The sequence below is a fragment of the Peribacillus sp. NPDC097225 genome, assembly GCF_044761955.1.
Taxonomy (GTDB): Bacteria; Bacillota; Bacilli; order Bacillales; family DSM-1321; genus Peribacillus.
Window position 1 is genome coordinate 343752 of sequence record NZ_JBIWDJ010000003.1, and the last position, 196867, is coordinate 540618.

The window sequence follows — 196867 nt, forward strand, 5'->3', positions numbered from 1 at the left end:
AATCAATGACAGGCCATATGCTGGGTGCAGCAGGTGGTATAGAGGCCATCTTTACGATTCAAGCAATCAGGGATAGCATCTTGCCCCCTACCATCAATATAGAAACACCGGATCCTGAGTGTGACTTGGACTATGTGCCAAATCAAGCAAGGGAATGTGAAATTAAGGCAGCTATCAGTAATTCATTAGGATTTGGCGGTCATAACGCCACTATCCTATTCAAGAAATATCAATAATCAAGAGTAATGAAGAGGAAGAGCAAATCTTGGGATTTGCTCTTTTTATGTTGGGAATAAGTAATGGGAATGATGTATCACTAAGCATTTTTGGAACATACAATAAAAGAGGATGAAGTAGTGGGGGCGAAACGGATGGGAGTTATTTCAACTAATGAGTGGATGGAAAAGGATTTTGACCATCCGGTTAAGATGATGGAGAAGTTGAAAGGGGAATTCTATGAACAGGTTAAAGAAGACATGATCTACCGCCATTTACAAAACCATGGAATGTACCTGCCCAATCCAAAAACGAAAAAAACCTTCGATGAACTGAAACAAAAAAATGTATGGGTCAAAACACAAAGTTTATTTACAACTTATAAGAAATTATGGGGGGGACCCGATATCCCCATTTATATCTTTCCTCTCGTAGCCTCTGGAAGGAAGCAACCGAATGAGAGTAAATCAGGATTGGCCTTTAAAGATAAATTATTTCTTTTTTACGATATCGATATAACCGAAAAAGAGATGGAAGCAGTGCTGATTCACGAATACCATCACGTCTGCCGTTTGCACCATTTAAAAAAGGCGGAAGAAAACTATACCCTACTCGATACAATGATCATGGAAGGACTCGCCGAGAGGACAGTCGGTAAGTATTTAGGAACGAAATACCTGGCAAAATGGACACAATTATATTCAGAAGAAAAGCTCCAGCATTTTTGGGACAGCTATCTAGTAGAAAACCTGAACAAGAAACGCACGGATCCGCTACATGATGCCCTTCTTCTGGGAAAAAAAGGGTATCCGGAGATGTTGGGGTATTGCAGTGGTTTTCATTTAGTGAAACAATTCAAAAATTTCTCCGTCAAAAAATCCTTTGCTATCCAATCTGAAGAATTCATAACAGAAAAGAGTTAATTTATACGTGGTTTATTTCAAAATCTGTTTTCTGAAATAGGAATAAATTGTATGGTTCCTGCCTATACTGATTGACAAACAGAAATTTGTTTAAGTGAGGGATGGATAATGTTATATCTTCATGATGTATGGGTTAACTGGTTTGAAGGAGAGGAAAATGGTTATAATATTTGTCATTTTCATGAATGGAGGAAGGATGATGGCATTGAACTGCTAGATCAAGTTCCTCTGATGAAAGTTTCAACAACTTTGTTTCACTACATAGAAAATGACCTATCTGAATTACCGAAGGCATTACTGAACGATGTCTACCAAAAAGCATATGCAAGGAAAAATCATGAACGCATTCAGCTTGACTACTGTTTTGTCGTGACCGATGGACATGGAATACTTGCTGTGGATACAATAGGCTACCATATTCCCATCCGGAAAAGCAGAATTATTCCTCGGCAGGAACAAATTGTTTATGACATGATCGAAAATCACGAAGAAATGGATTATACTTTTACGGAAAATCCTGAAAGCGAGAAAGAATATCATATTCTGTCTCCATCGCCCTTATTTATGAATGGATTGACAAGAAAAGAAAGGCAATTGAAACAGCTCCTTTTCATGGCCATGGATCAGTTATTCACAGCAAAGAATACGGCTGAAATTCGATACTGGTATACTGAATGGGCTCCTGAGAAATATGAGAGCATTCAGGATATGGACTTTCAGATAGCGTGGCTTGAGTTATATGAGGAAATGAAAACAGGTTGGTCTGAAAAACACCTTCAGCTATGTGAAAATTTAGTGAAAGGGCAACCCTTTTTCGAAAAACTTTGGCAAGTAGAAGCCGGCGATAGTCCATCCATATTATAGGTTCACAAAAAAAGACGATCCGTTGCGGATCGTCTTTTTCCATTATCTTTTTCTTCCAAGTCCCATGCCGTTGTACATTTTTCTAATCATCTTATTGGCTTCGATATTTGCCTTCTCTGCCCCACGATCTAAAATTTCATCAAGTTCAGGGGAATCGATCAAGCTATAGTAACGCTCTTGAATGGGTAGAATCTCTCCTAGTACCACTTGAGCTAAATCACCTTTAAAGTCGCCATATCCTTTTCCTGCATACATCTCTTCAATTTCAGCGTAAGTTTTTCCACTGAAGATGGAGTAGATGGACATTAAGTTCGATACGCCCGCTTTATTTTCTTTATCATAACGAACGATGCCTTCAGAATCAGTTACTGCACTCTTAATGTTTTTCTCGATTTGTTTAGGATCGTCAAGTAGAGCAATCGTAGCTTTTTTATTAGGGTCGGATTTACTCATTTTCTTAGTCGGTTCTTGAAGCGACATTATTCGCGCTCCTGCCTTTGGAAGGCTGATTTCTGGTATTTTAAAGATATCGTTGTACCTATTATTGAATCGCTCAGCTAAATCTCGCGTTAATTCCAAGTGTTGTCTTTGATCTTCCCCAACAGGAACAACATCTGTATTGTACAGGAGAATATCTGCAGCCATCAGTGGCGGGTAGGTAAGAAGTGCAGAAGAAACGCCTTCCTTGCCGGCTGATTTATCTTTAAATTGGGTCATTCTCTCAAGTTCGCCAATATAAGCGATGCTTTGCAAAATCCAGCCTGCCTGGGCATGCGCGGGAACCTCTGATTGAATGAAGATCGTATTCTTTTCAGGGTCAATGCCGATTGCCAAATATAAGGCAGCGAGTGTTTTAATGTTTTTTCTTAATTTAAGTCGATCCTGCGGAACTGTAATTGCATGTTGGTCAACGATACAAAAGAAACAGTCATATTCATCCTGTAAGTTAACAAATTGCTTCATTGCTCCGATATAATTTCCTAATGTAACAGAACCAGATGGCTGAATGCCAGAGAAAATCCTTTTCAACTGCTAGTCACTCCTCTAAATACGTTTAATTAACTAATTGGATATTCGCTCTTCATTATTGTAAGGATAAATAGGGAAGTAATCCACTTCCTGTACAGCAAGTGTAAGAGAGCTCATTTATGTCTTGCAAGGCAGTACTCGCCAGGGAATGTCTACCTAGAGATACGAATTTTCCACTATACCTGTATTTTAGCATTTATTCTTAAGAAATGTAATCCAAACAGCATGCCCTTATTACAACTAATATATACGATGGGGTAAAAAAAGAAGGATTCGTAACTTATTGATTTTTAACCATCAATGGGGAATCGATTTTAGGGTAGGATAATGATATAGGAGATTGTTACACACCATTTTTTTTAAAAAAGTTTATTTTATAGGAATAAAGTTTTGCTGTTGTGGTATTAAACAAAAGAGTCTGTTGTAGATTTGAAGGGCGAATGAGGTGAAGATGTGAAATCGTTAAGTAAATGTATAGTGGCAGGAATGTGTTTGTTTTTGGTTCAGCAACCGGTCCATGCTGAGGATTTGGAACAAGCAAGAACTGTGGCGCTTGAGCAGAAAGAACTACCAAAGTTGGCCCCTAGATTCGTATATGATTCTGGATTGAAGTTTGATTATCCTGATGCAGTACGAGGGCTTTATGTTACAGGACATGTAGCTGGTGGAAACAAGTTAAATGAACTCATACAATATGTGGACGAAACCGATTTGAATGCAATGGTCATCGATATTAAGGATGACAGGGGGAATGTTACCTATAAACCGGAAGACAAGGATTCCCCTTATTCGAATATTGGAAAGGATTACATAAGGAAACCGGTGGACATGTTAAAAAAGCTTGAGGATAAGAAGATTTATCCGATTGCCCGTGTCGTCGTTTTCAAGGATACCCTTCTTGCAAAGGAAAAACCACAATGGTCGTTTAAAGATGGCGATAAGGTCTGGAAGAATGGACGTGGTGAATCTTTCGTGAATCCATTCCTGAAAGAGGTATGGGATTATAACGTGGGGATTGCCATAGAAGCTGCGAAGATGGGATTCAAAGAAATTCAATTCGACTATGTCCGTTTTCCTGAAGGGTTCGAGAATAAAGAGGATGACCTAAAATATGATATGGGAGAGTATGAAAAAGGCAATAAGACCCATACTGAAAAACGGGTACAGGCCGTAACCGACTTTGTGGCCTACGCAAAAAAACAATTAGAGCCATATGGTGTGGAAGTATCAGTCGATATTTTCGGCTATGCCGCTACATTACCTGAAGCTCCTGGTATTGGGCAAAATTTCTCCAAGATCTCTGAAAATGTAGATGTCATCTCTTCGATGATTTATCCAAGTCACTGGACATCCTATTTCGGGATCGAAAAGCCGGATTTAAAACCGTATGAACTTGTTCGGGAATATGCAAAATTGGAGAACAAGAAATTGAAGGAACTAGAAACGCCGCCTACCTCTAGGCCGTGGATTCAGGACTTCACTGCTTCATACTTGGGTGAGGGGAATTATCAAAAGTATGGTAAGGAACAAGTGGAAGCCCAAATTAAAGCGTTAAATGATAACGGAATTGATGAATATCTATTATGGAATGCTGCAAACCGCTATACAAAAGGGGTAGACTACACCCCATAAACCATCAGATGACCGATATGTACACAAGCGGTCATCTGGACTCCCGAAGAATCATCGCTTATGTTTCTTCCCGCCGACTTGATTCCATCCCGACTGAATTCGTTTCGATTGATTGAAAATGTGGGAATGAGTTTTACCACCAAACCACTTTTCCCCAATGGCATTCGTCAGGACACCATTTATGGCTGTGATCCCAATTACGCAGACAGCAACTAAAATTAAGTCAACAAGGTAAGTAAGCATGGATACCCCCTCAATAATTTCAATTTATTTACAGTCTATTGTAAACGATAAGCAAAAGCGTGGAAAGATAAAATTTGAAGAGGAGATGAAATCGTGAATTGGTATGATAAACTAAATCAATATTTTCCAATTGAAGAAATGAAGTCAAAAGAACATATAGAAATTTTATTGAAGGATAAACAAGACATCTATAAAAAGGATGAAGGGCCTGACCATGTTCTACTATATGTGGAAGGTAAGGAATTTATTTTCGTCGATTATTTATTCGTCGGCAAAAATGCCCGGGGTCAAGGCCTTGGAAAGAAATTGATTCATCAATTGCAAGAAAAACAAAAGACCATTTTCCTTGAAGTCGAGCCAGTGCAGGAAAATGACGTGGACACGTCAAAACGATTAAGATTTTATCAAAGAGAAGGCTTTTTACATGCTTCTTCTATCGCCTATAATAGAAAATCGTTGGCTACTGAAGAAGATACGCCGATGGAAATCCTTTATTGGCCGGCACATGATGCTGTTAAAGAAGAAGATGTATTCAATTATATGAAAAAGATTTACTCTGAAATTCATACGCATAAAGATAAGCATCTATATGGAAAATCGTATCAATCAGTAGACGAAGTATTGAATATAGAAACAGAAGTGGAAAGTGATAGGGTTTAAAAAGATATGAAATGACACAGGAGCCGACTAAATTCGTCGGCTCTTTTATATCGTGGTGCGGAATGCATATTTATTTTCCGTCCCTGTAAATGATGATTTGTATGGAGCATGCATTTAATTTAATTGATTTAAGCAGTCAAAAGGAGGGTTTTTAAGAAGGAAGAAGGAATTAAAGGATACTTAAAGAAATTATAAATGATAATCACTAGTTTATAGCTAAAAAAAGGGGGTAAATAAAAAGTAATGAGCAAATGAAAAAAATAAAGGGAAAATGAGGGGCAATTTGCAACTTAAATGAGAATAATAGGTGCATATTTTCAATTAGAAAATAGCGTTGTAATGTATTACATAAAAAAACGAAGTGCCTATAGTACAGATGAAATAGGAAGTTATAAAGGATAGTTTCAATTTTGAAAAAGGGTATTCATTTTAAATGAATTAGTGTATAATTAATTAAAAGAAATGCTTATTTAAAATTATTTCAAATTAGAATCGTAGTTGTGAATGATAATAGATTTCCCCTCATAGATCACCGATTCTATATTTAGGGAGTGTGGGTAAACATGGTAACATTATATACATCCCCAAGTTGTACGTCATGCAGAAAAGCAAAAGCATGGTTAGAGGAACATGAGATTGGTTATACAGAAAGAAATATTTTCTCGGAACCTCTTTCAATAGAGGAAATCAAAGAAATTCTACGTATGACGGAAGATGGTACGGATGAAATCATCTCAACCAGATCAAAAACGTTTCAAAAGTTAAATGTTAACTTAGAGAGCTTGCCTCTACAAGAGTTATATAAATTGATTAAAGAAAACCCTGGTTTGCTAAGACGCCCGATTATCCTTGATGAGAAGCGTCTTCAAGTTGGGTATAACGAAGATGAGATTCGTCGTTTCTTACCACGGAAAGTACGTACGTTCCAATTGCTAGAAGCACAACGTATGGTAAATTAATGAATAAGTGTTTTCCAAGCTCTGCTGAGAATAGTGCAGAGCTTTTTGTTTATACATATATCTTTTTCTTGGGGCGACAAGGCTCTTGTGACAATGGTCAGGGCTGGATTGGATAAATAAAGCATGTAAATAACCATTAACTGTATACAATATAGAATATGAATGAAATACGGCACCGTCTTCGTGAAAGTTGCATATGAACGATTTTTTTTATAAAATGAATGGAATATTAGGCAAACAATTGTTTTTATGATATTGATGTTTTTTATTTCCCTTCTTCAAGGTTTTGTCATAAAATGAGGTAAAATAGTCTGTTTTAATGTAGCATGATTTACAGTATGAACTTTTGGGTAAAGAGCTTTTAAGAGCAATTTTCGCTTGGGGGTTATTATCCCTTCAAAATGAGAAAGGAAGGGAGAGGGGAATCATGGAAATCGAACGTATTAATGATGATACAGTAAAATTTTATATATCCTATATAGATATCGAGGAAAGAGGCTTCGACCGGGAAGAAATTTGGTATAGCCGTGAGAGAAGTGAAGAACTTTTTTGGGAAATGATGGATGAAGTGCATCAGGAAGAGGAATTCATGATTGAAGGTCCGTTATGGATTCAAGTTCAAGCATTGGAAAAAGGCTTGGAAGTCTTGGTCACAAAAGCCCAACTTGCCAAAGATGGTCAGAAACTTGAGTTGCCTCTATCGGATGATAAGTTAAAAGAGTTAAGTGTAACAGACAAAGTAGATACGCTTCTTGATCAACACTTTGAAGGTAAAGATGAAGAGAGCACCATGACATTTGAAGATGGGATGATTGAATTCATCACAATATTCGAGGATTTTGAAGATGTCATTTCTTTAAGCAAGCGTTCTGGTTTGGATACCTGGACAACGAAGCTTTATGCTTATCAAAATAAATATTATCTATATATTGAATTTTCCGAAGCTGAAATTGACGAGGAAGAAATTGATAATGTCTTAAGTCTATTGTTGGAATACAGCGAGGAATCCCCAATAACGGTACACATGCTTGATGAATACGGAAAAGTAGTCATAGAAAATGATGTACTCTCCACAGTAGATAAATATTTCGCATAATATTTTTAGGCCGATTTCTTAGAAATCGGTTTTTTTTACCCTTGATAAGTCATGCACCTCAACAGAAGCTTTTACGTGCACCTGCGTTTTGTAATTGGAGGTAGTCATAAATGAACGGGAAGGTTGGTTTAAGTTTTCTAGTACTTGTACTCATGTTAGGTAGCCCATGGTATCTCCTACTGGAAGAAGTGGGGGTTAGGGGGTATCTAAGTCTGTTGTTGGCCCTTTCGTTGGTGATCATTGGATTTAATATTTTCATCGAAAATCGTCATCCCATTCAAACGATCACATGGATCATTGCATTTGGGGCTTTTCCTGTTATCGGGTTCATCTTTTATTTGTTGTTTGGCGGGAATTTTCGAAAAGAGAGAAAGTTTCGTAGGAAGTATTTTTTGGATAAGCATGAGTTCCTTAAACGCGGCACGGAAGTAGATACCTGGGAAAAACGGGGAGTGAAGTTGCGTCATCGAAGGTTATTTTCCCTCGCTGAAAAGCTTGGAAACAGTTCCATTTCGTTTGCATCGAAAACCCGAATACTAACAAATGGAAAAGAGACGTATGCTAGTATCCTGAAGCAACTGAGGAAAGCTAAACACCATATTCATTTGGAATATTATATTGTACGGGATGATGACAGTGGTTGCACTTTGAAGGATATCTTGATCCAAAAGGCAAAAGAAGGGGTGCGGGTACGCTTTTTATATGATGCGGTGGGATGTTGGTCCCTGGCCCGCCCTTATATTGATGAAATGAGGGATTCAGGCGTAGAGATTGTTCCCTTTGGACCCATCCATCTTCCTTTCATAAATAGTACGTTCAATTTTCGGAATCATCGAAAAATGATTATTGTCGATGGGACCATTGGTTTTATCGGTGGCCTTAATATTGGCGATGAATATTTGGGGCTTAATGCGAATTACGGGTCTTGGCGTGATACTCACCTTTTGGTAGAAGGTGAAGCGGTCCGAACGCTACAGCTCATCTTTTCACAGGATTGGTACTATAGTACAAACCAAAGCTATTTGTCGGATGCCTATATTGGTACAAGTCAGCCAGTTTTGCAGGACCTTGGTGGCGTACAAATGATAGCCGGTGGTCCTGATTGTGAATGGACGGTTATTAAGAACCTTTTTTTCAGCATGATAAATTCGGCGGAAAAGTCCATCTGGATTGCATCTCCCTATTTCGTCCCTGATGAGGATATTTTTCAGGCATTGAAGGTGGCGGGCCTGAGTGGATTGGATGTGCGAATACTGGTCCCGAGGAACCCAGATAAGTGGATTGTATTCCATGCTTCAAGAACGTACTTTTCTGAGCTCTTGGAAGCAGGGGTCAGGATATTTCAATATAATGAGGGCTTCATGCATAGCAAGATTGTCATAGTGGATAACGAATTGGCTTCAATTGGCAGCGCTAATATCGATATGAGGAGCTTTCATTTGAATTTCGAAGTCAATGCCTTCCTTTACCGTACAGAGAGTACACAGACGCTAGTAGATGATTATTTGAAGGATCTAAAGGTATCACAGGAAATACAGTTGAAAGTATTTTCCAATCGCAACTTTGGTCTGAAAGTTTTGGAATCCACTTGCAGACTATTGTCACCGCTCCTATGATGATCCATTTATGCCATCACGGCATTTTTTTTATTTTAAAGGAATTTTCCAGGCCAAGGGAGAATGGATATAGTAGGAGGGGAGGAGAAATATGCTTAGTGCAATGAAAGAGGATGGGACATGGATCACCCTTCCTGAAAAACTGACGGGAAACCAGCTCCTGGCAATGAAGGCATCAACAGGATATTTCTGTCCCTGCTGTAAAACAGAAGTGATGATCAAAGCCGGAATGATAAAAATCCCTCATTTTGCCCACAAGAATAATACTTCGTGCCATGCTTCATCGGAACCTGAATCCACTTATCATTTAATGGGAAAAAGAAACCTGTATCAATGGTTGGTATCACATAAGTTTCATGCGAAGTTAGAAGCCTATATTCCCGCAATCAAGAGAAGGACGGATATATTGCTGACAATCGATGATCAGCGCTACGCGATAGAATTCCAGTGCTCCATCATTTCCGAGGCTGACTTCCATGAACGGACAAGAGCCTATCAAAGTGTGAAAATCATACCCATTTGGATCATGGACGCCAAGCAATTGAAACGAAAGAGTAAATATGAATTCAGTCTATCTGCCTTTCAGTGGCTATTTGTCAGTGGTACGTATCAGCATCCATTTCTGTGGATGTATTGTCCTGAATCTCATCAACTATCCGCATTGAAAAACATGACCCCTTTCTCAAAAAGAAGCGTTTTGGCAGAACTGACCACAGCCCCTTTAAATCTTCTATCCCCCAATCAAATTACACCTCGATATTGTGATGCCTTTCCTTTTTTGATGGCTTGGAGAAAGAAACGGAAAAGCTGGTGCCTCCACCGGGTAAGAACAGCAAAAAGGAGTGATCCTATCTTTTATGGCCTCTATACCCATCACCTTTCTCCTGCAACGATTCCCATAGAAATCGGTGTTCCAATTCAAGGCATGCACCTAATCGAGACACCGGCAATCGAATGGCAAGCTTGGCTATACATGGATGTGTTTCAAAAGAAAAAAATCGGGGAAAAAATTGAAATGAATGAAGTGCTCGGTCATTTCATTAGACGAATCAAGCTGGGGAATATTAGGCAGCGCCCTTTACCTCTTATCAAGGAGAAAGATGTGGGAAACCCTGTAAGAAAGTATATTCAGTTATTAGAAAAGCTGGGATATTTAAAAGAGTGGAAAGAAGGAATCTTTACGGTTACCACTCCGTTTACTGTGCCGATTACAAGTGATCAAAGTGAGGCTTTAGAAAGAATTTTCTATCAACAGAGCAAGATTATGATAGAAAAGGCATATATCCATTATAATGAGTTATAACCACTCTATTCCTTTTGACTGGGTTGTAGCAGGATTATGATGGTGAACGCAGAATAGTATGGAGTAAGAGAAGTATCGTTTTGCATGGGAAATGCAAATGGCTCAGGAAGTAAATAAGTCGTACATGCCCTGGTAAAGATAAGGGTAATAAGGGTAAGTTTTATTAGAATGGAGAGGAATTTATTATGACACAGGAAACTAAAGTGAACACATTACCTTCAAGAAGTGAGATTCCGGCTGAAGATACATGGAGACTTGAGGATATATATGCGACGGAGGAAGATTGGGAAGCAGCCTTCAAAGATGTAAAAGAACAGCTGTTGAAAGCGGAAGCATATAAAGGGACATTGGGTGAAAGCGCTGAAAAGCTATTTGCGGCACTTCAATTCCAAGATGTAGTATTTGAAAAGATGGGTAAAGTGTATGCGTATTCACATATGCGCAACGACCAGGATACAACGAATCCCTTTTATCAAGGAATGGAAGACAGGGCGAAGGCACTGTATGCTCAGGCTGCTGCAGCCTTCTCATATATCGTTCCAGAACTGTTAAGCATTGATGAAAACAAAGTCCAGGAATTTTTGGAGGAAAAAGAAGAACTAAAGTTATATAAACATTCTTTGGAGGAAATCAACCTACAGAGACCGCATATTTTAAATGCAGAACAGGAGTCATTACTGGCTCAGGCCTCCGAAGTACTCGATAATTCCGGCAATATCTTCAGCATGTTGAATAATGCGGATTTGAAGTTCCCCGTTATTAAAGATGAAGAGGGCAATGAAGTGGAAATCACTCATGGAAGGTATATTCGTTTCCTTGAGAGCGAAGACCGCCGTGTCCGTCAAGACGCATTTAAAGGCATATACAGCAAGTATGGAGAGTTCCGTAATACATTTGCTTCTACCTTATCAGGTGAGGTGAAGAATCATAACTTCAACGCAACAGTACGTAAATATGAATCCGCGCGCCAGGCGGCATTAAGTAATAATAATATTCCAGAAAGTGTATACGATAACCTCGTTCAAACGGTCAATGACAATTTGCCATTGTTACATCGTTATCTCGACTTACGCAAAAAGGTTCTCGAGTTAGACGAGCTTCATATGTATGATTTATTCGCTCCGCTCGTAAAAGAAGTGAAGATGGAAGTGACGTATGATGAGGCGAAGGAATATGTACTTAAAGGACTTGCCCCACTTGGAGAAGACTATATAAATGTCTTAAAGGAAGGGTTTGAGAATCGCTGGGTGGATGTACAAGAGAATGTAGGGAAAAGAAGCGGGGCCTATTCCTCTGGAACATATGGAACCAATCCGTATATTTTAATGAATTGGCAGAATAACGTGAATAACCTATTCACCCTTGTTCATGAATTTGGTCATTCGGTCCATAGCTACTATACCCGTAAACACCAACCGTATCCTTATGGGAATTATTCGATTTTTGTAGCGGAGGTTGCTTCTACTTGTAACGAAAACCTGTTGAACGATTACTTGCTGAATACGATAGATGATGAAAAGAAACGTATCTATTTATTGAATCATTACTTAGAAGGCTTCCGTGGTACACTGTTCCGTCAAACGATGTTTGCCGAGTTCGAACATACCATCCATAAAAAGGCACAGAATGGGGAAGCGTTAACCGCTGATATGTTGACGAAGGAATATTATGAACTTAACAAGAAATATTTTGGAGAGAATGTAGTGATTGATGAGGAAATCGGTCTTGAATGGGCACGTATTCCACACTTCTACTATAATTACTATGTTTATCAATATGCGACAGGAATTAGTGCAGCTACTGCTCTAAGTAAACAGATTCTCACAGAAGGAGAACCAGCTGTCAAACGATATTTGGAATTCTTGAAATCAGGAAGTTCAGATTATCCGATTGAGGTATTAAAAAAGGCGGGCGTCGACATGACGAAGGCTGAACCTGTACAAGAAGCGTTGAACGTATTCGAAGAAAAGTTAAATGAATTGGAACAGCTTTTAACAAAATAAATGGTAAAAGAGCCAACCGCCTACAGAAAAAGTCGGTTGGCTCTTTTATGTATGTTGCTATAGACCTTTAAATCGATTTCTCTGATTGAAGCTATGAAGAATAATGAAAAAAACAAAAAACAAGATGGGGGAAGTGACATACAAAGGAATGAGCTGCATGATTCCAAGTAGTTGGATGAATAAGGAGCTGATCAGGAGGATAAGTAAAATCGTACTTCTCAAAACTAGCACCTCCGCTAAATGGAATGGAAAGATGTCGGTACACTTTCTTTAAATAATATGTTTTGAAGAAAGAGGTTATTCGGAGAATATGACAATAATGTGAAATGAAGCACAATCTACTTGCACTGTTTAGATTAAATCTGATATAGTACAGATATAGAAGTTATCACATCCAACTTATACCCCTTTGTTGATTCGTGAAATTTCTCCCATCCCCTTATTCGTATAAATAGATAAAAGCCCGGCAAATTTCGCGATTTGCCGGGCTTTTATCTATTTATCAAACTCTAGAAAAGTGAGTAAGGAAAAATAAAAGAAAATGAACTTGGCTATAGAATGAAACGAGATTCATTCTCGAAAAATTTGAATTATTCACTTGTGAACAATTTGTGAAATAAGACACAAAGTAGTTGAAAGTGGGTCGCTCACCTGGTATATTACTGACATGAAGTAATTCACATCTAAACTTATACCCCTTTGTTTGATCGTGAAGATTTCTCCCATCCCCTATTGTTCGTATTAATAGATAAGAAAACCCGGTAAATTCCCCAATTTACCGGGTTTTCTTGTTGTTGGATGTCTTCATTCGGTAATTTGCGAAAATGGTGGATGAAAGACCAACGGAAAAAAAGTGAACAAAATGTGAAATTATGCACAAAGTGATTGAAATATGGTCTAGCTATCTGCTATATTACTAACATGAAGTAATCACACCAAACTTATACCCCTTTGTTTGATCGTGAAATTTCTCCATCCCCTTTGTTCGTATAAATATACAGAAAACCGGTGAATTCCCCAATTCACCGGTTTTCTTGTATTTAAATGGAGGAAGAAGCTATTTCTTCCGAATTCATAAAAGAAAAAGTGAACATATTGTGAACTTATACACAAATCAGTTGATGAAATGATGGGAAATCTGTTATAGTACTAAATGAAGTGAATCACATCTAAACTTATACCCCTTTGTTTGATCGTGTAAATTTCCCATCCCCTTTTGTTCAAATATATGAATAAAAAGACAAAGCCCGGCAAATTCCCCAATTTGCCGGGCTTTTTGTGTAGATGAGAGGGGGCGTTCGATAAGACCGTCATTTCGTCGGCTTTTCGGTGTACCTCCAAAATGTTCCGTACTTAGCAGGTATTTTTTCTGCCACTTGTTTTAAAACGAGCTTTTTCATTTCCAGCTCCACGGTACTTTTACTCATATTATAGACCGTTTCAATTTCTTTGGTGGCAACTAGTTTAAAACAACGTATAAACTCCTCAAGAGAAGGTGGCTCAGCTGGGTCTGGGAGACCATTTAAGATGTCCCTCAATATCTGAACGTATACCTCATAGGAATATACCCCAGAAACCTTAATTCCTTCTTCCTCAATATTTTGATTGAAGAATACGAGTGAAGGAATTTCAGTGACCTCCATTTCACTTGTGATTTTCAAGTCACATTGAAAGCCTTTGGATGCACTGGAGGAGTTTATGTCATGAAGAAATTCTTCTACATCCAACCCTACGCTTTGAGCACATTCGGTCAGTACCTTGATATTGGAAATATCCTTTTTTCCAATGAAAACGTATTCTTGAAGCTGCCTTAAGAAACGAATGGCTAGTTTTCTACCCTGTAATTCGGCCGCTTTAATGGCTATGGATGCAGCGTAGGGAGAGGAAATGGGATTTTCGGTCCATAAGCTTCCATCACAAGACATTCCAGAACGGCTGGCTGTCTTTTCCCAAACTTGGGCGATGTTTTCAAAGTTTTTATGATTGCCGATATTTAGTGAATTAATCTTTCCACTTAAAACATGACGTAGGCTGAATAACTGGCCATATTCCACCTGCAATTTTCTTATGATTGGTTCAAGGCCCCAGCATTCAGGGCAAAGTGGATCAACAAAAACATAGATTTCTAATGGTTTCTTTCCTACATCATAACAATGTTGTGTTTTTATCCAATCGGAAATATTGAAAACTGGTTTTTGTGTGCTCAACTGTCTTCTCCTTTCCCGTCTATACCGGATGTATTGATCATATGCTGTGCTGTCAAATAGAGGCGATGGTAGAAAAATTCGCGAATTTCACCTTCAAGACCAATTTCGTCCATAGCGTGATACATGCAGGAAAGCCATGCTTTTGCACGATCTGGTGTAATTTCAAAAGGTATATGTCGAGCCCGCAACATAGGGTGACCGTGTTCCGAGGTGTATAAGGAAGGCCCCCCTAAATATTGCGTCATGAATTGTTTTTGTTTACGGACTGTCTCTGATAAATCGTCAGGAAAAATCGGTTTCAGTTCCGGATGTTGACTAACGTTGGAGTAAAATGCATCAATTAACTTGTGTAATTGTCCCTCTCCAATTAATTCATATGGTGTAGGGTTCTCTTTCGTCATGTTGATTACTCCTTTAAAAGAAAGATGTTTGATATTTAATCATATTTTAACAATCGCTTACTCATATAACAAATATCTAGCTTCAATAATACTTCCCCATAATGTTTTTTCACAAATGGAGGAGGGGAATTTTGCAGTTGTTCAAGCTGTTTTCGAAAAGATATCAACGATAAAAATAGCCGACCCAGAAGAAGGGTCGGCTAATGATTTCAGCTCATAAAGTTATTGAACACTTTCTGAACATAATTTTGAGTTTCGGAAAAAGGCGGTATGCCGTTGTATTTATCGACGTTACCCGGTCCGGCATTATAGGCTGCAAGGGCCATTTGGACATCCCCGTTATAACGGGAGAGCATCTGGCTTAAGTATTTACTCCCACCCATGATATTTTGCTTGGGATCGGTTATGTCTTCTACTCCCAGACTTCTTGCGGTCGCAGGCATCAACTGCATGAGCCCTGCTGCCCCAGCGTAGCTTGTCGCTGATGGGTTAAAATTGGATTCCTGTTTAATCACTGACTTAATCAATTTTTCCGGAAGGTTATATAGAGTCGCGGCCTCGCTGATCATATCATCAAAGTTCGTGACCGTCTCGCTTGTCTTTTTTTCTGGGAGAGCGGTTGTCAACGGGTTGTTGAGTGAATGTATCGTGTTGGATTGAAGGATGGACTTTGCCTCAGTTTCTACGTTAGACAGAAGGGACCCCAATGATTGCGATGTGTTTTCCAAAGTATCGCTTGACATGAGTCCCGTCAGCATTTCCTGAAACATTGATCGCGACGAGGATGTATTCGTGATAGTGCCTGTCGAGAATTGTTGTATGGCTTGCAAATCCATCAATGTCCTAAAGTCCTGAACTTTCAAATGTACCACCTCCATATCTATTTTTGGTCGGATTTAATCACTGAATTTCGCCCGATAGAATCTCTTTACTTTATTTTCGGTTTTCCGTACCGGAATTTGAAGTGATTCTAGAAGTTTAAAAAACTTTTTTTGCCCATCGGCCCGATCCGTCACTTCATATTCGAGCTCGTAATCCTCATGTCCCAAATATGAGCTATGATCTAAAACAAGCAAACCTCCCTGGAATGGGAATTCTGAACGGTCCGTTTGTAAAGTGCCAAAACATGTGAAATCCTCTGGAATTAGATTGTTTTCTATAATCAGGTCATGGACAGGGCCTTCAGGGAAAATTCCTTCTTTTAAGAAGGAATTTGCGATATCCTTCGTGATCGCTTGATTGGTTTCCAATAGACCCTCGCTTGCGGGTTGCTTCAAGGTTAACTCATACTGGCCATTTTTCTCCCGTATACGGAGGGCTGAGTTCTGACCTTTCAATTGAAATTTTGCTGTATCAAAATAGTGATTTTGCTGAGTTTTGAAGGTTGATGAATGTACTTGAAAATGGTCCAAAAGCTGTTTGAATTCTTTTTCATTCAAAAGATTCTTAAATTCAATTTCGATATGTTGATCCATGGTTTATCCCTCTCCAAGCTGTTATTTTAGTTTAATCATATAAGAACCATTCGAGCTGTCAAATCGAATGAATATTTTTTCATTATCATACTTGAATATTTAGGAATCAATTGCCGAATATGATAAAATATAAACATTGAGCATATAAATTAGTTCAGTATACAGCAACATCAAAATTATACATATTTTTCACTATACATATCCTTGGGGAGAAGCAGTGGTAAGAACTGCTGGAGGAACTCATACAGATGATTCGAATCGTTCTGCCCATACCAGATTTGAACAGGCGTTTCGAAAGAAGTGGGTGGTGTGGCAATGGAAAGTTGGGACGATTTCTTAGCGCCTTATATACAGGCCGTTGAGGAATTAAAAGTTAAATTAAAAGGCTTAAGAAAACAATTTGAGAGAGAGAATATTCATTCTCCCATAGAGTTCGTAACGGGTAGGGTGAAGCCGATTGACAGCATCTTGAACAAGGCTAGTCAGAAGGGTATTCCCATCGATAAGTTTGGGGCTGAGATACAAGATATCGCCGGACTTCGGATGATGTGTCAGTTCGTCGATGATATTGAACAGGTCGTAGGACTCCTGAGGAGCCGGAATGATTTTGAGATTGTAGAGGAAAGAAATTATATTTCCCATAAAAAAGCAAGTGGCTACCGTTCCTATCATGTTGTCATTCGCTATCCTGTCCAGACCATTCATGGTGAGAAAAACATATTGGCCGAGATTCAAATCAGAACCTTGGCTATGAACTTTTGGGCAACCATTGAACACTCTTTAAATTATAAATATCAAGGGGCTTTCCCCGAAGATATCCAATTACGATTGAAACGTGCTGCAGAGGCTGCGTTCCTGCTTGATGCGGAAATGTCACAAATCCGTACTGAAATACAGGAGGCACAGCGTCTTTTTTCAAGGAAAAAGGATTCCTGAAAGTGGTAAAGATAAAGACGGAAGAATTCAAACAGAGTTAGGTGGTATTGTATGAAATTTGCGATTACTTCAAAGGGAGATGCAAAATCTAATACGTTAATGCAAAGGATGAGGACGTATCTCCAAGACTTTCAATTGGAATATGATGAAGATCAGCCGGATATCGTCATTTCGGTCGGCGGTGACGGTACGCTGTTATATGCTTTTCATCGATATAAGAATCGGCTCGATAAGACGGCCTTTGTCGGTGTGCATACGGGGCACCTCGGATTTTATGCGGATTGGACTCCCGATGAAATAGAGAAACTAGTGATTGCTTTAGCAAAGACTCCTTTTCAAGTCGTCGAATATCCTCTGTTGGAAACGATTGTGCGCTATCAGCATGGTGGACGGGAAGCAAGATTCTTATCATTAAATGAATCAACGGTCAAAAGCGTCGAAGGGACATTGGTCATGGATGTAGAGATACGTGGTCAGCACTTCGAAACATTCCGTGGGGATGGACTATGCATTGCCACTCCTTCTGGAAGCACCGCTTATAATAAAGCGCTGGGAGGGGCCATCGTCCACCCTTCGATAGATGCAATTCAAATAACGGAATTGGCGTCGATTAATAACCGGGTGTTCAGGACGGTTGGATCTCCACTTTTACTGCCTGCGCATCATACGTGCATGTTCAGGCCAGTCAATGCTGTCAATTTTCAAATCACGATTGATCATCTGACTCTACTACAAGAAGATGTGAAATCCATTCAATGTCGGGTGGCGGATGAAAAGATCCGTTTTGCAAGATTCCGGCCGTTTCCTTTCTGGAAAAGGGTCCATGATTCATTCATTGCCAATTAAGGAGATTATATTACCTCATGTCTAATCAAAAATTTTCTTTAAGTTGGGCGGTTTCTGAAGAGGATTCTGGCTCTTTATTGAGAGACTTTCTCGGCAAATGCGATATCTCAAAACGGGCATTAACGGATATTAAATTTAAAGGCGGTTCCATCATGGTCAATGGTCTTGAGGTGACAGTGAGGGAGCGCATAAAAACTGGTGATGACATCACCGTCATTTTTCCACCGGAAGAGGGAAGCGAGGGGCTATTACCTGAAGATATTCCCCTTCAAATCCGTTATGAAGACGATTATGTATTAGTCGTAGTCAAGCCTCAATCCATGAACACCATCCCTTCCCGTGAACATCCGAATGGGAGCCTTGCAAATGGATTAGCTGGTTACTATAAAAAGAGGGATATACAGGCAACGATCCATATCGTTACTAGACTTGACCGCGATACCTCGGGATTGGTCTTGATTGCGAAGCATAGGCATATCCACCATCTTTTAAGTGAACAGCAAAAGTTGGGGCAAGTTAAACGGCGCTATCAAGCGGTAGCTGAGGGTCAAATCGAGGGCCCCGTTGGAAAAGTAGAGGTACCCATCGGTCGGAAATCGACAAGTATTATTGAACGTGAAGTACGGGAAGACGGCCGTTATGCTTGTACACTCTTTGAAGTACAAGCCCACACAGAAGATCATACGTTCCTTAAGCTGGAACTTCTGACAGGCAGGACACATCAAATAAGGGTGCACATGGCCCATATTGGACACCCGCTTGCAGGCGATGATCTGTATGGCGGCCACAGGGATAGGATTGACCGTCAGGCTCTTCATTGCTATGAATTGAAGTTCCTGCATCCCTTTACAAAAAAAGTATTGAAGTTTCAGGAAAACCTACCCCTGGATATGTTGGTTCTTCTAGAAAAGAATTAGTATGAAAAAACTCAAACCCAAAAAAACTCACCAAAACCGGCGAGTTTTTTTGGTTATTTAGAAGAGGACCTGAATTTATCTGCTACATAGGGTAAAGAAGAGGGAACGCTCTGCAATTCCATTTCCGGGTAGCGAAGGGCAGTGAGCTTCCCACCAAAAACGCACCCGGTATCAATGTTGTAGGTGCGATTGACACAGATGGCTTCAGGAACGGGAGTATGGCCATACACAATCCACGCTTTCCCTTTATAGGATTGGGCCCAGTCCCTTCTGACAGGGGAACCGTCAGGATGCTTGGCCCCATTGATATCGCCATAAAGGACAAAGGTTTTTACCTTGCTGCCATATTGACCGATTAAATCGTGACGGATGCCTGCATGAGCTATAATTAAACGGCCTTCATCGATTAATTGATATAGGGGAGATTGTTCATATAAATCCATGAACTGTTTACGGATTTTCTTCTGTTCACGGTTATTCAACGCCTGGTACTCCGCTACAGTTGTCTCCAGTCCGTGAGATACCTGTACCTTATTTCCTGAAAAATACCGATACAGTTTATTACAGTGATTTCCTGGTGCATAAAGCGCAATTTTTTTGTTGATGACCAATTCGTAAACGACTTCAATAACACGGAGTGATTCAGGACCACGGTCAGTCAAATCACCCACAAATCCTAATATTCTCCCGTGGGGATGGACTGGAATTCCGCTTTCCCAGCCATAGCCCATATTCAACGTCAATTCCTTAAATTCAGTGAAGCAACCGTGTATGTCTCCGATGATATCAATCTTCATACTACACGTCCTTTGTTTGTTTTATTTATATTTATGGTATTAGTATAGTATTATTTCAAAAAATAATATATTAAGTACAAAATAAAAAAATGTTTGGGAGGTGTAACCTTGGAAGAGAAGATGGAAAGAGAAATTAATAAACAGAATAGAGACCTTTTGGTTAACGCACTTAAACATGAAAATCTGGATCAGTTCCGTATAGAGTTCCTTGATATGCATCCTTATGATCAGGCCCAATTTTATACGAGTTTAAAGGAAGAGTACCGGCCAGTATTGTATCGCTACTTATCACCGGAAGAAATGGCGGACCTTTTTGAAAATATAGAAATAGATGAAGAAGAATACGAAAACCTTCTAGCTGAAATGGATCCTTCCTATGCAGCCGATATGCTTTCCCATATGTACGCAGATGATGCGGCCGATGTCCTGAACGAAATCAACGATGAGCAAGCCGTTAGCTATTTGACGATCATGGATGATGAAGCGGCTAGTGAGATTCAAGAACTGCTGCATTATGAAGAGTCGACTGCCGGAAGTATAATGACCACCGAGTTCATTGCAATTGAAGCAAACGAAACGGCGCGTTCGGCCATGCAGATTTTAAAACGGGAAGCCCCGCAAGCAGAGACGATTTATTATGTGTTTGTTACGGACCAAGATAAAAAGTTACTTGGCGTGTTATCACTGCGGACATTAATCATTGCGGATGAAGATGCTTTGATTGGTGATTTGATGGATGAACGGGTCGTTTCCGTCCCTGTCTCAGAGGACCAGGAAGAAGTGGCGCGTAAAATTAGGGATTATAATTTTCTAGCCGTGCCGGTTGTGGATTTTCAGAACCATCTATTAGGGATTATAACCGTCGATGATATCATTGATGTCATGGACGAAGAAGCATCGGATGATTACTCCAAATTAGCAGGTGTATCCGACCTTGACCATGTAGATAAAAGTGCTTTTTCAGCTGCGAAAAAGCGATTGCCGTGGTTGGTCATCCTTTTATTTCTAGGTTTATTGACTGCGAGTCTGATCGGGAGGTTTGAAGAGACGCTTAGCCAAAAAGCCATCCTTGCCGTTTTCATCCCCTTGATTGGCGGGATGGCCGGAAATACGGGGACACAGGCTCTTGCTGTCGCGATTCGAGGAATTGCGACAGGTGATTTGGAAGAGGAAAGTAAATGGAAACTGATCATCCGAGAGGCTGGGACGGGGTTTATTACCGGTTTGACTTGTGGAATCGTTATAACGGGTATTGTCTACTTTTGGAAACACGATTTCATGTTAGGGTTATTGGTCGGCATTTCGATCTTCATTACCTTGATTGTGGCGACGCTAGCCGGATCGTTGGTCCCGTTGCTCATGCATAAAATGAAAATTGACCCTGCCGTTGCATCTGGTCCTTTCATTACAACCATTAATGATATCATCAGTATTCTCATCTATTTCGGATTGGCCACTTTATTGATGGGGTATTTATTGTAAGCGAAGGATTCGACTTTCGCTTACATTTTCAGTAGGTTAGAAAACGGTATTTTTCTTTCTTATTATTTGTTATAATGGAAATTAGTATCAGGTACTAATAACTTGTATTAATTTTAGGAGGATCATATACACATGACTTTTTCATTAGAAGGAAAAACGTTCGTCATCATGGGTGTCGCCAACAAAAGAAGCATCGCTTGGGGAGTGGCCCGTTCCTTACATAAAGCGGGTGCCAAGCTGATTTTTACATATGGGAAAGAACGTACAGAAAAAAGTGTCAAGGAGTTGTCTTCCACTTTGGAGGGCGAACCTTCAATCATCCTGCAATGCGATGTAACAAAGGATGAAGATATCGAGAAGTGCTTTGCTTCCATTAAGGAGAAGGTGGGAGTCATTCATGGTGTCGCTCATTGTGTGGCATTTGCTAATAAAGAAGAGCTAGATGGTGATTTTGTCAATACTAGCCGTGAAGGATTCTTGCTTGCGCACAATATTAGTTCCTTCTCGTTAACGGCTGTGGCTAAGGCGGCGAAAGAAATCATGCCAGAAGGTGGAAGCATTGTCACCATGACCTATCTTGGTGGCGAAAGAGTCATGCCGAATTATAATGTGATGGGTGTGGCTAAGGCGTCACTTGAAGCCAACGTACGGTATTTATCAAGTGATCTTGGTAAGGATAATATTCGTGTCAATGCCATATCTGCAGGGCCAATTCGCACCCTTTCCGCCAAAGGCGTTCGTGACTTCAACACCATCTTGAAGAAAATCGAAGAAGAAGCACCGCTCCGTCGTACAACTACTCCGGAGGAAGTCGGGGACACTGCCGTTTTCCTATTCAGTGACATGTCACGCGGAATCACAGGGGAAAATATCCATGTGGATTCAGGTTACCATATTATTGGATGAGGAATAGGGGGCCTCAATAGACAATCTCGTCATTGATGCCCCCATATTGCCAGGATGCTTTCATGTATAAGCATTCTGGCTTTTTATTTTCTTATGTTTTCGACAACGATAACCTTTTATCGGTCCATATGCCCCTTATCCTTTTGGTCTTCAAAAATTGGAGTCAATTTATCCTTCCCGGTATTTTGTAGGTTCACTTCGATCTTTATCGATTTAATCGTGTCATCTTCTAATGGAATTTCTCCGTCTTTTTGAATTTCCTTCCACTTTTTAATGTCTTTTCGATAAAGGGTTTCAGAAAGTCTGAATAGATCGACTTTCTTTTCTTTTGCATATTTATAGGTGTATTTGATTTCCTTTTTGAGAATACGCTTTAATTCTCTTTCATATTCCTTAGGTGATGAATCCACCTTCATCGTCTCGATGCTCGATTTAAGTTTCATCTTGATGTGAAACCGTACCTTTCCATCCTTCTCTATAACCGGTTTCATTTTAACCTTTTTTTCGTAAACAATGACAGAAGTGTCCTGCCTGGTCCCCGGGAAAAGTGTAACACTATCGCGAACAAAGTTCTTATTTACCAGTCTTGCCCCTTTCATTGCACGAGTAGGAAAAATGGTTTTAATCTTATTTTCTGAAATGACTGCAATGCTATCCAACAGCAAGTCTTTCTTTTTTTCTTTCTGGCCGCTCCATTGTTTTGTCACTTTCATTCGGGGAATGGAAACAAAATAAGCTGGTTCGTCCATTTCAATGATAAGTTCCCTCAAGTTTATGGGTGGTATAAATGAGCTTTGCTTATAGTTCCCCTCGGGATCGCTTAATTTAGAAAAAGCCAGGGAAATATTTTCGATAGGAGCAACCAGCATTGCTTCTTTAACTGATTCCTTGGTCATATAAAAGAAAATGCGGTAACGCGTTTCACGATAGCGGTCCAGAAAATCCACTGTCTTTTTGAATCCCCCTGCATTAAGGGCTTCATCAGAAAAAATGACAAACGAAAGATGACCCCAATAAATGCGACGATCTGACGTATGATATAAATCGAAAATGGCTTCTTCCAGTGTATCCCCGGTTCCAGTTCCAACATCACTCGCATTTTGTGAACTTGGATCGCCACCCGCTTCGGTTTTAGCCAATCCCTGTAAGTTGATGATTTGAAGGTAAACGACGACCTTGCCGTCCTTATAATCGACTCCAACCCCATGGGCATATACAAGCCGTTCCGGTTCATTCGAATCCCAACACCCAGAAAGAAAGATGATAAGCACCAGTAATGGGATGAACTTGTACTTCATTTTTTTTCATCATCCCCTTTCCTCGTGGAGTCTTTTGGCGCAATGACGGTAGGCCTTCTTTTATCGAAAGTGGGGGGAACTCTAAAAAGGGTTTTAAATATATTGGTTGGACTTAAGTTAGCGGTCACTTCCAAGTAAGGGACCCCTAATATTCGGATATTACTCACGTATGCACATAAAAATAGAGCAAGAAGGAAAAAAGCGAACAGACCTAAAAAGGACGCAGAAGCAATCGAGAGAAGCCGGACCAAACTGATGACCCCTATGATGGATTGGTTAACGAGCGTGAAGGTGGCTACCGCTGAGCCTGCAATCACGACCAGCATGGCGGGGCTTGTCAATCCAGATCGGATTGCAGCATCTCCGATAATTAAGGCGCCGAGGACACTTAATGTTGGACCAATCGAACTTGGAAGGCGCATGCCGGCTTCCTTGAAGATTTCAAATACGATGACCATGGTTATGGCTTCGAGTGCAGTGGGAAGCGGTAATCCCCGCCTCGATTCAACGACAGTGGCAAGAAGGATCAAGGGAAGCTGATCTTGATGAAACGTAGTTAAGGCAACCCAAAAACCCGGTAAAAGCGCAGCAACAAAGATTCCGAAGATACGAAGTCCTCTTTCAAAGGTGGCGTAGGTTGATGTATATTCATTATCTTCTGAGGTCTTTAAGATAATAAAAAGGTTGATAGGAGTGATCATGGTATAAGCAATCCCATCGATGAGCAACAATATCCTCCCTTTTAATAGGCACTGTACCGCAAAATCAGGCTTTCCTGAATAGTGATGCCTCGGAAAAAGGATAGCAGGTTTTTCCTCGATCAATTCCATGAATTGATTCCCACTATAAATTCCGTCGACATCAAGTGATTCGATTTTCTTGGAAAGTTGATCCACCATCTCGGGATTAGAAATATCATCCATATATAAAAGAGCTACTTTGGTCAAGGTACGTCTGCCTACTTCAAAATGCTTCACACTTAAGGAATTGGTGCGCATCCGCTTCCTGATCAAAGCGACATTGACTGATAAATCCTCTATGAAATTATCCCGAGGTCCTTTAATGGTAACTTCAGCTGATGTCTCCTCGGGACTACGTTGTGGACGGTTCGCTATATTGGAAGATAATAATCGATTCGTACCTAATACATGGATGATCAATTTTCCCGAGTATATCTCGGCAAATAGTTGTTCCGTTGTCGTCAATTCTGTTAACTGTGGGAGGTGAAGGGAGGATTTTAAGTCCTCGACCGTAATCTTTCCTTTTTTATATTTCTGGAAAAAAAGAGTCAACCTCTCGAACACAAGATTATTCAATAATTCATTGTCGATCAACCCTTCACAGCCAATTAATGTGACTTTAACAGGGGCATCATCACGATAGAAAGCGTTTTGAAAAAAAACATCCTCAGAATTTCGGAAAACCTCTTTCAAATATTCTTCATCTGTACGAAGAGGCTCTTTGGTAACCGAGTCTTGCTTAATCGGTTTGGATGCTTGCTTTTCCTTTTTGTTGAACATCGGATTTGGTCCTCCTTTTTCGGCGATTTTTGAAAAAAACGAAAAGGCTCAATAGAATGGACACCGCTAAAAAGTAATAGAAAGTTCCAGGCATGATAAATGTTTTAATGATGAAATATAAATCGATATCACTGATTCTATATAAATTAGAAATGATCAAGACCAGGGAAAAAATGATGAGTAGAATCGTTTTATTCCGCTTCTTTTTAATGGAAAGGACTTCGATGGATAGAAATAGTAAAAAGGAGACCCTTATAAAAGCACCGGTTAACCATTGATAAATCGACAGAAAGTCAAGGTGCTCGATGAAGCGGCCCAATGTGACCAACCCCCATTGCTCAAATGCAGGATATTTTTGTCTGGCAGCTTCCTTCGGTCCAAACTCGGTAATCGATCCGATAAGCGGTCCCAGTATGAGTAAAGTAAGGATTAAGGCATTGAAGAAAAACACCTTATATTTTAACGGTCCATGAACTTTTTGCTGCATGAACAGAAGCGCCATCAATTCTATCAATCCGGATAAAGGATAGATGATACCGGAAAAAACGGGTTTCCACCCATGTTCCAGCACCGGTCTCAAAAGTGTATAGTCCTTGAATTGAATATTGGTGAAGGCGACAAACAATCCGAATGCAATGACTGCAGTCAATACGAAGGTATTCACGATGGCGATCGTTTGTATGTTTGTATTTGCGAGAAAAAAACATAATCCCGTGAATAGGATGATTTCAATGAAGGGAGGGGTAACCGGTAAGTAGGATACCTTGGTCCATACCACCATCTCTTTCAATGAGACTGCCGCTAATATGACGAAGAGCATGCTTAGGGAAATCGCTAGTACCTTCCCAGGCAGCTTGCCAATGTTCATTTCGACCCATTTGAAAACATTTTCATGTGCCGTGGCTTTGTGAATAAAGTACAAAAGCACACACCAACCCACAATGAGAAAAAAGGAAATAAGGACAGTGATCCACCCATCCCGTTTTGCAGCCGGTAATAAATGAGGGAGGATTGTCACATGATTCTTTAAACCGACAGCAGTCATTATGATCAAAGATAGTTGTACAGTTGAAATTTTCCCGTTTTTTCTCATCTTTGTTTACTCCTTTACTATCATTCTTCGTTTAGTTATCTCCATTTCATTCCGGAATATCCAATAGTGGACGTTTCTCCTTTTTTGGAAGAAGGTTACTTACCGAGCATAAAAAACGGAGTGCTTCATATAGATGATACATAGAGCAGATAAAAGCCTGTAGTGTGAAAAATCGGTGGGAACCCCTTTGAAATCCATTGTTGAATGAGTGAAGGAGGGAAAGTTATGGACGTGAAAAAGCGTCTGTCTTTTACCAATGGGGTGCAAACAGTATGTGAGCCTCCGGTCAAACAGATAAACCCTACCAGTAAGAGACTAGATGGTTCCTATAATACGGAGGAATTGCTGGAATTATTGGGGAGACTGCCTGCTTTTGCGCCTAAACCTGTTTGTAAGTTCACCATTAATGGCCGCACTCTATTCGGAAAGTTGGAACAAAAACAGGAATCCAGTCTTTTTATCAGGCATCATTTTGGTAAAGAGGTCGTCAAATACCATATAGAGCAGCTTCAATCCGTGGTTATCTTGAAATATTAGGAGGATTTGCATGTCAGAAAATAAAAATGATAAAAAATCAAAACCTTTACTATATGTCGATCAAGTAGAAGTGAAGGCCCAAAGAGGGAACATGCAAAGTGATTACCGGACAAAAAGAAAAAAGAAAGAAGTGTCAGCAGAGCCTGAAGTAGTCGAAGATGACCGAAAGACTCAAAAAATAGAAAAGATAAAACAGGAGTTCGGTGTGTACGAGGCAATGAAGGAAATTGAATCGGAACTGAGTGAAATAAAAAAAATAACGGACCAATACGTACCTGAACCAGAACAAGAACATGCGCCCGTGGAAACTGCCGAGGAAATTCCTATAGATCTTGAACCAGAAAAGAAAAAAACCAAAAGGAAGAAAAAGGTGGAGAAGGTTTCGACAACTGACCTCATAACACGCCTTTCCCAACATAAAGGATACCCAAAACCAGTTTGTGAAGCAGTTATCCATGGTGAAACGGTTAGGTTTCAAGTCATGGGGATGAGGGGGGAGTCGGTAAAGATCAAAAGGGGGAACCATATCCGGTTCGTCAGATTGCCGGATATAATGAATGCTACTATTATCGAAGAGTCCAATTAGTGAAGGAGCAAAATATACATGTTTCTCTCGCAGTCTGATTTGACAATCGTGCTTCTATTAGGTCTAGCTTCATTTAGGCTTACTCGATTAATCGTTTTTGATAAAATAACCGAACCTTTGCGTCGTCCATTCTTTAAAGAAATTGAAGAAAAAGGTGAAGATGGGACGGCTGAAGTTTACCTAGTTCCAAAAGAAAAGGGATTGAGTGGTTGGATTGGTCAATTGCTTAGTTGTTTTTGGTGTGTAGGTGTGTGGTCCAGCCTCTTTCTGGTCATCCTTTATCTTGAGCATGTGTTCATGGGGCAAGTATTGATCTTGGTCCTTGCCGTTGCTGCAGTCGGTTCCATAATTGAAGTGATTATCAGTAAAATTATGGATATTTGACGGAGTACAACTTGTCTTTTTTATCATATAGTATGGTATAGATGATAAAGGAGGGTCACAAATGAATTATAAACAGAATCCATGGCAGTATGCTGCGAAACCAATCAAAAAAGATCAGCCTGTCAAAATTAAAAAAGATTGTGGCTGTAATAAAAGCAAAAAAAACAAAGCCTATTAAATAAACGGAACCCTTCCTCTTTGGAAGGGTTTCTTTTATTTCCTAATCCTACCATTCATAAAAAATGGGATAAACAAGAAGATAATAATAGAACGTTAAATTAGGATGTGATTCTATGTTCAGAAAACGGAGAATTTTATATGTTAGCTGGATGTCTCTAGCAGTCATTATGCTCCTATTAACTGGCTGCAGCAGTAAAGATGATGGGAAAACAGAAGGATTGGCTTTAATCAAGCGAACGAATCCGGAACCGATGGATATCATTCACGGAGAAGATGAAGAAGATGAAAAAGGACTCATTACGAAAGTTAAGGAGATGGTAAGTGATGAAGACGAAATTTATGATGTGATCGTTGTCAAAAATGGTAAGAAAATCCTCGTGGCTTATAAAGTAAAGCATCTACAGCGTTTTCATATGAAAAAAATCGATAAAAACGTGACAAAAAAATTGGAAGACAAGTATCCAAAGTATAAATTTATCATTTCCAGCGATTATAAAATCTTTTTGGAGTCAGTAAGGTTGGATGAATTGCTTAAGGAAAAAGATGTACCAGAAAAGAAAGCGAAAAAGAAATTCAAAGAAATAGTTGAGCTTCATAAGGAATTAATATAAGAAGGCGAGGTTTCAAAGTATGAGCGGAAAGGAAAAGACGACCCCACAGCAAGATGAATATAAACAGCTTCAAGGCAAGCACGAGATTAAAAGGCCTGTCTTGACCAATTGTCTAAAAGCTTTTTTGGTAGGCGGTATTTTCTGCATAGTGGGACAAGCCATTTCTTATTTCTATATTTACTTCTTTAATTTCACGGAGCAGACGGCCGGGAGCCCAACCACTGCAACCATGGTATTTCTTGCTCTTTTAATGACGGGCTTCGGATTTTATGACCGGATTGGGCAATTTGCTGGAGCTGGTAGTGCCGTACCTGTTACTGGCTTCGGTAACGCGGTCATCTCAGCGGCCATCGAGCATCGTACGGAAGGATTCGTCCTTGGTGTGGGTTCCAATATGTTTAAATTGGCGGGATCGGTCATTCTATTTGGTGTATTTTCCGCTTTCGTCGTGGCTTTAATCAAAACGATTATTCAGATGATAGGGGGTTAATCGATGCTAAAGGGGAGACAAACTTGGACGTTCGCTAATAAACCAATCATTTTAAGTACGGGTGTAACGGGCGGACCTTTTGAAGCAAATGGTGAAATTCCGGGTGACTTTGACATTCTGTACAGCGACCTGTGGATGGAGCAGGATTCGTATGAAAAGGCCCATCGTCATTTGATGGAAAAATCAGTGGAGATTGCCCTGCAAAAAGGGGGAATTGAAAAGGAACAAGTGCAATTTTTTCTGGCAGGGGATTTAATCAACCAGATTACACCCACCAGTCTGACAGCTAGAACCAATGGGATTCCGTACTTCGGTTTGTTCGGTGCTTGTTCTACATCGATGGAAGGTCTTGCCCTGGCAGCCTTCATCACCAATTACGGTGGGGCTAACTATGTGCTGACAGGGGCGTCTAGTCATAATGCAGCCGTCGAAAAACAATTCCGTTATCCAACAGAGTATGGGGGACAGAAACCACCTACTGCTCAGTGGACGATAACCGGTGCGGGGGTAGCTTTGGTGACTCCAAATGGTACGAGGCAGGAGGCATACCCTCATGTTGTTTCCGCTACCATTGGAAGAGTCATTGACATGGGGTTGAAGGATCCTTTCAATATGGGGGGGGCAATGGCACCCGCTGCCGTAGATACGATTATCGCTCATTTCAGAGACACGGGTCTTACCCCTGACCATTATGACTTGATTGTCACTGGTGATTTAGGGCAGATAGGAAGGTCCACGGCGTTGGATCTTTTGAAGGAAAAAGGATGTAGGATCAACCAGGAAAAATTCAAAGACTGTGGATTGATCATTTATAAAAAGGATCAGCCTGTTTTAGCTGGTGGAAGTGGTGCCGGTTGTTCCGCAGCCGTGTTATACGGTCATTTATTAAATGAAATGAGTCAGGGGAAATATAAACGGATATTATTGATTGCAACAGGGGCATTATTGTCACCGTTAACGTATCAGCAAAAAGAATCGATTCCGTGTATTGCCCATGCGGTGGCCATTGAGTATGGGACAAATACATGAAAAAGGAGAGATCAGGATGTTAGCAATGTTTTTTTGGGCCTTTGTCATCGGAGGCTTGATTTGTGTAATCGGCCAGCTTTTATTCGACTTGGCTAAGCTAACCCCGGCACATACACTAAGCTTATTCGTTGTAATAGGAGCCATACTGGGAGGCTTCGAATTATATGAACCGCTTATAGACTTTGCAGGAGCAGGAGCAACCATTCCCATTGTTTCCTTTGGGAATTCCTTGGTGAACGGAGCCATGTTAGAAGCAGAAAAGCATGGGATTGTCGGCGTCCTTACCGGCATGTTTGAAATCACGAGTTCAGGAATCTCTGCAGCTATCATCTTTGGATTTATCGGAGCTTTGGTCTTCAGACCGAAAGGATGATCCATACATAGCGGAAATGGGCATGATGTTTAGGGCATGGCCTATACATATTGTCCCACCCTACATATATTATCAGTGAGCTCAATTTGAGAGCGAGGTGATTGTAATATGTTTGGTTATGGTGGCTACGGATGTGGCGGTTGCAATGAAGGCTATGGCTATGGATATGGAGGCGAAGCATACGGTGGCGGCGGATTTGGCGCTGGATCCACGTTCGTCTTGATCGTAGTATTGTTTATCCTATTAGTTATTGTCGGGGCTTCTTTCTGTTAGTGTAATTGGAATAGGCTGTATTTGCCTATTCCTTTTTTTATTGATTTTTATGGACCTTGCACATATCCCTCATCCTTCCATAAGATAGATACAGAAAAGGAGGGGCTTAGGCATGGATAATAATTTGTTTAAAAACATAGAAGGAAAAACGGGTGTAAACATGAAGGATGTTATGGAATTGGCAAACTCACTACAGGGTGCCAATTTTAAAGATGAAACGACTGTCAGGAATGTAATTAAAAGGGTATCTCAAATAGCCAATAAACCAGTCAACAAGGAAATGGAAGACAAAATCGTACATTCTATCGTTGCTGAGGGAAATAAACTGGATTTCGGGACAATTTCCAATATGATGAATAAAAAATAGTAAGCGAAACAGGAGCCTGCAGTATTGCAGGCTCCTGTCTGTTTCCCTGGATATCTTTAAAGATTCAAGAACCTGGATGGGTGGGCCGTCCTTCCACGTCTCGTTTGCGGGACAGAGATATAAAGATTCTTTTTGGCCCGGGTCGCCGCCACATAAAGCAATCTCCTTTCCTCTTCAAGAGGACCAAGTTCACCCTTACGATACGAATCCAATGCAAAGTCATGGGGAAGGCTGCCATCAACCGCAGCCAGAATATAAACAGATTGATATTCAAGGCCTTTAGAGCGGTGAATCGTCGTGAGCTGAATGGCATCTTTAAAGTGCTTGGATAGCTGTTTCACTTCCTGAACCATGGCAATCATATGATCGACATGGTCGAGGAAGGAAGCGACTGTGGGAAACCGATTAGCAGCCACTTTCAAATCACGAATATCATCCGAACCTTTTTCCAAGTGGGCTTCATTTCCCCTTTTCTTTACATACTCCTGATAGCCCAAATCCTTCTCGATGACTTCTAAAGCCACGAGCGGGGACATGGTCTTTATAGAACGGATTTGTGCCGGTATTGCTTTTAACTTACGTTCTTGAAAGGCATGTCCCGTTTTTACAAAAGCAAAAGCATCGATAAAGTCACAATCTTGCAAGATCGTCTGGGCTTTTAGCTCCTGTAGGACACTCTGCTTTAAAAACAAGGAAGAAAGGACGTCAGAAGCGGCCTTGCTATCCTGAGGGTGCAGGCTTAAGCGCATGAATGCAAGCATGCCATGGATGACCCGCCGTTGATAAAAAGAATCCGCATCCTTTTCGATCACGAAGGGAAGGTTGGAAGATGCCAGTCTTTCAAAAATGGCACGCGACATCGTATGGGTCCTGTAAAGGATGGCGAAGTCACCAGGATTGGCACCTTTGGATATCTTTTCTTGTATGTCGGTCACGATCATCGTCGCTTCGAGCTCTTCATCATGCGGATAGAATAACACAGCTGGATTCCCTTGATTATGTTGTGCCCGCATCGTTTTATCCATCCGATGCTGATTTCGTTTTATCATTCTATTTGCCGTAGCAACAATCTCATGGGAAGAACGGTAATTTTCGGTCAACTTCACGACTTGGGAACCAGGGAAATCATGGTTGAAATTCAGGATATATTTTGGATCACTCCCACGGAATGAATAGATGGCTTGATCGTCATCACCAACTGCACAAACATTTTTTGTTTCCGCTGAAAGGAGTTTTATCAACTCATATTGAACTTTATTAATATCCTGAAACTCGTCCACTAAAAAATAGCGGAACCGTTGTTGATATTTCAATAACAATTCAGGATGGCTTTTCAAAAATACGTAGCAACCTACCAGCATATCATCGAAATCATATTTACTTGTTTGTTCTTTATAAGCTTCATACTTTTTATATAGGAATAGACAGGATTTCTCCCAATCATCATTCGGTTTGACATCGTCAGGAAAAATCAACGAGTTTTTCCAGAGGCCGATTTGCTGAAGTGCCTGATCATAGGCAAATTCCTTTTCATCAAGCTCCAACTCCCGACCGGCCTGCTTCAATATTTTTTCTTTTTCCCAATTCCACTTCAACAGGAAGTCCCGTTGCCATTTTGCAGGCTCATGAAAGATCAAGATTTTATAAAAGATGCTGTGGAAGGTGCCACTAACAATTTGAGAGACGAGGGAAGGGGACATATAAGGGTAGCTGATTAGCCGCTGCTGCATCTCCTTTGCAGATTTCGCTGTAAAGGTTACAAGCATAATGCTTTTAGGATTTATTTTTTCTACAGTTAGCATATAGGCAGTCCTTACCGTCAATACTCTGGTTTTACCGCTTCCAGCCCCGGATAAAACAAGGACGGGACCTTCTATCGTTTTTACTGCTTTTAACTGTTCGGCATCAAGCATGATCCCTTTTTCAGATAGTTCCTGAAAGTAAGGATCCAAAAGTTCAGTGCGGACGGATGGTTTATCCAAATAGGGAGGATTGCCTGTAATGGTCCGACTTTTCAAAAACGGTTCGATAACAGTCTTCGTTTCAGTAATGGTGCGTGATTTAGGAATTCTGAATCCGTTTTGTTCCATGTATTCTAAAGGTTTAGTTTCAGGTTTTGATATAGGATTTGGCATTTCACAAGCAGGTCGTGAAGGGTCACTGTGATAAAAATAAGGTGTTTCATGAATGCCAATGAATAATTTCACTGGCTTATCACATATGACACAAGAGAGCTGATCACGTTTTCCTTTTTCAAAGAGTGTCTGCAGCTCACTAGCCGAAACAGTAAGTAGATGTATGATTTCATTTCCCGATTTTGCTTGATTCATATAAATGGATACCTCAAATCTATTAAAAATATCGGCAATCTCCATTTTACCAGAGAAATAGAAAAAAAGAATCCGGAAAAGATGTTTCGTTTCATTCTGGAGTGGGTATGTAAATGACAAGAGAACCTATATAGTGAGGAGGGTTAATGATGGGATACATAGCGCCAGTAACGCAATTCGAATACATTCAATACGCAAACCGGACAGTAGAAGCGGAGAGAAAGCCAAGAATCGTTGATGGAACGACACCCATTCAGCCAATTCGTTTTGACCAAGTGTTGGAAGACGAAACGAAGCGGTCGGAAAAATTTGACCATGTCACGAATATGAATCAGGACAGATCACCTGGAGCAGGTGCGTATAAGAACCATTTACTAATGAGGGCTCAAGAGGAAATCACGGCTGAAATGACAGGAAAAGGAGGATATGTAAACGAAATGGTTTGAAACTTCGATAGAAATACAAAAGGACACATTTATGTGTCCTTTTTGTGTTCACTCTTAAAGAACGTCTAATTCTACAATTAGAGCTAACAATAATTGTAGTAACAATTGAATGTTAACGGCGATTTGAGCATCGGTTGTAGTGATTTCGATATCACGGCTGTTTTCAACAATTGTTTTTTGACGTGTAATTTGTTTAACATTAGAAGATTGAATCAATTCTTGAGTAATGCGGTCCGCTTGGTCAGTGTCTGCAATGGAAATGCTGACGATGACAGCGATGGCTGCTTGGATTGCCGTCTGTAAAGAAAGGGCCGCTTTAACATCTGTAGAGATTACTCTTACATTACAAGAATCTTTAATGTAAACAAGCTCTTCAGATAGTTGGAGTTGCGAATTATCCTGTTTAGCTTCTTGTTCAATTTCGTTTGCGGATTCTTCACAGAATGATGTTAGGGGATGGTTGGTGTTATTGTCTAGAGCCGACCATGATCTTTCAGAATGTTTTGTTGTATTGCAATTGTTGCTATGATATACATTTTGGTTCATGTCGTTTTTTCCTCCTTAGGGTTTAATTCCCTATTAAAATATGCTATGCATGTAAATTTGGTTGGACGAATAAATCAATTCATTCGTTTATTTTCAAATATTTTTTTGAAGAGTTTGTGCGAACGGATGAAGCATCATGGAATGAAGTGTTCAGAATGAATGGTAAAGAAGCAAGGTCCAGTCTGCGCTTCATACCGAAAAGAGCGTAATTGAATAGGAGGAATGTTAGTTATTTGTCTTTGGTATCGGAATAACTAGTGTGGTGAGAATTTGTGACGGGATTCACATCATTTTCTGTAATGCTTTTCTCTTGATTGATAAGCATTTCAGATTGTTTCTGTAAAAACTGTATGGTCTCTTTTAAGTGACTTCTTTCTTTATCACTCAAATCAACTTTATCCTTTTTGACACCATGCTTTCTCAAAGTCCTTGAAACGAGTAGTTCCATTAACCTTTTTTGAGATTCATCCATGTTGAATCCATTGTTACTCATAAAATTTCCCTCCTTCTTGCTTTCTATATATAGACTATGTTTATTTGTGAATATTGACATAGAATGGGAAGGGATTTTTACGAGAATGGTATATATAAAAAAACGCTGTCCCCTGTGGAAATTCCAAGGGAACAGCGTTTTTATTAGGAAATCTTTTTTTTCATCGTTTTATGGGGAATCCCTGCATCCATAAATTCCTCGGAAATGATTTCATACCCTAATTTCGAGTAAAAGGGGATGGCATGTAATTGAGCATCGAGCTTCAATTGAGAGATGTCATGAGAAATCGCAAATTCTTCAATGGCATTCATGATCAGGGCACCAGCCCCAGTTTTACGGGAGTTAGAGAGTACACAGATGCGCTGGACCTTACCAATCCCGTCAATGATTCGAAATCTCCCCGCACCAATAGGCTGCTCTTCCTCGTTATATAAAACGAAGTGGGTGGAGTCTTCTTCATATTGGTCAATCTCTTCTTCAAGTGGGACATGTTGTTCCTCTACAAACACTCTTTTTCTTATGGTGTAAGCATATCCACGTTCTTGCTCGTTTTCAACAATTTTTACAAACACGAAATTATTCAGCTCCTAAACGAAATGTTTCATATACAGTCCATGTTCCATCTTCCAATTGATACAATAAATGAATTCTTTTGACATCTTCTTCATGGCTTACATCAAGCATGCTTAATTGACCTAAAACATCCGAATGTTCGTTATCAGATAGATCTTGTGCAATCGTTATATGTGGAACGAAAGCATGTTCTGTTTCATTTTTGAAGAAATTCTCATCATGAAGCATTTCGTGTAAGTCTTCAAGTTCCTTTGACAGCTCCACTTTAAAATAAATGGTGTTGCTGACGGGTTGGAAGGATTTCGCTTTCGTCACATTTAAGGAGAAAGGCTGGAACTTCCGTGCAATGTCTTTCAAGCGTTCTGCGATTGCTGAAATTTCCTTTTCAGTCGCTTCAAACGGTTGTTTAAGTGTGAGATGTGGTGGAATGAATGCGTACTTTGTGTCATACCGTTTCCGGTAGGAGTTTGCTAAATCTTGAAGTTTTTTTGAAGGGAAAATTGCAACACCATATTTCATATTGTTACCTCCTAAGATTATAATTTAATTTTTCGAAAACTCTAGTCCAAATGCATTTTTTTACCATTCTAACCGAGGTTAAAACATTTCTAGAAGGGCCCTTTTTAAATCTGCCTGCCAAAACTTCCACGTATGATTCCCTTCAAATTCTTCATAGAAGCAAGGGAATCCTTTTTGTTTTAACAATTGATGCAGTTCCCGGTTGGGTTCTATGAAATTTGCCCGGTTCCCATCTGTAGTGGGAACGTCAGTCTCTTCGGTTCCAATCACATGATACAGTTCGAGGAGATGAGGATTCTCAAAACTACGGACAGCATTCATCACTTCTTCATTGGCAAGCGGAGACTGCATGATGCATTTACCGAATGTATGTGGATATTTAAGTGCAGCGAGCAGGGAAACCGTGCCACCAAGAGAATCCCCCATTAATGCCCGGCCATGTCCCATTTGATAGGTTGGGAATTCCTCATCTAAAAATGGAACAAGTTCATGGGCCAGAAATCGTATGTAGGCTTCGTGCTGTTCACCATCAGGATGATATTTCCGTCTACGGTCAAACCGATCTTTATAGGGAATGCCGACGATTATAATATTCTCAATCTCGCCATTTCCTAAAAGTTCATCAGTCACACGACCTATTCGACCCATTTGAAAATAATCTCGACCATCTTGAGCTATGACAAGCGTATATTTATAAAGTGGTGAAAAATTAGCCGGTAAATATACAAGTAGCTCTAATTCCTCAGATAACGCCTCACTTCTAAACATATATTCTTTTATCGTGCCTTTGCGTAAACTCATTTACCGCACCTCTATGAATTTATAATGAAAATAATGTTCTTAGTTATTTTAGCATAGCCATCCTTCTTTTTCCTGTCTGAAGGATATAGAAAAGTGATTTTTCTTTTATTTTCCAAATATTTAGAATATTTAATGGTATAATGGAAAGATATCAAAAAAAGGGGAGGCAGATAAAATGGCAGATGTACGCGTCCATAGCAGGGAAGTTACAAGAGCGGCTAAACAAACATTACTAGATCGTGGTGTAAGTGTGGAGGCTATTGCAGAGATTGTCTTTGAACTACAATTCCCTTATAAAGCTGATTTGAAATTAGAGGAATGTATTAGAAGTGTTGAAAGGGTGCTTTTAAAGAGAGAAATTCAACATGCCATTTTAGTTGGTGTTGAACTTGATCGACTGGCAGAACAAAAGAAGCTATCGGAACCGCTTCAATCCATTGTCGAATCGGATGAAGGTCTGTTTGGAGTGGATGAAACGATTGCCTTTGGTGCCGTACTTGGTTATGGAAGCATTGCCGTGACAACCTTTGGACATTTGGATAAGAATAAAATAGGCGTCATTCACGAATTGGATAAGAAGCAAGAGGGAGTCGTGCATACCTTCCTCGATGATATTGTTGCAAGCATTGCAGCAAGCGCTGCCTCAAGATTGGCACACCGTCTAAGAGATGATGAAGAATCTTTAACTGAACAAGAAAAGGATATACAGGAAGAAGAGGAATTAATCGGATAAGTTTGGAACAATCAATGATGCGTTAGGTAGTAATCGGGATTATCCTGACCTATCATACCTGGACTTAATAAGGCGGGCAGAGAGGATGTTTTCTATTTTAAACGTTCGTTTTGTCCGCCGAAGAAAGCAAAAGGCACGGATATAACCTGAATATACTTCAAGAACTTCAATTCTGCGCTGTGTAATCTTTCCATTTTCAGATAGGTAAATGATTTCTAAAGGAACCTTTTCATCCATATGTTTCCGAATGATATATTTCATTCCGCTGGCCTCCGTTTCTATCTTTCTTGTTTATATTATATGCGAACATACGTTTGTTACGCAAGGAAATAAAGAACATTTGTTCTTGTCTTGTTCCATATCTTTTATTTAAAGGCAAACGCTAAACTTTTTTTAAATAATTCGTTGACTTTTGTCGAAAAGAACTTATAATAAATTATGTACTTAAGTAACAGAGCAAGCCAACTATTACATACGACTTGTTAGCTCAGTGGGAGAGCACTTCCTTGACAGGGAAGGGGTCGTGGGTTCGAATCCCTCACAGGTCATCCAACGGCGTAAGCATTGTACAATCAATGTTTTCGCCGTTTTTTATTATGGTTTTACTGGATGATCCTGAGAAACATATAGGATTCTTTTTAGAGTTCTACTGGTGGGGATGAGCTCCTCTTTCCTTCATTAATGGTGAACCGGGGAATCTAGCCATAACTAAATATTGAAAAGTGTGGTTATTGGAATAAATGGCAGGTTATAAATAAGTGTAAATCGTTGTTTTTCGCTTATATGAAGCATAGAATGAAATATCTAACGATCAATGTGTACAAAAAGAAATGAAATGTTTGTTCTTTTTTCTAAAATTTTTAATGGGAGTTTGTATAAATGAGTAAACAAATTTTTTTAGATCTTCAGGGAATTGTACATCCAAGTAATGTGAGAATGAATGAACCGCTACATCAATATACGTTTACAAAAACAGGTGGCAAGGCAGATTTCTTCGTAATGCCTACAAACTATCAAGAAGTCCAAGCGATATATCTTTATGCGCTTAACAACCATTTACCCTTAACCATCGTGGGGAATGGTTCTAATATGATTATTAAAGATGGGGGCATACGCGGTATCGTCATGACCCTTATTGATATAGCAAGCATGGAATTGGAGGGTAATAAGCTCACCGTTCAAAGTGGTGCTGCTATCATTCAAGCCTCCCGATACGCGTTACAAAATAGTCTAACTGGTTTAGAGTTTGCTTGCGGGATCCCCGGTTCTGTTGGAGGGGCTTTATATATGAATGCAGGGGCATATGGTGGAGAAGTTTCAGATGTACTACAGGAAGCCCTGGTCATCACCCGTTCTGGAGAATTGCAGACTTTGAAAAAGGATGAATTAGAACTGGGCTATCGTTCTAGCCGTTTTTCAAAAGAAAAACTACTGGTATTAGAAGCTACCTTCTTATTAAGAAAGGGAGAATACGAAGACATTAAAAGTAAAATGGATGATTTTACTTTTCAGAGGGAATCTAAACAACCGCTTGAATTTCCGTCTTGTGGAAGTGTCTTCAAACGTCCGCCTGGACACTTTGCAGGTAAATTAATCCAGGATAGCGGGTTGCAAGGGAAGCAAATCGGTGGAGCTCAAGTTTCCACTAAACATGCTGGCTTTATCGTAAATGTTGGTTCCGCGACAGCCACCGATTATTTGGAACTCATTCAATATGTTCAAGACACCGTTAAAAGTAAATTTGACGTGGAGCTTGAAACCGAAGTGAAAATAATTGGAGAAGACTAATATCCTAAAAAAGACTTTCATCAGAAAGTCTTTTTTTCTTTGTTATCAGATCCTTTGATAAAAAGGTACTAATTATAGAACGAAATGATATATATTGATAAAGATAAAAGTGTACGAGTTACCAAAAGGGGGAAGTATACCTTTAAGTTAAGGGGAACAAGTTATAGAAGGAGAGGGATATATGCGCTTAGAAGGAAAGAAAGTAATCAGTCTTGTGCATCATGATTTCGAGGATTTGGAGCTTTGGTATCCGATTTTAAGATTGAGGGAAGAAGGGGCCATCGTCCATCTTGCCGGAGAAAAGGCAAATGAGACGTATATTGGTAAATATGGTGTGCCAGCCGATTCAGATTTTGATTATGGCAGCATCAAAGCGGAAGACTATGATGCGATTCTTGTTCCAGGAGGCTGGGCACCTGATAAGATTCGTCGGTTTCCTGAAGTAATTTCTCTGATTCAGAGTATGGAAGAGAGCAAGAAGCCGATTGGCCAAATATGCCATGCGGGTTGGGTCTTGGTTTCGGCAGGAATTTTGCAAGGGAAGAAGGTGACAAGCACGCCCGGAATTAAAGATGATATGGAGAATGCCGGGGCACATTGGATGGACGAACCTGTTGTGGTAGACGGAAACCTGGTATCGAGCAGACGTCCACCGGATCTTCCCGATTATTTACGGGAATTGATTCGGGTAATTGAAGAGAAATGAAACAAAAAAGTGGTTTTTCCTGAGGGAGAAATCACTTTTTGTTTCATATAAACTTATTAATTTATGTGATTCAAATTTGTTTTCAAGAAATTTTCGATTACATGGGCCGATACCCCTAATGAAGGGGAATAGGAAGATAAATCAGAAAAGCTGATATGCAATTTTTCTTGATTGAACTGGAGGGCATGGCTTTCAACTACCTTCAATATGGAATCCCTTAACCAGTCCTTGGCCATAGCTAGGCGGTTTCCGATAATAATCTGCTGAGGGTTGAAGGTATTGGAAATATTGCTAATGCCAATCCCAAGATATTGTCCAATTTCTTTGAAAAGGTCACGGATTCCTTCATTATGGCTTGCCTGATCAACCAATGATTCAAGCGTGGTTTCTTCCAACTGGAAAAGTGATGATGCCCGTTCAATCAATGCTTTTTCGGATGCGTATAATTCCCAGCAACCCTTGCTTCCACATTTGCAGGGCTTTCCATGAACGTCAATGATCATGTGGCCCATTTCTCCGGAAAATCCATTCGCTCCGCGGTACAGTTCATTTTGCAGGATAATGCCGACCCCAATGCCCATACCCGCGCTTACGTAAACAAGATGTTCATGGCCTTTGCCGGCGCCAAATTTCTTTTCTCCATAGGCCCCGGCATTTGCTTCGTTTTCTATGATGACAGGGAGACCAAACTCTTCTTCCATGTCTTTTTTTAGGTCAACATTCTTCCAACCTAAGTTCGGAGCAAGCAAAATTTCCCCTTTGTTATTAACGATTCCAGGAATACCAATTCCGATTCCTACCACTCCGTAATGGCTTTCGGGGGCAGTTTTTATTAAAGATTGAATCATTTCTTTCATACGATCAAAAGTTTCTTGGTAGTTTGCATTATTCGTATTCCTACTAATTTCCCCTATAATGTCACCATTGAAATCAGTAAGTATACCTAACATATAATTTACTCCAAGATCTATTCCAATCGAGTAGCCGGCCTTTTCTTGAAACAACAACAGGACTGGACGTCTTCCACCGCTAGACTCTCCTGGCCCTGATTCAATGCAAAGATTAGCTTCCAATAATTCATTGACGAGAGAAGAAACAGTCCCCTTCGTGAGTCCGAGATGCTGAGAGATATCTGCCCGAGATATCGGTGCACGTTTCAGGATAGTTTCTAAAATGGCCTGCTTGTTATTCACTTTCATTAGTTGTTGGCTCCAGGTCATCTTTCTACCTCCTCTAATAATAATTCATTTTAGGTAAGTTTTATTATAACAAAAAAAAGTCAAAACACTTAGTATATTCATTAGACAAACTAAGTTTTTGCTGGTATTATATTTTTATAAATAATGGAAGCGATTCCAATTTGATTCTATTTAAGGAGGAAATACAACTATGGGTTATTTTGAAACAATCAGTCAAGTAAAGTTCGAAGGTTCAGAATCTTCAAATCAATTTGCCTTTAAATATTACAATCCGGAAGAAATGATTAACGGAAAGACGATGGAAGAGTTTTTACGCTTTGCCGTTTCGTACTGGCATACATTCACTGCAGATGGTACAGATCCATTTGGACAACCAACAATGCTCCGTCCATATAATAAATTTACGGGAATGGACCTAGCAAAGGCACGTGTGGAAGCTTCCTTTGAATTTTTTGAAAAAATGGACGTTCCATTCTTCTGTTTCCATGATGTCGACGTCGCTCCTGAAGGAGACACATTGAGGGAGACAAATAAGAACATGGATGAAATTGTGGCCATGATCAAGGAATACTTGAAGACTAGCAAGACGAAATTACTTTGGAATACGGCGAATATGTTCTCTAATCCCCGCTGGGTTCACGGTGCAGCAACTTCACCGAATGCGGATGTATTTGCCTATGCGGCTGCGAAAGTGAAGAAAGGATTGGAAGTAGGGAAGGAGTTAGGTTCAGAAAATTATGTATTCTGGGGCGGACGTGAAGGCTACGATACGCTTCTTAATACGAATATGAAGTTAGAACTGGATAACTTGGCCCGCTTCTTCCATATGGCCCTGGATTACTCCAAAGAGATTGGTTTCGATGCCCAGTTCTTGATTGAACCAAAACCAAAGGAACCGACGAAGCACCAATATGACTTCGATGTCGCAACGGGTCTTGCTTTTCTACAGACGTATGGCTTGAAGGATCATTTCAAATTCAATATCGAGGCAAACCATGCAATATTGGCAGGCCATACATTCGAACATGAATTGCATGTTGCCCGTACTCACGGGATGCTTGGTTCCGTCGATGCAAACCAAGGGGATACGTTGCTTGGATGGGATACGGATGAATTCCCGACTGACTTGTATTCAACGACGTTGGCGATGTACGAAATCCTTAAAAACGAGGGTCTTGGAACAGGCGGTCTGAATTTTGATGCGAAAGTAAGACGGGGATCTTTCGATTACGAAGATTTATTCCATGCGCATATTGCTGGAATGGATAGCTTTGCGATTGGTACTAAGGTTGCGAAAAAGTTACTTGAAGACAAAGTATTGGAAGATTTCATTGCGGATCGTTACAGCAGTTACACCGCCGGAATCGGCTTGGAAATTGTTGAAGGGAAAACAGATTTTCGTAAGTTGGAAGACTATGCACTTGGTCTTGATGAAATCCAAAATAAATCGGGCAGACAAGAATACTTAAAAGGCATATTGAACAAATACATTCTTAAAGCAATTGCAGAATAAAAGGTGAATGGAGGGAGGAACTAGCATACGATTTATGATTGGATTCATGTATAGTCATATCTTCTAATTCAAGTAGAGGGGGTTATGGAGAAGGAGTTTAATTGGTGAAAGAAAAGAAACTGCTGGAATTACCTTGGCTTTTTTCTTTTACGGGTTTATTCTAACTCTATGAAACTATGAAAAAAAATCGTAACTCACTTTATATTTTTTCACTTACACTAGTAGCGGCACTTGGTGGATTGCTATTTGGATATGATACGGCTGTAATATCCGGGGCGGAAAAATCCCTAGAAGCCTACTTCATTACGAGTTTAGGTCTCGGGTCTTTAGCCCACGGGGCAACGACCTCAAGTGCATTGATTGGGTGTATCATCGGAGGTTTGCTGTCCGGGATGATCTCAAGTAGACTCGGGCGTAAGAATTCATTAATCCTAGCTTCTCTGTTATTCTTTTTTTCTGCTTTAGGGTCCGCTTATCCGGAGTTTTTATTTTTCACAAAAAGCGAACCGACGCTAGCGTTATTGCTCACGTTTAACCTATATCGGATTATAGGCGGCATTGGAGTGGGTTTGGCTTCAGCAATCGTCCCTATGTATATAGGGGAGATTGCTCCTGCTGATATCCGAGGTAAATTGGTATCCTTTAATCAATTTGCCATCATTCTTGGGATGTTAGTCGTGTACTTCGTTAACTGGGCTATCGCTAATGGGCAATCAGTAGAATGGATCAATGACATCGGTTGGAGATACATGTTCGCTTCGGAAGCAATTCCGGCTCTATTGTTTGGTCTGCTCCTGATATTTGTTCCAGAAACACCACGATATCTTGCGTTGAAACATCAAAATGATAAAGCACTGGCAATATTAACAAAGATTAATGGAGCTGTTGAGGCAAAGTCCATTTTTAATGATATTAAACAAACGGTGAATGTATCCAGTGGGAAATTATTATCTTACGGTAAACTAGTAATCGTCATAGGCATTCTCCTATCTGTTTTCCAACAATTTGTCGGCATTAATGTTGCTTTGTATTATGCTCCGCGCATTTTTGAAAGCATGGGAGCAGGAAAAGATGCTTCGATGATGCAAACCATCATTATGGGAATTGTAAACGTTATCTTTACTGTTATTGCCATCATGAACGTGGATAAATGGGGACGAAAACCATTACTCGTAGTCGGTTCCATAGGAATGGCCATAGGAATGTTTGGAGTAGCAGGAATGGCATACGCCAATGTGATTGGGATTAGCACGTTAGTATTCATTATTGTATATACGGCTTCATTCATGATGTCGTGGGGACCTATTTGCTGGGTATTGATTTCAGAAATATTCCCGAACAAAATTCGAGGCCAGGCCGTTGCCATCGCTGTTGCAGCCCAATGGATCGCCAATTACTTAATATCTGCCACATATCCTATGATGATGGAGTACAGTGGTGCTTTAACATATGGGTTCTATGGTTTAATGAGTGTTCTTTCGGCCATTTTCGTATGGAAGTTCATACCGGAAACGAAAGGAAAGACGTTGGAGGATATGGAAAATATCTGGACGAAATCGGCTTGACAATAAAGAATACGTTTCATTATGATGTGCTGGGTCCCAAAAGGATTTCCAGCACATTTTTCTAAATTGAATAGAGGATGGTGGAACATGAAATATGTCATCGGCGTGGATTTAGGGACGAGTGCGGTAAAGGTTTTATTGATGAATCAACAAGGAAAGGTGTGCGACGAGATTTCAAAGTCATACCCCCTCATACAGGTACAACCAGGGTTCAATGAACAAGATCCCAAGGGATGGGTTGATAAGACGACAGAAGCGCTCAGTGAGTTAGTCAGGAAATTCGATGGGGACACAAATGACATTGAAGGAATTAGTTTTTCCGGGCAAATGCACGGTCTTGTTTTATTGGACCAAGAAGGGAATGTCCTTCGAAATGCGATTCTATGGAATGATACAAGAACAACGGAACAATGCCGTCAAATTTATGAATGTATTGGCGAGAAAAGGCTATTGGAAATCACAAAAAATCAGGCGCTTGAAGGATTTACCCTACCGAAATTGCTTTGGGTCAAGCAATATGAACCGGAAATCTATCATCAAGCAGATGTCTTCCTGCTACCAAAAGACTATGTTCGTTATGCGATGACAGGAAAAATACATAGTGAATATTCCGATGCTGCCGGAACTCTTCTAATGGATGTGGCAAAAAAACAATGGAGCGGTGAAATGTGTGAACTTGTCGGTGTCGACGTAACACTATGTCCGCCTTTGGTAGAATCGAGTGAGTGTGTCGGAGAAATCACAGCAGACTTTTCAGTCCAAACGGGTTTGGCGAAAAAAACAAAAGTGTTTGCCGGAGGGGCCGACAATGCATGTGGTGCAATCGGGTCGGGCATCCTTTCCGAGGGGAAAACGCTTTGCAGTATCGGTACTTCTGGTGTGGTTCTCTCCTATGAAGAAAAGAATGACCGTGATTTTGGAGGAAAAGTTCATTATTTTAATCATGGTGAAGAAAATACTTTTTACACAATGGGTGTGACCTTATCTGCAGGGCATAGCTTAAGCTGGTTTAAGGATACTTTTGCAAGTGGGGAAGAATTCGATACGGTTCTGAAGGGTGTTGCTAACGTTCCAATAGGGGCAAATGGTCTATTATTTACCCCATATATATCTGGCGAGAGGACACCATATCCCGATGCGACCATTCGTGGAAGCTTTATTGGCATGGATTCTTCTCATAAGCGAATTGATTTTGCTAGGGCTGTCCTTGAAGGCATTACTTTCTCTTTGAATGAATCCATCGACATATTCAGAAAAAACGGGAAGTTGATCGATACGGTCATATCCATTGGTGGAGGAGCAAAAAATGAAACGTGGCTACAAATGCAGGCTGATGTTTTCAATGCGACGATCGTTAAATTATCAAGTGAACAGGGCCCGGCAGTTGGTGCTGCAATGCTTGCTGCATATGGTAGCGGCTGGTATGATTCGTTGCAAGCATGTGCAGAGGTATTCATTTCAGAAGAAAAGTCCTATAAGCCGATAACGGCTAATGTCGAAAAGTATGCCTTGCTATTTGATGTGTACAAAAAGGTATATAATCAGACAAAGGAACTGAATGAAGAGCTGAAGATTTTCCGCAATCATTAGTCCAGAATGAGCGAACGAGGTCAATTCTTCCAGGAAGAGGTATTCTTTCGCTTTATATAGAAGAAAAAATGAATAATCCTGAAAGAAGTAGCTGTCATTTGATAGCTACTTCTTTTTATGTGAAAGGATGGATATGTTTACATGGTATTGAAGCATCTTCCTACCCCCATACTACTATGGAAAATGAATACCGGAGGTCTGTCTTGAGAAAGATTTGGGGAATTTTCATAGATGATATAAAAAGTATTTATAAAAATTTATTTGTGTGTATCGTTATCATTTTTCTTATGTTGATCCCTTCCATTTACGCTTGGTTTAATATTGTTGCTTCTTGGGACCCATACGCAAATACGGGAGGAATCCTCGTAGGGGTTGCCAATAACGATAGGGGAGCGGAGTTGAATGGTGAATCGATAAATATAGGAGAAGAAGTGGTGCAAGGGTTAAAGGGAAATTCAGACCTTGGCTGGAGATTCACGACGGAGGATGAAGCAATTTCAAAAGTGAAGAATGGGGATTACTACGCATCTATCATCATTCCAGAAAACTTCTCTGAGCATATAGCGACCATCATGACGGAGGATCCCATCAAGGCCGAAATCGATTATTACGTAAACGAAAAAATCAATAGCATCGCACCGAAAATGACGGCGGCAGGAGCCAATAGCATTGTGGACAATGTCAGCAAAAGCTTCGTTAAAACGGCCAGTGGAAGTATACTCTCCATTTTTAATGAACTGGGAATCACGTTGCAAAACGAGCTTCCGACGATCCAAAAAATGAAGAATATGGTGTACGTTTTAGAAGGGGAGTTGCCCGAGCTTGAACAAAGTATTAACACAGTCCATAAGCATGTGACTAAAGCTGAGGACATAATTGTAAAGGTCAACGATAGTCTGAAAGCGGTAGAAAATATTACATCACAAAAAGAACAAATGGTATCCAATGTTTCCGTTTATGTTGATTCAGCCCAAGCGGCTTTTCATGCCATTAATCCACTCCTAGAAGATGACCTTGCAATAGTAAGGAGTGATAATGAATCGGTTATAGGAATAGCCGACCGATTGAAGGAGCAAGGTTTAACCGACGATGAAGTATATGAACTGACAGAAGAAGGAAGAAGTAGACTGAAAAAGGATAGGTACTTATTAGAAAGTATCTATAATCTATTGGTGAGGGTCAATCAGTTCAATGGGAAAAACGTGTTACAACCAGAGATATATTCCGTAAATGAGTTGCGCGAAAATACGTCAAACCAACTGCAGGCATTGAATGAACAAGCCTTTGATTCACTTACTGGTCATGGGGAAAGCAACCTTAGTGTATTGAACGAACTGCAAACCGATTATCAAGACGATACAGGGGTGAAATTTGAAAAGCTAGGGAATGAAGCACATGCACTTTTAGAAAAAGTGGAAATGACACTGGAGGAAGGGGGACAAGCCCTTCCTGAGGTTAAAGCACTATTGGGAGAGAGCAATCAAACCTTATTATCACGGATAGAGGAAATCGATAGGTTACAGAATAACTTTCCAGAGGTTGAGAACAAAATCCGAGGGCTTGCTAATAAAATGAGAGAGATAGACAAGAGTTATAATATCGAGGATGTCATTCGTTTTTTGCGAAATGATATTGAGAAAGAAAGTGACTTTTTTTCTGAACCCGTCCTTCTTAATCAACATAGTCTTTTCCCAATTCCTAACTACGGTTCGGCGATGTCGCCATTCTTCACAGCTCTTTCGCTTTGGGTAGGGGGGACAGTATTAATCTCGATACTGAGCGTGGATATTTCTCAACAAGTGTATAGTCCATATCAGATATATATAGGAAGGTACCTAATTTTCTTAATTATTGGATGCATGCAGGCATTAATCGTATCCATAGGGAATCTTCTTCTTCTCGAGGTATATGTTGCAGATAAATGGGAGTATGTCTTGTTTTCTGTATTGATTAGTGCAGTATTTACACTACTTGTATACACATTTGTATCCGTTCTTGGAAATGTAGGCAAGGGGATCAGCGTGATTTTGATGGTCCTTCAAATTTCAAGTTCCGGTGGGACCTTCCCCATTCAAGTGACGCCACCTTTTTTTCAACATATCAATCCTTTCTTGCCATTTACCTATGCCGTTAGCTTACTACGTGAAGCTGTCGGTGGAATCACTTGGACCACTGCTACAAAGGATATTCTGGTGTTGTTACTCTTTATTTTGGTCACCCTTTTGTTGGGGGTGATTTTGAAGAAACCTTTCCACCGTCGAACACAAAAAATGAAAGATAAATTATATCGAAGCAGATTATTTTAAATCAGACGTTGATATGAAATATAGAAAAAGTTTCCGGATCTCAGGAAACTTTTTTTGTATGCAGAGATAGGAGATTATTATTTCGAAATAGTCGATTAACCTATAGGAAAAACTGATTTTCTTTGCTCATCATACAAAAGAATACATTTTACTAAAATATGTAGTATTGTAGTATATCTCCATTATTCGGTGGGTAGTAGAAAAACACAAAAAAGTTAGAATTCTTGCATTTTTATAGTTGACAAAAACGATTGGATTAATCATTATTAAGGAATAATGTCTAGTCAATTAGTGTGATTTAAAAGTGGGGTGTCTCAGTGTATTTAACAGTAGACGGAATTGAAAAAAGCTTTATGAATGAAAAGAAAGAAAGTATAAAGGTACTCGATGATATCAATATAGAGGTTGAAAAGGGAAGCTTTGTTTCAATCGTTGGGCCGTCAGGTTGTGGCAAATCGACCCTTCTTTATTTAATAGCCGGTCTCGATAAAGCAGATTCAGGCGACATCCGGGTGGCTGGAAAAAAGGTTTCGAAGCCGGGACCCGAACGAGTGGTTGTATTTCAAGAAGCAGGGTTATTTCCCTGGTTGACGGTGCTTGAAAATGTCACGTACGGGTTGAAGTTGAAGAAAATGCCTAAAGAAAAAGCGAAAGAAAAGGCGTTGGATATTTTAAAAATGGTTCATCTTAGTCGCTATGTAGACTCCTATCCACATCAGCTTTCAGGTGGAATGAAGCAGAGAGTCGCCATCGCCAGAGCACTTGTGATGGAACCGGATATTCTATTGATGGATGAGCCATTTTCTGCACTTGATGAGCAGACGAGAATGGTATTGCATAAAGAGTTACTTGAAATCTGGAGAAAAACAAAAGTGACGATCTTTTTTGTCACGCATAATATTCGTGAAGCAGTTCAGCTTTCGGAGAAAATCGTAGTTTTTGCAACCCGCCCGGGAAAAATCAAAGAGACGATTTCCGTTCCTTCCATGAAAGATGGGGTCATGCCGGATAGTGTGACGTTGAACACCGAACAAAGGGTATTATCGATTTTACAGGAGGAAATTGAAAAAGTGCTGAAGGAGGAAATGGGGAATGATTACAGCTTTAAGACGAATCATATTCATCGCGATGATAGCGGGGATATGGGAAGTCACATCTAGATTATCAAGCCTTCCGGATTTCATGTTTCCTAGCCTGACTCAGGTCCTTGAAACCCTGTTTAATGGAATAGTGAGTGGACAAATCACCGAAGCTGTCGGAAAGAGCATGGGACGCATCTTGATTGGGTTCACCATCGCCATCATTATCGGTCTTATTTTAGGATACTTCATTTGGCGTTATAAGCTTGTAGAAGATACGCTTGGTTTTGTTGTAACAGCCTTACAATCGATACCAAGTATCGTATGGTTCCCGTTAGCGATCATCTGGTTTGGCTTGAATGATTTTTCCATCCTTTTTATCGTTACCATCGGCGCGACCTGGACGATGACAGTCAATGCAACAAGCGGGTTCAAAAATGTGCCCCAGCTATATCAAAGAGTGGCTAAAACTTATGGTTCAAGCGGATTTCATTTCTTGAGAACCGTGATTCTGCCCGCATCTGTCCCACAAATCATTTCTGGTCTTCGAATCGCTTGGGCATTCTCTTGGCGTGCATTAATGGCGGGTGAGTTACTCGGAGGAGGCGGAGGTCTCGGGCAGCTTCTGGAAATGGGAAGATCGCTCGGTCAAATGGACCTGGTTATTTCCGTCATGATCATCATTGCGATTATTGGAACCATTGTAGATAATGTTGTTTTCTCCCGCTTGGAACGTAATGTTCAAGTTAAATGGGGAGTAAATCAAAGGTAGGTTAATAAAATAATAGGTTAAGAGGAGAGAGACAGATGCTGAAAAAAACATTATTTACTCTTATTATGTCCGTATTGTTAATTGGAATAGTAAGTGGTTGTACAGAATCTTCGAATAACGAAGAAGGTAAAGATTCAGAAAAACAAACCGTGAATATCGGGTATTTCCCTAACCTGACTCATAGTGCAACAATCATTGCGCTTGAAAAGGGCTACTTTAAAGAAGAATTCGGTGAAGACGTAACCATTAAAACGAAAACAGTGGCCAACGGTGGGCTATTTATGGAAGCGATGGCTACGAAGGCTATCGATGTCGGAACAACCGGTCCTGGTCCGTTACTTAACTTTTACGTGAAAAATCCGGAATACCACTTAATTTCCGGGGCTGTAAACGGTGGAGCAGTTCTTGTGTCAGGTGAAAGCAGTAAAATTTCGGATTTAAAAGATTTGGACGGTAAAAAAGTTGCGATCCCTGTCATCGGAAGCACTCAGGACGTCATGCTTAGAAAGGCCCTTAAAGACGTTGGCCTTAAACCGACTACAAATGGTGGTACAGTGGAGTTATTTGCTTCAGCACCTGCTGACACGGCGGCACTTTTTGTCCAAAAAACAGTCGATGCAGCTGCTACTCAGGAACCTTGGGGATACGTTTTGGAAAATCAAGCAAACGGGAAGCTATTGCTTAACTGGGATGAATTCGCTTGGGGCAAAGATTCACCAAACACAGTGGTGGCTGCAAGCCAGAAGTTCTTAGATAAAAAAGGTCTTTCCACTGCCTATTTGAAAGCCCACAAAAAAGCGGTTGATTTCATCCGAAACAGTCCGGAAGAAAGCCAAGAGCTAGTCATTAAGCACCTTAAGGACTTGACTGGAAAAGAATTAAGCAAGGAAGAGGTGGCCGCTGCCTTTTCACGCTTGGAAGTGACAACGAATGTTAATGAGGACGTCATTCAGGAAATGGCTGATATTAGTAAAGAGGCTGGATACATTCCTAGCGCCGATATTAAAGGGATGATCGATTTATCGACTCTTGAAGAAGTATCGAAATAAAAACATAACGCCCGGGCCATATGGCTCGGGCGTTTCTCTTACGCTTCTTTCACCAACCAACTCAGGGACAAACTTGGTTCAAAGCGTGTATGACCTGATCAACTGCCTCCCAAGTAGGGATGTTCGCTCCGGACGCAAAGGGATGCCCTCCCCCATTAAACATGCGTGCAACTGAATCAATCGGGGTGTTTCGTGAACGGATCCTGACCCGGATTTCTTCGGGATATTCTATGAAGAACACCCAAATCCTCACTCCTTTTAACCCGGAAAGAGTATTAATTAAATTCGAGGCTTCGGTCCGGTCTATATCATATTTGCTTAACATCTCCTCAGTCATGACGAAGTAGGCTACCCCTTTATCGGTCCTCTTATAGCTCATCATAATATCCCTTTGAAGATGGGAAGAATGCTTGGTTTTAATATTCAAGAAGTTGTGGATTCTTTCTGGCTGAAAATTATACGACCGTAATATCGATGCGATTTCTAAAGTCCCGGGAGATATTTTGCCTTTTTGAAAATTACCGGTATCACCAATGATGCCGGTATAAAAGGCACGGGCAGCTTCTTTGTTTAATTTAAGATCATCAGGGAAACCCAAACATAGGTCAACAAGCATCTCACTTGCTGAGCTGAAAGAAGGATCCACCCACGAAAGATCGCCGAAGGACTCTTGATCGGGATGATGATCGATCTTAATCAACCTTTTCCCCATTTTGTATCGTGAATCACTAATGCGTGAAAGATTAGCGGTATCGCACACAACCACTAATGCATCTCTATAAACATCATCGGGTATAACATCCATCCTTCCAATGAATTGGAGCCGACCTACTTCTTCTCCCACTGCATGAACAACCTTGGATGGATATGAGTGCTTTATCACGTGTAGAAGTCCGATTTGAGACCCCAGTGCATCCGGGTCTGGATTAAGATGGCGGTGAATGATGATCGTTGAATATTGCTTGATGGCTTCAACGATTTCTTTCTTTATATCGTCCACTGTCAAATCCCCCCTTACCATTAATGGACTTGTCGAACTAAGCGTTTATATCTTTAAATTTTATAGACAGAAGGGGAAAGAAGCAAGGCGAGAGCTTCATTCTCCATACCTTTAGTGTAAAGGGGGAGGAGAACAACGATCATGATAAATTTGCGAACGACCAATATCCATAATTCGAATATAATTATTGCAAAATTCAAATAACTATCTTATACTTAATGTACCAAACCGATGACAGCGACTTACCTTGCTGCATGGCCGGCTTGTTTTAAATGAGTATTTATAAAATTGACTTTGTTCACTTGATCTTCCTTTGTCGGAAGACAAGCCATGGATAAGAGTCAGTGAAACGTACAATGTAATCACATTGTTTGTTTTACTGGCTCTTTTTGTATATTTCAACTATGGGAAAGGGGTGAAGGGATGAAAGGAGCCTTGGAAGGAATAAGGATTATTGACGTCTCCCGTGTATTGGCGGGACCGTTTTGTTCGATGGTTCTTGGTGATTTGGGAGCGGAAGTTATCAAAGTGGAACATCATGAATCAGGAGATGAAACGAGAGGATGGGGTCCGCCTTTCGTTGAGGGAGAAAGCGCTTACTATTTATGTGCCAATCGCAACAAAGAAAGTATGACATTGAATTTAAAGTCTGAACAGGGGAAAGAAATATTTCGTAAGCTAGTATCGACAGGGGATATTGTCGTTCAAAACTTCAAGGCAGGCACGCTGGAAAAAATGGGTGTGGGATATGAACAATTAAAAGAAGAGAATCCTCATTTGATTATGGCATCAATTACAGGATTCGGATTAACCGGTCCTAATAAAGATTTACCTGGCTATGATTATATCATTCAAGCGATGAGCGGCCTGATGAGCATCACGGGCGAGAGTAATGGAAGCCCCATGAAAGTGGGGGTGGCGATAGCTGATGTCCTGACAGGGTTATATACCTGCATTGGAATTTTGTCAGCCTTGCATCATCGGAATAATACGGGGGAAGGTCAGGAAATCGACATTGCATTGATGGATTGTCAAGTCGCTTCCCTAGTGAATGTCGCCAGCAACTATTTGTTCAATGATATATCTCCTAAGCGAATGGGAAATCAACATCCCAATATCGTCCCTTATCAAGTTTTTCATGCAAGTGATGGGGAACTAGTCGTCGCTGTAGGGAATGATGAGCAATTTAAAAGATTCACGACGGTTTTAGGAAGGCCGGAATTGGCGAATCATGAACCTTTTATGCACAATAAAGATCGTTTGCAGAATAAAGAGGAATTAATACCGATTATAGAAGCTTTATTAAAAAGCAAGACGAAGAAAGAGTGGAAAACGCAATTGGATATAGCCGGGATCCCTAATGGCCCTATTCAAACCATTGCCGAAATGTTCGAGGATCCTCAAATACAGGCAAGGGAAATGTTAGTGGAGATGGAACACCCAAAAGTTGACAACCTTAGAATGACTGGGTCGCCTTTAAAACTTTCAAAAACACCGGTCACGATGAGAAAGCATCCACCGCTGTATGGGGAGCATACAGAATCCATTTTAGAAGAATTGGGGTATAGCCCGGAAGACATAACCAAATTCAAACAAAATAAAATTATTTAGGAGGAATTTAGATGATGAATTTCGAATTAACAGAAGAACAGAAAAGTGTAAAAAAAGTGGTAAGGAAATTTGTTGATAAGGAAATCATTCCATATATTCAAGAATGGGACCGACAAAGAGAGTTTCAGCCACATATTTTAAAGAGATTGGCTGAATTGCAATTGATGGGTGTGTGCATTCCTGAAGAATATGGCGGAGTCGGCATGGATTATAATACACTCGCCATCGTGTGTGAGGAATTGGAGCGTGGCGACACGGCTTACCGGACTGCGGTGTCCGTACATACCGGGTTAAATAGCATGACACTGTTGCAGTGGGGAACCGAAGAACAAAAACAGAAGTATTTAGTGCCACAAGCAAAAGGCACGAAGATTGGTGCTTTCGGCCTCACTGAGCCTAATGCTGGGTCAGACGTTGCAGCCATGAAATCAACGGCTAAACGAGATGGTGATTATTACATTTTAAATGGATCAAAAACATGGATTTCTCTTTGCGATTATGCGGACCATTTCCTCATTTTTGCGAAAACGGATCATGACCTAGGCTCCAAAGGAATTACGGCATTTATCGTTGAGCGTACGTTTGATGGCGTTGAATCGAAAGCAATCAAAGGAAAGCTAGGGATTCGTGCCGGTAATACAGGTGAAGTCTTTTTAACGGATGTTAAAGTTCCGGTTGCCAATAGATTGGGCGAAGAAGGGGAAGGGTTTAAAATTTCCATGTCTGCCTTGGACAATGGACGGTTTACGGTAGCTGCCGGCGCAGTAGGCCTGATTGGCGCAAGTCTGGAAGCGAGCTTAAAGTATTGCCATGAGCGCAGTACATTTGGTAAAGAGATCGGCAGGCATCAGCTTGTACAACAGATGATAGCCAAAATGTCAGCGAATTTAGAAATTGCTAGATTATTGGTCTTTAAAGCAGGGACTTTAAAAAATCAAGGAAAGCGAAATACACAAGAAACGTCACTTGCTAAATGGATTTCATGTGATGCAGCAAATGAAGCGGCGAATGATGCGGTGCAGATCCATGGAGCCTATGGTTATTCAGATGAATATCCGGTGGAACGGTTCCTAAGGAATTCAAAAGCTCCGGTCATTTATGAAGGAACACGAGAAATCCATACGGTCATGCAAGGAGAATATGCATTGGGATACAGACAGGATAAAGAACTTCGCAAGCAATTGCCTGCATGGCCATTTGAGCAGGTTTCTGTCCATTAATTACAAATAAGGAGATCAGATGATGAACACATATTTTATTGCAGGGCATGCTAAACTCCCACAAGGTATGGCGGCAAGAAATCTCTATGACTCCATCACGATTACGGTAGAACTGGACCTTAAATATGGCGTAATTGTCGATGCCTCCTGTACGCTTGCTACAGAACATGGCAGGGAATTCATCCGCCAGTTACTTCGTGGTTATTGTTTAAATGATGGAATTGATGAATTGATTGAACGCGTGCAATTGTATTATCGGGGGAAGGCAGGTCAAGCCATTCAAGCAGGTCTGAAAGATGTTTATGTTCAGTTCGAATTGATCTCCGTTAAATAAGGAATGAGATGGGTTTTCCAGGTTAGTAATCTGGTGAATCCATCTTTTTTAATGTAAGGGTATGGCACATTCAATGTTTAGGTTCATGCTTTCACTCAGCTACATATAAAACATTCATGGAGCTGTATGACTATGTAAAAAGAGGTGATAAAAAATCTATCACCTTTCAAAAATGGGTCTCAATGATCTATATTACTTCTGATTAATTGCCTGTAATCAGAATTTCCATTTCCAGTTCTTGTGGAAATCGAAAGAACCTTTGCCATGGAATCTGCGGTTCCTAGTGGAACGACGATTTCTGCTAGAACGACGGTTAGAGCGGCAAGTAGAACGGTTCCGGCTAGAACGACGGTTAGAGCGGCAAGTAGAACGATTTCTGCTAGAACGACGTGTAGAGCGGCAAGTAGAACGATTCCGGCTAGTGCGGCGTTGGGTGTTGCAAGTAGAACGATTCCGGCTAGTGCGACGTTGAGTGCTGCAAGTAGAGCGATTCCGGCTAGTGCGACGTTGAGTGCTGCAAGTAGAGCGATTCCGGCTAGTGCGACGTTGAGTGCTGCAAGTAGAGCGATTCCGGCTAGTACGACGACGAGTACCACAAGTAGAGCGGTTCCGGCTAGTGCGGCGTTGGGTACCACGTGTTGAACGTCTAGTACTACGCTTTTTATTATTTTTCTTGTTTTTCTTATTCTTCTTCCGTGATGACCGGTTTTTTGAACGTGGGTCTTGGAATAGGAATTCATCTAACCCAAACGAATTCACCATTTCCACCGCTTTTTGAATTTCTTTAAATTTAGTTGACATACATTCATTCCCCCTTTTCACTAGCTAAAATATGCGGCTTGTACGAAAAGTGCTTATGGTAAACACACATATTTCCAAAATAAATTGATGGCTTTAGTGGCATCCTTCGTTTTTTTTCATAAAGTAAAATGAAAATGAAAGGGAAGGTTTTAATGAATACTGACAAGAATCTACCGGTTTACCATCTTTTTATTCCCCCTGTAAACTTAATCGAGCTTCGTAGGGATATTTGGAGTAATGACCCCGTCCCTGCAAAATTATCGATAGAAAAGAAAAAATTGGATGTCGATATCGTTTATCGTGGCTCCCACATCCGGGGTTTCCGGAAGAAGTCCTATCATGTGGCTTTTTATAAACCGAGTATGTACCGAAAGGCTAAAGAAGTTCATCTGAATGCTGAATATAAGGATAAATCTCTGCTGAGGAATAAACTATCTTTAGACTTTTTCGCAGATATCGGAACTTTATCACCGAGGTCCCAATTCGTTTTCCTTAATCTTAATGGAAAGGATGAAGGGATTTATTTAGAATTGGAATCTGTGGATGAACATTACTTGAGGAACAGCAATTTGCCTGAAGGATCCATTTTTTATGCAGTGGATGGCGATGCTAATTTTTCATTGATGAGTGATTTGGATAAGGAAGTTAAGAAATCCCTGGATATCGGGTATGAAAGAAAATGTGGGACAGCTCAGGATGATTTGTACTTACACGAGCTAATCATAAAAATCAATACGATACCAAGAGCGGATTTTGAGAAGGAAATTGGAAAGTACGTCAATGTAGAAAAGTATCTCCGCTGGTTGGCAGGTGTCGTTTTTACACAGAATTACGATGGATTTGTCCATAATTATGCTTTATACCGGAATGGAGAAACGGGACTTTTCGAAATCATCCCTTGGGATTACGATGCGACATGGGGCAGGGATGTAAATGGTAAAGTGATGGAAGAAGATTATGTTGGAATCAGAGGCTTCAATACATTGACCGCAAGAATTCTTGATATAGCTGCATTCCGTAAACGGTATCAAAGTCTTCTAAATGAGATTATGAATAACCAGTTTAACGTGAGGTATATGGAACCCATCATTCATGAAATGCATAGCCTGATCAAACCGTATATGCCAAGAGATAGATATGTCCGGGACAATATCGAGGCATTTGAGAATGAACCTAATTTTATTTTAAAATATATAGAGGCTCGGGCAAAATATATTCGTAGTCAATTGCATAAGTTAGATTAAATGAATAGTGTGAATTCGTTGGGGTTAGGCAAGGTTATTTTCCACCTTCCATTCTTACAGCAAGTGGAATGGTAACGTATTTATTAAAATAGCAGGAACACTGAAAAATCAGTATTCCTGCTATTTTTTTCATTTGCATTTCTATCCACTTACGGCTATGTTTGATAGAAAGATATAATCTTAAGTGATGAAGGATGGGAATAGTTTGAACAATGAAAGCCGTATACCGGCGTATATATATACTTTTACGTGCACTCCAGACGAACGTTCATTATGTAATATGGAAACGCGTTCGCTCTTTGGTTGTAAGACCGAAGTCAATATTTTAAAAAGTGACATCAAAATTGATCCGAGCAGAAGTCCTTTTATCAAGGGACGTGTCGATATTATGTACGAAGGGGAAAGCATATCTGAAATCGTTGAACAGGTAAAGCAACTTCCAATTACCGATTCAACATTTAAAGTCCTATTTATTAAAATAAATGATTTGAATATAGAAGACAAAATTGATTATGATGGACAACGTGCCATTGAGAGGGAAATTGGCTGGCATATCCAGAGTAAGGCAGATGTGCGCAATCCAGATCAAACTTATGGGATTGTGCCATTCGAAGGACGTTGGTACTTTGGGGAATTCGTCAAACCCGAACCGGTTTGGTTACATCATTTGAAGAAACCCCGTGAGTATTCAACGGCACTTAGTACCCGGGTCGCAAGAGCGATTGCCAATATTGCCGTACCACATCCAGAGGGGGTAAAAGCCATTGATCCATGTTGCGGAATAGGGACGGTATTGGTGGAAGCATTATCCATGGGAATCGATATTGTTGGTCGTGACATCAACCCTCTAGTTACGGATGGGTCTAGGGAAAATATTGCTTACTTCGGGCTGGAAGGCGATGTAACAACAGGACCGATTTCAGAGGTTACGGAACACTATGACGCAGCCATCATAGATATGCCGTATAATCTTTATACACATGCTACGCCGGAAGACCAACTTTCGATTCTTAAACATGCTCGTCGTTTTGCGGACAAGGTGGTTGTAGTAACCATCGATACGATGGATGATATGATTCATGAAGCGGGCTTTGAAATTGCGGATCGTTGTCTAGCGAAAAAAGGTGTATTTTCTAGGCAAATTGTGGTGTGTGTATAAAAGCCTCGTTGGATATGTAGAAGTATCCCTAATCAAGTTGTCTATTAAAGTTAATAGATAAGAAAGGAAGAGTGGTGCATACTCTTCCTTTTTTATATGTCTGTTATTCCTTAGCCATCAATCGAAAACGACCGAAATCATCGTGCTTATCGGCTGTTTTGTGTGAAGCAAATCCTTGCGTTCGATGGCATAGCCTCTAGGTTGCCAAGACCGGATGACCAGGATATTACCCTTATCTAGCGGTATAGTGAATCACATTTCCACTAGAGTATTTGTCGATTTTTCCTTGGTACTCCAAGTAATCTAAATGTCCGATGATCTCCGACATGACAAGTGGGAACTCTTTTAAATATTTTTCTTTGTAATAGTTTTTTGCTAACTCATTCCCTGTTGTTATTCCAGCTTCAATTAAAGCGAGGATTTTCTTGGATTTTGTTTCAATGTTACGGAGCCTTTTTTCTATTAATGGACCTGCTTGATAGATGATGTTTCCGTGTCCAGGGTAAAGGATATCCACCCCTAATGCCAAACAGCGCTCCAACGATTCAATATGGTCTACTAGAGTCCGCATCCTTTGGCCGTTTTCATCGGGCTCCACCAATGCATTACTAGAGATATGTTCAATTAATAAGTCTCCAGCAAGAAGTCGGTTCTCGCTTTTATCAAGAAAGGCAATTTGGTCTGGTGCATGACCGGGAAAATGAATCACTTCAAAATTTAATAATTGGTTTTCCTTAATCTCGATGATTTCACTATTGATTTTTTGATCTTTGTTATTATTGACGGCATTGAATAAATAGGCCACTTGTTTATCTCCAAGTTCCCCACAGCCCATCTGAACGTAAAGTCGTTTATAGAACTCAATCCTCATGCTAAGAAAATCCGGATCTCGCTTTAACCTTGGTATGGATTTAGAGTGAGCATAAACAGGAATCGGGTGAGGCTCAGTGATACGGTTAACGAGTCCCACGTGATCCCCGTGATGATGGGTCAGGAGAATCTCTGTAATATCTTCAAGCTTTAGGCTATTTTCCTCTAATGTGTGTTGTAAAGCGTCCCAACAAACATCATCATTCATGCCAGCATCCACCAGCGTAAGGGACTCATTCTGTTCCACTAAATAAAAGTTTATACTTTTCAATGCGAGTGCACTTGGCGCTATAACTGGGTGAATCTTAAGTGTTGACCGGTTTTTCATGAGCATCCTTTGTTCCCCCTGAAATGAATGAACTTTTGGAAGGAAGGTTTATTCATTTATGCTGTATCAATGAATCACTCAAGCTTATAAATGAATGAACGATCCTTAAAGTTCAATTTATTAATAAACGATAGTTATACCTTTAGCTTACTATTTGTTTTATTTAAAGTAAATTCTGAAAAATGAAACATTTATATTATAATAGCAAGATAATTTTCCTGAATCGCTTATCGTACTGGTGGATTTTTTTCTATAACTAAATTTACCTTTTTTATATTTTTATGTAAATTAATCTTCTCGCCATGCAAGTTTTAGTATATGGTTAATTTAACAGATTGGATGGGCATTATTCCATGTAAACTAAAAGGTGATAATCGGAATGACAGAAGAAATGAGGGCATGTATGGATCAAGATAAACAAAGGCTCAGTATTGCGGCTGCAAGACTATACTATGAATCGGATTATAGTCAACAAGAGATTTGTGCACGCCTTGGCGTGTCGCGACCAACGGTTTCTAGGTTGTTGCAATATGCGAAGGAGCAGGGCTACGTAAGTATACACATTAAAGACCCGTTAGAAGATGTGGACGAACTCTCAAAACAGTTAAAGGAACGGTATGGATTGGATCATGTAAGCGTTTCATATTCCCCACTTAATGAGTATGAGGAGATAACTAAGCATATCGGGCGGACTGCCGCCGAATTTTTACACAAAATCGTAAAAGACGGAGATATCATCGGCATTACCTGGGGTACCACATTGTTTTCAGTGGCCTCACAACTTAAAAGCAAGCGAGTGAAAGGTGTAGAAGTAGTTCAGCTAAAAGGCGGTGTAAGCCATTCGTATAGCCTTACTTACGCGGCTGAAGTTGCCAATCTATTTGCCGAAGCTTATTATACGGTCACCCGCTATTTACCTTTACCTGTTATTTTCGATAAGCCAGAACTTAAGCAGATGGTTGAGGAAGATCGGCATATAGAACGGATCATCGAAATGGGTAGACAAGCGAATATTGCATTATTTACGGTCGGTACGGTCAGAGATGATGCTTTACTTTTTAAACTTGGTTATTTAAGTGAAGGGGAGAAAGCTGATCTCCAACGTACGGCCGTAGGTGATATTTGTTCTCGTTTTTTTGATGAAGAGGGGAACATCTGTAATGAAGTTATTAATAGCCGCACGGTGGGCATTGATTTAGAAGAATTGCAAAAGAAAGAAAGAAGCATTTTAGTTGCTGGAGGCGAAGATAAGATCAAAGCCATCCAGGCAGCATTAATCGGAAAATATGCTAATACCCTCATTACAGATCAATTCACGGCTAAAGCTCTATTAGAGTGTTAAAAGAAAGAATATATGGTTGGCGCCTAAAAAGCGCTGACCTTATTTTTTTATGTCAAATAGGTTGTAAAAATATTTGAACAAAATTTCAAAATAAAATTTACATATGTTCCACACCGTGGTATTATTTGGTTGTGAAAGCGCTTTTCTTATTGAAAAATCAAAAAAGATAAAAAACTAGAGTGAAAAATAATAGGATAAGGGGCCGTTAAAAATGAATAAGGCTAAATTAATTGACCATACACTACTGAAAGCTGACGCAACTGAAAAGGAGATTGTTAGATTAGCAGAAGAAGCCAAGGAATACGGTTTTGCTTCCGTTTGCGTGAATCCACAATGGGTGTCACTTGCAGCGAAAGAATTAGAGGGAAGTGACGTAAAAGTTTGTACAGTCATTGGATTTCCTTTAGGCGCGTCTACTACAGCAGTAAAAGTATTCGAAACGCAAGACGCTATTTCAAACGGCGCAGAAGAAGTAGATATGGTAATCAACATTGGCCTCTTGAAAGCTGGCAATGATGATGCAGTTGAAGCTGATATGAAAGCGGTTGCTAATGCTGCACATGGAAAAGCTCTTCTGAAAGTGATTATTGAAACATGCTTATTGACAGAAGAGGAAAAGGTCCGTGCATGTCAACTGGTCGTTAATGCTGGAGCTGATTATGTTAAAACATCCACCGGATTTTCTACGGGAGGTGCCACTGTCGAAGATGTAACGTTAATGAGAAAAGTCGTTGGTCCGGATTTAGGTGTAAAGGCATCTGGAGGGATTCGGGATAAAAACGATTTAGAAAAGATGGCTAAGGCAGGAGCTACCCGTATTGGCGCGAGTTCAGGTGTCAAAATCATGCAGGGAGAAGCCGTTAATGGAGGCTATTAATTTAGATAGCTAGTCCCTCGTTTGAAAACCGAATGCAATTGGATTCATTAGTGGGTAAATATCAGTAGGGGTTCTTACTTGAATAAGGGAGATTACAAAAATGGCAAAGACAAAAATAATTCAACTGTCGGATGGATACCTTAATCGGACTCCTATTCTACAATTCATTCTCTTATCCACATTATTTTCCATGTGGGCAGTGGCAGCTAGTTTGAATGATATATTAATTACTCAGTTCAAAAGTGTGTTCGAATTAAGTGATTTCGCTAGTGCTTTAGTACAGAGTGCTTTTTATGGAGGCTATTTCTTGGTAGCCATTCCAGCTTCGATGGTTATTAAGAAGACGAACTATAAGTTTGCCATCATAACAGGATTATGCTTCTATATCATTGGATGTTCTTTATTCTTCCCAGCGTCGCACTTGGCGACATATACTATGTTCTTGTTTGCACTTTTTGCTATTGCAATCGGTTTAGGTTTCCTTGAAACGGCAGCCAATACCTATAGTTCCATGATAGGTCCCAAGCAATATGCGACGCTCCGCCTGAATATTAGCCAAACGTTTTATCCCGTTGGATCTATTTTAGGGATTTTGCTAGGAAAATATCTAGTTTTCCAGGAAGGCGAAAGTCTTCATGTTCAAATGTCCAAAATGTCTCCTGCAGAAGCACAGGCTTTTGGAATCGAGATGTTACAGCATACACTAGAACCATATAAATATATGATTTTCATACTAATCGGAGTGCTGGTGATATTCCTCTTCACTAAATTTCCAACATGCAAACCGGAAAAAGTCGAACAAAATGGCACTAAACCGGCTCCAAATATCCTAAAAGCGTTGAAGCACCTGGCTGGAAATAAACGATTCCGAAATGGAATCATCGCAGAATTTTTATATGTGGGAATGCAAACCACGGTTTGGGCTTTCACGATCAGGTTAGCCTTACATCTAAATCCACATATCAATGAAAGAACTGCTTCAAACTTTATGATTTATAGTTTTATAGGATTTTTCATTGGGAAATTCATTGCAAACTTTTTGATCGCTAGATTTTCGTCTTCTAAAATCTTGGTCATTTATGCAGTTTTCGGATCAGCTTTATTGGCTTACGTGGCAGTCGTGCCGAATATGACTGCTGTATATGCGGCAATCGTTGTTAGTATGCTTTTTGGACCATGTTGGGCCACGATTTATGCAGAAACTCTAGCTGTAGTTGATAAGCAATATACTGAAGTGGCGGGTGCCATCTTAGTAATGTCCATTGTGGGGGGAGCCGTTATACCGGCTGTTCAAGGGTTAGTGTCAGACACTTTGGGATCAATGCAATATGCGTTTGTCGTATCCATGCTATGTTTTGTGTATATAGGCATTTACTTTTATCGAGAAATGAAAAGGTCTGCAAACATGAAAAAGGATGCAGAACAAACAAGCGAATTAATTTCTTGAAAATTAGGTTCGAGCTTTGCTTATGTCCTCAATTATATCGGCAATCATTTTTGACAAACTCAGTAAGCATAATAAGAAAAGAGGCAGGGGGCCCTTAAATGAACTCTGGATGTAACAGGGTTTCCTAAGGGAACCCTGTTAGCTGTTATTCGAAGGAAGGAAGGATAAGTATGGTAGGAACGATTGAACTACAAAGAGGATTCTTCAAAGAAAACCCTACAGTATTTTTTAGAAGTACTGAGTTTACTGTTACTTTATTTCGTTATCCATCTGGAGTTGAAGCCATAGAACTGACAAACTCCCGTGGGAAAATGGTGGTTCTTCCTTATTTAGGTCAAATTGTTTGGGACTTAGTTTTTGATGGAATTGAACTGAAGATGAAAAATATGTTCACTCAACCGAAACAAGTAGATGAAATTGTCGATACATATGGATGTTTTGCTTTTCATTCCGGTTTGATTAGCAATGGCTGTCCAGGACCTGAGGATGATCATGTCTTACATGGTGAGATGGCCTGCGCGAATATGGACCATGCCTGGCTAGAGGTTACGGAAAATAGTGTGAAAATTGGTGGATCGACAGAATACATAAAAGGGTTTGGCCATCATTATATCGCTAAGCCAAGCGTCAAGATGATTGCTGGGGAAGCCAACATCGAAATGGGCATGTACGTGAAAAACTTATCTGGCACAGACATGCCTCTACAATACATGTGCCATACCAACTACGCCTACCTGGATCATGCAGTAATGAAGCAAAACATTCCTAATAGTGCGTTTGAGTTACGTGCCTCCATCCCTGACCATGTGAAACCTACTGAAAAGTGGTTGGACTTTAATAAAGAAATCCGTGAAGGCAAGGAACCTATATCGATTTTGGACCGTCCAGATATGTATGACCCGGAAATTGTTTTCTTTATGGATGGATTGAGTAAGCATCAGAAAGAAGCAAGTTTTGAAATGACTTCGCCGGAAGGAACTACTTTTTTCACCACGTTCTCTACGGATGAATTTAATTATGCGACAAGATGGTTACTGTTTAATGAGGACCAGCAGGTTGGAGCATTTGTATTGCCCGCTACATGCCGGCCTGAAGGGTTTTTGGCAGCCCAAGATTCAGGAAGCTTAATTAAGTTGGCCTCAGGTGAGGAAAGATCATTTACAATTGTAACTGGAAAGAAATAAGGAGGAAATAGAATATGGATATAGCAGTTATCGGATCCAATATGGTGGATTTAATTTCATACATTGACCAAATGCCAAAAGAAGGGGAAACCCTCGAGGCACCAAGTTTCGAAATTGGGTGTGGTGGAAAAGGAGCCAACCAGGCAGTGGCCGCAGCCAAAATGGGCTCTAAGGTCATGATGCTTACTAAAGTCGGAGATGATCTATTTGCAGATAATACGATTAGCAATCTAGAACGTTATGGAATAGATACTGAATTTACAAGTAAGGTCCCGCGAACATCAAGTGGTGTGGCACCGATATTTGTGGACCCACAATCGAGGAACCGGATATTAATCATCAAAGGAGCAAATGAATATCTTGTACCCGAGGATATCGACAACGCGGGGGAAAAGCTGAAAAAGTGTTCCTTAATCATTCTTCAATTGGAGATCCCCTTACCAGCTGTTTATCGTGCCATTGACTTCGGTAAGGAGAATAATATACCGGTTATATTGAATCCTGCTCCTGCCTCAAAAGAGTTGAATTTTGATTACGTTTGCAAGTGCGATTTCTTCATTCCTAATGAAACGGAACTGGAGATTTTAACCCAGATGCCAGTAGAAACGGATCAACAAGTGCAGGAGGCAGCTTTAACCCTTATCGAGCAAGGGGTGAAAAATGTTATTGTGACACTTGGAAGCCGTGGGGTGATGTGGGTTACAAAAGAAAAAGTGGAACGGATCGATGCATATGAAGTCGCTGCCATTGACACTACTGGAGCCGGAGATTCATTCATCGGATGCTTCGCCCACTTCTTTGTCAAAAATGGAGATATCCTTCACGCCATCAAGATGGCCACTGGATTTTCTGCCTTGAGCGTAACAAAACGCGGAACGCAATCCTCTTATCCAGATCAAGACCAGTTAAAGGGATTTTTTGAGAAACAGGTTTGAATATCATAGTATTAGGGGTGCTTCCACAATTGTTGGAACATCCCTTTTTACGTTCGTGTGGAACGAGATGGGTAGAGATAAGATAAGTATAAATGAATAGGTAGAGAAGGAGATTAATGTTCAATTATCGAAATTGTAGATATGTAAGTAAAAAGTACATAACTATCAATCTGTAAGTAGGAGGGCTATTTGTGAAACCTAAAGTGTATATTACGAGAAAATTGCCAGACCAAATCGTGAATGGCCTAAGTGGAAATTTTGAGGTAACGATGTGGCAAGATGAAACGACTCCGGTTCCTAGGGAGGTCCTGGAAAAAGAGATAGTGGAGGTTGACGGTCTATTTTGCTTGTTGACGGAACAAATCGATGAATCCTTGATGGAGAAGGCGACCAACCTAAAAATCATTGCGAACATGGCTGTGGGGTATAACAATATTGATTTACAAAGCGCGACAGATAAAGGAATCATGGTGACGAATACACCGGGGGTTCTGACGGAAACGACAGCGGACTTAACTTTTGCCTTGCTGCTTGCAACGGCCAGAAGATTGGTAGAGGCGACAGGTTATCTCAAAAGTGGTCAATGGAAAACATGGTCCCCGATGCAGTTGACTGGACAGGATGTACATGGCGCAACGATAGGAATCATCGGATTGGGAAGGATCGGTAAAGCCCTGGCGAAAAGGGCAAAAGGATTTGATATGAATCTTGTATACTATAATCGTAGCCGTAAACTTGAAGAAGAAAAAGAGTTGGGAATCGAGTTTGTATCACTTGAAGAGCTCCTTAAGATTTCGGATTTTGTCTGTGTCTTGGTGCCACTCACTTCCCAAACTAGCTATATGATCGGTGCTGAACAATTAACCTTAATGAAAAAGACGGCCGTACTCATCAACACGGCAAGGGGCGATATCGTCGATGAAAGGGCATTGTACCAGGCTTTGGTAAACCAAGAAATTTGGGCTGCTGGATTGGATGTATTTGAAGAAGAACCGGTTCCTTTAGATCACCCTCTCTTGACCCTACCTAATGTGGTGACACTCCCACATATCGGCAGCGCCAGCATCGCCACGAGAATGAAAATGGCAAGCCTTGCTGCAGAAAACTTGATGGCAGGCCTGACGGGCGCCCTTCCTGGCAATCTAGTGAATCCAGAACTAACAAGTGTGCAAAAAGGGAGAGGACATTCATAATGGAATTGAAAGAAACCATATATACTAGCAATAAAATGCCGACAACAAAAAAACTATGGATGGCACTTATGCTCGGTTCTTTTGCGGCAATCGGGCCTCTGTCACTTGATATGTATTTGCCTGGTCTACCAACACTTGCAGATGATCTGCAAAGCAGTACGTCTTTGGCTCAGCTCAGTTTGACCGCTTGTTTACTAGGATTGGCATTAGGACAAATATATTTAGGCCCTCTGAGTGATGCGAAGGGGAGACGGACCCCGTTAATCATCTCTTTGTCGATTTATAGTGTGTCTTCTCTGCTATGCGCCTTTGCTCCCTCCATTGAAATGCTTTTATTATTACGGTTCATCCAGGGAGCTGCAGGTGCTGGGGGAATTGTCATTTCCCGGGCCATTGTCCGCGATCTTTTTTCTGGTACGGAGTTGACCAAATTCTTTTCCATGTTAATGCTTGTGAATGGGGCGGCACCGATTTTGGCACCAGTTTTAGGAGGGCAATTGCTACAATTTACATCTTGGCGGGGAGTTTTCATCGTCATTTTTGCTCTAAGTGTTATTATGGTTGCCGCTGCTTTTTTGGGGATAGGGGAAACACTCTCACCAGACCTGAGAAGTACAGGGGGCATAACCAATACAATACGTACATTCGGTGATTTACTGAAAAATCGTGTGTTTATGGGATATGCACTTTCTCAAGGGTTTGTAACGGCGGCCATGTTTGCTTATATCTCAGGTTCACCTTTTGTACTTCAAAATATCTATAGTATTTCACCGCAAACATTCAGCCTGATTTTTGCGATGAATGGGATAGGGATCATTATTGCATCCCAAACAACTGGCAGACTGGCTGGGAAGATAAAAGAAGAAAAACTCTTACAAATAGGATTGGGTCTTGCATTATTTGGAGGAATCATTCTGCTCATGTCCATCATTCTGGAAGTTGGAATTGCGGGAATTCTAATTGCTTTATTTCTATCTGTCTCCAGTGTCGGGATCGTGGGAACGACAAGTTTCGCATTAGCTATGCAGGACCAGGGGAAAACGGCAGGGAGTGCCTCGGCTTTAATCGGTCTTCTGCCTTTCATACTAGGTTCGCTCATGGCCCCTTTAGTGGGGATTGGTGGAGGTGATTCACCTCTGCCGATGGGCATCGTGATGGTAAGCTGTCATGTTATTGCCATGTCCTCTTATCTATTTATCGCCCGAGGGGGTTTGAGAAAAGCTGTTGCATAATGAAAGTGCCAACAGATTATAGGGAAAGTTCGAAGTAAGGGGCGTGGCTCTTTGAAAAGCAATCCCAGCCTCTCTTATGTATCATTTCTATTTGCAGGGAACAAAAAAAAGATCAATAATAACTTTGTCCATTCCTTTTTAGTAAAAAGAAGCAGAAGTGTTGTCAATTAAACACTTCTGCCTCTTCTCAAGTCTTTCGATTCTTATAAGAGCGATTCAGCTCCGTCAATATACACTTCAGTCCCGGTAACGTGGGAGGACATGTCCGATGCAAGGAACAAAACAAGGTCTCCTGCTTGTTCAATCGTTCCGGCTTTCTTTGCAAGTGGTTGAGAACCTTCGGGATACTCAATCGGGATTTTGATTTTTTCCAAGTTTTCATCTTCTGGATAGGTATTATCGTGGATGTTGGTGTCGATGGAGCCTGGGCAGATGATATTCACGCGTATTTTGTACTTGGCCAATTCAAGTGCAGCCATTTTGCCGAAAGCGACTTGACCGGCTTTTGATGAGCTGTATGCGGAAAAACCAAAGTTCTTGAAAAAACGGTTTCCGTTAATGGAACTGTTAATGGTGATGCTTCCGCCTGTTTCCTTCATATAGGGAATGGCATATTTTATGGTTAGGAAGGTTCCTTTCAAGTTGATGTTGAGTGTTTGGTCCCAATCTTCCGGCTTAATATCTTCAATGGGGGCAATTACCCCGTTAATACCAGCATTGGCAAACACAAAATCAATTTTTCCAAAATGCTCGAAGGCGGCCTGGAAAGCCTTCTCAACCTGTTCGGGTTGGGAAACATCCGTTTTGATGATTAAAGCTTCTCGTCCGAGGTTTTCCACTTCTTCCTTGACCTTTTCGGCATTTTCAACTGTGCGGTCAAAAAAAACGATGTTTGCACCGTTTTCCGCAAGTTTAATGGCGGCACCCCGGCCAATTCCGGATCCTCCGCCGGTAATGATGGCGACTTTATTCTTCATCAATTCTGTCATTGATTTCACACGCTCCTTTTTAATGTACTTCCCATGAGGGAGTATGTAGAAACATCAAGTCAGTAGTAATAGGAAAAGTATAAAGGAAAATAGATTGAAAAATCCAATATAAACCAATTTTTTTAGCGTTTTTCTTTATTTTTTTGCAAAGTCTGGTTATATTGAGGACAAAGTCTGTTAATTAAAAGGAGAATCTAACGAATGATACGTTATGGGATTATCGGTACAAATTGGATTACAGAGCGTTTTTTGAATGCGGCAAAACACGTGGAAGGCTTTTCATTAAATGCGGTCTATTCGCGCACAGAAGAAAAGGCCAGGGATTTTGCAGATAAGTATGGAGTTAAACATACATTTACAGACTTGGAGGAGATGGCGAGCAGTTCCGAGATTGATGCGGTCTATATAGCCAGTCCCAATTCTCACCATAGTCGCCAGGCAGTCATGTTTTTACAGCAAAAGAAACATGTCTTATGTGAAAAACCATTGGCTTCGAACGCCGAAGAAGTGAGGGAAATGATACAGGCGGCACAGCAAAACGAAGTGCTGCTCATGGAAGCGATGAAATCAACGATCATGCCAAGTTTTGAAAGCCTAAAGGAAAACATCCATAAAATTGGTGAGGTTCGCCGTTACCAAGGAAGTTACTGTCAATATTCTTCCCGGTACGATTCGTATAAATCAGGTACCATATTGAATGCATTCAACCCTGAGTTTTCAAGCGGCTCTTTAATGGACTTGGGTATCTATGCCGTTTATCCGCTTGTCGTTCTATTCGGTAAACCGAATAAGATCCAGGCATCTGGAACACTACTAGAGTCAGGAGTTGACGGTCAGGGTACCATCCTCCTTTCATATAATGACATGGAAGCCATCGTGATGTTTTCCAAGATCACTGAATCGACTCAACCTTCAGAAATACAGGGAGAAGCAGGTACCATCCTCATCGACAAAATTTCCAGTCCGAACGAAGTGGATATTTGCTACCGTGATGGAACAAGGGAGAGTCTTTCGGTTAAACAAGAGTTTCCTCCGATGTATTATGAAGCGAAGGAGTTTGTAAAATTGATCCAGCAGGGGAAAACGGAATCGGATAAGAATACATTTGCCCATTCATTATGGTCGATGGAAATCATGGATGAAGCTAGAAAACAGATAGGTGTCGTTTTTCCCGCAGACCGAAGATAAGCATTTTATTAGACATGATTCGGCAAAAAGCGTATAAATGGATGTTACAGAATGCCTATTTTTGGGTAGATTTTTAGTACATAGAAATTTCAGATGTTGGAGGAATTAATATGAAATGCAAGATTAATCGAAATGCAGCAAAGGTATTACAAAAGATGTTGAGTAGCGAAGAAGCGGAAGGGAAAATGATTCGGGTGTATATCACGCATATGCACGGCGATCATGCCCACTATGAGATGAAGCTTGATGTTCCGACGGAGCATGATGAAATTGTCAAGACGGATAAGGATATCGATATACTGCTGGATTCACGTGAAGAATTCTTGGACGGAGTATGGATTAAATATTTTTATGTGCCAGAAGAAGGTTTCGAAATAACCAATCCTTCGAAAGAGCCTCACGGCCATCACCATCATTAAAAATTAGGGGGAATTAGGCATGACAGAATTATACGAAAAGCTTTTTCAACCATATAAATTCTCTTCTGGGGTCGAAGTGAAAAACCGTATCATGTTGGCACCGATGACGCATTATTCTTCAGATGACCAAGGATACGTGACGGAAGAGGAATTAGCTTATTATGCAGAGCGTTCGGCAGGAGTGGGTACGGTAATCACAGCGTGTGCCTATGTAATTGCAGGTGGAAAAGGATTCCCTGGCCAATTCAGTGCTGATGATGATGCATTTATTCCATCACTCCGAAAAGTGGCAGAAACCATTCAAGGCAAAGGGGCCAAAGCCATTTTGCAAATTTATCATGGAGGTCGCCAAAGTCCGCCCGATTTATTACCGGATAATCAACCGGTTTCTGCAAGCAGCGTTGCATCAAGCGAGGGTGCACCTGTTCCTCGTGAAATGACGGAAGATGAAATTCAAGAAGTGATTAAAGCGTTTGGAGAGGCAACGAGAAGAGCCATCGAAGCAGGATTTGATGGTGTCGAGATTCACGGGGCGAATACATATTTACTTCAGCAGTTCTTCTCTCCTCATTCCAATCGTCGCACAGATAAATGGGGGGGAACGCTTGGAAAACGTATGATATTCCCACTTTCCATTGTTAATGAAGTAGAAAAGACTGTGGAAGAGCATGCGAAAAATCCGTTTGTCATCGGCTACCGCATTTCTCCGGAAGAGGGTAGCGAGCCTGGCATCACTTTGGATGATACGCTTCAATTCGTAGACCGGCTTGCGAATCAAAACCTGGACTACATCCATGTATCGGTAGGTCATTTCTGGAACGGCTCATTCCGTGAGAGTGATAGAACGGAATCGAGAATCGTTAAAATATATGAAAAAGTGGGCAATCGAATTCCAGTAATCGGAGTAGGGGCCCTTCATACACCTGAAGAAGTGGCAGAGGCCATGGAAACGGGCGTTCCTTTTATTGCACTTGGCAGGGAGCTGCTTATGGAACCGTACTGGATTGAAAAAATCAAGGCCGGTAAAGAAAAGGAAATACGCACGACACTTTCGAAGAAGGATCAAGATGAATTGGTCATTCCAGATCCCCTTTGGGAAAAATTAATCAATGTAAAAGGCTGGCTTCCAGTCGTGGATTGAGTATGAATAATAAATGATCCCGTCCTTTGTTAAGGACGGGTATTTTTTTGGATGAAATTTATCTATCGATTGTAACCGATGAATGAGAATGAGAGCTTCTCTTCTTTTTTCTAAACATAAGCAAACCAATGATATAAATGATGAGAAAAGCTATTAAAATAATATCCGTCATTCGTATCGTGGCAACATCTGATACAATTCGACCGGTATATTGCAAAAGGTTATGGAGGAAGTGAAAGATGATCGGAATGATGATCGATTGAGTTTGAATGACGAGTAAAGCTAAGACGAGACCTATTAGTAATGCATAGAACACTTGTATGAAAATAGAAAAGGATGGATTTTGAAATGCCTGGGCAAAGTGCCCAATCCCGAAGAATAAGCTTGAAATGATGATGGCCTTGATCTCTCCCTTTGGTAGGAGGATCTTCAGCATCAAGCCACGAAATACGGATTCCTCAACAAAGGCATTTGTCATAATCCCCAAACTTAATAAGACTAGATAAGAAAAGGATTGAATGGACACTCCTTCGTTGAAGATGACAAGAAGGATTAAAAAGAAGAGCAAGGGCGTATATAAAACCCATTCCCGGACGGATAGCTTCCGGATTGAATGAAAATAAAAGGTGCCCCATCGATTCTTTATAGTAAAATAAAAAATCAAGAGGAGTGCTAGCGGAATGAAGCCCATAAAAGGCGCAATGGGGTTACTCATCTTTGTTATTTCAGTGATGGCAGCCCCTATTGAAACGAAAAGCAAAGTGATGATTTCAAGTCCGATAAGAGTTAAATAAGGTCGTTTGAACGTCATTTCATTTTTCATTATATAAGTCATCATCTCCCCTGGTTTGTGTTAAATATTCGTTGCTCGATTGGATTAATCCTGCTACCTTTCAGGCTGAAAATTAACATACAAGGCGCAGAAAGAAATCAGCTTATTTCTTTTGCGCCTCTTTTATTCGCATCTCTACCATCGTTACTCAATACGAAGACGACAAGCCCTTTCATTTGTCCAATTTTTGTTTCAGGTATATGGACTCGCATTCTATGTTCCTAAAACTCATTAATAGGTCGGGCACCTAATTTACTAGTGTAGAGGGATGGTCCTATTTTGTAATCAAAACGTAATGGATTGTAAAGAATTGTTTACAATGTAAGTAATGTACAGTTTTACGTTTTACTATATAATATGGGAACATGGTTCGAAACCATGAATAAACCCGACAAAGGAGATTACATATGAGAGTTACTTCTTACAATCTATCAAATCCTCAAAGGTTTACCGTGAAAAGAAAACTCCCCTTACACTTTTTCTTTTTCTAAGATGTAAGGCGACTACGTCGCTACCCCAAAATATGTACACCTACTTTTTTCAATAACCGTTTTCAATAGAGTGGACTAAAAAAATGAAGGATGTGAGGGTGAATTTATGATGAAGGATAGTAGATTCCAAGGATACAACATGAAAGGATTTCAAAAAGACCTGACGGCAGGCCTGGTAGTGGGAGTGGTAGCCATTCCCCTTGGACTAGCTTTTTCCATTGCATCCGGAGTGGAACCCATATATGGCTTGTATACGACGATCATTGCAGGAATTCTCATTTCGCTTTTGGGTGGGTCTAAGTACCAAATTGGTGGGCCGACTGGAGCCTTTGTTCCATTACTATTTGGAATCGTCATGCAATACGGTTACGAAAGTCTTCTCATTGCCGGGTTTTTAGCCGGGATTATGTTGGTGGTGATGGGACTGCTTAAATTAGGGAATATGATGAAATTCATTCCCCGCCCCGTTATCATTGGTTTTACGACAGGCATTGCGATCATTATCTTTTCCGGCCAAATTGCTAACTTCTTAGGCATGAAGGTGGAAAAGCATGAAACGTTTTTAGCTAATATGAAAGAATTGGTGGTTAAAGCAGATACGATAAATGTCTATAGCATAGGTGTGGCGCTAATATGCTTTATTGTGATCCTGTTAGCACCGAAAGTACTTCCACGAGTACCAGGACCTCTTCTTGGATTACTTGTTTCCACAGTGGTAGCCTTCTATTTCTTCCCTAGTAAGGTGGCTACGATTGGATCTACATATGGAGCGATTCCAAGAGGTTTCCCTGAATTTAAAGTGCCAGAGCTTTCGGTGGAAATCATTATCAACCTTCTCCCAGTGGCGATTACAATCGCATTATTAGGAGGAATTGAATCATTGTTATCGGCAACCGTGGCAGATAACATGGGTGGATCAAAACACGATAGCAATAAGGAATTAGTCGGTCAAGGCATAGCCAACATCGCTACACCATTCTTTGGCGGAATCCCGGCTACAGGTGCTATTGCCAGAACGGCCACGAATATTAAGACTGGGGCCGTTTCACCAATGTCAGGGATTATCCATGGAATCGTGGTCTTGATGGTCCTGCTCGTCTTATCTCCTTATGCCACACATATTCCTTTAGCCAGCATGGCGCCAATCCTCATGTTTGTCGCTTGGAACATGAGTGAACGGAAGGAATTTGCCCATGTCTTAAAAACAAGGTCGGCTGATTCTGTTGTACTGTTTGTGACATTTCTTGTCACTGTTTTAACGGATTTAATCATGGGTGTCGGTATCGGTTTATTGATTGCCTTCATCACCTTTATCATTAAGATGAGCCACTCATTAAAAATCAGGGAAAGAAGTCACGAAGTTTATCCGGAAATTATTCCAACGACTGCAAGCTCGGATTCAAGAATCGATGTTTACAATTTGGAAGGTCCCTTATTCTTTGGATCCATTGATGTACTGGAATCTAATATTTTGGAAAATTTGGATAATAAGACGGGCGTTTTAGTATTGAGCATGCGAAGGGTATCCTATATGGATACGTCAGCCGAGGCCGCTCTGCTGGCCATTGTCAATCGAATAAGGAAATATAAAGGGAAATTAGTCATCTCCGGAATTCAGCAACAACCTAAGGAGTTGCTAATAAGTACCGGGTTATATCATAAAATAGAAAAACAGCATTTCTTTAAATCCAAGGAAGAAGCTTTATATTTTGCCAAGCAATATGTAAATGTCAAATCAGATCAAGTAGTCTTATAGATGTAACCCTAAAGTCATCCTTTCGGCTTTTTATGGTATAGTTACCGTAATGAGAGATTATAAAAGAAGGTGACTGTCTGGATGGATTTATATCGGATTGGCCAGCTTGCTGAACTAGCTAATGTATCAAGGAGAACCATAGACTATTATACACAATTGGGATTGCTCACCTATGAGAAGACTGGATCGAGGTATCGATATTATACGAAGGATGCGCTCAATCGACTTAGTATGATCGATCGATATAAAGAGCAAAACATGCCGTTGACCGAAATCAAGGAGCGGCTGCAGATCTGGTCCGACAAACCTGTGGATTCGGGAGAGGTACTAGCAAAAGTCGATAAGATTTCTTTAAACCTGAAAGAACTGGAGCGGGAAGTTCTTGAATTAAAGCCACTCTTGGAAAAGCTGGATGAACAGCAACTGAAGTTTGCTGTTCATCAGCTCTCCCTAAGAGGCGGATCTTTGATTAGTATCATGAACGCGCTTACATGAACAAGAGTTTTTCCTCATTCAAAAAAGACCACTTTGGTCTTTTTTTTATTTTTTCCGTAGCTTGTAAGAGTAATAAAAACTTTTTTTCGGCAAAGGGGAAGGAGATAGGGGAATGGGAAAAGAAGAACTATAATATATAGATTCAGAAAGGGTGAGTGGATGATTGGTTCAATTGTAACGACGGCAAAAGGGCATCTTCAAGGAACCGTAGAAAATGGTGTAGGCGTTTGGAAAGGCGTCAGGTATGCGAGAGCTCCAATCGACGAATTGCGTTTTCGCTCCCCGGAGCCTGTTGAAAGATGGAACGGTGTCCTGGATGCAGTCAATTTCGGCGCTGTGCCACCACAACCGTTGGAAAGGGCAGCCAGGATGGGGATGACAGGCAGTGAAGAAATGGATGAGGATTGTTTATTCCTGAATATCTGGTCTCCTAATGCTGATGATCGGAAGCGCCCGGTCATGGTTTGGATTCCAGGTGGAGCATATATTACGGGATCGGGTTCGATTGATATGTACAACGGTCATGTGTTAGCCAAAAAAGGAGATGTAGTGGTTGTAAGCATCAATTATCGGTTAGGTGCTTTAGGATATTTGGATTTTACGGAGTGGAATCATGAGGAGGAACTCTTTGATTCCAACCTAGGTTTACGTGACCAAGTCGCTGCGTTGAAATGGATAAAAGAGAATATTGTAGCATTTGGAGGAGACCCGGAGAATGTTACGGTATTTGGTGAATCAGCTGGTGGCAATGCCGTTACGACTTTACTCACAGTACCTTCTGCAAGAGGGCTTTTTAAACAGGCCATTGCCCAAAGTCCTGCTCCTACTTCAGTTTACGGAAAAGGTTTTGCACGACAGTTCAGTAAGAAATTTCTCGATATTCTCGGGATTGAAGAGAATGAAGTCGATGTGTTAAAAACACTTCCCGTCCAGAAAATCGTTACAGCTTCATATGAATTATTACAGCAAAACTCTCAAGATCTCCCTGGCTCGCTTTCTTTTGGTCCAGTCGTTGATGGTGATTTTTTACCTGACTATCCATTGGAAGCCATTCGTTCAGGAGCCACTGCTGGAATTCCCCTTCTTATTGGTACAAATAAAGATGAAGCGACTTTATTTGACCAAATGGATCCCCCGTTAATTCCGACAACCGAAGAAATGATTCATAAGATGTTCGAAAATACAGATCCTGAAGCGGAGGAGCGAATCACCAACGCTTACCTAACCTTCCCTAATAAAGAGGCTACCCTAGGCTTGGGGCGTGATGCGACTTTTCATATGCCTTCGGTTTGGTATGCAGAGGCATACAGCCGTCAGGAGAAAACATGGATGTACCGCTTCGATTACCAAACCCCCTCTTTAAAGTTTAGCAAACTAGGGGCGACGCATGGGATGGAGATTTTATATGTTTTCCAGACTTTCGATTCTATAGTTGGAAAACGGATTACTGCCTTTGGCGCTAAGCGTGCTGCCTTGAAATTATCTCGACGGATGCAAGGTCACTGGATTAACTTTGCGAAATATGGGAATCCCAATCCGCCGGAGGGAGAAGTCTGGCCGAAGTATGACGAAACGAATCATTATACGATGATTTTTGATAAAAGGGATTATATAGAAAAGGATCCCAATAGGGTTCACCGGTTGGTTTGGGAGGGTGTAAGAATATATAAATGAAAGAAAACCAGCATGGAAGAAACGGAGGAAAATAAACATGGATACATATCATTTTCAGCCAACGAAAGAGTTTGCAGGAAAATTGGACCAATGTGATGCCTTAGCCATTTATCGGAAGGAATTTTACTTGACTCCCGGGACCATCTATATGGACGGAAATTCATTGGGACTATTATCGAAGCGGGCGGAAAAAAGTCTTTTGAATTCATTGGAAGACTGGAAGAGATATGGAATCGAGGGATGGACGGAAGGTGATAACCCTTGGTTTTATTTCTCTGAGAGATTGGGAGAGTTGAGTGCCCCTTTGGTGGGGGCGTCAGGTGATGAAGTAATTATGAGTGGCTCGACGACAGGGAACCTTCATCAGCTGGTGGCAACTTTCTTTGAACCGAAGGAAGGACGGAACAAGATATTGGCCGATGAGCTGACGTTTCCGAGTGATATTTATGCGCTTCAAAGCCAGCTTTTGCTACACGGACTTGATCCGGAAACACATTTAGTGCAGGTGAAAAGCCGTGATGGTAAACTTCTTATGGAAGACGATATCATTGCCGCGATGTCAGAGGAAGTAGCCTTGGTCGTGTTGCCAACGGTTTTGTACCGCAGCGGACAGATTTTGGATATGAAACGATTAACAAAGGAAGCGCACACTAGAGGAATCATCATTGGGTTTGATGGGTGTCATTCAGTGGGTGCTGTTCCACACCAATTTGACGAGTGGGAGGTCGACTTTGCATTTTGGTGTAATTATAAACATTTGAATGGAGGACCGGGAAGTGTTGCAGGCTTATATGTCAATCGAAAACATTTCGATAAAAGGCCAGGGTTGACTGGATGGTTCGGGTCAAAAAAGGATGAACAGTTCGACATGAAACACTCATTCTCCAAGTCTGATTCAGCAGGGGCCTTTCAGATCGGAACGCCACATATATTAAGTATGGCTCCACTAGTCGGTTCGCTTGAAATGTTTGCCGAAGTGGGTATCGAACAGATTCGTACAAAATCTTTGCTTTTGACACAATATTTTATGGACTTGATTGACTCTGAACTTATGGAGTATGGGTTTTCATTCGGGAACCCTCGAGATGATTTTCGAAGGGGGGCTCATATTATCCTTGAGCACCCAGAAGCAGCACGGATATGTAAAGCGTTGAAGAATGAGGGCGTCATTCCGGATTACCGCGAACCGGATATGATCCGGCTTGCACCTGTCTCCCTCTATACCTCCTATCAGGAAGTATGGGAAACGGTCCAGGCACTAAAAAAAATCATGCAAGGGAAGTTATATGAGAGTTATGAAAATATACGGGGAATCATTGCCTAGTTTGGAAAATAAACATGGAAAATAATAAATTGAAAAGAGAGTTATCAACCAATCAAATCACGATGATCGCAATGGGATGTGCGATTGGGACCGGCTTGTTTTTAGGGAGCGGTCTAGCGATATCGATAGCCGGTCCAAGCGTATTGATTAGCTATGCTGTCGGTGCGTTCGTTGTTTTGTTATTAATGGGATGCTTGGCGGAAATAACGGTCGCTTATCCAACTTCCGGATCCTTTGGGACGATTGCCGAGAAGTACATCAGTCCACTTGCAGGCTTTCTTGTCCGATATTCCTACTGGATAGCCAATGTCCTTGCCATTGGGGTCGAAGTCAGTGCAATCGCTGTTTATATGAAATACTGGTTTCCTGATGTACCAGGGAGTGTGTGGATTTTTCTTTTTGCCGCCTTACTCATCTATGTAAATGCAACCAGTGTCAATACTTTCGGGAATTTTGAATATGTATTTTCCTTGATTAAAGTCAGCGCCATCGTCATTTTCATCTTACTGGGAGCTTATGTTTTGATTGGTGCCGAACCAGCCTCGGGAATGGGGATGGAGAACTATGTGAATGCAGGGGGGTTCATGCCTTTTGGTTTTTGGGGATTATGGGTGGCTGTTTTCATTTCTCTCTTCAGCTTTTTAGGGACAGAAATGATTGCAGTGACTGCAGGAGAAGCCAAAGATCCTGATATCGCTGTACCACGAGCCTTGAAGGCAACCGTTTTCAGGCTGTCGACTTTTTACGTACTGACAATCGGCATCATGTTGATGATCGTTCCATGGCAGGAAGCGGGCGTTGAAGTGAGCCCATTCGTGAAGGTCATGGAAATATTAAATATCCCGGGAGCCTCCGGAATCATGAATTTTATCATTTTGACGGCAGCTTTATCAGCAATGAATAGTCAGCTGTATGCTTCCACAAGAATGATCTTTTCACTATCCGAACAAAGGCAGGCACCGCCTTTCTTTATGAAAGTGAGTCGAAAAGGGGTACCGGTCCGCGCCTTGCTCATCTCCACATTGGGTATTTTTCTGGCTGCGGGGATAAAGGTCATTCTTCCCGATACATCTTATGCATTCATGATGGGGATATCGATGTTCGGGGCCATTTTCACTTGGTTCATGGTGTTCATCTCCCATCTGTTTTTCAGGCGAAACTGGGAAAGAACAGGGGGGCGGAAATTACCTGTCAAAATGTACGGTTATCCTTATTTAACGATACTTGGAGCGGTTTTTCTATTGGCCTTAACGGTAACAACCTGGTTTACCGAACCCTTTAAAATCGTTTTGCAGTTCGGTATTCCTTGGTTGATCTTTCTATGGCTCACATACATGTTGATGATGAGAGTAAAAAGAAGATAAAGGGAGTGACGCATGCATGGATAAGGAATCAATCGAAGAAAGTCGCTTGGAAGAAGGAATGGTAACGAATTTTGAAAAAGAGATGTCCTACGGTGACTATCTGAATTTGGACCAAGTATTATCGAGTCAGAGGTTGCTTTCCGGTCATCATGACGAAATGCTGTTTATCGTTATCCATCAAACCAGCGAGTTATGGATGAAATTGATTCTTCATGAATTGACTGCGGCTACGGAGCATATCACGGAAGGAAGATTGGAACCTTCCTTCAAGATGCTATCACGGATTTCGAGAATTCAACAGCAGCTCGTTCAGTCATGGAATGTGCTCTCGACCTTGACCCCATCCGACTATATGGAGTTCCGGGATAAACTCGGAAACTCATCGGGCTTCCAATCCTTTCAAAACCGAATGATTGAAAGTGCAATGGGACAAAAAAACAAGCCAATCTTGGCCGTGTTTCGTCATCAGCCTGACCTTTATGAATCCCTGGTGTCCGAGTTGAATAAGCCCAGTATTTACGATGCGGCAATTGGAGCCTTGGCCGCGAGGGGGTTTTCTATTGAAGAATCGATGTTGAACAGAGATTGGTCAGAACCTTATGTGGAAAACGAGAGTGTCGAGAAAGCCTGGCTCGCGGTGTACAGGGATGTACATCAATATTGGGATCTATATGAATTGGCTGAAAAACTGGTGGATATCGGCAGTCAACAGCAGTTCTGGAGATTCAATCATATGAGCACGGTGGAGCGGATTATAGGACAGAGAATGGGAACTGGAGGTTCTACTGGCGTGAACTATTTAAAGAAGGTAGTGAATCAGCCATTTTTCCCCGAACTCTGGACACTTCGGACAAAATTGTGAACAGAATGATTGGAGAGGTAACGATGCATAAATGGAAAGATATTTCTCAGCCGCTTAAAGAAAATACGCCATATTGGCCAGGAGATACACCATATTCCTATCGCTTGAATGCTGAGATAGCCAAGGGATCTTCCGTAAATGTTGGCGAAATTCGCATGAGCACACATTTAGGTACACATATTGACGCACCTTTTCATTTTGATGAAGAAGGAAAGAAAATCCTGGAGCTGGACTTGGATTTATATATCGGGGAAGCACTTGTCGTCCAGGTCGATGTTGATAGAAGTATTGGGATAGAAGCTTTAGTTGACATCGAATTGAATGGGATCGAGAGATTATTGCTGGCAACGGGGAAGTGGAAGGACCTCAGCCAATTCCCTGATGCAATTCCGGCAATCGAACCGGGCTTAGCCTCCTTCTTAGCTGAAAAAGGGGTGAAATTGCTCGGATTGGATTTGCCTTCCGTCGATTATCTCGACAGTAAAGAATTACCTGCTCACCATGCCCTGGCAAGTTGCGGGATTCACATTCTTGAAGGCCTTGTTCTTCAAGGCGTAGAACCGGGTCTGTATGATTTGGCCGCACTGCCACTCGCTTTGGAGAAGGGGGATGGCAGTCCGGTCAGAGCGGTGTTGAAACGAAAGGATTAGGTGAGGAGAGATAAGGATGAGCAAAATCGGTATTTATGGATCTTCCTTCGATCCTATTACGAATGTACACTTATGGACGGCATCGACCATTGCGCATCGAGCCAAGCTTGATAAAGTCATTTTTTTACCATGTGCCAATAATCGGATTGATAAACAGATGAAAACAAGCAATGAGCACCGCTGGAATATGCTAAGTCTCGCCATCAAGGAAAATCCGTTATTTGAAGTGAGTGATTATGAAATATATGAACGAGCAGGAATCAGCAAACAGTATACATGGTATACGATGGAGTACTTTAAAGCGCAGTATCCGAAGGATGAGGTATATTTCATCATGGGGGCCGATTTGCTTCAAGATATGGATAATCAGGAATTACCGGTGCATCTTCGCTGGAAATTCAGAGAAAAATTGATTGCGAATCATAAATTCATTATCATGGCCCGAGAAGGAATAGATATGCTCAAGGTCATCTCCAAAAGCCCTTTACTGAGAAATTATGATAATGGCAATACATTTCACCTAATTGATAAAGGTCTTTCCATGGAAATCAGTTCAACATATATAAGAGACGAGTTCAGCATGGGCGGAGAGCCAAGATATTTACTGCCAGATGTTTGTTATCAGTATATTGTAGATCATGGACTCTATAAAACAACTCAAAATGTTTAAGGAAGGGGCCCAATCACTTAGGTGATGTGGGCTCTTTCCTTTTTTATTTAACTCGTGTGATTTAGATTGAAAATGAAATTTAATCAGAATATTATAAAAAGTTGAAGCGGTGCTAAACGTAATAGTATAGGGCTTTTGGAAGGGAGCATTCTTAACGGGAATGCTTAAAACGGTCTGGAAGACAAAAAACACAGTTGACAACTTGGGATACTTTGCTTTAAGGTAGGGATACGTAAAAAAGAAAACAGAATATTTGCTGATCAGAAAACTGAAGGCATACTATTTCCTAACTTTAAATGAGGAAGTAGTATGCCTATTTTGTTTAAAGAAAGTTAAAAACAGGGGGAAAGATTATGAAAAGGTTATTGGCGTTTTCAAGTTTGGTTTTAGCATTTGGGGTGCTAGCTGGTTGTAGTTCCGAAAAGACTGAAGGAAAAGAAGGAAAGCCTAAATCCGTAGAATTACTGAACGTGTCCTATGACCCGACCCGTGAGTTGTACCAAGAATATAATAAAGCATTCGCGAAACATTGGAAGGAAGAATCAGGTCAAGATGTTACGATTCAGCAATCGCACGGAGGCTCTGGTAAGCAAGGAAGAGCGGTCATTGACGGATTGGAAGCGGATGTCGTGACGCTTGCATTGGCTTATGACATCGATGCCATCAATGAAGCCAGTAAACTTTTGGAAAAAGATTGGCAAACGCGCCTGCCGGAAAATTCAACACCTTACACGTCAACCATTGTATTCCTAGTAAAAAAGGATAATCCGAAAGGCATCAAAGATTGGGATGACTTAATCAAAAAGGATGTTTCCGTCATTACTCCAAACCCAAAAACAAGCGGGGGGGCAAGGTGGAATTATTTGGCCGCATGGGCATTTGCCGAGAAGAAGTTCAATGATGATGAAGCGAAAGTAAAAGAGTTCATGAAAAAACTTTATCAAAATGTGGAAGTGTTGGACTCCGGTGCTAGGGGTGCCACGACTACATTTGTGGAAAGAGAAATCGGTGACGTACTAATTGCTTGGGAAAACGAAGCGTATTTAACGCTTGAGGAATTCGGCGATGATAAATATGAAATCGTCAATCCTTCCATAAGTATTTTAGCCGAACCTCCAGTGGCGGTAGTCGACAAAGTGGTTGAGAAAAAGGGAACGAAGGAAGTGGCGGAAGCATATCTAGAGTATTTGTATACGGATGAGGGGCAAGAAATTGCGGCTAAGAACTTCTATCGACCAAGGGATGAAAAGGTTCTGGCAAACCATAAAGAACAGTTTGCCGACATTGACATGGTAACGGTTGATGAGAAGTTCGGCGGCTGGAATGAAGCCCAGAAGACCCATTTCAATGATGGTGGTACATTCGACGAAATATATCAACCAAAATAAGTGTAGAGGGGAAGAGGAATGTTTGATTCTTCTTCTCCTTCACTAATTAAGTAGAAAGAGCTGGGGAGATACCATGAATATTGTGACTGAAGTCAAGCGCAAGAGAAAAAGGACGATACCTGGTTTTGGGTTGGCGATGGGATTGACATTACTGTATTTATCCATCATCGTCTTGATTCCCCTATCCATGGTTTTTTTAAATACATTTTCAATGGGAATGAAGGATTTTTGGGAGACCATCACTGAACCAAGAGTTGTTGCCTCCTATAGATTAAGTTTTCTGACGGCTTTAACTGCGGCATTTGTGAACGCAGTTTTTGGCGTTTTAATTGCCTGGGTTCTGACACGTTATGAGTTTCCAGGGAAACGGATCATCGATGGCCTGGTCGACTTGCCTTTTGCCCTTCCAACGGCAGTTGCCGGCATTACGTTAACCACTTTATACTCACCGAACGGGTGGATTGGACAGTTTTTTGGATTCAAGATTGCCTTTACCCCTATCGGGATTATCATTGCCCTCATTTTTATTGGTCTTCCCTTCGTTGTACGAATGGTTCAACCCGTGCTTGAAAATATAGAAAAGGGGATGGAAGAAGCATCTGCTTCACTAGGGGCAAACCGAATGCAGACATTTATTAAAATTATTTTTCCTGAATTGATTCCCGCAATCTTGACGGGGTTTGCCCTATCATTTGCGAGGGCACTTGGCGAATACGGATCCGTCGTGTTCATTGCCGGCAATATGCCTTTTAAGACAGAAATTTCCCCTCTTATCATCATGACGAAGCTTGAACAGTATGATTACCAAGGGGCAACCGCCGTGGCGACGGTTATGCTTGTCATTACATTTCTGATTTTGCTCACCATTAATATCTTGCAATGGTGGACTAGTAGAAGATATTCCGCAAAATAGGAGGGGACCGTGTTGGCCAATCATCATCCTGTGGCTACAGAGCCAAATAAACCAGTCATCTTAACAAGAAACGCTACGAAGGAGCCAAAACTTATCCAATGGACCCTTATTTCCATTGTATTGCTATTCTTGACGCTTTTTTTGGTCGTTCCGTTGATTGCTATCTTTGTAAAAGCCTTTGAAAAGGGAGCGGAAGCGTATGTTGCGGCGATTGCTCACCCAGATTCTTTGGCTGCCATTAAATTAACGTTGATCGTTGTCCTGATCACTTTACCTTTGAATGCCATATTCGGGGTAGTGGCGGCATGGACGATTACAAAATATGAATTTAAAGGGAAGAACTTTTTAGTTACGTTGATCGATCTTCCATTTTCCGTGTCACCGGTCATTGCCGGTTTGATATTCGTCCTATTATTTGGTCTGAATGGAGCGCTTGGTCCATTTTTGCAGGCGTACGATATAAAAGTGATATTTTCCATACCGGGCATTGTCATTGCTTCCCTATTCATTACCTTCCCTTTTATAGCACGGGAATTGATTCCACTTATGCAAAGCCAGGGAACCTCTGAAGAAGAAGCCTCCCTTACCCTTGGTGCTGGCGGGTTCAAGACTTTTTGGTATGTAACGTTGCCCAATATTAAATGGGGCTTATTATACGGAATCATTTTGTGCAATGCGAGGACGATCGGGGAATTTGGAGCCGTATCGGTTGTATCAGGCCATATACGCGGCATGACGAACACGATGCCACTTCATATTGAAATCCTATACAATGAATATCAATTTTCAGCGGCATTCGCCGTGGCATCGTTAATGTCCATTTTTGCAATTATAACGTTGGTTTTAAAGAGTCTAATAGAATGGAAAACGGACCTGAAATCTACAAAAGCTAGGTAGGGGGATGTACAATGAGCATCATCATCGAAAACGTTACAAAATATTATGGGTCGTTTCAGGCCCTACAAGATATCAATCTAGAAATAAAAAGTGGGGAGCTTGTTGCGTTACTGGGTCCCTCGGGTTCGGGGAAAACTTCGTTGCTCCGCATCATAGCTGGTCTTGAACAGTCAGAAAACGGACATATATTATTTAATGAAGAGGATTACACAAACAAGCACGTGAAGGATAGGAACGTCGGTTTTGTCTTCCAGCATTATGCCCTTTTCCGAAACATGACCATTTTTGATAATGTTGCATACGGTTTAAAGGTACGGCCCAGAAAAACAAGACCTAGCAAAAAAGCAATTGAAGAAAAAGTTACGGAACTGCTCCAACTGGTTAAACTGGAAGGATATAAAGATCGCTATCCCTCTCAATTATCCGGGGGCCAGCGTCAGCGCGTGGCTTTAGCCAGGGCACTGGCCGTAGAGCCAAATATTTTGTTGCTCGATGAACCATTTGGGGCACTGGACGCCAAAGTCCGTAAAGAACTTAGGCGTTGGTTAAGAAAGCTGCATGACGAGTTCAATGTCACGAGTGTCTTTGTAACACATGATCAGGAAGAAGCGATGGATGTCGCCGATCGGGTCGTCATCATGAATGAGGGGAAAATCGAACAGATTGGAACACCAGATGAAGTATACGAACATCCAAAGAATCCATTTGTTTATGACTTTCTCGGCAGTGTTAACCTATTCAAGGGAAAGGTCCATCAAGGAAAGCTTGCAACCGGGAATGTGGAAATTCACGTACCGGATAGTGAGGACGGAGATAGCACAGGATATGTAAGATCTCATAACTTCATTATCGAAAAAGGACCATCCAATGTCGATTCTATTGAATCCGTCATCGATCATATTCATGCAATCGGACCGATTGTCCGTATTGAAGTGATTCGTCAGGACATTCAGGAACCGCTCGAAATCGAACTTACAAAAGACCAATTTAATCAGCTTTCTTTAAAAAAGGGAGATATTGTGTTTGTTCGTCCAAAAGAGTTGAAAGTTTTTGTTGACTATATGGCCGGAATCTGAAAAATGTAAGGGAATCATACTAATAAGAACTCCCTTTATGAAAGAGAAAAAATGTAAAAAATATGGTCCGGAACCGAATCAAGGTTTCGGGCCATATTCTTTTTAAAAAGTAATAAGTGCCTTTTTTTGACAACACCAAACCTATTGACTATCATAAGTTGTGGTTCTTCTATACTAATAATTGGATAGATTATCATGTGGGAGTTTGTCGTTTTACTAGAAGGAACTTGTCAAATATTGGTCTATATATCTCGTCTGAATGTCGAAAAAATATGTTTAATGTTAAAAATGAAATATAAATGTAATATTGCTATTACGTATTTGACAAAAAGCGGTGATATACTACGTATTAGGTAATGAGCTCAAAGAAATTCTGTATTTTATGTAATATGAAATCAATCCTAGAAAAGTACATAATGCTTTTAAAAAATAGAGAAGAGATTCCTGTGGTTCAATTTGATTGCTATTTTCTTAGATAGAAAGAAGTGGGTCAATTGAATTGCTAGGGAAGAAAGTAGGGGAAATGAGTTTGAAGAAAAAGTTAATCGTATTAAATACCACTATTATGCTCGGTTTAGGAAGCATTTTTGCCGCACCGATGGTCAATGCGGAATCTGTTTCAGATATTCAATCACAACGTGCCGGAATTCAATCCGATATTTCAGATGCTGAAAAAGTCATTCAGGACTTACAGAAAGAGCAAGCGAAAATGGATTCCCGGATTAAAGAAATCGTTAATGCAATGGAAGAAAACGATAAAAAAATCAAGAAAACCAATATAGAAGTAACTGAAACGGAAAAAGATATTGATTCATTGAAAAAAGAAATTACTGCTTTAGAGGAAAGAATTGCAAAACGCGAAGAAATCCTAAAGGAGCGTGCCCTTTCTTTCCAAGAGAGCGGCGGTGACGTTAATTACCTTGAAGTAGTTTTAGGATCTACTAGTTTCCGTGATCTTGTTGACCGTGTAGGAGCAGTTGCGGCTATCGTTGAAGCAGATCAGGAGATTCTTACTCAGCAAGAAGCGGATAAAGCTGAGCTAGAAGCAAAACATGAAGAAGTAGAGAAGAAATTACAAAGCCTTAAAGAGATGCAAGTTGACCTAAAAGGTATGAAATCTCAAATTAAGGAACAAAAAGCAGCTAGTGTAAAAATGAAATCTAAACTTGAAAAGAAACAGTCTGAAACAGAAGCTCTTAAAAAGGCACTACAAAATGAAGATGCAGATTTAGCGGGCAAATTAGCAACGATTCGTGAAAACATTAAAAAAGAAGAAGAACGTAAAGCGGCTGAAAAGGCCGAACTAAACCGTGTGGCGGAAGAGGTTCAGAAATCTTCTACTAACCATGTAGATGATCATGTAGATAGCAATGTAGCGCCTTCTACTAGTTCTTCTAAAAATGAATCTTCATCAAGTTCATCAAAAAGTTCACCAAAAAGTAATGTTTCAACAACTCCAAAGAGTGAAAGCAAGACTACAGTAGCGCCAAGTACAGCTAACGTAGGGTCTGCAATCACAGCAGGTTATAAATACATCGGTAATTCAACATATGTTTTCGGTGGCGGAAGAACAGCATCCGATATTGCAAACGGCCGATTCGATTGTTCAGCATTTGTTGCATGGGCTTACAAACAAGCAGGTGTTAATCTACCACCAAGCACTGGTGCCTTGACAGGTGCAGGAAAGCAAGTTTCAAAAAGCCAGATGCAACCGGGAGATTTAGTATTCTTCAACACGTATAAAACTGATGGACACGTTGGTATTTACGTTGGAGGAGGCAAGTTCATTGGCTCTCAAAGTTCGACAGGAGTGGCTGTTGCTAACATGAGCAGCGGATATTGGGCAAGCAAATTCAATGGCCGTGTAGTTCGGGTGAAATAATAGTGTCTTAATGGGCAGGGTGATGATCACCCTGCCCATTTTTTTATAAAAATTACGGATAAAAATAAAAAAAGTGAAACTTATTTTGATTAATATCGTAAATACTATTAAGATGAAATAAGGATAGGTGATGTGGATTTAACTTGTAAACTTACTGACATTTAATGAAACAACATTCCTACTACTAAAAAATGGAGGCAAAAAACACATGATGAAAAAAATTATGGCTGCTTTACTAACTATCACATTAGCTTTCTCGCCAGTTGGTGCGTATGTATTCCAAGACCATTCACAATCCGCCGATGCAAGGGGTTATAAATCCGGGAAAAGAAGTTTCAACAATAATAACTCGAATAACAATACGAATAACAACTCGAATTTCCAAAATAAACAAACGAATAAATCCGATGCAAATACAAACAAAGCGAAAACCGATACAAAAAGCGGCAACTCATTTACTAAGGGCGGCTTAATGAAAGGAATCATGCTTGGAGGGCTTGCAGGTTTACTTTTTGGTAGCCTATTTGCCAATATGGGAGCTCTTGGTTCCATTCTTGGACTATTAGTCAACGTTATTGCGATCGTTGCCATCGTGGTCATTATCCGCAAGATTTTCGTTTACTTCCAAGATAAGAAGAAAAAAGAGGATCCAAACCCATGGAGAGGCTAAGAATTTCCGAACAAGATATCATTAATGCAGTATGTGTATACATTGCTCGTAAAAAGCAGGTCGAGCCCAATGAAGTGGAAGTTGAATTGATGTATGATGATGATTATGGCTTCTCAGCTGAAACGTTCGTTGATGGCAGGAAGCAAGTATTGATCACGATCAACTTGATCGAAGCGCTTCGATTATGGCTGGATGAATACTTAAATATCGACCCATATTCAGGCATTGAGCTTGTCTTGGATGACGAAGAAGGCATAGTCGCCTTAATAAGCGAAAGCAATAACTAAGCAAAAAAAGGATGTTCCTAGGGGAGCATCCTTTTTTTATCTATTTTAGAGGCCAAGTTATATTGGAAAGAATCAGATTATGGAAAAGTGGTGAGCGCCAGTTGTCAAAAGGGTACTAGACTAGTAGGATGAGTGTAAGTATATGGAATCTAAGAGGAGGAAAGAAGATGGAATCCTATATAAAAGACCAGATGTTTTTAAATGAAGAGGCTATAATCTTTGGCAATGAAATCATTGAAGCAATGATCGTTCCATCTTTGGGAAGTAATCTACTATCGCTAAAATCCAAGAAAAAAGATGTAGATATATTGAGGACTCCAAAGTCGTTGGATGACTACAAAAAAGTGCCGATCCTATACGGCATGCCAATCCTGTTCCCACCTAACCGCATAGAAGATGGGACCTTTACATATAAGGAAACAACCTATACATTTCCGGTAAATGAATGGGAGAAACATAATCACATTCATGGTTTTTTGCATGATAAGCCTTGGAAGGTCCTAAAAAGAGAGGCAGGCAAGGAGGGAGTCGTAATCGTTACGGAATTTATGAGCAGTGATTTTCCTTCCATGTATCCGCATTTTCCTCATGAGTTCAAAGTGATCATGACGTATATAGTAAAGGAAGAGAGACTGGATATCCAAATGAACATTCACAATATCGGTCGCGAGTCATTTCCGTGGGGTGCAGGGTATCATACGATCTTCAATTTTCCGTTTATATCAAGAAATGACTATTCGGATTGCGAGATTTCCTTGCCCGTAAATAAACAGTGGGAGCTGAAAGGAAGGTCATTGCCGACTGGAAGATACACCACGTTGCCAAATAAGGATGAAATTCAAAGGAGGATAATAGGAGAGGGACGGGAATATGATGACATTTTTAGCTATGATGAGGAAAAAAACCGAACAAATGAAGCTATTTTAACCGATCCGAAAGCTGGTATACAAGTGCGTTATCAAGCGGATCGCCGTTTTAAATATTGGGTAGTGTTCAATGAGGACGGGTTCTTGTGTCCCGAGCCTTACACATGGATCACGAATGCCCCCAATCTGAAATTACCAGTGGAAGTAACGGGTTTGCAGGAGTTGCAACCAGGAGAATCCATACATCTGGATACAAAAATAATTCTGGATGAAATATAGAAAACGCCCTGGCATATTAATTAATGCCAGGGCGTTTTCTGTTAAGCTCTCTTCCGCATCCAAAGCGGGTATAGAACAAAGCCTAGAACATATAAATAGATACCTAACATGAACGTTTCCATGTCGGCTGTGCCTGTCTTGATGACCCATATGGAGTATATCAATGCCAGGAAGGTGATGATGCCGTCGCGATTCCTGGATCCCTTCATGATATCGTACGTTTCTCCAGTCAAAACTAACTTTAATTGATACAAAGTTGATACGAGATAAGGGACCAAATAAGCAAGAGTTGCAACGATCATGGAAAATTTGTATGCGACTAAGATGGTTCCTGAAATAGTGGAAAACAAGAACAGCTGCGTCATTAAATTCGTTATCGTCATGGAGCGTACCGGCGTTCCATTTTTATTTGCCTTTGCAAAGTAAGCTGGGAATATATCCGATTTCGCTGCTTGATAAGGAACTTCCGATGCAACGACGACCCAACCTATCGTTGAACCTAATAAGCAAATGACAGCTAGTGCTCCCATAAGATATGTGCCGCTGGAACCGGCCACAGTCTGTAATGCATCGACTAGTGGTTTCTGAGATGCCCTCAATTCCTCTTGCGATAAAGCACCCATCGTCAAGATGGTAATCCCTATATAAATGGCAACAGCGATAAGCAAGCCAATGATCGTCGCCTTTTTGACATCATTCTGTGATTTCGCACGGTTTGAAAGCATAACAGCTGCCTCGATGCCGATGAATGCCCATAAGGTAGAAATCGCTGCATTGTTAATTTGGGAACCTAAGGAAAATGATGTACCCTCTTCGTTATAAAATTTAGCGCCGTCTCCCAGGTTAGAAGAATCAAAGATGAAAATAGTAACGATGATGAAAAATAAGAAGCCAATCACTTTTGTGACTGTTGCCACAAGGTTAAGTTTACCAGCACCATTAAAACTTCTGACTAAAATGAAGTGTATGCCCCAAAGTGCCAAGCTACAAACACCAAATGTTAGTGCCTTACCAAGTTCAAGGTCAAATGATCCTGCTGTATAGAGCACTTTCGTACTGTGCATGACTGGGAAAAACGTCGATAAATAACCTGCGAATGATATGATGACGGAGGCCGTTGCCGCCCAGTTAGCCGCCCAATAACCCCAGGCCATGCTATATCCAGCAAATCTGCCTTTTACAGGTGATTTAAATAATGATTGTGCATAACTTTGTGGTCCGGCTTTCAAATCTGGTTTTCTCACAGCCAAGTTACCGAAAACGAGTGCTATTAAAAATACTCCCAAGCCCGTGACAACCCACGCCATCGTGGCTCCCAACGGACTGGATACTTGCGCCAATTGGGCGGGAAGCATGAAGATACCGCCGCCCACCATATTACCAACTACAAATGTGGTTAGGATCAGCAATCCCCATTTATTATTTTTCATATTTATAATCGAACCTTTCTATAGGACAATGATTGTAATGTTCAACGAAAAACTTATTTTAAAATAGTATATCGTAAATAGTTTAGTTTGGTAAAGTGCTAAATAGGCAGAATAAAATATACGAATTAGTCGGAATATTATAAAACGTCATTGACAAATAATGAAAGACGGATTATAGTAATAATACCAAGTTTATAGGTAAGGATAATAAAGTATAGTTTAGCGTGTATTAAGCCATCGTCTTTTCCTTAGTATGTTCGATTACCAGCCATAATGACAAGCAACTCTCATAATGCCGATTAGTCAACTAAAGGCACCTTTCCATCTAATAATAGATAAAAGGTGCCTTTATCTTTTGGAAAAGAAGAGAAGGATGGAATGATTTGACCGCTAGTACAGAAAGCGTTAGAGGTAGATCGTTCCTTTATCATGGGTTTTCTTCATAAACATTATTCAAGGGGGCCACTATGGAAAAAAAAGAGGAGTTAAAAATCAAACATATCATTTCCAGCTTGGAAGAACTGCAATATGGGTCAGTTATCATAACCGTGCATGATGGGGAAATCACCCAGGTAGACACCACCGAAAAGAAGCGGTTTCCAATAGTGAAAGGAAGACCGATGAAAGCAAGATAAGATTATAATGTACCTGAAATGAATGTACCTGAAAAGGAGCTTTCTCATCGAATGCTCTTTTTTGTTTGGGAATTTTAATGCCTTTTTACATTCTATCTTGAAAATAAATCAATAAAGCATATATAGAAGATAGTGATGTTTTTACATGGTAGAATTAGTAAGGTGTTACATAATTAATGAATCGTTAGAAGGGAAGGGTTAACCATGTCTTTACAAACCATTGAACACAAGATTTTGGATGCAGTGGGATCATTTGATGGACGCATTGCTTATAAAATTGAAAATAGTGATGGGGAATCCATCGCATATCATGAGGATGAATCTTTCCAATCAGCCAGTTTGATTAAAATTCCGATGATTATTGAAGGATATCGTCAGAGCGAAGAAAAGAAGATTTATTTGAATCAGCCGGTGACGATCCCGCCTGAAGAAGTGACGGGTGGATCAGGGGTTCTGCATGTTCTGTCGAATAAAGTCTTTTTAACGGTTGAAGATCTTTTGTCATTGATGATTACAGTGTCCGATAACACGTCCACCAATATGATGATGACCTTGCTTGGCCAAGATGAAATTAATCAGTGTATAAAGGATCTTGGACTTAAACAGACTATTCTTCAACGGAAAATGCAGGATTTTAAAGCATTGAAAGAAGGCCGGGATAATACCATTTCCGCAGCGGATACCATTACCTGTCTAAAGGCGATATATACTGGAGACTTTTTAAAGAAAGAGAACCAGGAAAAAATATTGCGTATAATGGATAATCAACAGTTAAGGGATAAGCTTCCGTCACAAATGGGTAAGGGTGTGAAAGTGGCAAGTAAAACGGGGGGGATTCGTGGTGTCGCCCATGATTGTGCGATCATCCGTTCAGACAAACAAACCGTCTACGCGGCAGTCCTGACTGAGAACATGAAAACCGAGGAAGAAAGCCGTCAAGTCATTAGTCTAATAGGAAAGTGGATTTACGAAGACATGATGGGGGAAGCTTAAAACTTCTATTACACTTTTAATTTCACCTTTTTGTCAGATTAATAATTTCATTGATTGCTCCACTTTTGTAATGCAGTTTGGAACAAAAAGGGAAAATGGTAAGCGAAAAAGAAACGGAGCGGTACTATGAAAAAGTGGTTAAAGCTTGGCGGTATGGGTATGGTCGTGCTGCTCGTATACTTTGGAATCTTACATATGAAGATCATGGAAAGCAGCCATCAGCCAATCCCTGAAGATGCGGGATATCTTATCGTTTTAGGAGCAAGAGTAAAAGGGAATGTTCCATCTTTATCATTACAATACCGGATTGATAGGGCAGCAGACTATTTAAAATTGAATGGAAGTACGGTGGCCATCGTCTCTGGTGGCAGAGGTCCAGGAGAAGACATTTCAGAAGCTGAGGCAATGAAACAAGGGCTTATCAACCAGGGAATTGAAGAAGGAAGAATCATCATGGAGGACGAATCTACATCAACCAGTGAAAATATTGCTTTCTCGAAAGAGTTCATTCCGGATCCTTCATCGATTGGATTGATTGTGTCGAATGATTTTCATCTTTATCGAGCCGTGAAAATGGCTGAAAGAGAAGGATTGAAAGTGACAGGGGTTCCTGCAAAGACGCCGCGAATCGCTTTAGTGAAATCATATATCCGTGAATACTTGGCCATAACAAAGTACTATTTGACCCAACTGTTTTGAGACGTTCATCCAATCTTTATGAAATGCCCCCTCGTGAAAAGGCGGGCATTTCAAATTCACTCGACTTCCACTACTATATTAGGCACCTCCCAGAACTCATTCTCTTGATAGATTTGTTCAATCGTCTTATAAACAGGGTATCCAATATAGGAAACCTCAACTTTTTCTTCAGCATCGACTTCTTCTATATCTATATCATCAACAAAACCAAGTTGATCATCGATTTCCATTAAATAAAAGCCAAGCGCTTCATAATCGCTACTGGCGGCAATGACCTTACTATCGAATCCTCTATTCGAGACCTTATAATATTTCATTAATAAACCTCCTATGTTGTTTAATCTGTACGAAAGTAAAAGAACGGTTTCTTATACTCTGATATACCCCTAATTAAAAATCTAAATCATATAATTGGAAAATTTATGAAAATAAAAAGAGCGGGCAATCTCTTTATAATTATTTGCTAGTGGCCTTTTATGAAATAACAAATTTAATTTATCTGCAGCGTAGTTGCTATTTTTATCGTTTCGTGTTATTCTAATAAAGAATTGTTTTTGGTAATGAAAAAAGGTATTAGTATCTTCTTGAAAAATCAAAAATAGTAATACAATGTGTGTTATGCACTAGGAGGCAACAAAAATGGAACAAGGTACAGTTAAATGGTTTAATGCAGAAAAAGGTTTTGGATTTATCGAACGTGAAAACGGAGACGACGTATTCGTACATTTCTCAGCTATCCAAAGCGAAGGTTTCAAATCTTTAGACGAAGGTCAAAAAGTAACTTTTGACGTTGAGCAAGGTGCTCGTGGAGCTCAAGCAGCTAACGTTCAAAAAGCTTAATTTTAAAACTAAATCGTAACCTATATGAACAGACTCCCCTAGGGGAGTCTGTTCTTTGTCGTCGCCGTTTATACATAAAAAAAACCTTACTCCATCGAAGAGTAAGGAAATCATTGCATACAAAAAAAGTGAAAGCTTATGCTTTCTCCAGTTCTTCTTCAAAGAAGAATGTTGTTGGATGTTCTTTGACTGTATAAGAATATCTTTTCATGTTTTTTACATATGCCCATTTACTAATTGTAACTAATTCATCAGTTTCAAGGATCGTTACAGTTTCGCCACTATTGTATTTATTACTTTTCAATTTATGCACCCTCTTTACTAATAGTATAACATATTTCACGATAAAAAATGTGTCCAAGATATTCCAAAGGGGCCATTAATGGAAAGAATCCTTATATTCATGTAGATTATGAAGAACTTTATTATTTTATTCGAAGTAATTCATTCTTCCAAAACTCATATAATTATGCTGTAATAATAGATCTTCGCCACGATGATGAAGGGAATGAGATGTGAGAAGAATCCCTCTTGTATAGTCTAAATATTTAAATAATGATTGACCTGTAAGAATTATCGTACTATAATCTTGTTAATTAACATATCGAGCGAGCGACGAAAAGAAACCCATTAAGCCGGTCTCCCTGTTATATAGAGAATCAGTGGTTGGTGAAAACTGATACAAAGATTAGGTGAATTTCATTCTTGGAGCTTTTTTTATACTGCAAAAGAGAAAGTGGTATAAAACGGGTTAAACCGTTATTTTAACAAGTGGGAAACAGTATTGTTTCCAATTAGGGTGGTACCGCGTGAAGCCACGTCCCTATCGTTACAGATAGAGACGTGGCTTTTTTTGTCTTTGATTTGTTTTTAGGGAACCATAATAAAAAGGGATAAGGAAGGGTTAGCATGCAAACAACAGAGCAATGGTCATCGAAGATTGGTTTTATTTTATCCGCAGCAGGATCAGCGATAGGGGTAGGTGCCATATGGAAGCTCCCATATGTTACGGGGATGAGTGGGGGAGGGGCATTCTTTCTTCTTTTTATTTTATTTTCTTTGTTTATGGGTTTTCCCTTATTATTGGCGGAATTTATCATAGGCAGGAGCACACAAAAGGAAGCCATCAGTGCATATCGTAGTTTAGCTCCCAACAGCAACTGGCATTGGATTGGAAGATTAGGGGTATTCACCTGTTTTCTTCTACTATCTTTCTATAGCGTAATTGGTGGATGGATTGTCATCTATTTCGGCAAAGGTCTGTTTGGTGGAATAATTAGTGAGGGTGCAGATTATGGCTCTGTCTTTAACGGGACAATCGGCAATCCGTTGTTGGTCCTTGCAGCTCAATTTATCTTCCTAGCCTTTACCGTTTTGGTTGTAGCGAAAGGAATTCAAAATGGGATCGAAAAAGTGAGTAAAATATTGATGCCTGCTTTATTTCTGCTTTTTATTGTTTTGATCATTCGCTCACTTACATTAGATAACGCTCTGGAAGGTGTCAAATTCTTTCTAGCACCTGATTTTTCTAGCATGACTTCTCAAAGTGTCCTGTTTGCGATGGGCCAGGCTTTCTTCTCCTTAAGTGTTGGAGTGTCGGTCATGGTGACTTATAGTTCATACCTTTCAAAAAAGGAAAGCTTAATCCAACCAGCCATATCCATCGTCGCGATGAATTTATTGATTGCCTTATTAGCAGGATTGGCCATTTTCCCAGCTGTATTTTCACTAGGATTAGAGCCAGCTGAAGGGCCGGGTTTACTGTTCGTTGTATTGCCTGCGGTGTTTGACCAAATCGTATTTGGAGAAGTTTTCTTATTGGGCTTCTTGGCGTTATTCTTATTTGCCACATTAACTTCGGCCTTTTCCATGTTGGAAATCATCGTGGCAGCCATCGTTAAGGGAAAAGAGGAGAAGAGAACCAAGTATGCCTATATCATTGGAATCTTAATCTTTGCAGTAGGCATTCCCTCTGCCTTATCCTATAGTACTTTTTCCGATATCTTAATCTTCTCGAAAAACTTGTTTGATTCAGCCGATTATTTAGTCAGCAACATATTAATGCCACTAGGCGTGCTATTAATCTCGATCTTCGTATCATATAAAATCAAGAAAAGCACGTTGAGAGAGGAACTATTACAGCATTCTCGCTTAGGCGCCCAAGCATTCAATATATGGTTCTTTATCATGAGGTTCATCATTCCTCTGGTTATTATCATCGTGTTCCTTGATGTTACTGGGATACTTGATAGGGTAGTGGGGCTCTTCTAATGGGATTGAGGTTATAGAAAGCCACCTATTGGACAGTAAATGGATTTGCGTAAATGATTAAGGTAGTATTTTACGTATAAAATAATAGCCACGTGCATCTTAGCACGTGGCTATTAAGCTTGATGTTTAAAATTTATTTATAGGCAATAAATTTTTGTTATTATAGCTAAACGCAAAATAAAAGTACTATTAAGCCGATTAGATAGCCGATTAGACTTTTAAAACTCTAAAAATTATCCTTGCCTTTCTAGCGATTAAATTACATGCTCTAGGTACTTATGTTGTATATCCAAAATTCTTAATACAAGATTCTATTCAAATTTAACATATAGTCACTTTTTCTAAGATGAGAGATACATATATTTTTTTACAGATTAGTATAATATTGTTTTATATAAGCATATTATATTAAAAATGCGGGTAGGAATATAGAAACCTTTTATAAATGGGGGGGTAGGAATATGGAAACCTTTATACAACAAATTAAAGCGCTATCAACTAGGATAGAACGAATAAAGGATAACATTCAAACTGTGGAAGCAACTAAAACCTCGTTAATTATGCCGTTAATACAAGCATTAGGATATGATATTTTTAACCCCGAGGAATTAGTACCAGAATTCATAGCTGATGTTGGAATAAAAAAAGGTGAAAAAATTGATTATGCCATAATGGAAAACGGACACCCTGTTATTTTAATTGAAGCAAAATGTGTGCATGAAAAACTACATAAACATGATTCGCAATTATTTAGGTATTTTGGAACTACCAAAGCTAAGTTTGCAATCTTGACCAATGGTATTGAATATAAGTTCTTCACCGATTTAGAAGAACCTAATAAAATGGATGACAAACCATTCTTTATATTTAATTTACATGAAATAAGAGAAAATCACCTTCTGGAGTTAGCCAAATTTAGAAAAAACTTTTTCAATGTAGAAAATGTATTAACTACTGCCTCCGAATTAAAATATACAAATGAAATTAAGAATTTTTTAACTCAACAATGGGAGGAACCAAATGAAGAGTTTATCAAATTCGTATTAAATGATGTTTATCAAGGTGTAAAGACAAAAAAAGTAATCGATAATTTTCGGGAAATAGTAAAAAAATCCCTTAATCAATTCGTCAATGATAAAGTAAATGATAAGCTTCAAAAAGCTTTAAGTTCAACTGATGGAAATGAGTTGAATACGACGGAAAAAATAAATGACGATATAGCACCAACAAACGAAGAAGAGCTAATTGATGAACTGGAAAAAGTAGTAGATGGACCTGTGATTGTGACAACCGAAGAAGAAATAGAGGGATATGTTTTAATAAAACTTATGCTTAAGGAAAACCTAGATGCAAATAGAGTTTACTATAGAGACAACAAAAGTTATTTTAATGTTTTACTGGATGATAATATTCGTAAATGGATTTGTAGATTAGGCTTTAATACTAGTAATAAGTATATCCAATTAAATGATGAATTAAAAACTACACATAAATTAGATAGTGTAAACGATATTTTATTAAATAAAGATGAGATATTAAGGGCCATTGATTTAACTAATAGGTAAAAATAGTTGTTCATTGGATAACTTTATAATTAGATAAATATAGCCACGTGACTATAAACACGCGGCTAATGAATTTAATAATTTGTTCTAAAAAATGTAAAACCCAAAGGTTTAAACCTTTAAAATCCTCTATATCACCACTTTACTTAAAACGCCCAATCCCCATTACGGAAGACAGGTTCTGAAGTGCCGTCAGGAAGGATGCCGTCGATGTTCATTTTATCCGAACCAATCATGAAATCAACATGGGTTAGACTTTCGTTCAGACCATGTTCCGCCAGTTCCTCGGGGCTCATGTTTTTCCCGCCTTCAAGACAGAATGCATAAGAGCTTCCGATTGCTAAGTGGTTGGATGCATTTTCATCAAATAATGTATTGAAGAATAATACGTTTGATTGGGAAATGGGTGAATTGAATGGGACTAGTGCCACTTCTCCTAGATAGTGCGAGCCTTCATCTGTTTCGACCAATTGTTTCAGTATTTCTTCGCCTTGTTCAGCCTTCACTTCCGTGATCCGGCCGTCCTTGAACGTCACGGAGAAATGATCGATGATATTGCCGCCGTAACTAAGCGGTTTTGTGCTTGCAACCGTTCCATTTACGCCTGTTTTCAATGGGACCGTGAACACTTCTTCCGTTGGCATGTTAGCCATGAATTCATGTCCTTGCTCATTGATGCTGCCAGCTCCACACCAAAGATGTTTCTCAGGCAATTCGATGGTTAAATCCGTACCTGGTGCCGTGTAGTGCAATTTCTGGTAGTGCTTTTCATTTAAATAATCGACTTTTTCATGAAGCGTGTCGTCGTGTTTCTTCCAGGCCTCGACAGGTTCTTTTACATCAACCCGGACTGCTTTAAAGATCGCTTCCCAAAGTGCATCGATGCGTTTCTCTTCAGCTACTTGAGGGAAGACTTTATCAGCCCAAGCTTGTGAAGGGACTGCGACAATGGACCAACTCACTTTATCCGATTGCATATACTGACGCCATTTTTTCAGTGCGGTACCCGATGCCTTTTGGAAGTTGGCGATCCGTTCAGGTTGAACATTCTTCAAAAGGTCAGGACTTGAGGAGATGACCGATAGAAAAGCTGCGCCATTTTCAGCAAGCTCGATCGTTTCTTTTGCCCGCCATTCTGGATACTCGTTAAATACTTCAGCGGGGGCCATTTCATATTTTGTACGCCCGACAATATCATCATTCCAGTTAACAATGACATTACGTGCACCGTTTTCATAAGCCTTTTTAACGATGAGGCGAACAAGTTCAGCGCCTTCTAAGGTTGTGTTTACAACGAGGTTTTGTCCCTTCTGGATATTGACGCCGACTTTAACGGCCAGTTCTGCGTATTTTTCTAAATTGGTTTGAAATTCATTCATCTTTTAAAACTTCCTTTCTCTTATCTACAGTTTAATTGTATCGATAATTTCTGAAAAAAGAAACTTTTTACACATATGTATCATAAAACGTGGGGGTTCAAATAAATCCGATAAAAAAATAGAGGAGGATGGAAAAGCTGAGTGCAGGGACTCAGCTTCTGTGAACACTCTCATTATTTTTTCAGTACATCATGGTCTACATAACGTTCCCCGTTGATTTCACTTAATAGGTTAATAGCCACTCTGGCTCCGTCCCCGGCTGTAACGATAGTATGAACGCTCACGCCTGCACCAGCGCCAGCGGCCCAAATTCCCTCTACGGATGTTTTCCCTAGTGAATCCACGTCATACACTTTTTTAGTGCGCGGCTCTATGCCGTCTTTTGTTGTGACTCCCGCTTCTTCGGCTAGATTAGTGATCATTCCCGTCGCGAGGATGATGTAAGTAGCATCAATAGGGCCGTTTTCCGTTTCGATTGTAAATCCTTGTTCCGTTTTTTCGATGCCTGTAACTTTCGTTTCGATATGTTCAGCACCGAATTTCTTTGCCTGTTGAATTCCGATATGGACTAAGTCAGGTCCAGAGATTTCATCCACACCATAATGGTTTTCCATCCAGGCTTTTTTTGTGATACTTGCATTGCTGTCGAGAATGACTGTCTTTTTTCCTGCCTTGGCCGTGAAGATGGCGGCACTTCCGCCAGCGGGTCCGGCACCGATAATGGCAATTTCATACATAGGAATATTCCTCCTTTTTCTCTAGTTTGATTCTATCAAACGTACATAGGAAAAGGCTATTGAAATGATTTGAGAATAATCACAATAGTAAAATATATTAAAAGGGTGCAAAAAGCATGGAAGAGAGGGTCCCGGAAGACCCTCTCTTTTAAAAATTATTTGTCTAGGTTAATCCAGACGCTTTTAACTTCTGTATAATTTTCAAGTGCATAGGAACCCATTTCCCGTCCGATTCCGGATTGCTTATAACCACCGAATGGGGAGGCTGCATCAAATGCATTATAGCAGTTTACCCAGACAGTACCGGCACGTAACTTTCCTGCTACATAATGGGCGTTAGCTAGATCGCTTGTCCATAAACCGGCAGCCAACCCATATTCACTTGCATTTGCCCGGTTGATTACATCGTCTATATTCTCATACGGCATGGCAGCAATGACTGGACCAAATATTTCTTCTGTGGCAATGGTCATTTCCTCTTCTACACCGGCAAAGATCGTTGGTGAAACAAAGTAGCCTTCATCGCTAGGATTGTTTCCTCCTACCAATATTTCTGCACCCTCTTTTTTTCCTTTTTCAATGTAACCAAGAACTCGATTCTGCTGTTCCTGGGAAACGAGTGGTCCAATTTGTGTATTCGGATCCAATCCGGCTCCTTGTTTGATCTTTTTAGCGTGACTAGTCATATCAGCCACGACATTATCATAGTGTTTCTTTTGTATATAAACCCGGGAGCCGGCACAGCATACCTGACCCTGGTTAAACATGACACCATTTAAAGCTCCAGGAATGGCTTTGGAGAAGTCGGCATCTGGAAGAATGATGTTAGGCGATTTCCCTCCGAGTTCCAGTGTCACGCGCTTCAATGAATAAGAAGCAGAACGCATGATCATTTTCCCTACTTCAGTAGAACCGGTGAAGGCAATCTTATCGACTTCAGGATGGTCGACAAGGGCTTGACCAGCCGTTTCACCGAATCCAGGGACGATATTGACGACACCGTCAGGGAAACCGGCTTCCGCGATTAGCTCTGCTAAATAAAGGGCGGATAATGGCGTTTGTTCGGCAGGTTTCAAAATGACCGTGCAGCCAGTCGCAAGAGCGGCTCCAAGTTTCCACATCGCCATAAGAAGCGGGAAGTTCCAAGGGATGATTTGACCAACGACGCCTACAGCCTCATGTTTTGTATAGTTGAAGTAATTTCCATTTACCGGAATGGTTTGACCGACGATTTTAGTTGACCAGCCAGCAAAATATCTCATATGCTCAATGGCTAGAGGGATATCCGCATTTGTTGTTTCACTGATGGGCTTTCCATTGTCCAGTGTTTCTAATTGCGCTAATTCTGTTTTATTTTCTTCCATTAAATCTGCTAGTTTATACATCAACCTGCTACGGTTAGCGGCGCTCATCTTGGACCAAGGGCCTTCATCGAATGCTTTTCTTGCGGCCTTAACGGCTAAATTGATATCTTCTTTATCCGCTTCATATACATCTGCGAGTTTCTTGCCTGTTGCGGGGTTGGGAGTGGTAAAGGTCTTCTTCGAGGCACTTTCTACGAATTTTCCATTGATATAGAGCTTTTTAGGACCTTTTAAAAACTTGTCCAGCTTTCCACTTACTTCTAACGTTAGATTGGTCATTGTTTCCCTCCTGAATATAATGATTATATTGGGCAAAACATGATGACTTAATTGATAACGCTTTCATATGCCAATATTTATCATAAAATAAATAGATGAAATATTCAATCATTACTATTCGACATTTTATTCTTAAATGGAAAAAGGCTTGAAATCAACGTTTTTTCTATTTGAGTAAAGAAAAGTGTCAAGACAGTTGTAAATACTATAGCGAAAAGGAAAATTAATAGGTAATATTAAATAGGAGAATATATTGGTAAGCGATCAGATTTTAGGAGGTTTATATGGAAAACAATGCGAAAGTGATATCGCAGCGTAAACTGCTGGGTGTCGCTGGTTTTGGATGGATGTTTGATGCACTTGATGTCGGGATGCTTTCTTTTATCATCGTTGCATTGAAACAGGATTGGAATTTAACGAGCCAACAGGTCGGTTGGATCGGAAGTATCAATTCTATCGGGATGGCAGTAGGGGCGATTCTCTTTGGAGCAATGGCAGACCGGGTTGGCAGAAAGAATGTCTTTATCATAACCTTATTATTATTTTCGATTGCGAGCGGTCTGTCTGCAGCCGTCAGTACGCTTAGTTTATTCCTGATTTTGCGTTTCTTGATAGGGATGGGGCTCGGGGGAGAGCTACCCGTTGCTTCAACACTCGTTTCTGAAAGCGTCGAGGCAAGTAAAAGGGGACGTGTTGTGGTACTCCTTGAAAGTTTCTGGGCGGTCGGCTGGTTGTTGGCGGCGCTCATCTCTTATTTCATCATTCCTGTATACGGATGGCGTGTGGCTTTGTTATTAAGTGCGGTTCCGGCATTATATGCTCTATATCTACGTTTGAAATTACCCGATTCTCCTAAATATACGGAGCTTGCAAAGAAACAGAGACCGTCTGTGCTGAACAACATGAAAATGGTCTGGCAAAAAGGGCACGCACGTCAGACACTTGTTTTATGGATTCTTTGGTTTTGTGTGGTCTTTTCCTATTACGGCATGTTTTTATGGTTACCAAGTGTCATGGTCATGAAGGGCTTCAGCATGATTCAGAGTTTTGAATATGTATTGATCATGACGTTAGCCCAATTGCCTGGTTATTTCTCTGCTGCGTGGTTGATAGAGAAGATGGGGCGTAAGTTCGTATTGATTACATATTTAATAGGAACGGCAGGTAGTGCATTTTTCTTTGGCTCCGCTGAAGGCTTATCACTCTTGATCGTATCCGGCATGTTCCTATCGTTTTTCAACTTAGGTGCATGGGGGGCGCTTTATGCGTATACACCTGAACAGTATCCAACCGTCATTCGTGGAACCGGGACGGGGTTAGCAGCTGGAGTCGGACGCGTCGGGGGCATTTTGGGGCCATTGCTTGTCGGGTATCTAGTTGCTGGAGATACACCGATATCGACCATCTTCACGATTTTTACAATCGCAATTTTAATTGGTGCTGTTGCTGTGGCATTTGGAAAAGAAACGAAGAATACCATTCTTTCATAAAGGAAGGAGGATGACTCGAAATGAGCATCCTCCTTCTATTAATTAGTGAATCTTTTTATAGTGTATGAAAGGAGTGTAGCCACGTCCATTGGATTTTTTGCCTGTGTAATGGCAGAGACGACCGCAGCACCGGCAATTCCACTTTTAGAAAGCCTGTTGATATTATCCGCTGTAATCCCACCGATCGCAACGGCAGGAATCGAGGTACTGTGACAAATTCTCTCCAGTTCCCCTTTTTTCAAAGCAGTTGCGTCTTGTTTCGTTTTTGTCGGGAATACAGAGCCAACACCAATATAGTCAGCGCCATTGTTTTCAGCTTCAAGGGCCTCCTCCAAGGTAGAGACGGATACTCCAATGATCATATTGTCAGGAACAAGGGTCTTGATGATGGGAAGAGGAAGGTCATCCTGCCCAACATGAATTCCATCCGCTCCTACAGCAAGCGCAATATCCACGCGGTCATTAATGATTAACGGAATCGAAAGTTCATCAAGGACCCCTTTTAATAGAGAAGCTTTTTGATAAAAAGTAAGGGAAGATGCCTGCTTTTCTCTAAGTTGGACGGCCGTAACTCCGCCTGAAACCGCTTCGGTGATGATAGTGGTCATGTCCTCGACGGCTAATGATTCTTCCGTGACTAAATAAAGGCTCAAATCAAATGGCACTTTCTTCATGCATTTTCACCTCGTATTTCCATATGGAATCATTCATTCCTGAGATGGCATCGATAATCCGTGTCCGGTATGTCCCTGTGCCATCATTTTTTTCAAGGGTTCTGGCAGCAAGCTCACCAGAGATGCTCATGGTTGAAATTCCTGCGATAGCAGCTGAATAGTAATCCTCCGTAATTCCGCAGAAGACCCCAATCAAGGCCGTCGACATACAGCCGGTGCCGGTCACCTTTGTTAAAAGAGGGTTTCCATTATCGATGATGGACGTACGTGAAGAGTCACTAACGGCATCCTTGGCTCCACTCACGACGACAACACTCTTCAGTTTTCTAGCAGCACGTAGGGATAGTTCTGCATTACTCATGGAAAGCGGTCCTGAATCGACCCCTCGCGTTACGATATCGCCTCCCATTAGCCGATGGACTTCACTTGCATTGCCGCGAATAATCTGGACAGTCATTGAATCGAGCAGTTCCATCGCTTTCTCTGTTCGGTAAGGGGTGGAGCCGACGCCCACAGGATCTAAAATTACGGGTATATGGCAATCGTTCGCTGTTTTCCCGGCAATCGCCATCGCCTCAAAGGAAACATCATCCAGTGTACCTAAGTTAATCACCAGTGCTTGTGTCAGTTTGACCATGTCCGCCACTTCTTTTGGATTGGAAGTCATAACGGGAGAACCACCAATTGCCAGGGTAGCATTGGCACAATCATTTGCAGTAACAAAGTTGGTGATTTGGTGGACGAGTGGTTGTTTCTTTCTCACTCTGCCAAATAAGTCTGCAACGGATGTATTCATGTGAAATCACTCCGTTCCTTTTTATAAAATTGATGGAAATGGTGAACGGGTCCGTGTCCCTTACCGAGTTCTAAGCTATTTCGTATCGCTTCTGAAATATAGATTTTCGATTGTTCAATGGACGTCGCTAAAGGAAGTCCATTAGCAAGATTAGATGCAATGGCAGAGGAAAGGGTACAGCCTGTTCCATGCGTATTTTTTGTATGAATGCGTTCACCCTTGATCCAAGAGAATTCCTTGCCATCATAAAAGAGGTCATTAGGATTTCCTGCTGCATGTCCCCCTTTTAGTAAAACAGCCTTCGGGCCCAGTTCGAGAATAGCGGTACATGCCTTATAAAAGTCCTGCTTCGTCCGGATTGGGAACCCGGTAAGGACCTCTGCTTCAGGTATATTGGGCGTGACAAGTGTAGCAAGTGGAAGTAAATCGATTTTTAACGACGAAACGGCCCTCTCATCTAACAGATGGTGTCCACTTTTGGAAATCATGACAGGATCAAGGACGACGATAGCCGGTTTAAATAATTTTAGCGAATGGGTGACGGTTTCGACCGTCTCCTTTGATCCAAGCATCCCTATTTTTACTGCGTCGACACGAATGTCTTCAAAAACTGCCGCAATTTGGTCGGTGATCACAGCGAGATCGATGGGCTGTACAGATCGAACTTCCAAGGTATTCTGCGCCGTAACGGCTGTGATAACAGACATGCCATAAACCCGATGGGCCGAAAATGTTTTTAAATCAGCTTGGATGCCGGCTCCGCCCCCAGAGTCAGATCCGGCGATTGTTAGTGCCGTTTTCATAAAAAAACCCCTTCATATAATGATTTTTCAAAAGCACTTTTAATGAAATAAAGCCTAAGAGTGCGCCCGTTAAAGAACTAAGAAGAAAAGCTGGCAGAAAACCAAAAAGTGCCGCTTTTTTTCCCAATAATAAAAGCGCGATCGGATAACAGGCGATGGATCCGAGAATGCCTGTCCCCACTATTTCTCCCAAGCAGGCGTGTCCCATCCTTTTTGTTTTTTGGTAGAGGAAGGCCGCCAGCAGGGCACCAATCATGCTGCCCGGAAATGCAAAAATGGAACCTGTACCTGTCATGTTCCTGATAAGGGATACTAAAAAGGCCTGGGTCACAGCAAAAAGCGGCCCCAACATAACGGCTGTCATGACGTTGGTTACATGTTGAATAGGAAACACCTTCGCAAAACCAACAGGGATGTAAACGAATGAGCTAGTCAGGGTAGTGATGGCCGTGAACAAGCTAGTCAACGTCATTTTCCGTAACAAGTTACCAGTATCTAGCATTCAAAGAGGCCAATCCTGTTCGTTGTGAACCATGTCCCAAAATAAATATTCATATCGGGAGGTCATTAAAAAGTGTTTCTCTAATCTTTTCAATTCCCCCTCAGGCATATCTTCCGTCAGTTCGTCTAACAGCTTGGCCAACCATTTGTGCGCATCTGCGAATTCGGGGGATGCATACGATTGAATCCAAGCGATATAACGATTTGTTTCTAGTGCTGTACCATTTTGTTCTTTTAATATCGAGCCAATTTCATAGTAATCCCAGGCACAAGGAAGTAAGCAGGCAATAAGGTCGGCTAAAGTTCCATGATGGGCAGCATTGAGCATATAACCTGTATAGGCAAGGGTAATCGGAGTGGGTTCGGTATTTTCCAATTCCTCAGAACTAATTCCGAACTCCTTGCAGTAGCTCCTATGCAAATCCATTTCTACCTGTAGAGTCTCATTTAAAATACTCGCAAATTTGGTCATGATCTCAAGGTTAGTGGCCTTGATGGTCCCTAAGGCAAAAAGCTTGGCATAATCCATAAGATAGATATAGTCCTGCTTTAAGTAATAGGCGAATTTCTTTTCTGATAGTGTCCCGTCTCCAATTGCTTGAACGAAAGGATGAGTATGATTCTTTTTCCAAATTTCTTTTGAACGTTCGTGAAGTCTAGCACTGAAAGTTTTCATTTGGGTTTTCGTCATGATTTTTCCCCCTTATAATTCATTCACATACAAAGGAGGGGAGTGTCCAAAAATGAAGAACAGCCGCTTTCATATAGAAAGCGGCTGTTCTAGGAATGTACGAATCCCTTTTTCAACCTGCTTTCCTCCGCTGGTATGACCAGATCAGGTACAAAGGGTTTGATTCTCAGCCTATTAATGGCTCCCCTAGCAGTTTATTATTCAATTAAACGAAAACCCCGTTCCTGAAAACGGAACGGGGCAGATGGATGAAGTCAAATATACGACGACGATATCATCCACTTTCCTCCGCCGGCATCACCCGGATCAGGTTCAAAGGGTCCGGAACATCATTCCATCTCAGTCTTATAGAAGACTCCCCTAGTGGTATTTCGTATGTGATTATTGTCATCATATCAGATAAAAAGGAAAATGCAACCTTTGAATTCAATAGAATTTTATGAGTATTTTGTGGCGTGAAAGGGGTAGTAGGATAAAATCCCCATTGGCAAATGGAGCATACCTAACCCACGGTCAATTGGAGCGAAATATAGTTATTAGCAAAATAGGGATATGGGCTTACCTTGTGCTAAAAGAGCACACGGAAAAATAATATAAAAATTAAAAATTATTTGAATGTAATTGACTTATCCTTGCAAGTGGGATAAAATCATGTCAAAATCATTTATATTCTGTATTCTTATCCAGAGAGGTGGAGGGACTTGGCCCTATGAAACCTCGGCAACAGACCCATCGGGGAACTGTGCTTCTTCCAACAAGCAATCGCTTGGAAGATAAGAAGAGACGAACGGACCTCTGTCGACCTCTTCTTGGATTAGAAGGGGTTTTTATTTTTGTCAAATAGGGTTTAAGAATCCCGTACAACAGGTATATATATTTTGGCTTTAGCAAAGCCTATAAGATTAGGGGCATTATATGTGGAAAATATGAATAAAAGGAAAGGGGCCATTCATATGGCAGAGTTTTTCGAGAAAAAAGAACAGAGGAGAGCATTGTTGATAGAAGAACTATTATCAAATGGTGTATACAAAACCTCTGATGAAAAGCATCTCTATGATGCTCCATTAAAAGCTCTTGAAGATGAATATAAGATTGTTATAGATAAATCAGGTAATGAGTCACCTCCAGAGTGCATGACTTAGTTAACCTATAGTGAACAATCAAAGAGAAAAAGCATTTGCTGTGTAAAGGCAAATGCTTTTTCCCTTTGAACTGACATAAAAAGTACAAAATAGAAAAATATAATGGGTATTTTGTCACATTTCACTAGTGAAATAACATATTTAAAACATGTAAAATGATTGATTTCGCCTAGTGCTTTGGTTATGATAAAAATGTAAAATAATTGAAAAATAGGAAGTGATTATATTGAAGCCTCCTCATATAACAACAGTTGAAAAAATTGAAGAAAAACGAAAAGAAATGATTATGTTAGCAAAAAATTATGGTTTGACAAGCAGGATGACCATTCAAGCAAGTCAAGAGTTGGATTCTTTATTGAATGCGGTCACACATATAAAATTCCTGGGAGTTTGTCGCGAATAATCAGTACATCCCACTAGACCATTCAAATCCAGGCAATCGCCTTTTGCAATGGAAGTCATGTAGTTACACGTTTACCAAGAATGACCAAATCGCGTTCCACTCCATCGAGTTCTGCTATTTTCGGTAAATGCGCCCATTTTTCAAAACCAAATTTTGAAAAAAGCTTAATACTTGGTGCATTGTGTGCGAAAATAAATCCAAGAAGTGTCTTAATCCCTATCTTCGGACTCACCTCTATAGCCTTTTGGATTGAAAGTTGTCCAATTCCTTTCCCACGGAACTCCTCATCTATATAGATGCTAATTTCAGCGGTAAAATCATATGCGGGCCTACCATAAAAAGATTGAAAACTCATCCACCCAGCTGTTTTTCCATCATGTATGATCATATATAATGGCCGTTTGAGAATATGATGTTCCTCAAACCATTTGAGCCGTGATTCTACTGTAACTGGTTCTGTATCCGCAGTGACCATCCTCGAAGGTACTGTAGAATTGTAAATTTCAATAATTTTAGGCAAATCCTCAAATATTGCTTCCCTGAATTCTATAAACTCCTTCATCATTAAGCTCCAATCCATTTATTATGGCATTCCAATCACCTGAGTACAGGTGCATCATGCAATTTAAGTTTTTTATTAGATTATTCGAATGTTAGGCTTGTCCTCTTTTTGGGTATTTAAAAATAAAATACTTCCTAGTGAATACAAAAGGAGAAGCAAAACAAATGAAGAAAATCGTTGGCTTATTTTTTATTGTACTTGTTATTTGTTTAGTTGCCTATGCGTTTCAGGCAGTAGATGCGAAAAACGATCAAAGAGTCATGGCATTTGGAGATTCTTTGACTTATGGAAAGGGAGATAAAGAAGGGGAAGGATATATTGATGACTTGAAACATAAAACGAATGATTCCGATTCAGAAAAAGTCCAATTCTGGAATTATGGTATTAAAGGTCAGGAAACGGACGGTGTCATTAAACAGCTCGAAGATCTTGAGATTAACACAAAATTGGATAAGGCTGACACATTTATCGTCTATATCGGAATCAATGATTTAATTAACAGTAATGGTGGAAACTTAAAAAAAATCAATGATCAAAAGATAAATGATGAAAAGAAAGAGTATGTACAACATTTAGATAAAATTCTTTCTGAGCTTCTAAAGAAAAATAATAAAGCTGATATCTTGGTGATAGGGTTATATAACCCGAATAAAGACGACTTGAAATTAGAAAACCATATTAGTGATTATAATCATTCGATTCAAAAGATGGTGGACAAGGATAGTAGACTAAAGTATATCCCTACAAACGATTTATTCGAAAACAAAGATAAAAAAGCATACTTCAGTGATGAAATTCATCCAAATGAAGAAGGCTATCAGCTTATAACCAATCGAATCTTAGATAAATATGATTTTAAATAAGAACGATAAAAGGGCATGGAAACTTGATTTCCATGCCCTTTTAGGTTTATTTATCGGGGGCGGATTTCTGGTTGGTTATGTTTCTGATGGTGCCTCCGCCTGTGGAAACTGTAAGTCATGGAGCTGCCGATAGCGACCATTATTTAGTAGCAGTTGTTCGTGCGTTCCATTTTCTTGAATTACCCCTTTTTCAAGAACGACAATTTGATCTGCCTTTTGAACGGTTGATAACCGATGGGCAATGACGATTGAAGTCCGGTTCTCTAATAGGTTGGATAACGCTTCCTGAATCAGATGTTCGGATTCCGTATCGAGCGATGCCGTCGCCTCATCGAGAATGATGATTTGGGGATTCTTCAAAAGGGCCCTGGCGATGGCAATCCGTTGCTTTTGGCCACCAGAAAGTTTGACCCCACGTTCTCCGATTTGTGAGTCATATCCTTTTGGGAACGTCTTGATGAAATCATGAGCATATGCCGCCTTAGCCACTTCGATAATTTCCTCGTCCGTTGCGTCGAGTTTACCATAGGTTATATTATCGCGGATGGTCCCGGTAAACAAAATGATGTCTTGCGAAACAACCCCCATTTGGCTCCGTAAAGATTTGAGGGTGAGATCACGAATATCATGGCCATCCATTTTTATTGTCCCTTGTTGGGGGTCATAGAAACGAATTAAAAGGCTGGTAATCGTTGATTTCCCTGCCCCGGATGAGCCGACAAGAGCGGTTACCTGTCCTGCTTTTATCATCAGGTTAAGATTTCGGAGTACTGGTACCCCCTCGACATAAGCGAAATCAATTCCTTGAAATTCGATTTGTTTCGTGATTTTGGGAACATTAATTGCTGTCTTTTTGTCCTGGATTCCAGGTTGTGTCTCCATTATTTCGGTGATCCGTTCAAAAGCTGCAGCTGATTGTTGCACGATACTGATTACACGGCTGAAATTACGGATTGGACTTTGCAGAAGCCTGAGATAAGCCAGGAATGCCACGATTAATCCAATCGTAAATTCTCCCTGCATCACTTGCCAGGCACCAAATACAATCACGGCGATCAGACCTAAATTATTCATTAAATCTATGAGCGGGCCAAACATGGACCTCAGTCGAACTGATTTGATGTTTGCTACCGTATTCTCATGGTTTCGGTCCGCGAATCGTTTTGATTCAAATTCTTCATTTGTGAAGGATTGGATGAGCCGCATGCCGGAAAGGGAATCCTGCAGCTGATTGCTAACATCGCCGGCCGAACTTTGCACGCTCCTGAAAGAGAGGCGGATGCGCTTACCAAATATACGTGTCAGGTAGAACATGAACGGAAAGGTAATGAGAAGGACCACGGTCAGTTTCCAATTGATGAACAGCATATAGATGGCAATGGCAAAGAAGGTAACCGTGTCTGTAATTACTTGTAGCATGCTTGATGAGATGAGTTGTTGAAGCAGGTTCACATCATTCGTGAGCCGGGACATTAAGTCACCCGTTCTATTTTTATCAAAAAATTTCATATCCAATTTTTGAATATGGTCATACATTTCATTTCGTAAATTCATGATCGCTTTTTGCCCCACTTTAGATACGATATAGCCGTTCACATAATTAAGCAAAGCTAGCAATATGGCCGCAAAGAGGATACCTATGCCTACCCAAATCAATGAGTCATATTCTTTCCCAGGTATGACATCATCAATCGTATATTGCGTAAGTTGTGGAATGGAAAACTCAAGCATGGAAATGAAAATCATTATGCATATGATCATACTTGAAAATTTCCATCTGGATGGGATACGATTGAATATTTGTTTCAACATTGACCGAATGCTTCCTTTTGATGGTGCAGCTGTCAGGGTGTTACGGCCCTTGTGGCTGAAAGGGATATGTCCCCCGCTCATATTTAATCACTCCTATGGTAAATTGAAAGTTGTCTTTAAAAGCAAAAAAACCTTTATGATTATCATAGAGGTTTTAAAAAAATAGACAACTTTTGAGCGGTTTTTCTTTAATAAAGAAGCTTATATTTTACAACTTATCCCTTCGGTGGAATAATTTTAAAAAAGTGAATAAGGAGCTGGTAGAGTGGAAGAAAACACAAAAATCAGGGAAGAACTTCTCCAGGCAGTGAACGGGTTATCGGATGAACAGGTAAATGCACATCCCGAAGATGGACGTTGGAGCATCATTCAGGTATTGGAGCATCTATTTCTAATGGAGAGGGCGGTAACAAAAGGAATTGCCGATACACTGGCAAGTGGCGAGAGCAATCGAGTAGATGATAAACCGATCCAGTATACATTAAATCGTGACGTAAAAGTGGACGCGCCTCCATTTGTCATTCCGTCAGAGAAGCTCCAAACATTAGCTGAAGTAAAAGCTAAGCTCGCCTCTTCACGTAAGGCATTGGAAAAGGTAATCTCCCAAGCGAAGGAGAATGACTTGGAAGAGAAGTCATTCCCACACCCCTTGTTTAAAGATTTAAGTTTGAAGCAGTGGATTCCGTTTGTCGGTTTGCATGAGAAACGGCATTTATTGCAAATTGAAGAGTTGAAGGCCAAACTAAAAAAACTCAGCCAATAGGTTGAGTTTTTTTTATATATGTATTGATTTAGGAAAGACTATATAAGCAGTACTTACCTATTGAAAGATGAGAAAAATGTGGGTAAAAATCATGATTATTGCTTTAACGCGCAAAATTCGTTAAAGTGAACTAGTGAGAAAATGGACATAAAGGAGTGCAGTCACCATGGAAGAAATAAAACATTGCTCGGACTCTTTGGTTATAAAAACGAGTCTAGTTCTACCACCTGATACAAATAATATCGGTACAATGTTTGGTGGGAAATTAATGGCTTACATTGATGACGTCGCGGCCATTTCTGCCATGCGCCATGCTAGAAGTAATGTCGTTACGGCATCGACCGATTCTGTCGATTTCCTGCATCCCATTCATGAAGGAAATGCAGTATGCCTAGAAAGCTTCGTTACGTATACGGGTAGGACATCTATGGAAATTATCGTAAAAGTGGTTGCCGAGGACTTACTTACTGGAGAACGGAATCTATGCGTTATTTCCTTTTTGACCTTTGTTGCCATCGATGAGAACGGAAAACCTGTTCCAGTTCCCCGCTTGGTTCCGGAGACTGAAATGGAGAAGAACTTGAATGAATCTGCCAAACACCGGGCAGACGTTAGGAAAAAAAGAAGAGATGATACACAATTCATCGCAAGCACATTTGGTGTGAAATTGCCTTGGACTGAAAAATCAGAACCAGGGTTATATAAATAAGTACGAAAAAACGGGCATTTGCCCGTTTTTTTTAATCATTGCTTGATAATATACCGAAAAAGCGAAGGATGTTTATAAACAGGTTGATGAAATCAAGGTACAGATTCAATGCCATGAGCGGGACTTCTTCTGCCGTTACCCCATAGTGCTTCATGCGGTTGAAATCATATAGAACATATCCGCTGAAGACAAGAATGCCAATAAAGGAAAAAACAAGCATTGCCGTGGAACTTAACGGTGAGAATATATTAAAGATACTGATGGCGATTAGCGCTAGCAAGGCAGCAAAGAGGATTCCACTTAGAAAAGAAAGATCTCTCTTAGTGGTTGTTGCATATAGAGCTAACCCCCCAAAGACGACGGTTGTCGTCACTCCAGCCAAAATCACGACGTTAGCGCCTGCCAAAGCGAGATAGTGAGCGATGATGGGATAGGTGGTCATTCCCGATATGAAAGTAAATGCATAAAGAAATGTATATCCAATTGCTTTTTTCCTTCTCAAGATAAAGGCTCCAATCAGCATGGCGATTTCCAAAATCGCCAAGGGAAGAAATAAGGCCGGGGGTATAAATATTCCAGCAGCCATTCCTAAAACGGAAATCGCGAGTGATAGAGCAAATGTGCGCATAACAGAGGGCATATACGCATTAACGGTATGTGAATACATTCGGTCAACCTCCATATAATTATTACTACCCATTCTTACGAAAGATAAGGGGAAAGGTTTCACTATATTACCCAAACCCTGCTAGAAAAAGCTACGCACCGTCCATTCATAAGGTGAGTCTTATCAGAATATAAATTTTCTGAAATATCAAAATATTTAGATTGGTTGGTTGAGTGGAACTAATACATAAAAAATTTCAGTTTGAAGATAAGATAATTATTCATTATTTTTAAATACAAAAAAAATCTTCATTCTTTGTGATGAGCAAAAGCTATTAGAATCCTTATCCGAGTAAATAAAAAGAAATAAAGTTAATTTTTAGAAATAAAATTATAGGAAAAAATTATTCCTCAAGTTATAATATATTAAAAAAATGTTATAATTTGATATAAATATATTGAATTAATATTAAAAATTGATTACACTTTTATTTAATTATCAGAAAATTTTTATTTTATCGGTAAAACAGTTTAGGGGGGATCAGGTTGGAAAAGACAATATTACGAATAGAGAACCTCACTACGTCATTTCGTATTAAGAATAAATATCACGCAGCGGTGGACGATGTCTCGTTCACGGTGAATGAAAATGAAATTGTAGCCGTGGTTGGTGAGTCAGGTTGTGGTAAGAGTGCACTAGCCCTCTCTATCATCCAATTACATAATATGCAAAGAACGAAATCTGAAGGTGTCATAAATTATAAGGGTCAGAATCTACTTGACCTTAATGAGTCACAAATGAATAAAGTTCGAGGTAAGGAATTGGGGATGATATTCCAAGAACCTCTGACGGCATTGAATCCCCTAATGACTGTCGGAAAACAGATTGAGGAAAATCTTGATTATCATACGAATCTATCAACCAATGAAAAAAAGAAAAGAACAATTGAACTGCTAACCCAGGTTGGCATCCCTTATCCGGAAAGGACCTACAAGCAGTTCCCTCATGAACTTTCAGGTGGCATGCGCCAAAGGGCCATGATATCGATTGCGATAGCTTGTAATCCTGCTTTGGTCATTGCGGACGAACCAACGACGGCTCTCGATGTGACGATCCAAGCTCAAATCCTGGATTTGTTGAAGGAAATACAGAGCAAGACAAAAATGGGAATCATCTTGATTACTCATGACTTAAGCGTAGTGGCCGAAGTGGCTGACCGGATTGTCGTGATGTATGCCGGACAAGTGGTCGAGACTGGCAGTGTTAAAGATATATTCAAAAAACCACTGCATCCTTATACACGATCTTTGCTAAATTCCATCCCTTCGGCTACCACTGAAAAAAAACGTTTGCACGTTATAGAAGGAATCGTGCCCTCCATAGCGAAAATGGATAGGAATGGGTGCCGATTCCAAGAACGGATTCCTTGGATCCCCAAACAGGCCCATGAGGAGTCACCTATCCTGCACGAAGTTGGCCAAGGTCATTATGTTAGGTGCACGTGTTATAAGGATTTTTATTTTCAATCTGAAGGAGAGGCAACGCCTTATGACATTACTCAAGGTAGATAATTTAAAAGTGCATTTCCCTATAAGGGGCGGTTTTTTTCGTAGAGTAGTAGATCATGTCAGAGCTGTCGATGGTGTGTCATTCGAATTGCAGCAAGGTGAGACCTACGGTTTGGTTGGAGAATCAGGAAGTGGGAAGTCCACGACGGGTAAAGCAGTGGTCAAGCTGAATGAAGTGACATCGGGGAAAATCATGTTCGAAGGCAGGGATTTAGCTTCGTTGAGCAGAAAAGAAATCAAGCCATTCCGAAAAGATATCCAAATGATTTTTCAAGATCCGTATTCTTCTTTAAATCCTAAAAAGCGGGTTCTCGATATCATTGCCGAGCCGTTAAGGAATTTTGAAAAGTTGTCGCCTGGAGAAGAAAAGAAAATTGTTCAGGATTTCTTGGATAAAGTCGGTCTAAGTCCCGAATCCATTTATAAGTATCCACATGAGTTTTCAGGCGGACAGCGTCAGCGTATAGGAATTGCGAGATCTTTGACGTTAAAGCCAAAACTGATCATTGCCGATGAACCTGTGTCTGCGCTGGATGTATCGGTCCAAGCACAGGTATTGAACTTCCTTCAAGATTTACAGGAGGAGTTTAACTTGACCTATTTATTTGTCGGCCATGATCTCGGGGTAATCAGGCATATGTGTGACAGGATGGGCGTGATGTATCGCGGAAGAATCGTAGAAGAGGGCACAAGCCAGGAAATCTATGAAAACCCTCAGCACATCTATACCAAACGTTTGATAGCAGCCATTCCGGACCTAGAACCGGAAGTGCGTGAGCAAAAAATACTACTCAGAAAGAAATTGACAGCGGAGTATGAAACGTCTTATTCCCAATACTTTGATGAAAACGGACGGGCCTACGATTTAAAGCCAATTTCGTCCACTCATAGAGTCGCAATACAATAAGGAGGTGGAAAGTAATGTGGAAATTTATCCTTAGGCGCCTATTAGTCATGATTCCGCAGCTCTTTCTGTTGAGCATCATCGTTTTCATGATGGCAAAAGCCATGCCAGGTGATGCCTTGTCAGGTCAGGAAATAAGCAACCCAAGGGCGGATCCGGCTGAGCTTGAAAGAATCAGGGATGACATGGGCTTGAATGACCCTTGGTACCAACAATATGTAAGATGGGCATCCAATGCTGTCCAAGGGGACTTCGGAGTGTCTTATACGCACAAAATACCAGTTATGGATGTCATTGAAAACAGGCTTTGGAATACGGTTTTTCTTGCAATCGTCACTCTTATCTTTACATATTTGCTAGCTATTCCACTCGGCATAGTTAGCGGTAGATATAATGATACGTGGATGGACAAAGGAGTTACCGGTTACAGTTATCTAGGTTTTGGTACACCAATTTTCATATTTGCTCTTATTATGCTATTTGTTTTCGGGTTCGGTCTAAATTGGTTCCCATCTGGTGGAAGCGTCGATTCCAAATTGGATTCAGGGACGTTCGCTTATGTGGTCAGTAAGATTAACCATTTGATCCTGCCAGCTTTAAGTACGGCTTTAATTGCAACGACTAGTACCATTCAATATTTGCGAAATGAAATCATAGATAATAAGATTAAGGATTTCGTAAGGACCGCTCGATCGAAAGGTGTTCCGGAATCGAAAGTATACTCACGACATATCTTGAGAAATTCATTCCTACCGATTGCTGCATTCTTAGGATATGAAATCACTGGTTTAATCGGTGGCTCTGTCATAATCGAGACCATCTTTAGTTATCCAGGATTAGGCCAGCTATTCCTTAGCTCTGTAAGCCTAAGGGACTTCAGTGTCGTGACGGCCATTGTCATGATGACAGGATTCGCCACTTTGCTTGGCACTCTTCTTTCTGACATCATACTTAGCGCGGTGGATCCGCGTATACGGATAGAATAGGAAGCGGGGTGAGTCTAATGGAAATGAAAGTGCAAACTGGAAATAACATACAAATTCAAGAAGTGAGTCCTTCGGGAATGAAAATCATTTGGCAGGAAATTAAGAAAGATAAAATGGCAATGGGCTCATTGATTCTACTGGCAGCCATCTTGCTTTTTGTTTATGGCGCATCTTTCTTCATGGATGCCAAGGAAATCGCTAAAGTCGATTTCCTATCCATCTATATGGAGCCATCTTCGGACTATTGGCTTGGAACTGACTATGGTGGACGGGATGTATTTGGACAACTCATCATCGGTACAAGGAATTCATTCACGATTAGTTTATTTATTACCTTATTCACGGCTATCATCGGATTGACTTTTGGGCTTCTTGCTGGTTACTTTGGCGGTGCTACCGATAATGTAATCATGCGTATTATAGATTTTGTCATTGCGCTGCCTCAGTTAATGTTCATCATTGTTTTCGTTACGATTGTGCCTACTTTTAATGTCCCGGTTTTCATTTTGATCATGACGCTGTTTTTATGGACCGGTAAGGCAAGGCTCATTCGTTCGAAGGTATTATCTGAGCGAGAATTGGATTATGTTCATGCGTCACAAACACTTGGTACTCCACATTGGAAAATCATCATTTTCCAGGTGCTTCCAAATATAAGTTCTCTGATCATCGTAAATTTCATTTTGAATCTTGCAGGCAATATTGGCCTAGAATCCAGCTTGACCTTTTTAGGATTCGGTCTTCCAGAGAGCACACCGAGTTTAGGTACGCTCATAAGTTATGCTCGAAACCCAGATGTTTTAGAAAACAAATGGTGGATATGGATACCCGCATCACTCATGATTCTAGTGTTGATGCTGAGTATAAATTTTGTTGGTCAAGCATTGAAACGTGCTGCTGACGCAAGACAAAGAAGAGGATAAAAAAGGGGAGTGTATGTCATGAAAATTAAAAATTATAGCAAAGTATTAAGTGCATTGGCCATATCGTCGCTACTTCTTGCTGCATGTTCAGATGATACGTCGACTAAGGAGAAAAAGGGAAAAGCTGTTGAACAAGTGGATGCATCGAAATTCCCGGCGGTTACATCAAATAAAGGGAAACCAATCGAAGGCGGTCACCTTACTTACGGTTTGGTATCTGATACGCCATTTGAAGGAATCTTAAATAAAGTCTTCTACCAAGGTGATCCGGATAATCAAGTTATTACGTTCTTTGATGAAGATTTATTGGATACCGATGAAGATTGGGTATTTACAAATGAAGGCGCAGCTACCTATGAAATATCAGAAGATAATAAAACGGTCTCACTTACCATCAAAGACAATGTCAATTGGCATGACGGTAAACCTGTAACGGGGGCCGACTTGGAATATGCTTATCTCGTAATGGGAAGCAAAGAGTACAAGGGAGTCCGTTATGATGAACAAATGGCATTGATTGAAGGGATGGAAGAGTATCATGAAGGTAAGGCAGATAGTATTTCCGGAATCAAGGTAGACGGAAAGAAAATCAGCTTCACCTTTAAGAAAGCGAATCCTTCGGTTAAGACAGGACTATGGACATATCCGCTTCACAAGGAATACTTAAAAGATGTTGCGATTGGTGATTTGGAGTCTTCCGATAAAATCCGTAAAAACCCAATAGGTTTCGGACCATTCAAAGTGAAGAAAATCGTTCAAGGTGAAGCGGTCGAATTCGAAGCGAATAAAGATTACTATCGCGGAGCTCCTAAGTTGGACAGCGTCACATTGAAAGTCATCAACCCATCCGTTGTTGTAAAATCATTGGAAAACGGGGATGTTGATGTAGCAGAAGTTTCAGCGGATTATTATGATCAAGCCGATAAGTTGGAAAACATCGAGATTTTAGGGAAAGTCGATTTGGCTTATACGTACATCGGTTTTAATTTAGGGCACTATGATAAGAAAAAAGGCGAAAACGTGATGGATAACCCGAAATTCCAAGATAAACGACTTCGCCAGGCGATGGCCTATTCCATCAACAACGAACAGGTCGGCGAGAAGATGTATAAAGGACTTCGTTTCCCTGCCAACTCGGTTATTACGCCAACCTTTAAATATAACAATAAAGATATAAAGCCATATGAATATGATCCAGAAAAAGCGAAAAAATTATTGGATGAAGCAGGATATAAAGATACGAATGACGATGGCCTTCGCGAAGATCCGGATGGCAAGGAGTTCAAAATTAATTTTGCATCCATGAGTGGTGGAGATATTGCCGAACCGCTTACGAAATATTATATCCAGCAATGGCAGGAAGTCGGGCTGGATGTACAAATGTTAGATGGACGTCTTCATGAGTTCAATTCATTTTATGATTTGTTGAAAAAAGATAGCGATAAGGTAGATATTTTCCAAGCAGCTTGGGGTGTGGCTTCCGATCCAGATCCATCTGGAATCTGGTCAAGACAAGCACAATTCAATTATACTCGCTGGGTGAATGATAAGAATGATGAACTATTGGCAAAAGGAATTTCGGAGGAAGCGTTCGACGATCAATACCGTGTCGATGTCTATAACGAGTGGCAACAATTGATCCATGATGAAGTGCCTCTTATCCCAACTCTATTCCGATATACAATGACCGGGGTCAATGAACGTGTGACTGGTTATGATTATACTGCAGGTCGCCAATATCAATGGTTTGATGTAGGTGTGACAGAAGAATCAGCTAAAAAATAATGTAGAAAGTCGGCTGCCTCCATTGGCAGCCGATTCTTTGGTTTTAAGATGGTGAATTAAGGTTATATATGAATAGTAAGTAATTGGAAGGGTGATAGTGATGGAAGTGAGAAACCCAAATGAAACAAAGCGGGAACTTGAAATATTGTTTACGGAATCGGTCGGTCGTCTATTAAAGCCACTTGAAGAGGAAATCATTGCAGACATCGTAGCCTATCCTGATGAAAAGAGAATTGCCTTCTTGGAATTCATGAAGGAAATGTCCAATAAACAAAGACAATTAAAGTAATCATGGTTCGCAAGTTTAATGACGTTACCTGGATTAAGGAATTTCGGTTGTATGGGACCGTCATATGACGGTCTTTTTTTATATGGCTTTTAATATGTTCTTTGATCACTGAAAGAGATATACTTTTATATAAGAAGAAGGGAGTGTCATTGATGAATCAAGTTAATGAAAAAGAAATCGTTTCGTACATAAAAGAGTTAGTATCCATTCCCAGTCCATCCGGTTATACGGAACAGGCCATTAAGTATACGGCAGCCTTCATGGAAAGCAAGCAAGTACCCTACCAAATCACGAACAAGGGGGCATTGCTTGCCACTTTAAAAGGTAAAGATGATAGCTATCATCGTTTGCTGACGGCCCATGTGGATACATTGGGAGCCATGGTTAAGGAAATTAAGCCAAATGGCCGGCTGAAGTTGACGATGATTGGCGGGTTTCGGTGGAATTCCGTTGAAGGAGAATACTGTGAAATCCATACCGCAAGTGGAGATATTGTCACAGGCACGATATTGATTAACCAAACATCCGTACATGTGTATAAAAATGCTGGGGACGCTAAGCGTGATGAAGAGACAATCGAGGTTCGTATCGATGCAGTCGTCAAATCAAAAGAGGAAACAGAGGCCGTGGGCATATCCGTTGGTGACTTTGTTTCTTTCGCACCAAGGATCGAGGAAACGAAGACTGGTTTCTTGAAGTCTAGACATTTGGATGACAAAGCAAGTGTTGGCATTTTGCTTCATATTATTGAGCAGATTCAAGCGGGGAAAATCGAATTGGCATATACGACGCATTTCCTGATTTCAAATAATGAAGAAATCGGATATGGCGGTAATTCCAATATTCCTGATAAGACGGTTGAATACTTAGCTGTCGATATGGGCGCAATCGGGGAAGGGCAAACGACGGATGAATATAGTGTTTCCATTTGTGCTAAAGATTCTTCCGGTCCGTACCATTATAAGTTACGCCAGCATCTGGTTTCACTTGCCAAGGCGAATGACATCGATTATCGCGTCGATATTTACCCGTACTATGGTTCTGATGCTTCAGCAGCAATCCGTGCAGGATTCGATGTGGTTCATGGCTTGATCGGACCAGGGATTGATGCATCGCATGCATTTGAGAGAACGCATCTCTCATCTTTGAAGCATACAGCGAACCTAGTTGCACACTATTTACAATCTGAGCTTGTCTGATCACATAAAAACCCTCGCTTATGCGAGGGTTTTTATATTTATCGGTCGATTCCATTAGTTTATCAGTCAAACTTGAAGATATATCGGTCCATTTATCAATATATCGGTCAAATTACGATGTTTATCGGTCAATTGGTTACTTAAAGGTTTATTTCTTCTGGTGGCTCACCGTTATTATTCATAAGTCGAATAGAATCGGGTTTGATCTGTAATAATACGTAGTTTGGATCTTCTGGCCCTTCAAACCATTGTTCAAAGGATTTATTCCATAATTTTTTCTTCAATTCGGCGGTATCATTGATTTTCGATGTTCCTGAAATTTCAATGTATGAATCGCCAAGGCCTTCATTGTCATAGCCAAACAAGACATGAACATGTGGGTTCTTTTCTATTTCATCTATTTTTTCAGTCTTTACGCTTGTTGGTGTATAAAAGGTTAATTCCTCGTTGAAGAATGTCATGTAGCGCGAATAGGGCTTGTTATTTTCTACTGTTGATAGGACTCCGATTTTGCTTTCCTTGATCACATTCAATATTTTTTCTTTTAATTGATCTTGACTCATCTTCACCACTCCTTTTATTTTTCTCTTTATTACTCTTCCTCTTATGCCTATAACTTAAACGGATTTGCACAGTTTTTATTATTTGGATGAATGGAATTTATGCTAAAGTACCATACTATTGATTACGTGTTTATGGAAAAAGCAAATTCTTGTTTTTAAATCTATAGGTGAAGGTGAGTACAAGCAAATGAATTGTGGAGAATTACTGATCATCGGCGGGGCGGAAGATAAATGCCTAGAAGGTGAAGTTTTGAATAAATTCGTGGAGCTTGCAACGAGAAAATCAGGTGGAATCGGGATCCTACCGACTGCTAGCGAAATTCCCGATGAGGTTAGTAAAGAATACATCCGCATCTTTAAAGAGCTTGGTGTAAATCGAGTGGAAGTTCTCGAGGTGAATTCGAAAAGAGATGCAGAGGATCCGGCCATTTGTGAACAATTGGCCTCTTTTTCGGCTGTATTCATAACAGGGGGGAATCAAAGCCGATTGTCCGAGCTGATCCGTGATTCCCGATTGCATCAGACTCTTTCGAAGTCCTGGCATGACGGAATGGTTGTGGCCGGGACAAGCGCAGGTGCCTCGATTATGGGGAAGCGAATGATTGTTGCCGCCGATATGAAACTGGATGATGAAAAATTGAAGGTGGAAATAGGGAAGGGATTCGGATTTTTGGATGGACTCCTGATTGACCAGCATTTTTCACAACGCGGCCGGTTCGATCGGTTGTTAAGTGCGATAGCCGAAAATGAAGAAATCATGGGTATTGGTATAGATGAAAATACAGCGATAGTAGTAAGCGATGGGAAATTTGAAGTGTATGGAATAAATCAAGTTCTGGTGCTTGATGGAAGTAGTAGTGACTATATCAATATTACGATTGCTGAAAACGGAAGCGAAGAACTGACACTTTCAGGTTTTCGTCTACATGCTTTAACTAGAGGGTATCAATTTGACTTGAAGACAAGAAAATTGTCGCTGGAGAAGAGGATTCAATCATGAAAATCAATCGAGTCCGCTATTTAAAAGGACCTAACTTTTTCGCATATAAACCAACCATTTGCATTGAATTGGACTTGGAGGAACTGGAGGAAAGGCCATCTGATTCGATTCCTGGCTTTAATGAAAGGCTGTTGGAGGTGCTCCCCGACCTGGGCAAGCATACATGTTCTCATGGATATGAGGGTGGTTTTGCTGAGAGGTTGAACCGTGGTACATGGATGGGACATGTAATGGAGCATATGGCGATTGAACTGCAAAATATGGCAGGTATAGACGTTGTTCGTGGGAAAACGATTATGATGAAAGATCCTGGGGTTTATTCCGTTACCTACGATTATAAGGAGCCTAAGTCGGGATTTCAGGCATTCCTCTCCAGCAAAGAAATCGTGGAAGCCATTTTAAAACGTGAAAAGAATATCAATGTTCAATCCTATGTGGAGCAAATAGCCAATTTATATTACCAACATAAATTGGGACCTAGTACAGAGGCCATTTACCAGGCGGCACATGCGAGGAATATCCCTGTGGAGCGAATTGGGGAAAATAGCTTGGTCCGGATAGGGACTGGTTCTAGGCAGAAGTTTGTCCAGGCGACGATTACAAGCCAGACTTCCAATATAGCCGTAGAGAATGCCTGTGATAAATCGATGACGAAGGAAATTCTGAAAGGCTGTGGCCTTCCCGTACCGGAAGGCGAAGTCGCGCATTCGATTGAGGAAATATTTGATTCAGCGGATAGACTTGGTTTTCCACTCGTCCTTAAACCTTTTAACGGGCGGCAGGGCCAAGGGGTCATTACCCATATTAAAAATAAAAATGAATTATTTAATGTCGCTCATTGCTTGGAATCCCACATACAGAAGTACATTGTGGAACGCCATTTTGAAGGACATGATTATCGCTTATTAGTCGTAGATGGAAAGCTTGCTGCCGCTAGTCTCCGGCTACCGCCCTACGTCATCGGGAATGGGAGGGAGACTATACGCAACTTGATAGAGAAGGAAAACCAGAATCCGTTGAGGGGAGAGGGCCATGAAAAACCGATGTCTAAAATCCCCCTTACACATACGGTAACGTGTTATTTGGAAAAACAGAACAGGAACCTGGGGAGCATTCCGAAAAAAGGTGAGGTAATCCAAGTGGTCGGAAATGCAAACCTTTCAACCGGAGGGAAGGCAATCGATGTAACGGAACAGGTTCACCCGACTATAAGGAAAGTGGCTATAGGTGCTGCAAATGCGATTAATCTGGATGTAGCGGGCATAGACTTTATTTGCCAAGACATTTCGAAACCATTCGATTACACAAAAATGGCCATCATAGAAGTGAATGCAGCACCGGGGATTCGGATGCATCATTATCCAAGTGAAGGCAAAAAAAGAGATGTGGGCAAGGCAATTGTCGATTATCTATTTCCTAGCCGAGAAGAGGCGGCCATCCCGATTATCGCAGTAACGGGGACAAACGGAAAAACCACAACGACCAGAATGATACATTATTTTCTTTCTAATGATCGGAATAAAGTCGGAATGACGAATTCCGACGGGGTATATGTGGGACAAGAGGTTCTCGATCAAGGGGATTGCAGTGGGCCAATAAGTGCAAGAATGGTCTTATCCCATCCAGAAGTAGATACAGCCGTATTGGAGACAGCAAGAGGTGGGATTTTAAGGGAAGGGCTTGCTTTTCGTAGGTGCGACGTAGGGGTTATTACCAATGTGAGTGAGGATCATCTTGGTCGTGATGGAATTGAAACGCTGGAGGACCTAGTTAAATTAAAGCGACTGGTAGCGGAGGTTGTTCTCGAAAATGGATATTGTGTGTTGAACGCGGATGACCCTCATGTAGTGGCCATGAACGAATATACAGACGGGGAAGTGATTTATACCTCTACTCAAGCCAATCATCCCGTCATAATGGCAGCGATTAAAGAAAGAAAAAGGGCTTGGTTTGTGGATGAACAAGGAATAATCAATTATGCGGAAAACGGAGGAGTAAAACGTTTCATGGAATGTGAGGAAGTACCCATCACGATTAAGGGTAAGGCCCGCCATAACGTATCCAATTTGCTCCAAGCTTTAGCGGCAGCCTCGACACAAGGCATTTCTATCGATGAATTACGAAAGAAGGCTATGACATTCATGCCAGATGGAAATCTATCCAAAGGAAGATTTAACTTGAAAAAGGTCAATGAAAGGACCATTCTCATTGACTATGCTCATAATGCAGCAGGACTAAAAGCCATTTTCGATACCGTTAGTGCGTATCATAGAAATCGACTCATTACTGTTTTGGCGGGACCAGGCGATCGAATAAATGAAGAAATCATTAGCCTGGCAAATATCGTGGCTGTACAGACGGATTTGTTCATTATTAAAGAGGACGATGATTTGCGAGGCAGAAACCCTTTAGAAGTAGCTGAACTGATTCAGGAAGCAGCGTTTAAAAGAGGTTTGACCGGTGAACAGGCAGTCATTGTTCCAAATGAAATGGATGCGTTTTTAAAAGCTTGGGAATTATCCCAACCTGGGGACCTTCTATTGTTTTTTTACACCGATTTTAATTATGTAGAGCGGTTTTTCGAAACCATTACAAAAAATGCATTGCTTAAGAAAATGAATGGAAAATAGGTAAATAGCGGCTTTAGGAAGATGATCCTTACATAAAGGTCATCTTCTTTGGCCTTTTACCCTTTATCCTATAAAAAAACCTGTAGTTCAGACTCCTAAAAAGTCTGAACTACAGGGTATAGTAATAGGGTTAGCTTTTTTTTGCGTTGGTTTCATTGACGGCAGGCACATTTGTCTTTTCGTTGTTATAAACACGTTGAAGTACAATGGTCTGTACAATCATGAATAATCCGCCTACTGACCAATATAGTGGCAAAGCAGCAGGGGCGGAGAATGAAATGAACAAGATCATGGCAGGTGAGACCAAACTCATTATCTTCATTTGTTTCTGTTGATCTTCCGGCATTTGCCTCATGGAAATCACAGATTGGAAATAGTAAATGACTCCGGCAATGAGTGCCATGGCGATGTTAGGCTCCCCAAGGCTGAACCAAAGGAAGTTATGGGTAGCAATTTCATGAGATCCTTGAATCGCATAATACACACCCATTAGAATCGGCATCTGGATCAAAAGGGGCAGGCAACCCATATTTAAAGGATTGACACCATGTTTTTGATAGAGTTTCATCATTTCCTGCTGAAGTTCCTTCTGTTTGGCCGGATCTTTCGTTTCTTTAATCTTCTGCTGAATGGCAGTCATTTCTGGCTTGAGTCCATTCATTTTCGTCTTCATGTTGCGTTGTGTTTTATATTGCTTGATATTCAATGGTAACAGAATGAGACGAATGATGACAGTCATCATGATGATGCCTATCCCATAATTCCCGTTAAAAAAATCCGCATTAAATTCAAGCAATGTGTTCATCGGATTGACTACTACAGTATGAAAGGGTCCGCTAGTAGCTGCTGAACATCCTGATAAAAGGCCGATCATTAGAAAGAGTGTTCCAATTAATAGTACATTTTTCTTCTTCAAAATATATTCCTCCTCAAATTGTTAATGGTTAAACAATGAGAAGGAGGCTTGGCTCTTCAGAATCATCTGGAGAGTCCTTTTGGCGAATATAAGTGATAAAGCGTCGTATTCCTAGTGGATGAAAAACGCTACCTGTATAAACAAGAGATTTACCAGGGCTTGAGTGAAGTGAAGCTTGATATTTATCATTTAAGAGTGTCTGATTTTTATTAATAAAGTAAAACGCCGCAAAAGGGAAGACGAAGGTCAATAAGTACCCTGCCCATAGTGCATGGCGGATGGTTTGATAATCAAATTCTAATAATAACTCCCACATAGTAATCCCTTCTTTTTCTTAGATAAGGATAGTTGCTGTATAAAACGCATTCTAATATCTGTAAGAACACTATACCAGATTCAAGTTATAGAATGCGAAAAAATCATATGTTTTTTAAAAAGAAAATAGAGGGATATTTTAGTTTTTCATGGGTACGCTGAATGAAAACCATTTTAATTATATCAGTCAGCCATGTCACGGATGGTCTGCAGCCTACATATGAATAGAGGGAAGTTTATAACGAGGTGAAAAAAGGATGAATCTATACGATCCATTAAATTCGCACATCAATTATTTTGATAGTCAGTTCTATCTTAATCCATTTAACACATATGTGGATAATGGTTTTCCAGTGGAGCCCAATCAATCTGACTATCTGAATTTTGGAGAGCGGCAGCCGCCACCACCACGACCGCCTCAAGGTGGACCACCACCACGACCACCTCAAGGCGGTCCACCACCGCCTAAGCCGCCTCAAGGTGGTCCGCCACCAAGGCCCCCTCAAGGAGGAGGACCACCTACTGTACCTCCGCCGTCATTCATCCCCCAATTTCCAAATGTAGGTTTTTTCGGAATTGAAGCTGGGGCAATGAGAGGGTGTTTATATAAAAATACGTATATTTGGTTAAGGAATGGCCGCTCATTTTGGCTTTATCCTACGTATGTTGGTCGGAATACCGTAGCAGGTTACCGCTGGAGACCCAATCAAAAACGATGGGCCTATTATGGTACCGATGAAGATGAAATTCAATCTTTTCAATGCTATTGAATAAACAATCCGCAGAAGCGGATTGTTTTTTTGGGGGATCCAATGTTATCTCTCTTTCAAAAAAAGTCGGGAAAATCCGAAATGATTCCATCCAAGTTCATTTTCTTTAGAGACTGCATCTGTTTTTTATTGTTGACTGTCCAAGTAAATACTTTCATTTCGTGACTCTGAATTCGTGTTTTAAGATTCGGGTTTAACAACGTTTGCTTTGGATTCGCAAAAGTTGCAAATTCTGAAATCTCTTTTAGTTTTTGATCCGAAATTCGCCGATTGATTAGTACGCCGACTGGAATTTTGGGTAAGAGTTCGTGAAAAGTTTTCATGGAGTTCATATCAAAAGAATGAACCATGATTTTATTTTCAACGTTTGAATTAAGCGGACTTTTCAAGAGTTCTTCTGCCAGTTTTCTCTCGATACCGGGGTAAAGGGAGGGGTGTTTAATTTCTATTAATAGTCCAATCTCATAAGACGAAAAAGTTTCCAAAACCTCGCTAAGCAAGGGAATCTTCTCGTTTTTAAAATCAGGGTGAAACCAGCTCCCGGCATCCAATTCTAGTAACTCTGCGGCTGTATAGTCCCTGATATTTCCCTTACCGTTAGTCGTCCTCTCGAGAGTTGGATCATGATGCACCATAAGTTCCCCATCTTTACTAAGATGGATATCTACTTCCAGAACATCCACGCCCATCTCTATTGCTTTATAATAGGATGCCATTGTATTCTCAGGACAATATCCCGATGCCCCGCGATGTCCAATCTTTAGTGGTGTATGTTGATTTGAGAGAATGGGAACCACCCTTTTCCTTCTGTTAAAGGAAAAAATGAGCAGGATGAATAAGATGATAAAGACTATAAGGAATAACTCTTTCAATTTGCACACTCCTTGATTATATTTATGGGTTATTAGATATCTACCCTCATTTAAAAGAAATAAAAGAACGTTGTCAAAACGTCTATATGAGAGAGATAAGGAGGATTGAAGGAGCTTGGCGTCTTGTATATAACAGGCAATAAAAGAAAGAATGGATGCAGCTTTAGAAGCTGCATCCATTCCTTTTTCATTATACGATGATTGGTGTAACGTCTATATTCCCGCGGGTTGCCTTGGAGTAAGGGCAAGTTGCGTGTGCTTTCTTTACAAATCCTTCAGCTTCTTCTTTGCTCAGGTCTGGGATGGAAACATCTAATCTAACGGCCAATTTGAAACCGCCATCTGTCTCATCTTTACCGATTGTGACATTCGCAGTCACGGATGTATCCACTTTCTTTTTTTCCTTACTAAGTACAAGGTTCAAGGCACTGCCAAAACAAGCGGCATACCCTGCGGCAAATAACTGTTCCGGGTTTGTTGCCTTTTCACCAGAACCACCTAATTCTTTCGGTGACCTTACATCAAAATCGAGGATGCCGTCCTCCGATTTTACATGGCCTTCACGTCCACCGTGTACGGTAACTGCAGTTGTATATAATGGTTTCAAAAAAACAACTCCTTTTGATTTAGTTATATTATATAGGTTCCCATTAATTGGACTTGTTAAACAAAAGAAAGAGAGTTGGTCATCTATTTATAATTTATTTAAAAATTGTATGAAATTGGAATAAGTTGTTTTATAATAACTGTATTAAGCCAAGTAGTACACTTATTACAGTGAGGGGGCTGATGATGTTTGAGTTGGACGTACAAAGTAGAAGACCCATTTATGAACAATTAATGGAAAAATTCAAAGAGCTTATAATCAGTGACGTACTAAAAGAACATGACCAGCTGCCTTCCGTTAGAATATTGGCTCAGGAACTGACCATTAACCCTAATACGATTCAAAAAGCTTATAGGCAGCTTGAAGCGGAAGGGTTTATATATACGGTACCAGGAAAAGGTAATTTCGTTTTACCCCCCGGGGAATTGAAGAATTCATTAAAGGAAGAGAAGATAAGGTCGGAGCTTACTAGGGTGTTAGCGGAAGCCCTGTATATTGGTATCGAAAAAAAAGAAATTTATAGGTTGGTCAAGGATATAAGTTCGATAGCAAAGGGGGGGGAAACATGATAGAAATCAAGCGTGTTAGTAAGTTATATGAAGGAAAAGTAGCGATCAAAGACGTTAGTTTGGATATACAAAGAGGATCTATTTTTGGATTGTTGGGATCGAACGGGGCAGGAAAGACGACCCTTTTGAAAATGCTATCTGGAAATTTGATCCAGGATAGCGGTGAGGTTCTTATCGATGAATCCCCAGTATTTGAAAACCGGGTAGTGAAAAATCGATGTTTCTTCCTTCCTGATATGCCTTACTTCTTGGCTAACTATTCCATCATGCAAATGGCAGGTTTTTATAGTCATGTTTATAGTGAATGGAATCAAGAACGTTTTTATCAATTGCAGGAAGTTTTTGCGCTTCCCTTTCAATATAAAATTCACAAGCTGTCTAAGGGAATGCAGAGGCAGGTTGCTTTTTGGCTGGCCCTTTCAACGATGCCAGAAGTTTTAATACTCGATGAACCCTTTGATGGGCTTGATCCGGTCATGCGCAAAAATGTGAAACAGTTGCTGATTCAGGATGTATCCGAACGAGAAATGACGATCTTGATTTCATCCCATAACCTTCGGGAAATTGAAGATTTAGCAGATCATGTGGGGATATTGCATCAAGGGGAGCTCATCATCCAGAAGGATTTGGATGATTTGAAAGCGGATGTACATAAAGTTCAAATAGCCTTTAAAAATAAAATTCCATATGGCATTTACCGTGGCATGCAAATCCTGAATAAGGAAAGGAGGGGCAGCGTCATCGTCTGCATCTTAAAAGGAAAAGAATCTGATATCAAGACTCATTTCAGCCAGTTTCAACCTGATATATTCGATATCCTGCCCCTCACTTTGGAAGAAATCTTCATATATGAAATGGGGGACATCGGCTATGCCATTCAAAATAGTCTCGTTTAATAAAGAACTGGTATTTTATATTTTTAGAAGTACCGGATGGATTGGGTTTCTTTATTTTATCGGCCTCATTTTTGCACTGCCTTTGGAAATATTAACGATTATTCTCAATAATAATAGTGAATATATGAACTTTGTAAATTTATTTTCCAGTCAGGGGATGATTCAATTCGTCCTAGTCATAAGCATTCCGGTATTGCTCGCCATTTTCCTATTTCGATTTTTACAAGTAAAACAGGCTTCGGATTTTATACATAGTTTACCGATCACTAGGAGAAGTATATACGTTCATATGATAGGGATGGGGATTTCCTTTATCATTGTCCCCATTTTGCTTACAGGCCTCATCTTGTATTTATTCCACTCAGCCTTAGATGTTGAAAAATTGTATAGCCTGACAGATATTTGGTCGTGGATGGGCATTACTTTTGTCATGGAGACAGTGATTTTCTCTGTAGCTGTCTTAATTGGAATGGTGACGGGATTATCGGCTCTACAGGGCTTACTTACCTATATAACGCTTGGGTTGCCAGCTGGGCTATTTATCTTACTAGCGGCGAATGTGAAGTTTTTGATGGTTGGTTTTTTTGCCGAATACTACTTAAGTGCCAACATGAATAGCATGTCCCCTATATTGGCGGCAACTGAAATGGAAAAAATGAATGTTTTCTCCTTTCAGCTACTAATCTATGCACTGGTCTCCTGCCTATTTCTATGGCTTTCATTGGTTCTCTATAAACGGAGAAAGCTGGAGCATGTATCGCAAGCCTTTGTGTTCCCCTTGATTAAACCGGTATTTAAATATGGTTTAACGATAAGCATGATGCTTTTTTCCGGCTTTTATTTTAGTCAAACAACCGGGAAAATCGAATGGGTCGTGTTCGGCTATGTGATTGGATCCATAATTGGCTATTATTTAGGCGATCTCGTCTTGCAAAAGACTTGGCGGGTCCGGTTTTCTTTTAAAGGGTACATCACCTTTATGGTGAGTGTCATCGCTCTTTCCATCCTTCTAAAGTTAGATCCGCTTTCGTATGAGTCAAAGGTGCCTGATAAAAAGATGATCAACCAAATATATATAGGGAACCATTCACCTATATATTATGAAGATGAGGATTCAGGGAGTTCAATCTATCTAAAAGAAAAAGAAAATATCTCAGCTGTACGTTTGTTACATCAGCAGATTCTTGAAAAGGGTAAGATGGAGAGCGTCGCAGATCCTAATCCTGAAAACTCCGTGTTTCTTATATACGAACTTGAAAATGGAAGACATTTAGCGAGGGAGTACCATTTGCAAAATTATGAGTCGTATATGCCGCTTTTAGCCAAAATCTATGAATCTAGCGAATATAAACAAACAGTGAATGAGCTGTTGCATGTACCGGTTGAAGAAGTTTCCAAAATGAAAATCAATGCCACCGGAGAAATGGATAAGTCCGTAATCATTACTGATAAACAGCAGCTTGCGGAAGCGGTTCAGGCGTTATCGGAAGACCTGAATAACCAGACACTCGCCCAAATGACGAAGACCTGGGGAGAATATGCATACATTGAAGTTCTTCTCGAAAATAACAAGACCATCTATATGAATTGGAACTCTTCTTATCCTGCCTTCACAAATTGGATGGAACAAACGGGACAAGCTGAAGAGGCAAGATTAACGGCAAATGATATCTCTCATATTCTTGTAACGAAGACCGATTTTAATTTATATAGTACGTCCGAAGAAGAAATTGAACAAATAGTGGAAAAGCAGTCGATTCTGTTGAAGATTGATCAGCCTGATGAAATAGAGATGGCCATCGAAAACAGTCAATTGGATTATGGGGAAGGAAAGTATACAGCTGTTTTTTATTATAAGGATAGCCGAGATTTTGAGATAAGGACTTTTTCTGGTGACCATGTTCCCGATTTTATTTTAAACCACTTTGAATGAATAGAAAGGGAGGATGAATTTGAAGAAAGGACATTGTAATGAAGCTGAAGGTTTCACCAGGGTTTATCATTCATTTTATAAGCGAATCTATTACATTGCTTTATCCATCATCAAATGTCCATATCTCGCCGAAGATATTACTCAGGAAACCTATATAAAAGCCTATACTAAACGTGATACGATCAAGGATGACAGAAAAATGGGGGCATGGTTAGCCTGCATCGCCACGAGGACGGCCATTGATTTTTCGCGTAAGCAAAAACGGGGAAGCCATTTGATTCAGCAGGAAATGATGGATTGGTTGGAAAGTCAGCCCTGTAGTCAAAATGAGGTAGAAGATGCCATGGATTTATGGACATTAAAAGAAGACATCATCCACGTCTTATTTAAATTATCCCATAAACAGCGGGAAATACTATTGCTTAAGGTGAATGGCGGGTTAAAAGAACGTGAAATCGCCATGGTGCTCAACATTAAGCAGGCGACGGTTAAAATCAATCTGTATAGGGCAAGAAAACAATTAAGAAATGAGTTGCAAAACAAGGAAATTGCATAAAAATCAACGGGATGATGCCCAATTGCTACTTCCATTTATATTTTTATTGAACGGTTTACGTAAGTTATTCTTACTTTAAGGAAAAAATATGTAAAAGGGGGGAGATGAGATGAAAATCAGTCAAGTTTATTATCTACTAGTCATCATGGCGGTTTTCATGGCGGGTTGTAAAGATGAAGAAGGTTCTACTCATTCTTCAACTGCGGATGAGGGCATCACTTCGAAGCAGGCGACCCACGCATCAGTAGAGGGAGCCACGTATCCTCTTGAAGAAATGGAGAGTTTGTCAAACAAAATGGATGTGGCGTTCACGAGCCAAAATCGTTCGAAATGGCAGAATGAAAATCAGGCAGTCATGAAACGTTGGAAACAATTGCATGATAAAGTAGGGATAGCGAATGAGGAGTATGCGGCGGTAGAAAATGAGCTGAAAATGATAGAGGCTGAGCTTCAAAAAGAAGAGGCAAATGAAGCAAAACTGAAATCAATGATGAAGGAAGCAAAGGTGAGAATCGATTTACTTAAGCTGACATTAAAAGAATGATGTGGGGCGATCTAAAGTTTTCCTAAACGATATTTTGGGTATAGAAAAGGAAAGAAAGGATGATGAATCATGAAAAAACTCCTAAAACGAGCAGTCATTTTTGCCGCTCCTTTAATCTTTAAAGAAGTCAAGAAACGTTGGAAAAAAAAGCGTAATCAAAAAGCCATGAAGGCTGGTAGGATAAGTAACTAGCAGACTCAACATCACATTATAAGCACCAGGGGAGAAGACGCTGATACAGCGTCTTTTGTTTTTTATTACTCCTTTCATTTCTTGGATTCATTCACCTCTACATCTTTCGTTCATATCGTGTTAAAATAGTAAGGTTGATTGAAATGGATACCGGAGTAGCGAAGGTATAAGCCTTATGATATATTTTTCGTACATATATTGTGTATGTTCAAGACTTTTGCATACTAGGAAAGGTTGACATTCCAATGTGAAAAAAACGATTAGGTTCTCTATACATGCTATGTGACAATTCCAATAATGAAAGGAACATATTATGCCTACTTTAAAAGATGAGGTCCATTCAAGACGGACTTTTGCAATAATTTCCCACCCGGATGCCGGGAAAACTACATTAACAGAGAAACTACTACTGTTTGGTGGCGCGATTCGTGATGCCGGAACAGTTAAGGCTAGAAAAACAGGAAAGTATGCAACGAGTGACTGGATGGAGATTGAAAAGCAGCGGGGAATCTCCGTTACATCTTCGGTCATGCAATTTGATTATGACGATTTCCGTGTGAATATCCTGGATACACCAGGTCACCAAGATTTCAGTGAAGACACATACCGCACACTGATGGCTGTAGATAGTGCCGTAATGATTATCGATTCGGCAAAAGGGATTGAAGATCAAACGGTTAAATTATTCAAAGTATGTCGGATGAGAGGCATTCCGATTTTTACCTTCATTAATAAAATGGACCGTCAAGGGAAAATGCCACTTGAATTGCTTGCTGAACTTGAGGAAGTGCTTGGTATTGAAACGTATCCAATGAACTGGCCGATCGGGATGGGAAAAGATTTCGTAGGTATATACGATCGATTCAATAACCGCATCGAACAATTTAAGACGGAAGGACCGGAACGTTACCTTACTTTGAATGACGAAGGTGAACTTGATGGAGATCATATATTGAAGGAATCACCGTTATATGAGCAAACATTAGAAGAAATTATGCTGTTGACGGAAGCCGGAAACCAGTTCTCGGAAGAGAGAATTGCTAATGGTCAACTAAGTCCAGTATTTTTCGGTAGTGCGTTAACGGCGTTCGGTGTCCAAACATTTTTAGATGCTTATCTCCAGTTTGCACCTGAGCCACAAGCTCGTATGACCACTTCAGGTGAAGTGAATCCTGTCAGTGAAGAATTTTCCGGATTCATTTTCAAGATTCAAGCGAACATGAATCCGAAACACCGTGACCGGATTGCTTTCCTCCGCATTTGTTCAGGAAAATTCGAGCGTGGAATGAATGTAAACTTGAGCAGAACGGGCAAACCAATCAATCTTTCGTCTTCTACCCAATTCATGGCGGATGACCGGAACACCGTGAATGAAGCCGTGAGCGGAGATATCATTGGTCTGTATGACACTGGGAACTATCAAATTGGTGATACGATTACGACAAGTAAAGATATGTATCAGTTTGAACGTTTACCTCAGTTTACCCCTGAGCTTTTCATGCGGGTAACGGCTAAAAATGTTATGAAGCAGAAACATTTTCATAAAGGTATTAATCAACTGGTCCAAGAAGGAGCGATTCAGCTCTTCAAAACGGTCCGTATGGAAGAATATCTTCTAGGTGCCGTTGGTCAACTTCAATTTGAAGTATTCGAACACAGAATGAGAAACGAATACAATGTTGAGGTAATGATGGAGCGTATGGGTAGCAAAATCACCCGTTGGGCAGAAGATGAAAAACTCGATGAAAATCTGCACAGTTCTAGAAGCATACTGGTCAAAGACCGTTATGATAAATATGCATTTTTGTTTGAAAATGAGTTTGCATTACGTTGGTTCCAGGATAAGAATCCGGATGTGACTTTATATAACCCAATGGATTTGAAATAAGGTTGAGCCCGTGGATCATAAACACGGGCTTTTCTCATAGAAATCAATAGTGATTAGTTTTTCCTATAGTTATGTCTTCAGCTTAGAGAATAAATTCGAAAAGGACATCTAAGGATCATCACGTAACTGTAATAAAGGGGAAGACTTAAGGATAATGCATATGAATAGAATCGTAGAAGGTATTCGTGTAATTTGGTGATACTATGAGCACCGTATAGAATAAAATTCCTTTGACAATATTGAAAAACTTATATATATTTATACCTATGCTTTAGTGCTTAAAAGCGTCTAAGTGAAAGTGAGTGCGAGCGATTCTTACCTCGAGAATATTTAACTTGAAAGCGGTGAAAAATATCATGCGTCTTGAAGATGCGAAGCTTAAGCTCTCATTGCCCGAAGCACTCGGTGTTTTGGCCATTCTATTATTGATTATAGCAACTGGAATTATACATTATGGCTTGGATCCTCATATTCCAATTATAGTAGCTATCCTTTTTTTATTTGTTTATGGGAAAGTGAAAAAGCTTCCATTTTCAATCATGGAGTCAGCTATCGTCAAAGGGGCGGTCTCCGGTATGGGAGCCATCTATATTTTCTTCTTTATTGGAATGTTAATTTCAATCTGGATGGCGAGCGGAACAATTCCGACCATCATGTATTATGGATTTGACTGGATTTCTGGTGAATCCTTTTATGCAGTGACATTTCTGGTGACATCGCTTCTCGGATTGTGCATCGGGAGTTCACTCACCACCTCGGCTACGATAGGTGTCGCTTTCATCGGAATGGCGGCGGCCATGGATTTATCGCTGGCCATCACGGCGGGTGCCATTATCTCGGGGGCCTTTCTTGGGGATAAAATGTCACCACTTTCCGATACAACGAACTTGGCATCGGAAACAGTGGGCGTATCTTTGTTTGAACATATTAAAAATATGCTTTGGACGACACTTCCGGGATTTATTATCACGCTGGTTATCTTTTTCTTCCTTTCCCCTGATATCAATATAGCCCGGATAGAGGAAATAGAAGTGATGAGCCGTACGTTGAAGATGGAAACGAATATCAGTATATGGAGCTTGCTTCCATTTATCATCGTTTTAGGTATGGCTTTGAAAAAGATATCAGCCATCCCGACTTTATCTGCAGGAATCGTTTCCGCAGCAATCATTGCCTTTTTACAAACACCGGGTCTTACTGTTCCGAAGCTAGCTGATATTCTATTTAGCGGTTTCGTTCTTGATAGTGGGATGGAACAGCTGGATTCCATTTTATCCCGGGGTGGCATTGAAAGCATGATGTTCTCGATTTCTCTCGTTCTATTGGCATTGGCCATGGGTGGACTTTTATTTGAATTGGGCATTATCCCATCTATTCTTAGTAGCATTCAGGATTCGCTGACGAGTGTTTCGAAGTTAATTGCCGCAACTGTTTTTACAGGAATCAGTACCAACTTCCTTGTTGGGGAGCAATATTTATCGGTGTTGTTGCCGGGGAAGGCTTTCCAACAAAAGTATGATGATCTGGGGTTGCATCCTAAGACACTGGCACGTGTGCTTGAAGATTCAGGAACGGTAGTGAATCCACTTGTACCTTGGGGAGTCTGTGGTGTCTTTCTGACAAAGGTACTGGATGTTCCGACCTTGGAGTATGCACCATTTGCTTTTTTCTGTTTACTCTGTCCATTACTTAGTTTGATCAGTGGATTCACAAAAATCGGCATTCATTATAATAAGTAAGAAAAAAAGCGGTGAAGAAAACGAAAGGTTTTTCTTCACCGCTTTTTTACATTACAGACTCTTCTTTTGAAACAATACTCCATCCGTTCGCCAAAAGCTTATCTATATAATCTTCGATAGGCAATTCCTCTAAATCTATGGCCACGGGTTTCATAGATACATAGCATTCATCTTTCTCATAATTAACAGTGACTTTTACGACCTCGTACCCATTATGATACTTAGCATCAAATCCAGGGTCCTCGATGATATCTCCTAGAAAGGGACGAAAGGATGATTCAAATGTTTTCATTACAACTTCGGATCTATTTTTTTCCTTATGTTCCTTGGAAGACGTTAAAAAAATGAACAGTTTAATTTTCATCAGTACCTCTCCTTTTCTAAAGTATAGTAAGCAGTAGCTACCCTTTGAAGTTCTTGAAATAGGAAAGGCTGCCCCAAATGTCACCTTTGATGATGTTTGGGGCAGCCCTTTTTTTGTTAAATTGGTTTTATCCAATTCACTTGGAAGAGATAATATCTTCCGTTGGAACCGTCGTAATGACTTTTTCTTTTTGTTCAAGCAAGTTCATTCTCATCACGACATTTTGGTAGATACCCATTGAAAGCATCAGTAGGAGTAAGGATGAACCACCATAACTGATGAATGGAAGGGTAATCCCTGTAATGGGAATGAGCCCCGTCACGCCTCCAACATTAATGCCCACTTGTATGCCTATCATGGAAGATATACCAATCAAGAGAAGGCTGCCAAATGGGTCTTTGCATTTTGCAGAAAGGATGAAGCCCCTTAAGACGATGAAACCGAGTGTCAACAGGACGAAAGCCACACCGAATATTCCTAGCTCTTCCGCAATGATGGCCATGATGAAATCGGTATGGGATTCGGGAAGATAGCCATACTTCTGTACGCTGTCTCCAAGGCCGACTCCCGTAAGACCGCCAGAACCGATTGCAAATAAAGAGTTCACGAGTTGATATCCGTCTTCTCCGGCTGTACCGAAAGGATCAGCGAATCCGGTAAAACGGGATACCTTATTCTCGGTGAAAATACTCGAAAAATTCCCTGTCACTAGTACGCCTAGAGCTACAAGGCCGATTAATAGCATCGTAAGTATAGATAGCTTAAAGATACTTTTAAAAGACATGCCAGACGAAAGGACCATGGTAACTGCAATGAGAAATATGACGGCAGCCGTTCCATAGTCAGGTTGAATGGCAATTAAAAAGCAAATACCAACGAGAAACCCGATCGGTGGAATGACGGCTTTATCGATGCTGTTGATTCGATCCTGTCTTTTACCGTAAATGGCGGCCAGATAAATAATCATGGCTAGCTTGGAAAACTCCGCGGGCTGAATGGATTTTGTTCCTATCTTAAACCAGCTCGTAGCATTACCCGCCGTATGGCCGAAGATGAATAGAAGTAAAAGGATACCAGCCATTCCAAACATCATACTCATTAAAAACGTTTTGTGCTTGTACATCTTATAAGGAAGAATCATCGTCACGATCATGGCAATGAATGAGATGATAAAGGCCGTTTTTTGTTTTTCAAAGAAGAAATCCATGGACAAGCCGTATCGAGCAACTGCAGTAATCATGCTCGAACTATAAATCATGACTAAACCAAACAGACAAAGTAATGTGACTGCGATGAAAATTGGGAAATCATATGCTTTAATAATTCTTTTCACTTGTGCGCTCACCTCGAATATGTATGCGCGAAAAATTCGCCTTCTTATATAGTAACGGAAAATCGGTTAGATAGATAATGATTTTAATCATTTACTAGAATTTAACCTTAAAGAATCGAATATAAACACCCGGTTTATTTAATGCACATGAATACTACTATTCTCTATTTTCGATAATCTGGTTGGATACTCCTTTTAAAAAAACAATATTTTTCTTTTCGTCCCTTGAATAATAGTAATAATTTGTCAAATAACTTACAATTAAGATAATTAAAGGGAGGGATAGGATGGGACATATATACTTTTTTACTGGTTTTCCAGGGTTCATTAGCAATCAGTTGATTAGGGAGCTTATAAAACAGGACGAGGCAGTAGATAAAGTCTATCTACTTGTACTACCTGAGCAAATGGGAAAAGCGGAAGCGGAAATCAAGACAATAGAAAGTGAACTGGACGGGGCAAAGGTGCTATTCCAATTAGTGATAGGAGATATCACGAAAGAGAACCTCAATATCGCTGTTCCGGAGAGTCAAAGTCTTCAACAAGAAATCACGCATGTTTTTCATCTAGCTGCGATATATGATTTGGCTGTCCCGGAAAAAATTGCTCAGCTAGTCAATGTCGTTGGTACGAAGCATGTGAATGAATGGGTCAAAGGGATCCCCAACCTTGTGCGTTATACCTATTTTAGTACCGCTTACGTTGCCGGTAATCGGGAAGGTGACCTGTTTGAACATGAACTTGTACTGCCGAAAAGCTTCAAGAACCATTACGAGCGGACGAAGTATGATGCAGAATTACTGGTCGAGCAATTAAAAAGCGAAGTACCCACAACAATCATCCGTCCAGGGATCGTGAAGGGACACTCCAAGACAGGGGAAACCATCAAATTTGACGGGCCATATTTTATCCTCAACTTCCTAGATCGTCTAAGTTTCCTGCCTATGTACCCATATATCTCGTCGGAAAGGGAGACCGTTGTCAATCTTGTGCCAGTTGATTATATTATACAGGCAACCGCTTATCTGGCATTATATAAAGAAGGTGTAGGTAAGACGTATCATCTAACCGATCCGAGTCCTTGTAAAGCCACTGAGATTTATGAACTTTTTGTTGGTGAATTATATAAGAAGAAACCAAAGGGTCATATGCCAATGGCGGTAAGCCAGGCCTTTTTATCGATCCGTCCTGTACGGACATATTTAGGTGTAGAAAAAGAAGCATTGGATTACTTCACATGGCAGGGACGATTCGATTGTACAAAAGCACAGGCTGATTTAGCGGGATCTGGAATTGCTTGCCCGAATTTCAAGGATGGCGTACCGGCCATGGTCGAATTTTATTTAAGAAACAAAAACGAAAAAAGATACCAGATAAAAATAAGGTGAAGCAAGGGGAGACATTATGGAAGAACTACATAAAAAGTGGGAAGTGTATTCTCCGGCAACAGGAAAGAAAATAGCGGAACTTGATGAAACCCCACTGGAGTCCATTCCTCAATTATATATAAAATCAAGGCAGGCTTTTCTGAATTGGTCTAAACTACCCATCGCCGAACGCTTGAACTATTTAAAGCGCCTTCGTTTTTTGATGGTGGAAAAGATGGATGAACTAGCAGAAACGATTTCGAAAGATACGGGGAAGGTCAAGATAGAAGCGCTTGTGGCAGATATCATGCCAACGATAGATGCGATCAAGCATATTGAAAAACATGCTGCAAAAGCCCTTTCGAGGCAGAAGGCATCAACCCCACTCATGTTAATTGGTAAGAAATCCTATATTGAATATATGCCACGTGGGACGGTCCTTGTCATTTCACCTTGGAATTATCCTTTCCAACTGGCGATGGTGCCGATACTGAATGCCTTAATTGGTGGAAATACGGTCATTTCCAAGCCTTCAGAGGTGACCCCTTTAGTGGGTATAAGCATGGATGACTTGTTTCAAGAAGCTGGATTTCCGGAGGGCGTCATTCAATTTGCCCATGGCGGAAAAGAGCTAGGGGCGGCATTGACGGAACAAAAACCCGATTATATATTTTTTACCGGCTCTGTAAGGACCGGTAAAATTATCGGTGAAGTGGCGGCTAAACAATTAATCCCCACTACGCTCGAACTTGGTGGAAAGGATCCGATGATCGTATTTGGTGATGCCAATTTGGAACGTGCTGTAAATGGGGCACTTTGGGGAGCTTTTACTAACAGTGGACAGGTGTGCATGAGCGTGGAAAGGGTTTATGTGGAAAGGACCGTTTATAAAGAGTTTCTGTCCTTGCTGAAGGAAAAGACGACTGCTTTAAGGCAGGGTACACAATTAACGGACGATGTTGGTTCGATGACGTTCCCGGCCCAGCTTGATATCGTTGCAGACCACTTGGATGATGCACTGAATAAGGGAGCCATCATGGAATCCGGCAGCATTCCGCATGACTGGAAAAAGGGAAGTACTTATTTCATCCCACCGACCATTTTGTCCAATGTCGATCATTCGATGAAAATCATGAATGAGGAAACATTCGGCCCGGTTCTTCCTGTTGTGCCATTCGATAGTGAAGAAGAGGCGGTTCGTCTTGCGAACGACAGTCAATATGGACTTAACTCAAGCGTATGGAGCATGGATGAGGAAAAAGCGAACCGGGTGGCCCGTCAGTTAGTGACAGGAGCGGTGACCATCAATGATGTCTTGATAACCGTTGCCAATCATGGACTGCCGTTTGGCGGGGCAAAGCAAAGTGGTATTGGCCGTTATCATGGGGAACAGGGAATGCGGATATTCTGCCATGAAAAAGCGATCATGCAGGATAAAGGGAAAAAGAATTCGGAAATCCAGTGGTATCCTTATGAAGGGAAATACCGAAGATTTTTATCGCTGTTTCAACATTACTTTTCAGCCAAGACCAATTGGATCAAATTTGGAAGAGAATATATGGAATTATTAAAGATTTCCAAAGAAAAACGAAAAAAATGATTGTTATTTTTGCGGGTAGCACGTATACTACTAATATACTTAATAACTGATTTTCCTTTAATCAAAGGGGAGTAGCGTTAGGGTTCGCCCTAAAACAAAGTCGTCATTACGTGAATGGAGACATTCATCGGCTTTGTTGACATGATTTCATGTTCAGCAAGACCTTTGCCTATACGGCAGAGGTCTTTTTATTTTGCCAAATGCCGATAGGGAGGAAAATACAAACTATTGGAGGTAAAATATATGGAAGTATCATTATTATTGGAATATGGATGGGTCCTTCTTATCTTGGTCGGACTTGAAGGGATACTCGCTGCTGATAATGCAGTCGTCATGGCTGTCATGGTTAAGCATTTACCAAAAGATCAACAACGGAAAGCTTTGTTTTATGGATTGTTAGGAGCTTTTGTTTTCCGTTTTGCAAGTTTATTCCTGATTTCTTTCCTTGTCGACGTATGGCAAGTTCAAGCACTCGGTGCGCTTTACCTTCTCTTCATCGCTTTTCAGCATCTTTATAAGAAATATGCTGGTAAAGGCGAGGCTGAAGTCAAGAAACCTAAGAAACAATCCGGCTTCTGGATGACCGTCGTCAAAGTAGAAGTAGCGGATATTGCATTTGCCATTGATTCGATGCTGGCAGCCGTTGCATTAGCTGTTACACTTCCTGCTACAGGCTGGATGAAGGTCGGTGGAATTGACGGAGGACAATTTGCTGTCATGTTCCTCGGCGGGATGATAGGCTTGGTCATCATGCGTTTTGCAGCTAATGGATTCGTGAAGTTGCTTCATCAGCGTCCATCACTTGAAACTGCAGCCTTCTTGATTGTAGGTTGGGTAGGGGTTAAATTGGCCGTCTACACGCTAGCTCATCCTTCCCTCGGCGTCTTAGAACAGCATTTCCCTGAATCAACCCTTTGGAAGTCAATTTTCTGGGTTGTATTAGTTGGAATCGCGGTTGGTGCTTGGATCATTTCGAGTAAAAAAGAGAAACAAATTCAAGAAGTATAAAAAATGTCAGGCGTGAAAGTCACGCCTGACATTTTTTTGTGCAATGAAAATTAATCATTTTGTGGAAAATGACCGCGTTACCCACAAAAAAATAATCCTATTTTCGAAATTTATGCTTAAGAGTCAAATATTAAATTAAAGTAATAAAAATGACAAATGTCCTATGAAACCATTAGAAAACTTCGATTTTTTTATTGAACTGTAACTTTAATGTAATAAACGAGAAAAAACTAAGCATTTTATCATGTTATATCGAAAATTTAATCTGTGATTTTCGGAAAATAGGTCTTTTGGAACTGTCATTTAGGCTTGCTCCCCTTAAGATTAAGATGTTGATGCATTATTTTGCATCAATAGGAGCGAGGTGAACAAATGCTTGGTTTGTTGTTTACAGCATTCAAAAAAAAGCGTTCTTTAGAATCGACCGTCTTGAAAATTCAACAAGGCGATTTAAGCCTTCGAAATGATACCATAGAATCATTCAAGCCTTTTATAGCTAAAACCGTCTCATCCGTTTGCAGACGTTACATATATGAAACAGATGATGAATTCAGTATTGGATTGATTGCATTTAATGAAGCAATCGATAAATATTCTCCTGAAAAAGGAAGTTCGTTACTGGCATTTGCAGAAACCCTTGTTAAAAGGAGGGTTATTGACTATTTGCGGAGCCAGTCAAGACGTAAAGAAATGACTGTGGATCTTGCAGTGGACGAAGAAAATAACCAAAACCAAAGTTATTTCGATGATAAAAATTCCATACAAGAATATGAAAAGCAATTGGAATCAGAAAAAAGAAGTGAAGAAATTCATCTTTACATAAATGAATTAAAAGATTTTGGTCTGTCGTTTGACGATCTTGTCGAAGTTTCTCCGAAACATGCTGATGCTAGGAAAGGAGCAATCATGATAGCTAAAATGCTAATGGAAGATGACGAGTTAAAAGAAATCCTGTTTACCAAGAAACGTCTTCCTGTTAAGCAGCTAGAGGGTAGGGTGGAAGTGAGTCGAAAAACAATTGAACGGAACCGAAAGTATATCATTGCTGTGGCCATAATACTGAATGGGGATTTCCTGTACTTGAACGAGTATATTAAAGGGGTGATTAATGGATGAAAAAAGGAGTTGTTCTTTCTATAAATAAACGTTTTGTCACTCTTTTAACCCCTGAAGGCGAGTTCTTAAAAACTAAAAGGAAAGCCCGGCCCTATAAAGTAGGAGAGGAAATTACCTTTTCGACTGTTAAACCATCGTTTAATTTTTCTTTTTCCACCTTTCATTTTTCAGCAAAGAAAACCGTCGTGCTCAGCTTGACATCCAGTTTTCTTATTCTCATTTCCCTCCTTCCGTCATTGTTTTCTGACCATGTCTCGGCTTATATGACGATCGATGTGAACCCAAGTATTGAATTGGAACTTAATGATGAACTGGAGGTTCTCAAGCTCACTGGACTTAATGGAGATGGGAAGTTGGTGATTAGGGAAATTTCAAACTGGAAAGGCAAGAATGTTAAAACGGTCACGAATCGTATCGTGAAGACCACAAAACAACTTGGTTATTTGAAAGGGAAAAAACAAATTGTGGTTTCAACAACTTTATTGGATGAGAATAAAGAACTGGATAAGAACCTAAAATCAGAAATTAATAAAATCTCAACTCAGGATAATATCGCCCAAACAAAGCTGAAAGTTATCCCAGCAACAGAAAGTGACCGCAAACACGCAAGGGAGCAGGGGATTTCTACCGGAAAATATGTGGAAAAGAAGCTCGAGGAAAAGGAGAAGGAAAAAGGGGACACAAGGAAACCGGTACAGGGAAGTAACGCGAATCATTCAAGACACAGTGAAAATAATAGTAGCAAACGTGAATTACATAAAAAAGAAGCCGGAACAATACCTGAAAAAAATAAAGAGCTTGAGCAAAAGGAAAAAGCGGTAAAATCTTTAAGGGCTTCAGTAGAAGAGTCAACCAGAAAAAAGGAAGAATCGCCTCAGAAAAAACAAAAGGTGAATAATCCTAAAGTAAAAGCACCAAAGCAGGAGCCATCAAAGCCAAAGCCACAAAAGGAAAAAGCGTCAAGGCCACAGCCACAAAAGGAAAAAGCACCAAAGCCAAAGTCACAAAAGGTGAAAGCACCAAAGCCACAGCCACAAAAGGAAAAAGCACAAAAGCCACAGCCGCAAAAGGAAAAGGCAGCAAAGCCAAAGCCACAAAAGGTGAAAGCACCAAAGCCACAGCCGCAAAAGGAAAAGGCAGCAAAGCCAAAGCCACAAAAGGTGAAAGCACCAAAGCCACAGCCGCAAAAGGAAAAAGCGCAAAAGCCACAGCCGCAAAAGGAAAAGGCGTCAAGGCAGCAACTGCCAAAGGAAAAAGCACCGAAACAACCACCCCATAAAGAAAAAGCAACAAAACAAAATAGTGAACATTCCCCTAAGAAAAATGAAATCGATTTTCACCATAAATAGAGCCCAGCTAATAGCTGGGCCCTTATCCATTATATTCAGTTAGGTTAATTATTGACCTTTAAGCTGAGATTGTGCCTGCTGGACAAGTCGTTTTGTGATTTCTCCACCAACCGAACCATTTGCTCGGGCTGATGTATCTGAACCCAATTGAACACCGAATTCTGAAGCAATTTCATATTTAATTTGATCTAAGGCCTGTTCAATTCCAGGCACAAGAAGTTTATTACTGCTACTATTATTAGCCATTTTATTTTCCCCCTTATTGGTTCAGCGGTTTTTCCGCTGTAATTATAGTATGAGTAAAACGGTTGTTTTTACTTATAGGACGGATGTCAAATTTATTGGTAAACCTACCTTATTGTTGTAAGTAAGTCAGTTCCTAAAAGGTAATGGAAAAATCATCGAAAAAAGAGTACACTAAGATAGATTTTGTAACAATCATCGATTACGTAGAGTAAGAAAGGAAAACTGCATGGTTGCTATTAAAAAGCTATTATCAAAATTAACGCCAGCCCAACTTATCGTTGGTTATTACTTTATGGCCGTCAGTGTTTCTACAATACTGCTTAGTTTGCCAGTTGCTCTAAAACCTGGAGTGAGATGGGGATTCATGGATGCACTTTTCACTGCGGTTAGCGCAGTAAGTGTGACAGGATTAACCGTAGTCAATACAGCTGACGTATTCAGTAACACGGGCTATTTCATCTTAATGTTCGTTCTCCAATTTGGCGGAATTGGCATAATGACACTTGGAACTTTTTTTTGGTTGATTTTAGGCAAGAAAATTGGGATCAAAGAAAGACAGCTGATCATGACTGACCAGAATCAGACTAATCTTTCGGGTCTTGTTAAGTTATTGATTCAAATTATAAAGATTTTTGTCGTAATTGAATTAATTGGAGCTCTTATTTTAGGTGTTTACTTCCTGAATTATTATCCAGATTGGAAGTCAGCCTTGGTAAATGGACTCTTTTTAGCGGTCAGTTCCACTACAAATGCTGGTTTTGATATTAGTGGTGTATCCATGATCCCTTTCAAAGGCGATTATTTCGTCCAATTTATCACGATTATCCTCCTGATTCTGGGGGCAATCGGATTTCCGGTCTTAATCGAATTAAAAGAGTTTTTGTCGAATAGTTCGCGTAGTTATAAGTTTCACTTTTCCTTGTTTACAAAGCTGACCTCGGTGACTTTTTTTGGTCTTATCATTGGAGGAAGCATCCTTATCTATCTCCTTGAAATCAAGGGCTTTTTTCACGGAAAAAGCTGGCATGAATCACTTTTCTACTCATTATTCATGTCGTCGAATACGAGAAGTGGTGGCCTTTCCACGATGATTGTTAGCGAGTTTTCGGAACCGACCTTATTACTGATGAGCATTCTAATGTTTATTGGAGCATCGCCTAGTTCTGTAGGTGGTGGCATACGGACGACGACCCTTGCTATCATGATTCTCTTTTTGTGGAACTTCATGCGGGGGAGAAAGTCCATTAAAGTATTCAAAAGGGAAGTGCATCCTGATGATACCCGAAAAGCAACGGCTGTCATGATAATGGGTTCTTTGCTATGTATCCTGGCGATTTTCGTTTTGACTATAAGCGAGAACTTCACTTTGATGCAAATCATTTTTGAAGTTTGTTCCGCTTTCGGTTCAGTAGGCCTTTCGATGGGCATTACTCCGGAATTGAGTAATGTGGGCAAAGTTGTCATTATGATAATTATGTTTATTGGTCGGGTTGGAATTACCTCCTTCCTCTATATCATCGGTCATAAAGAAGTTACAGAGAACTACCATTATCCTAAAGAGCGTGTCATAATTGGCTGATTATTAAATAATAAAGATGAACCTTTCCGTTATTGGAGAGGTTTTTTTGGTTAATAGCAGGAATTGCGGATATTTTATGGAATTTTACTTTAAAGAGATTATTTACCATATATAACCAAACCTTAAGCGAATCGGACAATAAATAAAATTATATTGTAAGTATGGGAGGTGTAAGGTTGAATAGCTATGTTGGCAGACTGGTTGTCCCCACCCTATTTTCCGCATTGCAACTACCCTATATAGTTTGGCTTTACGCTGAGTCACGGAAAGTCCCTGTAGTAGGAATATTCTATCTTGCCATTATTGCTGTCGTTGCATGGTTGTTAGGAGCCGTCTATGATAAAAAGCAAAGGACCATTGAATTGTTGAAAGATAGCGAAGGACGTTATCGCATTATTTCTAAATCCTCTAAAGAGTTGCTTAACAGCTTCAATGAAGTGATTTTTAAAACGGACGAAAAAGGGAAATGGCAATACTTGAATCCAGCATGGAAAATGATGAGCGGAAGGACTGTCAATGAATCACTGGGTCTCCATTTTTCCAAAGAAATAGATAAGACATCTTATCATCGTATTTTGAAAGCGTTTGCAAATTCCTTCCGTGAAGGAAAGCGATATTTCCGTGTCGACATTAAAATGAATAATCGAAATAATGAAGGGTCTTGGGTAGAAGCATTCGTTAAATTAGTCTATGACGACGGAGGTGAATTCATTGGGACGGCGGGCATATTATCGGAAATCAATGAAAGGAAACATGCAGAAGAAAAACTTGTAAGCCTGAATGAACATTTGGCCATTACCTCCAGCAAGTTATCTGCAGCTGCCCAACTTGCAGCTGGTATTGCCCATGAAGTCCGAAATCCTATGACTTCCATTTTGGGGTTTGTAAAATTAATCAAAGATGGGTCTGAAAACAAACAGGAATATTATGACATCATTTTCTCAGAAATTAACCGGATCGAGCAAATCCTCAATGAATTATTGTTACTTTCGAAGCCTAGTAAAACTGAATTTTCGGAAAAAAATCTAATCGGTATTTGCAATCATGTTTTAACGTTGTTGGAGACAAATGCTGTTCTTAATAATATCCAAATTCATAAAAACTTTGATGAAGACCCGATTTTAATTTACTGTGATGAAAATCAAATCAAGCAGGTACTAATTAACCTTATAAAAAATGCGATTGAGTCCATGGCGAATGGTGGTAACATTTTTGTCAATATTCAAGAAAAGGATCACGAGGTTTCAATAGGCATACTGGACGAAGGGGAGGGAATACCAGAACACTCGATTCAAAAAATTGGCGAACCATTCTTCACGACGAAATCGTCAGGTACGGGGTTAGGTCTTTCTGTATGTTTCAAGATCATTGAAAATCATGGGGGAAAAGTGTTCATAACAAGTGAGAGAGCAAAAGGGACGAAAATCGTTTGTGTCTTTCCTACCTGCAAAACAAATGAAAAAAAGGAGGTACCTTTTAAAATAATGAATAAATTTTCAGAAAATAAAATTTAATTATTGAAAATATTGTAAAAATAATAATATAATGGAAAAGAATGAACATACCGACCAGTTAGTTAGTAAAAGGGAGGAATGAATGTGAATTTCGAACACACTCAAAAAGTGAAGGACTTAGAAAAAAAGTTAATCGGTTTCATGGAACAACATGTCTATCCAAATGAGGCCGTCTATCAAAAGGAATTAGAAAAACAAAACAGTCGCTGGAGTGCCATACCGCCCATTTTATCTGAATTGACGGGTAAAGCGAAGGAAGCTGGACTTTGGAATTTGTTTTTACCTGATAGTGAACACGGAGCAGGTTTAACCAATCTTGAATATGCACCACTTTGTGAAATCATGGGAAGATCCATGATAGGACCCGAAATATTCAACTGTAATGCACCGGATACGGGAAATATGGAAGTTTTGGTTCGTTATGGAACGGATGAGCATAAAGAACGCTGGCTTAAACCCTTGCTTGCCGGGGAAATAAGGTCTTGTTTTTCGATGACTGAGCCTGAAGTGGCCTCTTCCGATGCAACTAATATTGAATGCAGAATTGTAAGGGAAGGTGATGAATACGTCATCAATGGTCGAAAGTGGTGGTCATCTGGGGCTGGAGATCCGAGGTGTAAAATTGCAATTGTCATGGGTAAGACCAATGCCGAAGCACCCAAACATGAGCAGCAATCGATGATTCTGGTGCCGCTAGATACACCCGGCGTCAAAATTGAACGTATGCTTTCTGTTTTTGGTTATGACCATGCTCCACATGGACATGCTGAAATCACATTTACTAATGTCAGGGTCCCTTCTGAAAACATCCTCTGGGGTGAAGGGAAAGGATTTGCCATTGCTCAAGGAAGACTCGGACCTGGCAGGATCCATCACTGCATGAGGCTAATCGGTGCAGCTGAAAGAGCACTTGAAGAATTATGTAAGCGCATACAAGAACGTGTAGCATTCGGTAAGCCTTTGTCGAAACAGGGGGTGATCATGGAGTGGGTGGCCGATTCGAGGATTGAAATTGAACAAGCCAGACTTTTGACTTTAAAAGCTGCTTATATGATGGATACTGTTGGAAATAAAGAAGCGAAAGCTGAAATAGCCATGATAAAGGTAGTAGCTCCCAATATGGTATTGAAGGTGATAGACCGTGCAATCCAAGGCTTTGGTGCTGCAGGGGTTTCAGGTGACTTCCCGCTTGCTGCCCATTGGGCCAATGCTAGAACATTGCGGCTAGCGGATGGCCCAGATGAGGTACACCGTCAACAGGTGGCTAAAATCGAACTTCGTAAGTATCAAAAGGATGAGGTGAAAATATGAAAATAACCGAGTTATTCGACTTAACTGGAAAGACGGCGATAATTACTGGCGGTGGAAGGGGATTGGGCGAACAGATAGCGACCGGTTTTGCCGAGGCTGGGGCCAATGTCGTCCTGTGTTCAAGAAAGAAGGCCGCGTGCGATGAAGTTGCCGCCCGCGTGGAGGAACTTGGCGTAAAGGCGCTTTCCTTTAAATGCGATATCACAAATCCTGCCGACGTACAAGAAGTCGTGAATGAAACGGTCCGGAAATTTGGCTCCATCGATATCTTGGTGAATAATAGCGGTGCATCCTGGGGAGCATCGGCCATCGACATGCCCCTTGAGGCCTGGAACAAAGTGATGAATGTGAATGTAACGGGTACCTTTATCATGTGCCAGACTGTTGGCAGGATCATGATTGAGCAGGGATATGGAAAAATCATAAACATCGCCTCGGTTGCCGGTCTGGGCGGTACGAATCCAAACATACTGGATGCCGTTGGCTATAATGCGAGCAAGGGAGCGGTCATAACCTTGACAAAAGATTTAGCCGCTAAATGGGGTCAACATAATATCAACATAAATGCGATAGCCCCGGGTTTCTTTCCCACAACCATGACGAAAGGCGTGCTAGCTAAAGGGGAAAGTCCTATTCTCGATTCCACTCCGCTCAAAAGATTAGGCAACGAGGATGACTTGAAGGGTGCTGCTGTATACCTCGCCTCAAAAGCTTCAGATTATGTGACGGGCAATATCCTGATTGTTGATGGCGGTTCTCATGTCATGTAGAAAATAGAATCAAAAATGGCTGGAGGGTATGTAATGAATAATAAAAGATGGCTGTCCGTTTATCCTGATTCAATCTTGAAGGAAATTGAAGTCCCTGAAGTCCCGGTGCAACAGATCCTCCAAAAGGCATTTGAGTCCTATCCAAGCAACACAGCGATCACCTTTTATGGGAGAAAGATTTCGTACAAAGAGCTCTTCTTTGCATCACAGGCTTTTGCTTCCGCCCTTCAAAAAAAGGGAGTGCAAAAGGGTGATCGCGTTGCCCTCATGCTACCTAACTGTCCTCAATACGTTATCGCCTATTATGGGGCCTTGACGGCAGGGGCAATCATTACCCAAGTCAATCCAATGTTGGTCGAAAGGGAGCTTCAGCAAATTCTACAGGATTCCGGAGCCGAGACGATTGTCATTTTAGATGGATTGTATCCAAAAGTGAAGAGCGTACAGCCCAATGGGAATGTGAAAAATGTCATTGTAGTCAGTCTCCAGCCATCTGAAGCGGATTTTCAACCCGATGTTGCTTTTGACCAGTTTTTGAAAACGGGTGACGGTAACATAATCCCTGTTTCATTTGATTCTGTAAATGATATAGCCGTCCTTCAATATACAGGAGGAACAACGGGACGATCCAAGGGTGCCATGTTGACGCATCGCAACATCTTGGCCAATGTCATTCAGTCTTATGAATTTTTTAAACATGAGTTGAAAATGGGAAGGGAACGAACGTTGACGGTCATCCCGCTTTTCCATGTGTTTGGGATGCAGTCTGCAATGAATTTGTCCATTTATACTGCGGGGGATTCGATTATGCTCCCTCGTTTTGAAATAGAAGAAGTACTTGAAACAATCAAGCGTGAACAGCCAACTACTTTTCCTGGAGTACCGACAATGTACGTCGCTTTGACGAATCATCCTAAAGCCGAAGAATACGGCATGGATTCTATACACCTTTGTAACAGTGGCAGTGCACCGATGCCCGTTGAGTTGCTTCGTGAATTCGAGAGGAAATCAGGTGCGAAGATATTGGAAGGATATGGACTTTCAGAAGCATCCCCAACCACACATTGCAATCCGGCGTTTGCTGAAAGAAAGCCAGGGAGCGTGGGGATTGGTTTCCCATCGACGGATTATAAAGTAGTGGACCTGGGGGAGGGATTGAGTGAAGTATCACCAGGGGAATTGGGAGAACTGGTGGTTAAAGGCCCACAAGTGATGAAAGGGTACTGGAACATGCCGGAGGAGACAGCGGTCACATTGAGAGATGGATGGCTTTATACGGGGGACATCGCCAAAGTGGATGAGGATGGATATCTCTATATTGTAGATCGGAAAAAGGATTTAATCATTGCTAGCGGATATAACATTTATCCGCGTGAAGTGGAAGAGGTCCTTTATGAGCATCCAGCCGTCCAGGAAGCGGTGGTAATCGGAGTTCCAGATGCGTATAGGGGAGAAAGCGTAAAAGCGGTACTTGTTCTTAAAAGTAACCAGGAAACCAGCGAACAGGAAATCATCGATTATTGCCGGAAAAACTTATCGGCTTATAAAGTCCCTCAATTAGTTGAATTTCGAGATGCACTTCCAAAAACAAATGTCGGGAAGATTTTAAGGCGCGCTTTAAGAGAAGAAATGCCTAGGAAATAAGAAGAGGCATGATTGTACGAAAGCCTATGGTATCAATTCAACTGATAGTTTAACAGAATGCGGGGATTACACACATGAAAGATAAAATGACGGAACATGGCATACGCTTATTCGAACAGAAAGGCTTCAGCGAAACGTCCATTCAGGATATTGTCGAATCGGTAGGGGTGACAAAAGGAACGTTTTATTATTACTTTACAAGTAAAGAACAGCTACTGATGGATATTCATCTCGCTTATATCAATGAACTGCTAATTGGGCAGGAAACGATTCTTCAGGATACTAGTAAAGGATGTAAGGATAAGCTGTTCGATATGGTTTATATGCTTTTAAAAAGCATCAAGTCCAAAAAGTCGAGTGCAACCATCTTTTTCCGCGAAATGAAAAACCTCAGCAAAGATAAATTGGATCAAATCCTTCCGAAGCGGGATGAATTCCGCAATAAAATAGAAGGATTGTTGATAGAGGGGGGCAAACGGGGGGAATTCCGTTCTACTCTTGATACCTCTATCATCTCATTTGCCATTTTGGGTGTGGTCAATTGGAGTTATCAATGGTTCGACCCTGATGGAAAAAAGACAGATCGGGAAGTGGCCGAAATATTCATGGAAATGATTTTACATGGAATTAATGAATAAACGAGTTAAAAAGGGAGGGTGACTCAATGTCGACCAATAAGATACAGTCGATATCGGTAATCGGGGCAGGACAGATGGGACATCAAATTGCGATGCTTGCTGCCCTAGGCGGATTCAATACGGTATTACAGGATGTCCAGGACACTGCTTTGCAATCGGCAAAGGAAAAGTTAGAGGCAATCATGAATAAATGGGTGCAAAAAGGAAAGCTGAGTGAAGACAGTAGATTGGAAGCCTTCACCCGTCTTCAATTTACGACCGATTTGAATAAAGCCGCCAGCAATGCCGATTTGATTATTGAGGCGGTAGTCGAAAAAATTGAAGTGAAGCAGGAAGTCTTCGCTAAGCTAGAGCAATTTGCACCGGCAAACACCATTTTTGCGACAAATAGTTCGACTATCGTGAATAGTTTACTTTCCGGGGTGACGAACCGTCCGGATAAGTTCATCAATATGCATTTCTTTTTCCCGCCTCTTGTCATGGATTGCGTGGAAGTGGTCATGAGTGATCAAACATCCGAAGAAACAGCGAAGCTTGCATTAGAAGTCACGGAGAAAATGAATCGGACAGGAATTTTACTACGCAAGGAAATTTCCGGTTTCGTCGCAAATCGCATATTGGGGGCGTTGCAACGGGAAGCCCTTTATTTATATGAAGAAGGGATAGCGGATTATAAGGACATCGATTTGATTTGCCGTAAAGCTTTAAGTCACCCCATTGGCCCATTTGAATTGATGGATTTGTCTGGTATTGATGTGGGTTACTACGTTATGCAGCAACGTTATAAAGAAACAGGTAATCCAGAAGATAAACCTAATGCCTGTATAGAGGAAAAGGTGAAACAAGGTAATTTAGGAAGGAAAACTGGAAAGGGCTGGTACGACTATACAAATCAAGGAGTGAAGAATGTATGACAAACTTAGTGAGAGTGGAAAAAGAAAATCAGCTTGCGATTGTGACAATTGATAATCCGCCGTTGAATGTGATTAGTAGACAGGTATTTCAAGGATTGTCCGAAGTTTTTACACAACTTAAAGATGATAATGAAATTGTTGCCGTGCTCATTACCGGGTCTGGAGATATGGCGTTTGCCGCAGGTGCGGACATAAAAGAATTCCCACAAATGATGGGCAATCCAAATATGAAGGAGACGGTAAGAGAAAGCCATGGGGTTTTAACTCAGATTGACCAATTTCCTAAACCGACCATCGCTGTTTTGAATGGAATGACTTTAGGTGGTGGATGTGAATTGGCACTGGCTTGTGATTTGCGTGTTGCCGAAGTAGGCGTAGAAATCGGTTTACCGGAAGTGAAATTAGGGTTATTTCCAGGAGCTGGGGGCACACAGCGTTTGTCGAGACTTGTAGGAAACGCTAAAGCGAAGGAAATGATCTTTACTGGAGATCCACTTTCCGCTCAGGAAGCAGAAAGAATTGGACTCGTCAATAAAGTAGTGGATGAGGGAAGCGCGTTAAACGAGTCTAAAAAGTTGGCATCCCGAATCACGAGGCATTCATTACAGGCCCTTTCAAGAATTAAGAAGGCCATCGATGAAGGGAGCGAATCGACACTTGAACAAGGGTTGGAGCTTGAAACGAACCTTTTTGAGGAAATCTTTCAAACGGAAGATGTGAAAGAAGGAGTTGCAGCATTTTTGGAAAAGCGGAAACCCGCATTCTCCCATCGCTAAAAATTAGGAGGTATCTTATGCATGAACTAAATGTAAACGTGCGTTTTTCTGAAACGGATGCATTGGGACATATCAATAACACCAGCTATTTTATTTATCTTGAAGAGGCCCGGATGAAATTCTTTGAAGCGCTGGGATTGGCCTCGAATATCGAAGACTGGAATTTCTTACTTGCTTCGACAAAATGCGATTTTATTACCCAAGGGTACTTTAACCAACTCTTATCCGTTCGAACTTATTTGACTAAGGTAGGGACGAAAAGCTGTGAGATGAGCCATGATATTATTTGTTCGCAAACGGGAGAGACCATCGCAAAAGGCACGGCGATATTGGTTTGCTTTAATTTCGGGAAACAAAAAAGCGAACCCATTCCTGAAACGATTAAAGAAAGATTAGTCTCGCATCTTGTCCATAGCTAGTTTACTAAAGTACAAGGGGTGAAGGAAACGATGGATGATACCATTCCTGTTCGTTCAGGGGAGGAACTCGGTGTTAAAAGACTAGAGGCATTCCTCCAGGAAAAGATAGTGGATTTGCCAAATGATCCATTGGAAGTGCAACAGTTCTCGACAGGATATTCCAATTTGACCTATCAACTTAAAGTCGGTGAGTGGGAAGCAGTATTGAGGAGACCTCCACTTGGTCCGGTCGCTCCAAAAGCCCATGATATGAAACGGGAGTACCATATTCTTTCTTCCATCCATCCGTATTTTCAAGCAGCGCCTGAACCCATCTTGTTTTCGGATGATGTCTCGGTTGTGGGCTCCCCTTTTTTTCTAATGGAAAGAAAACATGGAATAGTAATAGATTCCAAGTTTCCTAAAGATATTGTCCCGACTGTGGAAAAGTGCCGTCAACTATCCACTATCATGGTGGATCAGCTTGCGGATCTTCATTCCATTCCATATGAAAAGACGGGATTAGCTCAAATTTCAAAGCCTGATGGATTTATGGAGAGACAGGTACACGGGTGGATTTCCAGATATGAACGGGCAAAGACGGATGAAATCAAGGAAGTGGGACCGCTCGTTGCTTATTTACAAAAGAATATGCCGCGTTATAGTCAAACCTCGATCATTCACTATGACTTTAAGATCAATAATGCGATGTTCAACCAGAATTTAAGCGAGATGGTCGGTCTTTTTGATTGGGAAATGTCGACGGTCGGTGATCCGCTGGCTGATTTAGGCGTTGCCTTAAGCTATTGGACGGAAAGTGGCGACCCAGAAATGGTCAAATCCGGTTTGGGCCAAGCATCGCTTACTACTTTGGATGGTTTTTTATCAAGGAATGAATTTATCGAAGCCTATGCTGTGAGAAGCGGTAGAGACGTTTCTACCATCGATTATTATTTGACATTTGGCTATTTCAAGTTAGCTGTGATTCTTCAGCAAATCTATTATCGGTATGAATTGGGGCAGACCAAGGATATACGCTTTTCTTCATTGGGGAAAATGGTGAAAAGTTTAATTACTCATGCTGCCCACGTAGCCGCAAAGGAAGCCTGATTAGATGAAACAGACGATGCAGCATATACACTTGCTATTGAAAAAAGAAGAAATCAACAGGGACAAGCTTCTAGATGGGGAGAAAGTCGCCATCGTACTAGATGTGCTATTAGCAACCACGACCATCGTGTCTGCTCTTCATAATGGAGCGGAGCAGGTAATCCCTGTCCTGAGCCCTGCCGATGCCGAATTGAAAAGCAAAGATATGACTCAAGGGGAATGCCTCCTTGCCGGGGAAATGAGGGCCCAACCTATTGAGGGCTTCAACTATCCGAGTCCGACGCTGTTGAATAAGCTAGTTCAGGGTAAAACGCTTGTCTTATCGACAACTAATGGCACAGTGGCCCTACAAAAATCAAGTTCGGCCAAAAAGGTGTATATTGCCTCTTTACTGAATAATCCATCCGTTGCAGAAAAAATCAAAAACGTTCACCAAACGGAAACCATTGTTATTGTGTGTTCGGGCAATTCGGGTGAATTCAGTATGGAAGATTTTTATGGGGCCGGCCATTTGATTCATTGTTTGGTCAATGGGACACAAGATGCGTTCCTGTTAAATGATGCAGCGAAAGCAGCATGTGCCTTTTATAGCACGAATATCAACAGTGCCTTTGAAATCCTCCAAACTTCGCATGTTGGTCAGCTGTTTGAAGATCATGATTTAAATGGCGATTTGAGGTTGGCAACTCAAAAAGGGTCGATAACCCTTGTTCCGGAGTTGATAAATGGAAAAATACAAACTGTGAAGAATAGGCAGCAGAGATAAAGGGTCGATAAGGTAAGAAGGAAAGGTGTGAAACAATGAGATTCTCACAATCCATTGCTGTAATAACAGGTGCGGGTTCGGGTATTGGGAAAGCGACAGCACTAAGGTTAACGGATGAGGGTGCACAGGTTTTATTAGTAGGAAGGACGAAAAGGAAGCTGAAAGAAGTGGCGGCTGAGATCAATGCCCGCCATACTATCCCGCTGGCTGACATTTTTCCTGCTGATGTTACGGATGAGGAAGACGTTAAAGAGCTGGCCATGTATGTTACCGAACAATACCGGGATCTTCATATTTTGATAAACAACGCGGGTGGAACGAGGTCCTCCAAACTTTTAGATACCTCCACAGAAGTCTGGGATATGATCCAAGATGTCAATTTGAAAAGTGTCTTTCTTGTCTCAAAGTATTTAGGGAAGGTGATGAAAGAAGCGGCAAGCCATGAACTTGACTCTGCCGGCAATCGGGCCATCGTCAACACGGCCTCACTATCCGCCCATCAAGCAGGGGCCCATATCCCGCATTACAGTTCTGCTAAAGCTGGTGTACTTAGTCTGACGAAGTCATTGGCACTTGAACTGGCTCCATACGGAATCCGGGTTAATTCGGTATCACCGGGATTCATTGAAACTCCATTAACGGAGGATGGCTTGCAGAATGAGAAATTCCTGAAGTCGATACAAAGAAACACGGTCCTCGAAAGAGTAGGGAAGGCAGAGGAAATCAGTAACGTCATCGCATTTGTCGCTTCACCTGAAGCCTCATACATGACAGGCACCGATATTTTAGTGGATGGTGGATGGTTAATCAAATAAAGGGGGATGAAGACATGTTAAGAGAACATTTATTAACGGAGGTTTCCAATCATGTATTGCTGGTGACTTTGAACCGGCCTGAAAGTTTGAATGCCTTTAGTCCGGATATGATAGCGGACTTAACCAATACGATTGTTGATGTTCGGCAGAATTCTCAAATAAGAGCCATCGTAATCAGGGGAGCCGGACGGTCATTTTCCGCCGGAGGGGATGTCAAATCGATGGGCCAGGCCACTGCCGTACAAATGTATGACCATGTCGGTAAACTGAATGATTGTATATTGGCGATGGATTCCTGCGAGGTTCCCATTATTGCCGCGGTACATGGATTTGCTGCAGGGGCTGGTTTTAATTTGGCACTTGCTTGCGATTTAATCGTGGCTGCAGAGGATAGCCAATTTGCTATGAGTTTTTCAAAGGTAGGGTTAATTTCGGATGGAGGTGGTTCATACTTTTTACCCAAATTAGTGGGACCGCATCTTGCCAAACAACTCTTTTTCTCGGCCGAACCGATTTCGGCCGAACGTTTACATCAGTTAGGCGTTATCAATCATGTATTTCCATTGAATCAACTTGAAGAAGAAGTGTTAAAGATAGCCGACAAGCTGGCACATGGGCCAACAAAAGCCTATGGAATGATGAAAAAACTTGTGAGTCATTCGTTTACGGCTTCACTTGAGGAAATACTTGAACAGGAACGGATTACCCAAACCCTAATGGGGACAACTGAAGATCATATAGAAGGGGTTACTGCATTCAAAGAGAAACGAAAGCCGAAATATACGGGGAACTAAAAGAGGGGGAAGAAGATGAAAGCCATACAATTTGAAGCCTATGGTGGACCTGAAGTTCTAAAGTTGACAGAAAAGGAAAAACCCACGCCTACCGGATATGAAGTGTTGATTGAAATTGACTGTGTCGGGGTTAACTATGCCGATACAGCCCGGCGGGAAGGGCAATATGTCGTACCAACGCCGCTCCCGTTTATTCCAGGTGCAGAAGTGGCAGGGGTTGTGGTGGAAGTAGGCGAAAAAGTAACCAAGATCAAGGCTGGAACTAGGGTTGTGAGTTTGATTGAATCAGGCGGCTATTCCGAATATGCCTTGTCCAATGAATTCTCCGCCATTCCATTACCGGCTGAAATCTCTTTCCATGATGCGGTTGCTTTACCCCTTCAAGGGCTAAGTGCGTATCACATCTTAAAGACGATGGGACGCCTGCAGGCTGGGGAAGCGGTACTTATCCATGCAGCAGCCGGGGGCGTTGGAACGATTGCAGTCCAGCTTGCAAAGATTTTCGGGGCAGGGAAAGTAATTGCCACAGCTAGCACCGAAGAAAAACTGGAACTCGCAAAAGAGATGGGGGCGGACGTACTCATTGATTATACGAAAGAGGGATGGGAGCTCGAAGTGAGAGAGGCGACAGACGGTAAGGGCGTGGATGTTGCCCTTGAAATGGCAGGAGGGGACATTTTCAATAAGACCCTGAAATGTCTGGCTCCTTTTGGTCGCATAGTCGTTTTTGGCAATGCTAGTCGTGAGCTATATACGATGAATCCTCAGAATTTAATGCGCCGTAATCAATCCGTCATAGGTTTTTTCCTACCCCAGATCATGAAAAGACCGGATTTGCTTGTACCGAGTATCGAAGAACTTTTCTCTTATGTAGCTTCAGGTAAACTAAAGATGACCATCGGAGGTATTTATCCAATCGAACAGGCTGCAGCGGTTCATGAAGAAATGAACGCGCGTCAAACGAAAGGGAAATTGATTTTGCAGATTAAATAAGGAAAAAGGGTGTCCTTGAAGTTTCAGGATGCCCTTAAATTTGCGAGAGCTTAATCCGTTTCCGAGCTGACATCTTTATCGGGATGGAAAAAAGGGGCTTGAGGATCTCGTTTGGCTTCTAATAGTTCCCGATTTTCAGTCGAGTTCCAACCAATATCATTTGTCGGGTGGACCCATTCATCACCAGCCATAATTTCCGGGTCTGTATCCTCACTCCAATTTTCAAGCGGTGAATTGTCTGAGGCGTACTTGCTGTCCCCGATGACCACTCCATACTCATTCACAAATGGTGCTTCTGGTTTTATTCCAGTGTTCTTGAAGCTAGGTGCATTGATTTGATGCGGCTGAGTATCTGATAAAATTGGGTTATCGAGTTTTTTCTTCATTATATCCTCCTCCGTTTTTAGTCTTAATGTACGCGAATGACGATATATTATCCGTGAATAATTTTGAACGGAATTACCCCATTCTATAATGTTAACTTTTTTTATAGAGGTGGAATGAAAATGAAAAGGAAAGCCAATGTTGATGGGGCTGTAAAAGCCAGTAAAACGCCGAAGAAGAATCAAGGAATAGATGAATTTTCAAATGAATTTGCAGCCGATGAAAATGTCATGAAGGGTGCAAACCGTAACTCTAAACAAGGCAGAAAAGGAAGAAGTTAAATGAATAAACAAACACGTAAACAACCAGAGAAAAAAGATAAGGCCCAGTACGTACGAACGGAATTCGGTATGGAATTTAGTGAAGATATGAATGCAACCGAGATCTATGAAATACTGGCCGCGAAAAATAACAAAAAGTAAATAAGGACGGACCCCACAAACAGGGGTCCGTCCTTATTCTTATTGTATTGTGCTTTCAGCCTTAGATAGTGAAAAGATGCGAGAACCTTTACCACTTGGATCAAAATAGGCAAGCATGATGGAAGGTTGTTCAATTATGGTCCCATCCGTTAAGTAGGTTTCTAAATCAAACGGAAGTTCTTCAATCAAGGTATGCTTATATATTTCCTTTTCGTTCAGTTGTAAATCCCTGAAATCGGTTCCTAGGTGCTCGGGATGCTTAAGAATTTCTTCATAAATCTTAGAACGGCCATGTTTATCTAAAGAGGCTTCCCACCAAGGTTTACGTGGCTTATATTTTTGATTCTTAAAGTAATCCAATTTCATGAGACCGATGACATTATTCAATTGATCGGTTTCCCTTTTAATCAAAAATAGCTCTAATCGCTTGAATAAATCTTCAAGCTGATGCCCAATGCGTGACCAGCCCTGCTCATCCCAATAGGTGCCGAATTCCTGGAAGAAGTCGAATGGGGAGGTAAATACCGTTTCTACAAGAAACTCGGTTGTATGGTTCATTCGATGATCGTTCCAGTATTTTTCAAGGACATCTTCGACTTGTTTAATGCGGACAATATCATCAAAGGTTAAAACATTGTTTCCCAGGATTTCGTAAGGGGCATGATCACTGTAAATATAATCGTGTTCATCCGCTCTAATTCGCAGCCCAGTGCCACGCAACATTTTTAAGAATCCGAGTTGCATCTCTTCGGGGCGTAGTGCAAAAACATCATTGAAGGTCTTTCTGAATGAAAAATAATCTTCTTCAGGCAGGCCAGCAATTAAATCGAGATGCTGATCTATTTTCTGTCCGTCTTTTACCATCGTGACAGTTCGGGTCAACTTTTCGAAATTCTGTCTTCTCATCACGAGATCATTTGTATGATCATTCGTAGACTGTACACCGATTTCAAAACGGAACAATCCGGCAGGCGCATGATCGTTCAAGAATTGAATGACTTCCGGGCGCATGATGTCAGCCGTGATTTCGAACTGGAAAACGACTCCAGGTTGATGCTCATCAATTAAAAACCTGAACATCTCCATCGCATAGCTCCGGCTAATGTTAAAGGTACGATCGACAAACTTAATCGTTCTTGCCCCATTATCCATCAAATACCTGATGTCTTCTTTAATTTTTTCGCGGTCAAAATAGCGCACACCCACTTCAATCGATGATAGGCAGAACTGACAGCTGAACGGACAGCCACGGCTTGTCTCGATATACGTCACCCGTTTGGATATCTCATTACGATCTTCCTCTAAACGGTATGGTGAGGGAAGGGATTTCAGGTCCACCTTGCCATTCTGGGGCTGAATCACCTTTTTACCATCTTGCCGATAAGCAATTCCACTAACTTTCTTATAGTTGTGTTCCCCTTCAATTTCGGAAAGCAGGTCCTTGAAGGTTACTTCCCCCTCGCCAATGACAATAAAATCAGCACCTGGAATTTGATCTAGCCAATCATGAACATCGTAGGTCACTTCAGGACCACCGAGGATGATAACCAGTTCAGGATTGATCTTTTTAAGCATCGCCACGACTTTCATGGTTTCTTCGATATTCCATATATAACAACTGAATCCGATTACATCCGGCTTTTTGGAATAGAGGTCGCCGACGATGTTCATAATCGGATCTTTGATGGTGTATTCCGCAAGCTGTGCATCGTATTCCGGTTGGGCATAAGCCTTCAGGTATCGTATGGATAGAGATGTATGGATGTATTTTGCATTAAGAGTACTAATAATTATATTCATAAAAAATGGCGCAATGAAAGCGCCTATCTCCTTTCGTGTACATGTTATCTAAAAGCCAACAAGCACTAACGAATAATTGTACCATAGTCTCTTGGTTTTGGAAAACCACTTACAGTATAAAATGTTAAATAGAAGAAATTAAAAGGACAACCCTATGGCTGCCCTTTTTGTTCTAAAACCTGGTAGTAGATTGTTTATGTTCTTTACTAGGCTTTATATATTCTTTAACTTTACGAGCGAACTGTTTGGTCCTGGATATTTTCAATTCGATAATGGGCTGTGCCATGGAACCTATGATTTCGCTTGAAAGCATAACTGTAATCAAGAAGGAAAGCCCGGCTAGCATGATGAAGCTTTCGGTGTTACTAAAGTATTCCTGAAGGGTGCTTTCACGGAAAAAACGAATGAAGAAGCCGTGAAGCAAGTACACATACAGGGTTTGCTTACCCCAGTTGGTAAAGAAATATTGTTGTCTTGGGATAAAGGATAAAAAGCTAAACACTGTAATGACACTTAATCCGTAAAAACCAAGACGTTTAAACATGGATATGATGGACGCTTCCTCTAGCTCGGAATAGGGCTTAGAGCCAAGCAACCATTTATAATTGATATCTGCTTTTAAATAAAAACCGATGAAAACAACAAGGATGATAGAGAGTGATGCTATATGGACTTTAGGTGTAAATAGTCTTTTTAAATGATCTTTGTTTAAATGATACCCAATTAAAAACATGGGGAAAAATACAAATGTTCTCGATAAGCTTAGGAAATTGGAAATGAAGTCCACATATCCAATTAGCAAGGCGATTAGGAACGATAAACCTATACCGACAAGCGGCTTCAGTTTAGAGAAACCGAGAAGCATGATATTCCAGCAAAATAAACTGATCAAGAACCACAAAGACCAATGGGGGGTGAGCATGTCTACATTGAAGGAAGAACGATCATATAGAAAATAATAGTACACTGTGTAAATGATTTGGAAAATGATATAAGGTACGATCATTTTCATGGTGATTTTCGCTAAATACCCTTTTTGATAAAATCCTTTTGCAAAAAAACCGGAAACAAGGATGAAGGCCGGCATATGGAAGGAATAAATGGTTTTGTAAAGTGCATAAATCGTTTCACTATCGTTTATATAGGTGTTCAACAAGTGTCCAAAAACGACAAAGCCCATGAGAATGAACTTAGCATTGTCAAAGAAAAAATCACGTTGTTTCATAGTTGCCTCCAAATATTTATTTTTAGGAGAAGAAATCATTGTATCTCTATACCCTAAAAATAGAGATTGAAATCCATTATCATGGAAAGAGCTTAAATTTCTCTTAATTCAAAAATGAATTAAGAGAATGGCAATATAAATTTTACACGCATGACTAATTCTATTCTACTGTTTTTTTTGGAATAGCGAGGGAATTTGGGGTGGATGTCGAAAGAGATAGGTGTCGAAAGAAATGAATGGAAGTAGGTTAGGAAAGGGGTTTGAATATGAATGTAGAGTACGAGGCTGTCTGTAATGAGGAGATCATCAGGTTGAATAAACACATCGAAGAATATAAAGAAATCTTTAATTCCATTATAGAGCCCCATATAATGATCGATGAAAACCTGAGATTCACCTATGCGAATGAGGCGGCATGCTTGTTGTTCGATCAGCCCAGAGAACAACTGGCTAAACTGAAGCTTAGTGATTTTCTTCAAGCAAGTACCTTACTTGCAGTTGATGTGGAGGGATTAAGCAGGCATAAAAAGCCTCTTAAGAAAAGGAAAGCGGTACAACTCCATAATGGAAACATGAGGGAGTTTGAGTTTATACAAGTTGGGACACTTTCAGGTGGAAAGAGGATTTTTCGTTTGGAGGATGTGTCTGAAATCGATCAGGTCGGGAATTTGTTGCCAACGCAAATGGTTTTGGATAATTTCGATACAGCAAAAGAGGGTATTCTCCTTTTAAGTCGTAAAGGACTTATACTAGAGGCAAACTCCGCATTCATGAATGGTTTGAAAATCAATAAAAGAGATCTTATTGGGAAAAGACTATCAGATTTGGTGACACATGATGATAAGTCACAGCTAGACGAAGGGGATAGTGGAATTTTTACAACATTGAATTCTATGGGTGAATTGGAGGTAACCCTACATGGGAAGCCTTGTCGTTTTACTTTTTCAACCCGTACACCAGTCGGAAATGAATTATTCATAACGACGTTTTCGAAGATCACTGAATCGAATATTATTGAAAAGAAATTAGAGTCGAGCGAAAGGATTTTTGCCGAGTTATTTGATCAATCGATGGAAGGAATCGTTTTTTGGAATGAGGCCGGTGTTATTTTTCGAGTCAATCAATCAGCCTGTAAAATATTTGAATCCACTAAGGAAGAAATGATTGGCAGTGACATATGGAAATTCATCTATAAGGAAAATCGTTATTTTAAAAGAATGCTTGCTACTTTTGAAAGAGACGGCCAAGTCAGGGATGATATTTTTTATAAGATGCCAAACAATCAAATCAAATTACTTGAATTAACGGCAAAGAAACATGAGGGCGATGGGTATAATGTAACCATCTTTCGTAATGTAACCGAACGCTGGGAAATAGAAAAAGAATTAAGGAAAAGTGAAGAGAAATTCAGGAAAATTTTTGAGGGGTCACTTGATGGGTTGATCTTATGGAACAAGGATGGATTTACGGACTTTAATGAATCAGGCAAGGCAATACTGGAAATCTCTAAGGAAAAACTCCTTTCTCTAACCGTAAAGGAATTCATCGGAAAAGTACCGGAAAATGCAAGCGATTTGAATGCACATGTGGAAGCGGTATATAAAAAAGGAGTGTATTCTTCCATCATTCCACTAAAATTCGAAGATGGCAGGGTTAAGCATATTGAATTTTTAACAAGAGGCAATCTGTATTCAAACCTGAATTTAACCATTTTTCGCAATGTAAGTGAAAGGCTTGAAATGCAAGAACAAATCAGGAAATCGGATACCTTACATGTTGTTGGTGAACTTGCCGCCGGAATCGCCCATGAAATTAGAAACCCCATGACAGCTTTAAAAGGTTTCATCCAACTGCTTGAAGATTTGGTCAAAGAGGATTTCTCTACTTATTTTCACATAATCACTTCAGAAATACAGCGCATCGAGACGATTATTACAGAGTTCCTGGTTTTGGCTAAACCGCAGGCTCTTCAATATTTGGAACAAGATTTGCACATCATCCTGAAAGAGACACTGGAGCTTTTAGCGGCACAAGCTTTACTTAATAATGTCCGCTTTGAGACAGATTTTGAGGGAATTGCATGCAACATATTCTGTGAAGCAAATCAGTTAAAACAAGTATTTATCAATATTATTAAAAATGCACTGGAAGTCATGCCGGATGGCGGCACAATTCGTATCCAGTCGAGCCAAGTGTCAAATAGCCACGTTCGCATCTCGATTATTGACCAAGGAAACGGGATATCCAAAGAAAAGTTAAAAAAGTTAGGTGAGCCATTTTATACGACAAAGGAAAGAGGGACCGGCCTCGGATTGATGGTCAGCTATAAAATCATCGAAGAACATAATGGATATATCGAAGTGGAAAGCGAAGTCGATAAAGGGACAGTTTTTCATATCTATTTGCCCATTAAAAGTGAAGCTTAGAGGATGATGCCAATTGGGTAACTGGTTCTTTTCACAAGGTTGGGTACTTGAAATCTTTCATAAATTGAAGGGTTTTTTTTTGTTTGAAAAGGTCATAAGGGTTCCCGTCATTTTCTGTCTTCTGTTGCTTTGAATTTTATCGCAATATAAGAAGTTTTGTCTTTTTTTGCGAACCTATTTACATATAAGGTATATTTTGTAATAATTCTTAAATATAATCAAACTCTAAAAAGGGCAGGAGTAGTGAATATAGGTATGAATTGTCGGAATGCAATGGAAATTTGTAACGAAATACGAATAAAACGGTGGGAAATGATGGATTTTGCGCAAATACACGGAATGAGTCATAATCATACCATTCGGATCAGTGAGGAGCTTGATAAACTGATTAATGAATATTTGATTCTGCAACATCATACGCCTATTGAAATGAGAGTGGAAACAAAAGACTTGGTCGTCATCTTACAGGAACCTTTCTACAATGATTACTTCCTTTAATAAATATATAAGAAAATGGATCGTGAATTTATCTTTGGATAGCAGTGACTATGAAGAAATAGAGGTCAAGAATGGAATATATTCAACTAGTAAAACGAGGGGAGATTAGCCAGGCGGCATTATTTTTTATCGAAGGGGAACTGATGAATGTCATTGTTATGGATCCTGATCGATTTAATTCCGGTGATGCCGTTATCTGCCTGCATAAATCCCAAACATTCGAAACGAATATCATAAAAAAACAAGAGAATAATCTATACTTATTTGTTCCATGGTACGATACCCTTCAGGATAGTGAAAGAAGACGGGCTGCAAGGGTATCGTATGTTGCTCAAGGAAAAATCCAGTCCCCCCAAAAAAGTGAAAGGGTTCAGTTGATTGATTTGAGCATCAAGGGCCTAGGATTTTCGTGTGAAAACAAACTAATGAAAGCAGAGTTGCATACCATCACCTTTATGATTGATCATGCCAGGAATCATTTTACCATCAGGATACAAAATGAGCGGGAAATGGAAGATGCATATCGGTATGGAGTCAGTTTCATAGGAGTGCCTGTCAAAGATTTGTTTTATGTCAGGAGATATATTCTTAACAGTCAGCTTGATAAATTATCATCTGCGGCTGTTTAAAAAGGAAAAAGGCTGACTCACATAAGGAGCCAGCCTTTGTCATGTTCAATTATCATAGAATTTCCAATAAGATGACCATAAATAAGAGTCCGACTATGAAGGAATAGGTGGAGGTGCGCTCATTCCCATCCCCGTGACTTTCGGGAATCAATTCTTTGTAGACGATGAATAGCATAGCCCCAGCGGCAAATGCAAGACCATAAGGGACCAAGAATTCAATATAAGAGGTTAAGTAATATCCTAATAGACCCGTGACGATTTCTATGGCGCCAGTTAAGGTGGCAATTATGAAAGCCGTGAATCTCCCAATTTTTTGATTGATTAGAAACAATGCGACGAGCAAGCCTTCGGGAGCATTTTGGAGACCTATTGCAAAAGCTATCAAATTCCCTGTATCAGGCGCATTTGAGGCATAACTGACCCCAACGGAGAGACCTTCAGGAATATTGTGCAATGTGATGGCCGTGATGATGAGCAAAGCTTTCTCATCAAATTGAATACCACTTTTCGTATGGCCGAGATCAATGTGTGGAATATTTTTTTCCATCATCGTTAAAGTTAAGACTCCGAGGAAAACCCCGATGATAAGTTGGATATACCCCCCGGTTGCCAATGATTCTGGAATGAGGCTTAGCAAGGAAGCAGCCATCATGATTCCAGCTGTAAATGCTAAAAGTGTATCCCTGAATCGATGGGTCATGGACCCTTTAATGAAAAGAATCGGTAGCGCACCGGCCCCTGTAGACATAGCAGAGAGGATACTGCCTAATAAAACTCCACTCATAAATTTCTCCTTTGCATGGTTGTTCTTTTTTCATTCTTTCTTTTTTCTTCTTCTCTGGGTAAAACAATAATGTATTGTATTTTTGATTATCCAAATTGGTTACAGTGTGAAACCTATTTTTCGGGATACCATTGTTTTAACATGAAATCACTTGGTAGGAAGACACTGAGGATCCCTAGCAAGGGCAAAAATCCTACGATTTTAATCATGGCTGCAATCCCGATAATATCTGCAATCGCCCCCAATGAAACGGATCCAATCGCCCCCATACCAAAAGCGAGTCCTACAGTTAGACCAGCCATTGTCCCCACTTTACCGGGAACTAATTCCTGTGCATATATGACGGTAACGGAAAAACTGCTCATGATGATGAATCCGGCAATCAGTAATAGAATGAAAGCTGCAATCGGTGGTACGAATGGCAGAAGACCGGTTATCGGCGTACTTGCAGCAAAGGAAAAAAGTATCACGTTTTTCCGCCCAAAGCGGTCGGCGAGCGGGCCACCGAAAAATGTCCCGACTGCCCCAGCGGCTAAAAAGGCAAAAAGGAAGATCTGTGCCGCTTTTATTGTGAATGAGTGCTGTTCGATTAAATAAAAACTATAAAAATTTGTCATGCAGGATACATACCAGGAGCGGGCGAAGATAATGAATAATATTAAGACCAAGGCTTTGGCCACTTTATTGGAACGCTCTTTATTAACGACTTTAGCCGCCAGAGTTTTTGGCTGAAAATGCACGAGCCTTTGGGAATACCACTTGGCTATGTACAGTAATAGCATGACCGCGGCAAAGGCAACGAAAGCAAACCAGAGAGCGCCCTTCTGCCCGAACGGGACAAGAATGATGGCCGTAATGAGCGGAGCTAGTGCCTGCCCACTGTTTCCACCCACTTGATAAATTGACTGGGCCAATCCACGCTTGGGACCTCCAGCCATATAGGCGACTCTGGATCCTTCTGGGTGGAAAATGGCTGATCCAAAGCCCATTAAAACGACAGCACCGAGTATAGTTATATAGTTTGGTGCAAGAGCCAGGATGATGACTCCGATTAATGTGCTGGTTAATCCAACTGGCAAAGCATAAGGCAGTGGCTTTTTATCGGTATAAAATCCGACAGCTGGCTGTAGAAGTGATGAGATGATGTTCAGGCAGAAGGCAATCATGCCCAACTGTGTATAAGTTAAAGACATGGATTTTTCTAGGATGGGAAACATGGCCGGTACCACGGCCTGAAGAGAATCATTCATTAAGTGGCATATGCCAATAATAATCATTATTTTGAGGGTCATCTCTTGATTTTTTGGTATAGGTTTAGTTGCTGTGGTACTTGCCATATGTATTTGCCTTCTTTCTAAATTAGAATCTTATTCTAGTGACCTTTTATTTAAGGTCCGTCAAGATGATTATCTTAGGATAGAAGGGTTTACTTTACTGAAACGTGATTCTTTCCATATAGATTACTTACTCACGTTCTCTTTTAGGATTGGTAAGCGAATCATGACCGTCGTACCCTCCGAAAGCTTGCTTGTAATCTCGATTGTTCCATTGAAGAGTTCGATGATTCTCTTGCAGACGAAAAGTCCTAAACCGGTCCCTTCCTTTTTGGAAGTATAGAATGGCTCAAATACTTTCTGGATGTCGTTCGATTCCAACCCGTGTCCAGTGTCAATGATTTCTATAATAGCTTCTTGTTTTTTTTGATAAATATGTATGGTCAGGTTTTTGCCTTGTTCCATGGCCTCAAATCCATTTTTTGCTATATTAAGTATGACCTGCTTGAGTTGGTCCTTCGTACAGTATACAGGAAGTGGTGACCTAACTATATCCCATTCGACTTCGATACAGTAAAAACGAGCTTCAGATTCTATTATCGGTCTTAATTCAGCAACGATACCGCGTACATCATATGAGGATAAGTTTTGCACCATCGGCTTACCTAGAATCAAGAACTCACTGACGATACTGTTTATCCTTTCTATCTCTTTCATGATGATGGAATAATAAAACTGGTCTTGTTCATCTGGATGCTTCTCATTTAGCAATTGGACAAGTCCTTTTATGCCCGTGAGTGGATTTTTGATTTCATGTGCAGTACTTGCTGCAAGTGTACCTACGAAATTCAACTTTTGGTCATCAATGAGTTGTTTTTGTTTTTTTGAATTCCTACGATAGAGGAACTCATATACAATAATATAAATCACATGGGTGATGATGAAGGTGAAAAATATAAAAGAATAGAATATATGGATGTTTTGGGTATCCTTTTTTTTCAGCATTTTAACTGATATGGACCATTCGGCTTCTGTCAAGGGGAGGGTCATCCATCTTGAACTTGGGTTTACATTCCCGATATTTATATCATCGACCTTTTCTCTCTCATTCGTTTGAAGTTTTACTGTTTGTTCAGGTGAAAGTGTATTCAAGATATTCTTTAAATAATCGAATTTGATCTGAACCAATAAAAATCCCCGTACTTCCTTATTCTTTTCCAATATTGGGGCGAAGATGGTGAAGCACGTACAATTCAAATCATCAATTCCTGTTTTGTTGGCCATCACCGCTTTTTGAGTATTTACAGCTAAGTCCATATCTTCATGATCAATTAATTTGGATTGGGGGGGCTGCTTGCTTGTACTATGTATGGTCATTCCTTCTCGATCCAGCAGATAAATGTCAGCGTATCTGGGGTCTGTATCTTTGATGGAGTCTAACAATTGATTCTTTGATTTTTCGTCCATATATGGAATAGAACTGTTGCGACTCAACCATTCCACATTTCCCTTGGTTTCCCTGATTACTTGGTCTATCGATTTTTGATAAACGGATCCAATCCATTCAGCCTTTGCTTTCCGTTCTTCTTGGATGGAATAATCAAAATATAACCAATAAGTGATAGTTAAAATGATTAATGGTAAAATGACAATAAGTATGTATTTCGAAAATCTCTGCCTTGAATTCATGTGGTCACTACTTTTATTTTTTCTTTTAGTATATCAAACTGGAGAATTAAACAATAGCAATAGCCATGCCCTATAGGCAAATTGACAAAAAAGGAACAATAGAATATAATAACCTTCAATTCAAGATATTTTAATTAAAAATTTTAAGGTTGTGAAGTTATGGGGAATGATAGCATCCAACAGTCATTAAAGCTGTTTATCGTGATGTCAAGAGCTCACCGTTCGATTAATGATATAGTGAATAAACATATAGCTGAAGCGGGCTTGAATCCTACTGAATTTGCCGTACTTGAACTGTTATATCATAAAGGTGATCAACCTCTTCAACAAATCGGTGGCAAGATCCTGCTTGCAAGCGGTAGCATTACTTATGTAGTGGACAAGCTTGAACAGAAGGAGTTTTTACAGAGGATAGCTTGTAAAGATGACCGACGTGTAACGTTTGCCAAAATTACGGATAAAGGTAAAGCCTTTATTGAGGATGTCTTTCCTGATCATGAAAAAAGAATCGATGATGTGATGAGCGTCCTTACGAAAGAGGAAAAAGAAACGGCAATTGAATTACTGAAAAAGATTGGTTACTCCGCAAAAAAATAATCCAGTAAACCAGCACCTTAATTTAATTGAGGTGTTTTTGTAGTTTCATTATGAGTCGTCCGAATCTGACGGTCATGCCCACTAAAGGCGGAGAACCCTATTACTTTTTTCGTAAATAGGAAGGCTTTACATAAGAATATGGCGAATGTAATTATGTCCTATTTTAACTGGCAACCAATGAACACGATAGGTGTTTTTTGGGAAAAAAGGGATACAAATGATGAAATTGGGGTGTAAGTATGAAATTTAATGAGTATAAATATGAACGGCCTGAATTGGATGACATTAAAGGGAAGTTCACGAAAGCTCTTAAGCAGTTTGTGGATGCGACTGAGGTTGAAGAACAAGTAGAGGCCATAAGTGAAATAAATGCCATTCGAAACTATGTTGGTACGATGAGCAATCTGGTCTATATTCGGCATACCATTGATACGACTGATGAGTTTTATAAAAATGAAAATGATTATTTGGACGAATTCTCACCTGAAATGGAGGAAATGACTTCCGCGTTTTATACAGAACTCGTTCAATCGAAATTCCGTCGGGAACTTGAGTCCAAGTGGGGAAGGCAACTATTTGATTTGGCTGAGGCACAGCTCAAAACGTTCTCGCCGGAAATCATCCCGCAACTGCAAAAAGAAAATAAGCTGGCAAGTGAGTACTCACAGTTAATAGCTTCCGCGAAAATTGAATTTGAGGGAGAAGAGCGGACATTGGCACAGCTTCAGCCCTTCATGGAGTCTGAGAGCCGTTCCATCAGAAAAATGGCAAGTGATGCTTACTATGGTTTCTTTGCAGAGAAGCAGGACGAACTGGATCGGATTTTTGATGAGCTGGTAAAGGTGCGACATGGCATAGCAACGACATTAGGGTATGATAACTTCGTCGAGCTAGGTTATTATCGCATGACACGGACCGATTATAATGCAGAGATGGTGGCAGCTTTCCGTAAACAGGTGAAAGAGGAAGTGGTCCCGCTCGTTACCCGCTTGAAGGAACGTCAGCAGAAACGCCTAGGTCTGGAGAAACTCTATTATTACGATGAGAATTTCCAATTCAGTACGGGGAATGCCGTTCCTAAAGGCGAAGCGGAGTGGATCGTGGAAAATGGTCAAAAAATGTACCATGAACTTTCTGCCGAAACGGATGAGTTTTTCAATTTTATGATTGAAAATGATTTAATGGACCTGGTTGCTAAAAAAGGAAAAGCAAGTGGTGGATATTGTACATTCATTGAAGATTATAAAGCTCCCTACATTTTTTCCAACTTCAATGGGACATCTGGTGATATCGATGTTCTTACACATGAGGCAGGACACGCTTTCCAGGTGTATCGAAGCCGTGACCTGGATATTCCGGAATATAATTGGCCAACCTATGAGGCTTGCGAAATCCATTCGATGAGCATGGAGTTCCTTACATGGCCTTGGATGGATCTGTTCTTCAAAGAAGATACAGAAAAGTATAAGTTCTCCCATTTAAGTAGCTCGCTCGTGTTCCTGCCATATGGGGTGGCTGTGGATGAATTCCAACATTTTGTCTACGAAAATCCAAACGCATCGCCACTTGAGAGAAGACAGGCATGGCGCAAAATCGAGAAGGAATACTTACCTCATCGTGATTATGAAGAGAACGGATTTTTAGAGGGCGGAGGCTATTGGCAACGTCAAAGTCATATCTATCAGTCTCCATTTTATTACATTGACTATGCTTTGGCTCAAATATGTGCTTTCCAATTTTGGAAAAAGTCTGTGGAAAAAGATGAGAGTGCGTGGAAGGACTATTTAAACCTTTGTCAACTTGGAGGAAGTAAATCATTCCTTGGGCTCGTGGAATCGGCCAACCTTGATTCCCCATTTGCAGAAGGTACTGTGCAGTCTGTCGTAAGGGTTATCGATGAATGGCTGAGTTCGGTCGATGACCAAGCTTTATAAGTTGTGAAATCTCGTGAATCGTTAGCGGGTCTTCTATAGAAAGGCGCTCCCTTTAGAGGGAGCGTTTTTAAAATGGGAGGACCGAAGCTTTCCCATTAATTTAGGTTAATCTGACTTGGACTGTCTTAAAATTCTCCCTCTTACATATAGATGTAGGGAGGAGGGGTGTACATGCTTTCTAGGTGGTCAGGAATCTTTCAGGTTGCAGCCGTTTATGTAGGTACAGTTGTCGGAGCGGGTTTTGCAACTGGAAAGGAGGTTGTTGAGTTCTTTACCCGTTATGGCTTTTATGGCTTTATCGGGATTTTAATAGCAGGCTATATTTTCATTTTCAGTGGTACGAAGATCATGTTGATTTCCTCAAGGATCAAGGCAGCTTCCTATGAAGAATTCAATCAATTTTTATTTGGGAAGAAATTAGCGGGCGTCATCAATGTTTTTTTCCTTATCATGCTGCTAGGTGTTACAGCGGTCATGATTTCGGGATCAGGTGCCGTTTTCGAGGAACAGCTTGGCATCTCGAAAAACGTTGGGAGCTGGACAACGGCCCTTCTGGCTTCATTGGTTTTGATGCTAGGAATGCGTGGGCTTTTTACAGTGAATTCTTTTGTTGTTCCCATCATGATTCTATTTAGCTTGATTCTGTTCTTCTCGACTTTAGGGACGGGTGAATTTTTATCTTCTCTAACGCAATTCCCAGAAGAACGGATCAGCTTGAAGATGATATTCTCCCCGTTTGCCTATACCGCTTTTAACCTGGCTTTAGCGCAGGCGGTGCTTGTTCCGGTGGCGTATGAGGTTAAGGATGAAAGAATTATAAAGCAAGGTGCTATTTTGGGTGGGGTATTCCTTACGATTATTCTACTCACTGGGCATTTATCACTTATGACCCTTCCGGATGTGATGAGCTATGAAATTCCATCGGCGGCCCTTATGAAAATGGTGGGCGGTCATTTACATTGGATGTTCATCTTGGTGATATACGGCGAAATCTTCACTTCAGTCATCGGAAATATTTACGGATTGCAGAGGCAAATCAGCAACTATATTAAAGTGCCTGGCATATTCATCATCGCCTTCAGCTTTATTGTGGCGTTGATTATCGGCACGTACGGATATGGAAGACTCCTGGGTTATCTCTATCCGGTATTTGGATACATAAGTTTACTGTTTTTAATCCTCGTCTGGAAAAGTGATGCAGGCAAAAAAATATAAAACGAGGGAAAGGGCTTACGTGCCCTTTCCCTTTATTTGATATCAGGATTCTTTCATGATTGTTTTAGCCATCTCTAGAAAGGCATCCCGGTAATCTTTGTCCTTCTTTGTAAACATGGTTAAGCGGACAGGGGACTTCTCATCTTTGAGTAAGACAGAAGTAACCACATCATCGCCGTTCACGACTTCATAGCCGGAACCATTATCTATGTTAAGTGCCGGGTCCTCTATCTTCTCTGAAATGCTTTTCAGTTGGGTTTGGACATTTTCCTCTACTTCGTCCCATTTGACATCGCCCGTTAATAATTCAATCCTCATGGATACAGAGTCGTCATCGGTCAGGAAAAGGACATCCTTTCCAGGCTCCTCGGCAGTCAACTCGAACTGTTGTAAGACGTATAGGCTAAATGGTTGATTATCACTATTTTTCAGGAAGGCTGTTTCTTCTTTTGCTTCCCCATTACTTGTATATTGCAAATTCTGTTCCATAAGCCTAACCTTTTTTGTCCCTTCAGAACTATCAGTAGCTCCATTTGTTGAGCCTGCTGTATTCTCTTCTTTTACCGTATCTTCTTGTGGTTCAGCCGTCTTGTCGTCCGTGGTTGTCCCACATCCGCTCAGCAATAGGGCCGCCATTGTCGCTCCGCCTAAATATTGCGTCCATTTTTTCATCGTTTTCCCTCAACTTTCTGTTGAATTTCTTATATGTGTAGAAAGGCATGACCTATCGACGCTCTGGAGAGAATCATCCCTTTTATATATAGACGAATGAAAAAGAAAAAAGTTACAAATGATATCATGGTAACCAAATGAACCATAAAGTTCCTGCATAGGAAAACGGAATGGTCAAAAACCATTCCGTCGTTCAGTACCTTCATCCGATGATCTTATAATTTTTATGATTGACAACTGTCTTCTGTTCAAGCTCCAAGTCAAGGTAATTTTCCATATACGTGACGTCCACGATTACAGAGTTCTCATTCACTTTCTCGACGATTCCTTGTAAGCCTTCTCTAAATTCAATGATATTTCCAACTTCCGCTTTCTTCATGGTAATCATCCTTTCCCATCTCGTTTTCAATGATAATCAGTAACTATGAATAAATGGATTATTCGAACACCTTGCTGTTTAGATTTTGACCTGGGAAGTGCAAGTAAAAAGATATAGAGTAGTTATAATGACTGGTTAGAAAGTACAGGTATGTGTTTTTTTACATATTATGGAAATCAATATAAGCACACTTACTCTTACTTGTATGAGTCTGGATGATACTTATGTACGAAAAATACCAATCAATTTACAATGTGATATTTTACTTTACAGTTTGCACTATTTTTATGTATTCGTAAAGAATAATATAGTCAAGAGACCACAAAAAGTTCTGATTGATAATAAGCGTTAAGGTTATGTTAAAATAGAAACGGAATTTCTCCTATACAGGTAAGGAACAGAAACAACTAATAAGGAGGAAATAGAATGGATTCCGAAGAAGCAAAACTAGTCCTGAATAAACTGGCTAATCGGGAAATGGAAGAGTTCAGGATCAATAAGGAAGAATTTTTGAGTTTTCGTGAAGTGCTTGTTCAAAGAGCGGATTTCAAACATTTCCGAGGAAATGCCCAACATAATGGGGAAGTCATTTATACGTATTTAGAGGAAGCAAGAAGTTAAAATAGGAAAAGGACGGTTCGAATCGATGAACCGTCCTTTTCCTATTTTTTTATGGAATATCCATCTCCTTCCTCAATTTAAGAAGGGTGGTTTTTCGCCATGATTTCACGGCTGCAATCGAGACATTGAATGTATTGGCGATTTCATTTTGATTTTTATTTCCGATGAAAGTAAAGATGAGCCAGCGTTGCTGGTTCAATGTCAAGTTTTCTGTGTAGGCTAAGAGGTTCTCTGTCACGAGGGCCTCTGTGTGCATAGAAAAGGGATCTTCTATTTCAAGAACCGCTGCGTCAACTGGCTGGATATGCGTGTCGTATTTATGGAGGCGTTTTAATTCATTGATGATTCTCCCTTTTATGACTGTATATGCGAAGTTGGAGAATTGTCCGTTTGCTTCCTTGTACTTGCCTTGAGCTTCCCATAATGCAATTAATCCAATTTGAAAGAAATCCTCTTTGTTTTTATAAATGGATAGTGAGCGGATAACATGATGAATCATCGGAGTGAATTGTTCTGATAAACTTGTAAAACCGTCCATTTTCTACGCCTTTTTAAAAAGTGCACTTTTCGTATATTCCCGGGTGCTTTCACCTTAAATAATTTCATGGAATATATCGAAATGGAAAAATGCATAAAATAAAGGGGAGAAAATTGAATTTTGCGACGGAAAAACGTAAAAAAACACCATCCATTATCGATATTTCGAAGTTTTGATTGGGTTGGACAAAATAAATAAAGGCACACCCGGCTTGCCGGGTGCGCCTAATGAAACTATTGATTATTTTTCCGATAGATTTTCAGTTCCTTGATTATCGTTTCTTTCAAACTTTCATTTTCATTCATAATGAAACCGTACATATAAGCGGATCCACTTTTCTTTTTCCAGAGAATTCGTCCACGTAAATCAATCTCGTCTGCATTTATGATGAAAGTTAGCAAAAGCTCGAGGTCCGCTTGCTCCGGAAGGTCAAGATTGGACTGGAACTTGAGCCCTCCGGCACTGATGTCCAGAACGGACATGGCCCCATTTCGGCTTTTATTTTCCAAGTTGTTTACTCTAATGATGCTAAAAAAACCAGAAAGCGGACGATCGAAAATAAAACGAAATGCTTCATCCCTGTTATATTTCACAATATGTCCCCCTGGAAATTCAGTATCTTTTCCGTTTTCTATTTTATCCATTTACAAGAATGAACGGATGGATACGTGTATGACCTTAACTCTGTGATTTCCGGAAGCCGGCCTTCACTGCATCCTGTTCTGTACAAAACATTTCTTCTTCTTTTGTTATATCATAGTATTGTCCACTTGGTATGTGGTAGATCTTATCACCTTTTGAATTGATATTTCCTTTAATGTTCGGATTGGAGCACGATGATTTTTCGGTGGTTTTTTCTGTTGTTCCTTTATCCGTTTTCGAATCATCGAATCCTTTCGAAGTGGCATAGTTTTCAATCGACCAAATGCCGATTTCCTCTTTTTGAGCTTGTTTCTGGATGGCTTCCAGTTCGTCAAGATATTTTGTATTGGGTGCATATACGTATGCGACCCGTGCGAGCCCTTTTTCTAGCAGAAGTTTATTTACCATTTTTCCATCTACATAAAAATAGGCCAGCAGACGCCCATATTTGTCTCGTTCACCGATTCCTGTCTCCACTTCCACCTCCGAACCGGCAGGCATTAGCTCTTTTGAAAACTTGCTAGCTTCAGGACCAAAGGGTTGTACGGGCTTGGAAGGATGGACGGTTTCAGGGGTATCGATTAAAAGAAGCCTGACCGTTTCTTCCTTTCCATTAGACGTCTTAATTTTCACCGTGTCGCCATCGACCACGCGAACTATTTGAGCTGTGAAGGTTTTTCCTTTTGATTCATTGGAGACTTGGTCTGTAGAAAGGGAGTTTTCCTTGGTGGAAGTATTCGTTTCTTCTGTGGACTTTTCTTCTGACAAATCGTCGGTTATTTCCTGGCAACCTGTTAATGTAAACGCACATAACGAAATCAGTAAAAATACATATTTAAAAAAAGTACTATATGTCGGTGTAGTCACCATAAATCCTCCATTCAAGTTGTTTTCCATGGTGTCATGGATAAGTAAGGGTCGCAAATAATACTACCTTATAAAATGATGAAAGAAAATGAAAAATATTCTATTTTCACCATATCCACTGTCCTCTCTGATGGTTTATTCTTATTAAGAAATCGTGAAGCAAGAAAGGTAGGAACCGGAAATATGTTCAGGTTAGAAAACATAACGTTTAAAGGGATTCTAAATATTGACCATCTTGAAATCCCGGCAAGGAAAATAACTTGTTTGACTGGGGAGAGCGGAGCTGGGAAAACGTCACTGCTTAGACTATTAAATAGAATGAATGAGCCGGACACCGGGTCGATTTTTTATCAAGAGCAACTCCTTGGAACATTTAACCCGATAGAGCTCCGTCGCCAAGTTACGATGCTATCTCAAACAGCACTCACCTTACCTGGAACCATTGAAGAAAACCTCCAATTTGGATTAGAGTTGACCGAAAGAGAAAAGGAATCAAAGGACGAGCTACTAAACGTACTTGAAACGGTATTGTTAAAGAAGCCATTATCAGCTGATGTAGAGAAATTGTCGGGTGGGGAGAAGCAAAGGTTGGCATTGGCAAGATTGCTTCTATTAAAGCCTGACGTATATTTATTGGATGAGCCAACATCCGCTCTTGATGAAGAGTCAGAGTTGGATGTCATGAACCGGTTTTTAACTAAAGTGAAACAGGAAATGGGAACCGTGGTCATGATTACTCATTCCAGGCAACTTGTGGATGAATATGCTGAGGAAAGGATCGTTCTTAAAAAGTCAAAGGAGGGGGACTATTAATGGAGAGTAGTGGGATAATAAATATTGAGCTTTGGCGTTTATGTGCGGCCTATGTATTCGTGGTTCTCCTGCTTATCATTGTAAAATGGCGAGGGATATCGAGGGAAAAACAAATTTTGCTCGCTACAGTACGCATGACGGTCCAACTTATTCTTGCAGGGTATGTATTGACGTATATATTCGAGAATCCCCATCCCTTGCTTTCAATAGGATTTTTATGTTTGATAGCCTGGTTCTCTATCCGAAATATTTTTAAACAAATATCCTTTACGCTCAGCAAGAAAATCAAACGAATGGTCATTTTGAGTATGCTCACAGGTCCGATAGCCGCTTTGCTTTATTTTAACTTGGTCGTCATCCATTTCACGCCATGGTATGAACCACGTTACTTTATCCCGATTGCTGGTATGATTGTGGGGAATGCGATGACCGGCGTTACGTTAGCTTTAAAGAACCTGCACGACGGCATCACAAGTAACCGCGATAAGGTGGAGGCGATGTTGATGCTTGGCGCCACGCCGCAGAAAGCCGTCAAAAAATATGTGGATGCCGCTTTCGATTCGGCAGTGCTGCCGACTTTGAATAATATGTTGGGTATGGGGATCATTTTCCTTCCGGGAATGATGACTGGGCAAATTCTATCGGGAATCAGTCCGCTCATCGCCATAGAATATCAAATTGCCATACTTATTGGGATTCTTGGTAGTGTCTCCATAACGGTCATCCTCTTTATCTTACTGAGTTTTAAGGCGTTTTTCACAAAGTCTGCACAACTGTCCATCTAAAACTTTTTAAAGGAAATAAATTAATTGTTGCAGTTTTATCCTAATTTTTGTACGATTCTTTAGAAACAGGATAGTTATGGTTTGTTTGTTGAGAATGATAATGATATTCTGAAAAGGAAATCGTAGATTTTCGTATCTTTCTTAAATGAATAGGGAAAAACCTTACATATCCTATTCTTGTTAGTTTATTTTATATTAAAGGAGAATGATTTATATGGTAGAAAAAACGTTTACAGTAACTGCAGAAACAGGAATTCATGCTCGTCCCGCTACATTGCTTGTACAAGCAGCTGGTAAATTTGATTCAGAAATTAACCTTGCATATAAAGAGAAAAAAGTGAATCTTAAATCCATTATGGGTGTTATGTCTCTTGGAATCGGTAAAGGTGCAGAAATCACGATTACTGCAGAAGGCAGCGATGAAAATGATGCTCTAAAAACACTTTCTGACACATTGAGCAGAGAAGGTTTGGCAGAATAATGTCCACGCTGATAAGTGGAATCGCAGCGTCAAGCGGCATAGCCATCGCGAAAGCCTATCGTCTTATCGAACCGGAATTGTCGGTTGAAAAAAGGAGTATTGAGGATGTTGAGGCTGAAGTAATCCGTTTCAAGGAAGCCATCCAAAAATCTACTTCAGAATTGGAAATCATCAGGAACAAGGCCGAGCAGGATTTGGGGGCCGATAAGGCAGCCATTTTTGATGCCCATTTACTAGTACTTTCCGATCCGGAACTTTTGAACCCTGTTCAGGATAAAATCAAGTCCGAAAACATAAATGCTGAATCTTCTTTACATGAAGTTGCAAGCATGTTCATTACGATGTTTGAACAAATGGATAATGAGTACATGAAGGAAAGAGCCGCTGATATCCGTGATGTAACAAAACGTGTCCTATCTCATCTTTTGGGTATACATATTCCGAATCCAAGCATGATTGCAGAAGAAGTGATCATCATTGCCGAGGATTTGACGCCTTCTGATACGGCCCAGTTAAATCCGATGTATGTTAAAGGGTTCACGACTGATATCGGTGGCAGAACATCACATTCAGCCATTATGGCTCGTTCATTAGAGATTCCGGCAGTTGTAGGAACTAAAACGGTGACCGCTTCCATCGAAAATGGGGACTTGGTCATCATAGACGGGCTTAATGGCGAAGTGCATATTAACCCGACCCCTGAACTTGTGCAACAGTACGAGGAAATGCAGAAAAAATATGCCTTGCAGAAGGCTGAATGGGCAAAGTTGGTCCATGAACAAACGGTTACAAAAGATGGGCACCAAGTAGAGCTGGCAGCCAATATTGGGACACCAAAGGATTTAGATGGTGTTCACAAAAATGGTGGGGAAGGAATCGGTTTGTACCGGACAGAATTCCTCTACATGGGAAGAAATGAAATGCCTAGTGAAGAAGAGCAGTTTGAAGCCTATAAGACGGTGCTGGAAGGGATGGCCGGAAAGTCGGTTGTCGTCAGAACACTTGATATAGGCGGGGACAAAGAGTTACCCTACTTGCAGTTACCTAAGGAAATGAACCCATTCCTTGGCTATCGGGCAATTCGTTTATGCTTAAATGAGCAAGAAATTTTCCGTATCCAGTTACGGGCGTTGCTACGGGCAAGCATATACGGAAACTTGAAAATCATGTTCCCAATGATTGCGACCTTAACGGAATTCCGCGAAGCCAAAGCTGTGTTGGAAGAAGTGCGGCAGGAATTACTTGAAAAGGATATCCCGGTGGCAGAAAAGATTGAAATCGGCATCATGGTTGAGATTCCTTCCACTGCGGTCATGGCAGATATTTTTGCCAAAGAGGTCGATTTCTTCAGCATTGGTACGAATGACTTGATTCAATATACAATGGCAGCGGACCGGATGAATGAGAGAGTCTCGTATTTATATCAACCATATAACCCGGCAATATTACGACTTGTTAAAATGGTAATTGATGCTGCCCATAAAGAAGGAAAATGGGCAGGAATGTGCGGCGAGATGGCGGGAGATGAAGTGGCTGTCCCTATTTTAATTGGGTTGGGCCTTGATGAATTCTCGATGAGTGCCACCTCTATCTTAAAAGCTCGATCTCTAATCAGGAAACTTTCACTTGAAGAAATGAAAAAACTATCACAAGATGTCTTGGTGATGGATACAAACGAACAAGTGAAAGAAGCTGTACTTGAAAAAGTGAATAAATAGCATGACAAACGGCGCTTTCGTCCAATGAAACTTCAATGGATGAAAGCACCGTGTTTATTTTTTTGAAATCTTCCAAAAGATGTTTAACAACGTTATACATGGGTAAATAAAGGACAAGCACAGTTGTTTAGCTCGATATGAGCAACTGACATTCTCATTTCCCCCTTTTAAAGCCGGCTGGGTTTTCCAGCCGGCGATTTTTTTTGGGGGGATAGGATAAAACTCTCCGGGGAATTGGGATATTGATAATTCAGATTTTTCACTTTATACAATAAAGGATATAATAAAATCATGTTTGGTATTTTTTATGAAAAAGGGGGAAGTACAGTGGATTTATATTTACAAAAGAAAAATGCTTTAATTCTGGCCTCGAGCCAAGGGTTGGGAAAAGCAATAGCGGAAGAGCTTGTTAAAGAAGGTGCCAACGTCATGCTCGCTGCGAGAAGTGAAGAAAAATTGGTGGCAGTTCAAAAGGAATTATCAAAGATCGGCAAGGGGAAAGTGTCGTATAAAGTGACGGATATTACAAAACCTGATGATATTAAGTCGTTGGTGGAGAAAGTGGCTGAAGAATTTGGCGGGCTAGATATCCTTATCAATAATGCCGGAGGTCCTCCAGGGGGGACATTTAATGATTTTAGTGATGCAGACTGGCAACATTCATTTGAACTGAATTTATTGAGCTTTATCCGAACCATTCGTGAAAGCTTACCGCTTCTAAAAAAACAAGGCGGCAAGATCGTTAACATTGCATCGTCTTCTATTAAAGAGCCAATACCTGGCCTATTGCTATCGAATACTTTCCGCACGGCAATCGTGGGATTGGCGAAAACATTGGCTACTGAGCTAGCACCAGACAAGATATTGATCAATACGGTTGGACCGGGTCGAATCTCAACCGAGCGCATTCAACATCTGGATCAATTCAATGCCGAGAAACAGGGTGTCTCAACTGCAGATATCACAGGGAAAGCCCTTAGTAACATCCCGCTTGGGCGTTATGGCGAACCAGAGGAATTTGCGAAGTTCGTAACCTTCCTCGTTTCTGGGGCCAATACATATTTAACCGGCCAATCTTATTTGGTAGATGGAGGGATGGTTAAATCCATCTAGTTTGCATTAATTCACAGATGATTCGAAGGGAGAATGAACATGAAAGAGAAAAACACAGTAATCGGATTTATTGGTACAGGGGTTATGGGAAAGAGTATGGCGGGAAACTTGCTTAAAGCAGGTTACAAGGTACATGTTTATACCAGGTCCAAGGAAAAGGCAGAAGAGTTGATTGGTAAGGGGGCAAAGTGGGCAGCAACACCTAGGGAGATTGCCCAACAAACGAATGTGATCATTTCCATGGTCGGGTATCCGAGTGATGTCGAGGAAATTTATCTGGGGGAACAGGGACTTATTGAATGTGCAAAAGAAGGGACACTTTTAATAGATATGACAACCTCCACACCCTCCTTGGCCATGAAGATAGCGGGAGAAGCACGGAAAAAGGGGCTGGAAGCTCTTGATGCCCCAGTTTCCGGAGGAGATGTGGGTGCCCGTGATGGCAATCTAACCATCATGGTGGGCGGAGATCCTGCTGCATTTGAAACAGTACGCCCAATTCTTGAGTGCATGGGAAGCAATATTGTTCATCAAGGCCCTGAGGGTTCAGGTCAGCATACGAAAATGTGCAACCAAATAGCGATTGCCTCCAACATGATCGGGGTTACGGAAGCCATCTCATACGCTACAAGGGCAGGGCTTGATCCGGAAAAAGTCCTCCAAAGCATTTCCTCGGGCTCTGCCGGCAGTTGGTCCCTATCCAATCTTGTCCCACGAATGGTCAAAGGTGATTTTGAACCAGGGTTTTATATCAAGCATTTTATTAAAGATATGAAAATTGCACTTGATGAAGTGGAGAAAATGGGGTGGGATGCGCCTGGATTAACTTTGAGCAAATCTCTGTATGATGGGCTTGCAGAGGCTGGTGAGGAGAACAGCGGCACCCAGGCTTTATATAAACACTATAATTAAAAGTGCTATCCGCTCCTTTTTTGAATAAGCTGTAAGCGACAGCCTTTACAAAAAGGAGAGATACGTATGGGTGACTTTGACGATATTCACATGAAGTTCCAGGAACTTGAAGATGGCATATATATTGTCCGAATCGAGGGGTATAAACGGGAAAAAACGATTCACCAAACAAAGCCCATTCGTTGGGAATTGAAATTGATGAATGAGAGCCCCTTGATCTTACCGGTGAAATTCAGTCATATCGAGACCGATGCTGGTTTTCAAATATTAATGAGGGAGTTAAAAAACCTAGGGCATTCGAAACCGCGAAACGCCAGGGAATTTGAAGAGGTGATGACGGATCTATTGGGTTCAATAGTCGAGGTCAGCCTTACGACAACCAATAAGGAAGAAGGCTATCGCGAAGTGCGATTCTTACGAAGGTTGTATTAATATTGCCATACTCTCTTTTTTACAAAGAAAATGGCCTCAACGGTTCCTACTGTTGATGGCCATTTTTTTGTGCATACTATATTCACAGTTATTTTAAAAAGGCTGCGATACGATCCAATCCTTCTTTAAGTGTTTCCATGGAATAGGCATAGGAAATCCGGAAGTATCCTTCCCCCAGTGGCGAGAAGGCATCTCCAGGAACGACAGCTACCTTTTCCTGTTTTACTAGTTCCAGGCAGAACTCCAAGGAGGATGGGTAGCCTTCAGGCAGTTTTACGAAAAAGTAAAAGGCACCATCCGGTTTGACCACATCCAGATCCATTGCTTGTAATCGGTTGTACACGTAGTCCCTCCTACTAGCATATTCCGTTTTCATGGACATGCTATCGTCTTTTCCAACTGTTAACGCAGCTAAGGCAGCACGTTGCGAGATGGAGGAGGCACAAGTTACGTTATACTGATGGACCTTTAACAAATGTTTAGAAATCGACTCGGGAGCAAATAACAGACCAATCCTCCAACCAGTCATTGAATGGGATTTTGATAAACCATTTAACACAATGGTTTGTTCCCTTAAAAAAGTGGCGATTGAAACATGATCCTGGTCAAAAACCAACTCGCTATATATTTCATCGGCTAAAATGAAAATATCCTTGCCACGCACGAGCTCTGCGATGTCCTGTAGCTCTTCTGCCGTTAGTGTGACCCCGGTTGGATTTGAAGGGTAAGGCAAAACGATGCAACGGGTTTTTTCGGTTATGTATGCTTTTAGGATATCAGCGGTCAAACGAAAACCGTTCTTAGTCGTGTCAGCGTAAACAGGCTCGGCCCCGCTCATTTTAATGATCGGCTCGTAGCCTGGATAGACAGGGCCTGGGAGGATCACTTCATTTCCAGGGGTGAGGATGGTCCGAAATGTAATGTCGATTCCTTCGCTTGCTCCCGAAGTGACGATGACTTCATTGACTGGATTGTATGAAAGCTGGTATTTATCTTTTACATAAGCGCTCGCGGCTTCCCTTAATTCCAAATATCCGGCATTATGGGTGTAAACCGTATAATCATCATCAATCGCCTGTTTTGCGGCTTCCTTAATATGTCGCGGTGTAGGGAAGTCGGGCTGACCTATCGTTAAAGAAATGGTCCCTTTAATATCGGCTACTAGATTATAGAATTTTCGGATTCCAGATATTTGAACCTCTTTTACAAGCGGGTTTACTAAATGTTCCATTTGAATATCCTCCTTGTTCTTATCAGTTTGTGAATGGTTATATGAATGTATCAAATCCATTCTATTTTATCATTTTGTAAGGGGAGAGGAAAAAATACTTTTTGTGATTAATGTATTGAAGGTATAATGAAGTTCAAGATCAAGAAAATTTTGAGGATTGATATAAATGATTAGAACCTGTGCCATAACAAAAGAAAAAGAGGTCATTTTTGATTTAGAGCTAAAAAAATTAGGTGATGATTATATTGAATGGTATTGGGTGGATTTTTCAAAACCTACTGTAGAGGAAATAAAGGTGCTATCGAGCCATTTCCACTTTCACCATTTAGCCATCGAAGATTGCCTTGATGACTATAACCAGCGGCCAAAAATGGATTTTTATGAAGGCTATCAATTCCTCGTGATACATGCCATAAGGCAGAAAATCTTCAAGGCTGTCGAATTGGGTCTTTTTATCGGGGAAAAATGGTTAGTCACATTTCATAAGGAAGAACTCCAGGAACTAGAAGAGGTTTGGAGGGAAATCCCTGAGTTGGAAACCTTAAAGCAAGGGCCGTTCTTCTTGATGCATAGACTGATTGACCGGGTCGTCGATGAATTCTTTCCTCCTGTTTATAAAATGGAAAGCGAGCTTAACAGTATCGAGGATAACACGGAGAATGAAACGATATCGGAATTGATGAATCAGCTATTCGATTTGAGAACGGATTTGTCGAAGCTTCGTCGTACAATCCTGCCCATGCGTGACTTATTGTATCGGATGATTACTTCTGATAGGTTGAACTATTTAAAGGATCAGCATCTATATTTTCATGATGTATATGATCATCTTATTAAACTAACGGAGATGCTTGAATCCTATCGGGATTTTTCTTCAGATATTCGCGATAGTTATCTATCGGTCAATTCGAATAATATGAATTCTACGATGATGACTTTGACTGTCATTACGACCATTTTCATGCCACTCACTTTCATAGTGGGCGTGTATGGTATGAACTTTAAGTATATGCCTGAATTGAATTGGCACTATGGCTATTATGTAATCCTTGGGATGATGGGTGGCATTGCTTTTATGATGTTTTTATATTTCGTCAAAAAAGGCTGGTTGGAAATAGGTAAAAAGTCTCGTAATAGGTAAAATCGATTAAGCGATCTGCCATATTGATGGAACAATGATAAAAGTCTTTGTTATAATGGATAGGTTATCATTAATTTCCAAAAATGTGAAAGGGAGGTAGTTTATTATGGAAAGATTAGTAGAGGTTTATCCAGATGAAGGAAGAGAGTATGCAGGTTTTTGGATACGATTTGGTGCCAATATCATTGATGGAATCATAATCGGTATCCCCACAGGAATCCTGATGACCATCGTGAATCTAATTTGGCTCGGCAGCATGTCAAGCGTTCAGGAAGACATGCTTGATCCCAATTATGAGCCGGGAGGCGGAGAAATCTTGGCCTTCATGGGCGGGACTTTCATCACCTTATTTTTAGCTATACTTATTAGCTTTCTATATTATACTCTATTACACTCTTCGAAATGGCAGGGGACTGTCGGGAAAAAACTGCTTAATATTAAAGTGGTGGATTTAAATGGAAATCGTATCGGTTTCGGCAAGGCTGCGGGCCGCTATTTCGCTACGATTATTTCAGGAGTCATCCTTTATATCGGCTATATCATGGCCGGGTTCACGGAAAAGAAACAAGCGCTCCACGATATGATAGTCGGAACGCTTGTCGTAAAAAAGTAAATGAATCAAAGTAGGGAGGCTCAAAGGTGGGCCTTCTTTTTTTCGTGTGCCTCGGTAATTCATTTTCACAATATTATTTTTTGCCCAGGATTCTAAACAATCGGCGTAAATAACCGAATTATTAGGTAGAAGTCATTTATCTATAAGGTATAGGTCTTTTTTGCTAAAATGTATTATTTTTCAATCTAGAAAAGTAGTATATTGAATAAATAAATGATAGATGTAAGGGAAGGGCGAGATAAATAAATGGAAGCCAATAAAGGAATATTACTTGAAAGCGGTACGAATGAACTTGAAATCGTCGAATTCGGGATTGGAAAGAATAAATTCGGCATAAATGTAATTAAAGTGAAGGAAATCATAAATCCTGTACATATTACCCTTGTGCCTCACTCCCATCCGAATGTGGAGGGGATCATTGAGCTTCGTGGTGAAGTGCTTCCTGTCGTTAATGTAGCTGATGCCTTAGGGTTTCCTGCATCGGAAAATCCAGAACAGGATAAATTCATAGTCGCTGAATTCAATCAGCAAAAAGTCGTCTTCCATGTCCATACGGTGACACAGATCCATCGTATCTCATGGACACAAATCGAAAAGCCTTCGGATATGTATCAAGGCTTGGAAAGCCAGATTATCGGCGTTATCAAACTAAACAGTGAAATGATATTATTGCTGGATTTTGAGAAAATCGTCGTCGAAATCAATCCTGAGTCAGGAATCAATGTTCAGCAGGTTAGAAAACTTGGTCAACGTCAAAATTCCGAAAAGAGAATCTTGATTGCTGAGGACTCGCCATTACTGCGTAAGTTGCTGTTCGATACATTGACTGAAGCCGGATTTAAGCAATTGGAGTTCTACGAAAATGGTCAGGATGCCATCAATTATTTGGAAGGGCTCGTAGAAGCCGGCAAAACGATTGTGGAGGAAATCCAACTGGTGATTACGGATATTGAGATGCCTCAAATGGACGGGCATCATCTTACTAGAAGAATTAAGGAGAATGGCAAACTCGCTGAATTGCCGGTCATTATATTTTCATCGTTGATTACAGATAGCCTACGCCATAAAGGGCAGGTAGTCGGTGCGGATGCACAGATCAGCAAACCGGAGATTGCGGAACTGATAAGATTGATCGATCAATTTGTTTTATAACCTATGAAAATGGGACGAGGATATTAGATCCTCGTCCCGTTTTTTTCTTTTAATACTTTGAACCTTTTCCTAAAAAAGAAGAGGGGAATGGATTATGAAAGGGCTGTTTAACTTGACTCCGTCCATATGACTTTTTTTCGGCCTTTACAGGGCTGGTTTGTTTTTCGCCAGCTTGTCCAACGTAAGTTTGTAAAATTTGCTTTGCTTTTGATAGTGACAAGGCAGCTTTAGGATTTCGTATGGACGCTGCGCGACTGCCGAGATGGGGGAGGGTTTTTAAGTCTTCCTTCGTAGGCGGTAGGTGAAAGACGTATGATCCACATTCAACAATGACATCGGATTGTTGCGCGGCAAAGCGAGGGTTGTCAGAAAAATGGAGTCCCATCTTCTTCGCTTTTCCTTCTTGCATGAGCTTATTTAATGCGAGCTTCTTTAGATTGTACAGATTTTTAGGCTCCAATGCAGTCTTAGCATGTTTATTTACTATAAACACGGCTTGGGCAAGGGAGTTTATCGAAAACTCATCCATTTCAGAATGTCCTTTCGTTTGATTCATAGTAGAAACTCCTTTTCATCATAGGTTTAGAAGTAATGCTATTGAAATAGATTTCTTCAATCAAGTCTACCGTTTATTTATATTGGTGTGATATTAGGCTTGTAAGGTAGAGTCGGATGGAAAATAGTTCAAAAATTTATAATTTAAAGTTATTCCCAACACTTTACCATCTATGCATTTCATATTATACCACTACAAAATATATAAGGAAGCAAATTCTAATACTGTGACGCTTTAATTTGTGAAAAACTATAAGGTAAAGAACTTGTATCCATTAAGAAAAGAAGGCGGTTCATTCCGCCTTCTGTGCAACCCTTATTGGGTGTAGATATTAATATTTTCATTGACTGCGGCTTGTGCGCCGAATTGTTGTGGGTAGCCCTGAAAACCTTGGTACCCCGGATATCCCTGATTGCCTGGATAGGGAGGGGCAGGATAAGGAGGGTAAGCGGGCGGATAGGGAGGATACGGCGGATACGGCGGCGGGTACGGTGGACGGTTGTTGAATAATAACGGACCTACTGCTAATCCAGCCACAAATGATAAAGGGAGCAATAAAGGAAAGAATGGAAAGAAGCGTTCATCGTTCCCATATTCAATTCCCATTTCATCCCCGTATCCGTTACGATATACATTTTGCGGATGTGGATATTGTTGGTAGGGATAGAAAGGATAATAATATTGTGTTTGCATGGTTGGCCTCCTTTTCTCTATGTCTTTACATAGTATGGTTTATTTTATGAAAAGAGCCTGTTCCAGCTGAATCTGTTATAATGAATCTATTCGTTTTTCAAATAGTTGAGGTGGTTTTATGGAGCCGTTTAAGAAGGTTTTGGCCGTAGGTTTTGGAGGTGCGGGTGGAGCATTAGTACGCTATTCAATTAGTGCCTCGACATCCGTTTTTTTCTTTCCATTTGGGACGCTCCTTATAAATATAGTAGGGTGTTTTTTGCTTGGAACGATAAATGGGTATTTCGCCTCTAAAAAAAAGTCACTCGTTTTTTTAGCTCTTGGTAGTGGGTTTTGCGGAGGGTTTACCACGATGTCTACATTTTCTCAGGAAATGGTAACGCTTATGCGGCATTCCATGATTCAAGCAGCGATTTATCTAGGAGCTACGCTTGTAATGGGACTGTTTGCTGGTTTTATAGGGCTGCGTCCTTTTACTGACAAAAGAGGTGAGACCTTGTGATTCATGTTTTCTCCGTTTTGATTGGAGGGTTTTTCGGTGCAGCCTTCAGATATATGTTTCAGACTTTATTTAATAAGCTTCTGCCTTCGAAGCCCATACCATTTAGTATTTTGCTGATTAATCTAATTGGGTGTTTCGGGTTAGGATGGATCTTTCCAAGAAAGGAAGAATGGGAACTTTCTATGCAGTTGATGCTTTCAATGGGATTTTTCGGTGCTTTTACGACTTTCTCCACTTTCAGTATGGAAGCTCTTGACCTTATGAAAAAACACCGCTACATAGAATGTCTTATCTACATAACGGTATCGGTTATTGGTGGCATCTTGGCGTTCCTATATGGTTATATGCTTTAAAGGTCTTATCCATTAACACTTTTGCAGGATGGTAAAATTATCGAGGTGTTTCCATTCACCATCTAATGCTATAATTCACTACATAGGAATTTTCACGCACAGGCTTTGTTAATGAGTCTGGCGATTTTCCCCTGTATTTCTTGTTATTCTGCTCTTAGTTCATAAATGGTCAATTCAGGGCGCGATAAAAAGCGATAAGGAAGTCGGGTTGTGCCAAGACCTCGGTTAACATGTAGAGTCAAGGAACCAAGATCAAAGGTCCCCTCCGTATACTTTTCGGCATATGGGGGAGTGACAAGGGCACCAATCAAAGGAATTTGAACTTGCCCGCCGTGACTGTGCCCGCTAATCTGATAGTGGATATCATAAGTGCTAGATATATCTGCCAGGTCTGGAGCATGGGAGAGCATAATGGTGAACCCCCCTTTTGGTATACCTGAGAGAGCCTTTTCAAAGTCAGGTTTTCCGAGCATCGCATCATCCACACCAGTTAGGAATATTTCTTCTGCTGAAAGTAATGAAACCCGGGCGGAATTATTTTGCAACATGGTGAAATTCGATTTTTCCATGATATCTCGATATATCTCGGAGCCATACCCACCGTGATCATGGTTACCGAAAATGCTGAACTTGCCCAAGGGCGCTTTAAGTTGATTCAACACAGGTGGGATTTCATTTTGAGCATTATATTTATTGGGCTCGTCCATCAAATCACCGGTAAATAAAACAATATCCGGATCCATTTGGTTTATCTTCTCGACTATCGCTTGCAAGTCACTAAGCTGAAATTGAAAGCCTAAGTGGGTATCGCTGAACTGTATCATCTTCATACCATCAAAACCTTTAGGAATAAGAGGGTGGCTGATAAAATTGTGCTTTATTTCTAACCACTTTGGCTCTAAGTTATGGGCGTAATATCCGCCCCCAACGCTTAAACCAGTTACAGTCGCCAGCGTACGCAGGCCATTTTTTATAAATGTTCTTCGGGAAATACTTTTACTCAAATTAATCAACCTATCTACATTAAGAATGTTACTTCCTCATATTAACAAACAATGTACATAATTAGAAGAAATCTCTTCTATAGGCAAAGGGAAACCTAGTTTATTGGAGTCGAATGGTTAATATCCAGTTTAAAACTGACATTTACACGGAGGTAGCATGATGACCGAACCAATGTTTATTACACTGATTATACTTCTATGCGCGTTCGCGCTTTTTATACAAGGTAAATTTCGTGCGGATTTAATCGCTCTTTGTGCCCTTGCTGTTCTGGGGCTGACTGGCATACTTACATTTAATGAACTGGTGGCGGGGTTTGCCAATCCCGTAGTGATTATGCTAGCGGCCCTATATATCGTCGGGGCAGGATTATTCAATACTGGAATCATAGAAAAGATAGGAAACAAATTGCTTAACTATTGTGGTGGGAATGAGTGGAAGTCACTATTGATCGTCATGGTAACGGCAGGCCTATTAAGTGCACTATTAAGCGGTACCGGTATTGTTGCCATTTTGCTTCCACTTGTAATGAGCATGGCTTTGCAACAAAAAACAAGTCCGACCCGCTATTTATTGCCACTGGCCTATGCATGCAGTATTGGCGGACTCATTACACTAACCGGTACCCCGTCAAATATGATTGTAGCCAATGTATTGAGGGAAAATGGGTTAGAGACATTTTCTTTCTTTGATTTCGCACCAATCGGTTTGATTGCATTTATAGCTGGGCTTTTCTTCATGCTCACACTGGGACGTTTGCTATTACCGGAAAAAACAATTGCAGCCAATAATAGTGTGAAGGGCTTATCCGCGGGGGAACTGGCTGGGATGTACAAAGTGTATGATCTTTTGCATTACCTACACATTCCTGCTTCATCGGATATTGTCGGAGAAAGGCTATCCGACCTTCAGCTTCCCATTCAATATGAATTGACATTAATTGAAATTCAACGGAAATCCAAAGACAAGCAGTTGCCGTTGCTTCAAAAGCAACAAACGATATCTGCCAGGGCCAATGAGGTACTGCATCCGGATGACATCATTTTGGTTTTTGGTGAAGAAGACGCCGTTCAGAGATTAGCGGAGCACTATGAATTGGAATTCAAACACTTTAATACGGAACAAATTAAGAAACATTTCCTTAGCAGTAAATTTGGTTTGACGGAAATATTGATCGTCCCGAACTCGGACTATGAAAATCAAACTCTTATTGATGTTCATTTTCGTGAAAAATACCAATGTAACGTGCTTGCAATCAATAGGAATGGTGAATATATCCAGGCGGATGTCGGAACAGAGCGTTTGAAACCTGGCGATGCGATATTGATTCACGGGGAGTGGGAGAATATCGAGAGGATTTCTTCCGATCTAGAGGATGTGATAGTGATAGGTACAACCTCAGAAGAAAGTTCCGCTGTGGATCCAAAATCCAAAACGTGGATTGCCTTGACCATAATGGGCATAATGATCGTTCTATTATCGATTGATTCAATTCCTCCTGCTTTGTCGGTCCTTACCGCTGCCTTGCTGATGATCGTAACTGGCTGTGTCCGTTCCATGGAAGATGCCTATCAAAAGATAAATTGGGAACCTATCCTATTAATTGCGGCCATGCTGGGGCTGACCGCTGCTTTTGATGATACAGGTGGTGTCAGGATGATAAGTGATTGGATGGCTTTATTATTCAATAATATTGGTGCACATGGATTATTGGCGGTCTTTTATCTCTTGACCCTGATCCTGAGCCAATTCATCCCGTATGGGGCAGCTACAGTCGTTATGACGCCCCTGGCATTAACCTCGGCAGTCAATCAGGGAATCGATCCCGTTCCGGTTTTCCTCTCACTGGCGGTTGCAGGGAGCCTGGCCTTGGCGACACCAAGAGTGGCGACTACAAATGCGTTGGTCATGACTGCGGGCGATTATAAATATGAAGATTTCACCGTCATAGGCATTGCGACACAAATCTTCATCGGTGTCATCGTGGTCATAACGATTCCATTGTTCTTCCCATTTTAATCGTGCATTAAAAAGGCCATTGTTCGATTTTAGAACAATGGCCTTTTACTATATCCGAGTAAAATAATAGAGATTCCTTCCTATATTTTTACCCATATAAAGGGTGAAAAGGGAGGATTGCGAAAGTTAGTATTATCAACGCCAACAACTAATGGTATAATTTTTGCATATTGATGTTTCGTAATTAGGGGGAATACATCATGGATGCAGAAAAAATATTAAAGAATTTAGACAGGGTGACACCTTTTTTTCAACCCATTTTCAGTGCAGATCAACATCAGGTCATCGGGTATGAAATACTAGGGCGCTATGAGGAAAAGGGCGAATATGAAAGTCTTGGTACTTTTTTTCACGATTCTTCCGTGCCTGAAGAATATCGGATAGAAGTGGATAATTATGTGTTGGAAATAGCTCTCGAACGAATAAGGGATTATGGTGAGGATTTTCTCATTTTTATTAATCGCGATCCCAATTTGCTTATGCTCGATCATGGCGAAGAATTTATGGAAATTCTCCATCGTCACTTTCAACCGGAGGAAATGAATAGAATCGTTCTTGAACTATCGGATACGATCAGCCCGGAAAACTACGAACCATTACAACATGTACTCGCCTATTTTAAAACATACGGCATTAAAATAGCATTTGATCATCTTGGGGAAGATAGTCAACTCGATCATATTGCTCAGATTTCTCCGAATATTTTAAAAGTGAATTTGAATCAACTTCGAATATCAGGGGGAGACGCATACCAGGTCATTCTCTTCTCGCTCAGTATGCTAGCACGTAGGATAGGGGCCAATTTACTGTTTGAAAATATCGAGTCTGAGTACCAGCTCCGTTTCGCTTGGAAGAATGGGGGGCGTTATTATCAGGGGTATTTCTTAGCAAAACCTGACGGGGAATTTATTGATAAAGATTTACTTCGAGAAAAATTTCATCAGGAATGCCAATCTTTCATATCTCTGGAAACAAAAAAGATGGAAGCCGTTTATCAAAAAACCCTGCAGTTTAATGAAGGGATGCAAGATTTCATCAAACAACAAAAAGGAAAAGGTTCGCATGAGGAATTCCTCGGAATCCTGGCGAAAAAATTGGATTCAGTATGTTTTCGGTTATATATTTGTGATGAAGAAGGGTATCAGAAATCGCCTAATATTCTTCATAAAGACGGACAATGGGTGGTCCAACCTAAATATATGAATCATAATTGGAGCTGGCGCCCTTATTTCCTTGAAAATATCGTTAAAATGCGCAATGAAAAAAAAGGCATTTTATCTGATCTGTACAGTGATATCGAAACGGGGGAGACGATTAGAACCTTTTCATATCCGCTGAATAATAAAGAATATATTTTCTTTGATTTGTCCTATAGCTTCCTCTATGAAAACGAAGCCTTGTTATAAAAGCGGATGCAGGTATAATATTGTTCAAAATGTGTAACGATAAGCAAAAATAATGCTTGGAGGAGACATATTTTGAGTACATATATTTGGATTCTACTCATTGTCGTAATCATCATGTCGATATATTTACTCTTTTATACCTATTCTGTTGCAAAAGGGCAGAAAGCGGTCAAAGGGAAGTACGATTCGTCTCTCGATGATTCAGTAAAAGAGCATCCATATTTGTGGAATCCGATTTTTATTTCTTTATTGGTTGCAACGGTCTTGATTGCTGGTTTCATTTTTTATTATGCATTTAAATAATTCATAAGAAGGAAGATTTCGGAAATTATGAAATCTTCTTTTTTTTATGGAATAGCGAGAAGAAAACTACCAATATTCGGGTGGTTTTCCAATATGGTATTTTTTTTCAGTTTGGTCTTATCCATGGCGGGTAAGGAAAAGTATAGACAAAAACCGGTATGATTCGGATATTATACTACCTAGGAGATGAAACTATGAAAAAATATTTAGTTGCTTGCGTCGTTAGTGCCCTTCTTTTAATCGGAGGCTTACCTGTAACTGCAGAAGAAGGCATACATAGGGAACAAGTATTTTCGTTAATGCAGGAAGCATTAAATAATCAAGGTTCACTCAGTGAGGAAATAAGAACGGAGAAAGACATTAAAGGAAAACTGAATGATCACTTCACGGAAGAGTTCATAGATAAGTTTTATAAAGCCAATGTCGTGCAAGTCGAGGGAGGTTATATGGCCTTCGGTTCGGATTTCGCACCCTATTATATTCCTTTCTTTAGCTATGATGATCATACAGAAGTAATCTATGGGGAAAACTCGGACTACATTTATGTACAAGAGTCATTTGAGGTGTCAGAAGGGGGCCCTGTCACTTCCGGGAAACATGTAGAGACAGTTACCTTGAAAAAAGAAAATGACGTCTGGAAGGTTGCCGACGTTTCATATGAAAGCGCAAATCAAAAAGAACAGGCAGATAAGTAATATATTTGATTGGATAATCGAATATCCAGCATGAAAAAAGTCTAAAGAAGGATAAAGTGTACCCTGTGTAAAGGACATTTTAAAAAAGCCTAAGCAATTTTTAAAAGATGATCTCTGTATTGAACAGGGGTCATCTTTTTTAGGTTC

General features: G+C 40.6%; 199 protein-coding genes, 1 tRNA gene, 1 pseudogene, 4 riboswitches and 1 other annotated feature (1 of these 206 running past the window's edge). Of the genes and pseudogenes, 140 read left to right on the forward strand and 61 right to left on the reverse strand.

Annotated features, from left to right (window positions below):
* The 3 genes from fabF to ACIQXH_RS11820 form a co-directional block, all read left to right on the forward strand.
* Positions 1-236, forward strand: the 3' portion of a protein-coding gene (gene fabF, locus ACIQXH_RS11810; protein WP_402867786.1) for a beta-ketoacyl-ACP synthase II. It extends 1003 nt beyond the left edge of the window; only the last 236 of its 1239 coding nucleotides appear in the window; its start codon lies beyond the left edge, outside the window; it ends in the stop codon at positions 234-236.
* A gap of 135 nt (positions 237-371) precedes the next feature.
* Positions 372-1139 (forward strand): DUF2268 domain-containing putative Zn-dependent protease, encoded by a 768-nt coding sequence (locus ACIQXH_RS11815; protein WP_403123611.1) that lies wholly within the window; start codon positions 372-374, stop codon positions 1137-1139.
* Positions 1140-1247: 108 nt separating this feature from the next.
* Positions 1248-2003 (forward strand): YjbA family protein, encoded by a 756-nt coding sequence (locus tag ACIQXH_RS11820; RefSeq protein WP_402867788.1) that lies wholly within the window; start codon positions 1248-1250, stop codon positions 2001-2003.
* Between the two features lie 42 nt (positions 2004-2045).
* Here the strand turns inward: ACIQXH_RS11820 and trpS are convergent, their stop codons facing one another.
* Positions 2046-3032 carry a tryptophan--tRNA ligase gene (gene trpS / locus ACIQXH_RS11825; protein WP_402867789.1) on the reverse strand — a complete coding sequence of 329 codons (987 nt, stop codon included), beginning with the start codon at positions 3030-3032 and terminating at the stop codon, positions 2046-2048.
* A 453-nt stretch (positions 3033-3485) separates the two neighbouring features.
* Here trpS and ACIQXH_RS11830 point away from each other — a divergent pair, with 453 nt between their 5' ends.
* Entirely contained in the window at positions 3486-4664 is a 1179-nt protein-coding gene (locus ACIQXH_RS11830) for a putative glycoside hydrolase (protein WP_402867790.1), read from the forward strand.
* 51 nt (positions 4665-4715) lie between these two features.
* Here the strand turns inward: ACIQXH_RS11830 and ACIQXH_RS11835 are convergent, their stop codons facing one another.
* Positions 4716-4907 (reverse strand): hypothetical protein, encoded by a 192-nt coding sequence (locus tag ACIQXH_RS11835; protein WP_402867791.1) that lies wholly within the window; start codon positions 4905-4907, stop codon positions 4716-4718.
* A 93-nt stretch (positions 4908-5000) separates the two neighbouring features.
* On the opposite strand from ACIQXH_RS11835, the gene ACIQXH_RS11840 reads away from it, so the two are divergent.
* From ACIQXH_RS11840 to pepF, 6 genes are all read left to right on the forward strand, one after another.
* Entirely contained in the window at positions 5001-5567 is a 567-nt protein-coding gene (locus tag ACIQXH_RS11840; RefSeq protein WP_402867792.1) for a GNAT family N-acetyltransferase, read from the forward strand.
* Positions 5568-6130: 563 nt separating this feature from the next.
* A complete protein-coding gene (gene spxA / locus ACIQXH_RS11845) occupies positions 6131-6526 on the forward strand; it encodes a transcriptional regulator SpxA (protein ID WP_402867793.1) in 396 nt (131 codons plus the stop codon).
* A 427-nt stretch (positions 6527-6953) separates the two neighbouring features.
* Positions 6954-7622 carry an adaptor protein MecA gene (gene mecA, locus ACIQXH_RS11850; protein WP_402867794.1) on the forward strand — a complete coding sequence of 223 codons (669 nt, stop codon included), beginning with the start codon at positions 6954-6956 and terminating at the stop codon, positions 7620-7622.
* A gap of 110 nt (positions 7623-7732) precedes the next feature.
* Positions 7733-9238 carry a cardiolipin synthase gene (cls, locus tag ACIQXH_RS11855; RefSeq protein WP_402955877.1) on the forward strand — a complete coding sequence of 502 codons (1506 nt, stop codon included), beginning with the start codon at positions 7733-7735 and terminating at the stop codon, positions 9236-9238.
* 91 nt (positions 9239-9329) lie between these two features.
* Complete coding sequence (locus tag ACIQXH_RS11860; protein WP_403123614.1) at positions 9330-10541, forward strand: competence protein CoiA; 1212 nt, start codon at positions 9330-9332, stop codon at positions 10539-10541.
* A gap of 185 nt (positions 10542-10726) precedes the next feature.
* Entirely contained in the window at positions 10727-12544 is a 1818-nt protein-coding gene (gene pepF / locus ACIQXH_RS11865; protein WP_403123617.1) for an oligoendopeptidase F, read from the forward strand.
* 1310 nt (positions 12545-13854) lie between these two features.
* Here pepF and ACIQXH_RS11870 read toward each other — a convergent pair.
* From ACIQXH_RS11870 to ACIQXH_RS11885, 4 genes are all read right to left on the reverse strand, one after another.
* Complete coding sequence (locus ACIQXH_RS11870) at positions 13855-14751, reverse strand: ClpXP adapter SpxH family protein (protein ID WP_402867798.1); 897 nt, start codon at positions 14749-14751, stop codon at positions 13855-13857.
* Positions 14748-15152, reverse strand: coding sequence for a globin domain-containing protein (locus tag ACIQXH_RS11875; protein ID WP_402867799.1), 405 nt, complete (start codon positions 15150-15152; stop codon positions 14748-14750). Before ACIQXH_RS11875 ends, ACIQXH_RS11870 begins: the two co-directional genes overlap by 4 nt.
* A 209-nt stretch (positions 15153-15361) precedes the next feature.
* Entirely contained in the window at positions 15362-16024 is a 663-nt protein-coding gene (locus ACIQXH_RS11880; protein ID WP_402987452.1) for a lytic transglycosylase domain-containing protein, read from the reverse strand.
* Positions 16025-16048: 24 nt separating this feature from the next.
* Positions 16049-16627 carry a CYTH domain-containing protein gene (locus tag ACIQXH_RS11885; RefSeq protein WP_402867800.1) on the reverse strand — a complete coding sequence of 193 codons (579 nt, stop codon included), beginning with the start codon at positions 16625-16627 and terminating at the stop codon, positions 16049-16051.
* 315 nt (positions 16628-16942) lie between these two features.
* On the opposite strand from ACIQXH_RS11885, the gene yjbM reads away from it, so the two are divergent.
* Genes yjbM through ACIQXH_RS11900 form a run of 3 tightly spaced genes read left to right on the forward strand, consistent with a single transcriptional unit; the run spans position 16943 to position 19326 of the window.
* Positions 16943-17563: a GTP diphosphokinase gene (yjbM, locus tag ACIQXH_RS11890; RefSeq protein ID WP_402867801.1), complete on the forward strand. Its 621-nt coding sequence runs from the start codon at positions 16943-16945 to the stop codon at positions 17561-17563.
* A gap of 51 nt (positions 17564-17614) precedes the next feature.
* Positions 17615-18409, forward strand: a complete 795-nt coding sequence (locus tag ACIQXH_RS11895; RefSeq protein WP_402867802.1) for an NAD kinase — start codon at positions 17615-17617, stop codon at positions 18407-18409.
* Between the two features lie 17 nt (positions 18410-18426).
* Entirely contained in the window at positions 18427-19326 is a 900-nt protein-coding gene (locus ACIQXH_RS11900) for an RluA family pseudouridine synthase (RefSeq protein ID WP_403123619.1), read from the forward strand.
* 53 nt (positions 19327-19379) lie between these two features.
* Here the strand turns inward: ACIQXH_RS11900 and prpE are convergent, their stop codons facing one another.
* Entirely contained in the window at positions 19380-20123 is a 744-nt protein-coding gene (gene prpE, locus ACIQXH_RS11905; protein ID WP_403123622.1) for a bis(5'-nucleosyl)-tetraphosphatase PrpE, read from the reverse strand.
* 120 nt (positions 20124-20243) lie between these two features.
* Between prpE and mgtE the strand changes: the two genes are divergently transcribed.
* Both mgtE and fabI read left to right on the forward strand, forming a co-directional pair.
* A complete protein-coding gene (mgtE, locus tag ACIQXH_RS11910; RefSeq protein ID WP_402868540.1) occupies positions 20244-21605 on the forward strand; it encodes a magnesium transporter in 1362 nt (453 codons plus the stop codon).
* Between the two features lie 132 nt (positions 21606-21737).
* The gene (gene fabI, locus ACIQXH_RS11915; protein ID WP_402867805.1) at positions 21738-22511 is read left to right on the forward strand and encodes an enoyl-ACP reductase FabI; all 774 of its coding nucleotides are present in this window, start codon (positions 21738-21740) and stop codon (positions 22509-22511) included.
* Between the two features lie 116 nt (positions 22512-22627).
* Here fabI and ACIQXH_RS11920 read toward each other — a convergent pair whose 3' ends face one another.
* From ACIQXH_RS11920 to ACIQXH_RS11930, 3 genes are read right to left on the reverse strand one after another with little or no spacing between them, the layout of a single operon-like run.
* Complete coding sequence (locus ACIQXH_RS11920; RefSeq protein WP_402867806.1) at positions 22628-23809, reverse strand: Ger(x)C family spore germination protein; 1182 nt, start codon at positions 23807-23809, stop codon at positions 22628-22630.
* Complete coding sequence (locus ACIQXH_RS11925) at positions 23806-25329, reverse strand: spore germination protein (protein WP_402955896.1); 1524 nt, start codon at positions 25327-25329, stop codon at positions 23806-23808. The genes ACIQXH_RS11920 and ACIQXH_RS11925 overlap by 4 nt, the downstream gene beginning before the upstream one ends.
* A complete protein-coding gene (locus tag ACIQXH_RS11930) occupies positions 25289-26422 on the reverse strand; it encodes a GerAB/ArcD/ProY family transporter (RefSeq protein ID WP_402955898.1) in 1134 nt (377 codons plus the stop codon). Before ACIQXH_RS11930 ends, ACIQXH_RS11925 begins: the two co-directional genes overlap by 41 nt.
* A gap of 225 nt (positions 26423-26647) precedes the next feature.
* Between ACIQXH_RS11930 and ACIQXH_RS11935 the strand changes: the two genes are divergently transcribed.
* The 9 genes from ACIQXH_RS11935 to spoVIF all read left to right on the forward strand — a co-directional run bounded on the left by ACIQXH_RS11935 (position 26648) and on the right by spoVIF (position 31252).
* Complete coding sequence (locus tag ACIQXH_RS11935; RefSeq protein WP_402955900.1) at positions 26648-26959, forward strand: hypothetical protein; 312 nt, start codon at positions 26648-26650, stop codon at positions 26957-26959.
* Positions 26960-26969: 10 nt separating this feature from the next.
* Positions 26970-27545, forward strand: coding sequence for a hypothetical protein (locus ACIQXH_RS11940; RefSeq protein ID WP_403079818.1), 576 nt, complete (start codon positions 26970-26972; stop codon positions 27543-27545).
* 18 nt (positions 27546-27563) lie between these two features.
* The gene (locus ACIQXH_RS11945) at positions 27564-27929 is read left to right on the forward strand and encodes a DUF1360 domain-containing protein (RefSeq protein ID WP_402867811.1); all 366 of its coding nucleotides are present in this window, start codon (positions 27564-27566) and stop codon (positions 27927-27929) included.
* 293 nt (positions 27930-28222) lie between these two features.
* Positions 28223-28720: a YhcN/YlaJ family sporulation lipoprotein gene (locus ACIQXH_RS11950; RefSeq protein WP_402867812.1), complete on the forward strand. Its 498-nt coding sequence runs from the start codon at positions 28223-28225 to the stop codon at positions 28718-28720.
* 19 nt (positions 28721-28739) lie between these two features.
* Positions 28740-29210 (forward strand): stage V sporulation protein AC, encoded by a 471-nt coding sequence (spoVAC, locus tag ACIQXH_RS11955; protein WP_402867813.1) that lies wholly within the window; start codon positions 28740-28742, stop codon positions 29208-29210.
* 3 nt (positions 29211-29213) lie between these two features.
* Entirely contained in the window at positions 29214-30239 is a 1026-nt protein-coding gene (gene spoVAD / locus ACIQXH_RS11960; protein ID WP_403123624.1) for a stage V sporulation protein AD, read from the forward strand.
* A gap of 16 nt (positions 30240-30255) precedes the next feature.
* Entirely contained in the window at positions 30256-30612 is a 357-nt protein-coding gene (gene spoVAE, locus ACIQXH_RS11965; protein ID WP_402987473.1) for a stage V sporulation protein AE, read from the forward strand.
* Between the two features lie 108 nt (positions 30613-30720).
* Positions 30721-30885: a YjcZ family sporulation protein gene (locus ACIQXH_RS11970; protein ID WP_402867816.1), complete on the forward strand. Its 165-nt coding sequence runs from the start codon at positions 30721-30723 to the stop codon at positions 30883-30885.
* A 112-nt stretch (positions 30886-30997) separates the two neighbouring features.
* Positions 30998-31252 (forward strand): sporulation-specific transcription regulator SpoVIF, encoded by a 255-nt coding sequence (gene spoVIF / locus ACIQXH_RS11975; protein WP_402867817.1) that lies wholly within the window; start codon positions 30998-31000, stop codon positions 31250-31252.
* A gap of 56 nt (positions 31253-31308) precedes the next feature.
* Here the strand turns inward: spoVIF and ACIQXH_RS11980 are convergent, their stop codons facing one another.
* A complete protein-coding gene (locus ACIQXH_RS11980; protein WP_403123626.1) occupies positions 31309-33582 on the reverse strand; it encodes an ATP-dependent helicase in 2274 nt (757 codons plus the stop codon).
* Positions 33583-33731: 149 nt separating this feature from the next.
* Here ACIQXH_RS11980 and ACIQXH_RS11985 point away from each other — a divergent pair, with 149 nt between their 5' ends.
* Positions 33732-34028 carry a hypothetical protein gene (locus ACIQXH_RS11985; protein WP_402955906.1) on the forward strand — a complete coding sequence of 99 codons (297 nt, stop codon included), beginning with the start codon at positions 33732-33734 and terminating at the stop codon, positions 34026-34028.
* A 54-nt stretch (positions 34029-34082) separates the two neighbouring features.
* Here the strand turns inward: ACIQXH_RS11985 and ACIQXH_RS11990 are convergent, their stop codons facing one another.
* The 5 genes from ACIQXH_RS11990 to ACIQXH_RS12010 form a co-directional block, all read right to left on the reverse strand.
* Positions 34083-34574 (reverse strand): spore coat protein, encoded by a 492-nt coding sequence (locus tag ACIQXH_RS11990; protein ID WP_402867820.1) that lies wholly within the window; start codon positions 34572-34574, stop codon positions 34083-34085.
* Between the two features lie 229 nt (positions 34575-34803).
* Positions 34804-35067 (reverse strand): hypothetical protein, encoded by a 264-nt coding sequence (locus ACIQXH_RS11995; RefSeq protein WP_402987482.1) that lies wholly within the window; start codon positions 35065-35067, stop codon positions 34804-34806.
* Between the two features lie 143 nt (positions 35068-35210).
* Positions 35211-35639, reverse strand: a complete 429-nt coding sequence (locus ACIQXH_RS12000; protein ID WP_402987485.1) for a GNAT family N-acetyltransferase — start codon at positions 35637-35639, stop codon at positions 35211-35213.
* Between the two features lie 4 nt (positions 35640-35643).
* The gene (locus ACIQXH_RS12005) at positions 35644-36159 is read right to left on the reverse strand and encodes a YjcG family protein (protein ID WP_403123628.1); all 516 of its coding nucleotides are present in this window, start codon (positions 36157-36159) and stop codon (positions 35644-35646) included.
* Between the two features lie 78 nt (positions 36160-36237).
* Entirely contained in the window at positions 36238-36960 is a 723-nt protein-coding gene (locus ACIQXH_RS12010; RefSeq protein WP_402867824.1) for an alpha/beta hydrolase, read from the reverse strand.
* A gap of 175 nt (positions 36961-37135) precedes the next feature.
* Here ACIQXH_RS12010 and ACIQXH_RS12015 point away from each other — a divergent pair, with 175 nt between their 5' ends.
* The gene (locus tag ACIQXH_RS12015; RefSeq protein WP_402867825.1) at positions 37136-37693 is read left to right on the forward strand and encodes a phosphatidylglycerophosphatase A family protein; all 558 of its coding nucleotides are present in this window, start codon (positions 37136-37138) and stop codon (positions 37691-37693) included.
* Between the two features lie 39 nt (positions 37694-37732).
* On the opposite strand, the gene ACIQXH_RS12020 is transcribed toward ACIQXH_RS12015, so the two are convergent.
* The gene (locus ACIQXH_RS12020; RefSeq protein WP_402867826.1) at positions 37733-37954 is read right to left on the reverse strand and encodes a hypothetical protein; all 222 of its coding nucleotides are present in this window, start codon (positions 37952-37954) and stop codon (positions 37733-37735) included.
* 215 nt (positions 37955-38169) lie between these two features.
* Between ACIQXH_RS12020 and ACIQXH_RS12025 the strand changes: the two genes are divergently transcribed.
* The 3 genes from ACIQXH_RS12025 to ACIQXH_RS12035 all read left to right on the forward strand — a co-directional run bounded on the left by ACIQXH_RS12025 (position 38170) and on the right by ACIQXH_RS12035 (position 40187).
* Positions 38170-38241 (forward strand) — tRNA-Val (locus ACIQXH_RS12025).
* Between the two features lie 331 nt (positions 38242-38572).
* Positions 38573-39481 (forward strand): UDP-N-acetylmuramate dehydrogenase, encoded by a 909-nt coding sequence (murB, locus tag ACIQXH_RS12030; RefSeq protein WP_402955912.1) that lies wholly within the window; start codon positions 38573-38575, stop codon positions 39479-39481.
* A gap of 181 nt (positions 39482-39662) precedes the next feature.
* Positions 39663-40187, forward strand: a complete 525-nt coding sequence (locus tag ACIQXH_RS12035; RefSeq protein WP_402867828.1) for a type 1 glutamine amidotransferase domain-containing protein — start codon at positions 39663-39665, stop codon at positions 40185-40187.
* A gap of 56 nt (positions 40188-40243) precedes the next feature.
* On the opposite strand, the gene ACIQXH_RS12040 is transcribed toward ACIQXH_RS12035, so the two are convergent.
* Complete coding sequence (locus ACIQXH_RS12040) at positions 40244-41407, reverse strand: ROK family protein (protein WP_403123630.1); 1164 nt, start codon at positions 41405-41407, stop codon at positions 40244-40246.
* Between the two features lie 169 nt (positions 41408-41576).
* On the opposite strand from ACIQXH_RS12040, the gene xylA reads away from it, so the two are divergent.
* The 7 genes from xylA (at position 41577) to ACIQXH_RS12075 (ending at position 51260) form a co-directional block, all read left to right on the forward strand.
* Positions 41577-42899 carry a xylose isomerase gene (xylA, locus tag ACIQXH_RS12045; protein ID WP_402867830.1) on the forward strand — a complete coding sequence of 441 codons (1323 nt, stop codon included), beginning with the start codon at positions 41577-41579 and terminating at the stop codon, positions 42897-42899.
* 176 nt (positions 42900-43075) lie between these two features.
* On the forward strand, positions 43076-44464 hold the full coding sequence (xylE, locus tag ACIQXH_RS12050; protein WP_403123632.1) for a D-xylose transporter XylE: 1389 nt from the start codon (positions 43076-43078) through the stop codon (positions 44462-44464).
* A gap of 87 nt (positions 44465-44551) precedes the next feature.
* Positions 44552-46054, forward strand: coding sequence for a xylulokinase (xylB, locus tag ACIQXH_RS12055; protein WP_403123634.1), 1503 nt, complete (start codon positions 44552-44554; stop codon positions 46052-46054).
* A gap of 203 nt (positions 46055-46257) precedes the next feature.
* The gene (locus ACIQXH_RS12060; RefSeq protein ID WP_403123637.1) at positions 46258-48360 is read left to right on the forward strand and encodes a YhgE/Pip family protein; all 2103 of its coding nucleotides are present in this window, start codon (positions 46258-46260) and stop codon (positions 48358-48360) included.
* Positions 48361-48677: 317 nt separating this feature from the next.
* Positions 48678-49520: an ABC transporter ATP-binding protein gene (locus ACIQXH_RS12065; RefSeq protein ID WP_402955924.1), complete on the forward strand. Its 843-nt coding sequence runs from the start codon at positions 48678-48680 to the stop codon at positions 49518-49520.
* Positions 49453-50211, forward strand: a complete 759-nt coding sequence (locus tag ACIQXH_RS12070) for an ABC transporter permease (RefSeq protein WP_402867835.1) — start codon at positions 49453-49455, stop codon at positions 50209-50211. The genes ACIQXH_RS12065 and ACIQXH_RS12070 overlap by 68 nt, the downstream gene beginning before the upstream one ends.
* Before the next feature lie 35 nt (positions 50212-50246).
* Entirely contained in the window at positions 50247-51260 is a 1014-nt protein-coding gene (locus ACIQXH_RS12075; RefSeq protein WP_403123640.1) for an aliphatic sulfonate ABC transporter substrate-binding protein, read from the forward strand.
* Between the two features lie 61 nt (positions 51261-51321).
* Here ACIQXH_RS12075 and ACIQXH_RS12080 read toward each other — a convergent pair whose 3' ends face one another.
* Positions 51322-52260 (reverse strand): DHH family phosphoesterase, encoded by a 939-nt coding sequence (locus ACIQXH_RS12080; protein WP_403123643.1) that lies wholly within the window; start codon positions 52258-52260, stop codon positions 51322-51324.
* A 423-nt stretch (positions 52261-52683) separates the two neighbouring features.
* Here ACIQXH_RS12080 and ACIQXH_RS12085 point away from each other — a divergent pair, with 423 nt between their 5' ends.
* From ACIQXH_RS12085 to ACIQXH_RS12095, 3 genes are read left to right on the forward strand one after another with little or no spacing between them, the layout of a single operon-like run.
* Positions 52684-53871, forward strand: a complete 1188-nt coding sequence (locus tag ACIQXH_RS12085; RefSeq protein WP_403123646.1) for a CaiB/BaiF CoA transferase family protein — start codon at positions 52684-52686, stop codon at positions 53869-53871.
* Between the two features lie 14 nt (positions 53872-53885).
* The gene (locus ACIQXH_RS12090; protein ID WP_403123816.1) at positions 53886-55091 is read left to right on the forward strand and encodes an acyl-CoA dehydrogenase family protein; all 1206 of its coding nucleotides are present in this window, start codon (positions 53886-53888) and stop codon (positions 55089-55091) included.
* A 22-nt stretch (positions 55092-55113) separates the two neighbouring features.
* Positions 55114-55425: a DUF3870 domain-containing protein gene (locus tag ACIQXH_RS12095; RefSeq protein ID WP_402987507.1), complete on the forward strand. Its 312-nt coding sequence runs from the start codon at positions 55114-55116 to the stop codon at positions 55423-55425.
* A 179-nt stretch (positions 55426-55604) separates the two neighbouring features.
* Here the strand turns inward: ACIQXH_RS12095 and ACIQXH_RS12100 are convergent, their stop codons facing one another.
* A complete protein-coding gene (locus ACIQXH_RS12100; RefSeq protein WP_403123823.1) occupies positions 55605-56060 on the reverse strand; it encodes a hypothetical protein in 456 nt (151 codons plus the stop codon).
* A gap of 88 nt (positions 56061-56148) precedes the next feature.
* A pseudogene (locus ACIQXH_RS12105) lies at positions 56149-56226 on the reverse strand (CotG/ExsB N-terminal domain-containing protein); the annotation flags it as partial.
* Between the two features lie 152 nt (positions 56227-56378).
* Between ACIQXH_RS12105 and ACIQXH_RS12110 the strand changes: the two are divergent.
* Both ACIQXH_RS12110 and ACIQXH_RS12115 read left to right on the forward strand, forming a co-directional pair.
* Positions 56379-57470, forward strand: coding sequence for a CotH kinase family protein (locus ACIQXH_RS12110; protein WP_403123649.1), 1092 nt, complete (start codon positions 56379-56381; stop codon positions 57468-57470).
* A 187-nt stretch (positions 57471-57657) separates the two neighbouring features.
* The gene (locus ACIQXH_RS12115) at positions 57658-58629 is read left to right on the forward strand and encodes a TRM11 family SAM-dependent methyltransferase (RefSeq protein ID WP_402867854.1); all 972 of its coding nucleotides are present in this window, start codon (positions 57658-57660) and stop codon (positions 58627-58629) included.
* Positions 58630-58861: 232 nt separating this feature from the next.
* On the opposite strand, the gene ACIQXH_RS12120 is transcribed toward ACIQXH_RS12115, so the two are convergent.
* The gene (locus tag ACIQXH_RS12120) at positions 58862-59833 is read right to left on the reverse strand and encodes an MBL fold metallo-hydrolase (protein ID WP_402987515.1); all 972 of its coding nucleotides are present in this window, start codon (positions 59831-59833) and stop codon (positions 58862-58864) included.
* Between the two features lie 397 nt (positions 59834-60230).
* Here ACIQXH_RS12120 and ACIQXH_RS12125 point away from each other — a divergent pair, with 397 nt between their 5' ends.
* The 7 genes from ACIQXH_RS12125 to ACIQXH_RS12155 all read left to right on the forward strand — a co-directional run bounded on the left by ACIQXH_RS12125 (position 60231) and on the right by ACIQXH_RS12155 (position 68037).
* Positions 60231-61169 carry a DNA-binding transcriptional repressor DeoR gene (locus ACIQXH_RS12125; protein ID WP_403123819.1) on the forward strand — a complete coding sequence of 313 codons (939 nt, stop codon included), beginning with the start codon at positions 60231-60233 and terminating at the stop codon, positions 61167-61169.
* Positions 61170-61380: 211 nt separating this feature from the next.
* Positions 61381-62046 (forward strand): deoxyribose-phosphate aldolase, encoded by a 666-nt coding sequence (deoC, locus tag ACIQXH_RS12130; RefSeq protein WP_403123652.1) that lies wholly within the window; start codon positions 61381-61383, stop codon positions 62044-62046.
* Positions 62047-62146: 100 nt separating this feature from the next.
* On the forward strand, positions 62147-63493 hold the full coding sequence (fucP, locus tag ACIQXH_RS12135) for an L-fucose:H+ symporter permease (protein WP_403123655.1): 1347 nt from the start codon (positions 62147-62149) through the stop codon (positions 63491-63493).
* A gap of 170 nt (positions 63494-63663) precedes the next feature.
* Complete coding sequence (locus ACIQXH_RS12140; protein ID WP_403123658.1) at positions 63664-64677, forward strand: aldose 1-epimerase family protein; 1014 nt, start codon at positions 63664-63666, stop codon at positions 64675-64677.
* 14 nt (positions 64678-64691) lie between these two features.
* The gene (rbsK, locus tag ACIQXH_RS12145) at positions 64692-65612 is read left to right on the forward strand and encodes a ribokinase (protein WP_403123660.1); all 921 of its coding nucleotides are present in this window, start codon (positions 64692-64694) and stop codon (positions 65610-65612) included.
* A gap of 191 nt (positions 65613-65803) precedes the next feature.
* Positions 65804-66805 (forward strand): 2-hydroxyacid dehydrogenase, encoded by a 1002-nt coding sequence (locus tag ACIQXH_RS12150; protein ID WP_403123663.1) that lies wholly within the window; start codon positions 65804-65806, stop codon positions 66803-66805.
* Positions 66805-68037, forward strand: a complete 1233-nt coding sequence (locus tag ACIQXH_RS12155; RefSeq protein ID WP_403123666.1) for a multidrug effflux MFS transporter — start codon at positions 66805-66807, stop codon at positions 68035-68037. The genes ACIQXH_RS12150 and ACIQXH_RS12155 overlap by 1 nt, the downstream gene beginning before the upstream one ends.
* A 203-nt stretch (positions 68038-68240) precedes the next feature.
* Here the strand turns inward: ACIQXH_RS12155 and ACIQXH_RS12160 are convergent, their stop codons facing one another.
* On the reverse strand, positions 68241-69026 hold the full coding sequence (locus tag ACIQXH_RS12160) for an SDR family oxidoreductase (RefSeq protein ID WP_403123669.1): 786 nt from the start codon (positions 69024-69026) through the stop codon (positions 68241-68243).
* 201 nt (positions 69027-69227) lie between these two features.
* On the opposite strand from ACIQXH_RS12160, the gene ACIQXH_RS12165 reads away from it, so the two are divergent.
* The 3 genes from ACIQXH_RS12165 to ACIQXH_RS12175 all read left to right on the forward strand — a co-directional run bounded on the left by ACIQXH_RS12165 (position 69228) and on the right by ACIQXH_RS12175 (position 71774).
* The gene (locus ACIQXH_RS12165) at positions 69228-70214 is read left to right on the forward strand and encodes a Gfo/Idh/MocA family protein (RefSeq protein WP_402987529.1); all 987 of its coding nucleotides are present in this window, start codon (positions 69228-69230) and stop codon (positions 70212-70214) included.
* 110 nt (positions 70215-70324) lie between these two features.
* Complete coding sequence (locus ACIQXH_RS12170; protein ID WP_402867864.1) at positions 70325-70633, forward strand: iron-sulfur cluster assembly accessory protein; 309 nt, start codon at positions 70325-70327, stop codon at positions 70631-70633.
* Positions 70634-70652: 19 nt separating this feature from the next.
* Positions 70653-71774 carry an NADH-dependent flavin oxidoreductase gene (locus ACIQXH_RS12175; RefSeq protein WP_403123671.1) on the forward strand — a complete coding sequence of 374 codons (1122 nt, stop codon included), beginning with the start codon at positions 70653-70655 and terminating at the stop codon, positions 71772-71774.
* Between the two features lie 58 nt (positions 71775-71832).
* Here the strand turns inward: ACIQXH_RS12175 and ACIQXH_RS12180 are convergent, their stop codons facing one another.
* Positions 71833-72612 (reverse strand): CPBP family intramembrane glutamic endopeptidase, encoded by a 780-nt coding sequence (locus ACIQXH_RS12180; RefSeq protein WP_402987535.1) that lies wholly within the window; start codon positions 72610-72612, stop codon positions 71833-71835.
* Positions 72613-73203: 591 nt separating this feature from the next.
* On the opposite strand from ACIQXH_RS12180, the gene ACIQXH_RS12185 reads away from it, so the two are divergent.
* The 16 genes from ACIQXH_RS12185 to ACIQXH_RS12260 all read left to right on the forward strand — a co-directional run bounded on the left by ACIQXH_RS12185 (position 73204) and on the right by ACIQXH_RS12260 (position 90150).
* Positions 73204-74853: a SulP family inorganic anion transporter gene (locus tag ACIQXH_RS12185; RefSeq protein WP_402955938.1), complete on the forward strand. Its 1650-nt coding sequence runs from the start codon at positions 73204-73206 to the stop codon at positions 74851-74853.
* Positions 74854-74934: 81 nt separating this feature from the next.
* On the forward strand, positions 74935-75348 hold the full coding sequence (locus ACIQXH_RS12190; protein WP_402955940.1) for a MerR family transcriptional regulator: 414 nt from the start codon (positions 74935-74937) through the stop codon (positions 75346-75348).
* 159 nt (positions 75349-75507) lie between these two features.
* Positions 75508-77022: a carboxylesterase/lipase family protein gene (locus tag ACIQXH_RS12195; protein WP_403123675.1), complete on the forward strand. Its 1515-nt coding sequence runs from the start codon at positions 75508-75510 to the stop codon at positions 77020-77022.
* 37 nt (positions 77023-77059) lie between these two features.
* The gene (kynU, locus tag ACIQXH_RS12200; RefSeq protein WP_403123678.1) at positions 77060-78346 is read left to right on the forward strand and encodes a kynureninase; all 1287 of its coding nucleotides are present in this window, start codon (positions 77060-77062) and stop codon (positions 78344-78346) included.
* A gap of 14 nt (positions 78347-78360) precedes the next feature.
* A complete protein-coding gene (locus ACIQXH_RS12205) occupies positions 78361-79710 on the forward strand; it encodes an amino acid permease (protein ID WP_403123682.1) in 1350 nt (449 codons plus the stop codon).
* Between the two features lie 16 nt (positions 79711-79726).
* Positions 79727-80572: a tryptophan 2,3-dioxygenase gene (kynA, locus tag ACIQXH_RS12210; RefSeq protein WP_402867872.1), complete on the forward strand. Its 846-nt coding sequence runs from the start codon at positions 79727-79729 to the stop codon at positions 80570-80572.
* Positions 80573-80595: 23 nt separating this feature from the next.
* Entirely contained in the window at positions 80596-81222 is a 627-nt protein-coding gene (kynB, locus tag ACIQXH_RS12215; protein WP_402867873.1) for an arylformamidase, read from the forward strand.
* Positions 81223-81238: 16 nt separating this feature from the next.
* A complete protein-coding gene (gene nadD / locus ACIQXH_RS12220; protein WP_402867874.1) occupies positions 81239-81892 on the forward strand; it encodes a nicotinate (nicotinamide) nucleotide adenylyltransferase in 654 nt (217 codons plus the stop codon).
* A gap of 353 nt (positions 81893-82245) precedes the next feature.
* Positions 82246-83280, forward strand: coding sequence for a sulfate ABC transporter substrate-binding protein (locus ACIQXH_RS12225; protein WP_402867875.1), 1035 nt, complete (start codon positions 82246-82248; stop codon positions 83278-83280).
* A 73-nt stretch (positions 83281-83353) separates the two neighbouring features.
* Positions 83354-84193: a sulfate ABC transporter permease subunit CysT gene (gene cysT / locus ACIQXH_RS12230; RefSeq protein WP_402867876.1), complete on the forward strand. Its 840-nt coding sequence runs from the start codon at positions 83354-83356 to the stop codon at positions 84191-84193.
* Positions 84194-84250: 57 nt separating this feature from the next.
* Entirely contained in the window at positions 84251-85090 is an 840-nt protein-coding gene (gene cysW, locus ACIQXH_RS12235) for a sulfate ABC transporter permease subunit CysW (RefSeq protein ID WP_402868547.1), read from the forward strand.
* Positions 85091-85101: 11 nt separating this feature from the next.
* Positions 85102-86166 (forward strand): sulfate/molybdate ABC transporter ATP-binding protein, encoded by a 1065-nt coding sequence (locus ACIQXH_RS12240; protein WP_402867877.1) that lies wholly within the window; start codon positions 85102-85104, stop codon positions 86164-86166.
* Positions 86167-86689: 523 nt separating this feature from the next.
* Positions 86690-88048, forward strand: coding sequence for a C40 family peptidase (locus tag ACIQXH_RS12245; RefSeq protein WP_402868549.1), 1359 nt, complete (start codon positions 86690-86692; stop codon positions 88046-88048).
* Between the two features lie 211 nt (positions 88049-88259).
* Entirely contained in the window at positions 88260-88718 is a 459-nt protein-coding gene (locus ACIQXH_RS12250; protein WP_402956042.1) for a hypothetical protein, read from the forward strand.
* Positions 88706-89005 (forward strand): YxcD family protein, encoded by a 300-nt coding sequence (locus ACIQXH_RS12255; RefSeq protein WP_402867878.1) that lies wholly within the window; start codon positions 88706-88708, stop codon positions 89003-89005. The genes ACIQXH_RS12250 and ACIQXH_RS12255 overlap by 13 nt, the downstream gene beginning before the upstream one ends.
* A 167-nt stretch (positions 89006-89172) precedes the next feature.
* Positions 89173-90150 carry an aldose 1-epimerase gene (locus tag ACIQXH_RS12260; RefSeq protein ID WP_403123686.1) on the forward strand — a complete coding sequence of 326 codons (978 nt, stop codon included), beginning with the start codon at positions 89173-89175 and terminating at the stop codon, positions 90148-90150.
* 41 nt (positions 90151-90191) lie between these two features.
* On the opposite strand, the gene ACIQXH_RS12265 is transcribed toward ACIQXH_RS12260, so the two are convergent.
* Positions 90192-91580: an amino acid permease gene (locus ACIQXH_RS12265; RefSeq protein WP_402867880.1), complete on the reverse strand. Its 1389-nt coding sequence runs from the start codon at positions 91578-91580 to the stop codon at positions 90192-90194.
* 467 nt (positions 91581-92047) lie between these two features.
* Here ACIQXH_RS12265 and ACIQXH_RS12270 point away from each other — a divergent pair, with 467 nt between their 5' ends.
* From ACIQXH_RS12270 to ACIQXH_RS12280, 3 genes are all read left to right on the forward strand, one after another.
* Positions 92048-92215, forward strand: coding sequence for a DUF2292 domain-containing protein (locus ACIQXH_RS12270; protein WP_402867881.1), 168 nt, complete (start codon positions 92048-92050; stop codon positions 92213-92215).
* Positions 92216-92419: 204 nt separating this feature from the next.
* Positions 92420-93208, forward strand: coding sequence for a serine hydrolase (locus ACIQXH_RS12275; protein ID WP_402867882.1), 789 nt, complete (start codon positions 92420-92422; stop codon positions 93206-93208).
* A gap of 126 nt (positions 93209-93334) precedes the next feature.
* Positions 93335-93907, forward strand: a complete 573-nt coding sequence (locus ACIQXH_RS12280) for a YdcF family protein (protein WP_403123688.1) — start codon at positions 93335-93337, stop codon at positions 93905-93907.
* Between the two features lie 56 nt (positions 93908-93963).
* Here ACIQXH_RS12280 and ACIQXH_RS12285 read toward each other — a convergent pair whose 3' ends face one another.
* Complete coding sequence (locus ACIQXH_RS12285; RefSeq protein ID WP_402867884.1) at positions 93964-94224, reverse strand: hypothetical protein; 261 nt, start codon at positions 94222-94224, stop codon at positions 93964-93966.
* 322 nt (positions 94225-94546) lie between these two features.
* Here ACIQXH_RS12285 and cspC point away from each other — a divergent pair, with 322 nt between their 5' ends.
* Positions 94547-94747, forward strand: coding sequence for a cold shock protein CspC (gene cspC, locus ACIQXH_RS12290; RefSeq protein ID WP_010331195.1), 201 nt, complete (start codon positions 94547-94549; stop codon positions 94745-94747).
* A gap of 136 nt (positions 94748-94883) precedes the next feature.
* On the opposite strand, the gene ACIQXH_RS12295 is transcribed toward cspC, so the two are convergent.
* On the reverse strand, positions 94884-95051 hold the full coding sequence (locus ACIQXH_RS12295; protein ID WP_402955962.1) for a hypothetical protein: 168 nt from the start codon (positions 95049-95051) through the stop codon (positions 94884-94886).
* A gap of 302 nt (positions 95052-95353) precedes the next feature.
* Positions 95354-95575 (forward strand) — a binding site (T-box leader).
* An 81-nt stretch (positions 95576-95656) separates the two neighbouring features.
* Between ACIQXH_RS12295 and ACIQXH_RS12300 the strand changes: the two genes are divergently transcribed.
* Together ACIQXH_RS12300 and ACIQXH_RS12305 are read left to right on the forward strand one after the other, a co-directional pair.
* On the forward strand, positions 95657-97018 hold the full coding sequence (locus ACIQXH_RS12300) for a sodium-dependent transporter (protein WP_402867885.1): 1362 nt from the start codon (positions 95657-95659) through the stop codon (positions 97016-97018).
* 461 nt (positions 97019-97479) lie between these two features.
* Positions 97480-98583, forward strand: a complete 1104-nt coding sequence (locus tag ACIQXH_RS12305; RefSeq protein WP_403123691.1) for a type I restriction endonuclease — start codon at positions 97480-97482, stop codon at positions 98581-98583.
* A gap of 146 nt (positions 98584-98729) precedes the next feature.
* Here ACIQXH_RS12305 and ACIQXH_RS12310 read toward each other — a convergent pair whose 3' ends face one another.
* The 3 genes from ACIQXH_RS12310 to ACIQXH_RS12320 all read right to left on the reverse strand — a co-directional run bounded on the left by ACIQXH_RS12310 (position 98730) and on the right by ACIQXH_RS12320 (position 102342).
* A complete protein-coding gene (locus ACIQXH_RS12310) occupies positions 98730-99962 on the reverse strand; it encodes an aminopeptidase (protein ID WP_403123692.1) in 1233 nt (410 codons plus the stop codon).
* Between the two features lie 173 nt (positions 99963-100135).
* Entirely contained in the window at positions 100136-100699 is a 564-nt protein-coding gene (locus ACIQXH_RS12315; protein WP_402867888.1) for an FAD-dependent oxidoreductase, read from the reverse strand.
* A gap of 155 nt (positions 100700-100854) precedes the next feature.
* Entirely contained in the window at positions 100855-102342 is a 1488-nt protein-coding gene (locus ACIQXH_RS12320) for an aldehyde dehydrogenase family protein (RefSeq protein ID WP_403123695.1), read from the reverse strand.
* 284 nt (positions 102343-102626) lie between these two features.
* Between ACIQXH_RS12320 and ACIQXH_RS12325 the strand changes: the two genes are divergently transcribed.
* Positions 102627-103832 (forward strand): MFS transporter, encoded by a 1206-nt coding sequence (locus ACIQXH_RS12325; RefSeq protein ID WP_403123698.1) that lies wholly within the window; start codon positions 102627-102629, stop codon positions 103830-103832.
* 38 nt (positions 103833-103870) lie between these two features.
* Here the strand turns inward: ACIQXH_RS12325 and thiE are convergent, their stop codons facing one another.
* The 5 genes from thiE to tenA are packed head-to-tail and all read right to left on the reverse strand — an operon-like array spanning position 103871 to position 107297.
* Complete coding sequence (gene thiE / locus ACIQXH_RS12330; RefSeq protein ID WP_403123700.1) at positions 103871-104506, reverse strand: thiamine phosphate synthase; 636 nt, start codon at positions 104504-104506, stop codon at positions 103871-103873.
* The gene (thiM, locus tag ACIQXH_RS12335; RefSeq protein ID WP_403123703.1) at positions 104487-105302 is read right to left on the reverse strand and encodes a hydroxyethylthiazole kinase; all 816 of its coding nucleotides are present in this window, start codon (positions 105300-105302) and stop codon (positions 104487-104489) included. The genes thiE and thiM overlap by 20 nt, the downstream gene beginning before the upstream one ends.
* Entirely contained in the window at positions 105299-106105 is an 807-nt protein-coding gene (thiD, locus tag ACIQXH_RS12340) for a bifunctional hydroxymethylpyrimidine kinase/phosphomethylpyrimidine kinase (RefSeq protein ID WP_403123706.1), read from the reverse strand. Before thiD ends, thiM begins: the two co-directional genes overlap by 4 nt.
* Positions 106074-106607 carry an energy coupling factor transporter S component ThiW gene (gene thiW, locus ACIQXH_RS12345; protein WP_403123708.1) on the reverse strand — a complete coding sequence of 178 codons (534 nt, stop codon included), beginning with the start codon at positions 106605-106607 and terminating at the stop codon, positions 106074-106076. Before thiW ends, thiD begins: the two co-directional genes overlap by 32 nt.
* Entirely contained in the window at positions 106608-107297 is a 690-nt protein-coding gene (tenA, locus tag ACIQXH_RS12350; protein WP_403123710.1) for a thiaminase II, read from the reverse strand.
* A 105-nt stretch (positions 107298-107402) separates the two neighbouring features.
* Positions 107403-107495, reverse strand: a riboswitch (TPP riboswitch).
* A 68-nt stretch (positions 107496-107563) separates the two neighbouring features.
* Positions 107564-107669: riboswitch (TPP riboswitch) on the reverse strand.
* Between the two features lie 304 nt (positions 107670-107973).
* Positions 107974-108077, forward strand: a riboswitch (SAM riboswitch).
* Between the two features lie 98 nt (positions 108078-108175).
* On the opposite strand from tenA, the gene ACIQXH_RS12355 reads away from it, so the two are divergent.
* Both ACIQXH_RS12355 and ACIQXH_RS12360 read left to right on the forward strand, forming a co-directional pair.
* A complete protein-coding gene (locus ACIQXH_RS12355) occupies positions 108176-108439 on the forward strand; it encodes a Fur-regulated basic protein FbpA (protein ID WP_402987593.1) in 264 nt (87 codons plus the stop codon).
* A 226-nt stretch (positions 108440-108665) separates the two neighbouring features.
* Positions 108666-108842: an aspartyl-phosphate phosphatase Spo0E family protein gene (locus ACIQXH_RS12360; RefSeq protein ID WP_402867897.1), complete on the forward strand. Its 177-nt coding sequence runs from the start codon at positions 108666-108668 to the stop codon at positions 108840-108842.
* 55 nt (positions 108843-108897) lie between these two features.
* On the opposite strand, the gene ACIQXH_RS12365 is transcribed toward ACIQXH_RS12360, so the two are convergent.
* Positions 108898-109404, reverse strand: coding sequence for a GNAT family N-acetyltransferase (locus ACIQXH_RS12365; protein WP_403123712.1), 507 nt, complete (start codon positions 109402-109404; stop codon positions 108898-108900).
* A gap of 164 nt (positions 109405-109568) precedes the next feature.
* Between ACIQXH_RS12365 and ACIQXH_RS12370 the strand changes: the two genes are divergently transcribed.
* Positions 109569-110267, forward strand: a complete 699-nt coding sequence (locus ACIQXH_RS12370; protein ID WP_402867898.1) for a DUF459 domain-containing protein — start codon at positions 109569-109571, stop codon at positions 110265-110267.
* A 75-nt stretch (positions 110268-110342) separates the two neighbouring features.
* Here the strand turns inward: ACIQXH_RS12370 and ACIQXH_RS12375 are convergent, their stop codons facing one another.
* Positions 110343-112160, reverse strand: a complete 1818-nt coding sequence (locus tag ACIQXH_RS12375; protein WP_403123715.1) for an ABC transporter ATP-binding protein — start codon at positions 112158-112160, stop codon at positions 110343-110345.
* 184 nt (positions 112161-112344) lie between these two features.
* Between ACIQXH_RS12375 and ACIQXH_RS12380 the strand changes: the two genes are divergently transcribed.
* The gene (locus ACIQXH_RS12380) at positions 112345-112842 is read left to right on the forward strand and encodes a DinB family protein (protein ID WP_403123718.1); all 498 of its coding nucleotides are present in this window, start codon (positions 112345-112347) and stop codon (positions 112840-112842) included.
* A 166-nt stretch (positions 112843-113008) separates the two neighbouring features.
* On the forward strand, positions 113009-113551 hold the full coding sequence (locus ACIQXH_RS12385; protein WP_402867901.1) for an acyl-CoA thioesterase: 543 nt from the start codon (positions 113009-113011) through the stop codon (positions 113549-113551).
* 31 nt (positions 113552-113582) lie between these two features.
* Here the strand turns inward: ACIQXH_RS12385 and ACIQXH_RS12390 are convergent, their stop codons facing one another.
* Positions 113583-114218 carry a Bax inhibitor-1/YccA family protein gene (locus ACIQXH_RS12390; RefSeq protein ID WP_403123720.1) on the reverse strand — a complete coding sequence of 212 codons (636 nt, stop codon included), beginning with the start codon at positions 114216-114218 and terminating at the stop codon, positions 113583-113585.
* A 485-nt stretch (positions 114219-114703) separates the two neighbouring features.
* Between ACIQXH_RS12390 and ACIQXH_RS12395 the strand changes: the two genes are divergently transcribed.
* The 7 genes from ACIQXH_RS12395 (at position 114704) to ACIQXH_RS12425 (ending at position 121812) form a co-directional block, all read left to right on the forward strand.
* On the forward strand, positions 114704-115729 hold the full coding sequence (locus tag ACIQXH_RS12395) for an ABC transporter ATP-binding protein (RefSeq protein ID WP_403123722.1): 1026 nt from the start codon (positions 114704-114706) through the stop codon (positions 115727-115729).
* Positions 115707-116633 (forward strand): ABC transporter ATP-binding protein, encoded by a 927-nt coding sequence (locus tag ACIQXH_RS12400; protein ID WP_402956014.1) that lies wholly within the window; start codon positions 115707-115709, stop codon positions 116631-116633. The genes ACIQXH_RS12395 and ACIQXH_RS12400 overlap by 23 nt, the downstream gene beginning before the upstream one ends.
* Before the next feature lie 14 nt (positions 116634-116647).
* Positions 116648-117616 carry an oligopeptide ABC transporter permease gene (gene opp4B / locus ACIQXH_RS12405; RefSeq protein WP_402867905.1) on the forward strand — a complete coding sequence of 323 codons (969 nt, stop codon included), beginning with the start codon at positions 116648-116650 and terminating at the stop codon, positions 117614-117616.
* Positions 117617-117633: 17 nt separating this feature from the next.
* On the forward strand, positions 117634-118539 hold the full coding sequence (locus tag ACIQXH_RS12410; protein WP_402867906.1) for an ABC transporter permease: 906 nt from the start codon (positions 117634-117636) through the stop codon (positions 118537-118539).
* 18 nt (positions 118540-118557) lie between these two features.
* On the forward strand, positions 118558-120324 hold the full coding sequence (gene opp4A, locus ACIQXH_RS12415; RefSeq protein WP_402867907.1) for an oligopeptide ABC transporter substrate-binding protein: 1767 nt from the start codon (positions 118558-118560) through the stop codon (positions 120322-120324).
* A gap of 97 nt (positions 120325-120421) precedes the next feature.
* Complete coding sequence (locus ACIQXH_RS12420; protein WP_402987617.1) at positions 120422-120613, forward strand: hypothetical protein; 192 nt, start codon at positions 120422-120424, stop codon at positions 120611-120613.
* Between the two features lie 152 nt (positions 120614-120765).
* A complete protein-coding gene (locus ACIQXH_RS12425; RefSeq protein ID WP_403123724.1) occupies positions 120766-121812 on the forward strand; it encodes a M42 family metallopeptidase in 1047 nt (348 codons plus the stop codon).
* Positions 121813-121952: 140 nt separating this feature from the next.
* Here ACIQXH_RS12425 and ACIQXH_RS12430 read toward each other — a convergent pair whose 3' ends face one another.
* The gene (locus ACIQXH_RS12430) at positions 121953-122375 is read right to left on the reverse strand and encodes a pyridoxamine 5'-phosphate oxidase family protein (protein ID WP_403123726.1); all 423 of its coding nucleotides are present in this window, start codon (positions 122373-122375) and stop codon (positions 121953-121955) included.
* Between the two features lie 187 nt (positions 122376-122562).
* On the opposite strand from ACIQXH_RS12430, the gene ACIQXH_RS12435 reads away from it, so the two are divergent.
* Positions 122563-123375 carry a cyanophycinase gene (locus tag ACIQXH_RS12435; protein WP_403123730.1) on the forward strand — a complete coding sequence of 271 codons (813 nt, stop codon included), beginning with the start codon at positions 122563-122565 and terminating at the stop codon, positions 123373-123375.
* On the forward strand, positions 123372-126005 hold the full coding sequence (cphA, locus tag ACIQXH_RS12440) for a cyanophycin synthetase (protein WP_403123732.1): 2634 nt from the start codon (positions 123372-123374) through the stop codon (positions 126003-126005). Before ACIQXH_RS12435 ends, cphA begins: the two co-directional genes overlap by 4 nt.
* A gap of 130 nt (positions 126006-126135) precedes the next feature.
* Here cphA and yidC read toward each other — a convergent pair whose 3' ends face one another.
* The 4 genes from yidC to ACIQXH_RS12460 form a co-directional block, all read right to left on the reverse strand.
* A complete protein-coding gene (yidC, locus tag ACIQXH_RS12445; protein ID WP_402867913.1) occupies positions 126136-126921 on the reverse strand; it encodes a membrane protein insertase YidC in 786 nt (261 codons plus the stop codon).
* Positions 126922-126949: 28 nt separating this feature from the next.
* On the reverse strand, positions 126950-127237 hold the full coding sequence (locus ACIQXH_RS12450) for a hypothetical protein (protein ID WP_402867914.1): 288 nt from the start codon (positions 127235-127237) through the stop codon (positions 126950-126952).
* A gap of 825 nt (positions 127238-128062) precedes the next feature.
* Positions 128063-128878: a glycerophosphodiester phosphodiesterase gene (locus ACIQXH_RS12455; protein ID WP_403123734.1), complete on the reverse strand. Its 816-nt coding sequence runs from the start codon at positions 128876-128878 to the stop codon at positions 128063-128065.
* Positions 128879-129068: 190 nt separating this feature from the next.
* The gene (locus ACIQXH_RS12460) at positions 129069-129485 is read right to left on the reverse strand and encodes an organic hydroperoxide resistance protein (protein ID WP_402867917.1); all 417 of its coding nucleotides are present in this window, start codon (positions 129483-129485) and stop codon (positions 129069-129071) included.
* A 185-nt stretch (positions 129486-129670) separates the two neighbouring features.
* On the opposite strand from ACIQXH_RS12460, the gene ACIQXH_RS12465 reads away from it, so the two are divergent.
* The 8 genes from ACIQXH_RS12465 to nhaC all read left to right on the forward strand — a co-directional run bounded on the left by ACIQXH_RS12465 (position 129671) and on the right by nhaC (position 137802).
* Complete coding sequence (locus ACIQXH_RS12465; RefSeq protein ID WP_403123736.1) at positions 129671-130054, forward strand: GntR family transcriptional regulator; 384 nt, start codon at positions 129671-129673, stop codon at positions 130052-130054.
* A complete protein-coding gene (locus tag ACIQXH_RS12470; protein WP_403123738.1) occupies positions 130051-130950 on the forward strand; it encodes an ABC transporter ATP-binding protein in 900 nt (299 codons plus the stop codon). The genes ACIQXH_RS12465 and ACIQXH_RS12470 overlap by 4 nt, the downstream gene beginning before the upstream one ends.
* Positions 130925-132883, forward strand: coding sequence for a DUF6449 domain-containing protein (locus ACIQXH_RS12475; protein WP_402867920.1), 1959 nt, complete (start codon positions 130925-130927; stop codon positions 132881-132883). Before ACIQXH_RS12470 ends, ACIQXH_RS12475 begins: the two co-directional genes overlap by 26 nt.
* A gap of 19 nt (positions 132884-132902) precedes the next feature.
* A complete protein-coding gene (locus ACIQXH_RS12480) occupies positions 132903-133439 on the forward strand; it encodes an RNA polymerase sigma factor (protein WP_402867921.1) in 537 nt (178 codons plus the stop codon).
* Positions 133440-133548: 109 nt separating this feature from the next.
* A complete protein-coding gene (locus ACIQXH_RS12485; RefSeq protein WP_402867922.1) occupies positions 133549-133983 on the forward strand; it encodes a hypothetical protein in 435 nt (144 codons plus the stop codon).
* 69 nt (positions 133984-134052) lie between these two features.
* Positions 134053-134175 carry a hypothetical protein gene (locus ACIQXH_RS12490; RefSeq protein ID WP_402867923.1) on the forward strand — a complete coding sequence of 41 codons (123 nt, stop codon included), beginning with the start codon at positions 134053-134055 and terminating at the stop codon, positions 134173-134175.
* Positions 134176-134488: 313 nt separating this feature from the next.
* Positions 134489-136063 carry a peptide chain release factor 3 gene (locus ACIQXH_RS12495; RefSeq protein ID WP_402867924.1) on the forward strand — a complete coding sequence of 525 codons (1575 nt, stop codon included), beginning with the start codon at positions 134489-134491 and terminating at the stop codon, positions 136061-136063.
* A gap of 344 nt (positions 136064-136407) precedes the next feature.
* A complete protein-coding gene (gene nhaC, locus ACIQXH_RS12500; RefSeq protein ID WP_402988015.1) occupies positions 136408-137802 on the forward strand; it encodes a Na+/H+ antiporter NhaC in 1395 nt (464 codons plus the stop codon).
* Positions 137803-137848: 46 nt separating this feature from the next.
* On the opposite strand, the gene ACIQXH_RS12505 is transcribed toward nhaC, so the two are convergent.
* Both ACIQXH_RS12505 and ACIQXH_RS12510 read right to left on the reverse strand, forming a co-directional pair.
* The gene (locus ACIQXH_RS12505) at positions 137849-138166 is read right to left on the reverse strand and encodes a hypothetical protein (protein WP_402867925.1); all 318 of its coding nucleotides are present in this window, start codon (positions 138164-138166) and stop codon (positions 137849-137851) included.
* A gap of 136 nt (positions 138167-138302) precedes the next feature.
* A complete protein-coding gene (locus tag ACIQXH_RS12510) occupies positions 138303-139499 on the reverse strand; it encodes an FtsW/RodA/SpoVE family cell cycle protein (protein ID WP_402867926.1) in 1197 nt (398 codons plus the stop codon).
* A 287-nt stretch (positions 139500-139786) separates the two neighbouring features.
* Here ACIQXH_RS12510 and ACIQXH_RS12515 point away from each other — a divergent pair, with 287 nt between their 5' ends.
* From ACIQXH_RS12515 to ACIQXH_RS12535, 5 genes are all read left to right on the forward strand, one after another.
* Positions 139787-140887 carry an SDR family oxidoreductase gene (locus tag ACIQXH_RS12515; protein ID WP_402867927.1) on the forward strand — a complete coding sequence of 367 codons (1101 nt, stop codon included), beginning with the start codon at positions 139787-139789 and terminating at the stop codon, positions 140885-140887.
* 16 nt (positions 140888-140903) lie between these two features.
* The gene (locus ACIQXH_RS12520; RefSeq protein WP_403123741.1) at positions 140904-142466 is read left to right on the forward strand and encodes an aldehyde dehydrogenase family protein; all 1563 of its coding nucleotides are present in this window, start codon (positions 140904-140906) and stop codon (positions 142464-142466) included.
* Positions 142467-142520: 54 nt separating this feature from the next.
* Positions 142521-142621: riboswitch (yybP-ykoY riboswitch) on the forward strand.
* Positions 142622-142709: 88 nt separating this feature from the next.
* Positions 142710-143474: a TerC family protein gene (locus tag ACIQXH_RS12525; protein ID WP_402956070.1), complete on the forward strand. Its 765-nt coding sequence runs from the start codon at positions 142710-142712 to the stop codon at positions 143472-143474.
* A gap of 372 nt (positions 143475-143846) precedes the next feature.
* Positions 143847-144590, forward strand: coding sequence for an RNA polymerase sigma factor SigI (gene sigI, locus ACIQXH_RS12530; RefSeq protein WP_402867930.1), 744 nt, complete (start codon positions 143847-143849; stop codon positions 144588-144590).
* On the forward strand, positions 144587-145939 hold the full coding sequence (locus tag ACIQXH_RS12535) for an anti-sigma factor domain-containing protein (protein WP_403123744.1): 1353 nt from the start codon (positions 144587-144589) through the stop codon (positions 145937-145939). Before sigI ends, ACIQXH_RS12535 begins: the two co-directional genes overlap by 4 nt.
* A gap of 48 nt (positions 145940-145987) precedes the next feature.
* Here ACIQXH_RS12535 and ACIQXH_RS12540 read toward each other — a convergent pair whose 3' ends face one another.
* Positions 145988-146185 (reverse strand): alpha/beta-type small acid-soluble spore protein, encoded by a 198-nt coding sequence (locus ACIQXH_RS12540; RefSeq protein WP_402867932.1) that lies wholly within the window; start codon positions 146183-146185, stop codon positions 145988-145990.
* Positions 146186-146411: 226 nt separating this feature from the next.
* On the opposite strand from ACIQXH_RS12540, the gene ACIQXH_RS12545 reads away from it, so the two are divergent.
* The 14 genes from ACIQXH_RS12545 to ACIQXH_RS12610 all read left to right on the forward strand — a co-directional run bounded on the left by ACIQXH_RS12545 (position 146412) and on the right by ACIQXH_RS12610 (position 160207).
* Positions 146412-147764 (forward strand): TrkH family potassium uptake protein, encoded by a 1353-nt coding sequence (locus tag ACIQXH_RS12545; protein ID WP_402867933.1) that lies wholly within the window; start codon positions 146412-146414, stop codon positions 147762-147764.
* A gap of 176 nt (positions 147765-147940) precedes the next feature.
* Entirely contained in the window at positions 147941-149278 is a 1338-nt protein-coding gene (locus ACIQXH_RS12550; protein ID WP_403123747.1) for an ATP-binding protein, read from the forward strand.
* Between the two features lie 141 nt (positions 149279-149419).
* Entirely contained in the window at positions 149420-150589 is a 1170-nt protein-coding gene (locus ACIQXH_RS12555) for an acyl-CoA dehydrogenase family protein (protein ID WP_402956487.1), read from the forward strand.
* Positions 150586-151359, forward strand: a complete 774-nt coding sequence (locus ACIQXH_RS12560) for an SDR family oxidoreductase (protein WP_403123750.1) — start codon at positions 150586-150588, stop codon at positions 151357-151359. The genes ACIQXH_RS12555 and ACIQXH_RS12560 overlap by 4 nt, the downstream gene beginning before the upstream one ends.
* 33 nt (positions 151360-151392) lie before the next feature.
* A complete protein-coding gene (locus ACIQXH_RS12565) occupies positions 151393-153003 on the forward strand; it encodes a long-chain-fatty-acid--CoA ligase (protein ID WP_403123753.1) in 1611 nt (536 codons plus the stop codon).
* A 74-nt stretch (positions 153004-153077) separates the two neighbouring features.
* Entirely contained in the window at positions 153078-153641 is a 564-nt protein-coding gene (locus ACIQXH_RS12570) for a TetR/AcrR family transcriptional regulator (RefSeq protein ID WP_402867937.1), read from the forward strand.
* 26 nt (positions 153642-153667) lie between these two features.
* Positions 153668-154555, forward strand: a complete 888-nt coding sequence (locus ACIQXH_RS12575) for a 3-hydroxyacyl-CoA dehydrogenase family protein (protein WP_403123755.1) — start codon at positions 153668-153670, stop codon at positions 154553-154555.
* Positions 154552-155331 carry an enoyl-CoA hydratase/isomerase family protein gene (locus tag ACIQXH_RS12580; protein ID WP_403123757.1) on the forward strand — a complete coding sequence of 260 codons (780 nt, stop codon included), beginning with the start codon at positions 154552-154554 and terminating at the stop codon, positions 155329-155331. The genes ACIQXH_RS12575 and ACIQXH_RS12580 overlap by 4 nt, the downstream gene beginning before the upstream one ends.
* 17 nt (positions 155332-155348) lie before the next feature.
* Positions 155349-155750, forward strand: a complete 402-nt coding sequence (locus tag ACIQXH_RS12585; RefSeq protein ID WP_403123760.1) for an acyl-CoA thioesterase — start codon at positions 155349-155351, stop codon at positions 155748-155750.
* Between the two features lie 30 nt (positions 155751-155780).
* Positions 155781-156839, forward strand: a complete 1059-nt coding sequence (locus ACIQXH_RS12590) for a phosphotransferase family protein (protein ID WP_403123763.1) — start codon at positions 155781-155783, stop codon at positions 156837-156839.
* 4 nt (positions 156840-156843) lie between these two features.
* A complete protein-coding gene (locus ACIQXH_RS12595; protein ID WP_403123766.1) occupies positions 156844-157605 on the forward strand; it encodes a 2-phosphosulfolactate phosphatase in 762 nt (253 codons plus the stop codon).
* A 35-nt stretch (positions 157606-157640) separates the two neighbouring features.
* On the forward strand, positions 157641-158420 hold the full coding sequence (locus tag ACIQXH_RS12600) for an SDR family NAD(P)-dependent oxidoreductase (RefSeq protein ID WP_403123769.1): 780 nt from the start codon (positions 157641-157643) through the stop codon (positions 158418-158420).
* A 14-nt stretch (positions 158421-158434) separates the two neighbouring features.
* Positions 158435-159214 carry an enoyl-CoA hydratase/isomerase family protein gene (locus ACIQXH_RS12605; RefSeq protein WP_402867944.1) on the forward strand — a complete coding sequence of 260 codons (780 nt, stop codon included), beginning with the start codon at positions 158435-158437 and terminating at the stop codon, positions 159212-159214.
* Positions 159215-159229: 15 nt separating this feature from the next.
* Positions 159230-160207 (forward strand): quinone oxidoreductase family protein, encoded by a 978-nt coding sequence (locus ACIQXH_RS12610; RefSeq protein WP_402867946.1) that lies wholly within the window; start codon positions 159230-159232, stop codon positions 160205-160207.
* 50 nt (positions 160208-160257) lie between these two features.
* Here the strand turns inward: ACIQXH_RS12610 and ACIQXH_RS12615 are convergent, their stop codons facing one another.
* A complete protein-coding gene (locus ACIQXH_RS12615) occupies positions 160258-160593 on the reverse strand; it encodes a DUF3905 domain-containing protein (protein WP_402867948.1) in 336 nt (111 codons plus the stop codon).
* A 120-nt stretch (positions 160594-160713) separates the two neighbouring features.
* Between ACIQXH_RS12615 and ACIQXH_RS12620 the strand changes: the two genes are divergently transcribed.
* Positions 160714-160872 carry a hypothetical protein gene (locus ACIQXH_RS12620; RefSeq protein WP_402867950.1) on the forward strand — a complete coding sequence of 53 codons (159 nt, stop codon included), beginning with the start codon at positions 160714-160716 and terminating at the stop codon, positions 160870-160872.
* The gene (locus ACIQXH_RS12625) at positions 160873-161013 is read left to right on the forward strand and encodes a hypothetical protein (protein WP_402867952.1); all 141 of its coding nucleotides are present in this window, start codon (positions 160873-160875) and stop codon (positions 161011-161013) included.
* A 39-nt stretch (positions 161014-161052) separates the two neighbouring features.
* Here ACIQXH_RS12625 and ACIQXH_RS12630 read toward each other — a convergent pair whose 3' ends face one another.
* Together ACIQXH_RS12630 and ACIQXH_RS12635 are read right to left on the reverse strand one after the other, a co-directional pair.
* Positions 161053-162813, reverse strand: a complete 1761-nt coding sequence (locus ACIQXH_RS12630) for a B12-binding domain-containing radical SAM protein (protein ID WP_402867954.1) — start codon at positions 162811-162813, stop codon at positions 161053-161055.
* Between the two features lie 172 nt (positions 162814-162985).
* Positions 162986-164038: an acyltransferase family protein gene (locus ACIQXH_RS12635; RefSeq protein WP_402867956.1), complete on the reverse strand. Its 1053-nt coding sequence runs from the start codon at positions 164036-164038 to the stop codon at positions 162986-162988.
* A gap of 266 nt (positions 164039-164304) precedes the next feature.
* Here ACIQXH_RS12635 and ACIQXH_RS12640 point away from each other — a divergent pair, with 266 nt between their 5' ends.
* From ACIQXH_RS12640 to ACIQXH_RS12650, 3 genes are all read left to right on the forward strand, one after another.
* On the forward strand, positions 164305-166464 hold the full coding sequence (locus ACIQXH_RS12640) for a PAS domain S-box protein (RefSeq protein WP_403123774.1): 2160 nt from the start codon (positions 164305-164307) through the stop codon (positions 166462-166464).
* 273 nt (positions 166465-166737) lie between these two features.
* Positions 166738-166962, forward strand: coding sequence for an aspartyl-phosphate phosphatase Spo0E family protein (locus tag ACIQXH_RS12645; protein WP_402867960.1), 225 nt, complete (start codon positions 166738-166740; stop codon positions 166960-166962).
* A 71-nt stretch (positions 166963-167033) separates the two neighbouring features.
* Positions 167034-167591 carry a PilZ domain-containing protein gene (locus tag ACIQXH_RS12650; protein ID WP_402956090.1) on the forward strand — a complete coding sequence of 186 codons (558 nt, stop codon included), beginning with the start codon at positions 167034-167036 and terminating at the stop codon, positions 167589-167591.
* Between the two features lie 52 nt (positions 167592-167643).
* On the opposite strand, the gene ACIQXH_RS12655 is transcribed toward ACIQXH_RS12650, so the two are convergent.
* From ACIQXH_RS12655 to ACIQXH_RS12665, 3 genes are all read right to left on the reverse strand, one after another.
* Positions 167644-168375 carry a ZIP family metal transporter gene (locus ACIQXH_RS12655; RefSeq protein WP_402867963.1) on the reverse strand — a complete coding sequence of 244 codons (732 nt, stop codon included), beginning with the start codon at positions 168373-168375 and terminating at the stop codon, positions 167644-167646.
* Between the two features lie 113 nt (positions 168376-168488).
* Complete coding sequence (locus ACIQXH_RS12660) at positions 168489-169718, reverse strand: MFS transporter (RefSeq protein WP_402956491.1); 1230 nt, start codon at positions 169716-169718, stop codon at positions 168489-168491.
* 117 nt (positions 169719-169835) lie between these two features.
* A complete protein-coding gene (locus ACIQXH_RS12665) occupies positions 169836-171338 on the reverse strand; it encodes an ATP-binding protein (RefSeq protein ID WP_403123777.1) in 1503 nt (500 codons plus the stop codon).
* 159 nt (positions 171339-171497) lie between these two features.
* Between ACIQXH_RS12665 and ACIQXH_RS12670 the strand changes: the two genes are divergently transcribed.
* From ACIQXH_RS12670 to ACIQXH_RS12680, 3 genes are all read left to right on the forward strand, one after another.
* Positions 171498-171935 carry a MarR family winged helix-turn-helix transcriptional regulator gene (locus ACIQXH_RS12670; RefSeq protein ID WP_402867969.1) on the forward strand — a complete coding sequence of 146 codons (438 nt, stop codon included), beginning with the start codon at positions 171498-171500 and terminating at the stop codon, positions 171933-171935.
* A 239-nt stretch (positions 171936-172174) separates the two neighbouring features.
* A complete protein-coding gene (locus ACIQXH_RS12675; RefSeq protein ID WP_402867971.1) occupies positions 172175-173869 on the forward strand; it encodes a M3 family oligoendopeptidase in 1695 nt (564 codons plus the stop codon).
* Between the two features lie 171 nt (positions 173870-174040).
* Positions 174041-175084, forward strand: coding sequence for a YkvI family membrane protein (locus tag ACIQXH_RS12680; RefSeq protein WP_403123780.1), 1044 nt, complete (start codon positions 174041-174043; stop codon positions 175082-175084).
* Positions 175085-175126: 42 nt separating this feature from the next.
* Here ACIQXH_RS12680 and ACIQXH_RS12685 read toward each other — a convergent pair whose 3' ends face one another.
* Both ACIQXH_RS12685 and ACIQXH_RS12690 read right to left on the reverse strand, forming a co-directional pair.
* The gene (locus ACIQXH_RS12685; RefSeq protein WP_402987691.1) at positions 175127-175756 is read right to left on the reverse strand and encodes a hypothetical protein; all 630 of its coding nucleotides are present in this window, start codon (positions 175754-175756) and stop codon (positions 175127-175129) included.
* A 202-nt stretch (positions 175757-175958) separates the two neighbouring features.
* Positions 175959-176135: a YkvS family protein gene (locus ACIQXH_RS12690; RefSeq protein WP_402867977.1), complete on the reverse strand. Its 177-nt coding sequence runs from the start codon at positions 176133-176135 to the stop codon at positions 175959-175961.
* Positions 176136-176561: 426 nt separating this feature from the next.
* On the opposite strand from ACIQXH_RS12690, the gene ACIQXH_RS12695 reads away from it, so the two are divergent.
* The gene (locus ACIQXH_RS12695; protein WP_402867979.1) at positions 176562-176756 is read left to right on the forward strand and encodes an abortive phage infection protein; all 195 of its coding nucleotides are present in this window, start codon (positions 176562-176564) and stop codon (positions 176754-176756) included.
* Positions 176757-176805: 49 nt separating this feature from the next.
* On the opposite strand, the gene ACIQXH_RS12700 is transcribed toward ACIQXH_RS12695, so the two are convergent.
* The 3 genes from ACIQXH_RS12700 to ACIQXH_RS12710 form a co-directional block, all read right to left on the reverse strand.
* The gene (locus tag ACIQXH_RS12700; protein ID WP_402867981.1) at positions 176806-177294 is read right to left on the reverse strand and encodes a sigma-70 family RNA polymerase sigma factor; all 489 of its coding nucleotides are present in this window, start codon (positions 177292-177294) and stop codon (positions 176806-176808) included.
* Positions 177295-177527: 233 nt separating this feature from the next.
* Entirely contained in the window at positions 177528-177887 is a 360-nt protein-coding gene (locus tag ACIQXH_RS12705; RefSeq protein WP_402956096.1) for a PilZ domain-containing protein, read from the reverse strand.
* Positions 177888-177972: 85 nt separating this feature from the next.
* On the reverse strand, positions 177973-178803 hold the full coding sequence (locus ACIQXH_RS12710) for a thermonuclease family protein (RefSeq protein ID WP_402956099.1): 831 nt from the start codon (positions 178801-178803) through the stop codon (positions 177973-177975).
* A gap of 183 nt (positions 178804-178986) precedes the next feature.
* On the opposite strand from ACIQXH_RS12710, the gene ACIQXH_RS12715 reads away from it, so the two are divergent.
* From ACIQXH_RS12715 to ACIQXH_RS12745, 7 genes are all read left to right on the forward strand, one after another.
* Entirely contained in the window at positions 178987-179616 is a 630-nt protein-coding gene (locus tag ACIQXH_RS12715) for an ABC transporter ATP-binding protein (protein WP_402956101.1), read from the forward strand.
* Positions 179616-180401 carry an ABC transporter permease gene (locus tag ACIQXH_RS12720; RefSeq protein ID WP_402956104.1) on the forward strand — a complete coding sequence of 262 codons (786 nt, stop codon included), beginning with the start codon at positions 179616-179618 and terminating at the stop codon, positions 180399-180401. Before ACIQXH_RS12715 ends, ACIQXH_RS12720 begins: the two co-directional genes overlap by 1 nt.
* 214 nt (positions 180402-180615) lie before the next feature.
* Positions 180616-180882 carry a phosphocarrier protein HPr gene (locus ACIQXH_RS12725; protein WP_402867991.1) on the forward strand — a complete coding sequence of 89 codons (267 nt, stop codon included), beginning with the start codon at positions 180616-180618 and terminating at the stop codon, positions 180880-180882.
* Positions 180882-182600, forward strand: a complete 1719-nt coding sequence (ptsP, locus tag ACIQXH_RS12730; protein ID WP_402956106.1) for a phosphoenolpyruvate--protein phosphotransferase — start codon at positions 180882-180884, stop codon at positions 182598-182600. Before ACIQXH_RS12725 ends, ptsP begins: the two co-directional genes overlap by 1 nt.
* A 327-nt stretch (positions 182601-182927) precedes the next feature.
* Positions 182928-183713, forward strand: a complete 786-nt coding sequence (locus ACIQXH_RS12735) for an SDR family oxidoreductase (RefSeq protein WP_402956108.1) — start codon at positions 182928-182930, stop codon at positions 183711-183713.
* 39 nt (positions 183714-183752) lie between these two features.
* On the forward strand, positions 183753-184625 hold the full coding sequence (locus ACIQXH_RS12740; RefSeq protein ID WP_402956110.1) for an NAD(P)-dependent oxidoreductase: 873 nt from the start codon (positions 183753-183755) through the stop codon (positions 184623-184625).
* A gap of 66 nt (positions 184626-184691) precedes the next feature.
* The gene (locus tag ACIQXH_RS12745) at positions 184692-185057 is read left to right on the forward strand and encodes a hypothetical protein (RefSeq protein WP_402868000.1); all 366 of its coding nucleotides are present in this window, start codon (positions 184692-184694) and stop codon (positions 185055-185057) included.
* A gap of 88 nt (positions 185058-185145) precedes the next feature.
* Here the strand turns inward: ACIQXH_RS12745 and ACIQXH_RS12750 are convergent, their stop codons facing one another.
* Entirely contained in the window at positions 185146-186288 is a 1143-nt protein-coding gene (locus tag ACIQXH_RS12750; RefSeq protein ID WP_402956112.1) for an aminotransferase A, read from the reverse strand.
* 166 nt (positions 186289-186454) lie between these two features.
* Between ACIQXH_RS12750 and corA the strand changes: the two genes are divergently transcribed.
* From corA to ACIQXH_RS12765, 3 genes are all read left to right on the forward strand, one after another.
* The gene (gene corA, locus ACIQXH_RS12755) at positions 186455-187429 is read left to right on the forward strand and encodes a magnesium/cobalt transporter CorA (RefSeq protein WP_402956114.1); all 975 of its coding nucleotides are present in this window, start codon (positions 186455-186457) and stop codon (positions 187427-187429) included.
* Between the two features lie 106 nt (positions 187430-187535).
* Positions 187536-188042: an RDD family protein gene (locus ACIQXH_RS12760; protein WP_402956116.1), complete on the forward strand. Its 507-nt coding sequence runs from the start codon at positions 187536-187538 to the stop codon at positions 188040-188042.
* A gap of 246 nt (positions 188043-188288) precedes the next feature.
* Complete coding sequence (locus ACIQXH_RS12765) at positions 188289-189194, forward strand: chemotaxis protein (RefSeq protein ID WP_402868006.1); 906 nt, start codon at positions 188289-188291, stop codon at positions 189192-189194.
* A 49-nt stretch (positions 189195-189243) separates the two neighbouring features.
* On the opposite strand, the gene ACIQXH_RS12770 is transcribed toward ACIQXH_RS12765, so the two are convergent.
* Positions 189244-189750 (reverse strand): YkyB family protein, encoded by a 507-nt coding sequence (locus ACIQXH_RS12770; RefSeq protein ID WP_402868007.1) that lies wholly within the window; start codon positions 189748-189750, stop codon positions 189244-189246.
* Between the two features lie 315 nt (positions 189751-190065).
* Positions 190066-190443, reverse strand: coding sequence for a hypothetical protein (locus ACIQXH_RS12775; protein WP_402956118.1), 378 nt, complete (start codon positions 190441-190443; stop codon positions 190066-190068).
* 118 nt (positions 190444-190561) lie between these two features.
* On the opposite strand from ACIQXH_RS12775, the gene ACIQXH_RS12780 reads away from it, so the two are divergent.
* Both ACIQXH_RS12780 and crcB read left to right on the forward strand, forming a co-directional pair.
* Complete coding sequence (locus tag ACIQXH_RS12780; RefSeq protein WP_402868010.1) at positions 190562-190942, forward strand: fluoride efflux transporter FluC; 381 nt, start codon at positions 190562-190564, stop codon at positions 190940-190942.
* Complete coding sequence (gene crcB, locus ACIQXH_RS12785; protein WP_402868011.1) at positions 190939-191295, forward strand: fluoride efflux transporter CrcB; 357 nt, start codon at positions 190939-190941, stop codon at positions 191293-191295. The genes ACIQXH_RS12780 and crcB overlap by 4 nt, the downstream gene beginning before the upstream one ends.
* Positions 191296-191438: 143 nt before the next feature.
* Here crcB and ACIQXH_RS12790 read toward each other — a convergent pair whose 3' ends face one another.
* Complete coding sequence (locus tag ACIQXH_RS12790; protein WP_402868013.1) at positions 191439-192299, reverse strand: metallophosphoesterase; 861 nt, start codon at positions 192297-192299, stop codon at positions 191439-191441.
* Between the two features lie 160 nt (positions 192300-192459).
* Between ACIQXH_RS12790 and ACIQXH_RS12795 the strand changes: the two genes are divergently transcribed.
* The 4 genes from ACIQXH_RS12795 to ACIQXH_RS12810 all read left to right on the forward strand — a co-directional run bounded on the left by ACIQXH_RS12795 (position 192460) and on the right by ACIQXH_RS12810 (position 196720).
* Positions 192460-194316, forward strand: a complete 1857-nt coding sequence (locus tag ACIQXH_RS12795) for an SLC13 family permease (protein ID WP_402956120.1) — start codon at positions 192460-192462, stop codon at positions 194314-194316.
* A 200-nt stretch (positions 194317-194516) separates the two neighbouring features.
* Positions 194517-195722 (forward strand): EAL domain-containing protein, encoded by a 1206-nt coding sequence (locus ACIQXH_RS12800; RefSeq protein WP_402868016.1) that lies wholly within the window; start codon positions 194517-194519, stop codon positions 195720-195722.
* Between the two features lie 72 nt (positions 195723-195794).
* Positions 195795-196025, forward strand: a complete 231-nt coding sequence (locus ACIQXH_RS12805; protein WP_402868018.1) for a hypothetical protein — start codon at positions 195795-195797, stop codon at positions 196023-196025.
* A gap of 194 nt (positions 196026-196219) precedes the next feature.
* On the forward strand, positions 196220-196720 hold the full coding sequence (locus ACIQXH_RS12810; RefSeq protein WP_403079847.1) for a DUF3993 domain-containing protein: 501 nt from the start codon (positions 196220-196222) through the stop codon (positions 196718-196720).
* The last annotated feature ends 147 nt before the right edge of the window (positions 196721-196867 follow it).

What these genes read in the sequence shown, in the direction of transcription:
- ACIQXH_RS12120 (WP_402987515.1), bottom strand. Translation starts at nt 59,833, where the DNA reads ATGCTCATGAAAAACCGGTCAACACTTAAGATTCACCCAGTTATAGCG.
- ACIQXH_RS12720 (WP_402956104.1), top strand. Translation starts at nt 179,616, where the DNA reads ATGGAGAGTAGTGGGATAATAAATATTGAGCTTTGGCGTTTATGTGCG.
- ACIQXH_RS11875 (WP_402867799.1), bottom strand. Translation starts at nt 15,152, where the DNA reads ATGACGAAAGAGAACCCTACACCATATGAATTAATTGGAGAGGGACAA.
- ACIQXH_RS12525 (WP_402956070.1), top strand. Translation starts at nt 142,710, where the DNA reads ATGGAAGTATCATTATTATTGGAATATGGATGGGTCCTTCTTATCTTG.
- ACIQXH_RS12760 (WP_402956116.1), top strand. Translation starts at nt 187,536, where the DNA reads ATGGAAAGATTAGTAGAGGTTTATCCAGATGAAGGAAGAGAGTATGCA.
- cysT (WP_402867876.1), top strand. Translation starts at nt 83,354, where the DNA reads ATGAATATTGTGACTGAAGTCAAGCGCAAGAGAAAAAGGACGATACCT.
- ACIQXH_RS12565 (WP_403123753.1), top strand. Translation starts at nt 151,393, where the DNA reads ATGAATAATAAAAGATGGCTGTCCGTTTATCCTGATTCAATCTTGAAG.
- ACIQXH_RS12435 (WP_403123730.1), top strand. Translation starts at nt 122,563, where the DNA reads ATGAATTGTGGAGAATTACTGATCATCGGCGGGGCGGAAGATAAATGC.
- ACIQXH_RS12020 (WP_402867826.1), bottom strand. Translation starts at nt 37,954, where the DNA reads ATGAAATATATCATTCGGAAACATATGGATGAAAAGGTTCCTTTAGAA.
- ACIQXH_RS11920 (WP_402867806.1), bottom strand. Translation starts at nt 23,809, where the DNA reads ATGAAGTACAAGTTCATCCCATTACTGGTGCTTATCATCTTTCTTTCT.
- ACIQXH_RS12115 (WP_402867854.1), top strand. Translation starts at nt 57,658, where the DNA reads ATGAAGGATGGGAATAGTTTGAACAATGAAAGCCGTATACCGGCGTAT.
- ACIQXH_RS12325 (WP_403123698.1), top strand. Translation starts at nt 102,627, where the DNA reads ATGGAAAACAATGCGAAAGTGATATCGCAGCGTAAACTGCTGGGTGTC.
- ACIQXH_RS12390 (WP_403123720.1), bottom strand. Translation starts at nt 114,218, where the DNA reads ATGTATTCACATACCGTTAATGCGTATATGCCCTCTGTTATGCGCACA.
- ACIQXH_RS12645 (WP_402867960.1), top strand. Translation starts at nt 166,738, where the DNA reads ATGGAAATTTGTAACGAAATACGAATAAAACGGTGGGAAATGATGGAT.
- rbsK (WP_403123660.1), top strand. Translation starts at nt 64,692, where the DNA reads ATGGATATAGCAGTTATCGGATCCAATATGGTGGATTTAATTTCATAC.
- ACIQXH_RS12555 (WP_402956487.1), top strand. Translation starts at nt 149,420, where the DNA reads ATGGAACAACATGTCTATCCAAATGAGGCCGTCTATCAAAAGGAATTA.
- ACIQXH_RS12505 (WP_402867925.1), bottom strand. Translation starts at nt 138,166, where the DNA reads ATGAAAATTAAACTGTTCATTTTTTTAACGTCTTCCAAGGAACATAAG.
- kynB (WP_402867873.1), top strand. Translation starts at nt 80,596, where the DNA reads ATGCATAAATGGAAAGATATTTCTCAGCCGCTTAAAGAAAATACGCCA.
- ACIQXH_RS12515 (WP_402867927.1), top strand. Translation starts at nt 139,787, where the DNA reads ATGGGACATATATACTTTTTTACTGGTTTTCCAGGGTTCATTAGCAAT.
- spoVAE (WP_402987473.1), top strand. Translation starts at nt 30,256, where the DNA reads ATGTTAGCAATGTTTTTTTGGGCCTTTGTCATCGGAGGCTTGATTTGT.
- thiD (WP_403123706.1), bottom strand. Translation starts at nt 106,105, where the DNA reads ATGAAAACGGCACTAACAATCGCCGGATCTGACTCTGGGGGCGGAGCC.
- ACIQXH_RS12015 (WP_402867825.1), top strand. Translation starts at nt 37,136, where the DNA reads ATGGCAGATGTACGCGTCCATAGCAGGGAAGTTACAAGAGCGGCTAAA.
- ptsP (WP_402956106.1), top strand. Translation starts at nt 180,882, where the DNA reads ATGTCCACGCTGATAAGTGGAATCGCAGCGTCAAGCGGCATAGCCATC.
- kynU (WP_403123678.1), top strand. Translation starts at nt 77,060, where the DNA reads ATGGATACATATCATTTTCAGCCAACGAAAGAGTTTGCAGGAAAATTG.
- ACIQXH_RS12245 (WP_402868549.1), top strand. Translation starts at nt 86,690, where the DNA reads ATGAGTTTGAAGAAAAAGTTAATCGTATTAAATACCACTATTATGCTC.
- ACIQXH_RS12070 (WP_402867835.1), top strand. Translation starts at nt 49,453, where the DNA reads ATGATTACAGCTTTAAGACGAATCATATTCATCGCGATGATAGCGGGG.
- opp4B (WP_402867905.1), top strand. Translation starts at nt 116,648, where the DNA reads ATGTGGAAATTTATCCTTAGGCGCCTATTAGTCATGATTCCGCAGCTC.
- murB (WP_402955912.1), top strand. Translation starts at nt 38,573, where the DNA reads ATGAGTAAACAAATTTTTTTAGATCTTCAGGGAATTGTACATCCAAGT.
- spxA (WP_402867793.1), top strand. Translation starts at nt 6,131, where the DNA reads ATGGTAACATTATATACATCCCCAAGTTGTACGTCATGCAGAAAAGCA.
- ACIQXH_RS12005 (WP_403123628.1), bottom strand. Translation starts at nt 36,159, where the DNA reads ATGAAATATGGTGTTGCAATTTTCCCTTCAAAAAAACTTCAAGATTTA.
- ACIQXH_RS12635 (WP_402867956.1), bottom strand. Translation starts at nt 164,038, where the DNA reads ATGAAACAACGTGATTTTTTCTTTGACAATGCTAAGTTCATTCTCATG.
- ACIQXH_RS12465 (WP_403123736.1), top strand. Translation starts at nt 129,671, where the DNA reads ATGTTTGAGTTGGACGTACAAAGTAGAAGACCCATTTATGAACAATTA.
- cphA (WP_403123732.1), top strand. Translation starts at nt 123,372, where the DNA reads ATGAAAATCAATCGAGTCCGCTATTTAAAAGGACCTAACTTTTTCGCA.
- ACIQXH_RS12300 (WP_402867885.1), top strand. Translation starts at nt 95,657, where the DNA reads ATGCAAACAACAGAGCAATGGTCATCGAAGATTGGTTTTATTTTATCC.
- yjbM (WP_402867801.1), top strand. Translation starts at nt 16,943, where the DNA reads ATGGAAAGTTGGGACGATTTCTTAGCGCCTTATATACAGGCCGTTGAG.
- ACIQXH_RS12085 (WP_403123646.1), top strand. Translation starts at nt 52,684, where the DNA reads ATGAAAGGAGCCTTGGAAGGAATAAGGATTATTGACGTCTCCCGTGTA.
- pepF (WP_403123617.1), top strand. Translation starts at nt 10,727, where the DNA reads ATGACACAGGAAACTAAAGTGAACACATTACCTTCAAGAAGTGAGATT.
- ACIQXH_RS12140 (WP_403123658.1), top strand. Translation starts at nt 63,664, where the DNA reads ATGGTAGGAACGATTGAACTACAAAGAGGATTCTTCAAAGAAAACCCT.
- ACIQXH_RS12780 (WP_402868010.1), top strand. Translation starts at nt 190,562, where the DNA reads ATGGAGCCGTTTAAGAAGGTTTTGGCCGTAGGTTTTGGAGGTGCGGGT.
- ACIQXH_RS12075 (WP_403123640.1), top strand. Translation starts at nt 50,247, where the DNA reads ATGCTGAAAAAAACATTATTTACTCTTATTATGTCCGTATTGTTAATT.
- ACIQXH_RS12040 (WP_403123630.1), bottom strand. Translation starts at nt 41,407, where the DNA reads ATGACCTGGAGCCAACAACTAATGAAAGTGAATAACAAGCAGGCCATT.
- kynA (WP_402867872.1), top strand. Translation starts at nt 79,727, where the DNA reads ATGGATAAGGAATCAATCGAAGAAAGTCGCTTGGAAGAAGGAATGGTA.
- ACIQXH_RS11970 (WP_402867816.1), top strand. Translation starts at nt 30,721, where the DNA reads ATGTTTGGTTATGGTGGCTACGGATGTGGCGGTTGCAATGAAGGCTAT.
- ACIQXH_RS12400 (WP_402956014.1), top strand. Translation starts at nt 115,707, where the DNA reads ATGACATTACTCAAGGTAGATAATTTAAAAGTGCATTTCCCTATAAGG.
- ACIQXH_RS12725 (WP_402867991.1), top strand. Translation starts at nt 180,616, where the DNA reads ATGGTAGAAAAAACGTTTACAGTAACTGCAGAAACAGGAATTCATGCT.
- sigI (WP_402867930.1), top strand. Translation starts at nt 143,847, where the DNA reads ATGCTTGGTTTGTTGTTTACAGCATTCAAAAAAAAGCGTTCTTTAGAA.
- corA (WP_402956114.1), top strand. Translation starts at nt 186,455, where the DNA reads ATGATTAGAACCTGTGCCATAACAAAAGAAAAAGAGGTCATTTTTGAT.
- ACIQXH_RS12485 (WP_402867922.1), top strand. Translation starts at nt 133,549, where the DNA reads ATGAAAATCAGTCAAGTTTATTATCTACTAGTCATCATGGCGGTTTTC.
- ACIQXH_RS12090 (WP_403123816.1), top strand. Translation starts at nt 53,886, where the DNA reads ATGAATTTCGAATTAACAGAAGAACAGAAAAGTGTAAAAAAAGTGGTA.
- xylA (WP_402867830.1), top strand. Translation starts at nt 41,577, where the DNA reads ATGGGTTATTTTGAAACAATCAGTCAAGTAAAGTTCGAAGGTTCAGAA.
- ACIQXH_RS12665 (WP_403123777.1), bottom strand. Translation starts at nt 171,338, where the DNA reads ATGAATTCAAGGCAGAGATTTTCGAAATACATACTTATTGTCATTTTA.
- mecA (WP_402867794.1), top strand. Translation starts at nt 6,954, where the DNA reads ATGGAAATCGAACGTATTAATGATGATACAGTAAAATTTTATATATCC.
- ACIQXH_RS12205 (WP_403123682.1), top strand. Translation starts at nt 78,361, where the DNA reads ATGGAAAATAATAAATTGAAAAGAGAGTTATCAACCAATCAAATCACG.
- ACIQXH_RS12190 (WP_402955940.1), top strand. Translation starts at nt 74,935, where the DNA reads ATGGATTTATATCGGATTGGCCAGCTTGCTGAACTAGCTAATGTATCA.
- ACIQXH_RS12605 (WP_402867944.1), top strand. Translation starts at nt 158,435, where the DNA reads ATGTTAAGAGAACATTTATTAACGGAGGTTTCCAATCATGTATTGCTG.
- ACIQXH_RS12425 (WP_403123724.1), top strand. Translation starts at nt 120,766, where the DNA reads ATGAATCAAGTTAATGAAAAAGAAATCGTTTCGTACATAAAAGAGTTA.
- ACIQXH_RS12610 (WP_402867946.1), top strand. Translation starts at nt 159,230, where the DNA reads ATGAAAGCCATACAATTTGAAGCCTATGGTGGACCTGAAGTTCTAAAG.
- ACIQXH_RS12715 (WP_402956101.1), top strand. Translation starts at nt 178,987, where the DNA reads ATGTTCAGGTTAGAAAACATAACGTTTAAAGGGATTCTAAATATTGAC.
- thiM (WP_403123703.1), bottom strand. Translation starts at nt 105,302, where the DNA reads ATGAATACATCCGTTGCAGACTTATTTGGCAGAGTGAGAAAGAAACAA.
- ACIQXH_RS12375 (WP_403123715.1), bottom strand. Translation starts at nt 112,160, where the DNA reads ATGAGCGGGGGACATATCCCTTTCAGCCACAAGGGCCGTAACACCCTG.
- ACIQXH_RS12175 (WP_403123671.1), top strand. Translation starts at nt 70,653, where the DNA reads ATGACAGAATTATACGAAAAGCTTTTTCAACCATATAAATTCTCTTCT.
- ACIQXH_RS12520 (WP_403123741.1), top strand. Translation starts at nt 140,904, where the DNA reads ATGGAAGAACTACATAAAAAGTGGGAAGTGTATTCTCCGGCAACAGGA.
- ACIQXH_RS12285 (WP_402867884.1), bottom strand. Translation starts at nt 94,224, where the DNA reads ATGAAATATTATAAGGTCTCGAATAGAGGATTCGATAGTAAGGTCATT.
- ACIQXH_RS12490 (WP_402867923.1), top strand. Translation starts at nt 134,053, where the DNA reads ATGAAAAAACTCCTAAAACGAGCAGTCATTTTTGCCGCTCCTTTAATC.
- ACIQXH_RS12475 (WP_402867920.1), top strand. Translation starts at nt 130,925, where the DNA reads ATGCCATTCAAAATAGTCTCGTTTAATAAAGAACTGGTATTTTATATT.
- ACIQXH_RS12750 (WP_402956112.1), bottom strand. Translation starts at nt 186,288, where the DNA reads ATGGAACATTTAGTAAACCCGCTTGTAAAAGAGGTTCAAATATCTGGA.
- ACIQXH_RS12185 (WP_402955938.1), top strand. Translation starts at nt 73,204, where the DNA reads ATGATGAAGGATAGTAGATTCCAAGGATACAACATGAAAGGATTTCAA.
- deoC (WP_403123652.1), top strand. Translation starts at nt 61,381, where the DNA reads ATGAATAAGGCTAAATTAATTGACCATACACTACTGAAAGCTGACGCA.
- nadD (WP_402867874.1), top strand. Translation starts at nt 81,239, where the DNA reads ATGAGCAAAATCGGTATTTATGGATCTTCCTTCGATCCTATTACGAAT.
- ACIQXH_RS12740 (WP_402956110.1), top strand. Translation starts at nt 183,753, where the DNA reads ATGAAAGAGAAAAACACAGTAATCGGATTTATTGGTACAGGGGTTATG.
- ACIQXH_RS12700 (WP_402867981.1), bottom strand. Translation starts at nt 177,294, where the DNA reads ATGGACGGTTTTACAAGTTTATCAGAACAATTCACTCCGATGATTCAT.
- ACIQXH_RS12180 (WP_402987535.1), bottom strand. Translation starts at nt 72,612, where the DNA reads ATGATGACTTATATAATGAAAAATGAAATGACGTTCAAACGACCTTAT.
- ACIQXH_RS11900 (WP_403123619.1), top strand. Translation starts at nt 18,427, where the DNA reads ATGTCTAATCAAAAATTTTCTTTAAGTTGGGCGGTTTCTGAAGAGGAT.
- ACIQXH_RS12315 (WP_402867888.1), bottom strand. Translation starts at nt 100,699, where the DNA reads ATGTATGAAATTGCCATTATCGGTGCCGGACCCGCTGGCGGAAGTGCC.
- ACIQXH_RS12560 (WP_403123750.1), top strand. Translation starts at nt 150,586, where the DNA reads ATGAAAATAACCGAGTTATTCGACTTAACTGGAAAGACGGCGATAATT.
- fabI (WP_402867805.1), top strand. Translation starts at nt 21,738, where the DNA reads ATGACTTTTTCATTAGAAGGAAAAACGTTCGTCATCATGGGTGTCGCC.
- ACIQXH_RS12765 (WP_402868006.1), top strand. Translation starts at nt 188,289, where the DNA reads ATGGAAGCCAATAAAGGAATATTACTTGAAAGCGGTACGAATGAACTT.
- ACIQXH_RS11820 (WP_402867788.1), top strand. Translation starts at nt 1,248, where the DNA reads ATGTTATATCTTCATGATGTATGGGTTAACTGGTTTGAAGGAGAGGAA.
- ACIQXH_RS12255 (WP_402867878.1), top strand. Translation starts at nt 88,706, where the DNA reads ATGGAGAGGCTAAGAATTTCCGAACAAGATATCATTAATGCAGTATGT.
- ACIQXH_RS12035 (WP_402867828.1), top strand. Translation starts at nt 39,663, where the DNA reads ATGCGCTTAGAAGGAAAGAAAGTAATCAGTCTTGTGCATCATGATTTC.
- ACIQXH_RS11990 (WP_402867820.1), bottom strand. Translation starts at nt 34,574, where the DNA reads ATGAACCAAAATGTATATCATAGCAACAATTGCAATACAACAAAACAT.
- ACIQXH_RS11945 (WP_402867811.1), top strand. Translation starts at nt 27,564, where the DNA reads ATGTTTCTCTCGCAGTCTGATTTGACAATCGTGCTTCTATTAGGTCTA.
- ACIQXH_RS12280 (WP_403123688.1), top strand. Translation starts at nt 93,335, where the DNA reads ATGAAAAAGTGGTTAAAGCTTGGCGGTATGGGTATGGTCGTGCTGCTC.
- ACIQXH_RS12620 (WP_402867950.1), top strand. Translation starts at nt 160,714, where the DNA reads ATGAAAAGGAAAGCCAATGTTGATGGGGCTGTAAAAGCCAGTAAAACG.
- ACIQXH_RS12310 (WP_403123692.1), bottom strand. Translation starts at nt 99,962, where the DNA reads ATGAATGAATTTCAAACCAATTTAGAAAAATACGCAGAACTGGCCGTT.
- ACIQXH_RS12160 (WP_403123669.1), bottom strand. Translation starts at nt 69,026, where the DNA reads ATGACAGAATTGATGAAGAATAAAGTCGCCATCATTACCGGCGGAGGA.
- spoVAD (WP_403123624.1), top strand. Translation starts at nt 29,214, where the DNA reads ATGCTAAAGGGGAGACAAACTTGGACGTTCGCTAATAAACCAATCATT.
- xylB (WP_403123634.1), top strand. Translation starts at nt 44,552, where the DNA reads ATGAAATATGTCATCGGCGTGGATTTAGGGACGAGTGCGGTAAAGGTT.
- ACIQXH_RS12695 (WP_402867979.1), top strand. Translation starts at nt 176,562, where the DNA reads ATGGATTCCGAAGAAGCAAAACTAGTCCTGAATAAACTGGCTAATCGG.
- ACIQXH_RS12365 (WP_403123712.1), bottom strand. Translation starts at nt 109,404, where the DNA reads ATGAAGGAGTTTATAGAATTCAGGGAAGCAATATTTGAGGATTTGCCT.
- ACIQXH_RS11815 (WP_403123611.1), top strand. Translation starts at nt 372, where the DNA reads ATGGGAGTTATTTCAACTAATGAGTGGATGGAAAAGGATTTTGACCAT.
- ACIQXH_RS11940 (WP_403079818.1), top strand. Translation starts at nt 26,970, where the DNA reads ATGTCAGAAAATAAAAATGATAAAAAATCAAAACCTTTACTATATGTC.
- ACIQXH_RS12775 (WP_402956118.1), bottom strand. Translation starts at nt 190,443, where the DNA reads ATGCAAACACAATATTATTATCCTTTCTATCCCTACCAACAATATCCA.
- ACIQXH_RS12655 (WP_402867963.1), bottom strand. Translation starts at nt 168,375, where the DNA reads ATGAGTGGAGTTTTATTAGGCAGTATCCTCTCTGCTATGTCTACAGGG.
- ACIQXH_RS12240 (WP_402867877.1), top strand. Translation starts at nt 85,102, where the DNA reads ATGAGCATCATCATCGAAAACGTTACAAAATATTATGGGTCGTTTCAG.
- ACIQXH_RS12305 (WP_403123691.1), top strand. Translation starts at nt 97,480, where the DNA reads ATGGAAACCTTTATACAACAAATTAAAGCGCTATCAACTAGGATAGAA.
- ACIQXH_RS12580 (WP_403123757.1), top strand. Translation starts at nt 154,552, where the DNA reads ATGACAAACTTAGTGAGAGTGGAAAAAGAAAATCAGCTTGCGATTGTG.
- ACIQXH_RS11980 (WP_403123626.1), bottom strand. Translation starts at nt 33,582, where the DNA reads ATGAATCAAGCAAAATCGGGAAATGAAATCATACATCTACTTACTGTT.
- ACIQXH_RS12110 (WP_403123649.1), top strand. Translation starts at nt 56,379, where the DNA reads ATGAATACTGACAAGAATCTACCGGTTTACCATCTTTTTATTCCCCCT.
- ACIQXH_RS12570 (WP_402867937.1), top strand. Translation starts at nt 153,078, where the DNA reads ATGAAAGATAAAATGACGGAACATGGCATACGCTTATTCGAACAGAAA.
- ACIQXH_RS12690 (WP_402867977.1), bottom strand. Translation starts at nt 176,135, where the DNA reads ATGAAGAAAGCGGAAGTTGGAAATATCATTGAATTTAGAGAAGGCTTA.
- ACIQXH_RS11895 (WP_402867802.1), top strand. Translation starts at nt 17,615, where the DNA reads ATGAAATTTGCGATTACTTCAAAGGGAGATGCAAAATCTAATACGTTA.
- ACIQXH_RS12320 (WP_403123695.1), bottom strand. Translation starts at nt 102,342, where the DNA reads ATGACCAATCTAACGTTAGAAGTAAGTGGAAAGCTGGACAAGTTTTTA.
- ACIQXH_RS12260 (WP_403123686.1), top strand. Translation starts at nt 89,173, where the DNA reads ATGGAATCCTATATAAAAGACCAGATGTTTTTAAATGAAGAGGCTATA.
- ACIQXH_RS12800 (WP_402868016.1), top strand. Translation starts at nt 194,517, where the DNA reads ATGGATGCAGAAAAAATATTAAAGAATTTAGACAGGGTGACACCTTTT.
- ACIQXH_RS11935 (WP_402955900.1), top strand. Translation starts at nt 26,648, where the DNA reads ATGGACGTGAAAAAGCGTCTGTCTTTTACCAATGGGGTGCAAACAGTA.
- ACIQXH_RS12540 (WP_402867932.1), bottom strand. Translation starts at nt 146,185, where the DNA reads ATGGCTAATAATAGTAGCAGTAATAAACTTCTTGTGCCTGGAATTGAA.
- spoVAC (WP_402867813.1), top strand. Translation starts at nt 28,740, where the DNA reads ATGAGCGGAAAGGAAAAGACGACCCCACAGCAAGATGAATATAAACAG.
- ACIQXH_RS12170 (WP_402867864.1), top strand. Translation starts at nt 70,325, where the DNA reads ATGAAATGCAAGATTAATCGAAATGCAGCAAAGGTATTACAAAAGATG.
- ACIQXH_RS12450 (WP_402867914.1), bottom strand. Translation starts at nt 127,237, where the DNA reads ATGTGGGAGTTATTATTAGAATTTGATTATCAAACCATCCGCCATGCA.
- ACIQXH_RS11860 (WP_403123614.1), top strand. Translation starts at nt 9,330, where the DNA reads ATGCTTAGTGCAATGAAAGAGGATGGGACATGGATCACCCTTCCTGAA.
- tenA (WP_403123710.1), bottom strand. Translation starts at nt 107,297, where the DNA reads ATGACGAAAACCCAAATGAAAACTTTCAGTGCTAGACTTCACGAACGT.
- ACIQXH_RS12410 (WP_402867906.1), top strand. Translation starts at nt 117,634, where the DNA reads ATGGAAATGAAAGTGCAAACTGGAAATAACATACAAATTCAAGAAGTG.
- ACIQXH_RS12470 (WP_403123738.1), top strand. Translation starts at nt 130,051, where the DNA reads ATGATAGAAATCAAGCGTGTTAGTAAGTTATATGAAGGAAAAGTAGCG.
- ACIQXH_RS11925 (WP_402955896.1), bottom strand. Translation starts at nt 25,329, where the DNA reads ATGTTCAACAAAAAGGAAAAGCAAGCATCCAAACCGATTAAGCAAGAC.
- ACIQXH_RS12010 (WP_402867824.1), bottom strand. Translation starts at nt 36,960, where the DNA reads ATGAGTTTACGCAAAGGCACGATAAAAGAATATATGTTTAGAAGTGAG.
- ACIQXH_RS12670 (WP_402867969.1), top strand. Translation starts at nt 171,498, where the DNA reads ATGGGGAATGATAGCATCCAACAGTCATTAAAGCTGTTTATCGTGATG.
- ACIQXH_RS12630 (WP_402867954.1), bottom strand. Translation starts at nt 162,813, where the DNA reads ATGAATATAATTATTAGTACTCTTAATGCAAAATACATCCATACATCT.
- ACIQXH_RS12795 (WP_402956120.1), top strand. Translation starts at nt 192,460, where the DNA reads ATGACCGAACCAATGTTTATTACACTGATTATACTTCTATGCGCGTTC.
- ACIQXH_RS12640 (WP_403123774.1), top strand. Translation starts at nt 164,305, where the DNA reads ATGAATGTAGAGTACGAGGCTGTCTGTAATGAGGAGATCATCAGGTTG.
- ACIQXH_RS12535 (WP_403123744.1), top strand. Translation starts at nt 144,587, where the DNA reads ATGAAAAAAGGAGTTGTTCTTTCTATAAATAAACGTTTTGTCACTCTT.
- ACIQXH_RS12585 (WP_403123760.1), top strand. Translation starts at nt 155,349, where the DNA reads ATGCATGAACTAAATGTAAACGTGCGTTTTTCTGAAACGGATGCATTG.
- mgtE (WP_402868540.1), top strand. Translation starts at nt 20,244, where the DNA reads ATGGAAAGAGAAATTAATAAACAGAATAGAGACCTTTTGGTTAACGCA.
- ACIQXH_RS12685 (WP_402987691.1), bottom strand. Translation starts at nt 175,756, where the DNA reads ATGAAAAAATGGACGCAATATTTAGGCGGAGCGACAATGGCGGCCCTA.
- ACIQXH_RS11950 (WP_402867812.1), top strand. Translation starts at nt 28,223, where the DNA reads ATGTTCAGAAAACGGAGAATTTTATATGTTAGCTGGATGTCTCTAGCA.
- thiE (WP_403123700.1), bottom strand. Translation starts at nt 104,506, where the DNA reads ATGAAGAAAGTGCCATTTGATTTGAGCCTTTATTTAGTCACGGAAGAA.
- ACIQXH_RS12195 (WP_403123675.1), top strand. Translation starts at nt 75,508, where the DNA reads ATGATTGGTTCAATTGTAACGACGGCAAAAGGGCATCTTCAAGGAACC.
- ACIQXH_RS12575 (WP_403123755.1), top strand. Translation starts at nt 153,668, where the DNA reads ATGTCGACCAATAAGATACAGTCGATATCGGTAATCGGGGCAGGACAG.
- xylE (WP_403123632.1), top strand. Translation starts at nt 43,076, where the DNA reads ATGAAAAAAAATCGTAACTCACTTTATATTTTTTCACTTACACTAGTA.
- spoVIF (WP_402867817.1), top strand. Translation starts at nt 30,998, where the DNA reads ATGGATAATAATTTGTTTAAAAACATAGAAGGAAAAACGGGTGTAAAC.
- ACIQXH_RS12165 (WP_402987529.1), top strand. Translation starts at nt 69,228, where the DNA reads ATGATACGTTATGGGATTATCGGTACAAATTGGATTACAGAGCGTTTT.
- ACIQXH_RS12125 (WP_403123819.1), top strand. Translation starts at nt 60,231, where the DNA reads ATGGATCAAGATAAACAAAGGCTCAGTATTGCGGCTGCAAGACTATAC.
- prpE (WP_403123622.1), bottom strand. Translation starts at nt 20,123, where the DNA reads ATGAAGATTGATATCATCGGAGACATACACGGTTGCTTCACTGAATTT.
- ACIQXH_RS12155 (WP_403123666.1), top strand. Translation starts at nt 66,805, where the DNA reads ATGGAATTGAAAGAAACCATATATACTAGCAATAAAATGCCGACAACA.
- ACIQXH_RS11985 (WP_402955906.1), top strand. Translation starts at nt 33,732, where the DNA reads ATGGGATACATAGCGCCAGTAACGCAATTCGAATACATTCAATACGCA.
- ACIQXH_RS12680 (WP_403123780.1), top strand. Translation starts at nt 174,041, where the DNA reads ATGCTTTCTAGGTGGTCAGGAATCTTTCAGGTTGCAGCCGTTTATGTA.
- ACIQXH_RS12625 (WP_402867952.1), top strand. Translation starts at nt 160,873, where the DNA reads ATGAATAAACAAACACGTAAACAACCAGAGAAAAAAGATAAGGCCCAG.
- fucP (WP_403123655.1), top strand. Translation starts at nt 62,147, where the DNA reads ATGGCAAAGACAAAAATAATTCAACTGTCGGATGGATACCTTAATCGG.
- ACIQXH_RS12095 (WP_402987507.1), top strand. Translation starts at nt 55,114, where the DNA reads ATGAACACATATTTTATTGCAGGGCATGCTAAACTCCCACAAGGTATG.
- ACIQXH_RS12810 (WP_403079847.1), top strand. Translation starts at nt 196,220, where the DNA reads ATGAAAAAATATTTAGTTGCTTGCGTCGTTAGTGCCCTTCTTTTAATC.
- ACIQXH_RS11885 (WP_402867800.1), bottom strand. Translation starts at nt 16,627, where the DNA reads ATGGATCAACATATCGAAATTGAATTTAAGAATCTTTTGAATGAAAAA.
- ACIQXH_RS12265 (WP_402867880.1), bottom strand. Translation starts at nt 91,580, where the DNA reads ATGAAAAATAATAAATGGGGATTGCTGATCCTAACCACATTTGTAGTT.
- ACIQXH_RS12600 (WP_403123769.1), top strand. Translation starts at nt 157,641, where the DNA reads ATGAGATTCTCACAATCCATTGCTGTAATAACAGGTGCGGGTTCGGGT.
- ACIQXH_RS12385 (WP_402867901.1), top strand. Translation starts at nt 113,009, where the DNA reads ATGGAAGAAATAAAACATTGCTCGGACTCTTTGGTTATAAAAACGAGT.
- ACIQXH_RS12595 (WP_403123766.1), top strand. Translation starts at nt 156,844, where the DNA reads ATGAAACAGACGATGCAGCATATACACTTGCTATTGAAAAAAGAAGAA.
- ACIQXH_RS12590 (WP_403123763.1), top strand. Translation starts at nt 155,781, where the DNA reads ATGGATGATACCATTCCTGTTCGTTCAGGGGAGGAACTCGGTGTTAAA.
- ACIQXH_RS12275 (WP_402867882.1), top strand. Translation starts at nt 92,420, where the DNA reads ATGTCTTTACAAACCATTGAACACAAGATTTTGGATGCAGTGGGATCA.
- cspC (WP_010331195.1), top strand. Translation starts at nt 94,547, where the DNA reads ATGGAACAAGGTACAGTTAAATGGTTTAATGCAGAAAAAGGTTTTGGA.
- thiW (WP_403123708.1), bottom strand. Translation starts at nt 106,607, where the DNA reads ATGCTAGATACTGGTAACTTGTTACGGAAAATGACGTTGACTAGCTTG.
- ACIQXH_RS12225 (WP_402867875.1), top strand. Translation starts at nt 82,246, where the DNA reads ATGAAAAGGTTATTGGCGTTTTCAAGTTTGGTTTTAGCATTTGGGGTG.
- ACIQXH_RS11930 (WP_402955898.1), bottom strand. Translation starts at nt 26,422, where the DNA reads ATGAGAAAAAACGGGAAAATTTCAACTGTACAACTATCTTTGATCATA.
- ACIQXH_RS12770 (WP_402868007.1), bottom strand. Translation starts at nt 189,750, where the DNA reads ATGAATCAAACGAAAGGACATTCTGAAATGGATGAGTTTTCGATAAAC.
- ACIQXH_RS11995 (WP_402987482.1), bottom strand. Translation starts at nt 35,067, where the DNA reads ATGAGTAACAATGGATTCAACATGGATGAATCTCAAAAAAGGTTAATG.
- ACIQXH_RS12615 (WP_402867948.1), bottom strand. Translation starts at nt 160,593, where the DNA reads ATGAAGAAAAAACTCGATAACCCAATTTTATCAGATACTCAGCCGCAT.
- ACIQXH_RS12250 (WP_402956042.1), top strand. Translation starts at nt 88,260, where the DNA reads ATGAAAAAAATTATGGCTGCTTTACTAACTATCACATTAGCTTTCTCG.
- ACIQXH_RS12495 (WP_402867924.1), top strand. Translation starts at nt 134,489, where the DNA reads ATGCCTACTTTAAAAGATGAGGTCCATTCAAGACGGACTTTTGCAATA.
- ACIQXH_RS12270 (WP_402867881.1), top strand. Translation starts at nt 92,048, where the DNA reads ATGGAAAAAAAAGAGGAGTTAAAAATCAAACATATCATTTCCAGCTTG.
- opp4A (WP_402867907.1), top strand. Translation starts at nt 118,558, where the DNA reads ATGAAAATTAAAAATTATAGCAAAGTATTAAGTGCATTGGCCATATCG.
- ACIQXH_RS11835 (WP_402867791.1), bottom strand. Translation starts at nt 4,907, where the DNA reads ATGCTTACTTACCTTGTTGACTTAATTTTAGTTGCTGTCTGCGTAATT.
- ACIQXH_RS12545 (WP_402867933.1), top strand. Translation starts at nt 146,412, where the DNA reads ATGGTTGCTATTAAAAAGCTATTATCAAAATTAACGCCAGCCCAACTT.
- ACIQXH_RS12370 (WP_402867898.1), top strand. Translation starts at nt 109,569, where the DNA reads ATGAAGAAAATCGTTGGCTTATTTTTTATTGTACTTGTTATTTGTTTA.
- ACIQXH_RS12745 (WP_402868000.1), top strand. Translation starts at nt 184,692, where the DNA reads ATGGGTGACTTTGACGATATTCACATGAAGTTCCAGGAACTTGAAGAT.
- cls (WP_402955877.1), top strand. Translation starts at nt 7,733, where the DNA reads ATGAACGGGAAGGTTGGTTTAAGTTTTCTAGTACTTGTACTCATGTTA.
- ACIQXH_RS12430 (WP_403123726.1), bottom strand. Translation starts at nt 122,375, where the DNA reads ATGAGTCAAGATCAATTAAAAGAAAAAATATTGAATGTGATCAAGGAA.
- ACIQXH_RS12650 (WP_402956090.1), top strand. Translation starts at nt 167,034, where the DNA reads ATGGAATATATTCAACTAGTAAAACGAGGGGAGATTAGCCAGGCGGCA.
- ACIQXH_RS12675 (WP_402867971.1), top strand. Translation starts at nt 172,175, where the DNA reads ATGAAATTTAATGAGTATAAATATGAACGGCCTGAATTGGATGACATT.